The 230,686-nt window shown below is 42.0% G+C and carries 200 protein-coding genes, 4 pseudogenes and 1 riboswitch (2 of these 205 only partly in view); of the genes and pseudogenes, 151 read left to right on the forward strand and 53 right to left on the reverse strand.

Annotated features, from left to right (window positions below; genetic code table 11):
- A protein-coding gene (locus A8F95_RS08495; protein WP_065410126.1) for an HD domain-containing protein crosses the window boundary here: on the forward strand, window positions 1-1,015 show its 3' portion. 284 nt of this gene lie to the left of the window's left edge; only the last 1,015 of its 1,299 coding nucleotides appear in the window; the start codon falls outside the window, past its left edge; its stop codon occupies window positions 1,013-1,015.
- A 33-nt stretch (window positions 1,016-1,048) separates the two neighbouring features.
- On the forward strand, window positions 1,049-1,552 hold the full coding sequence (locus A8F95_RS08500; protein WP_065410127.1) for a YwgA family protein: 504 nt from the start codon (window positions 1,049-1,051) through the stop codon (window positions 1,550-1,552).
- A 228-nt stretch (window positions 1,553-1,780) separates the two neighbouring features.
- On the opposite strand, the gene A8F95_RS08505 is transcribed toward A8F95_RS08500, so the two are convergent.
- Window positions 1,781-1,999, reverse strand: coding sequence for a 2-hydroxymuconate tautomerase (locus tag A8F95_RS08505; RefSeq protein ID WP_269429941.1), 219 nt, complete (start codon window positions 1,997-1,999; stop codon window positions 1,781-1,783).
- Window positions 2,000-2,091: 92 nt separating this feature from the next.
- Between A8F95_RS08505 and A8F95_RS08510 the strand changes: the two genes are divergently transcribed.
- A complete protein-coding gene (locus A8F95_RS08510; RefSeq protein WP_065410128.1) occupies window positions 2,092-2,736 on the forward strand; it encodes a site-2 protease family protein in 645 nt (214 codons plus the stop codon).
- Between the two features lie 28 nt (window positions 2,737-2,764).
- A complete protein-coding gene (locus A8F95_RS08515) occupies window positions 2,765-3,271 on the forward strand; it encodes a YwhD family protein (RefSeq protein WP_065410129.1) in 507 nt (168 codons plus the stop codon).
- Window positions 3,272-3,460: 189 nt separating this feature from the next.
- On the opposite strand, the gene A8F95_RS08520 is transcribed toward A8F95_RS08515, so the two are convergent.
- On the reverse strand, window positions 3,461-5,515 hold the full coding sequence (locus A8F95_RS08520) for a transglycosylase domain-containing protein (protein ID WP_065410130.1): 2,055 nt from the start codon (window positions 5,513-5,515) through the stop codon (window positions 3,461-3,463).
- A gap of 189 nt (window positions 5,516-5,704) precedes the next feature.
- Here A8F95_RS08520 and speE (A8F95_RS08525) point away from each other — a divergent pair, with 189 nt between their 5' ends.
- On the forward strand, window positions 5,705-6,535 hold the full coding sequence (speE, locus tag A8F95_RS08525) for a spermidine synthase (RefSeq protein ID WP_065410131.1): 831 nt from the start codon (window positions 5,705-5,707) through the stop codon (window positions 6,533-6,535).
- A 31-nt stretch (window positions 6,536-6,566) separates the two neighbouring features.
- Window positions 6,567-7,454 (forward strand): agmatinase, encoded by an 888-nt coding sequence (gene speB, locus A8F95_RS08530; RefSeq protein WP_065410132.1) that lies wholly within the window; start codon window positions 6,567-6,569, stop codon window positions 7,452-7,454.
- A gap of 71 nt (window positions 7,455-7,525) precedes the next feature.
- Here the strand turns inward: speB and A8F95_RS08535 are convergent, their stop codons facing one another.
- Complete coding sequence (locus tag A8F95_RS08535; protein WP_049665386.1) at window positions 7,526-7,867, reverse strand: hypothetical protein; 342 nt, start codon at window positions 7,865-7,867, stop codon at window positions 7,526-7,528.
- Window positions 7,868-8,024: 157 nt separating this feature from the next.
- Between A8F95_RS08535 and A8F95_RS08540 the strand changes: the two genes are divergently transcribed.
- On the forward strand, window positions 8,025-8,468 hold the full coding sequence (locus tag A8F95_RS08540; RefSeq protein WP_065410133.1) for a YwiB family protein: 444 nt from the start codon (window positions 8,025-8,027) through the stop codon (window positions 8,466-8,468).
- A gap of 72 nt (window positions 8,469-8,540) precedes the next feature.
- Window positions 8,541-10,211, forward strand: a complete 1,671-nt coding sequence (gene argS / locus A8F95_RS08545; protein WP_065410134.1) for an arginine--tRNA ligase — start codon at window positions 8,541-8,543, stop codon at window positions 10,209-10,211.
- Between the two features lie 49 nt (window positions 10,212-10,260).
- Here the strand turns inward: argS and A8F95_RS08550 are convergent, their stop codons facing one another.
- Window positions 10,261-11,454, reverse strand: coding sequence for a phospholipase D-like domain-containing protein (locus A8F95_RS08550; protein WP_065410135.1), 1,194 nt, complete (start codon window positions 11,452-11,454; stop codon window positions 10,261-10,263).
- Between the two features lie 214 nt (window positions 11,455-11,668).
- Here A8F95_RS08550 and A8F95_RS08555 point away from each other — a divergent pair, with 214 nt between their 5' ends.
- The 11 genes from A8F95_RS08555 (at window position 11,669) to A8F95_RS08605 (ending at window position 26,053) form a co-directional block, all read left to right on the forward strand.
- On the forward strand, window positions 11,669-13,849 hold the full coding sequence (locus A8F95_RS08555; RefSeq protein WP_077247282.1) for a (Fe-S)-binding protein: 2,181 nt from the start codon (window positions 11,669-11,671) through the stop codon (window positions 13,847-13,849).
- Between the two features lie 251 nt (window positions 13,850-14,100).
- Window positions 14,101-15,279 (forward strand): acetyl-CoA C-acetyltransferase, encoded by a 1,179-nt coding sequence (locus A8F95_RS08560; protein WP_065410136.1) that lies wholly within the window; start codon window positions 14,101-14,103, stop codon window positions 15,277-15,279.
- A gap of 29 nt (window positions 15,280-15,308) precedes the next feature.
- Entirely contained in the window at window positions 15,309-15,737 is a 429-nt protein-coding gene (locus A8F95_RS08565) for a hypothetical protein (RefSeq protein ID WP_065410137.1), read from the forward strand.
- Between the two features lie 196 nt (window positions 15,738-15,933).
- Window positions 15,934-16,785: a 3-hydroxybutyryl-CoA dehydrogenase gene (locus tag A8F95_RS08570; protein ID WP_065410138.1), complete on the forward strand. Its 852-nt coding sequence runs from the start codon at window positions 15,934-15,936 to the stop codon at window positions 16,783-16,785.
- Between the two features lie 35 nt (window positions 16,786-16,820).
- On the forward strand, window positions 16,821-17,957 hold the full coding sequence (locus A8F95_RS08575) for an acyl-CoA dehydrogenase (protein ID WP_065410139.1): 1,137 nt from the start codon (window positions 16,821-16,823) through the stop codon (window positions 17,955-17,957).
- 14 nt (window positions 17,958-17,971) lie between these two features.
- Entirely contained in the window at window positions 17,972-19,111 is a 1,140-nt protein-coding gene (locus tag A8F95_RS08580) for an acyl-CoA dehydrogenase (protein ID WP_065410140.1), read from the forward strand.
- Window positions 19,112-19,264: 153 nt separating this feature from the next.
- Window positions 19,265-19,903 (forward strand): TetR/AcrR family transcriptional regulator, encoded by a 639-nt coding sequence (locus A8F95_RS08585; protein ID WP_049665360.1) that lies wholly within the window; start codon window positions 19,265-19,267, stop codon window positions 19,901-19,903.
- 12 nt (window positions 19,904-19,915) lie between these two features.
- Window positions 19,916-23,185: a fused isobutyryl-CoA mutase/GTPase IcmF gene (gene icmF / locus A8F95_RS08590; protein WP_065410141.1), complete on the forward strand. Its 3,270-nt coding sequence runs from the start codon at window positions 19,916-19,918 to the stop codon at window positions 23,183-23,185.
- Window positions 23,186-23,399: 214 nt separating this feature from the next.
- Complete coding sequence (locus A8F95_RS08595) at window positions 23,400-23,618, forward strand: hypothetical protein (protein ID WP_065410142.1); 219 nt, start codon at window positions 23,400-23,402, stop codon at window positions 23,616-23,618.
- 92 nt (window positions 23,619-23,710) lie between these two features.
- The gene (gene rpoE, locus A8F95_RS08600; protein WP_065410143.1) at window positions 23,711-24,256 is read left to right on the forward strand and encodes a DNA-directed RNA polymerase subunit delta; all 546 of its coding nucleotides are present in this window, start codon (window positions 23,711-23,713) and stop codon (window positions 24,254-24,256) included.
- A 198-nt stretch (window positions 24,257-24,454) separates the two neighbouring features.
- Window positions 24,455-26,053 carry a CTP synthase gene (locus tag A8F95_RS08605; protein ID WP_065410144.1) on the forward strand — a complete coding sequence of 533 codons (1,599 nt, stop codon included), beginning with the start codon at window positions 24,455-24,457 and terminating at the stop codon, window positions 26,051-26,053.
- A 70-nt stretch (window positions 26,054-26,123) separates the two neighbouring features.
- Here A8F95_RS08605 and A8F95_RS08610 read toward each other — a convergent pair whose 3' ends face one another.
- Window positions 26,124-26,645 carry a DUF2529 family protein gene (locus A8F95_RS08610; protein WP_065410145.1) on the reverse strand — a complete coding sequence of 174 codons (522 nt, stop codon included), beginning with the start codon at window positions 26,643-26,645 and terminating at the stop codon, window positions 26,124-26,126.
- Between the two features lie 181 nt (window positions 26,646-26,826).
- Between A8F95_RS08610 and A8F95_RS08615 the strand changes: the two genes are divergently transcribed.
- The 13 genes from A8F95_RS08615 to A8F95_RS08675 all read left to right on the forward strand — a co-directional run bounded on the left by A8F95_RS08615 (window position 26,827) and on the right by A8F95_RS08675 (window position 40,169).
- Entirely contained in the window at window positions 26,827-27,189 is a 363-nt protein-coding gene (locus tag A8F95_RS08615) for a response regulator (protein WP_049665343.1), read from the forward strand.
- A 121-nt stretch (window positions 27,190-27,310) separates the two neighbouring features.
- Window positions 27,311-28,174, forward strand: coding sequence for a class II fructose-bisphosphate aldolase (locus tag A8F95_RS08620; RefSeq protein WP_049665341.1), 864 nt, complete (start codon window positions 27,311-27,313; stop codon window positions 28,172-28,174).
- Between the two features lie 230 nt (window positions 28,175-28,404).
- Window positions 28,405-29,052 carry a fructose-6-phosphate aldolase gene (gene fsa, locus A8F95_RS08625; RefSeq protein WP_065410146.1) on the forward strand — a complete coding sequence of 216 codons (648 nt, stop codon included), beginning with the start codon at window positions 28,405-28,407 and terminating at the stop codon, window positions 29,050-29,052.
- 125 nt (window positions 29,053-29,177) lie between these two features.
- Entirely contained in the window at window positions 29,178-30,464 is a 1,287-nt protein-coding gene (locus A8F95_RS08630; RefSeq protein ID WP_049665335.1) for a UDP-N-acetylglucosamine 1-carboxyvinyltransferase, read from the forward strand.
- 106 nt (window positions 30,465-30,570) lie between these two features.
- On the forward strand, window positions 30,571-31,536 hold the full coding sequence (gene glpX / locus A8F95_RS08635; RefSeq protein ID WP_049665334.1) for a class II fructose-bisphosphatase: 966 nt from the start codon (window positions 30,571-30,573) through the stop codon (window positions 31,534-31,536).
- Between the two features lie 267 nt (window positions 31,537-31,803).
- Entirely contained in the window at window positions 31,804-32,763 is a 960-nt protein-coding gene (locus A8F95_RS08640; protein WP_065410147.1) for a hypothetical protein, read from the forward strand.
- A 229-nt stretch (window positions 32,764-32,992) separates the two neighbouring features.
- Window positions 32,993-34,276, forward strand: a complete 1,284-nt coding sequence (rho, locus tag A8F95_RS08645) for a transcription termination factor Rho (protein ID WP_049665330.1) — start codon at window positions 32,993-32,995, stop codon at window positions 34,274-34,276.
- A gap of 136 nt (window positions 34,277-34,412) precedes the next feature.
- Window positions 34,413-34,619: a 50S ribosomal protein L31 gene (rpmE, locus tag A8F95_RS08650; RefSeq protein WP_049665327.1), complete on the forward strand. Its 207-nt coding sequence runs from the start codon at window positions 34,413-34,415 to the stop codon at window positions 34,617-34,619.
- A gap of 102 nt (window positions 34,620-34,721) precedes the next feature.
- Window positions 34,722-35,339: a thymidine kinase gene (locus A8F95_RS08655; protein ID WP_065410148.1), complete on the forward strand. Its 618-nt coding sequence runs from the start codon at window positions 34,722-34,724 to the stop codon at window positions 35,337-35,339.
- Between the two features lie 942 nt (window positions 35,340-36,281).
- Window positions 36,282-37,352, forward strand: coding sequence for a peptide chain release factor 1 (gene prfA / locus A8F95_RS08660; RefSeq protein ID WP_065410149.1), 1,071 nt, complete (start codon window positions 36,282-36,284; stop codon window positions 37,350-37,352).
- A gap of 1 nt (window position 37,353) precedes the next feature.
- Complete coding sequence (gene prmC / locus A8F95_RS08665) at window positions 37,354-38,211, forward strand: peptide chain release factor N(5)-glutamine methyltransferase (RefSeq protein WP_065410150.1); 858 nt, start codon at window positions 37,354-37,356, stop codon at window positions 38,209-38,211.
- 59 nt (window positions 38,212-38,270) lie between these two features.
- Window positions 38,271-38,945, forward strand: a complete 675-nt coding sequence (gene spoIIR / locus A8F95_RS08670; RefSeq protein ID WP_065410151.1) for a stage II sporulation protein R — start codon at window positions 38,271-38,273, stop codon at window positions 38,943-38,945.
- Between the two features lie 177 nt (window positions 38,946-39,122).
- On the forward strand, window positions 39,123-40,169 hold the full coding sequence (locus A8F95_RS08675) for an L-threonylcarbamoyladenylate synthase (protein ID WP_176713656.1): 1,047 nt from the start codon (window positions 39,123-39,125) through the stop codon (window positions 40,167-40,169).
- A gap of 53 nt (window positions 40,170-40,222) precedes the next feature.
- Here A8F95_RS08675 and A8F95_RS08680 read toward each other — a convergent pair whose 3' ends face one another.
- The gene (locus A8F95_RS08680; RefSeq protein WP_065410153.1) at window positions 40,223-40,996 is read right to left on the reverse strand and encodes a DUF3891 family protein; all 774 of its coding nucleotides are present in this window, start codon (window positions 40,994-40,996) and stop codon (window positions 40,223-40,225) included.
- Window positions 40,997-41,215: 219 nt separating this feature from the next.
- On the opposite strand from A8F95_RS08680, the gene A8F95_RS08685 reads away from it, so the two are divergent.
- The 23 genes from A8F95_RS08685 to spoIID all read left to right on the forward strand — a co-directional run bounded on the left by A8F95_RS08685 (window position 41,216) and on the right by spoIID (window position 60,435).
- A complete protein-coding gene (locus A8F95_RS08685; RefSeq protein ID WP_065410154.1) occupies window positions 41,216-41,767 on the forward strand; it encodes a manganese efflux pump MntP in 552 nt (183 codons plus the stop codon).
- A gap of 87 nt (window positions 41,768-41,854) precedes the next feature.
- Complete coding sequence (locus A8F95_RS08690; RefSeq protein ID WP_065410155.1) at window positions 41,855-42,325, forward strand: low molecular weight protein arginine phosphatase; 471 nt, start codon at window positions 41,855-41,857, stop codon at window positions 42,323-42,325.
- A complete protein-coding gene (locus tag A8F95_RS08695; RefSeq protein WP_176713657.1) occupies window positions 42,312-43,604 on the forward strand; it encodes a methyl-accepting chemotaxis protein in 1,293 nt (430 codons plus the stop codon). The genes A8F95_RS08690 and A8F95_RS08695 overlap by 14 nt, the downstream gene beginning before the upstream one ends.
- Window positions 43,605-43,760: 156 nt before the next feature.
- Window positions 43,761-44,201: a ribose 5-phosphate isomerase B gene (gene rpiB, locus A8F95_RS08700; protein WP_049665301.1), complete on the forward strand. Its 441-nt coding sequence runs from the start codon at window positions 43,761-43,763 to the stop codon at window positions 44,199-44,201.
- Between the two features lie 16 nt (window positions 44,202-44,217).
- Entirely contained in the window at window positions 44,218-44,793 is a 576-nt protein-coding gene (locus A8F95_RS08705) for a TIGR01440 family protein (protein WP_049665299.1), read from the forward strand.
- A 176-nt stretch (window positions 44,794-44,969) separates the two neighbouring features.
- Window positions 44,970-46,205, forward strand: coding sequence for a serine hydroxymethyltransferase (gene glyA, locus A8F95_RS08710; RefSeq protein WP_065410157.1), 1,236 nt, complete (start codon window positions 44,970-44,972; stop codon window positions 46,203-46,205).
- A 198-nt stretch (window positions 46,206-46,403) separates the two neighbouring features.
- Window positions 46,404-47,033, forward strand: a complete 630-nt coding sequence (upp, locus tag A8F95_RS08715; protein ID WP_065410158.1) for a uracil phosphoribosyltransferase — start codon at window positions 46,404-46,406, stop codon at window positions 47,031-47,033.
- Window positions 47,034-47,054: 21 nt separating this feature from the next.
- Complete coding sequence (wecB, locus tag A8F95_RS08720; RefSeq protein ID WP_065410159.1) at window positions 47,055-48,194, forward strand: non-hydrolyzing UDP-N-acetylglucosamine 2-epimerase; 1,140 nt, start codon at window positions 47,055-47,057, stop codon at window positions 48,192-48,194.
- 545 nt (window positions 48,195-48,739) lie between these two features.
- A complete protein-coding gene (locus tag A8F95_RS08725) occupies window positions 48,740-48,958 on the forward strand; it encodes an AtpZ/AtpI family protein (protein ID WP_065410160.1) in 219 nt (72 codons plus the stop codon).
- 6 nt (window positions 48,959-48,964) lie between these two features.
- A complete protein-coding gene (locus tag A8F95_RS08730) occupies window positions 48,965-49,354 on the forward strand; it encodes an ATP synthase subunit I (RefSeq protein WP_049665290.1) in 390 nt (129 codons plus the stop codon).
- Window positions 49,355-49,360: 6 nt separating this feature from the next.
- On the forward strand, window positions 49,361-50,086 hold the full coding sequence (atpB, locus tag A8F95_RS08735; protein WP_065410161.1) for a F0F1 ATP synthase subunit A: 726 nt from the start codon (window positions 49,361-49,363) through the stop codon (window positions 50,084-50,086).
- 80 nt (window positions 50,087-50,166) lie between these two features.
- Window positions 50,167-50,379: a F0F1 ATP synthase subunit C gene (gene atpE / locus A8F95_RS08740; RefSeq protein WP_006838507.1), complete on the forward strand. Its 213-nt coding sequence runs from the start codon at window positions 50,167-50,169 to the stop codon at window positions 50,377-50,379.
- A gap of 287 nt (window positions 50,380-50,666) precedes the next feature.
- Entirely contained in the window at window positions 50,667-51,182 is a 516-nt protein-coding gene (locus A8F95_RS08745) for a F0F1 ATP synthase subunit B (protein WP_049666800.1), read from the forward strand.
- Window positions 51,182-51,721 (forward strand): F0F1 ATP synthase subunit delta, encoded by a 540-nt coding sequence (locus A8F95_RS08750; RefSeq protein WP_065410162.1) that lies wholly within the window; start codon window positions 51,182-51,184, stop codon window positions 51,719-51,721. The genes A8F95_RS08745 and A8F95_RS08750 overlap by 1 nt, the downstream gene beginning before the upstream one ends.
- Before the next feature lie 80 nt (window positions 51,722-51,801).
- Complete coding sequence (atpA, locus tag A8F95_RS08755; RefSeq protein WP_049665283.1) at window positions 51,802-53,310, forward strand: F0F1 ATP synthase subunit alpha; 1,509 nt, start codon at window positions 51,802-51,804, stop codon at window positions 53,308-53,310.
- A gap of 90 nt (window positions 53,311-53,400) precedes the next feature.
- Entirely contained in the window at window positions 53,401-54,264 is an 864-nt protein-coding gene (locus tag A8F95_RS08760) for a F0F1 ATP synthase subunit gamma (RefSeq protein ID WP_065410163.1), read from the forward strand.
- Window positions 54,265-54,332: 68 nt separating this feature from the next.
- Window positions 54,333-54,542 carry a hypothetical protein gene (locus A8F95_RS08765; protein WP_065410164.1) on the forward strand — a complete coding sequence of 70 codons (210 nt, stop codon included), beginning with the start codon at window positions 54,333-54,335 and terminating at the stop codon, window positions 54,540-54,542.
- A gap of 148 nt (window positions 54,543-54,690) precedes the next feature.
- A complete protein-coding gene (gene atpD, locus A8F95_RS08770; protein WP_065410165.1) occupies window positions 54,691-56,109 on the forward strand; it encodes a F0F1 ATP synthase subunit beta in 1,419 nt (472 codons plus the stop codon).
- Window positions 56,110-56,131: 22 nt separating this feature from the next.
- Window positions 56,132-56,539 (forward strand): F0F1 ATP synthase subunit epsilon, encoded by a 408-nt coding sequence (locus tag A8F95_RS08775; RefSeq protein ID WP_049665276.1) that lies wholly within the window; start codon window positions 56,132-56,134, stop codon window positions 56,537-56,539.
- A gap of 89 nt (window positions 56,540-56,628) precedes the next feature.
- Window positions 56,629-56,865: a DUF1146 family protein gene (locus A8F95_RS08780; protein ID WP_065410166.1), complete on the forward strand. Its 237-nt coding sequence runs from the start codon at window positions 56,629-56,631 to the stop codon at window positions 56,863-56,865.
- Window positions 56,866-57,083: 218 nt separating this feature from the next.
- Complete coding sequence (locus A8F95_RS08785; RefSeq protein WP_065410167.1) at window positions 57,084-57,803, forward strand: YwmB family TATA-box binding protein; 720 nt, start codon at window positions 57,084-57,086, stop codon at window positions 57,801-57,803.
- Between the two features lie 29 nt (window positions 57,804-57,832).
- Window positions 57,833-59,146 (forward strand): UDP-N-acetylglucosamine 1-carboxyvinyltransferase, encoded by a 1,314-nt coding sequence (gene murA / locus A8F95_RS08790; protein ID WP_065410168.1) that lies wholly within the window; start codon window positions 57,833-57,835, stop codon window positions 59,144-59,146.
- A 278-nt stretch (window positions 59,147-59,424) separates the two neighbouring features.
- Window positions 59,425-60,435 (forward strand): stage II sporulation protein D, encoded by a 1,011-nt coding sequence (spoIID, locus tag A8F95_RS08795; protein ID WP_065410169.1) that lies wholly within the window; start codon window positions 59,425-59,427, stop codon window positions 60,433-60,435.
- 24 nt (window positions 60,436-60,459) lie between these two features.
- On the opposite strand, the gene A8F95_RS08800 is transcribed toward spoIID, so the two are convergent.
- Complete coding sequence (locus tag A8F95_RS08800) at window positions 60,460-60,894, reverse strand: VanZ family protein (protein WP_231603550.1); 435 nt, start codon at window positions 60,892-60,894, stop codon at window positions 60,460-60,462.
- Between the two features lie 174 nt (window positions 60,895-61,068).
- Between A8F95_RS08800 and spoIIQ the strand changes: the two genes are divergently transcribed.
- From spoIIQ to A8F95_RS22420, 9 genes are all read left to right on the forward strand, one after another.
- Window positions 61,069-61,917 (forward strand): stage II sporulation protein SpoIIQ, encoded by an 849-nt coding sequence (gene spoIIQ, locus A8F95_RS08805; protein WP_065410450.1) that lies wholly within the window; start codon window positions 61,069-61,071, stop codon window positions 61,915-61,917.
- Window positions 61,918-62,305: 388 nt separating this feature from the next.
- A complete protein-coding gene (gene spoIIID, locus A8F95_RS08810) occupies window positions 62,306-62,587 on the forward strand; it encodes a sporulation transcriptional regulator SpoIIID (RefSeq protein WP_049665263.1) in 282 nt (93 codons plus the stop codon).
- Window positions 62,588-62,793: 206 nt separating this feature from the next.
- Window positions 62,794-63,795, forward strand: a complete 1,002-nt coding sequence (gene mreB, locus A8F95_RS08815; RefSeq protein WP_065410170.1) for a rod shape-determining protein — start codon at window positions 62,794-62,796, stop codon at window positions 63,793-63,795.
- Between the two features lie 193 nt (window positions 63,796-63,988).
- On the forward strand, window positions 63,989-64,825 hold the full coding sequence (locus tag A8F95_RS08820) for a flagellar hook-basal body protein (RefSeq protein WP_065410171.1): 837 nt from the start codon (window positions 63,989-63,991) through the stop codon (window positions 64,823-64,825).
- Window positions 64,826-64,847: 22 nt separating this feature from the next.
- Window positions 64,848-65,657, forward strand: coding sequence for a flagellar hook-basal body protein (locus A8F95_RS08825; protein ID WP_065410172.1), 810 nt, complete (start codon window positions 64,848-64,850; stop codon window positions 65,655-65,657).
- A 15-nt stretch (window positions 65,658-65,672) separates the two neighbouring features.
- On the forward strand, window positions 65,673-65,879 hold the full coding sequence (locus A8F95_RS08830) for a DNA-directed RNA polymerase subunit beta (protein ID WP_095407458.1): 207 nt from the start codon (window positions 65,673-65,675) through the stop codon (window positions 65,877-65,879).
- A 15-nt stretch (window positions 65,880-65,894) separates the two neighbouring features.
- Window positions 65,895-66,317: a 3-hydroxyacyl-ACP dehydratase FabZ gene (gene fabZ, locus A8F95_RS08835; RefSeq protein WP_065410173.1), complete on the forward strand. Its 423-nt coding sequence runs from the start codon at window positions 65,895-65,897 to the stop codon at window positions 66,315-66,317.
- Between the two features lie 250 nt (window positions 66,318-66,567).
- Window positions 66,568-66,966 (forward strand): hypothetical protein, encoded by a 399-nt coding sequence (locus A8F95_RS08840; protein ID WP_049665247.1) that lies wholly within the window; start codon window positions 66,568-66,570, stop codon window positions 66,964-66,966.
- The gene (locus A8F95_RS22420; RefSeq protein WP_156187084.1) at window positions 66,963-67,139 is read left to right on the forward strand and encodes a hypothetical protein; all 177 of its coding nucleotides are present in this window, start codon (window positions 66,963-66,965) and stop codon (window positions 67,137-67,139) included. The genes A8F95_RS08840 and A8F95_RS22420 overlap by 4 nt, the downstream gene beginning before the upstream one ends.
- A gap of 94 nt (window positions 67,140-67,233) precedes the next feature.
- Here A8F95_RS22420 and A8F95_RS08845 read toward each other — a convergent pair whose 3' ends face one another.
- Complete coding sequence (locus A8F95_RS08845; protein WP_065410174.1) at window positions 67,234-67,668, reverse strand: YwpF family protein; 435 nt, start codon at window positions 67,666-67,668, stop codon at window positions 67,234-67,236.
- A 239-nt stretch (window positions 67,669-67,907) separates the two neighbouring features.
- Between A8F95_RS08845 and A8F95_RS08850 the strand changes: the two genes are divergently transcribed.
- Both A8F95_RS08850 and A8F95_RS22425 read left to right on the forward strand, forming a co-directional pair.
- Window positions 67,908-68,270, forward strand: a complete 363-nt coding sequence (locus A8F95_RS08850; protein ID WP_065410175.1) for a single-stranded DNA-binding protein — start codon at window positions 67,908-67,910, stop codon at window positions 68,268-68,270.
- A 31-nt stretch (window positions 68,271-68,301) separates the two neighbouring features.
- On the forward strand, window positions 68,302-68,451 hold the full coding sequence (locus A8F95_RS22425) for a hypothetical protein (protein ID WP_176713658.1): 150 nt from the start codon (window positions 68,302-68,304) through the stop codon (window positions 68,449-68,451).
- Window positions 68,452-68,587: 136 nt separating this feature from the next.
- On the opposite strand, the gene A8F95_RS08855 is transcribed toward A8F95_RS22425, so the two are convergent.
- Both A8F95_RS08855 and A8F95_RS08860 read right to left on the reverse strand, forming a co-directional pair.
- Complete coding sequence (locus tag A8F95_RS08855) at window positions 68,588-71,377, reverse strand: DEAD/DEAH box helicase (RefSeq protein ID WP_065410176.1); 2,790 nt, start codon at window positions 71,375-71,377, stop codon at window positions 68,588-68,590.
- Window positions 71,370-73,007, reverse strand: a complete 1,638-nt coding sequence (locus tag A8F95_RS08860) for a hypothetical protein (RefSeq protein ID WP_065410177.1) — start codon at window positions 73,005-73,007, stop codon at window positions 71,370-71,372. Before A8F95_RS08860 ends, A8F95_RS08855 begins: the two co-directional genes overlap by 8 nt.
- A gap of 350 nt (window positions 73,008-73,357) precedes the next feature.
- On the opposite strand from A8F95_RS08860, the gene A8F95_RS08865 reads away from it, so the two are divergent.
- The 5 genes from A8F95_RS08865 to A8F95_RS22070 all read left to right on the forward strand — a co-directional run bounded on the left by A8F95_RS08865 (window position 73,358) and on the right by A8F95_RS22070 (window position 80,670).
- Window positions 73,358-74,767, forward strand: coding sequence for an N-acetylmuramoyl-L-alanine amidase (locus A8F95_RS08865; RefSeq protein ID WP_065410178.1), 1,410 nt, complete (start codon window positions 73,358-73,360; stop codon window positions 74,765-74,767).
- A gap of 101 nt (window positions 74,768-74,868) precedes the next feature.
- The gene (locus A8F95_RS08870; protein ID WP_077247286.1) at window positions 74,869-76,815 is read left to right on the forward strand and encodes a S8 family peptidase; all 1,947 of its coding nucleotides are present in this window, start codon (window positions 74,869-74,871) and stop codon (window positions 76,813-76,815) included.
- A 467-nt stretch (window positions 76,816-77,282) separates the two neighbouring features.
- Complete coding sequence (locus A8F95_RS08875) at window positions 77,283-78,302, forward strand: C40 family peptidase (protein ID WP_095407459.1); 1,020 nt, start codon at window positions 77,283-77,285, stop codon at window positions 78,300-78,302.
- A gap of 155 nt (window positions 78,303-78,457) precedes the next feature.
- Complete coding sequence (locus A8F95_RS08880) at window positions 78,458-80,452, forward strand: S-layer homology domain-containing protein (protein ID WP_065410179.1); 1,995 nt, start codon at window positions 78,458-78,460, stop codon at window positions 80,450-80,452.
- A gap of 23 nt (window positions 80,453-80,475) precedes the next feature.
- Entirely contained in the window at window positions 80,476-80,670 is a 195-nt protein-coding gene (locus A8F95_RS22070) for a hypothetical protein (protein WP_141676247.1), read from the forward strand.
- Here A8F95_RS22070 and A8F95_RS08885 read toward each other — a convergent pair.
- From A8F95_RS08885 to A8F95_RS08895, 3 genes are all read right to left on the reverse strand, one after another.
- Complete coding sequence (locus A8F95_RS08885) at window positions 80,657-82,171, reverse strand: hypothetical protein (RefSeq protein ID WP_065410180.1); 1,515 nt, start codon at window positions 82,169-82,171, stop codon at window positions 80,657-80,659. The genes A8F95_RS22070 and A8F95_RS08885 overlap by 14 nt on opposite strands.
- 5 nt (window positions 82,172-82,176) lie before the next feature.
- Complete coding sequence (murJ, locus tag A8F95_RS08890; RefSeq protein WP_065410181.1) at window positions 82,177-83,703, reverse strand: murein biosynthesis integral membrane protein MurJ; 1,527 nt, start codon at window positions 83,701-83,703, stop codon at window positions 82,177-82,179.
- Window positions 83,704-83,899: 196 nt separating this feature from the next.
- On the reverse strand, window positions 83,900-84,382 hold the full coding sequence (locus A8F95_RS08895; protein WP_065410182.1) for a TspO/MBR family protein: 483 nt from the start codon (window positions 84,380-84,382) through the stop codon (window positions 83,900-83,902).
- Between the two features lie 129 nt (window positions 84,383-84,511).
- Between A8F95_RS08895 and A8F95_RS08900 the strand changes: the two genes are divergently transcribed.
- Window positions 84,512-85,336, forward strand: a complete 825-nt coding sequence (locus A8F95_RS08900) for an STAS domain-containing protein (protein ID WP_065410183.1) — start codon at window positions 84,512-84,514, stop codon at window positions 85,334-85,336.
- Between the two features lie 52 nt (window positions 85,337-85,388).
- Window positions 85,389-86,348, forward strand: a complete 960-nt coding sequence (locus tag A8F95_RS08905; protein ID WP_065410184.1) for a nuclease-related domain-containing protein — start codon at window positions 85,389-85,391, stop codon at window positions 86,346-86,348.
- Between the two features lie 147 nt (window positions 86,349-86,495).
- On the opposite strand, the gene A8F95_RS08910 is transcribed toward A8F95_RS08905, so the two are convergent.
- Together A8F95_RS08910 and csaB are read right to left on the reverse strand one after the other, a co-directional pair.
- On the reverse strand, window positions 86,496-87,662 hold the full coding sequence (locus tag A8F95_RS08910; protein WP_065410185.1) for a glycosyltransferase family 4 protein: 1,167 nt from the start codon (window positions 87,660-87,662) through the stop codon (window positions 86,496-86,498).
- Window positions 87,663-87,676: 14 nt separating this feature from the next.
- Window positions 87,677-88,783 (reverse strand): polysaccharide pyruvyl transferase CsaB, encoded by a 1,107-nt coding sequence (gene csaB / locus A8F95_RS08915; protein ID WP_065410186.1) that lies wholly within the window; start codon window positions 88,781-88,783, stop codon window positions 87,677-87,679.
- A 207-nt stretch (window positions 88,784-88,990) separates the two neighbouring features.
- Between csaB and A8F95_RS08920 the strand changes: the two genes are divergently transcribed.
- From A8F95_RS08920 to A8F95_RS22435, 8 genes and pseudogenes are all read left to right on the forward strand, one after another.
- On the forward strand, window positions 88,991-90,286 hold the full coding sequence (locus A8F95_RS08920; protein WP_065410187.1) for a nucleotide sugar dehydrogenase: 1,296 nt from the start codon (window positions 88,991-88,993) through the stop codon (window positions 90,284-90,286).
- A gap of 11 nt (window positions 90,287-90,297) precedes the next feature.
- A complete protein-coding gene (locus A8F95_RS08925; protein ID WP_065410188.1) occupies window positions 90,298-91,014 on the forward strand; it encodes a WecB/TagA/CpsF family glycosyltransferase in 717 nt (238 codons plus the stop codon).
- A gap of 93 nt (window positions 91,015-91,107) precedes the next feature.
- Window positions 91,108-92,208 carry a glycosyltransferase gene (locus tag A8F95_RS08930; protein ID WP_065410189.1) on the forward strand — a complete coding sequence of 367 codons (1,101 nt, stop codon included), beginning with the start codon at window positions 91,108-91,110 and terminating at the stop codon, window positions 92,206-92,208.
- A gap of 508 nt (window positions 92,209-92,716) precedes the next feature.
- Window positions 92,717-95,671, forward strand: coding sequence for an S-layer homology domain-containing protein (locus A8F95_RS08935; RefSeq protein WP_065410190.1), 2,955 nt, complete (start codon window positions 92,717-92,719; stop codon window positions 95,669-95,671).
- 225 nt (window positions 95,672-95,896) lie between these two features.
- Window positions 95,897-96,052 carry a hypothetical protein gene (locus A8F95_RS22430; protein WP_176713652.1) on the forward strand — a complete coding sequence of 52 codons (156 nt, stop codon included), beginning with the start codon at window positions 95,897-95,899 and terminating at the stop codon, window positions 96,050-96,052.
- 350 nt (window positions 96,053-96,402) lie between these two features.
- Window positions 96,403-96,656: pseudogene (locus A8F95_RS23020) on the forward strand (JAB domain-containing protein); the annotation flags it as partial.
- On the forward strand, window positions 96,651-96,818 hold the full coding sequence (locus A8F95_RS23025; RefSeq protein ID WP_245671249.1) for a hypothetical protein: 168 nt from the start codon (window positions 96,651-96,653) through the stop codon (window positions 96,816-96,818). The pseudogene A8F95_RS23020 and the gene A8F95_RS23025, both read left to right, overlap by 6 nt.
- A 20-nt stretch (window positions 96,819-96,838) precedes the next feature.
- On the forward strand, window positions 96,839-96,985 hold the full coding sequence (locus A8F95_RS22435) for a hypothetical protein (protein ID WP_176713659.1): 147 nt from the start codon (window positions 96,839-96,841) through the stop codon (window positions 96,983-96,985).
- A 131-nt stretch (window positions 96,986-97,116) separates the two neighbouring features.
- Here A8F95_RS22435 and A8F95_RS23385 read toward each other — a convergent pair.
- Window positions 97,117-97,585, reverse strand: a pseudogene (locus tag A8F95_RS23385) (IS3 family transposase); the annotation flags it as partial.
- A complete protein-coding gene (locus tag A8F95_RS08945; RefSeq protein ID WP_065410191.1) occupies window positions 97,557-97,745 on the reverse strand; it encodes a hypothetical protein in 189 nt (62 codons plus the stop codon). The pseudogene A8F95_RS23385 and the gene A8F95_RS08945, both read right to left, overlap by 29 nt.
- A 1,147-nt stretch (window positions 97,746-98,892) precedes the next feature.
- Between A8F95_RS08945 and A8F95_RS08950 the strand changes: the two genes are divergently transcribed.
- Window positions 98,893-101,664 (forward strand): S-layer homology domain-containing protein, encoded by a 2,772-nt coding sequence (locus A8F95_RS08950; protein ID WP_077247289.1) that lies wholly within the window; start codon window positions 98,893-98,895, stop codon window positions 101,662-101,664.
- A 394-nt stretch (window positions 101,665-102,058) separates the two neighbouring features.
- A complete protein-coding gene (locus A8F95_RS08955; RefSeq protein WP_065410192.1) occupies window positions 102,059-103,822 on the forward strand; it encodes an S-layer homology domain-containing protein in 1,764 nt (587 codons plus the stop codon).
- A 76-nt stretch (window positions 103,823-103,898) separates the two neighbouring features.
- Here the strand turns inward: A8F95_RS08955 and A8F95_RS08960 are convergent, their stop codons facing one another.
- Window positions 103,899-105,641, reverse strand: a complete 1,743-nt coding sequence (locus A8F95_RS08960) for a methyl-accepting chemotaxis protein (protein WP_065410193.1) — start codon at window positions 105,639-105,641, stop codon at window positions 103,899-103,901.
- 215 nt (window positions 105,642-105,856) lie between these two features.
- A riboswitch (cyclic di-GMP riboswitch) is annotated at window positions 105,857-105,942 on the forward strand.
- A gap of 520 nt (window positions 105,943-106,462) precedes the next feature.
- Between A8F95_RS08960 and A8F95_RS08965 the strand changes: the two genes are divergently transcribed.
- Window positions 106,463-112,264, forward strand: a complete 5,802-nt coding sequence (locus tag A8F95_RS08965; protein WP_065410194.1) for an S-layer homology domain-containing protein — start codon at window positions 106,463-106,465, stop codon at window positions 112,262-112,264.
- A 150-nt stretch (window positions 112,265-112,414) separates the two neighbouring features.
- Here A8F95_RS08965 and A8F95_RS08970 read toward each other — a convergent pair whose 3' ends face one another.
- Window positions 112,415-112,645: a hypothetical protein gene (locus A8F95_RS08970; RefSeq protein ID WP_065410195.1), complete on the reverse strand. Its 231-nt coding sequence runs from the start codon at window positions 112,643-112,645 to the stop codon at window positions 112,415-112,417.
- A 455-nt stretch (window positions 112,646-113,100) separates the two neighbouring features.
- Here A8F95_RS08970 and A8F95_RS08975 point away from each other — a divergent pair, with 455 nt between their 5' ends.
- Both A8F95_RS08975 and A8F95_RS08980 read left to right on the forward strand, forming a co-directional pair.
- A complete protein-coding gene (locus tag A8F95_RS08975) occupies window positions 113,101-113,928 on the forward strand; it encodes an S-layer homology domain-containing protein (protein WP_065410196.1) in 828 nt (275 codons plus the stop codon).
- A 25-nt stretch (window positions 113,929-113,953) separates the two neighbouring features.
- The gene (locus tag A8F95_RS08980) at window positions 113,954-115,090 is read left to right on the forward strand and encodes a hypothetical protein (protein WP_141676250.1); all 1,137 of its coding nucleotides are present in this window, start codon (window positions 113,954-113,956) and stop codon (window positions 115,088-115,090) included.
- Window positions 115,091-115,240: 150 nt separating this feature from the next.
- Here A8F95_RS08980 and A8F95_RS08985 read toward each other — a convergent pair whose 3' ends face one another.
- The gene (locus A8F95_RS08985; RefSeq protein ID WP_065410195.1) at window positions 115,241-115,471 is read right to left on the reverse strand and encodes a hypothetical protein; all 231 of its coding nucleotides are present in this window, start codon (window positions 115,469-115,471) and stop codon (window positions 115,241-115,243) included.
- Between the two features lie 455 nt (window positions 115,472-115,926).
- Between A8F95_RS08985 and A8F95_RS08990 the strand changes: the two genes are divergently transcribed.
- From A8F95_RS08990 to A8F95_RS23390, 5 genes and pseudogenes are all read left to right on the forward strand, one after another.
- Window positions 115,927-119,118, forward strand: a complete 3,192-nt coding sequence (locus A8F95_RS08990) for an S-layer homology domain-containing protein (RefSeq protein WP_065410198.1) — start codon at window positions 115,927-115,929, stop codon at window positions 119,116-119,118.
- An 825-nt stretch (window positions 119,119-119,943) separates the two neighbouring features.
- The gene (locus tag A8F95_RS08995) at window positions 119,944-120,630 is read left to right on the forward strand and encodes a hypothetical protein (RefSeq protein ID WP_141676251.1); all 687 of its coding nucleotides are present in this window, start codon (window positions 119,944-119,946) and stop codon (window positions 120,628-120,630) included.
- A gap of 296 nt (window positions 120,631-120,926) precedes the next feature.
- On the forward strand, window positions 120,927-122,807 hold the full coding sequence (locus tag A8F95_RS21675) for an Ig-like domain-containing protein (RefSeq protein ID WP_141676252.1): 1,881 nt from the start codon (window positions 120,927-120,929) through the stop codon (window positions 122,805-122,807).
- A 320-nt stretch (window positions 122,808-123,127) separates the two neighbouring features.
- Window positions 123,128-124,594 (forward strand): hypothetical protein, encoded by a 1,467-nt coding sequence (locus A8F95_RS09005; protein WP_218060668.1) that lies wholly within the window; start codon window positions 123,128-123,130, stop codon window positions 124,592-124,594.
- A 212-nt stretch (window positions 124,595-124,806) separates the two neighbouring features.
- A pseudogene (locus A8F95_RS23390) lies at window positions 124,807-124,947 on the forward strand (hypothetical protein); the annotation flags it as partial.
- Between the two features lie 340 nt (window positions 124,948-125,287).
- On the opposite strand, the gene A8F95_RS09010 reads toward A8F95_RS23390, so the two are convergent.
- Window positions 125,288-126,736, reverse strand: a complete 1,449-nt coding sequence (locus tag A8F95_RS09010; RefSeq protein ID WP_065410201.1) for an APC family permease — start codon at window positions 126,734-126,736, stop codon at window positions 125,288-125,290.
- A gap of 562 nt (window positions 126,737-127,298) precedes the next feature.
- Here A8F95_RS09010 and A8F95_RS09015 point away from each other — a divergent pair.
- The 3 genes from A8F95_RS09015 (at window position 127,299) to A8F95_RS09025 (ending at window position 131,165) form a co-directional block, all read left to right on the forward strand.
- On the forward strand, window positions 127,299-129,797 hold the full coding sequence (locus A8F95_RS09015) for a hypothetical protein (RefSeq protein ID WP_065410202.1): 2,499 nt from the start codon (window positions 127,299-127,301) through the stop codon (window positions 129,795-129,797).
- A 2-nt stretch (window positions 129,798-129,799) separates the two neighbouring features.
- Entirely contained in the window at window positions 129,800-130,414 is a 615-nt protein-coding gene (locus tag A8F95_RS09020) for an Ig-like domain-containing domain (RefSeq protein WP_065410203.1), read from the forward strand.
- 238 nt (window positions 130,415-130,652) lie between these two features.
- Window positions 130,653-131,165 carry a DoxX family protein gene (locus tag A8F95_RS09025; protein WP_065410204.1) on the forward strand — a complete coding sequence of 171 codons (513 nt, stop codon included), beginning with the start codon at window positions 130,653-130,655 and terminating at the stop codon, window positions 131,163-131,165.
- A 59-nt stretch (window positions 131,166-131,224) separates the two neighbouring features.
- Here A8F95_RS09025 and A8F95_RS09030 read toward each other — a convergent pair whose 3' ends face one another.
- From A8F95_RS09030 to A8F95_RS09040, 3 genes are all read right to left on the reverse strand, one after another.
- Window positions 131,225-133,576, reverse strand: coding sequence for an S-layer homology domain-containing protein (locus A8F95_RS09030; protein WP_065410205.1), 2,352 nt, complete (start codon window positions 133,574-133,576; stop codon window positions 131,225-131,227).
- Between the two features lie 19 nt (window positions 133,577-133,595).
- Window positions 133,596-135,035 carry an S-layer homology domain-containing protein gene (locus tag A8F95_RS09035; protein ID WP_077247292.1) on the reverse strand — a complete coding sequence of 480 codons (1,440 nt, stop codon included), beginning with the start codon at window positions 135,033-135,035 and terminating at the stop codon, window positions 133,596-133,598.
- Window positions 135,036-135,110: 75 nt separating this feature from the next.
- The gene (locus A8F95_RS09040; protein ID WP_065410206.1) at window positions 135,111-136,520 is read right to left on the reverse strand and encodes a hypothetical protein; all 1,410 of its coding nucleotides are present in this window, start codon (window positions 136,518-136,520) and stop codon (window positions 135,111-135,113) included.
- A gap of 410 nt (window positions 136,521-136,930) precedes the next feature.
- Between A8F95_RS09040 and A8F95_RS09045 the strand changes: the two genes are divergently transcribed.
- Complete coding sequence (locus tag A8F95_RS09045; RefSeq protein ID WP_065410207.1) at window positions 136,931-137,578, forward strand: Bax inhibitor-1/YccA family protein; 648 nt, start codon at window positions 136,931-136,933, stop codon at window positions 137,576-137,578.
- Window positions 137,579-137,638: 60 nt separating this feature from the next.
- Here A8F95_RS09045 and A8F95_RS09050 read toward each other — a convergent pair whose 3' ends face one another.
- The gene (locus A8F95_RS09050) at window positions 137,639-138,037 is read right to left on the reverse strand and encodes a hypothetical protein (protein WP_065410457.1); all 399 of its coding nucleotides are present in this window, start codon (window positions 138,035-138,037) and stop codon (window positions 137,639-137,641) included.
- Window positions 138,038-138,473: 436 nt separating this feature from the next.
- Here A8F95_RS09050 and A8F95_RS09055 point away from each other — a divergent pair, with 436 nt between their 5' ends.
- The 7 genes from A8F95_RS09055 (at window position 138,474) to A8F95_RS09085 (ending at window position 145,186) form a co-directional block, all read left to right on the forward strand.
- Complete coding sequence (locus A8F95_RS09055; protein WP_245671215.1) at window positions 138,474-138,902, forward strand: MarR family winged helix-turn-helix transcriptional regulator; 429 nt, start codon at window positions 138,474-138,476, stop codon at window positions 138,900-138,902.
- A gap of 11 nt (window positions 138,903-138,913) precedes the next feature.
- Complete coding sequence (locus A8F95_RS09060) at window positions 138,914-140,122, forward strand: MFS transporter (RefSeq protein WP_065410209.1); 1,209 nt, start codon at window positions 138,914-138,916, stop codon at window positions 140,120-140,122.
- 641 nt (window positions 140,123-140,763) lie between these two features.
- Window positions 140,764-140,964: a DUF3311 domain-containing protein gene (locus tag A8F95_RS09065; protein WP_049665126.1), complete on the forward strand. Its 201-nt coding sequence runs from the start codon at window positions 140,764-140,766 to the stop codon at window positions 140,962-140,964.
- A complete protein-coding gene (locus A8F95_RS09070; protein WP_065410210.1) occupies window positions 140,961-142,442 on the forward strand; it encodes a sodium:solute symporter family protein in 1,482 nt (493 codons plus the stop codon). The genes A8F95_RS09065 and A8F95_RS09070 overlap by 4 nt, the downstream gene beginning before the upstream one ends.
- Window positions 142,439-143,629, forward strand: a complete 1,191-nt coding sequence (locus A8F95_RS09075) for a M20 metallopeptidase family protein (protein ID WP_065410211.1) — start codon at window positions 142,439-142,441, stop codon at window positions 143,627-143,629. The genes A8F95_RS09070 and A8F95_RS09075 overlap by 4 nt, the downstream gene beginning before the upstream one ends.
- A 66-nt stretch (window positions 143,630-143,695) precedes the next feature.
- Window positions 143,696-144,781 (forward strand): LysR family transcriptional regulator, encoded by a 1,086-nt coding sequence (locus A8F95_RS09080; RefSeq protein WP_245671216.1) that lies wholly within the window; start codon window positions 143,696-143,698, stop codon window positions 144,779-144,781.
- A 117-nt stretch (window positions 144,782-144,898) separates the two neighbouring features.
- Window positions 144,899-145,186 (forward strand): DUF4282 domain-containing protein, encoded by a 288-nt coding sequence (locus tag A8F95_RS09085; RefSeq protein WP_065410212.1) that lies wholly within the window; start codon window positions 144,899-144,901, stop codon window positions 145,184-145,186.
- Window positions 145,187-145,258: 72 nt separating this feature from the next.
- Here the strand turns inward: A8F95_RS09085 and A8F95_RS09090 are convergent, their stop codons facing one another.
- Window positions 145,259-146,566 (reverse strand): globin-coupled sensor protein, encoded by a 1,308-nt coding sequence (locus A8F95_RS09090; RefSeq protein ID WP_065410213.1) that lies wholly within the window; start codon window positions 146,564-146,566, stop codon window positions 145,259-145,261.
- A gap of 164 nt (window positions 146,567-146,730) precedes the next feature.
- Here A8F95_RS09090 and A8F95_RS09095 point away from each other — a divergent pair, with 164 nt between their 5' ends.
- A complete protein-coding gene (locus A8F95_RS09095) occupies window positions 146,731-147,729 on the forward strand; it encodes an EAL domain-containing protein (protein ID WP_065410214.1) in 999 nt (332 codons plus the stop codon).
- Here A8F95_RS09095 and A8F95_RS09100 read toward each other — a convergent pair.
- Window positions 147,722-148,171, reverse strand: a complete 450-nt coding sequence (locus A8F95_RS09100) for a hypothetical protein (RefSeq protein WP_245671217.1) — start codon at window positions 148,169-148,171, stop codon at window positions 147,722-147,724. The two genes, A8F95_RS09095 and A8F95_RS09100, sit on opposite strands and share 8 nt — an antisense overlap.
- 176 nt (window positions 148,172-148,347) lie before the next feature.
- Between A8F95_RS09100 and A8F95_RS09105 the strand changes: the two genes are divergently transcribed.
- Window positions 148,348-149,265 carry a MerR family transcriptional regulator gene (locus tag A8F95_RS09105; RefSeq protein WP_065410215.1) on the forward strand — a complete coding sequence of 306 codons (918 nt, stop codon included), beginning with the start codon at window positions 148,348-148,350 and terminating at the stop codon, window positions 149,263-149,265.
- 32 nt (window positions 149,266-149,297) lie between these two features.
- Here A8F95_RS09105 and A8F95_RS09110 read toward each other — a convergent pair whose 3' ends face one another.
- On the reverse strand, window positions 149,298-149,777 hold the full coding sequence (locus A8F95_RS09110) for a sigma-70 family RNA polymerase sigma factor (RefSeq protein WP_065410216.1): 480 nt from the start codon (window positions 149,775-149,777) through the stop codon (window positions 149,298-149,300).
- Window positions 149,778-150,058: 281 nt separating this feature from the next.
- Window positions 150,059-150,523, reverse strand: a complete 465-nt coding sequence (locus tag A8F95_RS09115) for a competence protein ComK (RefSeq protein WP_065410217.1) — start codon at window positions 150,521-150,523, stop codon at window positions 150,059-150,061.
- 360 nt (window positions 150,524-150,883) lie between these two features.
- On the opposite strand from A8F95_RS09115, the pseudogene A8F95_RS23030 reads away from it, so the two are divergent.
- Window positions 150,884-151,000, forward strand: a pseudogene (locus A8F95_RS23030) (sulfite exporter TauE/SafE family protein); the annotation flags it as partial.
- A gap of 182 nt (window positions 151,001-151,182) precedes the next feature.
- A complete protein-coding gene (locus tag A8F95_RS09120) occupies window positions 151,183-151,983 on the forward strand; it encodes a YwqG family protein (protein ID WP_065410218.1) in 801 nt (266 codons plus the stop codon).
- Between the two features lie 38 nt (window positions 151,984-152,021).
- Here the strand turns inward: A8F95_RS09120 and A8F95_RS09125 are convergent, their stop codons facing one another.
- Window positions 152,022-152,579 carry an O-acetyl-ADP-ribose deacetylase gene (locus A8F95_RS09125; protein WP_065410219.1) on the reverse strand — a complete coding sequence of 186 codons (558 nt, stop codon included), beginning with the start codon at window positions 152,577-152,579 and terminating at the stop codon, window positions 152,022-152,024.
- Between the two features lie 257 nt (window positions 152,580-152,836).
- Window positions 152,837-153,697 carry a polyamine aminopropyltransferase gene (gene speE / locus A8F95_RS09130; protein ID WP_425414984.1) on the reverse strand — a complete coding sequence of 287 codons (861 nt, stop codon included), beginning with the start codon at window positions 153,695-153,697 and terminating at the stop codon, window positions 152,837-152,839.
- 353 nt (window positions 153,698-154,050) lie between these two features.
- On the opposite strand from speE (A8F95_RS09130), the gene A8F95_RS09135 reads away from it, so the two are divergent.
- Complete coding sequence (locus tag A8F95_RS09135; RefSeq protein WP_077247293.1) at window positions 154,051-155,457, forward strand: purine-cytosine permease family protein; 1,407 nt, start codon at window positions 154,051-154,053, stop codon at window positions 155,455-155,457.
- Window positions 155,458-155,614: 157 nt separating this feature from the next.
- On the opposite strand, the gene A8F95_RS09140 is transcribed toward A8F95_RS09135, so the two are convergent.
- Window positions 155,615-156,889, reverse strand: coding sequence for an S-layer homology domain-containing protein (locus A8F95_RS09140; RefSeq protein ID WP_065410221.1), 1,275 nt, complete (start codon window positions 156,887-156,889; stop codon window positions 155,615-155,617).
- 180 nt (window positions 156,890-157,069) lie between these two features.
- Between A8F95_RS09140 and A8F95_RS09145 the strand changes: the two genes are divergently transcribed.
- Window positions 157,070-159,121 (forward strand): S8 family serine peptidase, encoded by a 2,052-nt coding sequence (locus A8F95_RS09145; protein WP_065410222.1) that lies wholly within the window; start codon window positions 157,070-157,072, stop codon window positions 159,119-159,121.
- 70 nt (window positions 159,122-159,191) lie between these two features.
- Here A8F95_RS09145 and A8F95_RS09150 read toward each other — a convergent pair whose 3' ends face one another.
- Window positions 159,192-160,019: a hypothetical protein gene (locus A8F95_RS09150; protein ID WP_065410223.1), complete on the reverse strand. Its 828-nt coding sequence runs from the start codon at window positions 160,017-160,019 to the stop codon at window positions 159,192-159,194.
- A 210-nt stretch (window positions 160,020-160,229) separates the two neighbouring features.
- Here A8F95_RS09150 and A8F95_RS09155 point away from each other — a divergent pair, with 210 nt between their 5' ends.
- The 19 genes from A8F95_RS09155 to A8F95_RS09245 all read left to right on the forward strand — a co-directional run bounded on the left by A8F95_RS09155 (window position 160,230) and on the right by A8F95_RS09245 (window position 181,873).
- Window positions 160,230-162,284 (forward strand): S-layer homology domain-containing protein, encoded by a 2,055-nt coding sequence (locus tag A8F95_RS09155; RefSeq protein WP_065410224.1) that lies wholly within the window; start codon window positions 160,230-160,232, stop codon window positions 162,282-162,284.
- A 339-nt stretch (window positions 162,285-162,623) separates the two neighbouring features.
- Window positions 162,624-163,370: a YveK family protein gene (locus tag A8F95_RS09160; RefSeq protein ID WP_065410225.1), complete on the forward strand. Its 747-nt coding sequence runs from the start codon at window positions 162,624-162,626 to the stop codon at window positions 163,368-163,370.
- Window positions 163,360-164,067 carry a CpsD/CapB family tyrosine-protein kinase gene (locus tag A8F95_RS09165; RefSeq protein WP_065410226.1) on the forward strand — a complete coding sequence of 236 codons (708 nt, stop codon included), beginning with the start codon at window positions 163,360-163,362 and terminating at the stop codon, window positions 164,065-164,067. Before A8F95_RS09160 ends, A8F95_RS09165 begins: the two co-directional genes overlap by 11 nt.
- 107 nt (window positions 164,068-164,174) lie before the next feature.
- Window positions 164,175-164,945: a tyrosine-protein phosphatase gene (locus A8F95_RS09170; RefSeq protein WP_065410227.1), complete on the forward strand. Its 771-nt coding sequence runs from the start codon at window positions 164,175-164,177 to the stop codon at window positions 164,943-164,945.
- 328 nt (window positions 164,946-165,273) lie between these two features.
- Window positions 165,274-167,106 carry a polysaccharide biosynthesis protein gene (locus A8F95_RS09175; RefSeq protein ID WP_065410228.1) on the forward strand — a complete coding sequence of 611 codons (1,833 nt, stop codon included), beginning with the start codon at window positions 165,274-165,276 and terminating at the stop codon, window positions 167,104-167,106.
- 19 nt (window positions 167,107-167,125) lie between these two features.
- Window positions 167,126-168,160 carry a Gfo/Idh/MocA family protein gene (locus A8F95_RS09180; RefSeq protein ID WP_077247294.1) on the forward strand — a complete coding sequence of 345 codons (1,035 nt, stop codon included), beginning with the start codon at window positions 167,126-167,128 and terminating at the stop codon, window positions 168,158-168,160.
- Complete coding sequence (locus A8F95_RS09185) at window positions 168,151-169,485, forward strand: nucleotide sugar dehydrogenase (RefSeq protein WP_065410230.1); 1,335 nt, start codon at window positions 168,151-168,153, stop codon at window positions 169,483-169,485. Before A8F95_RS09180 ends, A8F95_RS09185 begins: the two co-directional genes overlap by 10 nt.
- A 19-nt stretch (window positions 169,486-169,504) precedes the next feature.
- Window positions 169,505-170,767: a lipopolysaccharide biosynthesis protein gene (locus A8F95_RS09190; protein ID WP_065410231.1), complete on the forward strand. Its 1,263-nt coding sequence runs from the start codon at window positions 169,505-169,507 to the stop codon at window positions 170,765-170,767.
- A gap of 32 nt (window positions 170,768-170,799) precedes the next feature.
- Entirely contained in the window at window positions 170,800-171,369 is a 570-nt protein-coding gene (locus A8F95_RS09195) for a GNAT family N-acetyltransferase (RefSeq protein WP_065410232.1), read from the forward strand.
- Window positions 171,369-172,322, forward strand: a complete 954-nt coding sequence (locus tag A8F95_RS09200; RefSeq protein ID WP_065410233.1) for a methicillin resistance protein — start codon at window positions 171,369-171,371, stop codon at window positions 172,320-172,322. The genes A8F95_RS09195 and A8F95_RS09200 overlap by 1 nt, the downstream gene beginning before the upstream one ends.
- Window positions 172,319-173,680: a polysaccharide deacetylase family protein gene (locus tag A8F95_RS09205; protein WP_065410234.1), complete on the forward strand. Its 1,362-nt coding sequence runs from the start codon at window positions 172,319-172,321 to the stop codon at window positions 173,678-173,680. Before A8F95_RS09200 ends, A8F95_RS09205 begins: the two co-directional genes overlap by 4 nt.
- A gap of 200 nt (window positions 173,681-173,880) precedes the next feature.
- Complete coding sequence (locus A8F95_RS09210; RefSeq protein WP_141676253.1) at window positions 173,881-174,918, forward strand: hypothetical protein; 1,038 nt, start codon at window positions 173,881-173,883, stop codon at window positions 174,916-174,918.
- 55 nt (window positions 174,919-174,973) lie between these two features.
- Window positions 174,974-176,080, forward strand: a complete 1,107-nt coding sequence (locus A8F95_RS09215) for a glycosyltransferase family 4 protein (RefSeq protein WP_065410236.1) — start codon at window positions 174,974-174,976, stop codon at window positions 176,078-176,080.
- Between the two features lie 18 nt (window positions 176,081-176,098).
- The gene (locus tag A8F95_RS09220; RefSeq protein WP_065410237.1) at window positions 176,099-177,211 is read left to right on the forward strand and encodes a DegT/DnrJ/EryC1/StrS family aminotransferase; all 1,113 of its coding nucleotides are present in this window, start codon (window positions 176,099-176,101) and stop codon (window positions 177,209-177,211) included.
- Between the two features lie 11 nt (window positions 177,212-177,222).
- On the forward strand, window positions 177,223-178,293 hold the full coding sequence (gene wecB, locus A8F95_RS09225; RefSeq protein WP_065410238.1) for a non-hydrolyzing UDP-N-acetylglucosamine 2-epimerase: 1,071 nt from the start codon (window positions 177,223-177,225) through the stop codon (window positions 178,291-178,293).
- Window positions 178,294-178,340: 47 nt separating this feature from the next.
- The gene (locus A8F95_RS09230; protein ID WP_065410239.1) at window positions 178,341-179,057 is read left to right on the forward strand and encodes an N-acetyltransferase; all 717 of its coding nucleotides are present in this window, start codon (window positions 178,341-178,343) and stop codon (window positions 179,055-179,057) included.
- 9 nt (window positions 179,058-179,066) lie between these two features.
- Entirely contained in the window at window positions 179,067-180,317 is a 1,251-nt protein-coding gene (locus tag A8F95_RS09235) for a glycosyltransferase family 4 protein (protein ID WP_065410240.1), read from the forward strand.
- Window positions 180,298-181,284: a hypothetical protein gene (locus A8F95_RS09240; RefSeq protein WP_065410241.1), complete on the forward strand. Its 987-nt coding sequence runs from the start codon at window positions 180,298-180,300 to the stop codon at window positions 181,282-181,284. The genes A8F95_RS09235 and A8F95_RS09240 overlap by 20 nt, the downstream gene beginning before the upstream one ends.
- Window positions 181,265-181,873 carry a sugar transferase gene (locus tag A8F95_RS09245; protein ID WP_245671218.1) on the forward strand — a complete coding sequence of 203 codons (609 nt, stop codon included), beginning with the start codon at window positions 181,265-181,267 and terminating at the stop codon, window positions 181,871-181,873. The genes A8F95_RS09240 and A8F95_RS09245 overlap by 20 nt, the downstream gene beginning before the upstream one ends.
- Before the next feature lie 154 nt (window positions 181,874-182,027).
- Here the strand turns inward: A8F95_RS09245 and A8F95_RS09250 are convergent, their stop codons facing one another.
- Window positions 182,028-182,603 (reverse strand): DUF4760 domain-containing protein, encoded by a 576-nt coding sequence (locus A8F95_RS09250; protein ID WP_065410243.1) that lies wholly within the window; start codon window positions 182,601-182,603, stop codon window positions 182,028-182,030.
- 240 nt (window positions 182,604-182,843) lie between these two features.
- Here A8F95_RS09250 and A8F95_RS22440 point away from each other — a divergent pair, with 240 nt between their 5' ends.
- Together A8F95_RS22440 and A8F95_RS09255 are read left to right on the forward strand one after the other, a co-directional pair.
- Window positions 182,844-182,987, forward strand: a complete 144-nt coding sequence (locus A8F95_RS22440; protein ID WP_176713662.1) for a YwzD family small protein — start codon at window positions 182,844-182,846, stop codon at window positions 182,985-182,987.
- A 175-nt stretch (window positions 182,988-183,162) separates the two neighbouring features.
- Complete coding sequence (locus A8F95_RS09255) at window positions 183,163-183,957, forward strand: HNH endonuclease (RefSeq protein WP_065410244.1); 795 nt, start codon at window positions 183,163-183,165, stop codon at window positions 183,955-183,957.
- Between the two features lie 157 nt (window positions 183,958-184,114).
- On the opposite strand, the gene A8F95_RS09260 is transcribed toward A8F95_RS09255, so the two are convergent.
- The 4 genes from A8F95_RS09260 to A8F95_RS09275 form a co-directional block, all read right to left on the reverse strand.
- Window positions 184,115-184,603, reverse strand: a complete 489-nt coding sequence (locus A8F95_RS09260; RefSeq protein WP_065410245.1) for a metallophosphoesterase family protein — start codon at window positions 184,601-184,603, stop codon at window positions 184,115-184,117.
- A gap of 111 nt (window positions 184,604-184,714) precedes the next feature.
- Window positions 184,715-187,048, reverse strand: coding sequence for an RNA polymerase recycling motor HelD (gene helD / locus A8F95_RS09265; protein ID WP_065410246.1), 2,334 nt, complete (start codon window positions 187,046-187,048; stop codon window positions 184,715-184,717).
- Between the two features lie 197 nt (window positions 187,049-187,245).
- Window positions 187,246-188,019, reverse strand: a complete 774-nt coding sequence (locus tag A8F95_RS09270; RefSeq protein WP_245671219.1) for a gamma-glutamyl-gamma-aminobutyrate hydrolase family protein — start codon at window positions 188,017-188,019, stop codon at window positions 187,246-187,248.
- Between the two features lie 121 nt (window positions 188,020-188,140).
- Window positions 188,141-189,577, reverse strand: a complete 1,437-nt coding sequence (locus A8F95_RS09275) for an alanine/glycine:cation symporter family protein (RefSeq protein WP_065410248.1) — start codon at window positions 189,575-189,577, stop codon at window positions 188,141-188,143.
- A gap of 88 nt (window positions 189,578-189,665) precedes the next feature.
- On the opposite strand from A8F95_RS09275, the gene A8F95_RS09280 reads away from it, so the two are divergent.
- The 5 genes from A8F95_RS09280 (at window position 189,666) to A8F95_RS09300 (ending at window position 193,701) form a co-directional block, all read left to right on the forward strand.
- Window positions 189,666-190,520 (forward strand): basic amino acid ABC transporter substrate-binding protein, encoded by an 855-nt coding sequence (locus tag A8F95_RS09280; RefSeq protein ID WP_245671220.1) that lies wholly within the window; start codon window positions 189,666-189,668, stop codon window positions 190,518-190,520.
- Between the two features lie 44 nt (window positions 190,521-190,564).
- Window positions 190,565-191,221: an amino acid ABC transporter permease gene (locus A8F95_RS09285; RefSeq protein ID WP_049665085.1), complete on the forward strand. Its 657-nt coding sequence runs from the start codon at window positions 190,565-190,567 to the stop codon at window positions 191,219-191,221.
- Window positions 191,218-191,940, forward strand: coding sequence for an amino acid ABC transporter ATP-binding protein (locus tag A8F95_RS09290; RefSeq protein WP_065410249.1), 723 nt, complete (start codon window positions 191,218-191,220; stop codon window positions 191,938-191,940). The genes A8F95_RS09285 and A8F95_RS09290 overlap by 4 nt, the downstream gene beginning before the upstream one ends.
- A gap of 103 nt (window positions 191,941-192,043) precedes the next feature.
- Window positions 192,044-192,712, forward strand: a complete 669-nt coding sequence (locus A8F95_RS09295) for a response regulator transcription factor (RefSeq protein ID WP_049665080.1) — start codon at window positions 192,044-192,046, stop codon at window positions 192,710-192,712.
- Window positions 192,712-193,701, forward strand: coding sequence for a sensor histidine kinase (locus A8F95_RS09300; protein WP_065410250.1), 990 nt, complete (start codon window positions 192,712-192,714; stop codon window positions 193,699-193,701). The genes A8F95_RS09295 and A8F95_RS09300 overlap by 1 nt, the downstream gene beginning before the upstream one ends.
- Window positions 193,702-193,754: 53 nt before the next feature.
- Here the strand turns inward: A8F95_RS09300 and A8F95_RS09305 are convergent, their stop codons facing one another.
- Window positions 193,755-195,485 carry an amidohydrolase gene (locus A8F95_RS09305; RefSeq protein WP_245671247.1) on the reverse strand — a complete coding sequence of 577 codons (1,731 nt, stop codon included), beginning with the start codon at window positions 195,483-195,485 and terminating at the stop codon, window positions 193,755-193,757.
- Between the two features lie 376 nt (window positions 195,486-195,861).
- Between A8F95_RS09305 and A8F95_RS09310 the strand changes: the two genes are divergently transcribed.
- Window positions 195,862-196,275, forward strand: coding sequence for a cell division FtsX domain-containing protein (locus A8F95_RS09310; protein WP_065410251.1), 414 nt, complete (start codon window positions 195,862-195,864; stop codon window positions 196,273-196,275).
- Between the two features lie 20 nt (window positions 196,276-196,295).
- Here A8F95_RS09310 and A8F95_RS23205 read toward each other — a convergent pair whose 3' ends face one another.
- Window positions 196,296-196,430: a hypothetical protein gene (locus A8F95_RS23205; protein WP_281181757.1), complete on the reverse strand. Its 135-nt coding sequence runs from the start codon at window positions 196,428-196,430 to the stop codon at window positions 196,296-196,298.
- A gap of 43 nt (window positions 196,431-196,473) precedes the next feature.
- On the opposite strand from A8F95_RS23205, the gene A8F95_RS09315 reads away from it, so the two are divergent.
- The 4 genes from A8F95_RS09315 to A8F95_RS09330 all read left to right on the forward strand — a co-directional run bounded on the left by A8F95_RS09315 (window position 196,474) and on the right by A8F95_RS09330 (window position 200,768).
- Window positions 196,474-196,863 carry a hypothetical protein gene (locus A8F95_RS09315; protein WP_245671221.1) on the forward strand — a complete coding sequence of 130 codons (390 nt, stop codon included), beginning with the start codon at window positions 196,474-196,476 and terminating at the stop codon, window positions 196,861-196,863.
- 34 nt (window positions 196,864-196,897) lie between these two features.
- Complete coding sequence (locus A8F95_RS09320; protein ID WP_245671222.1) at window positions 196,898-197,437, forward strand: VanZ family protein; 540 nt, start codon at window positions 196,898-196,900, stop codon at window positions 197,435-197,437.
- Between the two features lie 148 nt (window positions 197,438-197,585).
- Window positions 197,586-198,533, forward strand: coding sequence for a lysozyme inhibitor LprI family protein (locus tag A8F95_RS09325; RefSeq protein ID WP_065410254.1), 948 nt, complete (start codon window positions 197,586-197,588; stop codon window positions 198,531-198,533).
- A 228-nt stretch (window positions 198,534-198,761) separates the two neighbouring features.
- Window positions 198,762-200,768 carry a methyl-accepting chemotaxis protein gene (locus A8F95_RS09330; protein ID WP_065410255.1) on the forward strand — a complete coding sequence of 669 codons (2,007 nt, stop codon included), beginning with the start codon at window positions 198,762-198,764 and terminating at the stop codon, window positions 200,766-200,768.
- A gap of 147 nt (window positions 200,769-200,915) precedes the next feature.
- Here A8F95_RS09330 and A8F95_RS09335 read toward each other — a convergent pair whose 3' ends face one another.
- Both A8F95_RS09335 and A8F95_RS09340 read right to left on the reverse strand, forming a co-directional pair.
- The gene (locus A8F95_RS09335; protein ID WP_065410256.1) at window positions 200,916-202,562 is read right to left on the reverse strand and encodes a DUF4855 domain-containing protein; all 1,647 of its coding nucleotides are present in this window, start codon (window positions 202,560-202,562) and stop codon (window positions 200,916-200,918) included.
- Between the two features lie 168 nt (window positions 202,563-202,730).
- Window positions 202,731-204,395: a DUF4855 domain-containing protein gene (locus A8F95_RS09340; protein WP_176713664.1), complete on the reverse strand. Its 1,665-nt coding sequence runs from the start codon at window positions 204,393-204,395 to the stop codon at window positions 202,731-202,733.
- A 340-nt stretch (window positions 204,396-204,735) separates the two neighbouring features.
- On the opposite strand from A8F95_RS09340, the gene A8F95_RS09345 reads away from it, so the two are divergent.
- Complete coding sequence (locus tag A8F95_RS09345; RefSeq protein ID WP_065410258.1) at window positions 204,736-205,917, forward strand: M14 family metallopeptidase; 1,182 nt, start codon at window positions 204,736-204,738, stop codon at window positions 205,915-205,917.
- Between the two features lie 57 nt (window positions 205,918-205,974).
- On the opposite strand, the gene A8F95_RS09350 is transcribed toward A8F95_RS09345, so the two are convergent.
- Window positions 205,975-206,196: a hypothetical protein gene (locus A8F95_RS09350; RefSeq protein WP_245671223.1), complete on the reverse strand. Its 222-nt coding sequence runs from the start codon at window positions 206,194-206,196 to the stop codon at window positions 205,975-205,977.
- Between the two features lie 267 nt (window positions 206,197-206,463).
- On the opposite strand from A8F95_RS09350, the gene A8F95_RS09355 reads away from it, so the two are divergent.
- Entirely contained in the window at window positions 206,464-206,841 is a 378-nt protein-coding gene (locus tag A8F95_RS09355; protein ID WP_065410259.1) for a cytochrome-c oxidase, read from the forward strand.
- Window positions 206,842-206,893: 52 nt separating this feature from the next.
- On the opposite strand, the gene A8F95_RS09360 is transcribed toward A8F95_RS09355, so the two are convergent.
- From A8F95_RS09360 to A8F95_RS09370, 3 genes are all read right to left on the reverse strand, one after another.
- The gene (locus A8F95_RS09360; RefSeq protein ID WP_065410260.1) at window positions 206,894-207,355 is read right to left on the reverse strand and encodes a low molecular weight protein-tyrosine-phosphatase; all 462 of its coding nucleotides are present in this window, start codon (window positions 207,353-207,355) and stop codon (window positions 206,894-206,896) included.
- Window positions 207,356-207,507: 152 nt separating this feature from the next.
- Window positions 207,508-207,966, reverse strand: a complete 459-nt coding sequence (locus A8F95_RS09365) for a competence protein ComK (RefSeq protein ID WP_065410261.1) — start codon at window positions 207,964-207,966, stop codon at window positions 207,508-207,510.
- 211 nt (window positions 207,967-208,177) lie between these two features.
- Window positions 208,178-208,723 carry a shikimate kinase gene (locus tag A8F95_RS09370; protein WP_245671224.1) on the reverse strand — a complete coding sequence of 182 codons (546 nt, stop codon included), beginning with the start codon at window positions 208,721-208,723 and terminating at the stop codon, window positions 208,178-208,180.
- A gap of 341 nt (window positions 208,724-209,064) precedes the next feature.
- Between A8F95_RS09370 and A8F95_RS09375 the strand changes: the two genes are divergently transcribed.
- Window positions 209,065-210,528, forward strand: a complete 1,464-nt coding sequence (locus tag A8F95_RS09375) for an O-antigen ligase family protein (RefSeq protein WP_065410262.1) — start codon at window positions 209,065-209,067, stop codon at window positions 210,526-210,528.
- Window positions 210,529-210,690: 162 nt separating this feature from the next.
- Window positions 210,691-211,521, forward strand: coding sequence for a YihY/virulence factor BrkB family protein (locus tag A8F95_RS09380; protein WP_176713665.1), 831 nt, complete (start codon window positions 210,691-210,693; stop codon window positions 211,519-211,521).
- Window positions 211,522-211,557: 36 nt separating this feature from the next.
- On the opposite strand, the gene A8F95_RS09385 is transcribed toward A8F95_RS09380, so the two are convergent.
- Window positions 211,558-212,538 carry an S-layer homology domain-containing protein gene (locus A8F95_RS09385; RefSeq protein WP_065410263.1) on the reverse strand — a complete coding sequence of 327 codons (981 nt, stop codon included), beginning with the start codon at window positions 212,536-212,538 and terminating at the stop codon, window positions 211,558-211,560.
- A 327-nt stretch (window positions 212,539-212,865) separates the two neighbouring features.
- On the opposite strand from A8F95_RS09385, the gene A8F95_RS09390 reads away from it, so the two are divergent.
- On the forward strand, window positions 212,866-215,025 hold the full coding sequence (locus tag A8F95_RS09390; RefSeq protein WP_065410264.1) for a 5'-nucleotidase C-terminal domain-containing protein: 2,160 nt from the start codon (window positions 212,866-212,868) through the stop codon (window positions 215,023-215,025).
- A 74-nt stretch (window positions 215,026-215,099) separates the two neighbouring features.
- On the opposite strand, the gene A8F95_RS23210 is transcribed toward A8F95_RS09390, so the two are convergent.
- Window positions 215,100-215,228: a hypothetical protein gene (locus A8F95_RS23210; RefSeq protein ID WP_281181759.1), complete on the reverse strand. Its 129-nt coding sequence runs from the start codon at window positions 215,226-215,228 to the stop codon at window positions 215,100-215,102.
- A gap of 229 nt (window positions 215,229-215,457) precedes the next feature.
- On the opposite strand from A8F95_RS23210, the gene A8F95_RS09395 reads away from it, so the two are divergent.
- Window positions 215,458-216,828, forward strand: a complete 1,371-nt coding sequence (locus A8F95_RS09395; protein ID WP_065410265.1) for an aspartate kinase — start codon at window positions 215,458-215,460, stop codon at window positions 216,826-216,828.
- A 48-nt stretch (window positions 216,829-216,876) separates the two neighbouring features.
- Here the strand turns inward: A8F95_RS09395 and A8F95_RS09400 are convergent, their stop codons facing one another.
- Both A8F95_RS09400 and A8F95_RS22445 read right to left on the reverse strand, forming a co-directional pair.
- Window positions 216,877-217,155, reverse strand: coding sequence for a late competence development ComFB family protein (locus tag A8F95_RS09400; protein ID WP_065410266.1), 279 nt, complete (start codon window positions 217,153-217,155; stop codon window positions 216,877-216,879).
- A 157-nt stretch (window positions 217,156-217,312) separates the two neighbouring features.
- Window positions 217,313-217,471: a hypothetical protein gene (locus A8F95_RS22445; protein ID WP_156187075.1), complete on the reverse strand. Its 159-nt coding sequence runs from the start codon at window positions 217,469-217,471 to the stop codon at window positions 217,313-217,315.
- Between the two features lie 411 nt (window positions 217,472-217,882).
- On the opposite strand from A8F95_RS22445, the gene A8F95_RS09405 reads away from it, so the two are divergent.
- The gene (locus A8F95_RS09405) at window positions 217,883-219,412 is read left to right on the forward strand and encodes a S8 family serine peptidase (protein ID WP_065410267.1); all 1,530 of its coding nucleotides are present in this window, start codon (window positions 217,883-217,885) and stop codon (window positions 219,410-219,412) included.
- Between the two features lie 107 nt (window positions 219,413-219,519).
- On the opposite strand, the gene A8F95_RS23215 is transcribed toward A8F95_RS09405, so the two are convergent.
- A complete protein-coding gene (locus tag A8F95_RS23215; protein ID WP_281181760.1) occupies window positions 219,520-219,648 on the reverse strand; it encodes a hypothetical protein in 129 nt (42 codons plus the stop codon).
- Window positions 219,649-219,835: 187 nt separating this feature from the next.
- Here A8F95_RS23215 and A8F95_RS09410 point away from each other — a divergent pair, with 187 nt between their 5' ends.
- On the forward strand, window positions 219,836-220,696 hold the full coding sequence (locus A8F95_RS09410) for a CvfB family protein (protein WP_065410268.1): 861 nt from the start codon (window positions 219,836-219,838) through the stop codon (window positions 220,694-220,696).
- 151 nt (window positions 220,697-220,847) lie between these two features.
- Here the strand turns inward: A8F95_RS09410 and uraA are convergent, their stop codons facing one another.
- Both uraA and A8F95_RS09420 read right to left on the reverse strand, forming a co-directional pair.
- Entirely contained in the window at window positions 220,848-222,122 is a 1,275-nt protein-coding gene (gene uraA, locus A8F95_RS09415) for a uracil permease (RefSeq protein WP_065410269.1), read from the reverse strand.
- 222 nt (window positions 222,123-222,344) lie between these two features.
- Window positions 222,345-223,652: a trypsin-like peptidase domain-containing protein gene (locus A8F95_RS09420; protein ID WP_065410270.1), complete on the reverse strand. Its 1,308-nt coding sequence runs from the start codon at window positions 223,650-223,652 to the stop codon at window positions 222,345-222,347.
- Window positions 223,653-224,089: 437 nt separating this feature from the next.
- Between A8F95_RS09420 and serC the strand changes: the two genes are divergently transcribed.
- From serC to A8F95_RS09440, 4 genes are all read left to right on the forward strand, one after another.
- A complete protein-coding gene (serC, locus tag A8F95_RS09425) occupies window positions 224,090-225,175 on the forward strand; it encodes a 3-phosphoserine/phosphohydroxythreonine transaminase (protein WP_065410271.1) in 1,086 nt (361 codons plus the stop codon).
- Between the two features lie 16 nt (window positions 225,176-225,191).
- Window positions 225,192-226,367: a phosphoglycerate dehydrogenase gene (locus A8F95_RS09430; RefSeq protein ID WP_065410272.1), complete on the forward strand. Its 1,176-nt coding sequence runs from the start codon at window positions 225,192-225,194 to the stop codon at window positions 226,365-226,367.
- 161 nt (window positions 226,368-226,528) lie between these two features.
- Entirely contained in the window at window positions 226,529-230,023 is a 3,495-nt protein-coding gene (locus A8F95_RS09435; RefSeq protein ID WP_065410273.1) for a S8 family peptidase, read from the forward strand.
- A 90-nt stretch (window positions 230,024-230,113) separates the two neighbouring features.
- A protein-coding gene (locus tag A8F95_RS09440) for a flavin-containing monooxygenase (protein WP_065410274.1) crosses the window boundary here: on the forward strand, window positions 230,114-230,686 show its 5' portion. 483 nt of this gene lie beyond the right edge of the window; only the first 573 of its 1,056 coding nucleotides appear in the window; its start codon is at window positions 230,114-230,116; its stop codon lies beyond the right edge, outside the window.

Below are 230,686 nucleotides of genomic sequence, written 5' to 3' on the forward strand. Positions count from 1 at the left end.
ATGCGCCGCTCTTTTGCATGATGTTGGGCACGGGCCATTTTCACATTCGTTTGAAAAAGTATTCCAGTTGGACCACGAGGCGTTCACGAAAGAAATTATTCTTGGAGAAACGGAAGTAAATGCTGTTTTATCCAGAGTAGACAAAAGCTTCCCTAAGCATGTAGCAGAAGTAATTGGAAAAACGCATGAAAACAAGCTGGTTGTTAGTTTGATTTCAAGCCAGATTGATGCAGACCGTATGGATTATTTACAGCGTGATGCGTATTTTACGGGGGTCAGCTATGGCCACTTTGATATGGAGCGCTTGCTGCGTGTAATGCGCCCGCGCGAGGATCAGGTTGTGTTCAAACAAAGCGGAATGCATGCAGTCGAAGATTATATTATGAGCCGCTATCAAATGTACTGGCAAGTTTATTTCCATCCGGTCACGCGGAGTGCAGAAGTCCTGTTGACAAAAATTTTGCACCGGGCTAAAGAATTGAATCGACAAGATTACCCATTTACATATGCCCCGTTGCATTTTTACTCTATTTTTCAAGAGCAATATAATCTTGCAGACTACTTAAAGCTCGATGAATCTGTTATGTTGTATTACTTTCAAGTTTGGCAGGAAGAAAAGGATCCGATTTTAAGCGACTTATGCCGCCGGTTTGTCAATCGCGATTTGTTTAAGTATGTAGAGTTTGATCCTGCCAAAGAGTACCGCAAGCATAGTGAATTGGAAGCGCTGTTTAAAAAAGCTGGCATCGACCCGGAGTACTATCTTGTATTTGATTCTTCTTCTGACCTGCCATACGATTTTTATCGGCCGGGAGAGGAAGAAGAGCGGCTGCCTATTTATTTGTTGATGAACAACGGAGAACTGCGTGAACTGTCACGAGAGTCCGATATTGTGGATGCAATTTCAGGTAAAAGACGAACAGACCATAAATTATATTTTCCTGCCGATTTATTAAATGATGATTCGTCAAAACGCAATATTAAACGGCAAATACGATCCATTTTAGAAATATGACGCCGGGAATGATACAGTAGGAGTTGAGAAAAGTTGTTAAAAGAGCATGCAAAATTAATGGGGGTCTTTGCGGCCTGCGGAGAAGTCATTGGGCGGAAAAAACTACAAAAGATCATCTACATTGCGAAGAAAATTTCCTTTCCTTTTCAAGAAAAATTCGAGTTTCACTTTTATGGTCCTTATTCAGAAGAGTTGACTCTCCGTGTGGAAGAGTTGTGCAATATGGAATTTATCGATGAAGTACGCGAGAAAAAAGGCGGTTATTATCAATATCGCTACACGCTTACAGAAGAAGGAGAAGCTTTTCTTAAGCACACGGAAGTAGATATACCGCATTTAAAGGAGACAGTCGTCGAGATGAACAGCCAAAGCGCCCGTTTCCTTGAATTGGTATCAACCGTTCTTTATTTTGATACACTAACACGTGAAGAAGTGACCGAAAAAATCTTCACGTTAAAGAGAAAACAGCGCTACACCGAAGAAGAAATCCAAGAAGCGTATGGTTACATCGAACAACTGAAAACACAGCTGCAATAAGAGGAACGACGGCTAAAAGCGCGACATCGTGTCGCAACGCCCTCACTAGCACATCGTGTGCGTCGAAGCAGAAGGTGCTTGTTCAGCACGATAGCGGATTGGAGCTCTCGACGAGAAGTCGCTTTTCAGACTTCGACAGAGAGAGCGAAATCAGCGTACGTGCTAGCGCCTGCAGCTAGACAACGACAAGGCCCGCTCTGAGGCGGGCCCTATCAGTCGAGTAAAAAATTAATCTTCGTCGCTTAATCTTTTACCGGCAACGGCATAATGGTTCTTTGACATTTCTTCAATGAAGACAACTACTTTTTCAGCAGGGGCACCAGTCGTTTCTGTTACAGCGGCTGTTACTTTTTCGGCAAGCGCCTTTTTCTGCTCTTCTGTACGGCCCTCTAGCATTTTTACAGTTACATAAGGCATATTTCTTGGCTCCTCTCCATATGGTTCAATGATGATACAACCAAATTGTATGCTTTTCAAAGGGGACAAGCAATATGTCAAGCATGAAAATCTTTACAAAATAAAATAAAGGGGTTTAACATTTGGACCGATTTTTAGCTTTTTCACTGTCAGAATTGCCGTTTGTTGTCATCACGCTTATTGTGGCATTCACTTTCCACGAGTTTGCCCATGCGTATGTTGCTTATAAATTCGGTGACGATACGGCGAAGAACCAAGGGCGGCTAACGCTTAATCCTGTTCATCACCTTGATCCGATCGGCACCATCTTAATACTGATTGCTGGCTTTGGCTGGGCGCGGCCTGTGCCGGTTGACCGCCGAAACTTTCAGAACCCGCGGCTTGCGGGAATTTTAGTTTCGGTTGCTGGACCGCTCAGCAATTTCTTAATTGCGGCCATTGCTTATGGTATTTTATTTTTTTCCGTAGGCGCTGGGCTGCCTCCATTTTTTATTGACCTGCTAAATATGATGGTTTGGTTAAATGTTGTCTTATTCGTATTTAACCTGCTGCCGCTGCCGCCGCTTGACGGCTACCGAATTATCGAGGACTTAGTGCCGCCATCTGTCCGTGTCAAATTAACACAATACGAGCAATACGGAACACTCATTTTTCTAATTATTGTCATTACGCCGCTTTACCAATACACGATCCAGCCGATTTTCAGCTTTGTGCTGCCTTCAGTGATTCAAGGATTTAACACGATTTTTATGGTATTGTTTGGTTGATGATAGCTAAAAGAAAGGAGACTATCTCATGGAGAAAAAGAAAAAGGTTGGCTTTAATATTATTAAAAACGACCCAACAGATGGTCATAAAGGCTTTGGCAAAGGGGCACTTTCTTTAGAGAACGTATCTCCCGTCTTTATTGATGTAGAGGAAAAAGAGGCATTCATTGATGTGGGCGCGATGCATGCCCGCAGCGCTGTTGAGAAAGGCATTAAGTTTCTTGCTAATAAAGAGGAGGTGCCAGAAGGCGCTAAACCATATTGGCTCGTATGGGTCACAATAGACCAGGGAAAAAACGGTCCTTTTTACACAGGGGTTACCGCGTGTGAACTAACCGTAAACCGTGAGAAGCGCCGTGGTTACAAGTCGCTCCCAGAGCATGTAAATCGTATGGATAAGTCATTAAAAGGGCACATTATTGTCGACCATATGGATGCTCCTTCAAAAAAAGTGTTAAAAGACTTTCTACAAAACCATAATGCAGACATGTGGGAGAACGCTTCATCAGAGCTAAAAGAAGGCTTAGTGGAATAGTTATCCTTTTATTCCCTTTTTAGTGAACAATCTTTGAACGTTTTTTGAAAATCATGTTCACATCTTGCCCAATAACTAGAAAGAAAGTAAACTTGAAGTAATGCATAAATTGCATAAGCTAGGACAAGGAAAAACCCCGGGCCGCACACCCGGGGTTTTTCCTTGTTTTGTTTAGTAATATCAGGCGGTCTATAAAAGAGGAAATAAGCGTTTAATCCAATTTTCTTCTTTTTTCTTCTCTTTTGTTTTTTCTTCTTTTGGTAAATGGTCGGTACAGTATTCTTCGGGTTCGGTTCCTTCTATAAAGTACATCGTTCTCGTTACAGGGCAGTGATCACTGGCAATTTTTCCATTTTCGGGATTAACTTCAACAGCTGTTACGCCTTTCGGTTTTGGAAACTTTTTGACTCGTTTCCCTCTGTGGACATCTTCCATAAAATCAAACCAAATGTCTTTAGCATAATGCTTATCATCCGCTTTTTTTATTTCTGTTCCATCGTCATACCCGGTCCATATCCCAGCAGCTAGCTGGGGAGTAAACCCAATCATCCAATAATCATAGGTAGTCGATCCTGATTTTCCGGCATAAGGGCGTGTCATCTTCGGAGCGAGGGAAGCACCGGTGACATTTGCATAGCTGCTTAAGTTTTTATCGAACATGCCCGTCATCATGTGAGTCAGTACGGCTGTTTGTTTTTTATCAAATCGTTGTTCACTTTCTGATTGGTGCTCATAAATCACCTCTCCGTGCGCATTTTCCACTCGTTGGATAAAAACAGGCTCTTCGTATTTTCCGTTGTTTGCTATTGTTGCATAGGCATTCACCATTTCAAGAACACGAACTCCTGACGTGCCCAGTGCCAGTGAAGGGAGCGGCTTTAACGGGGTAGAAATGCCAAAACGCTCAGCTGTTTTAACGAGTGTGTCGGGCTTTAGAAATAGGTGTGTCTTAACAGCATAAATGTTATCGGAAACAGCCAGCGCTTGCTCCATCGTGACATCGGCGTCAGCATAGCGGTGGTTAAAGTTGCTTGGCCTGTATACTTTTTGGCCATTGTCATACCGGAAAGCGGTCTTTTCGCTTTTTAGCTGGGTAGCTGGGGTATAGCCATTTTCCAATGCTGCGTAATATAAAAACGGTTTGAAGGTTGACCCCGGCTGTCGAATCGCTTGAGTGGCCCGGTTATAAGGGCTTTGATTGAAGTCCTTGCCGCCAGCAAGAGCTGTAACGAAATGAGTTTTGGGTTCAATAGAAACGAACGCCGGCTGTATATCAGAGTCTTGGGCAATTACTTTTTTTATGCTCTTTTCGGCAATGTATTGATGCTCTCGATTCAATGTAGTGTATACACGCAATCCGCCAAGCGCGATCGTCTGTTCATCTACACCAAGCTTCTGAGCGAGTACTTGCTGGACCGCTTGTCGAAAATACGGAGCTGTTTCTGAGTCTGTGTGCAAATGTTCGCCAGTAATGCGAAGTTTGTCGGCCATGGCCATCTGGCGCTGTTTAGGTGTAATCACGCCACTCTCTTCCATTTCCATTAAAATGACTCTCTGCCGCTCTTTTGCTTTCGATAATGAGGAGAGCGGTGAATAAATGGATGGCCCTTTTGGAATGCCAGCGAGCATACTCGCTTCCGCCAGGGTGAGAGCAGCTGCTTTTTTTCCAAAATAGAATTGGCTCGCAGCCTCAATACCATAAGCTCCATGTCCATAATAAATGGTATTTAAATAACCTTCTAAAATCTGTTCCTTCGTGTAGTTCATTTCAATTCGCATTGTATAGATAGCCTCTGATACTTTCCGCTTCCATGTTTTATCATGGGAAAGATAAAGATTACGAGCGTATTGCTGGGTAATCGTACTAGCCCCTTGTACTTTTGCCATCGCTTTTAAATCGGCAACAGCAGCACCAGCCATCCGCTTGAAATCAAAACCGTGATGCTCAAAAAATTTCTTATCCTCCACAGCGAGAGTGGCTTCCACAAGATAGGGGGATACTTCATCAAGAGCGACCCAATATCGTTTTTCACCAGCATGGCTTTCACCGATCACTTGTCCATCTGCCGCAAAATAAAGTGTAGACTGAGGAACGGCTACTTTTGGTTCGCCAAGCAGCTTCATGTATAAAAATCCGGCTCCGATGAGCAGTAACAGGCCCATCGCAGCAAAAAAACCGAGAAACAATCCTGCGCGTATCCATTTAACTGTTTTACGATAGCCTGACAGGGTAATGACTGTCATATAAGGTTACCTGCCTTAAAAAGAATAATTAGGAATAGTATGAAAAAACTTCCGAATTTTTAAACATAAAAGGGGGATATTTTCATACAAGAGGACGAAGTCAAAAAAATAGCTTGAATTTTTGCAGGATTCCACTATACTTTTTTCAGTGCAATTGGAAAGCATTTATTGCAGAAAGGAAGAGATGAAATGAGCGGACTTTGGTATACAGAAAAACAGACGGAAAACTTTGGTATTACAATGAAAATTAAGCGTACTCTTCATACAGAACAGACAGACTTCCAATACTTGGAGATGGCTGAAACAGAAGAGTGGGGCAATATGCTATTTTTAGATGGCATGGTCATGACTTCTCAAAAAGATGAATTTGTTTATCATGAAATGGTAGCACACGTACCATTATTTACTCACCCGAATCCAGAGAATGTTTTAGTTGTTGGCGGTGGCGACGGCGGGGTAATCCGTGAAGTGTTGAAGCATCCAGAAGTGAAAAAAGCAACACTCGTTGATATCGATGGCAAAGTAATCGAGTATTCAAAGAAATTCTTGCCTGAAATTGCTGGAGAACTGGATAACGAGCGTGTTGATGTACGTGTCGATGATGGTTTCATGCATATCGCCAAAAGTGAAAACGAATATGATGTGATCATGGTAGATTCAACGGAACCGGTCGGTCCGGCTGCAAACTTATTTACAAAAGGGTTCTATGCTGGCATTGCGAAAGCATTGAAAGAAGACGGTATTTTCGTTGCTCAAACAGACAACCCTTGGTTTAAAGCGGACTTGATTCGTGAAGTACAGCGCGATGTAAAAGAAATTTTCCCAATTACGCGCCTATATACGGCCAATATCCCAACTTATCCAAGTGGTATGTGGACGTTTACAATTGGCTCAAAAAAATATGATCCATTAGAAGTAAGCGATGAGCATTTCCACGATATTGAAACAAAATATTATACGAAAGAATTGCACAAAGCAGCCTTCGTTTTACCGAAATTCGTAAAAGATTTAACAGAGTAAACGGCTATTTTGATAAAAAGGTGGGAAAGTTATGCGTTTTGATGAAGCCTATTCAGGCAATATCTTTATCGGTGCTCAGCAGGACTATGAGAAAAGCCAGGTCGTGTTATACGGCATGCCGATGGATTGGACAGTTAGCTATCGCCCGGGTTCTCGTTTTGGTCCGGGACGCATTCGCGAAGTATCAATTGGTCTCGAGGAATACAGCCCATATCTGGACCGTGAGTTAGAAGAAATTAATTACTTTGATGCTGGTGACATTCCGCTCCCATTCGGTAACGCTGCAAGAAGTTTGGATTTAATTGAGGATTACATTGACGGTTTGCTGGCAGATGGGAAGTTCCCGCTTGGCATGGGGGGAGAGCATCTTGTTTCCTGGCCAGTGATGAAGGCAGTAGCAAAAAAGTATCCTGACTTGGCCATTATTCATATGGATGCCCATACCGATCTTCGCACAGAGTATGAGGGAGAACCACTTTCTCACTCGACACCAATTAGAAAAATTGCTGAGTTGATTGGCCCTGAAAATGTTTACTCTTTTGGTATTCGCTCTGGTATGAAAGAAGAGTTTCAATGGGCTAAAGAGAACGGAATGCATATCTCTAAGTTTGAAGTGCTCGAGCCTTTAAAAGAAATTTTACCGCAGCTCGCTGGCCGGCCAGTGTATGTAACGATTGACATTGACGTTCTTGATCCAGCTCATGCGCCTGGTACAGGAACAGTGGATGCGGGCGGCATTACGTCGAAAGAGCTGCTTGCCTCTATTCATGCGATTGCTCATTCAGAAGTGAAGGTTGTCGGCGGCGATCTTGTAGAGGTGGCACCGATTTATGATCCTTCCGAACAGACAGCTAACACAGCCTCCAAACTGCTCCGTGAGATGCTGCTCGGCTGGGGATTGGTGAACAAGGAAAAGTAAGAAGCCTCTTAAGTGTATAGAACACTTAATAAAAATCACCCGGCAGTTTTTATGCCGGGTGATTGCTTTATTTAGAAATCCTTTTTTTCGTTTAAACGATATTCATTCAAGATGCCCATTTCATCAATATGACGTCTAGCTTCTTCGTCGCCAAACTTATAAATCAAACCGTAAATGGCGATAAGTGCCCGGTCATAATGATCATTCTTTTCTTTGTAGGAGTAATCGAGATAAGGAACATGAGCACGGACGAACGTTTCCAGTTCAGCATTGTATTCTTCTTCAAATATTCTTCTGATAAAAGCTGCTTCTTGATCAGTGGCTTCTATTCTGAAATTGCCCTGCCCTTCAGCAGTAGGCAAGACTTCCTTACTGGCGGGGTCTACGTAATATACTCTCTTCACTTCTTCCATGTTAACAGCTCCAATCCCTTTTTCTATTGATGTACCACAAGGAGGGGGCATTTAATCCTTTCGTAATTGAAATTTCCATGATGTCCATTGCATTTTTATATAAACATTTTTATACTTAATAAGTTATAAGGAGAAATTTTAAAAGGATGTGAACAGCTTGGCCAAGGATTTACAAGCACCTGTTCCTGTCAATATCCATTTAACGACGAGCATTGAGCATGAAGGAGAAAGAGAGATGTTTGAACTTATGCTCTCTGGAGAGTTTCAGGAAAAAAACGGTTCTTACTTCCTGAAATATAATGAGGTTCAAGAAGAAGGCAAGATTCAAACGGTCGTGAAGTTTTCTGATCGAGGGGCCGTAATCTTGCGCAGCGGAGCCGTAAATATGAGGCTTCCATTCAACGAAAAAGAACAAATGAATGGCTCTTATACAAGCCCGCACGGCACATTGGCGATGTCAACCAAAACAAATAAGCTGTCGCACAGCCATACATACAGTGAATCACAACTTGAGGGAACGCTCCAGCTGGACTACCACCTGCTGATGCAAGGAACGGCAGTCGGTGCTTATACAATGGAGCTCAAGTTTGAAAAGGCATAAAGAAAAAATTTAACGCTTCACCGCATTAACAGAGCGGGGGGCTGACCCCAACCATGAGGAGGTATATAAGAAATGAATATAGCAGAGAAGGTACAGGAGGATTTACGGTCGGAGATAAAGGCGGCTGTTTTGAAGGCCGGGCTGGCGCAAGAGGAGGAGATTCCGGCTGTTGTGCTGGAGACGCCAAAGGAAAAGGTGCATGGTGATTATTCGACTAATATGGCGATGCAACTAGCTCGTGTAGCGAAGAAAGCTCCTCGTGCGATCGCCGAAGAGATGATCGCCAATTTTGATCCGTCTAAAGCTTCCATTGAGAAAATTGAAATCGCTGGCCCTGGTTTTATTAATTTTTATATGAATAATGCATATTTAACGGATCTAATCCCAGTTGTACTAGAAGAAGGCACCGATTACGGAAAAACAAATACCGGCAACAATGAGAAGATCCAAGTAGAATTCGTTTCGGCCAATCCGACAGGAGATCTGCATCTTGGTCATGCTCGAGGCGCAGCTGTTGGAGATTCCTTATGTAACGTGCTTGAAAAAGCCGGTTACGACGTAACGAGAGAATATTACATCAACGATGCCGGCAACCAGATTCATAATTTAGCGCTATCTGTCGAAGCCCGTTATTTCCAAGCACTTGGTCAAGAGAAAGAAATGCCAGAGGATGGTTACCATGGAAAAGATATTGTGGGCATTGGTCAAAAATTAGCCGATGAGTTTGGGGACAAGTTCGTTTCTATGTCGGAAGAAGAGCGCTACGAAGCGTTTAGAGAATATGGGTTAAAATACGAAATGGAGAAGTTGAAAACGGATTTAGAAAATTTCCGTGTGCCATTTAATGTATGGTATTCAGAAACGTCTCTTTATAAAAATGGAAAAATCGATGAAGCGCTCGCTGCTTTGCGTGAAAAAGGCCATATTTACGAAGAAGACGGGGCAGTTTGGTTCCGCTCTACTACGTTCGGGGACGATAAAGACCGCGTTCTTGTCAAAAATGACGGCACGTATACGTATTTAACACCGGACATTGCTTATCATAAGGATAAATTTGAGCGTGGCTTTAAAAAGGTCATTAACATTTGGGGCGCTGATCATCATGGCTACATTCCGCGGATGAAAGCGGCAGTAGAAGCGCTTGGTTATGACCCGGCTAACTTAGAAGTAGAAATTATCCAGCTCGTTCATCTCTATAAAAACGGCGAGAAGATGAAAATGAGCAAGCGGACTGGTAAAGCCGTGACGATGCGGGAGCTTGTTGAAGAAGTAGGGCTAGATGCTGTTCGTTATTTCTTCGCCATGAGAAGCGGCGATACTCATATGGACTTCGATCTTGACCTTGCTGTGTCTGAATCAAATGAAAACCCGGTGTACTATGCTCAATATGCACATGCTCGCATTAGCAGTATTTTGCGTCAAGGAGAAGAGCAAGGTATCACGATTAACAAAGAAGCAGATTTATCTCTGATTAGCGCCGAAAAAGAGATCGACTTATTGAAGAAGATTGGCGATTTCCCTCAAGTGGTGGCAGAGGCTGCTGAAAAACGCATCCCGCACCGGATCGCGAACTATATACAAGAACTATCTGCTGCATTCCATAGCTTCTACAATGCAGAAAAAGTATTAGATCCAAATAATACACAGTTATCAGAAGCGCGTCTTGCGTTAGTAAAAGCTGTACAGGTTACATTAAAAAATGCTCTGCAGCTTATCGGCGTATCTGCACCTGAAAAAATGTAAAAAAAGCTTGCGCTGAAACCGTTAAGTTTCAGCGCAAGCTTTTTGTCTATTACAAGAAGCCTTTTACTAAGTGAGCAGCTTTTGTTTTTATTTTTCCAGCGAGAGTAGTAGGATACAGCTCTGGTGTAGAAGGCAACTGGCTATTTTCGATGTCTTCCTCCAAAAAGGGCCGAATTTGCTCAATGAAGGCTGGACTATAAATAAAGCAATTGCATTCAAAATTGATCCGCTGACTTCTCGCATCGAAATTGGCCGTGCCAATGTCGCATATTTCGTCATCAAAGATAATAATCTTTGCATGATAGAACCCGTTCGTGAACGATAGGATGCGAGCATTTGGAAAGAGAAGCATCTTATTTAAAAATGGAGAAGCCGCTTCCTGCACGAGTGCATGATCTTCATGTCTAGGGATGAGAACAGTGACATGGACACCACGTGCTAATGCATGAAGCAGCTGGTCAAATACAGGTTTTGTCGGTATGAAATAAGGAGTCCCGATGAAAATCGATCGTTGGGCACTGCTAATCATATTTATTAGTTTTTTCTCAAGATTTCCGTTTACAGAGGGATAAATAGCATGTTCTATTCCGCTTTCGTGTCCAGGTGCTTTTTTCGGCTGCTGCAGAAAAGATCGTCCCTCTTGATTCCAGTCAGCAATAAATTCTGCTTCTAAGTCAACGGCACTGCCGCCATAAAAGCGCAAATGGTAGTCTCTCCATGGAGAAAGCTTAGGGTCTTCACTCTTATTCACATACTCCAGACCAACATTAAAGCCGCCAAGATAAGCAATGGTACTATCAATGACAGTAATTTTCCGATGATTTCGCTGCTGTAGAGAAAAAAAGAAATAAGGAAGACGTGGTTTTCCAAAGAAGCCGACTTTGACTCCTGACCGTTTTAGATCATTCACATCCTGCTTTTTCACTTTTAAGCTGCCATGCCAATCCATAAGCAGGTGCACTTCTACACCGCCCCTTGCTTTCTCTTTCAATAAATGAAAAAAATCCCGGGTCACACTATCATCTTTTACAATATAAAAAAGACAGTACACACGTTTTTGGGCATTTTGGATATCGTGAAAAAATTGTTTAAAAAATTCAGGACCGCTGCAAAAAAAATCAATCTTCCCTTTTCTCTTCGGATACATCCGTTCAGGGGATTGTTTTTCTGCAGTTTTCTGACCAAAGTAAAGATCCAGCCCAAGCCATGAAGCAAAAAAAGTGAGCCAGAAAAATATCCTCATGAATCTTTTTCCTCCTTAAACGAAGCAGCATTATTTCTAGGCTTCCCAAAAAGAAACAAAGACTCTCATAGGAATGACTGAAAAAAATATTTTAATTATAGGTTGACTGAATGCTCATTCATAATATAATAAAGATATAAACATTCTGAATAGTAATACTGTTTTAACAAAGGCGCAAGATGCAGCGATCTTAGAAAGGAGTGTAGGGAAAGTCATGAATGGTTTGTTATGGATCAACTTAATTGCAACTGCTTTTGTAATCGCTTACGGAGTGTATTTATTTGTTTATTTATTAAAGACCCGTTATGAATACATTCAGCTGGGCAAGAAACAAGAGTTTGATAATGATGTGAAGAAGCGGATGGAGAAAATCTGGGTATTTGTGTTTGGACAGAAAAAGCTGCTCAAGGACAAAAAAAGCGGGGCCATTCACATAATGTTTTTCTATGGTTTCCTGCTTGTACAACTAGGAGCGATTGACTTTATTATTAAAGGCATCGTGCCGGGAGCACATTTGCCGCTCGGTCCGCTGTACGGCGGATTCAAGTTTTTCCAAGAGATCGTCACGCTAATGATTCTTGTGGCGGTGGTCTGGGCATTTTACCGCCGTTATGTTGAAAAGCTCGTGCGTTTAAAGCGCGGCTGGAAAAACGGGCTTGTATTAATTTTTATCGGCCTATTAATGCTGTCCGTCTTAATCGGCAACGGCATGGATTTAATTTGGCATGAAGGAGCCGATGTCCACTGGATGGGCTTAGAGCCGGTTGCCTCTGCTATAGCCGTTATTTTGGCAGGGATCGGTACAAAGGCTGCTATTGCGTTTTTCTACGTATCCTGGTGGGTGCATTTGCTCGTCTTGCTTACTTTCCTTGTGTATGTACCGCAGTCAAAGCATGCTCACTTAATTTTTGGCCCGGTCAATACGTATTTTCATCGTTTGGACCGTCCGGGCACGCTGAAGCCGATTGATTTTGAGGATGAAACACAGGAATCGTTTGGCGTCGGGAAAATTCAAGACTTTAACCAGCTGCAAATGATTGATTTTTATGCTTGCGTGGAGTGCGGCCGCTGTACGAATATGTGTCCGGCCACGGGAACAGGGAAAATGCTCTCGCCGATGGATTTAATCGTTAAGCTGCGCGATCATTTAACAAACACAGGAGCAGCTGTGACATCCAAACAGCCATGGGTGCCGGCGTTTGCTTTTGCGAACACACAGGGGAACCAATTAGCTCTTGCCGGCAGTGCAGAAGCGGCGGCTGAGCTTTATCATCCAAGCTTGATTGGAGAGGTCATCACCGAAGAAGAGATCTGGGCGTGTACGACATGCCGCAATTGTGAAGACCAGTGCCCAGTCATGAACGAGCATGTCGATAAAATTATTGATCTGCGCCGCTACCTCGTGTTAACAGAAGGAAAGATGGACCCGGAAGCGCAACGGGCGATGCAAAGCATTGAGCGCCAAGGCAATCCGTGGGGACTGAACAGAAAAGAAAAAGAAAATTGGCGAGAGCTGCGTGAGGATGTTCACGTACCGACCGTCAAAGAAATGAAAAAAGCAGGCGAAGAATTTGAGTACCTGTTATGGGTCGGATCAATGGGAGCGTTCGATAACCGCAGCCAGAAAATTGCCCTTTCTTTTGCGAGATTGTTAAATGAAGCGGGCGTGAAATTTGCGATTTTAGGCAACAAAGAGAAAAATTCCGGTGATACACCGCGCCGCCTCGGCAATGAATTTTTGTTTCAGGAGCTGGCGACAGCTAATATCGCAGAATTTGAGAAAAACGATGTAAAGAAAATCGTGACGATTGATCCGCATGCGTATAATATTTTTAAAAACGAATATCCGGCCATGGGCTTCAAGGCCGAAGTCTACCACCATACGGAGCTGTTAGATCAGCTTGTGAAAGAAGGCCGATTGAAGCCAATGCACGCCGTCAATGAAACGATCACGTTCCATGACTCATGTTATCTCGGTCGCTACAACGATGTTTACGATCCGCCGCGAGAAATCTTGAAGGCAATACCGGGTGTAAAGCTTGTTGAAATGGCCCGGAAGCGTCAGGACGGGATGTGCTGTGGTGCTGGCGGTGGGCTGATGTGGATGGAAGAAGACACTGGCCACCGCATTAACGTTGCACGGACAGAGCAGGCGCTGGCAGTGAATCCATCTGTGATTAGTTCGGGCTGTCCGTACTGCTTGACGATGCTTTCCGACGGCACAAAAGCGAAGGAAGTAGAGGAAACGGTCGCAACGTATGACGTAGCAGAACTTCTGGAGAAAGCGGTTATCGGGCCACAGAAAACAGAGCAGCTTCCGGATAAAGATCCGGCTGAGGAACAACGAAAAGCAGTTGTTGCCGAAACTGCTGCTGACGCACAAGCAGAAAAATAAAGTAGCAGAATCAGCTTGAGGGTGTTTTAAAAGAAGGTTTTCCTCTTGAAGGAGAGAGGGAACCTTCCTCTTGCTTGTTTTTTGAATATTCATCATTTTCATTGGAATTTTTCTTCATTTACTTTAAAATAAAAGAATATAAGAGGTAAAAAAGGGAGATGTTTCCCTTTTCTTATGGCCAAGTTTTGAGCGAGCGTTCAGTCAAGACATGAAAGCGGTTTCTTTAAAATGAAACAAAGGGGGAAGTAATCATGGTAAAAACAGTAATTATTGATGGAGCCCGTACACCTTTTGGCAAATTTGGAGGAGCATTAAGTGCTTTATCAGCTTCACAGCTTGGGGGAATAGCCATTAAAGAGGCGTTAAAGCGTGCAGGCGTTAGTCCGGAACAGGTCGATGAAGTGATTTTTGGCAATGTTCTTCAAGCAGGGCAGGGACAGATTCCTTCAAGACAGGCAGCGAGAGAAGCGGGAGTCCCTTGGGAAGTAAAAACTGAAACGATCAATAAAGTGTGCGCCTCCGGTTTGCGCAGTGTAACACTTGCTGACCAAATTATCCGCGCAGGTGATGAAGAGGTCATTGTGGCCGGCGGCATGGAATCCATGTCCAATGTTCCTTATGCCCTTCCTAAAGGGCGTTGGGGCATGCGAATGGGTGATGCATCGATGGTTGATTTGATGATTCATGACGGATTGTCATGCAGCTTTACCGGCGTTCATATGGGCAATTACGGAAATGAAACAGCGGAAGAGTTTGGCTTGTCTAGAGAAGAACAGGATGAGTGGGCAGTACGCAGCCATGAAAAAGCAATTGCTGCTATGGAAGAGGGCCGTTTGGCTGAAGAAATTGTCGCGGTTGAAGTGCCTCAGCGAAAAGGAGATCCTGTCCTAGTAGAGCAGGATGAAGCGCCTCGTAAGGATACAAAAAAAGAAGTATTAGCGAAGCTGCGCCCGGCATTTGGCAAAGACGGAACGATTACAGCTGGCAATGCTCCTGGCATCAATGATGGAGCTGGTGCACTTGTGTTGATGAGTGATGAACGGGCAGCAAAAGAAGGGAAACAGCCGCTTGCTACAGTGATTGGCCATGCTGAAGTAGCAGTAGAAGCGAGCAAGTTCCCACAAACTCCAGGACTAGTAATTAATGAAATACTGAAAAAGACGGGAAAATCCCTGAAAGATATCGATCTGTTTGAAGTGAATGAAGCCTTCGCTGCCGTAGCACTGGCAAGCGGTAAGATTGCCGATCTCGATCCTGAAAAGGTCAACGTCAACGGAGGAGCCATTGCTCTCGGCCACCCAATCGGTGCCAGTGGCGCAAGAATTATTTTAACACTCGCCTATGAACTAAAAAGAAGAGGCGGAGGCATCGGCATCGCAGCCATCTGCAGCGGAAGCGGCCAAGGCGACGCCATCATGATTGAGGTCTAGAAAAGAGGAAGGCGCTCGTCAGCACGATAGTGGATTGGAGCTCTCGCCGAGAAGTCGCTTTTCAGACTTCGACAGAGAGAGCGAAATCAGCGTACGTGCTAGCGCCTGCAGCTGGACAAAAGAAAAGCGGAGCCGACTGTACTGCCCCGACAAGCATAAGACGAAATGGCGAGGTGGCGTTTTTCAGCCACACAGCCAGATCGGCTTATGACCTCGAGGGGCAGGGAGGCGCAGCTAGACAAGAGAAAAGCGGAGGGCGCTCGTTCAGGGTGATAGGAGGTTGGAGGAATTTCTATAGGAGTCGTTCTTTGACTCCAATAGAAATTTCGAAACCGCCGTACGCCCTAGCGCCTGCAGCTAGACAAAGAAAAGCGGAAGCGGCCGTTCAGCGGCGTATGGGCTGGACGGCTCCGCACGAGATAAAGGAAACACGAAGAGCGGCAGCGATTCGATGTTGACTTATCGCAAGGAGGAGCCGGAAGTCCACTAGCTGCTGGCCGCTGCAGCTGGACAAAAGAGGAGCGACGGCTAAAGGCGCGACATCGTGTCGCAACGCCCTCACTAGCACATCGTGTGCGTCGAAGCGGAAAACATCAGGCGATAGAAAGAAAAATCAGTGTAGATAATCTTGAAATCGAAATAGGAGGGGAAAAGATGGAAGTAAAAAAGCTGATGATAATCGGAGCTGGACAAATGGGTTCAGGCATTGCTCAAGTATGTGCTCAGGCTGGCTATGAAGTGTTGTTGAATGACTTAAAAGATGAGCTGGTTAGACGTGGACTGGGAGTTATTGAGAAAAATCTCTCTCGCCAAGTACAGAAGGAACGCCTTACAGATGGCGAAAAAGCAGAAATCCTCCAGAGAATTTCAAAATCGACTAACTTACAGGATGCACAGGATGTAGACCTTGTTATTGAAGCAGCAGTCGAAAACATGGATGTGAAGTGCAAAATCTTTTCCCATTTGGATAGAATTGCACCAGCTCATACGATTTTAGCAACCAATACCTCATCATTGCCTATTACCGAAATTGCGGCCGCCACGAATCGCCCAGAAAAAGTGATCGGTATGCATTTTATGAATCCGGTGCCGGTGATGAAGCTTGTCGAGATTATCCGTGGTCTGGCAACAGCAGACGAGGTCTATCAAACAATCGAAGAAATCACGCATACTCTTTCAAAAGTGCCTGTTGAAGTAAATGATTTTCCGGGATTTGTAGCAAACCGGGTGTTAATGCCAATGATCAATGAAGCGATTTATACGCTGTATGAAGGAGTCGCAACAAAAGAAGCGATTGATGAAGTCATGAAGCTTGGTATGAACCATCCGATGGGTCCGCTGACACTGGCTGATTTTATCGGCCTTGATACGTGTTTGTACATCATGGAAACGCTTCATGATGGGTTTGGTGATGACAAATATCGTCCATGTCCGCTGCTTCGCAAGTATGTAAAGGCTGGCTGGCTCGGCAAAAAGACAGGGCGCGGCTTCTACACATACGACTAAAGCGTGTAATTTAAAAACAACAGGAGGAAGAAAATATGGAATTGCGATTTTCAGAAGAGCAGCAGATGATGAGGAAGATGGTAAGAGATTTTGCAGAAGGTGAAATCGCGCCGTTTGTTGAGCGAATGGAAAAAGGAGAATTTCCTCGTGAATTGATCAAGAAGATGGCTGAGCTGGGCTTAATGGGGATCACCATTCCCGAGGAATATGGCGGCAGTGGGATGGACTTTATATCTTATATTATCGCAATCAATGAGCTGTCAAAAGCCAGTGCCACGGTTGGAGTCATTTTATCTGTTCACACATCTGTTGGAACAAATCCAATTCTATATTTTGGCACCGAGGAGCAAAAACAAAAATATGTACCAAAGTTAGCGTCAGGAGAATACTTGGGTGCCTTTTGCTTAACCGAACCGGGCGCTGGATCGGATGCAGCTAATTTAAAAACAAAAGCGGTCAAACAAGGGGATTATTATACGATAAATGGTTCGAAGGTTTTCATCACGAACGGGGGAGAAGCGGATACATATATCGTCTTTGCTTCGACTAACCCGGCAGAAGGTTCAAAGGGCATCTCAGCCTTTATTGTGGAAAAAGATACGCCAGGTCTGATTATTGGCAAAGACGAACATAAAATGGGCCTTTACGGTTCTCGTACCGTGCAATTGACCTTTGAAGATATGAAAGTACCAGCATCGCAGCTGCTTGGCAGTGAAGGAGAAGGGTTTAAAATTGCGATGGCTAATCTTGATGCTGGTCGTATTGGAATTGCTGCGCAGGCGCTGGGGATCGCCGAAGCAGCATTAAAAGAAGCTACGCAATATGCGCAAGAACGCAAACAGTTTGGTAAGCCAATTGCAGCTCAACAAGGGCTCGCTTTTAAGCTTGCGGATATGGCGACAAGTGTAGAAGCAGCTAGGCTGCTTGTTTACCGGGCGGCTGATTTGCGATCAAAAGGGAAGCCTTGCGGAAAAGAAGCTTCCATGGCAAAACTATACGCCTCCAAGACAGCAGTGGATACGGCAATCGAAGCTGTTCAAGTACACGGAGGCTATGGGTACACGAAAGAATACGCGGTAGAGCGATTTTTCCGCGATGCCAAAGTAACGGAAATTTATGAAGGTACGAGTGAAATTCAAAGAATCGTCATTAGCAAACAGTTAATCAAATAAAGGCGGGGAATAAAATGAACTTCCAACTAACAGAAGAACATGAAATGATTCGCAAAATGGTAAGGGACTTTGCTAAAAACGAAGTCGAGCCAACAGCAGCAGAACGCGACGAAGAAGAGCGTTTTGATATAGAGATTTTTCGCAAAATGGCGGAGCTCGGATTAACAGGTATCCCTTGGCCCGAAGAGTACGGAGGTATTGGCAGTGACTACTTAGCGTACTGCATTGCTGTCGAAGAATTGTCACGCGTTTGTGCATCTACAGGTGTCACTCTTTCCGCCCATACATCACTTGCGGGTTGGCCAGTTTACAAGTTTGGTACAGAAGAACAAAAGCAAAAGTACTTAAAGCCAATGGCGCAGGGGGAGAAAATTGGCGCCTATGGATTAACAGAGCCAGGTTCTGGTTCTGACGCAGGCGGGATGAAAACAACAGCTCGCTTAGAGGGCGATGAATATATTTTAAATGGTTCGAAGATTTTTATTACAAATGGCGGCATTGCTGATATTTACATCGTCTTTGCTTTAACGGATCCAGCTTCTAAACAGCGAGGCACAACAGCTTTTATTGTAGAGAAAGACTTTCCGGGCTTCTCTGTTGGCAAGAAAGAGAAGAAACTAGGAATCCGCTCATCTCCAACGACAGAAATTGTTTTTGAAGATTGCCGGGTGCCAAAGGAGAATGTTCTCGGTTCAGAGGGCGACGGCTTTAAGATTGCGATGATGACATTGGACGGCGGCCGTAACGGCATCGCTGCTCAGGCTGTCGGCATTGCACAAGGAGCACTGGACGCATCGGTTGAATATGCCAAAGAGCGCAAGCAGTTTGGCAAACCAATCGCAGCAAACCAGGGAATTTCCTTTAAGTTAGCTGATATGGCAACGGCGATTGAAGCATCCCGATTGCTTACTTATCAGGCGGCCTGGCTTGAGTCGAACAATTTGCCATATGGAAAAGAGTCGGCGATGTCGAAGCTTATGGCTGGTGATACCGCCATGAAAGTGACGACAGAAGCTGTACAGATCTTCGGAGGATATGGCTACACGAAAGATTATCCTGTTGAGCGCTATATGCGTGACGCTAAGATTACGCAAATTTATGAAGGTACACAGGAAATTCAACGATTGGTTATTTCAAGAATGTTAACAAAATAAAGAAAGTTCATCTTAGAAAAAATCAGTTATAATGTTGAGCAGTAGGTCTAAAGCAATAAATTAGACTGAAAGTAAAAACAAATTCGGGAGCAGATGAAGGGAAGTTCCATTCCTCTGCTCTCGTTATGTATTTGTTAAAGGCGGTTGATAACATTGAAGGCTGACAAGAGGAAAGTACATGCATCTGTAAAAGATGAACAGCTAATCGAAAAAAGGCGCTCCGAGATGATTAAGGGAGCTGTCCAGCTTTTTAAACAAAAAGGATTTCACCGAACGACAACGAGAGAAATTGCCAAAGCAGCAGGGTTTAGTATCGGTACTCTCTATGAATATATTCGTACGAAGGAAGATGTTCTCTATCTTGTATGCGATAGCATTTACGATCAGGTAAAAGACCGTTTGGAGCGAATGGACTTAGAGGCGGGGACGTTAGAGAGTCTAAAGCTCGGCATTAGTTATTATTTTAAAGTGGTAGATGATATGCAGGATGAAGTATTAGTCATGTATCAGGAAGCGAAATCGCTGTCAAAAGATGCCTTGCCATATGTGCTAAGAAAAGAAATGGATATGGTCAGCATGTTTGAAAGGTTAGTTTACCGATGCGTGGAAAACGGAGAGCTTGATATGGAAGAACGAAAGATTCACATGCTTGCTCAAGATATTTTTGTACAAGGACAAATGTGGGGATTCCGTCGTTGGGCGCTGCAAAAAAACTTTACGATTGATGATTATATCGAGCTGCAGATAGATTTATTGTTTTCAGGCATTAATGGCTACAAAGTGAAACAATAAGGGGGAGAAATAATGAGTCAGACAGTGGAGGTTTATAAACCGAAGCATCATATTCGTTTTGTGACAGCTTCCAGTCTTTTTGATGGGCACGACGCATCGATTAATATTATGCGCCGTATTTTGCAGGCAAGCGGAGCAGAAGTAATTCATCTGGGGCATAATCGATCAGTAGAAGAAGTGGTGAATGCGGCAATTCAGGAAGATGTACAGGGGATTGCCATTTCCTCTTATCAAGGCGGTCACGTTGAATACTTTAAATACATGTATGACTTATTAAAGGAAAAAGGCTGTCCGCATATCCGTATTTATGGAGGCGGAGGCGGAGTGATCATTCCGCGGGAAATAAAAGAGCTGCATGATTACGGCATTGCCCGGGTCTTTTCGCCGGAGGACGGACGGCTTAACGGCTTACAGGGTATGATTAATATCATGCTGGAAGAATGTGATTTTTCCACTGTATCGGGCAGTATTGGAGAAGAAATTAGCAAGCTGCCAAATGGGGATGTTACAGCCGTGTCGAGGCTGATTTCATTAGCGGAGAATCAGGTAGACGCCAGTCAAGAAGAAAAAGCAGAAGCCGCTGCGGCGTTTGAGCAGATTCAGTCTTTAGGCAATGAAGCACCTGTTATTGGGATTACAGGTACCGGCGGTGCAGGAAAAAGTTCTCTGACAGATGAACTGATCCGCCGCTTTCTCAATGAATTGTCCAACAAGAAAATTGCTATTCTGTCGGTTGACCCAACAAAACAAAAAACAGGCGGTGCACTGCTGGGTGACCGTATTCGGATGAATGCGATTTTTTCTGAGCGGGTGTTTATGCGCAGTCTCGCTACCCGCAATTCCCGTTCTGAGCTTTCGCTGGCGATTAAAGATGCTATTAGTGTCGTAAAGGCGGCCGGTTATGATTTAGTAGTTGTAGAGACGAGCGGAATCGGGCAAGGGGATGCTGAGATTACTGAAATTTCCGATTTGTCGATGTATGTTATGACAAGTGAATTTGGGGCGCCAACTCAACTTGAGAAAATCGATATGATTGATTATGCTGACTTAATTGTTATTAATAAATTTGAAAGAAAAGGCTCCGAGGACGCCAAGCGCCAAGTACAAAAGCAATATCAGCGCAGCCGCAATTTATTTGATGAACCGCTAGAAAAAATGCCGGTATACGGAACGATTGCCAGCCAGTTTAATGATCAAGGCACGAATGCTTTATTCGCTGCACTCGTAGAAAAAATTAATGAAAGAGCTGGTACCGATTGGCAAGTATCCTTCAGCAAAGAAGTGGACGTAGAAAAGCAAAACGTAATCATTCCAAATGATCGCCGTTACTATTTAAGAGAGATTACGGAAACAGTGCGCCGTTATCACCAGAAGGCAGAGGAACAGGAACACCTTGCCCGCCGGTTGTTTCAGCTTGAAGGAGCGTTGACAGAGGCTAAAGCAAACGATGCTGGGGAAGAGGTAATCCGACCGCTTGAAACGTATAAAGCAGCAATTGAAGAGCAGCTAACCACTGAATCGAAAAAGATCCTCGCTGGATGGAAAGAGTTAAGAGAACAGTACGCTGCTTCCGAGTATGTCACGAAAATCCGCGATAAGGAAATCGTGACAGAGCTGACGACAACGAGCTTATCAGGCCTTAAAATTCCAAAGGTCGTTTTGCCGAAGTTTGTTGATTATGGAGAGATTCTCCGCTGGGTTTATAAAGAAAACAGACCAGGCTTCTTCCCATATACGGCTGGCGTTTTTCCGTTTAAACGAAAAGGAGAAGATCCGAAACGGCAGTTTGCTGGAGAGGGGACACCAGAAAGAACAAACCGCCGCTTTCATTACTTATCCAAAGATGATGAAGCAAAACGGTTGAGCACCGCCTTTGATTCTGTGACCTTGTATGGAGAAGATCCGGATTACCGGCCAGACATTTATGGAAAAGTCGGCGAAAGCGGAGTCAGTATTTGTACGTTGGAAGACATGAAAAAGCTATATGCTGGTTTTGATCTATGTCACCCCTCTACATCTGTTTCCATGACGATTAATGGTCCAGCGCCGATTATTTTGGCGATGTTTATGAATACGGCGATTGATCAGCAGGTAAAGAAGAAAGAGGAAGAGCTTGGCCGTATCCTATCTGTCGAAGAATTTACTGATGTGCGTGCCCAGACGTTAAAGACGGTTAGGGGAACTGTGCAGGCTGATATTTTAAAAGAGGATCAAGGGCAGAATACATGCATTTTCTCTACGGAGTTTGCTTTGCGGATGATGGGAGATATTCAGCAATATTTTATTGATCACTCCGTTCGTAATTATTATTCTGTTTCCATTTCTGGTTATCATATTGCGGAAGCTGGCGCTAATCCAATTTCTCAGCTCGCCTTCACCTTGGCGAACGGTTTTACGTACGTCGAATATTATTTAAGCCGCGGCATGGCGATCGACGATTTTGCCCCGAACTTATCTTTCTTTTTCTCAAACGGTCTTGACCCAGAGTATACGGTAATTGGCCGTGTAGCAAGGAGAATTTGGGCAGTGGCCATGCGTGAGAAATATGGGGCAAATGAGCGCTCTCAGAAGCTCAAGTACCATATCCAAACATCGGGCCGCTCTCTTCACGCTCAAGAAATTGACTTTAACGATATCCGGACAACATTGCAGGCACTCATGGCACTGCAGGACAATTGTAATTCACTTCATACAAATGCTTATGATGAAGCTATTACAACCCCGACCGAGGAATCTGTCCGTCGGGCAATGGCGATCCAGCTCATTATTACGAAGGAGCATGGCTTGTCTAAAAATGAAAATCCGCTACAAGGCTCCTTCATTATTGAAGAGTTAACCGACCTTGTCGAAGAAGCAGTATTACAGGAGTTTGAACGCTTAGATGACAGAGGCGGTGTGCTCGGAGCGATGGAAACGCAATACCAGCGCGGGAAAATCCAGGAAGAGTCGATGCACTATGAAATGCTAAAGCATACAGGGGAACTGCCAATCATTGGTGTGAATACCTACTTGAACCCAAATCCGCCATCTGAAGAAGAAATCAATAGCATGGAATTGGCGAGGGCTACAAAAGAAGAAAAAGAACACCAAATTAACGAATTGCGCTCTTTCCAGAAAAAGCATGAACAAGAGGCTGAAAAAGCGTTAAAACGTTTAAAAGAAACAGCTGTGAGCGGCGGGAATATTTTTGCTGAACTGATGAAAACAGTAAAAGTTGCCAGCCTAGGTCAAATTACGACGGCTCTCTATGAGGTAGGCGGACAGTACAGAAGAAATATGTAACCTAAAGCAGCCGTGAAAGAAGCGAATCCTCTCTTTCACGGTATTTTTTTCATATAAAAAGATTATAATTGTAAAATAAAGGGTACGGTAAAGAGATGGAACTGCCTTTGTACAATTTTCATGTAAAGTTTTTTAACATGCTAATCACAATTTTTCTTTTATAATGATTGGAAAAAAGTATACAATAAGGAAAGGTAAAAGGCGGGGATAGAGGATGAAGCAAATTTTAAATTGTATATTGCTTGGCGTCTATACGTTTGCTGCTAGTTGGCTTTATCAAATCCAGCTCGGAGCCGTTGCCTTTCTCCTACTATCTTTTTTTCTGTTTTATCGGACTTTTATTGAGCTAAGAAAGACGAGAGAAGGTAGAAGGCCTTCTCCAGAAGCAGTCTCGAAAAAAGTGCGCAAAAAAAAAGCGGAAATCGTTACATAAATATGGCATAATGAAAGCGTCAATGTTTATAATGGTGAATATGACCTTTTTCACTCTCATAGAGTGCGTAAATAGAGAAGGGAAGTGCGGATGTGAAGTTAAAGGAACTGTCTAAAGAAGAACTGAAGGAAATGTCCTTTATTGAAATTGCTTATGCTCTTTTAAAAGAAAGCAAAGAGCCGATAGCATTCCAGGAGATAATCAATCAAATCCAGCAGTATCAAGAGTTGAGCGACGCTGAATTAAAAGCGCGGATGGTTCAGTTTTATACCGACCTAAATGTTGATGGCCGGTTTATTACGTTTGGAGAAAATCGTTGGGGCTTACGTGCTTGGTATCCGGTTGACCAATTAGAAGAAGAAGCAGCGCCAGCAGTAAAAGCGAAAAAGAAAAAGGCGAAAAAATCTACAGTCGAAGAACCGGATTTTGACGAAGAAGAACTGGATGAAGTGGACGAGCTTGAGGATGATCTTGACTTTGAAGAAGATGATCTTGACGAGTTGGATGACGAAGTGGAAGATCTTGACGATTTAGATGAGATCGATGATGAAGACGAAGACGAAGAGGATTTTGACGACGATCTTGGTGAAGAAGATGAATACGATTTAGACGATGATGAGGAAGAAGACTTAAAATAAAGAAAATTAATCTTTTCTTGACTTCCTTTATTTCAAATTGTAGTATTTTATTTGGGCTCTTTAAAGAGACATTATTTATGCTTATAACGCTCCCTTTACTTTTTAAGTAACTGGGGCGTTTTTGTTTTTTGCCCCGATAAAATGAGTGTATTTATTTAATTAATAAAAGAAACAATAGATTGAAGGGGGCTTTTCAAGTTGACTAAATATATTTTTGTAACAGGCGGGGTTGTTTCTTCTTTAGGTAAAGGAATTACGGCTGCTTCCTTGGGCCGCTTGTTGAAAAACCGCGGGTTAAAGGTGACGATCCAAAAGTTTGATCCATACATTAACGTGGACCCAGGAACAATGAGTCCATATCAGCACGGCGAAGTATTCGTTACAGATGATGGAGCAGAAACGGATTTAGACTTAGGTCACTATGAGCGTTTCATTGACATTAATTTAAATAAATATAGCAATGTCACAACAGGTAAAATTTATTCAACGGTGCTTCGCAAAGAGCGCCGCGGTGAATACTTAGGTGGTACGGTTCAGGTTATTCCACATATTACGAATGAAATCAAAGGCCGCGTACTCCTTGCTGGCAAAGAAACAAAAGCTGATGTTGTCATTACAGAAATCGGCGGAACAGTAGGAGACATTGAATCTTTACCGTTCTTAGAAGCGATTCGTCAAATTAAGAGCGATGTCGGTTCCGATAACGTTATGTACATCCACTGTACGCTTATTCCATATTTAAAAGCTGCTGGTGAGATGAAAACAAAACCGACACAGCACAGTGTAAAAGAGCTTCGCAGCCTTGGTATTCAGCCGAACATTATCGTTGTGCGTACAGAGCTTCCGGTTTCGCAAGACATGAAAGACAAGCTTGCTCTTTTCTGTGATATTGCGCCAGAAGCTGTTATTGAAGCGGCGGATGCCGACACTCTTTATGCTGTTCCACTTTATCTTCAAGAGCAAAAAATGGACGAACTTGTCTGCCGTCATTTAAAACTTCAGTGCCATGATGCTGAAATGGATGACTGGAAAGCACTCGTTGATAAAGTACGCAACTTATCGAAAAAGACAAAAATCGCTCTCGTCGGTAAATACGTAGAATTACAAGATGCTTACATTTCAGTTGTAGAAGCTCTGCGTCATGCTGGATATGCATTTGATGCTGATATTGAAATCGATTGGATTAATGCAGCTGAGCTAGTAGCTGAAAATGCAGAAGAGCGCTTGAAGGATGCGGATGGTATTTTAGTTCCAGGCGGCTTTGGAGATCGTGGCATCGATGGTAAAATTGAAGCCATTAAATATGCGCGTGAAAACAAAGTTCCGTTATTCGGTATTTGTCTTGGTATGCAGCTGGCTTCTATTGAGTATGCAAGAAATGTTGTTCAATTAGAGGGAGCTAACTCTTCTGAAATTGACCCAACAACGCCATACCCAGTTATTGATTTGCTTCCAGAGCAAAAAGATGTAGAAGATCTTGGCGGCACACTTCGTCTTGGTTTATATCCATGTAAATTGGAAGAAGGAACAAAAGCTTATGAAGCTTATCAAGATGAAGTGGTATATGAGCGTCACCGCCATCGTTACGAGTTTAACAATGAGTTCCGTGAAGTAATGGAGAAAAAAGGCTTTATTTTCTCTGGTACAAGCCCAGATGGCCGTCTTGTGGAAATCATTGAGCTTGCCGATCATCCATGGTTTGTAGCAGCTCAATTCCATCCAGAATTTACATCACGCCCAACTCGTCCACAGCCGCTTTTCCGTGCTTTCATTGAAGCAACGCTGGCTAATAAATAAGAATAAAAGAAGCCGACTCAAACGATCATGGTAAAATGATCGTTCGAGAACGGCTTCTTTTTTAAGCTGTTTAGTCTTGCTCTTGCAAGATTTCATCGATTGTCAGCTTGAGGGCAAAGTAAATATAGAGAGCGGCAAGACTAGAAGGAAAGCCGGTGCGGCCGCCATTTTCAGAAGGAAGCAATCCCTTGGTTACTTTTGTATCAATAAATACATCAGCCAATTCATGAAGGGAATCTTTTTCCTCTGATGCAAGGCCGGCTACAGCTACAAAGGGTACTCCGCGTTCTTCAAGAGCAGCTGCGGCAGTTAGCGCTTCTGAATCATGGGCGAAGCGGCTGACGAGAAGTACCCGGTCGCTCTGGGTAATATCACCTACTGAATCAAACGCCTGGATGCAGGAAAGTGAGTCGGCGCCAGACACGGCTTCTGCCTCGACCGCTTTCATTTCTTGCAATCCTTTTATATAAATCCGGCCCTCACCGACTACTGCCTGTGCAAGAAGGCGGGCACCATCTTCAATCTGATCGGCTTCTTTATCTGTAATTCGTTGAAAAAGACCGTTTAATTGAGTAGTAAACATTTTTAACATCGTTCGTCCTCCTTAATCGTGAATTATATTATACCCGTCTTTCCACTTAGGAGCAAAAGTCATAAATTATTTCCGCAAGCAGGAATTTCGAGTATCGAAGAAGAATAATAAGTGAATAAATAGCCAATTGTTTTACGCATACATAATAGAACAAGAATGAAGAGCAGAGGGGGCGAGGCAATTGAGTGGAAAAATACTGATTGTAGATGATCAATTCGGTATACGCATTTTACTTAATGAAGTGCTTCAAAAAGAGGGGTATGAAACATTTCAAGCAGCAAACGGAATACAGGCTTTGGAGATTGTTGACAATCATTCGCCTGATCTAGTGTTGCTAGACATGAAAATTCCTGGGATGGATGGCATTGAAATTTTGAAAAGAATGCGAGAGAAAGACGAAAGCATTCGAGTCATTATCATGACAGCTTACGGAGAGCTGGACATGATCCAAAAGGCAAAAGATCTAGGTGCGCTGACGCACTTTGCTAAACCGTTTGATATTGATGATATCCGGACAACAGTAAAAGAATATATAGTTTCTTAAAGGGTAACCGGCTTCTTTTCCATTGGTAAAGGGCCGGTTATTTTGGTATGATACAAATGTAAATTTATTCGTAAGTGTATACTAAGAGTTGTACTTAAGTTCATCAAGGAGGAAAATAATTATGCCTTTAGTTTCCATGACTGATATGCTGAATAAAGCAAAAGAAGAAAAGTATGCTGTTGGGCAATTTAACTTGAACAACCTAGAATTTACCCAAGCCATTTTGCAAGCAGCAGAAGAGGAAAAATCACCGGTTATTCTTGGTGTCTCTGAAGGGGCAGCTCGTTATATGGGCGGCTTTAAATTCGTCGTTGAGATGGTAAAAGCATTAATGGAAGAGTATAAAGTAACAGTACCGGTTGCGATTCATCTCGATCATGGTTCTAGCTTTGAAATGTGCGCAAAAGCGATTCAGGCAGGTTTCACATCTGTTATGATCGATGGTTCACATCATCCACTAGAACAGAATATTGCCCTAACAAAGAAAGTTGTAGAGCTTGCACACATCCACGGTGTATCGGTTGAAGCAGAGCTTGGCCGCATTGGTGGACAAGAAGACGATTTGGTTGTGGAAGACGCAGAAGCAGCTTATGCGATTCCATCAGAGTGTGACCAATTGGTTCGTGAAACAGGCGTGGATTGCTTCGCTCCAGCCCTCGGTTCTGTTCATGGTCCATATAAAGGTGAACCTAAATTAGGCTTTGACCGCATGGAAGAAGTCATGAACTTAACCGGCGTTCCACTCGTGCTTCACGGAGGTACCGGCATCCCGACAAAAGACATTCAACGTGCGATCTCACTTGGAACAGCTAAAATCAATGTAAACACAGAAAACCAAATAGCATCAGCTAAGACAGTGCGCGAGGTCCTCGCTGAAAAACCAGACCTCTACGATCCGCGTAAATACTTAGGACCTGCACGTGAAACGATTAAAGAAACAGTTAAAGGAAAAATGCGTGAGTTCGGTTCATCTGGAAAAGCGTAAAAGCTTATTTATTCTATAAAGATGTATAAAAGAAACCGCCTTATCCAATTAAGGCGGTTTAAATTTAGAAAAGCGGAAGCGTCCGGTTTGCTCCGACAAGCATAAGATGGGTCGGCGAAGTGGCGTTCTTCAGCCACACAGCTGGATCAGCTTATGACCTCGAGGAGCAGGACACTGCAGCTGGACAAGAAAAGCGGAAAGTGGCCATCTAATAAAAGGAGAGAACTATAATGAAATTATTTATCGATACAGCGAATATGACAGAAATTAAGGAAGCTCATTCTTGGGGTATTTTATCAGGTGTTACGACAAACCCATCTTTAGTAGCAAAAGAATCTGTGCCTTTTCATGAGCGTTTAAAGGAAATTACTAATTTAGTAAGTGATTCGGTTAGCGCTGAAGTAATTGCACTTGATGCAGAAGGAATGATTAAAGAAGGACGCGAATTAGCCAAGGTTGCACCAAATATTACGGTGAAAGTGCCGATGACACCAGAAGGGTTAAAAGCGGTTTCTGTTTTCTCTAAAGAAGGAATTAAAACGAATGTAACGTTAATTTTTAGTGCGAATCAGGCTTTGCTAGCAGCAAGAGCGGGCGCTTCTTATGTTTCACCATTTTTAGGGCGTCTTGATGACATTGGCCATAATGGATTAGATCTGATTGAAACCATCGCTTCTATCTTTGCTATTCACGGCATTGAAACAGAGATCATTGCGGCATCAATCCGTCATCCACAGCATATTACAGACGCTGCTTTACGTGGAGCTCATATTTCAACAGTGCCATTTAAAGTATTAAAGCAAATGTTCAATCATCCTCTAACAGATAAGGGAATTGAAGCATTTTTGGCTGATTGGGATAAACGTCAAGTAAAATAATTCCTCTTTTTTTACATGTTTTGACTCGGTTGGGATAAAATAAAACTAATAAAAACAGCTATCAGCATATCATGAGATAATTCTTTTTCGATGCTTAGCCAGTGCGTGAAAGAAGGGAGCAGAAAATGGAAAAGCTGAAAATTGTGGGAGGTCGTCCGCTAAGAGGTACAATTAAGGTAGATGGAGCTAAAAATAGCGCAGTTGCTTTAGTGCCGGCTACTATTTTAGCGGAATCTCCAGTAACAATTGAAGGGATGCCCGATATTTCCGATATTCATATACTCAAAGGACTGCTCGAGGAAATTGGAGGCAGAGTCACCTTTAGAGATGGCGAAATGGTTGTTGATCCGACAAGTATGGTGGCAATGCCTCTGCCAAATGGCAAAGTGAAAAAGCTTCGTGCTTCCTATTATTTAATGGGAGCGATGCTTGGGAAGTTCAAAAAAGCGGTCATCGGCTTGCCAGGGGGCTGCCATTTAGGACCACGGCCCATTGATCAGCATATTAAGGGATTTGAGGCGCTCGGAGCTGAGGTAACTAATGAGCAGGGAGCTATTTACCTGCGAGCGAACGAGCTCCGAGGAGCAAGAATCTACTTAGATGTTGTCAGTGTTGGTGCCACGATTAACATTATGCTAGCTGCCGTGAAGGCAAAAGGGCAAACGGTGATTGAAAACGCTGCGAAAGAACCTGAAATTATCGATGTAGCTACATTATTAAATAACATGGGCGCCAAGATTAAAGGCGCCGGCACAGATATCATTCGCATTGAAGGCGTGGACAAGCTGGATGGTTGTCGTCATACAATCATTCCGGATCGAATCGAAGCAGGAACGTTTATGATTTTAGCAGCAGCAGCTGGAGACGGCATTGTGATTGATAATGTGATTCCTCTTCATTTAGAGTCGTTGACGGCTAAACTGCGGGAAATGAACGTGCCGGTAGAAATTGGGGATGACAAAATTTTTGTCGGCAAAGCAGAGAAATTGAAAGCGGTAGACGTTAAAACCCTTGTCTATCCAGGATTCCCGACAGACCTGCAGCAGCCGTTTACTTCACTTTTAACAAAAGCAGAAGGCTCTTCTATTGTGACAGATACGATTTATTCGGCTCGCTTTAAGCATATTGATGAATTAAGAAGAATGAATGCCATCATGAAGGTGGAAGGGCGATCGGCTGTTATTAACGGTCCGGTCCGACTCCAGGGCGCAAAAGTAAAAGCAAGTGATTTGCGAGCAGGGGCTGCTCTTGTCATCGCCGGCCTAATGGCAGAAGGATTAACCGAAGTAACAGGGCTTGAGCATATTGATAGAGGATACAGCATGCTCGTGGAAAAGCTCCGTCTTCTCGGTGCAGACCTTTGGCGCGAAGGCCTTTCAGAGGAAGATATTGGCCAAATTAAAAGTGGTTGAATTATTACGCCTCATTTCCTCTCTAATGTGTTACAATATATATGTTAAATAGGTTATACTTATAAGACTTTTAAATTGTAGCTCTAATACGGGAGGAAAACATAAAATGGAAAGAAGTTTATCAATGGAGCTTGTCCGTGTAACGGAAGCAGCCGCTTTATCTTCTGCACGCTGGATGGGAAGAGGACAGAAAATAGAAGCGGATGATGCAGCCACTACTGCTATGCGTGATGTGTTCGACACGATTCCAATGAGAGGAACAGTTGTCATCGGGGAAGGCGAAATGGATGAAGCACCAATGCTCTACATTGGTGAAAAACTCGGCACAGGTCATGGCCCGCTAGTGGATATTGCAGTTGATCCATTAGAAGGTACAAATATTGTGGCATCAGGAGGATGGAATGCACTAGCTGTTCTTGCTGTAGCAGACCATGGCAACCTCCTGCACGCTCCGGACATGTATATGGATAAAATCGCAGTAGGACCTGAAGCGGTCGGACAAATCGATATTAATGCGTCCGTTCTTGATAATTTAAAGGCCGTTGCAAAAGCGAAAAACAAAGACATTCAAGACGTGGTTGCTACCGTATTAAACCGTCCACGCCACGAAGAAATCATCGCTCAGCTCCGTGAAGCAGGTGCCCGTATTAAATTAATCGAAGATGGTGACGTAGCAGCAGCCATCAATACTGCTTTTGACCAGACAGGCGTTGATATTTTGTTCGGTTCTGGAGGCGCTCCTGAAGGGGTTATTTCAGCCGTTGCTTTAAAATGCCTTGGCGGGGAAATTCAAGGAAGATTACTGCCGCAAAATGAAGCTGAAATTAAACGTTGTGAAAAAATGGGGATCGATGTGAAGCAAGTGCTTCGTATGGAAGACCTTGTGCGCGGTGACGATGCTATTTTTGCAGCAACGGGTGTAACAGACGGTGAATTGCTGCGCGGTGTTCAGTTTAAAGGTTCACATGGACAGACCCATTCTGTCGTTATGAGAGCAAAATCTGGTACGGTTCGTTTTATTGATGGCAGTCATAGCTTAGAAAAGAAGCCAAACTTGGTTATGAAGCCTTAATAAGGGATACAATTTTTATGTAATATATTCAACAGCATAGAGCGGGCCTGCGCCGGGGATAACCGGCTCGTCAGCCTGCTTTTGCTGTTTTTCAACGCCACTCTCAATCACGCTCGGAAATCATGTACCCATGCAAGACTCCCTCTTTTTTATTCAATTATTGCCACAACTATCATAAGCGGTTACAATAGATATTATTTTAGAGAAAAGCGGAAGCGGCCTGATTAGCCCGATAGGAGGTTGGAGGGCTCGACAAGGAGTCGTTTTTTGACTCCGACAGAGAGATCGAAACCGCCGTACGGGCTGGCCGCTGCAGCTAGACAAGAGAAAAGCGGAGCCGACTGTCCTGGGGCGACAAGCATAAGACGAAATGGCGAAGTGGCGTTTTTCAGCCACACAGTCAGATCGGCTTATGACCTCGAGCCCCAAGAAGGCGAAGCTGGACAAGAGAAAAGCGGAGCCGACTGTCCTGGGGCGACAAGCATAAGACGAAATGGCGAAGTGGCGTTTTTCAGCCACACAGCCAGATCGGCTTATGACCTCGAGCCCCAAGAAGGCGAAGCTGGACAAGAGAAAAGCGGAGCCGACTGTCCTGGGGCGACAAGCATAAGACGAAATGGCGAAGTGGCGTTTTTCAGCCACACAGCCAGATCGGCTTATGACCTCGAGCCCCAAGAAGGCGAAGCTGGACAAGAGAAAAGCGGAGCCGACTGTCCTGGGGCGACAAGCATAAGACGAAATGGCGAAGTGGCGTTTTTCAGCCACACAGCCAGATCGGCTTATGACCTCGAGCCCCAAGAAGGCGAAGCTGGACAAGAGAAAAGCGGAGCCGACTGTCCTGGGGCGACAAGCATAAGACGAAATGGCGAAGTGGCGTTTTTCAGCCACACAGCCAGATCGGCTTATGACCTCGAGCCCCAAGAAGGCGAAGCTGGACAAGAGAAAAGCGGAGCCGACTGTCCTGGGGCGACAAGCATAAGACGAAATGGCGAAGTGGCGTTTTTCAGCCACACAGCCAGATCGGCTTATGACCTCGAGCCCCAAGAAGGCGAAGCTGGACAAGAGAAAAGCGGAGCCGACTGTCCTGGGGCGACAAGCATAAGACGAAATGGCGAAGTGGCGTTTTTCAGCCACACAGCCAGATCGGCTTATGACCTCGAGCCCCAAGAAGGCGAAGCTGGACAAGAGAAAAGCGGAAGGCGCTCGCCCAGCACGATAGCGGATTGAAGCTCTCGACGAGAAGTTGTTTTTTAAACTTCGACAGAGAGCGAAATCAGCGTACGTGCTAGAGCCTGTAGCTAGGCAGAAAAGCAGACTGGTTCTTTAATACAGCGATCTTAAAGCGTTACTTACAGACCAGCTTCATATACAAGCCTCAAACAGGCATAACTAGATGAAGAATGAATGGCTCATCTTATTTCGTAGGATGAGAATTAAATAAAAGTGTGGTGCGGAAATGGAAGAACTAACAATTTCTTATTTAGAGAATTTAAAACTGAAGGAACTTTATGAGCTAGCGCGCACATATAAGATTTCCTATTACAGCAAATTGACGAAGAAAGAATTAATTTTTGCTATTTTAAAAGCGCGTGCCGAGGAACAGGGCTTCTTTTTCATGGAAGGAGTTCTTGAGATTATTCAGTCCGAAGGCTTTGGCTTTTTAAGACCGATCAATTACTCACCAAGCTCTGAGGATATTTATATCTCTGCTTCACAAATTCGCCGGTTTGACTTGAGAAACGGTGATAAAGTATCGGGTAAAGTACGCCCTCCAAAGGAAAATGAGCGTTACTACGGCCTCTTGCACGTCGAAGCGGTAAATGGAGATGATCCTGAATCTGCTAAAGAGCGTGTCCACTTCCCAGCACTGACTCCTTTATATCCGGATCGCCAAATTAAGCTTGAAACGAATCCAAAAAATCTTTCCACAAGAATAATGGACTTAATCTCACCTGTCGGCTTTGGGCAGCGGGGGTTGATTGTTGCGCCGCCGAAAGCAGGAAAAACAATTTTATTAAAAGAAATTGCTAATTCTATTACGGCTAATCATCCAGAAGCAGAGTTGATCGTACTGCTTATTGATGAGCGTCCAGAAGAAGTAACAGATATTGAGCGGTCTGTTCAGGCAGAAGTGATTAGCTCGACATTTGATGAAGTGCCTGAAAACCATATTAAAGTAGCAGAGCTTGTGCTTGAGCGGGCGATGCGCCTTGTTGAACATAAGCGTGATGTAATTATTTTAATGGATAGTATTACACGGCTTGCCCGGGCTTACAACCTCGTGATCCCGCCGAGTGGACGGACACTTTCTGGAGGGATTGATCCGGCAGCTTTTCACCGTCCGAAGCGCTTTTTCGGAGCGGCGCGTAATATTGAAGAAGGCGGCAGTTTAACGATTTTGGCGACCGCTCTGGTTGATACTGGCTCGCGCATGGATGATGTCATCTATGAAGAATTTAAAGGGACAGGAAATATGGAGCTGCACCTTGACCGTTCACTTGCTGAACGTCGTATTTTCCCAGCTATTGATATTAAACGTTCTGGTACGCGTAAGGAAGAACTTCTTATTGAAAAAGGACAGCTTGATATGATTTGGTCTATCCGCAAAACGATGTCTGATTCGCCGGATCTTGCTGAAAAATTCCTGCGTCGCCTGCGCCAGACAAAATCAAATGAGGACTTTATTGAGCAATTAGTAGAGGAAATTAAAGCGGGCGGTTCATCCAAACGAATTTTATAATTGGTATTTGATTTTTGGACAAACACTTGTTATAATAATACCAGTGTGTTCAGCCTATAAGTACGGAGTAATAACACCGTACTTCGTATAGACAACTCTGTTTCAGAATGATTCAGGGCGGAAGGAGATGACAAGAATGAAAGCAGCTATTCATCCAGATTATAAAAAAGCAATGGTGAAATGTGCATGCGGTAACGAGTTTGAAACTGGTTCCGTGAACGGAGAAATTCGCGTAGAGGTTTGCTCTGAATGCCATCCATTCTATACTGGCCGTCAAAAATTCGCTGATGCTGGCGGACGTGTTGATCGCTTCAACAAAAAATACGGCATGAAGAATAAGTAAGTTGAAAATAAAAAACAGGCAAGGAGTTATCTATAACTGCTTGCCTGTTTTTTGCCTTTTGGGACTGTATGCAAGAAGGAATGTTGAAAGTGAGGCTTACCTATGTATGTAATGAAACAAACCGGATGGGTGGAAGTGATTTGCGGCAGCATGTTCTCCGGAAAATCCGAAGAATTGATCCGCCGTGTTAGGCGCGCACAGTTTGCCAAGCAAAGTGTTATGGTGTTTAAGCCGGAAATTGATAACCGTTACAGCGAGGACTCTGTCGTTTCACATAACGGCTCTGCTGTGATTGCTGTGCCCGTTACGGAATCAGCTGCTATTTTAGCTGCTGTATCATCGGATATCGATATCGTTGCCATTGATGAAGCTCAGTTTTTTGATGAGAATATCGTCTCTGTGGCACAGTTGCTTGCTAACCGTGGTCATCGCGTGATTTTAGCCGGCCTTGATCAAGATTTTCGTGGGGAGCCGTTCGGCCCGATGCCGAACCTTATGGCAATTGCTGAACTCGTCACGAAGCTTCAAGCGGTTTGTACTGTTTGCGGATCACCAGCTAGCCGGACGCAGCGGCTAATTGATGGACAGCCAGCTGGGTATGATGATCCGATTATATTAGTCGGAGCAGCCGAGAGCTATGAAGCACGTTGCCGCCATCACCACGAAGTGCCGCTCACCTCTGTACATAAACAGGAAGCAGCTGCAGAAAAGACCCAATAAGTTACATTTAAAGAGGGCGTCTCCTGGATGCCCTCTTTTTTTGGTGGGGAAAAACGAAGCTTTTTCCAGATAAGCCGCTCTTTATTCCAGATAATAGCGGCTCTTGTCGTGCTAGGCAAGCGCCCTCCGCTTTTCTATTGTCCAGCTGCAGGCGCTAGCACGTACGCTGATTTCGCTCTCTCTGTCGAAGTCTGAAAAGCGACTTCTCGTTGAGAGCTCCAATCCGCTATCGTGTTAGGCAAGCGCCCTCCGCTTTTCTATTGTCCAGCTGCAGGCGCTAGCACGTACGCTGATTTCGCTCTCTCTGTCGAAGTCTGAAAAGCGACTTCTCGTTGAGAGCTCCAATCCGCTATCGTGTTAGGCAAGCGCCCTCCGCTTTTCTATTGTCCAGCTGCAGGCGCTAGCACGTACGCTGATTTCGCTCTCTCTGTCGAAGTCTGAAAAGCGACTTCTCGTTGAGAGCTCCAATCCGCTATCGTGTTAGGCAAGCGCCCTCCGCTTTTCTATTGTCCAGCTGCAGGCGCTAGCACGTACGCTGATTTCGCTCTCTCTGTCGAAGTCTGAAAAGCGACTTCTCGTTGAGAGCTCCAATCCGCTATCGTGTTAGGCAAGCGCCCTCCGCTTTTCTATTGTCCAGCTGCAGGCGCTAGCACGTACGCTGATTTCGCTCTCTCTGTCGAAGTCTGAAAAGCGACTTCTCGTTGAGAGCTCCAATCCGCTATCGTGCTAGGCAAGCGCCCTCCGCTTTTCTATTGTCTAGCTGCAGCGTCCAGCCCGTACGGCGGTTTCAGTCTCTCTGTCGGAGTCAAAGACCGACTCCTTGTCGAGCCCTCCAACCTCCTATCGGGCTAATCGGGCCGCTTCCGCTTTTCTTTTAACGTTGTGCAGGGTTTTTCGATATATTATAATAGTAACATTATGGACGAAATTTGAGGTGACACTATGTTTGACCGTTTACAAGCAGTAGAAGATCGCTACGAGAAGTTAAATGAGCTGTTAAGTGATCCGGAAATTGTCAATAACCCGAGCAAGCTGAGAGATTATTCAAAAGAACAGTCCGACATTCAGGAAACTGTCATGGTGTATCGTGAATATAAAGAAGCGAAGCAGCAATACGAAGAGGCGAAGGCGATGCTTGATGAAAAGCTCGATGCCGATATGCGTGAGATGGTAAAAGAAGAAATCGGTGATCTTGAAGAGCAGCTAGAGCAGCTAAAAGATCGCTTGAAAATTCTCTTGATCCCAAAAGATCCAAATGATGATAAGAACGTTATTATGGAAATTCGCGGAGCGGCAGGCGGAGATGAGGCGGCATTGTTTGCTGGTGATTTATATCGCATGTACAGCCGCTATGCAGAAATGCAAGGGTGGAAAACAGAAGTAATTGAAGCCAATTCCACTGGATTAGGCGGTTACAAGGAAATTATTTTTATGATTAACGGAAAAGGTGCTTTTTCCAAAATGAAATATGAAAACGGTGCTCATCGGGTACAGCGTGTTCCTGAAACAGAATCAGGCGGCCGGATTCATACATCTACTGCTACCGTAGCCTGCCTGCCTGAAGCAGAAGATGTAGAAGTGGATATTCATGAAAAAGATATTCGAGTGGATACCTTCGCTTCGAGTGGACCGGGCGGGCAAAGTGTGAATACAACGATGTCTGCTGTGCGTTTAACTCACTTGCCAACAGGAATCGTCGTTTCGTGTCAGGATGAGAAATCACAAATTAAGAACAAAGAGAAAGCGATGAAAGTTCTCCGTGCTCGCATATACGATAAATTCCAGCAGGAAGCTCAAGCGGAATATGATGCACAGCGGAAGTCAGCTGTTGGTTCGGGCGATCGTTCCGAGCGTATTCGAACATACAACTTTCCGCAAAACCGTGTGACTGACCACCGCATTGGTTTAACGCTGCAAAAGCTTGATCAAATTTTAGAAGGCAAGCTTGATGAAGTGCTTGATGCGCTCATCATGGAAGAGCAATCTTCTAAGCTTGAGAATCTGCAGGACTAATATGTCACAAAAAATATATGAGGCCCTTCGATGGGCTTCTTCTTTTTTAAGAGAGCAAAAGCGGGATGAGAATGCAGGAGAATTGTTGCTGCGCTATGTTGTCCAGATGACTCGTTCAGAACTGTTGGCGAATATGCATGAGCAGTTAACGGAGCAGCAGCAACAGACCTTCACGGACATGGTCAACCGGCATGGAGAAGGTGTTCCCATCCAGCATATGATCGGTCAAGAAGAGTTTTATGGAAGAAATTTTGCGGTAAATGGAGACGTGCTGATTCCTCGTCCAGAAACGGAGGAACTTATTTGGCATACGCTTGAAAGTCTCTCTCGGCATTTTCATCAGAAAAAGGAAATGCAAATGGCGGACATTGGTACAGGCAGCGGAGCGATCGCGATTACAATGAAGCTAGAGCGTCCGCATCTTACGGTGTATGCCTCTGATTTGTCAGAAAAAGCGTTAAACACGGCGAAACAGAATAGTGAGGCGCTGCACGCGGACATCGAATTTTTGCACGGGGATTTGCTTGGACCTTTTATAGAAAGAGGGATAAAACTAGATATTGTTCTATCTAATCCCCCCTACATTCCATTAACGGATAGGAAAGAATTATCCCCTGTTGTGGTTGATCATGAACCTGAGCTCGCTTTATTTGGTGGAGAAGATGGCCTGGATATTTACCGTCGCTTGTGTGAACAGCTTCCTCATGTGTTAAATCCACAAGCATTGATTGGTTTTGAAATCGGAGCCGGCCAAGGAAAGGCTGTATCTGCTCTTTTACAAGGCGCTTTTCCACAAGCAGTCGTTGAAGTGAAAAATGATATTAATGGAAAAGACCGAATGGTTTTTGCAAAAATTTAATAGTTTCATTGTTTAAGTTTTTCTTTTCTGGACAAACTGTTTGCCAGGAGGGGAAAACAATGAATAGATTAATTGCAGGCATTTATTTACTTATACTATCAACAGCTACCATTTTAAGTTTATATATTCCAGATCATGCAGCGGAGGCGGAAGAAACAATCGTCATTCCAAAAGAAGCTATTAGATTGCGTATTCTTGCAAATAGTGATAAGGAAGCTGATCAGGAACTGAAAAGAAAGATTAGGGATGATGTTAACAAAGAAATTACAAAGTGGGTATCTCATCTTGATTCTATGCCGGAAGCCCGCCAGCTTTTGAAAAGTAAGCTGCCGGAAATTCAAAAGATTGCGATGAAGCGCGCGGAGCAGGAAGGGATTAAAACAGATATTAAAGTGAAGTTTGGCCAAGCTAAGTTTCCAACGAAGCTGTACGGGCAGTTTTTATATCCTGCTGGTGAATATGAGGCAATTGTAATTACGATCGGGGAAGGAAATGGTGCTAACTGGTGGTGTGTCCTGTACCCGCCGCTTTGCTTTCTTGATTTTTCAAATGGAACAGCTATCAGTCCGGGAATAGAGGAGAATCATCAATCTAATCAAAAGAAAGAGCCCATTTATGCAGAGGGTGAACCACAAGCTCCAGAAGTGAAGTTGGCCATTGTTGAACTTTTTAAGGGAAAGAAGAAAGAGAAAAAAGAACTTTTCAGACTTGTGGATAAAATGAATAACGATTGATTTTTCAGAAATTTATCCACATTTACCCACAGACTTATAAACAAACCCTCGAAAGTTATCCACATAATGTGGATAATGGGTATGAATTTGTGCATATCTTTCCAATATAATCTTATTTATTAACAAAAAACATAGAACTTATATAAAAAAAGAAGAAGTGAATGATAGGTGAGAAAAATGCAGACAAAATATTGGCATGTGGATAAAGTTGTGGATTCTTTAGCCACATATCCACAAATTGAAGAAGCGGCTGATTTTTTACGGCAAGATGAGGTAGTAGCTTTTCCAACTGAGACGGTATATGGACTAGGTGGGAATGCTCTATCGAACGAGGCAGCTACTAAAATATTCGCTGCAAAGGGCCGGCCGGCTGATAATCCGTTAATTGTCCATATTGCTTCGAAGCAACAGGTAGCAGACGTAGCAATCAATATATCGAAAACAGCTGAGCAGCTCATGGAAGCTTTTTGGCCAGGCCCGCTAACGGTCATTCTAGAAAAGCAGCCCAATCGGCTATCAGAAGTGGTGACTGCCGGGCTTGAGACGGTAGCCGTTCGCATGCCGGATCACCCCGTAGCACTAGCAGTCATTGAAAAGGCTGGTTTACCGATTGCTGCTCCAAGTGCAAATCGTTCAGGAAAACCAAGCCCTACTTCTGCTAAGCATGTGCAAGATGACTTAGATGGGATCATAGCAGGCATTATCGACGGCGGTGAAACGGGGATAGGGGTAGAATCAACCGTTGTAGATTGTACAGGTGATATCCCTATTATTTTGCGGCCGGGCGGTATTACAAAAGAAGAAATCGAAGCGGTTGTCGGTGAAGCAGCCATTGATGCAGCATTGAAAGATGCAAAGCAGCAGCCGAAGTCTCCCGGGATGAAATATAAGCATTATGCTCCAGAAGCTCCTGTCTATTTATTAGAAGGAAGCCGGGAGTGGATTCAGTCACACGTAAGTGAACAGCGTCAACAAGGAAAGAAGGTTGGCGTGTTAACAACAGAAGAAAATCTCTCTTTTTATGATGCGGATGTCATTCTGCCATGCGGAAGCCGGCAGGATTTAAGAACAGTTGCTCACTCTCTGTACGATGTCCTGCGCGCTTTCAACGAAACAGATGTGGATATCATTTATTCTGAGACCTTTCCAGCTGCTGGTGTGGGGCTGGCGATTATGAACCGCCTTGAAAAAGCAGCCGCCCATCGTTGGTTGTATGAAAAATAGAGCTAAAAAAGATTCCGGTTAGCAGCGGCGGCTGCCTAATCCGGAATCTTTTTTTAATTATTTTGTGTAGTTAAACGAACAGTCATATGCTGAAAGCCAGCTTTTTGATAGCTTTCAAGAAATCCTTTCGCAGCAATGCTTTCTTTTGAAATAATCTTTTGCTTAATCGAGACCGTTATCTCCTCTTTAAATGGAAAAGTGTCTAAGACAATCGTCTGGTTGTCCCTCCAATAAAGTTGGATTTTCTCCTTTTTGATCTCACTGAGCGCTGGGGAGAGGGGAATGCCGTTGCGAAAAAATGGGTGTTCTTTCTCTTTTGTGGTTCCTGGCTCGTTTAAGCAAATATAGAGAGAAAGGTTATCCCCCAGCTGAAGCAGTCCGTAATGAAATGGAAGAAAGGACTGATTCAATATTTCAAGAGAGTCCATCAGCCGTTCCTGCCGCTGTTTTTCCTGTGCGACAAATTTCTTTGCTTCCTCTGCAGCCTCATGGGTGAGAAATCTGGAAAAGTGGACGCTGCATAAAAGAGCTGCGTAACGATCGCGCTCTTCTACTTGGTCAATTCCCTGTTTATAGAGCACTAGCTTCGAAGAGAGGGGAAAGTCTATGAATGTGTAAGGGGCTCGTTTTTTATCATTCCAAAAGGGTGCCTTATCGAATGGCTTCCAGCCGCAATCATGCTGTGAAATGGCATAGTTAACCGAATGACGCCATTCCTTTCCTAAGAACAATGAATCTCTCCAATAAGCCATCATATCGCCGGATGCTCGGGCATGGTGATCCTGTTCAATCAAAACAAATTCATTTTCGCGTTCTCTTACAATCACTTGGACTCATCCTTTCAAATGTAATAGGGGGGACAAGTTTCAACTAGATTAAAGTGTGAGAAATGTTCTTTCTTTCTATTATTTATTTATTTATTCCCCCTTTGTATTCCTGCAATCTAAGAGAGCTTCTGCTTTCGCTTTTTGATTTGACGGCTATTCGAGAAAGTATTGGAGCCTTCCTGCATATGTTGGAAAGAGGCACGTCCAACAAGGAAAGGAATGAAGCAAAAAATGGGTGAAGTGGTTACATTAAGTACGCTGGCTCTAGCGTTAGGAATGGATGCTTTTTCAGCAAGCTTAGGAATTGGCGTGGTGCCAATTAGGTTAAGGCGGATTTTTTATATTGGACTCATTATCGGAAGTTTTCATATTATCTTGCCCCTCCTTGGTATCATCGCCGGCCGATTTGTCACCGATACATTTGGCGCTATTGCTTCTCTGATCGGGGGCTTGCTGCTCATTATTGCAGGCAGTCAAATGATCGTTGCCTTTTTTCAGAACAAAGAAGAGGAAAGATCGGTTCCTGTTGGCTGGAAGCTTATGTTGTTCTCTTTAATTGTTAGTTTGGACAGCTTTTCGGTTGGCCTGACGCTCGGAATCTACGGAGCGGAGATTTTGCTTGTCCTTTTGTTGTTCGGCGGCATCGCAGCTTGCTTAACATGGGGCGGATTATTAGCTGGCAGAAAGGTTGGAGACTGGCTGGGAGCTTATAGTGAAGCGTTTGGCGGGTGTGTTTTGCTGGCATTTGGTCTAAAACTTCTTTTTCTTTAATTGGAAAAATATATAGAGCTTTTTACCCCCTTTTGGAAAAAATCTTATATAATAAAAAGTAAGAAGACAGCTGGAGGGTGAGAACAGTTGAACATATTATTTGTATGTACAGGAAACACGTGCAGAAGTCCGATGGCGGAAGCGATTATGAAGTATAAAAAGCAGGAATGGAACGTACGCTCTGCTGGAATTTATGCAGCGGCAGGAAGTCCAGCCGCTGCGCATGCAATACAGGTTTTGCAAGAAAATGGTATTCCGACAGAGCATGTTTCTCAAGGAATATCTCCTGAGATAGTTAAATGGGCGGATGTTGTTTTTACTATGACGCATAGCCATAAGCAAGCCGTTTCTTCTGCGTTTCCAGATTCGCAGGACAAGCTATGGACTTTGAAAGAGTTTGTTCATGAAAAGCAGGGAGATATTATCGATCCGTATGGGGGATCATTGGAGGATTATCGTCAAACTTATAAGGAGCTTGATGAATTAATCACTCATGTGTTGAAAAAAATGCAAAATGGAGCAGAGGGCATTCCGGAAAGGGGCCATGATGAGGCATAGAAGCGAAACACAATTCGGGCTAAGGAAAAAACTTGTTGTTCTCGTTACACTGTTAGCACTCATTACGTATTCTACCAGTGGCTTTTTTATCTATTATATTTATCCGAATTATTTTTCTTGGATGAATGAAACTGTATTTACGGTTATAACACTGCTATTAGGGATTATGTGGTCGGGCATTCTTGCGTATATTGCCGGCGGTTATTTTGTTAGACCACTAAAACGATTGGAAGCAGCTACACTGGCAGCGGCACAGGGGAATATTAAAGAGGATGTAGAGCTGCCTGAAAGTGAAGATGAAATTCGTTCACTAGGTATCGCTTTTAACCACATGCTTGGCAATTTAAGAGAAATGGTACACAGCATTGATAACAACTTTTCTTTAACGAATGAAAGCGTGATGCAAATCTCTACAGAAGCGACAAAAGCTTCCCAAAGAGCTGAAGAAATATTCCGGACGGTGGATGAAATTTCTGCTGGAGCTGAAAACTCGGCTGCTGCGATTCAATCAACAGCTGAATCTATTGAGGATGTCACACACCTTGCTGCTGAAGTACAGACAAAGGCGAAAGCCTCAGCTGTCCAGGCGGAGGAAATGGTGGCAGATCTACAAGTGAATAAGGAGATTTTTCAATCATTGATTTCCGGAATGGAAAAATTATCAGTAGAAAATGAACAATCCCTTGAAGCAGTCAAGCGACTTGAAACAAATGCGCGTAAAGTAGAACAAATTATTCAGCTTGTTGGTGATATGGCCGCTCAAACGAATTTGTTGGCGCTAAATGCCTCTATTGAAGCAGCCCGCGCTGGTGAACATGGCAAAGGATTTGCTGTCGTTGCCGAAGAGGTTCGTAAATTAGCTGATGAGAGTGCCAAGGCAGTCAGCGGTATTTCTGAGCTGATCCAGCATATTCAACAGGAAGTCGATCAAGTGGTTCAGAAAATTTCTTCTCAAGTGCAGACGGTAGGCAAGGAAGTTCAAAAAGGATCTGAAGCAAACACAGCCATAGAACAAATGACTGGAAAAATCCATGAGGTAGCAGAAGCTGTCCAAATCATCTCTAAACTCGTGGACAAGCAGCTCGGCAGCATTCAACAAACGTCTAATCAATCTGAAGAAGTAGCAGCCATCGCAGAAGAAACATCGGCTGGAGCTATTGAAGTGACACAAGCTACAAAAGACCAGACCAACGTGATGCATGACATTGAACAAGCGGCTATACAGCTTAAGAAACAAGCAGAAGAATTAAAGTCAACGATCACACAATTTCAACTTTAAATCGGGCTGTTGATAAATGTTTGCTTTCTTTGTGCTCGCCTGACAGTGTATAAAAGAGTCTTTGTCTACGCTCTGTTAATGCCTTCCCCTTTTCATTTCTCTTTGGCTGTGACAAAATAGAAGAAACATCGGTTAAGCCAAAAGGAGATTACAAACATGAAAATTGCTATTGCATCTGATCATGGCGGAGTAAATATTAGGAAGGAAATAAAAAGCCTGATGGACGAGCTCGGCTTGGAATATGAGGATTTTGGATGTGAATGTGGGACATCTGTTGATTATCCAGATTACGCGCTGCCAGTAGCAGAGAAGGTAGCGAGCGGTGAGTTTGATCGTGGCATCTTGGTATGTGGTACCGGTATTGGCATGAGCATTGCGGCTAATAAAGTGAAAGGCATTCGCTGTGCTCTCGTTCATGACGTCTTTAGCGCAAAGGCAACGAGAGAACATAATAACAGCAATATGCTAGCAATGGGTGAGCGGGTTATTGGTCCAGGTCTTGCCCGGGAAATTGCCAGGGTATGGCTTACAACAGACTATGAGGGCGGCCGTCATGAGAACCGCCTCAATAAAATTAAAGCATACGAAGAAAACTAAATTGGAGGGATGAGCTTTGTTACAGCTTAAAGAGTGGGAACAACAGCTCGGTCGCCTATTGCAGGAATTTCAGCAACAGGCCCGTCTCCGAAAAGGCCAGACGGTTGTGATTGGCTGTTCTACTTCAGAGATTGCCGGGGAAAAGATTGGAACAGCCGGCACGTTGGAAATTGCTGAAATGGTCTATCGGCAGTTGCAGACGTTTGCAGACGAACATGGATTGCATCTTGCTTTTCAATGCTGCGAACATTTGAATCGAGCGCTTGTAGTAGATCGGGAACAAATTCAACAAATGCAACTAGAAGAAGTCGCCGTTGTACCTGTTCGGCAGGCAGGCGGCTCGATGGCTGCTTATGCGTTTAATCAGAAAAAAGATAGCGCGGTGGTTGAATTTATCAAAGCGGATGCCGGGATAGATATTGGTGATACGTTTATTGGCATGCATTTAAAACATGTGGCAGTGCCGCTGCGGACGAGTGTGAAAGAAGTGGGATATGCTCATGTTACAATGGCAACGACACGGCCAAAGCTCATTGGCGGTGCTCGAGCTGTTTATGAAAAAACGAATGTGAACGAGAAGTGTTCCGGTTAATGTTCAGTTTTTGCCAGCTTTCAATCTGAAAAGCTGGCTTTTATCATTAAAAAAGGTCGTGTTTTGTATTTATTTCATTTAAAACAAGAGGAAAACGTGATAGAATATAATTGAATTTTTAAAATTGGTAATACATAAACACATATATTATTCTGAAAAATGGAAGGGGTTTGAAAATGAGTATTCTCAAAGAGCAAGACACAGCTGTGTTTGAAGCAATCCAAGATGAATTAAAACGCCAGCAAACTAAAATTGAATTAATCGCTTCTGAAAACTTTGTTAGTAAAGCGGTAATGGAAGCACAAGGTTCTGTGTTAACAAATAAATATGCAGAAGGCTATCCAGGCAAGCGTTATTACGGCGGCTGTGAGCACGTTGACGTAGTGGAAGACTTAGCTCGTGATCGTGCGAAAGAAATTTTCGGAGGAGATCATGTCAACGTACAGCCACATTCCGGCGCTCAAGCAAATATGGCTGTTTATTTTACGATCTTGGAACAGGGTGACACCGTTCTTGGAATGAATTTATCTCATGGCGGTCACTTAACACACGGCAGCCCAGTTAACTTCAGTGGCGTGCAATATAATTTCATTGAATATGGCGTGAGCAAAGAAAATCAACAAATCGATTATGCTGATGTTCGTCAAAAAGCGGTCGAACATAAACCGAAATTAATCGTGGCAGGCGCGAGCGCTTATCCACGTGCAATTGACTTTGCTAAATTCCGTGAAATTGCGGATGAAGTCGGCGCTTATTTAATGGTTGATATGGCTCACATTGCTGGTCTTGTAGCAGCAGGCCTTCACCAAAGTCCAGTTCCTTACGCTGATTTTGTTACAACAACAACACACAAAACATTGCGTGGCCCACGCGGCGGCATGATCATCTGTAAAGAAGAATTCGCGAAGAAAATCGACAAGTCTATTTTCCCTGGTATCCAAGGTGGTCCATTAATGCACGTTATTGCAGCGAAAGCAGTTGCTTTTGGTGAAGCATTAGATGAGAGCTTCAAGACGTATGCACAGCAAGTAATTGACAATGCGAAACGTCTCGGTGAAGGTTTAGCAAAAGAGGGCATTAACCTTGTATCTGGCGGCACTGACAACCATCTGTTGCTTATTGACCTGCAAACTCTTGGTTTAACAGGAAAAGTAGCAGAAAAAGTATTAGATGATATCGGTATTACAGTAAATAAAAATACGATTCCATTTGATCCAGAAAGCCCATTTGTAACGAGCGGTATCCGTATCGGTACAGCGGCCGTTACTTCTCGCGGCTTTGATTTGGAAGCGATGGATGAAGTAGCAGCGATCATTGGAGCTGCATTGAAAAACCACGAAGACGAAGCAAAATTGCAGGAATTAAGCCAGCGTGTAGCTGACTTAACAGCAAAATATCCTTTATATAGCTAAATAGCCCGCTCGGGAAAGAAATCCTTCATTCCCGAGCTTTTTCTATTTTTCCCATTTGTTCTTCTGTTGTTTTTTATGTAAAATTAGAAAGAAGCTTGCTGAAAGAAGTTGAAGAATGGCTGCACATGCGGCTTATTTTTTTGCCGTCGGGGGCTTGTATGGCATAATTGATATAATTAACACAAGGGAGCGATAATTTTGGGAAAAGTGTACGTATTTGATCACCCATTAATCCAGCATAAGTTGACCATTATTCGCGACAAAGAAACAGGAACAAAAGAATTCCGTGAATTAGTAGATGAAGTAGCTACATTGATGGCTTTTGAAATTACTCGTGATATGCCGCTTAAAGAAGTGCAAATCCAAACACCAGTATGTGAAGCGAATGCGAAAATTCTTGCTGGTAAAAAGCTTGGAATTGTTCCGATTTTGCGTGCAGGTATTGGCATGGTAGACGGTATTTTGAAATTAATTCCGGCTGCTAAAGTAGGCCATGTAGGGTTGTACCGCGATCCGGCAACGTTAAAGCCGGTTGAATATTATGTAAAACTTCCATCAGATGTGGAAGAGCGTGACTTCATCGTGGTAGATCCAATGCTTGCTACAGGGGGATCAGCGGTAGAAGCGATTCGTTCCTTGAAAAAGCGTGGAGCAAAGAATATTAAGTTTATGTGTCTAGTAGCTGCGCCTGAAGGGGTAGAGGCTATGCAAGAAATCCACCCAGACGTTGATATTTATATTGCTGCTTTAGATGAAAAGCTAAATGAAAAAGGCTACATTGTACCAGGATTGGGAGATGCAGGCGACCGCCTGTTTGGAACAAAATAATTAGAAGTAGGTGCAAATAAGATGAACCGCCCGATTAAAGTAATGACCATTTTTGGAACGCGCCCTGAAGCGATTAAAATGGCTCCGCTCGTTCTGGAATTGCAGAAACATCCTGATCAATTTGAGTCGATTGTAACCGTTACGGCACAGCATCGGCAAATGCTCGATCAGGTGCTCGAAATCTTCAAGGTTACTCCTGATTTTGATTTAAATATCATGAAAGATCGTCAGACGCTCATTGACGTAACGACACGGGGATTAGAAGGGCTCGACCGGGTTATGAAGGAAGTCAAGCCGGATATCGTGCTTGTCCACGGCGACACGACTACTACGTTTGTTGCAAGCTTGGCTGCTTTTTATAATCAAATTGCAGTAGGTCATGTAGAAGCAGGGCTGCGTACGTGGAATAAATATTCTCCGTTCCCTGAAGAGATGAACCGTCAATTAACAGGAGTAATCGCTGATCTTCATTTCTCACCTACAGATCAAGCGGAAGAGAACTTACTTAATGAAGGGAAAAAAGCTGAAACGATTTTCGTAACAGGTAACACGGCGATTGATGCTCTAAAGACAACAGTGAAAGACAGCTACAGCCATGAAGTGCTTGATCAGCTTGGCAACGACCGGCTTGTTCTAATGACGGCCCATCGTCGTGAGAATTTGGGCGAACCGATGCGCAATATGTTCCGGGCTATAAAACGCCTTGTTGAAGAGAATAGCGATATTCAGGTTGTCTATCCAATGCATATGAATCCAGTTGTCCGTGAGATTGCCGGCGAAATACTCGGTAATGATCCGCGTATTCATCTAATTGAACCGCTTGATGTGATCGATTTTCATAACTTTGCAGCGAGAGCGCACTTAATTTTGACTGATTCTGGCGGTGTGCAGGAAGAAGCCCCTTCTCTCGGTGTGCCGGTTCTCGTTCTTCGTGATACGACAGAACGCCCGGAAGGAATCCAAGCTGGCACATTAAAACTTGCTGGTGTCGATGAAGAGACGATTTATCAGCTGGCAACAGAATTGCTAAATGACAAAGAAGAATATGAAAAAATGGCGAAAGCATCCAACCCATACGGTGACGGAGAAGCCTCCCGCCGCATTTGCGAAGCAATCCGCTATTATTTCCAAGCAACGAATCAAAAGCCGGACCGATTTTAACTTATAAAAAGAGCCTCCCTATGGATGGCTCTTTTTTATCAGGAAGCATGGAAGAGAGGGGAGGGGGAGAAAAACAAGCCGACAAGATGAGTGAACGAATGGATATAACTATGAACAAAATGTTCGGAATAATGAATAACACTTTCGAAATGTAGGCAAACCGTTTTTCATAAAGATACAATCTAGTTATTTATAGAGAATAAGCTGAATAGATAGAAAGCTAGCTTAAAAAAGACTGATAATGCCTGTTAGAGAATCAAAAAAAGAATATTTCTTGTTTTTAGCGAACTAATTTTCGGCTTCTGAAAGATAATAATTTTTCAATTATCTTTTACTTATCACTAACAATAAGTAAAACTTATGGAAAGATTTAAATTTTGATCAATTTGTGAAATATAAGTTACAATTTTTGAGGTTTTTCTTAGTATGCGTTGACATTAAAATACCCCTATTGTATGCTTACAAAGGGAAAAGAGCAAATACTATGAACTGAGCGTGAACGCTTTTTTTTTAGGTAGAACCCACGGTGGCAGGAGTGTTTTTACATGAAAGGCCGTAAAAATGCATATAAGGCGATGAGTCTGTACAGTGCGGTCTTAGCACAGCTGACAGGGTCGATCCTTATCGGAATTTTCGCCGGGCGTTGGCTTGACGAAAAATGGAAAACTGAACCACTTTTTTTAATCATCGGACTGCTCTTAGGATTGACTGCGGGCATTTTTTCTATGCTTAAGACGGTTAACCATTTCAATTCGGAGGATTAATCAATTATGGGGGAACTCCAGCACTCACTTTCCAGACATCGAAAGTACATATTATATTTGCTCGCCATCTTTGTTTTCTGCTGGGGAATTACGCCTTATAAGGCAATTTTCGGCGGCCTCATTCTTGGGACAGCATTTAGCCTGTTCAACCACTGGTTAATGTTGAAGCGGATGCACCGTTTCAACACCGCACTAGAGCGCGGCAATAAAGTTCAATCGCTAGGCACGATGTCGAGAATGGCATCCGCTGGGGTTGCGGCTATCATTGCCCTTCGTTATCCGGACCATTTCAACATTATCAGTACAGTTTTGGGATTAATGGCATCTTATATTGTCATTATGATAGATTTTTTTATTCACTTTTTAATAAACAGAAAAACCGGGGAAGAGAGGTGAAAACAGTTGCATCACGAAAATCCATTATATCATTGGGAAGTATTTGACGGTTTTACATTAACTTTCAACTTAGCCAACGTATTAATGATCACTGTTGCTAGTGCAATCGTTTTCTTAATTGCAGTCATTTCAACAAGAAAACTAGCAATGAGACCTACCGGACTGCAAAACTTTTTTGAGTGGATCATGGACTTTGTGAAGGGGATCGTCAAGAGTAACATGGACTGGAAAACAGGAGGAAGATTCCATGTTCTTGGAATTACGCTGCTTATGTACATTGCAGTTTCCAACTTTCTTGGTCTTCCATTTTCAGTGGTAAAAGATGGTGTGCTCTGGTGGAAATCTCCAACAGCAGACCCGGTGATTACTCTAACGTTAGCAGTTATGGTTGTTGGTCTGTCACACTACTATGGAATTAAAATGAAGGGCTTTGCGGAGTACGGAAGAGATTATTTCCGTCCAATGGGTTTCTTGTTCCCATTGAAAATTGTAGAAGAGTTTGCTAATACGTTAACTCTTGGTCTGCGGCTCTATGGTAACATCTTTGCCGGTGAGATCCTTCTAGGATTGCTAGCCGGAAGCTTAGCTACAGGGGTTGGCGGACATTTAGCCGCAGTAATTCCGACATTAGCATGGCAAGGATTTTCCGTCTTTGTCGGTGGAATCCAAGCATTTATCTTCACTATGTTAACAATGGTTTATATTGCTCACAAAGTGAGCAGCGACCATTAAAATATACCCAGTTCATTTAATGAACAAACCTATTTTTAAACAAATACATTATTTATACATTTAAAGGAGGAAATTTTAAAATGGGTCTTTTAGCAGCAGCAATCGCAATCGGTTTAGCCGCACTTGGTGCAGGTATCGGTAACGGTCTTATCGTATCTAGAACAGTTGAAGGTATCGCTCGTCAACCAGAAGCTCGCGGTATGCTTCAAACAACAATGTTTATCGGGGTAGCGTTAGTAGAGGCGATTCCTATCATCGCTGTAGTTATCGCGTTCATGGTTCAAGGTCAATAATTGTAGAAAAGCGAAGCCGACTGCTTTGGAGCGACAAGCATAAGACGGGCTGGCGAAGCGGCGCTTTTCAGCCGCACAGCCAGATCGGCTTATGACCTCGAGCCCCAAGGAGGCGCAGCTGGACAAGAGTAAAATATTAAGGGATTTTTGTTCCAATGGCGAAGATCATTCCAAGCGAACCTTCGCCATTGCTTTATGTTCGAAGTATAACAAGCAGTTCCATTCTTTTTATACAGGCTCTTCCCGAAGAAGGGGAGGGGGAAACTCTTGAAAGGAGTGAAGTGGGCGTGTTAGCAAACGCATTCGTACTTGGATCATCAGCCGGCTTTAACGGCGGAGATATTTTGTTCCAATTAATAATGTTTATTATTCTACTAGCGTTGATTAAGAAGTTTGCTTGGGGTCCTTTAATGGGCATCATGCAGCAACGTGAAGAGCATATCTCATCAGAAATCGATGCAGCAGAAAAAAGCCGTGTCGAAGCGAGCAAATTATTAGAAGAAACTCGTGCAGAGTTAAAAGCCTCTCGCCAGCAAGCTCAAGAAATTATTGAGAATGCTAAGAAAGTAGGCATCAGTCAAAAAGAAGAAATCATTGCCGCCGCTCGTGCAGAAGCTGAGCGCTTGAAAGAATCTGCTAAGATGGAAATCGAACAGCAGACAGAACAGGCAATGTCCGCTCTACGTGAGCAAGTGGCCTCTTTATCTGTATTAATTGCTTCTAAAGTGATTGAGAAAGATTTAAGCGCGGCAGATCAAGAAAAACTAATTAATGAGTATATCCAAGAGGCAGGGGAAGAGTGATGAGTGATTCCGTAGTGGCAAAACGCTATGCGCTGGCTCTCTTCGACATTGCCAAAGAACATCAACAGCTTCAACAAATTGAGGAAGAGCTGCAAGTAGTAAAGGCCGTTTTTCAGGAAACGAAAGGATTACTTCCTTTACTTAAGTCTCCAAAGTTAACAATTGAAGAAAAGCAAGGGCTAGTTAAGACTGCTTTCTCAAATGCTTCAAGTTATGTAATTAACATTTTAATGCTTTTGATAGAACGTCACCGCGAGGAAGAGATTGTTGCGGTAGTTGATGCTTACGTAAGCTTGGCCAATGAAGAACAGGGCCTTGCTGAAGCAACAGTTGAATCTACTCGTTCTTTAACAGATGCAGAAATGAAGCAGATCTCGACTACATTTGCCAAGAAAGTCGGCAAGCAAGCATTGAAGATTACAAACATTGTAAATCCAGCATTGCTCGGCGGCTTAAAAGTACGCATCGGCAATCGTATTTTCGATGGCAGCCTACGCGGCAAACTAGATCGATTAGAAAAGCAATTAATAGCAAAATAAGAATGAAAGAAAAGCGGGAACATCTTCTTTATGCGTTCCGCTCGAATACAACTACTACAATTATATGAGGGGTGAAATTCATGAGCATCAAAGCTGAAGAAATCAGTGCGCTGATTAAAAAGCAGATTGAGAACTTCCAGTCAGATATTACAGTTAACGATGTTGGTACAGTTATCCAAGTTGGTGACGGTATCGCTCGTGCTCATGGCCTCGACAATGTCATGGCTGGAGAACTACTTGAGTTCTCAAACGGTGTCATGGGTATGGCACAAAACTTAGAAGAAAACAACGTAGGTATCATTATTCTTGGTCCTTATACAGAGATTCGTGAAGGTGATGAAGTACGCCGTACAGGCCGCATCATGGAAGTACCTGTTGGAGAAGAACTAATCGGCCGTGTTGTTAACTCTCTTGGACAGCCTGTGGATGGTCTAGGCCCAATCAATACAACAAAAACTCGTCCGATTGAAAGCAAAGCAACTGGCGTTATGGATCGTAAATCTGTTCATGAACCACTACAAACAGGTATTAAAGCGATTGACGCGCTTGTACCAATCGGCCGTGGTCAACGGGAATTGATTATCGGTGACCGCCAAACTGGTAAAACAACTGTAGCGATCGATACAATTCTTAACCAAAGAGATCAAGACATGATTTGTATTTATGTTGCGATCGGTCAGAAAGAATCAACAGTTCGTGGAACAGTAGAAACGCTTCGTAAGCATGGGGCGCTTGATTATACAATCGTCGTAACGGCTTCTGCAGCTTCACCAGCACCAATGCTTTTCCTTGCTCCATATGCTGGGGTAACAATGGCAGAAGAGTTTATGTTCAGCGGTAAACATGTGTTGATCGTATATGATGATCTTTCTAAACAAGCGGCAGCTTACCGTGAACTTTCCTTATTATTACGTCGTCCTCCAGGCCGTGAAGCTTACCCTGGTGACGTTTTCTACTTGCATTCCCGTTTACTCGAGCGTGCAGCTAAATTGAACGATGAATTAGGAGCAGGTTCTATTACGGCTCTTCCATTCGTTGAAACACAGGCAGGCGATATCTCTGCTTATATTCCAACGAACGTTATCTCTATCACTGATGGACAGATCTTCTTGCAGTCTGACTTGTTCTTCTCAGGTGTACGTCCTGCGATTAACGCTGGTCTTTCTGTATCCCGTGTTGGTGGATCTGCTCAAATTAAAGCGATGAAAAAAGTAGCGGGTACACTTCGTCTAGACTTAGCGGCTTATCGTGAACTTGAAGCGTTTGCGCAATTTGGTTCTGATCTTGATAAAGCAACTCAAGCGAAATTAAATCGTGGAGCACGTACAGTTGAAGTGTTAAAGCAGGACTTAAACAAACCGCTTAAAGTTGAAAAGCAAGTTGTTATTCTTTATGCATTAACACGCGGTCTTTTAGACGATATTCCAGTAGGAGATATCCGTCGTTTTGAAGATGAACTGTTAAGCTGGTTAGATCACAACCATACAAACGTGTTAGAACATATTCGCACAACGAAAGAACTTGCTTCTGATGATGAAATGAAAGCAGCTATCAACGAGTTCAAAAAGACGTTTGCGAAATCTGAATAATTATCCAGATAGTAAAAAGCGGGAGTGGGTCAGACTGATCCTTCCCTCTTTCTAGGTAAATTTCTAACATAAAAAGGGTGGTGAGAACCAGTGGCATCGTTACGCGACATAAAGACTCGGATTACTTCTACTAAAAAGACGAGCCAGATCACAAAAGCGATGGAAATGGTTTCCGCTTCTAAATTGAACCGTGCCGAAACAAATGCCAAAGCATTTGTTCCTTACATGGAAAAAATTCAGGAAGTGGTCGCATCCATTGCTCTTGGCAGCAAAGATGTAACACATCCGATGCTAGTCTCCCGCCCCGTTAAAAAAACCGGGTATTTGGTTATTACCTCAGACCGCGGTTTGGCGGGAGCTTATAACAGCAGTATTCTTCGCCTTGTCAGCAACAAAATTAAAGAACGCCATTCATCTAAAGATGAATACGTTATTATTGCAGTTGGACGTATGGGACGCGATTATTTCCTTCATAGAGGAATGAATGTTGCCCTAGATATCGTTGGTTTACCAGATCAGCCTTCTTTCTCTGACATCAAAGATATCGCGAACAAAGCGGTTAGCTTCTTCTCGGAAGGAATGTACGATGAGCTTTATATGTACTATAACCACTTTGTCAGTGCGATTCAGCAAGATGTTACAGAAAAGAAAGTGTTACCTTTAACTGATATTGCCACTTCTTCTTCTCAAAAGCTTACGGCTTATGAGTTTGAACCGGCAGCAGAAGATATTATGGAAGTTCTTCTTCCACAATATGCGGAAAGCTTAATCTACGGAGCACTTCTTGACGGTAAAGCCAGTGAGCATGCTGCACGTATGTCAGCAATGAAAACTGCAACCGACAACGCAAAAGAATTAATTGATACATTAACACTACAATACAACCGCGCACGTCAGGCGGCGATCACACAAGAAATCACAGAGATCGTCGGCGGAGTAGCAGCGTTAGAGTAGTCTAGAAAAGCGGAAGGCGCTCGTTCAGTGCGATAGGGGGTTGGAGAGATTTCTGTTGGAGTCGTTCTTTGACTCCTGCAGAAATCTTGAAACCACCGTACGCACTAGCGCCTGCAGCTAGGCAAGAAAAGCGAAAGGCGCTTGTCAGCACGATAGCGGATTGGAGCTCTCGACGAGAAGTCGTTTTTCAGACTTCGACAGAGAGAGCGAAATCAGCGTACGTGCTAGCGCCTGCAGCTAGACAAAGAAAAGCAGAAGTGGCCCGATTAGCCCGATAGGAGGTTGGAGGGCTCGACAAGGAGTCGTTCTTTGACTCCGACGGAGAGACCGAAACCGCCGTACGGGCTGGCCGCTGCAGCTAGACAGCCTTAAATATAATGATAGAACAACATGATAGATTGAACGATTACGACAGGAGGGAAAGAGATGAACAAAGGACGCGTTCTTCAAGTTATGGGTCCGGTCGTTGACGTTAAGTTTGAAAGCGGCCATCTTCCTGAGATCTATAACGCGTTAAAAGTGCAAATTGGTGCACAAGCTGATAAAGACGCCTTTGAGTTGACTTTAGAGGTAGCTATCCATTTAGGCGATGATACAGTACGTACAATTGCTATGGATTCAACAGACGGTTTACAGCGTAACACAGAAGTAATAGATATGGGTCAGCCGATCTCCGTACCAGTAGGAGACATCACGCTTGGTCGTGTATTCAACGTACTTGGTGAAACAATTGACTTAAATGAAGAAATTCCTGCTGAAGCACAGCGCAATGCGATTCACCGTGCGGCGCCTAGCTTCGAACAACTTTCTACAGAGGTTCAAATTCTTGAAACAGGTATTAAGGTAGTAGACTTACTTGCTCCATACATTAAAGGTGGTAAGATCGGTCTCTTCGGTGGTGCCGGTGTAGGTAAAACCGTTCTTATTCAGGAATTGATTAACAACATCGCTCAAGAGCATGGCGGTATCTCTGTATTCGCTGGTGTTGGAGAGCGTACTCGTGAAGGAAACGACCTTTACCATGAGATGAGCGATTCTGGCGTTATCAGCAAAACAGCCATGGTTTTCGGACAAATGAATGAACCGCCTGGTGCACGTATGCGTGTTGCTTTGACAGGTTTGACAATGGCTGAATATTTCCGTGATGAACAAGGACAGGACGTTCTTTTCTTCATCGATAACATTTTCCGTTTCACACAAGCAGGTTCTGAGGTTTCTGCCCTATTAGGCCGTATGCCTTCTGCGGTTGGTTACCAACCGACACTTGCAACAGAAATGGGTCAATTACAAGAACGTATTACATCTACAAGCGTAGGTTCTGTTACATCTATCCAAGCGATTTACGTACCAGCCGATGACTATACTGACCCGGCTCCTGCTACAACATTTGCTCACTTAGATGCAACGACAAACCTTGAGCGTAAACTTTCAGAAATGGGTATTTACCCAGCGGTGGATCCACTAGCTTCTACATCTCGTGCCCTTTCTCCTGAAATCGTTGGAGAAGAACACTATGAGGTAGCACGTCAAGTGCAGCAAACACTGCAACGTTATAGAGAGCTTCAAGATATCATTGCGATCCTTGGTATGGACGAGCTTTCAGAAGAAGATAAATTGGTTGTAGCACGTGCGCGTCGTGTCCAATTCTTCTTATCTCAAAACTTCCACGTAGCCGAGCAATTTACTGGTCAGCCAGGTTCTTACGTACCAGTTCAAGAAACAGTTCGTGGATTCAAAGAAATTCTTGAAGGTAAATACGATAACCTTCCTGAAGATGCTTTCCGTCTTGTTGGCGGTATCGAAGAAGTTGTTGCTAAAGCGAAAGAAATGGGCGTAGAGGTATAATAAGGGACCAGGGGGTTAAACAATGAAGACATTTAAAGTCAGTATCGTCACTCCTGATGGCCCAGCGTACGAATCGGATGTTGAAATGGTGAGTGCCAAAGCCCAAAGCGGTGAGCTTGGCATTTTACCAGGACACATTCCGATGGTCGCTCCTTTACAAGTTGGCGCTGTTCGCTTAAACAAAGGCGCTGGAAAACCTGATTTGGTCGCGGTCAGCGGCGGATTTTTAGAGGTCCGTCCAGATCAGGTGACGATATTAGCACAAGCGGCTGAAACAGCGGAAAACATTGATATTGCCCGGGCGAAAGAAGCGAAATCAAGAGCGGAAAGCCGTCTGAGCAATAAACAAGATAATGTGGATTTTAAACGTGCTGAATTAGCATTGAAACGGGCAGTTAACCGTATTAACGTTTATGAAGGCAGAGTATAAAAGAGAGAACCTTCCGGAAACGGGAGGTTTTTTCACTCAGTGATTCATGCATAGATTCTATCATTTTCGTAAACAGAGGAGGGATATTCATGATGGCAAATTTTGGACAAGATGCATTGTTCAGTATTTTGTCACATCTTGTCTTTATCGGTTTATCTTTTTGGGCGCTGCAGGCTATTCGTTTAGATCAATTGTTAAAAGCTAACCGTATAGTCCAAGCACGCCTGTTATTCATACTGTTATCGATTGCGATCGGTTCAGCGGTCAGCAATTTCTTCCTTGATTACTTCATGTGGTCCCGCCAATTGCCGCTTTTATTCCAATAAAATTTTAAAATAGTTCTTCTTACATGCTTGTATTTTTTTCTATTTTGTATATTATTTCTTTAGGGAGATTTATATTTTCCTACTAAGGCTTTTGTATAAACACAAGTGAATATTTGAACAAGTTTACACTGTCGACAAAGCATGCAATTTGTCGTATTTTTCCCTGTTTATCTTTCCCCAGCCGGGTCACACTGGTGATAAGGGAGAGGATGATATCAATGAATCTATTAAAAAATAGATATTATATGCTGTTAGGCTGTTTCATTGTATTATTGATGGGGAATAACACAAGTGCAGGTGGTGAAAGTGGTTCATTGCTGCTTTTAACGGATAGTGTGAAAAGTGTGGGGGGATCAATCGAGGAATGGACCTTACATACTCGCGAACGCTTAGAAGAAGAGCCGAACGAGGCAATGCATAGACTCCAGTCGGTTTTAACTGAATGGCAGGTTACATCTTCTAGTACGGTGAATGACAAGGGATATACTCTTGAATACGTACAAGGAACGGTTCACCAGAGGATACAAATTGTTTCTTCTGACACAGCCGGCGGTGTTGCCTATGTGCTTTACTCTGTGACGGCAACGGATGAAGAGGAAATTCGGAACTTCCTAGCGAAAGAGTTTCAATCTACATATTCACGAATTTTCCATAGAAAGCCACAGGTTTTTACTTGTATTAAAGGGAAGTTTGATGATAAACTTGAAGAAGTTTTGTCAAATCAACTTCATAAATTACTATCAAGCTGGAAAGCTGAAAAAAAAGAAGCGATTTCTGAAAAAAATTTCTATTCCTTATCTATTTATTCGGAGCGTTTTAGGAGCCATCTTCCGCTTTTGGAGGATGAAATGAATGTACAAGTTGGACTAAGAAAAAAACAGAGAGGCCCAGAGACAAATTTTGTTATAGGCACGCCTCTCATTACGATTGAATATTAATATATAAATTGGACGCGGAGGGGAAAAGTTTGGAAAAAATTATCGTCCGCGGCGGTCATAAACTAAGCGGAACTGTAAAAGTAGAAGGCGCGAAAAATTCAGTTCTGCCAGTCATCGCCGCTACATTATTAGCTAGTAAAGGAAAGAGTGTAATTCGGGATGTACCGACGCTCTCTGATGTATATACAATAAATGAAGTACTTCGCCATTTGAACTGCCAAGTGAAGTTTGAAAATAATACAGTAACTGTCGACGCATCCGAAGAGTTGTTCGTTGAGGCGCCATTTGAGTATGTACGTAAAATGCGGGCGTCTGTTCTTGTTATGGGTTCATTGCTTGCACGTACAGGAAAAGCAAGAGTAGCACTGCCAGGAGGATGTGCAATCGGTTCACGCCCAATCGACCAGCACTTAAAAGGATTCGAAGCAATGGGTGCTGTTGTACGGGTAGAAAATGGTTTTATTGAAGCAGAAGTAACAAAGCGCTTAAAGGGAGCTAAAATTTACCTTGATTTCCCAAGTGTAGGCGCGACTGAAAATATTATGATGGCCGCTGCTTTAGCTGAGGGTACGACGGTACTCGAAAATTCGGCAAAAGAACCGGAAATCGTTGATCTTGCTAATTTAATTAACGCAATGGGCGGCAAAGTAGTTGGAGCTGGTACGGAAACTATTCGGATCGAAGGAGTAGAAGAGCTTCACGGAGCGGATCATACGATTATCCCCGACCGCATCGAAGCGGGTACCTTTATGGTAGCTGCGGCTATTACGGGCGGTGACGTATTCGTTCAAGGAGCAGTTCCTGAGCATATGTCTTCTCTGATTGCCAAGTTGAAGGAAATGGGCGTACAAATCACAGAAGAAGATAATGGCGTACGTGTTGTTGGACCAGAAAAGCTAAAGGCTGTTGACATTAAAACAATGCCTCATCCTGGATTCCCAACAGATATGCAGTCACAAATGATGGCTCTTTTGTTAAAAGCAGAAGGCACAAGCATGATTACGGAAACTGTATTTGAAAATCGTTTCATGCATGTTGAAGAGTTCCGCCGTATGAACGTCAACATTAAAATTGAAGGCCGCTCTGTGATCATGAACGGACCGGCCGATATTCAAGGCGCTGAAGTAGCAGCAACCGACTTACGTGCAGCGGCTGCTTTAATCCTTGCTGGTTTAGTCGGAGAGGGCTATACACGTGTAACAGAATTAAAGCACCTTGATCGCGGCTACGTGAACTTTCATGGAAAACTAGCGTCCCTTGGCGCAGATATTATCCGTGTGAAAGAGGAAGCCGAAGTATCAGAAGCTTCTTCCGAAAAAATGATTACAGATATTAATGCTTAATATAAAAAAGCTGTTCTGCTACGAAGCGGAACAGCTTTTTTATTGTTAACGTAAAGAAAAGCGTTAGAATGATAAACAACGGGGCGTGAGCGTGAAGAAATCCACTGGGACGATGAACAAGGGGCTATAAACGTGCATAGCCATCCAATATCGTCAACAAGTCAGCCAGCTTAAAATGCGGCTATTTTAAAAAAAGTCATATCCTTATAAAGTGGGCCATATTGTTAAATGTGGGCAGTAATTTTAGGCTCAATCTATTAAATGGAGGCCTCTTTTGGATGAAAAAACGACATACTATTTCTGCTCTACTTGCTGGACTCATCGCAGTTGCCATTATTATTCCTTCACTGCTCGTTAGCTTATTTTCATCAGAAGAAGAGGAAGGGACATTAAAGACCCAAAAAAACGTACCTGATTCTGCTGTGCAGGAGCCTGCTGTAGAAGTAGCTGTTTTCCGCTCTGCGACGAAGCAGACAGAAACGTTTCCGCTTGAAGAGTATGTAGCTGGGGTCGTAGCGGCGGAAATGCCGGCTGAATTTGAAAAGGAAGCATTAAAAGCTCAAGCTTTAACAGCCAGAACATTCATTGTGAAGCAATTGATCAGCGGCAGTAAAGTAAATGGCCAAGCTAACGTTACTGACACGGTCAACCACCAAGTTTTTAAAACAAAGGAAGAATTGAAGAAAATTTGGGGCAGCGATTTTAAATGGAAATCGCAAAAAATTGATGAAGCCGTACAGGAAACAGCTGGGCAAATCATCACATATGACGGCACCCCGATCACCGCTTCCTTTTTCTCAACGAGCAATGGATACACAGAGAATTCAGAGGAGTATTGGAACGAGGCGCTTCCTTATTTAAAGAGTGTGACAAGCCCTTGGGATGAGTCTTCTCCTAAATATAGTTCTAAAAAAATTATGCCCCTCACTGAGTTTGAGAGAAAGCTTGGGATATCTGTGAAAGGGAAGGCAGAAGCGGGCACCATTACAGCACGAACAGCAGGCAAGCGCATTGCTTCCGTAAAAATTGGCGGAAAAGAGTTTTCGGGAAGGGAAGTACGGGAAAAACTAGGTCTCGCCTCGTCTGATTTCAACTGGGTACTCAAATCCGGCAACGTCATTATTACGACAAAAGGCTACGGCCACGGGGTTGGAATGAGCCAATACGGAGCTAACGGCATGGCTAAGGAAGGAAAGACGCATCAACAAATCATCGCTCATTATTATCAGCAGACGAAAATAGAGGAAGCTGAACACTTTTTGAAAGGCAGGGTGACAGCCAAAAAATAACTCCTTGCCGTTTGCTGCAAGGAGTTAAGAGCTTGTCCAGTGGGTGAATTTATTCATGAGGCGGCTGATCAAACTGTTCGGCCGCTGAAAATAGGTAAATTGAACAATAAGAAAGCAAACGAGTACCCCTGTTATATCTTTAACCGCATCAATGACGGTAGCGGAACGAAATGGAACAAATGCCTGGTGAATCTCATCAATTAATCCGTAAAAACAGGCAATTAGGGCGGCAGCCACATGGACAGCATTTGTAAAGCGGCCATGGGCTAGAAAAGCATTTACAATCAAACTATATAAAATGGCAAATTCAATTAAATGTAAAGATTCTTTAAAAAAGCGGTCTGCTTCGCTTTGAGGAAGTTCAATAATCACATTATCCGGCATACTGGACATAATCCATACTGCGATCATATAGAGGAACGGTGCAATGGTGGACAAGCCCTTTGCCAATTTTTTCAATCCTATACACCACCTTAAATAAAATAAGATTTAACCCATTCTAACATGATTTTCGACCTACTCATTTTTTGTTTTGTGGCATATTTATAACGATTTTTCCAGAAACGAAAAATTTTCCAAATGGAGGTATAGATTCATTGGAAAGTGTTCACACTGATTGCTGAGGTGATGAACATGAGAGAGGGAGAAAAGAAAAATACTTCTCAAAAAATGAAGAAAATCTTTAAAAATCGCTGGGTGTTCCCTGCTATTTACTTAATGAGTGCCGCTATTTTAATTTCAGGCATTATCTGGTACCAACTAGCAGGCCCGGAGAAAGAGCAAGTGAAAGGTCCAAAAGAAAGTGCAGTAGACAAAGGATTGTTTGATCAGCCAGCAGAAGAAGTTAACTCATCCGTAGAACAAATGGCGCTGCCTTTGAAGGATGAAGACAAAGCAGTGATCAAAACGAACTTTTACGATGAAAAGGCCTCTGAAAAACAACAAGAAGCAGCTCTCGTAGTCTATAATAATACGTACCATCCAAACACAGGAATTGATTATGCAGCAAAAGACGGCAAACCGTTTGATGTGACGGCCGCTTTAAGCGGCAAGGTAGTCAAGGTCCAAGAGAACGATGCTTTACTTGGCAACGTCATTGTCATTGAGCATGCGGATGGCTTTGTAACAAACTACCAATCAGTTAAAGATATTAAAGTAGCAGAAGGCGACCAAGTTTCTCAAGGAGACGTTATTGCTAAAGCCGGCAAAAGTCTTTTCAACGAAAAAGCAGGCACTCATCTTCACTTTGAAGTACGTAAAGATAACGTAGCGATTAATCCGCTTGAATGCTTTGATAAAACGGTAGCAGCGATTGAAGAATCGATTAAGCCGGTACAAGCAGAGGAATCAACAGATCAGGTGACAGAAGAGTCCACTGATAAAGCGAAAGAAGAGACGACTGAACAAACAGAAGAAAGTTCACCTGATGAAGAGCAAGATAGCAGCACAATTGAAAATAAAGAGGATAACAGTAACTCATAATAGCCTGATCGTATATAAACTAGGTATTGGCAGCTCATCATGGGCTGCTTTTTTGTGCACTTCTTTTGAGTGGAAAGCACCTTCTAATCGACTAGCATTTGAGAAACATTTCCCGTTTATTTATTTCCCAATCCTGTACATATTTTCCTCACCTCGCCAATATAGTAATAATAAAACCTGTATAAAGAAAAAGGGATGGTTTGAGGTGAGGAGTCGTTAGACGAACAAATACCTGATGATAACAAGAGCAGTCTAGTTGCGGAAGAAAAGAAAGTGAGAGCTTTCTTTCCGTGTGCAGGCGCTGTTGCATGCGGATTTATATTATTTCATTCAAGCGAAAGCGAGTCTCATTTCACACGTCTCACATCCAATGAAGGAGGCGAGCGGTGTGCACGATTACATCAAAGAGAGGACGATCAGGATTGGCAAGTATATCGTGGAGACAAGGAAAACCGTGCGGGTGATTGCAAAAGAATTTGGCGTATCAAAAAGTACGGTTCATAAAGATCTGACGGAGCGGCTGCCGGAAGTGAATCCAGATCTTGCCCAGCAGGTAAAAGAAATCCTCGATTATCATAAGTCTATTCGACATCTGCGTGGAGGGGAAGCGACGAAGAAAAAATATTCAGATGCTTTAAAGAAGGCAAGCGGTTCAGGGGCTGAAGTCTGATTAATTTCAAAAATAAAAAGGAAATCTGCCTCATGGGGGCGGATTTTTTTGTGTGTAAAGCAGGAAGAAAGTTTACAAATAATCCGGCTTTTTTATGTCAAATATGCTAAAATAAAAAATTGGGAACTCTTCCTGTTTCATACGTAAATAGATATAAAAAGATGGAAATAAATAAAAATACATACTAAAAAAGGGGGGCTGCTCTAATGATTTCAAAAGACATTGGAATTGATTTGGGGACGGCAAATGTATTGATTCATGTGAAAGGTCAAGGAATTGTATTAAATGAACCATCTGTTGTAGCCATTGATAAAAACACAAATAAGGTTCTGGCAGTTGGTGAAGAGGCTCATCGTATGGTTGGGAGAACGCCGGGGAACATCGTGGCTATCCGCCCGCTAAAAGATGGAGTGATCGCTGACTTTGATGTAACAGAGTCGATGTTAAAGCATTTTATGAACAAGCTGAATTTGAAAGGCTTGCTGTCGAAGCCGCGTATCTTGATTTGCTGTCCGACTAACATTACAAGTGTTGAGCAAAAAGCTATCCGTGAAGCGGCAGAAAAAAGCGGTGGAAAAACAGTGTATTTAGAAGAAGAACCAAAAGTGGCAGCGATCGGCGCAGGCATGGATATTTTCGAGCCGAGCGGCAATATGGTCGTCGATATTGGCGGGGGAACAACAGATGTTGCTGTTCTTTCCATGGGTTCAATCGTTACGGCTGCTTCTATTAAAATGGCCGGCGATAATTTTAATAATGAGATTTTGAATTACATTAAGAAAGAATATAAATTGCTGATCGGGGAGCGCACAGCGGAAGGTATTAAGATTACAATCGGCAGCGTGTACCCAGGAAGCAGAAACGAAGAAATGGAAATTCGCGGACGTGACATGGTTTCCGGTCTTCCACGTCTGTTAACGGTAAACTCTGAAGAGATTGAAAGAGCACTGAGAGAATCGATTGCCGTTATCGTGAAAGCAGCGAAAGATGTACTTGAGAAAACACCGCCTGAGTTATCAGCTGATATCATTGATCGCGGTGTAATCTTAACTGGAGGCGGCGCTTTGCTTCACGGCATTGATCAGCTATTGGCTGAAGAATTAAAGGTACCTGTATTCATTGCTGAAAATCCCATGGACAGCGTAGCAATAGGAACAGGTATTATGCTTGACAACATTGATAAATTATCAAAAGCAAAGTTAGCATAAACGAGATGAAGGGCTCATCTCGTTTTTTTTAAACTTTTGTTGAAATTAGCTTTCTTTTATTAACTTTTTCTAGTTTTTGGCCGATGAAAAAGAGTGATATAATAAAAAACAGAAAATGAACATGTATAAAGCGATCCACAATTTCTGGAAGCTTAACAGCAAGAGAAGATCTTATTTTTAATGAGGTGGATATATGTTTCGTGGATTTTACACAGCCGCTTCAGGAATGATTGCCCAGCAGCGGCGTACTGAAATGCTTTCTAATAATATGTCTAATGCTAATACGCCGGGCTATAAAGAGGACCGCTCTTCCTTGCGTGCCTTTCCGGAAATGCTTTTGCAGCGGATCGATAAAGCCTCTGTGCCTGTTCAAAATAAGGGACACATTCCGCTTGGGCGGCGTGTAGGCGCGCTAAACACAGGGGTCTATATGCAGGAAACGAAGCCTGATTTCTCTCAAGGAGATATGAGGGAAACAGGACTGAAGACGGATGTAGCGCTTTTAGATGTCAATATACCTGTGAATGAAGATACTGGACAAAGAGGAACCGTTTTATTTAAAATACAAGGTCAAGACGGCGTTCAGCGTTATACACGCAATGGGAATTTCACCTTAGATAACGCCGGCTTTCTAACAACAGCAAGCGGTCATTACGTTCTCGACTCGGCTGGAAACCGAATTCAATTAAATTCAGATAACATCGCCATTACTGAAAATGGTCAGATTACAGAAGATGGAAGACCTGCTGGCCAGATTGGTTTAGCGTTTGCTGAAAACCCTAATCTGCTGATAAAAGAAGGAAATGGTCTGCTTCGTTTGGAAAATGGAACGCTTCCTGATGTTGCCGGCCGCAATGACGTGCAATTTCAGATGAAGCAGGGGTTTTTAGAGGGCTCTAATATAGACGCCTCTCGAACGATGACAGATATGATGTCGGCCTATCGTTCATTCGAAGCGAACCAAAAAGTGTTAACTGCTTATGACCGCAGTATGGAAAAAGCCGCTAATGAAATCGGCCGCGTGAATTAATCTTCCCGGGAGAGGATACTGAATGAATCAACTATTGATCACATCTGCTAATACGTTAGGCCAGCTGCAGCAGAAGCTGGATATACTAAGCCATAACATTGCGAATCTCGATACAAATGGATACAAGCGCCGGGAAGCCTCTTTCACTGATCTAATCAACCAGAATGCAAAAAACATGCTGCGCACAGATAAAGAGACTGGCCGCTTAACGCCGAATGGCATTCGTATTGGAAACGGTGCGAAGATTAGCCAATCGCAATTAGTGGGCGTGCAAGGAAATATAGCACAGACTGGCCGAAAACTAGACTTCGCTTTCACGAAAGAAAATCAATTTTTCAAAGTGCTTGTCCAGGAAAATGGACAAGGCAAAGTTCACTATACACGTGATGGAGCCTTTGCTGTCACTCCGGTTAATGCCAATGAGGTGATGCTCGTAACAGAAGAGGGCCACCCAGTGCTTGGAGAAAATAATCAACCGATTACCTTCAATCCAAACAGCGGTGATATTGTGCTTGAAAATGGTGGAAGGCTGCGTGCTGGCGGACAGACGTTGAATATTGGAGTAGTCGAAATCAACCGGCCGCAGTTTTTAACTCAAACAGGGTCGAACTTATTGACAATGCCTGATAATCCGGCTGTCCCGGAAAATGAAATTTTACAGGACGCTAACCGCGGGGACATTGCTATGCAGCAAAATGCACTTGAGAAATCCAATGTTGATTTTGCAAAAGAAATGGCTGACTTAACGAATGTACAGCGTGCTTACCAGTTCCAGTCTCGCTCAATCTCTCTGGCTGACCAAATGATGGGGCTTATTAACGGCGTACGCTAGAGGGGACGAAACAATGTGACGGAAAATTTGCAGAGAAAGAAGAAACGTACGAGGCTAACCCCCCTTGGCCGGTTTATTGTTAACTTGCTTTTACTCGTACTCTTTGCCATAGTGGGAGCCATGGTTGGCTACAGTATTATTGGGAGTGGAAATCCGCTTGAGGTTTTCCTGCCTGAAATATGGATACACTTAGTGGAAGTGCTAGCTAATAGTTTATTATAGCGATGGAGGAGAAAAATGTTAGATATCCAGCAAATTAAAGAAATTATCCCACACCGTTATCCTTTTCTGCTTGTTGATCGAATCTTAGAAGTGGAAGAAGGGAAAAGAGCGGTGGGCATCAAAAATGTAACGGCGAATGAGGAGTTTTTTAATGGACATTTTCCAGAGTATCCTGTTATGCCGGGTGTTTTAATTGTAGAAGCGCTTGCTCAAGTGGGAGCTGTTGCGATGCTGAAGAAAGAAGAGAATCGCGGCAAGCTGGCTTTCTTCGGAGGCATTGACAGCTGCCGTTTTAAACGCCAAGTAGTACCTGGCGACCAGCTTCGCCTTGAAGTGGAAATGACACGTTTACGCGGGCCGGTTGGAAAAGGCAAAGCGATTGCCACTGTAAACGGCGAACTCGCTTGTGAAGCTGAAATTACATTTGCTTTAAAATAATAGAAGATAAAACAGAGGGGTTTCTCTCTGTTTTTTTTGTGATAAAATAAATAGAGGGATTAAATATTTTAAGCCGATCAGCATATAGGAATTTAGTAAAATAAATCCTTTTCCCTAAAAAATATCAAGAATCTGCTACTTTTGTTTGTTTGAAAAAACTTTGTCAATTCCTGTATAAGTATGTTAAAGTAATAGATGTTACTATTTTTACAAAGTTTTATTAGGATTCTCTAGGAGGTACTTATTGTAAATGTTAAGCAGCTTATCTCAAGGTATCAAAATAAGTATCACTCGTTCGATTAAAACAGCATTTGAACAATATATGGCTAAAATCTCATGGGAAGAAAAGGCTTATCGCTTTGAAGACTTTATGGATGAGTGGAGAACTTACATTCATACAAGTTCCTCCTGGTATAGCAAGGTGGATAATGAAGTGAAGGCAAGCCCTGAATTTCATGAAGAGCTGGCTGCAAAGATTAATGAAGTCATTGAAAAAATCTTTTCAGAAGAACCGACAGCAGACCAGTTAAAAGAACTAGACGCTTTGCAAAAAGAAATGGGCACTGATTTTGACTTTTCTTGCAGGGCAGAGGCAAAGTATTATATCGATCTTTTGCATGATCAGTTAAAAAAAAAGAAGAGCAGATGATGCCTGCAAATGAATTTGAGTTATCTCTTGCGGCACTTCTTTATTACCATGTATACGAAGAAGAATTACCGGTCCGTGACTATCGAAAACAGGACATTCAATATATAATTCAAAAACTCCATAATAAAATGGATACCGGGTTGGATGAACTTCAATCCAGTGTTGTTCATTAAAGGCAGCTATATAGAGGTTGCCTTTTTTTGCATAGTTTTTTAAATGACCAAGCCAAACGATAAAGCCATCCCGCCTTAAGAGGCGGGATGGCTTTTATGTTTCTTTAGCAGATGGAGCATTTTTTCTTTGTTTGAGGTGAGTATTAAACGTATTTAGAAGATTTTCGCCACTAAGTCCTTTTCCAACAAGATCGGACAAGACTTGCTTAGCGTATTCATTGCGCATCTGCCGGAGTCTTCCTTCGAGAAGAACACTAATGCCGTCCTCGAGGGTGTTTAACTCTCTCACTCGTGCAGAAAAAAGGGCGGGATCATTGTTTGGATGAGTAATTAATACTTGAACCTTCAGTTCATCCTCCTGTTTTTCGAGTTCTTGAAACAACTCTTCATACTTCGGATGAACGAACAGTTCAATTAACCAAGAGCGTTTGTCATCTTCTCTATTAATAATCAGCCCGTCCAGTAACTCGATTTCCTGAGGTTCGTCTTGCTCGGCTAAATAAAAGCCAGCAATTTTAAAGGTTTTCATGCAGCTCATGTCCCCTTCCTTTTTAATTCCTTCTACTGAAAAGTATAGCATGTTCCTATGAAGAACCCTACAAACTTGAATGCGGCGATTTTTCACGTTCTCTACAGGAATTTGTCTTTTTTCGTAGAGAACCATTAGATTTTTAGATAATGCAGCGATATAGCTCGAAAATGTGACTTTTACTTTTAGTCTGCTTTTGGACTACGATAAGAGCATACCTGCAGAAAGGAGGGACATGATTGATTAACCAAGTGACGCTCGTCGGCAGATTAACGAAAGATCCCGTCGTGAAATACACCGCAGATGGCCGGCCATTCTTAAATATGACGGTTGCTGTCAATCGGCCATATCGCAATCAGGAAGGAGTGGCAGAAACCGATTTTATCTTCTGCACCGTTTGGAATAAGTCGGCAGAGAATACAGCGAAGTATTGTCAAAAAGGATCACTCATCGGTGTACTCGGTACGATTCAAACGAGGAACTATGAGAACACAGACGGGAAAAAAGTATACGTAACGGAAGTGAGCGTTCATACGGTGCGCTTTATGGATAAGAAACGCTCAACTGCTTCTGAGCTATTGCCGATCTTAACAATTCCGTAAAGGGAAGAGAAGAAAGAAGAGGGAAAAGAAAATGATGTCAAACGAACGACTTGAAAAAAGGTTAGAAGAAGTAACTTACTGCCTCGGCAAAACTCTCGCCAGACTCCGCGTTGTTGAAGAACAGCTAAAATCCATGGAACAGCGATCTCTTCAGACCGCTCCACAACCGGCTACTCGATAATTCATCTTTACTTATAAAATGACACCTCAACCGTCCTATCTTATTTAGCCATACAGGCTCTGCGATTTATGGATCTCCGAAATAATTCCTCACTAAAAGAGCCGGCTCCTCCTCTGAACCGGCTCTTTCGTGTGGGTTATTTTAAAATAAGAAGCTCTTCCAGCTCGTTGTCGTCCATTTCTGTAATCCACTGGTCACTGCTAATGATCTCGTCATTGAGTGCTTGTTTTTTCTCAAGCATCGCATCAATTTTTTCCTCAATCGTGCCTGTCGTAATCATTTTATGGACATGAACGAAACGGTTTTGACCGATACGGTAGGCCCGGTCCGTAGCTTGGTTTTCAACCGCGGGGTTCCACCAACGGTCAAAATGGATGACATGATTGGCGGCAGTTAAGTTTAATCCTGTGCCTCCTGCTTTTAATGACAATAAAAAGACAGGAAAGCGTCCTTCTTGAAAGTCGGCAACGAAACGATCCCGCTGCTCTTTAGAGGTGCTGCCGCTTAAGAAAGGAACCGTAATGGCAAATCGTTTCTCTATTTCCTGCTGGATCATTTCCCCCATATTAATGTATTGGGTGAAGATCAAACAGGCTTCTTGGCGTTCCATAATGTTGTCGATTAGCTCCATTAGTTTGTTCATTTTTTCAGAGCGTTCCACGATATGTGCAGGCTCTTGTTCTTTTAAATAAAGCGCAGGGTGGTTGCACAGCTGTTTAATTTTATTCAGCATTTGTAAAATTAATCCGCGGCGCTCGAAGGCTTCTAATTTCCTCACTTCCTCCATCGTTTCATTAACGAGCTGCTCGTATAAGACAGCCTGTTCTGTTGTAAGAGGACAGTATTCTTTCTGCTCGAGCTTTTCAGGAAGATTTAATTCCACTTCAGGGTCACTTTTCGTCCTTCTTAGTAAAAACGGCCGAATTTTCGCTTGCAGCTGCTCGATTTTCGATTTTAAACCGTCTTTCTCAATCGGTACAATATAATGCTTCTGAAAGTACGCAAGGCTATTTAAATACCCGTGATTCGTAAAATCAAAAATGGACCATAGCTCAGCGAGGCGATTTTCCATCGGGGTCCCTGTTAATGCAATGTGATGACGGCCTTTCAGCTTGCGTACAGCCCGTGATTGCTTCGTTTGAGCATTCTTTATATTTTGCGCTTCATCTAGTGCGACTGTATTCCATTCAATGGATGACAATGTGTCAAAGTCGAGATGGGAAAGATTGTATGTCGTCAAAATAACATCTGTTTCATTAGCCAGCTGCTCAAAGCTGTCTCCTTGTCTTCGATTGTTGCCATAATGAAGAGCGACCCGCAATCCAGGAGCAAACCGTTCCAACTCTTTTTGCCAGTTTCCAAGAACAGAAGTTGGGCAAATAATCAGGGCAGGGGTGGTTGGCTGTTCTTGCTTTTTTACATGCAGCAAGTAGGAAATTAGCTGAATCGTTTTACCGAGCCCCATGTCATCGGCGAGGACCGCACCGAATCCGCAAGAGCGTAAAAATAGGAGCCAGCTCATGCCAAACTGCTGATATGGCCGTAATTCAGCGTGTAAATCAGCGGGGGCTGGCAGAACCGGAAGGGAGGACACATCCTTCAGCTGGGCAATCATTTTACGGAATGAACGGTTTAGCTCAATCTGTATGTGAGCAAATAGTCGTGGATCCGTCCAATCATCTGTTTGCTCTTCTAGAGGGACGAGCTCCTGCTCGAGTAAGTCCTGTAAGCGAAGTCCTTCTCTTTTTGCTTTCTTCATTAATCCTTGAATTTTACGCACCATTTCAGGATCTAATTGAATCCATTCTCCATTTATTTTTACAAGTCGGCGATTATTGGCCGCTAGGTTCAGGAACTCTTCTTCAGACAAATCCGCCCCGTTCATTGATAAACGCCAGTTAAAATCAAGAATCGCTTGTAGACCAACGAATGAAGGCCGGCTCGAAGTGGTTGAAGACACTTTGGCAGACAGCGACAAAGACGCATTTCGAATGGATTCCCACCATGAAGGCAAGAGAATAGGGACGCCAAGCTGAATTAATTTTTCACTGGCTTCTGTTAAAAAGAGAAAGGCCCGTTCTTCCGATAAATGAGAACGAAGCGACCCAGCTTCTTCTAGCCAAGGAAAGAGACGCAGCCAGCGCGTCTGCTCTGCTTCCGCTTCAGGAAGGTAGGGATGCCAATTTTTTGAAATTCTTCCGTTTAGCGGATACACTTTTTCGGTGTTATTACGGCTAATAAGCACAGTCTCAAGTGTCCAATCTTCATGATCTTCCGCTGGTTCTATTAACCGCAGACCAGCAGTAAAAGGAGCAGTACTATCATCTGTCCCAAGCCATTCACGCCAGCGGGCCGCATCAAAATAACGATTTAATTCTTCTGGTGTTAACTTCCCGCTAGTAAGCTGATTCGCTTTTGCGTAGCTTGCTCCTGCTTCGTTGAAAGCCTGTTCGGCACAACTTTGAAACAGAGAAGTGACCAGCTCGCGATTACTGACTTCCACGACGGATTCTTCCCAAAACTCAGGTGCAAACTCTTCCCAAACAGAGTCGGGGACTTGAAAGGATAAGCCATTTTCTTTAAAGTGTGGGACGAAACCGCCATCTGTAATGGCCTCATAGATAGCTGGCGCAGCCGCAAGGCTAAAGTCTCCGAGTTCATCCCATTCCCAACGGATAAAGCGATTGAATTGTTCACTTTTAAAGAGCGTTACCCACTGCCAGGCGGATAAAAGAATACCCTCCTTGCCCTTGTAAGAAGTTGTTTCAAGCAAGGAGCCATAAAAGCTCTCCTCATGACTAAGAAACAGCTGCTTCACCCATTCAGCCGGAGGAAGAAGGCGTCCGTTTTCTGCTTCTGCCCAGAGAAAGAAATGCTTATCTTCTAGCCATTTTATATAAATCGTGATTGTTCTTGTTTTAAGCATCCGTTAACTGACCCTTTCTGCATTCTTCCTGGAAAGCCCGCAATCGTTTTTTCGTTTCCAACAAGCTGTGAATATACATATCCCAACGGTCGGTCCGTTTTAATTTTTTATAAAGTGTCCGCAGCCGTTTTAAATAACGGACAGCTTTTTTATAACTTGCCCGATTGCGCTCCTCGATTAAACGTAGAATGCCATGATGGTAAAGAGGTAATACTTCGTGCGGTGCCTGCTTCGCTGCTTCTTTAAGCCCATTACGGTCAAGCTCAGGCAGCTCGCTATCCATCCACAATTGCAATTCTACCCACTCGCGATATTGTTCTGTCTGAAGAAAGTAAAAGCTCAATTCTGAATAGCTATACGGCAGCATCCGTTCCAATAAGCTCTTGTAAAGCAGCGGCTCTTTTTCCATTAGCCAATCCGCATCGATATAGGTTAGAAACCAATGGACGAACCGGCGGCTTTGCATACTGCCGCCTTGCTCCAGCTGCTCCAGGTAGCCTTCTAGCTTTTGATCCACAATTCTGATCAGCATTCGCGCTTTTTCATACTGCTTCGTATTAAAAGCATCTATTAGCCAGAATAGATATAGATCGACCCCTGTATCCGGCAGACTTTTAGCGAAAGCAGTAAAACTGTCCAGTTCATCCGCTAAATAAAGATGATGCAAGTAGCCGATTGATACCGTTAATTCTTGCTTTTCCTCCAGAAGTGCCTGCAGCCGCATCCGCTCTTCTTTCCGCCATGCTTCCCGCTTAAAAAGAGCCGTCCACAGCTGGCGGTATAGATCAATGCGCTGTGCCGTAAACACGTGATTCTTCCGTGCTAATAGAGAAGAAGATTCTTGTCGCAAATAATGAATGTACGGGTCGAATTCAAAGGGCAGGGCGTGCATCCCAATATCTTCTGCAGCATCTGCTGCTTCTTCCACTATATAAAATAAAAACGACGAACAAGCCCGATGTAATAATTCCTTAGAGATCGTCGTTTCACTGAATAGTTCTGTTATAAAAGACAGCAGCCCAAAGCTTACATATAATTCATAGAGCGGCTGCCACTCTCTTTTTGCAGGACGCTGCTTTAGTAAATGTTCATGTACATGTCTGCCCTCATATTCAACAATATAAGGGTTTTTTTGAACAGATCGAGCTGACAGGCGTTCTTGAGCTGCGTGCTCGATCCTCTTTATCCAAGCATCCGGTCCGTCATCGGCCGCAATCGTCGTTTTTAATAAGTCACTGGCCCGCATCACACCAGGAATCGCTGCTGGATTGTGCGGGATCTTCTGCCAATCATTGAAAAAGTCATAGGCAGATTTAGATGTATCCTGGCAAGCTGCAAAGAAAAGTGCTAGCTGGTGAGCGCACCACTGGTCTTGGGTACAAGTGCAGCTGCTTAAATGAGGGGAAGACAGATCGAGGTAGACCTGAAATAATTCGCTGTCTGCCTGTATGACTGAACCGCTGACTAATCCAGTGGACATGTGACGCAATGCGGCTTGCTCATTTGAGTACAGACGAAACCCCAATTCCATAATGGCTTTATTACGAGAAAGAGCGGGGTTGAATGTTGTTTGTAAATCTGCCCAAAAAGCATCTAATTGTTTTTCTAGCGCCGCTGATTCAACAGACATGTTTTGAACCTCCTTCACCCAGGGGAAACCGGGGTTATTTCTAATAGAAACAAGGCATCTCTATAGAAATTTCATATCTTTTCATTATAAAACAAAAAAGCAGGAGAAAAAAGCTGGATTCGGAAAAGGGGAGGGGGCTGTACCGGTAAGTCGAAATAATTTGTAATATTTAGTATTTTTTCAATTGCGTTACGCCTGTTTCTTTCTTATGGCAAATTAAGGGTGAAAATACTTTTATTTAATTAGTTAGTAATATTGTTCAATGAAATTTAAAAAGTAGTTTTTGAGATGGCCGTTTGTTTTTTTATAAATGTGTTAGAATGGAAAAAAATAAGAAGGGAGGTAGAGGTGTGAAAAAAAGTTCTTTTTTAGTTCTTTTGTCATTTCTTTTGGTCATTCCTCTATTAGGAGTTAAAAATACGGCGCAAGCTGCGACAAATTTTGCGGACGTGCCAACTTCTCATCGTGCCGCAAAGGAGATTTATTATTTAGCTGAAGGAGATATCGCCAAGGGTGTTTCACCTTCATCATTCGGTCCAAACAAAAAAGTAAACCGTGCTGAGGCGGTTACATTTATCGGTCGTGCTCTTCAGCTTAATGGAACAAAACGTGCTACATCCTTTAAAGATGTAGATCCGGGAATGTTCGCATCTGGTTATATTCAATCTGCTGCTCAAAAAGGAATTTTAACAGGTTATAGCGATGGCACATATCGTCCTTATAAAGAAGTAACTCGTGGCGAAATGGCGATCATGATTAGCCGTGCATTTGGCTATTCATTTAATAACACGACTTCAGGTGCCGCTAATGCTTTGATTTCCCGTGGAATTGCACAAGGTAAAGGGGACGGTTCCTTTGGTGCAAGCGACCTCATTACTCGTGCAGATTACGCGGTCTTTTTGGCGCGCGCTATTAACCCTAAGTTTCGTGTAGTTAGCAATACGGTTGATTTTAAAAATGCTCGCTGGGTGAACGTCGATAGCTTAAACATTAGAACGGGTCCGAAGGATAGCTACGCGAAAATTGGTGCTGTCAAACAAAACCAGCAAGTATTAAGTGCTTTTAAAGTCGGTGCTTGGGACTATATCAAGTACGGTTCTTTCGAAGGGTTCGTGCATGGCTCTTATTTACGTACAACAGCTGAAGCCACAAATGCAGGGAACGTTGACCCGCGGATTGCTAAGCAAGTGATCGTGTTAGACCCAGGACATGGAGGAAGTGATCCTGGTGCAACAGGATTCGGTATTTATGAAAAGAATGTCGTACTGGATACAGGATTAAAAACACGCAATCTATTTAGTGAAACGCCATTCCAAATCAAAATGACACGTTCCACAGACACATACATTTCGTTAAGCGGTCGAGTGAGCTATGCAAAATCTGTCGGTGCCAACACCTTCATTAGCATCCATGCGAACGCTGGCGGCGGAACAGGATCAGAAACATATTACTATTCTGCTTATCAAAACCCGAATGTGGCAGATAGCAAGCTGCTTGCAAGCAAAATTCAATCACGCATGCTTAATGCATGGAAATTAGCCAATCGTGGTGTGAAGAATGGTAACTTCCACGTCATTCGTGAAAATACGATGCCAGCTGTGTTAGTGGAGCTTGGCTTCATTGACACGAAAAAAGACAACGACATGCTTCGCTCTGATTATTGGAGAAATGCAGCAGCCAAAGCGATCTATCTCGGTACTTTGGACTACTACAAAGCCAAAGGCTACCAAGTTGATGCCTTATATGACGTAGCAAAATAGGAAAATAATAAAATAGAATTCTATTAGAATACAAGTTACAATGAAAGGAGGCAGTCTACTGTCTCCTTTGTTTTATTTTTATAAAAAGAGAGGTGTTCGCTTTGGTTAAAACGATGAAATACTTTCTTCCTTTGTTTGCTGCGCTTCTCTTTCTTCATGTTTTCCCTGTAGATGCAAAGGCAAACATGGTGGCGAAAAAAAGAGCGATTGTGTTATTTAATGGGGAAGTGAATCGTGGATTACTAGAAAAGTATACAGTAGATGTAAAGTATATATTTGATGAACTGCCGGCTGCCGCTGTTGAGTTAACAGAGGCCCAAAAGAAAATGCTTGAATTTCATCCAGAGGTCCAATCCGTTACATACGACAAACAGATGGAAAAGAGTGGGCAACGGGTCGAGTGGGGCTATAAAGCCATTGGAGCAGATAAACGCATTCCGGGTACACTGTCAGGCAAAGGCGTTAAAATCGGCATTTTAGATTCAGGTATAGACAGAAATCATCAGGATCTTCAAGTAGCCGGTGGTGCTTGTTTTATGACCATTCTTGGACCAGACGGCTGCAAAAACGCCTATAATGATGACAATGGACATGGCACACATGTGGCGGGAGTTATCGCAGCCAAGGATAACTCAATTGGAGTTGTCGGTGTAGCGCCCGATGCACAAATTTATGCGGTGAAGGTACTGAATAAATTAGGCAGCGGTACAACCTCCACCATGATGGCGGGAATCGAGTGGGCTATTAAAAACAAAATGGACATTATCAACATTAGCATTACATCGCCTTATGAAGACAGTAACCTTAGAAAAATGATTCAGCGTGCTTATGAAAGCGGCATTATTGTCGTGGCGGCTGCTGGAAACGAAGGACCTCCTGAACCAGGAGAAGTGTCTTCTGTTCAGTATCCTGCTAAGTTTCCGGAAGTGATTGCTGTTTCTTCCGTAGATGTTAATAAAAAGCATGATCCTCTTGCATCAATCGGGAAAGAAGTAGAATTTGTAGCACCCGGAGAAAATATCTATAGTACGTATCCAACTGCCCTGACAACAATGACAAAGGAGAAAGGATATGAAATGCTTTCCGGAACGTCTATGGCGTCTCCTTATGTCGTGGGCTTAGCTGCTTTGTATAAAGAAAAGTATCCTGCTATGACGAATAAACAAATTCGCACGCTCCTTCAAAAAAATGCAATAGACCTCGGAGTAAAAGGGCGGGATAACTATTACGGCTTTGGATTTGTTCAAGTAGATAAAACACCGGTTAGCGATACGACACTTCCGTATACAATGGATGGAAAAGGAAAAATTACGATTGACTCAAGCAAAGCAGTGAGTCAGTTTAGCAGTTACAATGTGTATCGATTTGGTGAATTAATTGCTAAAAACATAAACGCTTCGGAGATCGTCGATTACTCCACAAAGGGACAGGTCGATTATTCGCTTTATCCAGTGACAGACGGCAAGGAAGGGACTTCTTCTTTTACTGTGAAAGTCAATAACCCAGCACCTGCGTTACAAGATTTGAACACGAATAAATGGTATAACCGCTTCGTTACGTACTTATATTACAAAGGAATTTTAAAAGGATATCCTAATAATATGATTCGGCCTGAACAAGCGATTACTAGGGGAGAAGCGGCTATTATGATTGGCCGGGCGCTGGGAATTGAGGAAACGCCACAGTCTAATCGCTTTAAAGATGTGGCCGCATCAGCTAAATCTGCTGGTTACGTAGAAGCTCTTGCAGAAAGAAAAATTATTACCGGTTTTGGAGATGGCACCTTCCGCCCCGACAGTCACGTCACTAGGGCAGAAATGGCGATCTTAGTTGCTAAAGCCTATAATGTACCTGTAAAAACAACAGGAGCATTTAAAGACATTAATCAGAACGTTACGGGCTATCAATACATTAATGGTCTTGTAGCTGAACACATTGTTAACGGGTATAAAGATGGCAACTTCCATCCAGGAGTAACCATTACCCGAGCTAACTTCTCTGTCTTTCTCTCAAAAGCTGACAACAAACAGCTTAGAATTACGTATTAACGAAAAAGCTGCCCATTTACGGGCAGCTTTTTTTATTATTATGGCTCTGTTATACATGGTGGCTGATTTTCGCTGTAACCAACTAGTGAAAAAGCGACATTGACCTTTAACAGGGGCTATTATATAAGAACACAAAGCTTTCTTCTTATTATTTCGACAAAAAGTTATAGTAATAAATTCATTCGTCAGTTAATTCAGTTAAATTACAAAAATATTAATTTATTACAAAGCGATGATAAAATGTAGAAAAAACGATAATATTTAGTGTTTTTATACTTTAATTTCCTTTAATTACAATATAATCAATGAAAGAAAATAGTGTAATAACAACCCTTTTTGTCAAATAGATAGAGAAATGTAAATGTAATGCAACCGTAAAAGAATAGTAGGTTTATATTTGTTACAATATGCTCAGTGAGATAAAAAGAAGAAAAAATGCATTTTTTTAATATATTTGGGGGTTTACAGTGGGTAAATTTAAAAAAATTGTAGCAAGTGGTTTAGCTTCATTTATGTTAGCTACAGCAGCACCGATCGCGCTGCCTGCAACACATACACAAGTAGAAGTTAAAGCGGCATCAATTGGAGAGTCTTTGGTTAGTTACGGGAAGAAGTTCATAGGCGTACCTTACGTATTCGGCGGCACGACACCAAAAGGGTTTGACTGTTCCGGATTTACTCAATATGTATATAAGAGCGAGGGAGTTTCTCTTCCTCGGACGGCAGAGCAACAATATAACGTAGGGAAAGCGGTTTCTAAAAGCCAGCTCATCCCTGGAGATTTAGTCTTTTTTGCTAACACGTATAAGCCTGGTATTTCTCACGTGGGGATTTACGCAGGTGGCAACTTAGTATTAAACGCTACATCCAGCCAGGGGATTGCGCTTGTATCATTAAGCAACTCTTATTGGGGGCCGAAATATGCAGGTGCTAAGCGGGTTATTGAAACATCTGACAAGTTCAGAGATATTTTAAAGAATGATCCGACATATCCAGCTATCGAAGCCTTGACAAATGATAATATTATTCAAGGTTACGAGAATAATATTTTTAAACCGGACGAGCCTGTTACACGTGGACAAGCAGCCGCGATTATTAATCGCGTGTTGAAAAACGAGCCAAATCAGGTTGAATACTTTAAAGATGTTGCAGCGTCCAACCCGTTTGCTAAGGACATTGCGGCTATCCGTGAAGCAGGAATTATTAATGGCTTCTCCGATGGAACGTTTAGACCTTATGCAAACATGACACGTACCGAAATGGCGATCATCGTTCATAAAGCTTTTGAACTTCAAATGGGTGATGCCACAGCAGCAGCAAACTCTTATTCAGACGTAAGTCCAAGCAATTGGGCATATGAGCCAATTGCTGCTATGAAAGCGATTGACACAACAGGCGTCTTTAAAACTAGTAAATATAATGGTTCAACGCGAGCTTCGCGTGCTATTTTCTCGACAGCCATTTATAATGGTATGAACGCTAAATAATTAAATAATCAATAGCCTTGGAAAATGTTCTAAGGCTATTTTTTTCTAAGTGTTTTATAAAAATTTCCCTATGTTTCTAATAAATACTTAAATTTTATCCGATAGAATAATAGAATAGAGAACATGAATGTGTCTTCTTGAAAGGAGTTTTATCATTGAAGCAAAATAAATTAGCTGCCGTACTTCTGTCTTCAGTTCTCGTATTACCCGTTTTTTCACCTGCTCAAACAGAAGCTGCTTCTGTCACGATGCAACAGCAAATACAAGCGATGGTAGATGCAGGAATTATGAAGGGATACGGGGAAAACGACTTTAGACCGACCCAAAGTGTAACACGAGCGGAATTTGCGACTTTTCTTACGAGAGCGCTTAAACTGCCGGAAAGCAATACATCAAAATTCACAGATGTACCCTCTTCGTCCAGTCTTGCTCCCGGTGTAAATGCTGCGGCAGCCGCAAAAATTGTCAACGGCCGGTCAGACGGCACGTTTCAGCCCAATGCTCTTATTACAAGAAAAGACATGGCGCTGATGATCAGCAATGCACTTAATTACTTAGGCATTACGGTTGAACAAACGGATGCACCTTTTACTGACATAAAATACTTAAGTTCAGCGCATAAAATGGCGATCGGCAAAAGCTATAACCTTAAAATTATTGAAGGCTATTCTAAAACGGCCTTTCATCCAGAAGAAAATGCTAGGCGTGATCATGCCGCTGCCTTTATCTATCGTTTGTTAGAAGTAGAGAAAACGACAGACGGCCCGGAGCCAACTCCACCGCCTGTTACTGAGCCTCCGTCTGAACCAAAACCAGAAGAGCCAACACCGCAGCCGCCAGTACCAGCAGACGTCTACCAAGTCGCGACCATTGATGCGACTGGTAAGATTACCTACGCTTCTGGATCATACAGCACGTTTGATGCTGCTAAGCAAGGAATGGGGCAGCGAGGTCAAGAACTAGTCATAAAAGATAATAAAATTGTATATATGAAGAACAATAGCGGGATGGTTTTTGCTACTGGAGGCTCTACAGCTAACCTGTACAGCGATCCGACCTTAACGACAGCAAAATCCTATGCAACAAAAGGGGCAGAGTTAAAGTACATTACATCAACTGACAGTTATGTAACAGTATCGCTCGGTGGCAGAACCTACTATATGAAGCCAGAGAACAGCGACCTTGTACCATTTGAAGGAGCGCCGGGCCGCAGTTATTATCGAGTGATTAACGGAGAGCTGCTCCATGCAATTTATCAGCCTTCAAGTAAGAGTTACGGTTCTTATACAGTTGGGAAAGCGCCAGGCTTCCTTGCTGAAGGTCCCAAATATTACAGCTGGGATAACGCCACTTTCTATAATGAACAAGGTGCGGTTGTAGGGAAGGCCTATCAATACTTTCAGTTTTTATCAGCAAGAACGACAACAAATTATACAGCAGCGGAGCTCGACAGTTTTATTAAAACAGCGTTAGCTGACAGAGAAGCTACGGGCATTGCAAGATATAAGGATGCAACAAAAAAGAGTAAGCTGATTGGGCTTGGTGCCACGCTGAAAAAGGTAGAAGCGGAAAAACGTATTAATGCTTTGCTTATTTTAGCGATGGCTATTCATGAAAGTGACTACGGGATGAGTGGACATGCTCAAACGAACAACAACTTATTCGGTATTGCTGTGTACGACAGTAAGCCAGAGGAAGGCAAGTCGTTCGCTTCACCGGTTGAATGTGTCTATCACTTAGCAGATGGCTATTTAAATGACCGCTATCTCGTTCCAAATCCGGTTGGTGCTTGGAAACAAAGTGTTCCAAATGGCGCCGCAGCAGGGAATAAAGGTGTCGGCATCAACGTAAAATACGCTTCCGACATCGCGTGGGGCGGAAAAGTCGCTGGTCACATGTACCGCATCGACAAAGCCCTCGGCAACAAGGACTTTGGGAAATATCAAATCGGTTTAACAAATGCGGAAGATTTAAATGTTCGTGCCACTCCTAATGGTGAGATTCAATTCACTTACAAAGGAGATCAAATGCCAGTCGTCATGGTCGGCGCTCCTGTATCAGGATGGCAGAAAGTCATCTCAGACGATCTGAACTACACAGAAGGATATATATATGCTAAGTACATTACTCCGCTGACATTTGTAAAATAAACTGTTCATCCCCTCCGTTTTTCATGACGGAGGGTTTTTATTTATGGGAAAAGCTGAGTGCGCGCATAATCGACAAAAGCGCGCTCGTATTCGACAAAAGAACGCTCACAATCGACAAAAGTGCGCTCACAAAAGCGGAGATTCCGCTCATAAAAGTTAAAAAATCGCTCACAAACGGAGAACAATTAAAAAAGCTATCCAACTTCATCGTTGGATAGCTTTTCGTTTGCTGTCAATTAACTTTTGCAGGACGGGGCTTTTACTCTGGTCAATGGCCTGCCAGTTTTTCTTATGCTGTTCAAGAAGATCGAGTGTCAACCGTCCAGTATCTTTGCCGCTCAAGGTGAGGTCACGGTTCACTTGATACCAGAGCTCTCCATCAGGACGGATCCATTTCGTGCCGAGTGATTCGATGCCGAGTCGAATGTCACGTGCAGCTGTTGCGTATTTTTTCTCGCCTGTCGCTTTGTAAGCCTCAACGAACAAGTCGGCTTTACTGATCGCGGAAGGAAGCGAGGCGTGGATAAATCGTTTTCTTTGATAAGGTGAATAGTAATCAGCCGGCAAATAGCCTTTGGCTGTTGGAACGATCATATCGATCTCGATTAAGTCGAGCAAATAGTCAGCGTAGGCCGGCAGGAGAGCCATCAGTTCTTTGTCATCAAACTCTTTGCCGATCCGGTATAAATAGAGGGCGATCATTTCGTTTTGCTGCGTGTCAACATACGGAGCAATTAAACGATACTTTCGTTTCAACCAGACATTGGTGTACTCGTTCTTCCAAACTGAACTGCGTTTCTGCTCGCGGTATTCAAGCAGGTTCCCAATGGATTGTGCCATCAAATCATAGAAATACCGGTCACCTGATGAAAAATATTGGTCAATCGCTGCTTTTTCAAGGAGAGTGCCAAGATGTCTTCCGTAACCATTTTTTGTGACAGGCTCAACAGACCACGGGAGTTTTTGGGTGGCTCCATTCACTGTGAACCAGTTATTCACTTCTTGATAATGAGTATATTGAAAGTCAATCCAGCTGCTTAAGTGGTCTCCATTTTCAAATAGAGGCTCTTTAGCGAGTAAAAACCACTGCTCTGTCAGCTGTCCCGGCAACGCCTCAAGTAAGACAGAAAAGCCAGATACATCGTGCTGTAGGGCTTCTTTTTCCGCTGTCAGTTCACGTATCGTGCTCTGCTGGCCATTTCCATATAGCTTTGTTTTAACCTTTGATTGATATTGTTTACTGACAACCGCTTCGTATAAGAAACGGTTGTCCGCTGAGTAACGAAGCAAGCCGGAAGGAGGGGTGGTCACGTCGTTGCCGATGATCGGATCGGGCTGACGAGGCTTTGTTTCCCTCTGCCAATCAATAAAGTAATAATTATCCACTTGCGGCTGTGTTACTTTTGCTTTTAGAGAAAGTGGTTTATTTGATACATTCCGCAACTGAACCATGACAAATTGATCGCCGTTGTTCACCGTGCGCACTTTAATCTTTAACTGGCCTCGCTCCTCCCAATTATAGGTGTAAAGCGTATCCTTATAAAAGGAAGAAAGGCTGGACTCTGTTTTATTTTGCAGAGATAGATTTTGAGAGAGAACGAGCTTCAACTCGCCAAGCGGCACGGTTTCTCCCGCTGCCGCTTGCCCGCTATGATCTGCTTCCGTGCAGCCTGCTAATAGAAACACTGCCGCCAGCGCCGCCAGCATCCATTCTTTCATTGTACTCACCTGCCTTGCGCACGCGCTTTTCTTTTAAGAAGGTTCAGCAATTGATTAAACCCTTCCTTATAGAAGAAGAACAGGCCGGCTACGTAAAACAACACGCCGAGCGGAACGATAATCACTAGCTGCCATAATGAATACAAACTGGAAATTGGCGTAAATTCTTTTAAAAGATAGAGCGGGATGACCATGAACGCCGTTACGATCAGTACGCGTCCAATAAGACCGATCAGCCGCGTCGCCTCTTTTTTCTCAAAATCTTTATAGACGAAAACCGTACTGACGACTAAATAATAAATAGACACGAACGAACCGGTCAGCGCTAATCCTGGATAGCCGAACGGCCCGACGAATAGCCAGTTTAACAGAGCATTCAACGCGATGGTCGTCACACTAATCCGGAACACAACTTTTGTTTTTCCACGGGCATACATTGATTTTGATACGATGTATTGCAGTCCCTGCGTCACAATGGTTGGCAAGTAATACAAGAGAGCGAGATACGTATTATACGTATCATGAGCAGTGAATTTCCCCCGCTCAAAGATGAAAGAAATCGCTTCTTGTCCGACTAACAGCAATCCAGCCGCAATCGGAGCCAGTGTTAACAAAGAAACTTGCATTCCCATGAAAAAGGTATTTTGGAACTTTTTCTGCTCATCGACTTGTTCAGACAATAAGGTAAAAATGATAACCGCAATCGTTGTCCCATAAATAGTGTGGGGAATACTTGTAATCAGTGATGCGTTATTTAAATAAGTGACCGCACCAGGAATGGTGCTGGCTGCGAACGACTTATTGACAAACATATTAATCTGGCCAACTACTGAATTAAGCAAAGAAGGAATGAGCAGCACGAGAAACGCCCGTTGAAACTCTTTTTCTACTTTTAAAGCAGGGGTCCAGCGCCAGTCTTTCCTCCATAAGAAGAACAGTTGAACAAGAATGCCAAGCACCGTTCCAAAGATGAAACCGTACGCTAAGCTATTGATGCCCCATTGATCAGAAAAGAGTAAAGCGAAGATGGCGCCCATTAACGTAGCGGACAGCTTAGAAATTTGTGAAGGCACAAAAATCCGCCGCCCTTGCAAATAAGAATCCAGAATCCCATTAAGCGCAATCGCACTCATAAATAGGAAAAAAAAGCGTGTAACCGAAATCGCGATTTTAGCTGTTTCTAGCGTCATTTTTCCATAGATCAACGGTACGAAATAAGGCGCCAACAGCCAGCCGACAAAGGAAATAACAAGGAACAGCAGCACGGTCAAGTTCATGATTGCATTGGCATTATGTTCCGTTTGCTCTGGCTCATCCTTTCGATTTTTCACATACATCGGTAAAAACACATTATTAAACCCGCCGGAAATCATCGCAATCACGAGGGTGATGAATGAAAATGCCAGCAAATACCCATCTGTATAATGACTTGCCCCAAACTCCTTTGCAATAATACTCTCTCTTAAAAAGCCGGAAAACTTGACAACAATCGCCAGCAATCCGAGCCAGAGAGCCGTCTTTTTCAACGACACAAAACCCACCTCAATATAAAATAGGAATAGAAAACTCAATACTTTATAATACCGTAAATTAAGTGGGAAGTTAACTAGGAGTATGGGGTGTGCGCTCATAAAAGCCTGGATTGCGCTCCTATTCGACAAAAGATCGCGCACAATCGACAAGATTGCGCGCACAAACCAACAAAAAAACGCCGTACAGCATGGCGTTTTAGTTCATTTTCCAGATAGAATAGTTTAACCCAAGAGCAAATGTGACCCAAGCGGCATAAGGGATCATTAAATTTCCAGCGGTGCGATCCAATTGGTAAAATTCATACGCTGTTAAGGTGATCATGCCAAGGAGAAGGGCGATCTCTACAAAGGCAGCTCCGCGCAAATTCCATTTAAAAAATAGGAAAGACCAGAGAAAGTTCAAGCCGAGCTGAATGTCGTAAGGAAGAAGCCGTTCCTTCTTTTCCGTTTTGGCGGCCGCCCGGTAGCGAGCGATGCCCATGGCGGTGTACAACCCGGTCCAGACAGTAGGGAACACCCAGGATGGAGGGGAGAAGTCAGGCTTTTCTAAGCGCTTGTACTCTTTTTTAGCATTTCGTGTAGCGAAATAGCCGACCAGTGATCCGCCTACAACGGGTAATAAAACGTTCGCAGTTAATTTTCCGGCGTTGATTTTTCCGTTTACTTTTAGCAGTTCCATGTCGCACCTCCTTTCATTCTTATTCTATCTATTGCTTTCTTTTAGTTCGTTTAAACTTTTATTTGGTTCTGCTTTCCAAATTGTTATATAATACACCATGGAGACATACGCCAATCAGGGGGAGAGCTAATGGAATTAAACAAAAAGATGTATACGTTTCTAATAGAGAAAGCAAAGCAGCTGACAGAGGAATGGTACGAGTCATTAGATAAAAGCGATCCATCCGGTGTGTATGCTTCAAATGATCCTGAAGTGGTGAAGAAGCTAAAAGAGCAGAACTTCAGATTCCATGGATACTTGTGCAATCTTCTCATCGAAGAAGAAGAGGATTTCTATAAAAAGTTTGATGACTGGATTTTTGAAGTATCCAGAAGCAAAGATCATCTTAACACACCGATTCATTTTATTATCCGTGAATTCATGCGCGTCCGCCTGCAATACATGGAATTTATCAATGAATTCGCCAGAGAGAATAGCGATATCAGCCATGAACGTGTAGATGAGTGGAAGGACAAGTTTGTCAAAGCCTTCGACAAGGTCGTGTTGAAGTTTACGGAAGAGACGTATACATATCAAACGAAAATGCTTCAGGCCCAGCGAGAAATGATCAACGAATTAAGCTCACCGGTTATTATGTTAAAGGGCGGCGTCGCTCTGTTGCCGTTAGTCGGTGACATTGACACGCAAAGAGCGAAATTCCTGTTAGAAAACACATTAAAACAATGTGCTAAGCTGCAGGTGAATCATTTATTAATTGATATATCGGGCGTCGTGATGATTGACACAATGGTAGCCTATCAGTTATTCCAGCTGATTGAAGCCTTGAATTTAATCGGAGTCAAATCTACTTTATCCGGCATTCGGCCTGAAATTGCCCAGACGGCTGTTCAGCTCGGACTTAATTTTGATTCCGTTCATACAGTCAGCACGCTATCAAGAGCGCTTGATTTTTAAAAAGGCTCCGGGACACTTTCCGGGGCTTCTTTAATAGGAAAGGAGAGAGGGCATGAATATAAAAAAGCGGGACCTCCCCTTAAAGATTCACAAATTGGAAGCCTTGTTTCGCCGGCTGCCTGAGTTTCATGCAAAAAGATCTATCATAAAGGCTGAGCTCGATAAAAGCTGGGCGGGACATCGTGGTGAGGAGGCGCTTGATTATTATCTGGCTAATTTGCAGGGCAGACAACCGCTGACGCTGCATGGACTTCGACTTCTCGGCTGCAATGGTTACTTTTTTCAACTGGACACTTTACTTCTTTATCCAAACATGGCCGTCATCCTTGAGACAAAAAACATAGCCGGCACACTATTTTTCGACCGATCCTTTCAACAGCTTGTGCGTCTTCAGGAAAGCGGGGAAGATGTATTCTCTGACCCTCTGCTGCAAATCCAACGCCAACAGCGTCAGCTTCTAGCCTGGCTCGCTAGTCATCATCTAACTGACTTTCCTGTGATTCCACTCGTTGTCATTAGTTTCCCCACTACGAAAATTACTGCTGATCCCACCCACACAGAAGCGTTTCAAAAAGTCCTCCATGCCGCTGCTCTTCCTAACAAGATCGAAGAACTGCATCGGCGTTATCCGACTAACATCTTAACGTTAACAGAATTAGAAAAAATGGCTCATTGTCTCAAAGCTCAACATACTCCCCACGATCCAAACCTCCTCGAGAAATTTCAAATTTCCCAATCCGAACTGCTAAAAGGAGTTCACTGTCCTGTCTGCCAGCACATTCCGATGCCACGAACAAGAGGGAAATGGCACTGTCTCCGCTGTCATCATCAATCCAGTGATGCTCATATTCAAGCTCTTGCTGACTACGTGTTTTTTCACGGCAATACGATCACCAACAAAGAATTTCGTGAATACATGCAGCTCGACTCGCGTTTCAAGGCGACCCGCCTTTTAAAAGAATTAAGCCTGCCCTACTTTGGCAGTCAAAAAAACCGGACTTATCGGTTATGAGCGGGGATGGCTCGGTTATGCGCGCAATCTTGTCGATTATGAGCGAACTTTTGTCGAATGTGAGCGCAACCGCCACTTTTATGAGCGTAGCACTCAATACACACAAAAAACCCCCTGCGGCCACTAGGCAGCAGGGGATTCCTCACATTATTTCGCTTTCAAGTAAATTTCTTCATATTTCTCCGCGGCTGCTAAGTGAGAATACTCAGCTTCGATCTTCGCGCGGGCACGTTCTGCGAGCTGGCGGCCTTTTTCTGGGTTATCCAATAGCTCGATCATCGCGGCTGATAACTCTTCTACGTTTTTTTCTTCGACGAGCAAGCCGTCTACGTTATGATCGACGATTTCTTTTAAGCCGCCGACAGCGCAGGCGATGAGCGGCTGGCCGGAGCCCATTGCTTCAAGTGCAGAAATCGAAGTCGCTTCTTCGACTCCAGCAGAGTGGACGCTTGGCACTAAGATAACGTCTGCTAGTGCGTAATATTCCTTAATCACATCATGCGGGATGGCCCCAAGCAGTGTCACGTTGTTTTCCAGCTTTCTTTCCGCAATCAGGCGCTTCATTTCGTCCATCGCTTCGCCTGTTCCTGCATAGATCAGCTGGGCGTTTGGATACTTCTCCAATACGGCTGGCAAGGATAAAATCGGATAGATGACGCCGTTTTTCTTCGTTAACCGGCGCGGCACGAAGAAGATCGGAGCGTCAGCAGACAAGCCGTGCTTTTGGCGGTATGCCGCTTTGTTTTCTGTGTCCGGACGGAAGTCGTCCACATTAATAAAGTTACGGATGGCGGTACCGGTCACACCCGCTTCACGCTCCACATATTCTTTAATGCGCGTATCAACGGTAATAATCGCACGCGTGCTGCGGTACGCTTTTACTTCTTCTTCCATTAAAAAGCGTTCTTCTGGGCTGTCTTTTAAAATATTGCCGGCACTAAGCGCTTCATATGTTAAGTAGCCATGCACAGTGGACACAACCGGAAGGCCGGCATCAAGTGCTGCGAATGTCGCATAGACTTCTTGAGCATTCACAATGTCATAGTTTTTATGCTTGACTTGTTCCATCAGCTTTTGCAGCATTTTCTTCCGTGCTTTTAAGCCGTAGACAAAGCCTTTTCCTTTAGATAATTTATTCATTAAAAAGCCGGGACCGCGCACCTTTGCTTTTTGTTCAAACTCGGGTATATCAGAAAAAGAAAGAACATCCACTTCATGGCCGCGCGCTTCCAACCCTGCTTTCAGCGTTGCCACGTGAACCGACAAACCGCCTGTATGTGGATAATGGTAGACCGTCGCAAGCAAAATCTTCATGAAAAACCCTCGCTTCACATAAATTTTTTCTTTAATAGTTCAATATTTTCTAAGGCCTCTCTGCGCATTTCAGCTGCATTAGCCGCAACCACCTCGCTCAGCTCTTTACGGTGAGCGAGTACATAACGGGCATTTTCTTTCATCTTCGCTGGATCAAATGCTTCGAGCGGGAAAGAATACTCCCACATGCCAGAGCGCTTTAAGAGGCTTTCTACCTTTTTATCATAACTGATTCCGATATGAGGCACATGAGAAAGCGCCGAGAAAATTAAGGAATGAAGACGCAGGCCAATCGTCATCTCACATTCACCGATAAAATTCAAGTATTGGTTGGGCGTAAAGTCGCCGCCGAGAAGGAAACAGTCATCTGCCCGCTTCATCAGCTGCATCACACGCTTGGAAGCATCGACATCGTGATGGCCTTCCATCGGCACGAATACTGGGGTAATGCCTTCTGTCTCAACCAGTTCATCGAGCACATCGGCGAGCTTGCCGTAATAGTCATCATGCTCAAACCACGGACGAGTGGAGACAGCGACAAGCTTTTCTGTGCCTTTCACTGGCAGGCTCTTCATGCAGGCATCGTCTGGCTTCTTTTGAAAAGCAAAGACGATATCCGCCGTTACAACAGTTTCTGGCCGCTTAACACCAAGATTATGCAAATAGTCTTTTGAATACTGGTCGCGCACCGTTACGAAATCGGCACGGTTCGCAAATACTTTCATTAAAATCTTGCCCCATGTAGAAGTAACCGGACCGATGCCTTGTGAAAAGAACATGACCTTCGCTCCGCATAGCTTTGCTAAAAAAGCAATGAGCAAATAATAAGGAAGCGGACCGAATAAAAATTTCGTTGGATATGTATCCTGCAGCAAGCCGCCGCCGCCGCTAATCAATAAATCCGCTTCTCGCAGCGCCTGAATCTTTCCTTTATTATCATGGCGCCAGCCGCGGTAGACAGTCTTGACGTTGTGTTCTTTTGCCGTCTGTTCCGGCGACAAGGAAAACACGGTTATATCTATGTCTTTTATCTCATTTCGCAAATTATCAACAATCGCTTCCAGGATCGCTTCATCACCGGTATTGCCTAATCCATAAAATCCCGAAATCACAACCTTCAAACGGATGTCCTCCTTCAAATCAAATGCTTAAAAAGCTAAACTACATTTTAACACTTGTCCTATAGACATTCAACGAAATTAGTGCAAGCTGGAAGTGAATTTGCTATACTATTGGAAGCAATGAAATTCAATTATACTAGCATAGGATAGACGTTCAAAATGGGCTCACCATTTTTGAACAACTTCTGTTAGAAAGGATTTTTTTACATGCAAAAAATTTGCGTCATTGGTTTAGGATATATTGGTCTGCCGACAGCGGCCGTATTCGCCCGTGCCGGCTTTTCTGTAGTAGGAGTAGACGTCAATAAGCAAGTAGTCGAACGTTTAAATAAAGGTGAAATCATTATCGAAGAAGTAGGCTTGCCAGAAGTCGTAAAGGAAGTTGTTGATTCAGGCAGACTGCGTGCTTCACTCGAACCGGAGGAAGCAGATGCTTTCATTATTTCTGTTCCGACACCGATTCATGAAGACTGCACAGCGAACGTGGATTATGTTCGCAGTGCGACAGAAGCGGTCGTTCCGTATTTGAAAAAAGGCGACGTCGTCATCGTGGAATCGACTATTCCGCCACGCACAATGGACGATGTTGTCGCACCAATCATCGAAGCAGCTGGCTTTAACCCGAAAGAGGATGTGGCGATTGCACACTGCCCAGAACGAGTGTTGCCAGGCCGGATTTTAATTGAGCTTGTGGAAAATACGCGCATTGTTGGCGGTTTAACACCAGAAGCTACAACAAAGGCCGCGAATGTGTACCGTCAAATCGTCACAGGCGATGTGATTGAAACAGAAGCCGTGACAGCTGAAATGTCAAAGCTCATGGAAAATACATTCCGCGATGTGAACATTGCGCTCGCTAATGAGTTGGCGAAAATTTCAGCTCGTCTTGGCGTGGATGCGCATAAAGTCATTGAGCTTGCGAATAAGCATCCGCGTGTGAACATTCACCAGCCAGGACCAGGCGTTGGCGGCCATTGTCTCGCGGTTGACCCTTACTTCATCGTGGAAAAAGCACCGGAAGAAGCGCTCATGATCCAGCTTTCCCGTGACATTAACAACTCGATGCCAGACTTTGTCATTGAGCAAATCATTAAGCTGACGTCGGAGTTAAAGGAACCAAAAATTGCCTTGTTTGGTTTAACGTATAAAGGCAATATTGATGATGTACGCGAAAGCCCAGCAATCGAAATTGTAGAGAAGGTGCTGGCTAACCCGCGTTATGACGTTCGCGTCCATGATCCGCACGTTAGAGACGAACAAGTGCCGTTCCCGCTCGTTTCCTTTGAGGAAGCCGTTAAAGGGGCGAACCTGCTCGTTGTATTAGCGGATCACAATGAATTTAAAATGATCGACAAAAACGTCTTGCTGTCCGAAATGGAAACGCCAGTTGTCTTCGATACGAAGAACTGCACGAATCTGGAGCAAGAAGAAGGGCTTACGGTCTACCGTATCGGGGACGTAACTGGCCTGCAAGCCATTGCGGTCAAACCAATCAATAGCTAAGGGTGTCTGTAATGGAAAAGGAACAATACTTAGGCGTGTCTGTCTCGCCTTACACATATGAAGAGATTATCGATGATTTGCAGCGAAGAATCGCAGAAGGGCTGCAATCTACTGTGATTGCCGTAAATCCTGAAAAAGTTATTACCGCTAACCGGAATCCTGTCGTGAAAGAGCTCATCAACAATTCCACTTATCAAATCCCAGACGGCATCGGCATCGTGCTTGCGTCTAAGATGAGAAACGGCGATGTTCGTGAGCGGGTGACGGGTGTGGATATGATGGGAAGACTGTTGAAATTCGCTGCTGACAAAGGGCATGGTGTCTTTTTCTATGGGGCGAAGGAAGAAGTCGTCCGTACCGCAAAGGAAAAGCTGGAAGCGAGCATTCCGAATCTCCGTATCGTCGGCTATGCGAACGGCTACGTAGAGGATCAGCAGGCGCTGTTGGAGCAGATTCGTGAATCTGGTGCAGCTCTCTTGTTTGTGGCGCTCGGCAGCCCGCGTCAGGAGCTGTGGATTAAAGACCATATGGCAGAACTGCCGAATATTAAAGTATTCCAAGGAGTAGGCGGCAGCTTTGATGTCTATTCTGGCAGAGTGAAAAGAGCCCCGGCTTTTTACCGGAAGCTCGGCCTCGAGTGGCTGTACCGTTTAGCGAAAGAACCGAAGCGTATTAAACGGCAGCTAGCCTTGCCGAAATTCTTGTTGAGAGTATTATTGGAAAGATAATAAACATGAGCTGTTCTATGGCTGTGCCGTCTCCTTTAGGAGGTGGCCGGCACGGAGGGACAGCTTCTTTTTGGTAAAGAGAGGTGTCTACCATTGAAAGTACTTCATGTCATCACAGGAGCGGAAACAGGCGGCTCCCGCAAACACGTCATTACCCTACTAGAGCAGTTTTCTAAGGACGAGGTCGTACTCGCCCTGATGCAAGAAGGCTCGTTTGCCGAAGAAGCCAGAAAAAAAGGGATTCGCACGGAGGTATTCTCGCAAAGCTCCCGTTACGATCTGTCGATTCTGAAAAAAATGGTCGATTTTATCAAGAAAGAGAAATTCGACATTTTACATACGCATGGCCCGCGCGCCAATCTGTTTGGCATTTATTTAAAAAGAAAGACGGGCATCCGCTGGGTTACGACTGTTCATAGTGATCCGTCGCTGGATTTCGTGAAATCCGGTGTGAAAGGCAAAGTCTTCACCGCCCTCAGCATGTATGCCGTAAAGAAAATGGACGGCTACTTTGCGGTGTCGGAGAGGTTTAAACAAAACTTGATAAAACTCGGTATTGACGGCGATAAGATCCAAACCGTCTACAACGGCATCCATTTTACGAAAGAAAAAGCCCAGCCCCTCCCGCGCAGTGAATTCGGCTTAACAGATGAAAACTTTGTCATGGCCATGGTCGCTCGGCTTCACCCAATCAAAGGCCATACGATTGTATTTGAAGCGATGAAGGGAATCGAAGAAGAGAAGCGGCCGCATTTGCTGTTAGTCGGGGACGGTCCGATCAAAGAAGAGTTGGAAAAAGAAGTGGACCGGCTGCAGTTAAATCACTACGTCCATTTTCTTGGCTTTCGTTCCGATGTCGATCAAATTTATGCGGCCTCTGACCTCGCCTTGCTTGCTTCTTATAGTGAAAGCTTTCCGTTAGCATTGTTAGAAGCAGCTAACCAGCACGTGCCGATCGTGACGACGGATGTTGGCGGAGTGAAAGAGCTTGTGGAGGACGGAGAAACGGGCTGGATCGTGCCGGTTGGAAGTACAGCGGATTATGCCGAAGCTTTGCAGAAAGCCGTCCGTTGTAAAGAGGCAGGAGAGCTTACTGAAATGGGAGACAAATTATATCATTTTGCTTCCCAGCGTTTTTCGTTAGAACAATTAACCAATTCTACAAAATACTTATATAAGAAATTGATAAATTAAGAAATAGTAGAATAATAATATATTCCTAACCTGGAAATTATATTTCCAGGTTTTTTGTGTCTATTTTTAAGATTATGTGTAAAAAGGCTTATAGTTTTTCCTGTTGTTTCTATAGGTAACGCGGAAGGTAAAATGAGAAATTATGCACTAGAAGAATAACTTATAATCTAAAATACACAATAATTGTTACTAAAAACAGGAATTTTGTAGTCTTTTCGAATAATAAAATTTCATTATTTTTCTATTTAAAAACGAAATATTTTGTAAACATATAAAATGTAACAAAAATATTAAAATAAAAAAATGGAAAAAAAGTAGTTGAAAAATACTAACACTTTGGTAGAATGTAAATAGCTCTAATTACCGTTTAATCCATCTGGTACATAATCAAGAAATAAATGGATTGGAGAGCTTTTCAAAAATTAGACAGTGTGATGGATGAATAGACTTAGGTCTATTTATTTCCATGCATTAAAGAATGCTCATACAAAACAGGAGGAATTATTACATGGCTTACCAACCGAAGTCTTATCGTAAGTTCGTTGCTTCCGCAGCAACAGCTACTCTAGTAGCAACAGCTGTAACACCAGCATTTGCTGCTGGGTTCACAGATGTAAACAAAAATTATAAGGATGCTGTTGACTACTTAGTAGCAAACAAAATTGCTAAGGGTACAACTGACACTACTTTCGGAACATCTCTTCCGATCACTCGTGGTGACGCAGCAGTTATGATCGCTAACGTATTAAAGTTAGACACTGCGAATGCACCAGCATCTTCTTTTAAAGATCTTAACTCCCGCGTAAAAGGCGCAGTTAATGCTCTTGTAGAAGCTGGCATCGTTAGCGGTAAAACAGAAACAACATTTGAGCCGGGTGCACAAATCAAACGTGCTGAAATGGCAAAAATCATCGCTAATGCTTACAAATTAGAAGCTGGCGACGTTAAAAACGAATTCAAGGATGTAAACAGCAACTGGGATCCATTTGTTGATAAGCTTCTTGCTAACAAAATCACTTTTGGTAAAACAGAAACAACATTCGCTCCTGATGCTAACGTAACTCGTGGCGAATTTGCATTGTTTATGTACCGTGCAAAAGATATCGAGTCAATCCCAGCAGATCCTGCAGTGGCAGATGTAAAAGCAGTTGATGACACTACAATCGAAGTAACATTCAATGGCAAGTTAACAGCTGATCAAGTAAAGGAACTTGAATTTACATTTGATCCTGCTTTAAAAGTAGAAAAAGCTGCATTGAAAGAGGCTGCTTCTACTAAAGCTGCTGCAGCAGAACAAACAACAGTTGTTTTAACAACTGAAAAGCAAAAAGAAGGCACTGCTTACAAATTAACAGCTGTTAAAGGCGCAGAGCTTAAAGCTCCGGTTGAAGTTAAACCAGCTCCGATTGTTGTTGCAACTGTTGATTCTGTAAGTGCTGTTAATTCTAAAGAACTTACATTAAGTGGAGCAAATCTTACAAAACTTAAAGCTGAAGATATTAATGTAGCTAGTAACACAGTAGCTTCTGTAACTGCATCCGCAGATGGAAAAACTGCTAAAGTTACACTAACTACAGCATTAGCAGCTGACCAAAAAACTAAAGTAACAGTAAAAGATAAATCATTTGACGTAGAGTACAAAGTAGCAGAAGTAACATCAATTACTGTTGATGAAGCTACTTATGATGATGATACTGCAAAGCAATTTGTAGCTATCAAAGCGAATGGAGCAACTATCACAGCTCAAGAATTAATGACTGCTGGTTACGATGTACAATATACAGCTTATAGCTCTAAAGCTGCCACAACTAATGTGAATTCAATTTTCAAATCACAAACTACTGGTGAACTTAAAACAGATTTAGCAACTGCTACTGGCGCAGGTACTTTATTGACAGGTTTAAATATTGGATCTATTCCAGTTTCTGGTGCTGATGTGTATGTAAAAGTAACTATTACTAAGGGTTCGAATGTGGTTGCTTCTAACTTAACTAAAGTTACTATTAAAAATAAAGATTTAGCAGCTGATACAATTACGAAAGCAACTTTATTGAATGCTGGTTCTGGCATTAGTGGTGCTGCAAGAGCATTTGAAGGAACTAACGATTTTGAACAAAGTAGTTCAACACTTCTTACTGGTGAAATAGCAAAATTCTCTGATATAACTGTAAAAGCTGGTACTAAAGAAGCGAAAGAAACAACTGGATATACAGTGAAATCTTCTGATTCTTCCGTAGTATCTGTTTCTGGTGGCGTATTGACAGCAGAAGGTCCTGGTACAGCAACAATTACAGTAACTTATGGTGGAGCTACTTACACAAAAACAATTACTGTACAAAATGGAACTCGTACAGCAACTTCAGTTTCTGCTAATAAAACTTCTGTAACTGTAGCTGGTACTACAACAGTTAAAGTAAAATTATTAGACCAATTTGGCGATCCAATGCTGATTACTGCGGGTACTAATCTTGCTTTACAACAATCTGATGCTACAAAAGTAAGTGCTTCACTTGCAAGCTCAACAGATGCAACTGGGGAGGCTATTATAACATTAACAAGTTTAGCATCAGGTTCAAATATTATAACTTTCCGTGATTCATCAGCTGCTAATAGTTCTAAAATAGGTACAACTGCTATTACAGCAACAAGTACTGATAATAATACATTAGCTAAATACAAACTTTCTTTAGATAGTGAAATATCAGCAACAGATGTATCTGATGTAGATACTGCACACACAGGTGTTAGTGGTATTACAAAAGATCAAATTTCTACTGATGCAACACTTGATTTACAAGATGATAAATATTTAAAACTTGATATTGAAGGATTAAACTCTGCAGACGTTGAATTAGCTTCTGTTGCAGGTTCATCTTATACAGTAACAACTACTGTGTCTAAATCTGGTGTATTAGCTTCTCCTGCAACATATAAAGCAACAAGTGGTTTCATTGTTGTCGAAGCTGGATCGACAGCTGGTACAGCTACAATCACTGTTACAAATAATGCTAATGCTAATATTACACAAACGTTCCAAGTAACAGTTGAAGATGTAGGTTATAATGTAACTGCAGCTACATTAAAAAATGTTCCTGATGTAACCTATGCAACTACATTAAAATATAAAGATTTCTTAACTTATACAGAGTCTGCAAATGACCCAATTATCTCTGGTTTAACATTATCTAAGTCAACAGCTCAACCTGTTCGTTTACAGTTATCTTCTGATATTTTATACATTGATAAAAATGGTAACGGTACTTATCAACCAGGAGCTGGAAATGATATCCCAGTAGGTAAAGTTGACTTTACAGAATCAGGTAGTGTTATAACTGGTGATGCAGGTAACTTATCAAATGTAGGTGTTACTACTGCCCCTGGTGATGATGCTACAGTGCTATTCAAAGTGCTTAACAATAGTAATGAAGTAGTAGCCACTAAAGCGGTAAAAGTAAACTTCTAATATTGTATATAAGAAAGAGTGCCAGTCACTCCTCGAAATATGTCGAAGATTAGTAGGCAAATAAATGAAGCAAAGCTCTGTGGAGAGAAATCTCTGCGGAGCTTTGCTTTTTCCTTACCAAGAAAATAGGGAATGAAAATATGATAGAATAGAAGTACAACTGAATATTGTAAAGGTGGTAGGTTGTCAGTCTTCTTTCCTGTATTAGGAAAGGAGGTGATAATCATGGAAACCTTACTTGAAATCGTTCATGAAATTTTGAAGGGCATTGTGTGTGAGATTGCTGCACATGTCTTTCAAAAAATGTACTTGAGGACAAGAAAACCACCCCTCGCCGTCGCAAGCAAAAGGGTGGTTTTTGTAGAAAATAAATTTACATGACAACCACCATCCTGATGGTAGCGGTTGCAGAGAGAAGTGTTGGTAGCACTTCTCTCTTTAAATACATTTCCATTATACACAAATTTATTCTTAAATAAAAGAGGGACAAGGGGACAGGTCCTTCGTCCTTCCAAAAGGTTCCAAGAAAGGCTCTGCGGAGAGAAATCTCTAAGGGGCTTTTCTTTTTGCAGTAACCGAATTAAATAGAAAAATAAGCTTATATTATTATAATGAATAAGCATAATCAAGCCGTAATTCCGATTAGGAGTTACGGCTATTTTTATTTGAAGAGGAATCCATATGAGTTGAAGTCAACCAAGAAACTGGAATTACTTAAAGAAGGAGTGAAGATGAAGAAACAATCTGCCAAACGTGTGAACATTGTCAGTCTAAAGTTAGTCAAAGAATCAAGCCTGTTGTACAAGGATAGAAAAATCACTTCCCCTGAAGATGCCTATAATCTTTTAAGGGAATTTCTCATCCATTCTGACCATGAGAAGTTTGTGGTGTTTGTCTGGACACGAAGAATCAACCGACAGCGATTAACATTTGCCATATAGGTAGCTTGAATGCAAGCATCGTCCATCCAAGTGAGGTCATGAAGGAATTAGATTGGTTTGTTAAATCGCTAGAAACGAAGTTTTCAGTGGAGGTAGATCGGAATCAAGTTAGCTACAAAGGTAATGTACTGTACCGAGATGAAACGGATGAATCATTGATTCCATCTGAAATGCTGATTACACTCCTGGCACTGATACAGATCTAGGTGTAATTGAATTAGTTGCGATGTTAGATTCAACAGGTCTTTCAACAGTACTTGTAGCTTCTGAGGCTGTAACTTCTGGTGACAAAGGTACATTAATTTTTAAAATTAAAGAAGTAGGCAAGTCTACTGTTATTGCTTCAACTTCTTTAAATATAGATGTTAAGTAAATAATAAAGTAAGGGTTAAAAAAGAAGAGTGGCTGTCATTCCTTGAAGTTTATCGAGAATTGATAGATTAAGGGGAAAAAGTGAAGTGACCCAATAAAGTAAGACACAAATATTTAAACAACTTCCAAGACCTAAGTTCGGTATTCTACCGGGCTCAGGTCTTTTAATTTTGCTTTTATTCGTTTGTGATTGTAATAATGAATATAGTTGGGCGATTTACTGCTCGAAATGCTTCATGCTCTCAAATCCTCGTAGATAAAGAAATTCGGATTTTAATAAGCCAAAAAATTCTTCATGACTGCACTATCCAAGCAATTGCCCTTCCGTGACATACTTTATATAATGTCGTACTACTCTAATGATTTTTGATACTTCTTCATTTGATAGTGCTATCCTTGATCCCGGTGAGGAACCATTTTATCTTCAGGCTGAAGGTATATAAAAGATTTCTCTAATATAACCACCGACAAGCCGGTAAACAGGGTGGCTCACGACGGCATAGGCAATAATTTCACCATTGCATAAGTCTAGTACTAATGATAAATAACGTTTCTCCCCAAATAGGTGGAACTCAGTTACGTCCATTACCCATTGTTGGTTCATTTATTTGTAGTTTTTCCTGCATTAGAAGTAAAGCGTTCAACTTTTTTTGATAAGCATTCTCCATTTCTAAACGTTCTATTTGTTCTTTTAGGGCTTCAATTGACCCTTCCATTAGTACAGATGTCTGTGATTTGATTTTCTTTGTTCCTTTTTTCATGCGTGGATGCCCCTTTTACTGTGGTAATAGGACATCCGCTCCGCCATTTTCAAACTTTCTTCGCCATTCACATACTAACCTCGAAGAAGGGATATTAAAAGTAGCAGCTATATCATAAGAGGTTTAATAATGCCAAATATTAAAAAACTGCGTTTAATTTATCTTCAGCTATAAATTTGGTCACAAAAAACACCTGATAAATGTTACTTAGGTGTCCTGCATTTACAGGGGCAGTTCATTTTTATCGGGTCAGGAAGTACTGTGAAAAATTATAAGGTTATGAAAAAGAAACAATTATATAAAACGTAATCTTTTAACATAACCCAGCCATCACTGGCCGTCCGTGCTTTTCCTGTTTGGAAGATAAAAAAGGTATCTTTCCTAGTGAAGCAGGGAATCCATCCTTCTCTGGTTAAACTTTTTAATGCACCCTGCGAGGATTTCTCGATGAATATTTAGCAAGCCAGCGACTTCACATGATCAAATGCGGGACCGTTATTTGCTTTGCTATGGAAGTCTCTTAAAGGGTCTTTTTACATGCTCGAAGTCATTCAACTGTCCATTTGTAACCATGGGTAATTTTTAACCTCTGTCATTTCTATCTGCTTCTTTATTCATTCTTTCAGAAGTAGTTTGAGCAGGGAGAGCCCTTTGTTAAACGTGGAGTGAAATAATATGTGGTTTTATATAGTTAAGTGGGTTTGTTTATACACTTTTAAGTTGGCATTCTGATCAATGATTTTAAAGGTTTTAGGTAGATAAATAGTGTAAAGAAATACGCTGGTTATTAAACCTTCTTAATAAAACGAAACTAAGTATATCAAAAAACACCTAGGTTTTATATTTTTTAAATATTCTAAGTTTAGTATAAATGAGTAGTGGGTAGAAGAATATTGGTCAATAATCTTACCATATCCGACAGAAAATGGAGGTGTGCAACAAATTGTTACTTCATTGGAAAGTTTACATAATGTAATTAACTGGGTTAAAATCTATTAAAATCTAAAAAATAGGTATAATAGTCATATTAAATGTAAAAAATATCCTTTTTGTTGGTAATAATTTGAGACTTTTGGTATTTGTACAGAATCTATCAATTGTGGGAAAATATAATCGTTCAAGTTAAAAAATTGGAGGTATAACATAAATGGCTTTTAAATCCAATAATTACCGCAAATTCGTTGCAGCTTCTGCAACAGCAACTCTCGTGGCTACAGCAGTAACTCCTGCATTCGCTGCTGAATTCACTGATGTAAACAAAAACTATAAAGAGGCTGTTGATTACTTAGTAAACAACAACATCGCTCAAGGTACTTCTAAAACTGAATTTGGAACAGTTCTTCCAATCACTCGTGGCGATGCAGCTGTAATGATCGCTAAAGCATTAAAATTAGATACTGATAATGCCCCAGCTTCTGCCTTCACAGATCTTAACAGTCGTGTAAAAGGTGCAGTTAACGCTCTTTATGCTAAAGGCGTTATTAGCGGTAAAACAGAAAAAACTTTCGAGCCAAGTGCACAAATTAAGCGTGCTGAAATGGCAAAAATCATCGCTAATGCTTATGACCTAAAAGCTGGCGATACTAAAAATGAATTCACAGATGTAAATAGCAACTGGGATCCATATGTTGACAAGCTTCTTGCTAACAAAATCACTGTTGGTAAAACACCAACAACTTTCGCTCCTGATGCAAACGTAACTCGTGGTGAATTTGCTTTATTCATGTATCGTGCGAAAGATTTCCTCACAGCTCCAACAGTAAAAAGCGTAAGCCCAGTAGCTGATATTACTGTTAACCAAGGCGCTGAATTAACTCTACCTTCACAAGTAGAAGTAACACTTTCTAACGGTGAAAAAACTAATAAAGCCGTTCAATGGAATAGAACTGGCCTTGATCTAGATAAAGCTGGTGAATATACACTTAAAGGTGATGTAGCTGATACTGATATTGAAGCCACTGTAAAAGTTATTGTTAAGTCAGTTGCTCCAGAAGTAACAGAAGTAAAAGCGGCTAACGCTACTCAAGTGGTAGTACAATTCAACCAGCCAGTAGATAAAGATACTTTATTTGATGCAAATGGAAACTTTAAAACTGCTAACCTAGCATTAACAGCATTAGATGGCCAAAGTCCTGCAGCAGCATCCACAACTAAAGCTACGCTTTCTAAAGATGGCAAAACTCTTACTGTGACAACTAATAATCCGCTTGAAAAGCGATATAAAGTTGTGGTAGACAATGTAAAAACTGCAGATGGAAAAGCTATCGAAAAGTTTGATCAAGTTGTTACCTTTGCAGCAGATACAACGGCGCCTGCAATCGTTGGTACAGAAAAATTAAATGCAACACAAGTAAAAGTTAAGTTCTCTGAGCCAATTAAAGCTCTCTCTACTGCAGGCACTTCTGTAACATTTAAAGATGCTGACGGAAAGACTATTGCTTCTGGTGGCAATGGAGTTGCTTATACTTCTGCAAATGGAGACAGTGAAATTGTATTTACTCTAGGCAGTGATGTTCCAGTTAACAAAGAAATTACTGCAACATTTGTGGGTGTTCAAGACCAAGTTGGTAATGTGATGACTCCTAACCCTAGCACTGTATCTTTCCAAAAAGGTGATAAGGACGGCGTGGCACCAACTGTATCTGGAATTACACAAACAGGCGCTAAGAAGTTCACAGTTAAGTTTTCTGAAGCTGTTCAAAAGCCAGCAGCGGCTGATATTACAGTCAATGGAACTGCTGTAAGCAGTGTTGAACAAGTTGGTGATGACTCAACAACTTTCGAATTCACAACAGCTGCTCTACTTGATGGTGCTGCTACTGTGGCGTCTGCTAACCCAATTGTAGACCTTTCTGGTGAAACGGCTACATTCAGCAAAGTTGTTACATTCGTTAAAGATGAAGTAGCTCCAAAAGTCGTTTCTACTAATGTATCTAAAGATTCAACTAACGGTAAAGAATACTTAGATATCGTATTCGACAAAGATGTAGTATTATCTACTGCATCAGGAAGCGAATCAAAACTTAGCGCTACTGGCACTTATGTAAAAGACTATATTACAAACAATGTTACATTAGCAGGTGCCAATAATAACATTGATTATAAAGACACTGCTAACAAGAAAGTTGTTCGTGTCGAGCTTGATACATTCTTAGGCACTACTACAGATGTTAAAGGTGCTGTTTATGATCTAGATCTAACATTTGCTAACGTAGAAAGCGTAGCAGGTGCAGCAGTTACAACAGGTAAAGCTAAGTTTACTCGCGGCGAAGACGGCACTCCTACAACAAGCGATGTTGTTAAAGTAACTTCTATTGCACAAGGTGCTGATAACGATAAAGTAAACGTTACTTTTGATAAACCAGTTGACGGCGCGTCAGCAACAAACGTTGCAAACTACAAAGTTGACGGAGCAGTGGTAGAATCTGTTACATTAGCAGCAGCTAGTGGAACTACTCAAGTTGCTACATTAAACTTGAAAAAGGATTCTAACACATTCTCTGGTACACGTAATGTAACTGTATCAAATGTAAAAGCTCTTGGTTCAACTAAGGTTATGGAAACGACTGTTCAACCAGTTATTCTTAATGAAAATGTGAGACCAACTGTTAAATCAGCCAAACTTACATCTACTACTGGAATTACTTTAACATTCTCTGAGAATATTAAAGATGGTACTGCTGATGATTTTGAACTTTTAGTTGGTGGTAAATCAGTAGCTACTCCTGTAAAAGTAGATGTCACTCCTGGAACTGGAGCTGATGCTAATACTGCTACTATTACATTGAGTACTGCATTAACAGCTGATCAACTTACTCAAGGAATCTCTCTAAAAGCTCTTGATAGTCTTGATATTACTGACGCGGTTACTCCAGGTAATAAGCTTTCTGTTCCTGCTAACATCACTGTTGCTCAATAATAATCAAAACATTGTCTTACTTCTTTTGTTTAAATCAGAGTGAAGTAAGTTAAATAAAAACCCTAAGACTTCCTATAATTTACTTTAGGAATCAGTCTTAGGGTTTTTTATTTGTGTTATAAAGCCAGTTGATGTGGTAAGACGAGTGATATAGAGGAAAATAAGAAATAAATCAACATAGGGAACTATTTATCTAGTTTCCTATTTTTCATTGGGTCTCAAAAGTAGAAATTCCTCTCATTCGACAAAATTATACAATTTTATTTAATATAATGTGAGATAATATACCTAATCCTATTGATTTAGAGGAATTAAAAATTATTTGAAGCTTCGTGTTTTATTGATGGGATTGCAGTTTTCTTAAATAGCAAATTAGATATAGGGGGGACGTAAAGTGAAGAAGTTATTTATTGTGCTGGCAGCTTTTTTTGCGTGCATTATATTCTTCGATAAAGCAAGTGCATCAGAGTTCTTGGATTTGCCTAAAATAGCAGAATTAAAAACTGATAGCAGTATTACGACAGGGGTTTTTAGCCCGGATGATAAGTTTATTGTGACGGGTGATTCGTCTGGCTATATTACCGTATACAATGCGGCCACGGGGGCACAGGTGAACAAATGGGAAGATAAGGATGCCTACGAGATTTCCAAAATCCTATTTAGCCCGGATGGCCAGCGCCTCGTATCTATTAGCACAGGTTATAGCGGAAATGTAAAGGTTTGGGATGTGCAAACAGGCCTTTTGCTTTCAACCTTAACAGTAGAAAAAGGCGACTATAGAAAATTTTACGATATTGCTTTAAATAAGGATGGGACTGTTTTATACACTGCCGATGGCGAGAAGAGTGTGATTTATTGGGATCTTTTAAAAGGTACAAAATTGTTGGAGCTCACTATGCCTACTTTGCCAACATCGCTGGCGTACAATGCGGCTGAACAGCATTTGGCTATTGGATTGAAAGATGGCAGTATTAATGTAAGGCAGGCAGTAAGCGGAGAGTACATAAGCACCAAATCGGTTGGTCCCGACTATTTCTCAGACATTGTGAAGGTAAAGTATTCTGCCGATAACAAGGTTTTATACTTTTCCTTAATTAATGATCAGCAGCCATACTTATTTGATGTGAACAATCATTATGAAATGATTCCTCTGGAAGAAAATGATTACAGCAGCCAGTGGAAAGATTTTGATTTTAACTTGAACCACAAATATGTGGCTGTGGGAGAGCAATACAGCCCATTCAAAATATTTGATACAGAGACCAAAGAGTTGGTTGCTAAAGGAAACTATGGTTTCTACTATTATAGTGATGATGTTGAGTTTAGTCATAATGGCAAGCGTTTAGTTGTTGGAGGCACTGTGTATGATACGGCGATTCTCTTTAACGAGCTAACTAGTATTCAGATCACTCCCGCTTCTCTTCATATGAGTGTCGATGATGTTCAAGGTTTTACGGTTAAGGGAAAATACAGCAATGGAACGGTGAAGGCCATTCCTTCTGCTGAAGTGCAGTGGAGCTCGGAAAATCCGGATGTGGCGACTTTCATCTATGGAAAGTTCCAAGCACTGAAGCCGGGGACCACCACTATTAAAGCTTCTTACAAAGGATTCACAGCGAAAGCCGTTATTCAGGTAAATTCACAGCAATTCACAGACTTGAAACCGATTCACGTCGATGCTGTTAATTATTTAGTAAGCAAAAAGATTGCCAGCGGCTTATCAAAAACAACGTTCGGTACCAACGCGACAATTAAACGGGTGGATGCCGCGATTATGATCGCCAAAGCACTTGAATTAGATACGGCGACTGCTCCTAAAGCAGGGTTTACAGATGTTCCGGCGCGCGGACAAGCTTATGTGAATGCTTTAAAAGCAAGTGGCGTGATCAGCGGCAAAACGAAAACGACGTTTGGCACAAATGATCAGATTACACGCGGTGAAATGGCGTTGATCCTGCAGCGTGTGTACAAATTTACACCGGACAGCACCCATCATTCCTTTGTAGATGTCAGCTCGCGCTATGATAATGCTATTTCTTCGCTCGTTCGCTATAAGATCGTTACCGGTATTAACGATTATGAATTTGGAACATCTATTCCGATCACACGAGGTGACTTTGCGATCTTCCTTTACAATTCGGAAATGGCTAAGAACTAACGAACGAAACAGAGAGCCAACCATAAAAAGTGGTTGGCTCTCTGTTGTTCTCTTAACTAGTTAGAATGATAACATCCTACTTAAACATCGCCACCGATTCCTCCAGCTTCTCCGCAAACTCCTTCAATATAATCGTCGTCTCTTCGATTTTATCCATTTGGGTCAGTTCTTCCTTCGAAGCGTTTGCAACGTCAATTGTGTCTTTGGCCGTTTGTTTCGTGATGGTTGAAAACTGTTCGAGAGAGGCGAAGATTTCTTCTGATCCGGCACTTAATTGTTCTGTGACGGCCGAAACTTCTTGGATTTCTTCGTTTACCTTTTGAACGGAATTCAGAATGCTGGTGAACATCGCTCCCGTGTGCATGACGGCCTCTGTTCCTTTGTGTGCTTTGCCTGTACTTTCATTCATATCAGAAATTACACTGTGAGTCGTATGGGTAAAGTCATTGATCAGCCGGGATATTTCTTCCGCGGAGAACTTTGATTTTTCAGCGAGCTTTCTGACTTCCTCCGCTACGACAGCAAAGCCTTTTCCGTGCTCGCCTGCCCGGGTTGCTTCAATGGTTGCGTTTAATGACAATAAATTTGTTTGATTGGAGATGTCGGTAATGACTTTGGTAATTTGGCTGATTTCATCGACTTGGTTAATCATGTTTTTCAGCTTGTTCGCTGTTTCGGTGATAGATGTTTCGACACCTTGGATTTCATCAATAACTTTAACGATGTCCTGATCGCTTGCTTCGACGGTTTTCGTGACATCATTCGATGATTCGGAAACACTGGAGGAAGAGTCGGCGATTTTCTGAATGCCGATCGCCATTTCTTCCATCGCTCTCACCGATTCCTCGGACTGCTGCAAGTTGCTTTTACTGCCCTCCGCAATGTTATCAATCTTCCGAAAAATGTTTTTATTGGAGCCCTTGGCAGAGTGCACATCTGCCGAAAGCTGTTCAGATGTCTGAACGAGGTGGCCGGAAATGTCTGCAATATGGGCAAGCAGTCTTTTAATTCGTTCGGTCATGCTTTTAAATGACTCTCCGACATGCTTGATTTCGTCATTTCCTTTAATCACAAGCCCATTAATTAATTGCTCTGCTTTTTCAAGCTCTCCATTTTGGATTTCTCTTGCTGTTTTTGAGATTACGGATAGGGGAGCAAGGCGTGATTTTGTATAAAAGAATAGCAGGGCGCTCGTACCCACAACCAGTAGTAGAAGAATGGACAGGTACAGAGGCAGGGAATGAGAAATGACATGATTTTGTATAGCCCCTACATCCTCCGCCATAATATCGACCCCTAATATTCCAATCACTTCATTATTCTTACCTTTAATAGGAGCAAACGCCGATAAATATTTTCCATACTGGGGATCATTGATGATGTCTGTTGAAGCTGTGCCCCCTTTTAAAGCGGGTTCCACGTCTTCATATGTAGTACCTGTGGTGGGAGACCCAATTTCAGCTGCATCCTCTGCATCCTTCGGTGAACCGTCCACAAGGATAGTAATCGCTTTATTTTTTTCGTTGAGAATATAGACATAGGCTGCTCCGGATTTCACTTGATAATCCCCGAGCTGCTCTCTCAGCTTCCAATAGTCGTCTGATTCGACGGGGGTGTCCAGGAAGTTTTCAAATGTTTTCGTGTCTAAGCCAGAAGCGATGTTTTTAGCTGTATTCATGCTAAAGTTCGAGATTGTCTGTTCCACGGTCATCTTTGTATTCTTAAATAGAATAAATGTCGTGATGACAAGAATAAGTAACATCGCTGCTAATAAAGGCATCGTAATTTTTGTACTTAACTTTCCTTCTCTTTGTCTCATGAGGTCTCCTCCAATGTAAACGTTTCTATATACTTTATCGACTATTTTAATGTTTAATAAAGTGAAAACAAATAAAAAAAAGAATTATCAGAAAGATATTGAGGTAAAAGGCGTTCGTCGAAAAATGATCAGGAAGTATTCTATTTAGCTTGTTAATTTACTGTGGAAATAAAATACACTAATTGTTATATTTGTATATATTCTCTTTCGTATAGACAAGGAAAAGGAAATACTATGGAAACATAGTTACGCAAGCTGTAGGAGCTAAGGCGGTTCTCTGCTAGGCTAGCCAGCTGCCGAAAATATAGGAGAAAAGGGGAATGTACATGAAAAAGGTAAGAAAAGTATTAGCTTGTCGTCTCGGTCTGTCTCTAATATTTGCATAGGGATTTACACTGGCAGAGGCGAAAGGCAAGCCTGTCATCGATAAAAATAAGAATAGGCTTGCGGATAATTGGAAAAGAAAACGATCCAGCCGATCAAGTGAATGATGAGGAACAGGATGGAGAGTAAGTAATCGCGCCTGAAGAAAAATTGAATGAGATATAAGTAGAAGGGAGAACAGCGATGGCTGTTCTTTTTCATTACATAAATTGGTAAATTTTTATATAAAAATAGCTATCCATATTTGTTAATGTATGTAAATTGTATGTGTGATATGTTAAAATAGTAAAATAATACTACTATAGTGCGTATGCATCAAATGTTTCCTTGTTATATCTATAACTTTATCATACTTATTGCTTAGATATCCCTGGAACGGCAATCCATTAGGGTAGTTTTTATATGTTCTAATGATTAAAATCTGGAGGAATGAATGGATGGCTTATCAATCGAAATCTCATCAGAAATTCGTGGCAGCTGCCACCACAACGGCACTTGTCGCTACAGCTGTTACACCTGCTTATGCGGCGGCGTTCACAGATGTATCTAGTAAGTACAAGGAAGCAGTTGATTACCTTGTTAATAACAAAATCACCGAGGGCATTAGCTCTACTGAATTCGGTACCGATTTAACGATTAAACGTGTGGATGCGGCGGTTATGCTGGCAAAGGCGTTGAAGTTAGATACTAAAGGTGTGAAGGATGCTGGTTTTACAGATGTTCCGGCCCGTGCTAAAGCATCCGTGAATGCATTAAAAGCGGCCGGGATCATAAGCGGGAAAACAGAGAAGACTTTTGCCTCTGACCAGAACATTACTCGCGGAGAAGCAGCGATCATGTTGGCAAAGGCTTATCAAATTAAAGGGGATAAAACGAATCTTTCTTTTACAGATGTTGGTCTCCTCTATAAGGATTCAGTCGCTGCTCTAGTGGATCATAAAATCACATCAGGGAAAACAATGAAAGCTTTTGGAACAGGAGACGCCATCAAACGAGGCGAATTTGGAATATTCTTGTACAAACTATCTAAGGTTGAAAAAGAAGAACCGATCATTACACCAACAGTAAAAGCAACAAATGAAACAGAACTAAAGGCTGCTTTGAAAAATGACAAAGTCACTAAAATTATATTAGAAGCCAACATAGAATCTGCTAATCTGCCGGTTATTACCCATAATGTAGAAATTGATTTAAATGGAAAAGTGCTGACAGGCAATCTTCAATATAACATTCCTAACGGGACAGAGGCCATTACATTATCTTCTTCTAAAGAAGGGGCGCAAGTAAAAGGAGATGTAGCTGTTAATACGCCGAAAGCCGATTTCATTGTTGGAGAAAACGTCGAAATTACAGGCACTACTACAGTGGTCAATGTAAAAGCGAATACTTTCTATAATAAAGGGACACTTCATTCGGTGGTCGTAGAAGACAGTGATGGAACAAGTTTCGATAACGGTGGAACCATTAAAAAGGATATCACCATCGAAGCGACGGGCTCTGTGAAGTTGATCGGGAAAATTGATTCCGTAACAGTCAACAAAGCAGCGGCTATCACAGTGGATGACAATGCAGTGATTAAAGAAATGGTTGTGACAACCAATGATGTAACGATAAAGGCGCCAAAAGGAACGATCGACACACTGAAAGCTAGCGAAGGAGTGGCGGTAAAAGATCCTGAGGGCAAACCGGTGGAAACAAAGCCAGTAGAGAGTAAGCCAGAGACACCAGGCGGCACCACAAACCCTGGAAGTGGAACAACAAACCCAGGGGGCGGCACGACAAATCCGGGAAGTGATACGACGAAACCTGAGACCTTCCAAGGAAGCATTGACAAGCTAGATGAAGGAGGCATTACGGTTGCTGGCAAGACCTATAGTGCTTCCGATTCTTTGAAGAAGTTATTTAGCAAAAGCAATAGCGAGGCCTTGGAGAAAGCCTCTATTACATTTGAAGCGAAAGGCACTGTGATCGAGAAAGTAACAGAACTGACGCTTGTTAATAGCGGCACATCCGATAAGCAGCTTGTGCTTGATGGACAAGGTGCAGTCATTGATGGTTCTCTTTTCGTAGAAGGGGATTATTGCAAGATTGCCAATTTAACTGTCAACAATGATTTTACGATTACCGATAAAGTAGAAAATAGCTTTGAATCGGATAAATTAACGGTTAAAGGCAAAACGACTGTAGCTGAACAAAAGGCAGCAAAAGTAGCCAAAGCTGCCTTCTACCGCGCAGCTGCAGAAGATCCAAAAACAAGAATCACTATAATCTTTAAAGATTCAACGATCGCCACGATTGAAATAGCGAAAAAAGATGCCTATTTTTCAGCAACTGGCAGTACAAAAGTGACCTCTATTTCTTTACAGGCGAATGCTAATATTTTTGCTGATCCGGATGTGATTATTCCAAAAGTAGATATTCACAAAGGTGTCACGCTTGTAGAATTGAACGTCACTATTAGAGATATTATTATTGAGTCTAATGATGACATTAAGGTAACTGGTAAAGGGAACGTTGGAAACGTGGTGATTAACACAGATAAAACAGTTACCCTTGACACAAAAGGCCATATCCAAAATCTTGAAACTAAAAATGAGAAGTCAAAAGTAACGATCGGAGATAATGCAAAGATCACTAATGTTACCATTCCAGAAGGCAAAAAAGCGGAGGATATTGTTGAGAACTTTAGTCAGGTGAAAGATCGGATAGAACAGATTGGAAGCACGCCTCCTAAGGATAGCACACCACCGGAGTTTGATATGCCTAATTTTGGTATCGTCAATCCGACTGATTCTTCTGCAGATCTTAAAGTCAAGGTAAACGAAAATGCGATTGGTTATTATGTAGTCCTTCCAGAGGGAGAAAAGGTTCCAACGCAGGAGCAAGTAAAACAAGGGAGAAACGCAGCAAACGATGATGCACTTCAACAGCGTACCTTCCCTTTGCATGCCAATGAACAAAAAAATATATCGATAAACAATCTAGCAGCTAATACTTCCTATCAATTAGTTATGTTTGTTGAGGACATGATGGGGAATTCTACTAATTTGCAGGTCTTTAAGTTTACCACCTCTAAGCATTCAGAGCCTGACAAGCAAGAGGGACCGAAAGCCAGTAATCCAATGTCAGTATACCTTTATAAAAATGAAGTGGCGGGAGATCAAAAGCTAGTAGAAGGGGATATGGTTAATCTTTATTTTGACAGACCAATTAAGAATTCTGTTGGTGAAGCAGAAGAAGCAATCTATGAAGCATTAAAAGGTACAAAATTTGAAGGAAGGGTAATAATCGAATCTTTTTCCGGAAGTAAGAAGGATAGTCATGGGTTTAGTTTAGAGGTGAAATCAGGAGAGAGTATTGATATAGCAGAACCTCAAACCATTTTACTGCAATCCAATACAATATCAAGCTCGAACGGTATCCAAAATTCAAAAGCCATTCAGTTTGTCGTTAGTGATGCAGATAAAATAGTTCCAACGATAGAAAATTTTGAGGTAGATAAAGTAACCCCTACATCTGTGGATTTGCATGTACAAGTAAATGAGCTTGCCTACCTTTATTATGTTGTGTTGCCTAAAGGTTCACCGAACCCAACCCAAGAACAAGTAAAAAATGCATATGATAGTGAAGGTCGGTTTGTTCAGTTAAATAGAGGTCAATCAATAAGAGTAAATGATTCTAATATAGTAAAAATTGATGGTTTAACTCCTGGCTCTGAGTACGATGTGAAACTTTTTGTAGAAGATATCTATGGAAACGCAACGCAAGTTCGCTCTATTCCTGTTATAGTTCCTCCGGTTACTGATGGCGGAGATACTAATATTCCGACACCACCAGGAGGGGGAAGTACTCCTGCGCCAGGACCAGGAGGAGGCACGGAAATCCCAACACCGCCAGAATCTGAACCAGGAGACTTTTTCGATGCTGGTTTATTAAGCACAGAACGGTTCGGTTACGTCAAGTTGAACATTAAAAACCCGGGTGAGCACAAAGTTAAATACTTGGTCATGGATAGAAATAAATCTAACAATTTTAAGCAGCCGAAGATTGGCGACGAAGCTCCAGCCAATGCTAAGGAATATCAAAACGAAGAGTTTATCCTTTGGAATAACCATGAAGTATTTGTTTATCAAGTGGATAGTAATAATAAAGTTGTAGATATGGTAGACGTTAATGAAATCTGGCATTGGTGGGGAGTCGATGTTCAGGCAAATGAAGAAACAAAGACATTAACGATTAAGTCCCTCATTAATCCTGAAGGTAGAAGCGTTCAGCAGATGTTTCAAAGCGTCTATTTATTTAACATTGGAAAAGTAACAAAGTTATATGATTTTTCAAAAGTAGATTGGAAGTATGTCGATGGAATTCCAGCGGTAGAATTAAGCTACGGCGATGATTTTGATCCTGCCAGACTTAATGAGTTTCTTGTAGAAATGAACTGGTTTAGCGCTGGAGGGGATATACAGAAAACACCGAATGAGGAAGGCTCAATAGAATCATATGAAGATCTAAGCGTGTTCATCATTAAGTATGCCGCCAATAATATTGGGAACAAGTTAAACTGGTACTTGCCAAGAGCTACTTGGGAACATGAAGAAGTAAAAGATGAGAATGGAAATGTTATAGAGAGTTATGGAAGAAGTATAATGGAGCACGATTCAGTCAGTATGAAGCGTTACCAGGAAGAGATTATTAAGCAACAAGATTCTTTGAACTCGTTCGCGGATATTAAAGGATTAGTTGCAGCTGTCAATATGGAATTAAAGGATAAAGTAGAAGCGTATAAAAAGGCCCGGGAAGCAGTTTACAGTTTGTATAAAGAAGATTCATATGATTATGAAGAACATGAACGTCTAAAAGAAGGACTGACTCAAGATGAAATTGACAATGCAGAAAGAGCAGTAAAACTAGTAGATAATGCTTTTCAGGAAAAAGAAAGTTTATTATGGCAGATTAAAGATGCACAGTATTGGCTTGTAAAAGAAGAGGCAGAGAGTTTTCTTGAACAATATAAAAAAGCTATTGAACTGCCTGCAGATATTGCAGTGGGAATGCCAATTTCAGATTTGTTTTCTGACGATGAAAAGCCTAAGAATGTCCAGGTGAGAGTTAATCATATCGGTAATCAGCCAGTAGAGGATGAATGGGTTGCAGGAGAAGGCCAGTATCTAGGGGTCGATGAATTTGGTCAACTGATTCTAAATCGAAAAAACCTGACGAATAGCAATCAGATTGAATACGTTGCCCTTTCCTTCCAGGTTGGGGATAGATGGCTCGGACAAAAAGTAGTTGCTGTAACGATTTCCCCTTCAGAGAAAACGGAAACAACGAGTGACGAAACGGTTATTCATAAAAGAGAAGAAGCTTCCTTTATACACGCAGTTGGCACAGCTCCTGCTTCTTCATATATTCATTTGAATCGGAAAACAATTGTAGATGAACTTACTTCTGGAATACAGGCTATTGATGAATCGAACCAATCCTATCAGGTGAAAAATGCGGATGGAGTAGTGAAAGAAAAAACCGCCTTATTGGAGAGGGGTGACCTTCTCGTTGTTACGGCAGAAAATGGTCTGTCTAAAAGAGTGTATCGAATTGATAATACATTTGTAATCAGTGAAATGAGCTTGGAGAAACTGGGAGAATTCACTGTGAAGATAGACAATACAACAGTTGAAGAGCTGCAGAAAGAGATGGGGATAGATGGAAACTATTCAAATGGAGATTGGTCAGGTGAAGTAAAGTTTAAAATAGAACAGTCAAAAAACGAAGATGGAACGTCTAAAGATAACTTTTATCGCTTTTTAATTAATAACCCTAAAAAAGATGTTTCTTATCGACTTTATGCTAAAAAGAGTTTCGTATCGTATGTAAACACTCAAAGCGATGTAGCTTGGCCAAGCTTTAAAGTCATAGACGCTAATTCTAATCCGGATAATTCAGCGATTATTACCGATGTAGATGGCATCTCTATTACCACCGACGCAATCGGAGTCAAGTTATCGAAAGACTGGGATAATTGGTCAGATACCCTTACTGTTAACGGAATAACGGTAGGCAGTGAAATTCATCAGCAAGAAAACGGTCAGTGGAAAATTACTTTTAACACAAAAGGAACATTAGAAAAGCAAGTGAATCAGTTGAATGATATACAGGTCAGCGTTACCGCAGCGGGAATTGAACAGAGAGGCTATATTCATTTATCCCTTGATGAAGATGGTAATGTAATTGTGAGATAAGAAAGGATAAGAGATCATCCCTCTAGTGCTTTAAAATACTAGAGGGATGATCTTTCCACTTTTACCTAAAGACTCTTCTTCTCTAAATCAGCTTTTTCCACCTCATACTGAATAACCCAATCAATTTCCTCATCCATATGCCGATCGGAATTAACCGACCATATTTAGGCATTGACATTTTGTGAAAACAAAACCGAAAATCACCCAAACAAGGACGATGAGCCATTCATAAGGCCAGACAAGAGCAGAAGGCATGCCAGGTAGATAGAGGACGGATACGGCTAAGGACAGGAGAGTGGTAATCCAGCCGAGTGTTGTGCGGCCGGGCTGACGCATCTTCGGCAACTTTTTGCGAAGGATAATGAAGGATACGACTGCCATGAAATAGGGGAATAGGTGAGGCGCCTGTCACTCCTTGGGTTTTGCTAAGTTCTATCGAAAAGCAAGTAGAGATAGAAAGTCGTTAATCTGAAATGTCGCTAAATTTTAGAAGTCATCTAGAATTTAGCAGTAGCTCAAAATCTCCACAGAGTTTTTTCTTATCCTAGAGCGAAGTAAGTTTATGAAATTGTCTATATCGATATTTGTTATGAATCGAAGGAGAATATGGAGGTATTCTTCTCTATTTAGGTAATTAACTGAAAGTAGGAAGAAATGTAGAAAAATGTTGATGGTAAACTGTTTTCTGTTAAAATAGTCCCATGGTACTAACTGTTCCTTTGTTACTAAATGCCTGTTTTGTCTACCTTTTGGCTTCTTACTTGCCGTGTTTTGAAAACAGTGGAAGGGATAGGTTTCTACTAAATTGTAATTAATAAAAGTGAGGGAAATAGTAAATGGCTTACCAACTAAAGCCTTATCGTAAATTTCTGGCCACAGCAGCGACAGCTGCACTTGTGGCTACAGCAGTCTCTCCCGCCTATGCAGCTTCATTCACAGATGTATCCAGCAATTACAAAGAAGCAGTTGACTATCTTGTTAGCAACAAAATTACAGATGGTATTAGTGCTGCGCAATTTGGAACAGATTTAACGATTAAGCGTGTAGACGCCGCAGTGATGCTAGCAAAAGCATTAAAGCTAAAGGTAGAGAGTGTAAAAGATTCTGGTTTCACAGATGTTCCAACTCGTGCCAAAGCCTATGTGGATACTTTGAAAGCAGCTGGTATCGTGGATGGAAAAACAGCTAAAACATTTGATTCTGAGAAAAATATCACCCGTGGAGAGATGGCGATCATGCTGGCAAAAGCCTACAAAATTACAGGCGACAAGGCAAATCTTCCTTTTAAGGACGTAGCACCTCGTTACCAAGATTCTGTTGCGGCTCTTTTTGATCATAAAATTACTTCTGGGAAGTTAAATGGGATTTTTGGCATAGATCAAGCGATTAAACGTGGAGAGTTCGCCGTTTTTCTTTACAAGTTATCAAAAGTTGAAAAAGAAGAACCGGTAGTAACAACAGCAAATGTTTTAAATGAAGCCGACCTGCTTGCAGCTTTGAAGAATGGCAAAATAACTAAGATCGTGTTAGAAGCCAACATTACTTCTTCTGCTATACCAGTTATTAGCCGTAATGTAGAAGTTGACTTGAACGGAAAAACATTGGTGGGAAACCTTCAGTACAATCTTCCTGATGAAACAGAATCTATTACTTTATCTTCNTGACGATGAAAAGCCTAAGAATGTCCAGGTGAGAGTTAATCATATCGGTAATCAGCCAGTAGAGGATGAATGGGTTGCAGGAGAAGGCCAGTATCTAGGGGTCGATGAATTTGGTCAACTGATTCTAAATCGAAAAAACCTGACGAATAGCAATCAGATTGAATACGTTGCCCTTTCCTTCCAGGTTGGGGATAGATGGCTCGGACAAAAAGTAGTTGCTGTAACGATTTCCCCTTCAGAGAAAACGGAAACAACGAGTGACGAAACGGTTATTCATAAAAGAGAAGAAGCTTCCTTTATACACGCAGTTGGCACAGCTCCTGCTTCTTCATATATTCATTTGAATCGGAAAACAATTGTAGATGAACTTACTTCTGGAATACAGGCTATTGATGAATCGAACCAATCCTATCAGGTGAAAAATGCGGATGGAGTAGTGAAAGAAAAAACCGCCTTATTGGAGAGGGGTGACCTTCTCGTTGTTACGGCAGAAAATGGTCTGTCTAAAAGAGTGTATCGAATTGATAATACATTTGTAATCAGTGAAATGAGCTTGGAGAAACTGGGAGAATTCACTGTGAAGATAGACAATACAACAGTTGAAGAGCTGCAGAAAGAGATGGGGATAGATGGAAACTATTCAAATGGAGATTGGTCAGGTGAAGTAAAGTTTAAAATAGAACAGTCAAAAAACGAAGATGGAACGTCTAAAGATAACTTTTATCGCTTTTTAATTAATAACCCTAAAAAAGATGTTTCTTATCGACTTTATGCTAAAAAGAGTTTCGTATCGTATGTAAACACTCAAAGCGATGTAGCTTGGCCAAGCTTTAAAGTCATAGACGCTAATTCTAATCCGGATAATTCAGCGATTATTACCGATGTAGATGGCATCTCTATTACCACCGACGCAATCGGAGTCAAGTTATCGAAAGACTGGGATAATTGGTCAGATACCCTTACTGTTAACGGAATAACGGTAGGCAGTGAAATTCATCAGCAAGAAAACGGTCAGTGGAAAATTACTTTTAACACAAAAGGAACATTAGAAAAGCAAGTGAATCAGTTGAATGATATACAGGTCAGCGTTACCGCAGCGGGAATTGAACAGAGAGGCTATATTCATTTATCCCTTGATGAAGATGGTAATGTAATTGTGAGATAAGAAAGGATAAGAGATCATCCCTCTAGTGCTTTAAAATACTAGAGGGATGATCTTTCCACTTTTACCTAAAGACTCTTCTTCTCTAAATCAGCTTTTTCCACCTCATACTGAATAACCCAATCAATTTCCTCATCCATATGCCGATCGGAATTAACCGACCATATTTAGGCATTGACATTTTGTGAAAACAAAACCGAAAATCACCCAAACAAGGACGATGAGCCATTCATAAGGCCAGACAAGAGCAGAAGGCATGCCAGGTAGATAGAGGACGGATACGGCTAAGGACAGGAGAGTGGTAATCCAGCCGAGTGTTGTGCGGCCGGGCTGACGCATCTTCGGCAACTTTTTGCGAAGGATAATGAAGGATACGACTGCCATGAAATAGGGGAATAGGTGAGGCGCCTGTCACTCCTTGGGTTTTGCTAAGTTCTATCGAAAAGCAAGTAGAGATAGAAAGTCGTTAATCTGAAATGTCGCTAAATTTTAGAAGTCATCTAGAATTTAGCAGTAGCTCAAAATCTCCACAGAGTTTTTTCTTATCCTAGAGCGAAGTAAGTTTATGAAATTGTCTATATCGATATTTGTTATGAATCGAAGGAGAATATGGAGGTATTCTTCTCTATTTAGGTAATTAACTGAAAGTAGGAAGAAATGTAGAAAAATGTTGATGGTAAACTGTTTTCTGTTAAAATAGTCCCATGGTACTAACTGTTCCTTTGTTACTAAATGCCTGTTTTGTCTACCTTTTGGCTTCTTACTTGCCGTGTTTTGAAAACAGTGGAAGGGATAGGTTTCTACTAAATTGTAATTAATAAAAGTGAGGGAAATAGTAAATGGCTTACCAACTAAAGCCTTATCGTAAATTTCTGGCCACAGCAGCGACAGCTGCACTTGTGGCTACAGCAGTCTCTCCCGCCTATGCAGCTTCATTCACAGATGTATCCAGCAATTACAAAGAAGCAGTTGACTATCTTGTTAGCAACAAAATTACAGATGGTATTAGTGCTGCGCAATTTGGAACAGATTTAACGATTAAGCGTGTAGACGCCGCAGTGATGCTAGCAAAAGCATTAAAGCTAAAGGTAGAGAGTGTAAAAGATTCTGGTTTCACAGATGTTCCAACTCGTGCCAAAGCCTATGTGGATACTTTGAAAGCAGCTGGTATCGTGGATGGAAAAACAGCTAAAACATTTGATTCTGAGAAAAATATCACCCGTGGAGAGATGGCGATCATGCTGGCAAAAGCCTACAAAATTACAGGCGACAAGGCAAATCTTCCTTTTAAGGACGTAGCACCTCGTTACCAAGATTCTGTTGCGGCTCTTTTTGATCATAAAATTACTTCTGGGAAGTTAAATGGGATTTTTGGCATAGATCAAGCGATTAAACGTGGAGAGTTCGCCGTTTTTCTTTACAAGTTATCAAAAGTTGAAAAAGAAGAACCGGTAGTAACAACAGCAAATGTTTTAAATGAAGCCGACCTGCTTGCAGCTTTGAAGAATGGCAAAATAACTAAGATCGTGTTAGAAGCCAACATTACTTCTTCTGCTATACCAGTTATTAGCCGTAATGTAGAAGTTGACTTGAACGGAAAAACATTGGTGGGAAACCTTCAGTACAATCTTCCTGATGAAACAGAATCTATTACTTTATCTTCTTCGAAAGCCGGAGCTTATGTTCAAGGAAACTTATCTGTTAACATGCCAAATGCTGATTTTATTGTTGGAGAAAATGTAGAGATTTTAGGAACCGCTACAGTGATAAATGTTAAAGCAAGTACATTTTACAATAAAGGAATCCTTAATTCGGTAATTGTAGAAGACAGTGATGGGACAAGTTTTGCCAATAAAGATCAAGGTATGATCAGAAGTAAGCTAGCGATCGAAGCCGCAGGAACAGTCAGATTAATCGGAAAAATTGATAGTGTGGTAGTCAACAAGCCGGCAGGTATTACAGTGGAGAATGCGGCAGACATTAAGGACATGCTTGTCACGGTTAACGGTGTAACAGTTAATGCTCCATCAGGGACGATTGATATCCTTCGGACTCCTAGTGGAATCACAGTTAAAGACCCTACTGGCAAGACAGTGGAAACCAAACCCGAAACACCTGGACAAACTCCTAGCCCTGGGGGAGGTGGTTCAAACGCTCCGATAATATCGTACATTGTCTATACGGCGACAAGTGAGGTCACAAGCATTTCTAATGAGAAGGTTACATTCCAAGATGGCAAGTTTACCATACCATCAGAAGTAACAGCCTTCACCTTCAAAGACGGAACCCGAGAAGTGAGCGCTTCATACGCAAATGGAAAGTGGACCTTCCAGATGGCGGCTATCCCGTTAGAGCCAGCGAAGCCATTAATGGCTGCCTATACAGGAAGCGGAGAAATAACAGAAGTTTCCGATGGAGCAACTTATGATACTGGTAAGTTTAGAATACCATCAGAAATAACAGCCTTCACCTTTAAAGACGGAATCCGGGAAGTGAGCGCTTCATACGCAAATGGAAAATGGACATTCCAAATGGCGGCTATCCCGTTAGAGCCAGCGAAGCCATTAACGGTTGCCTATACAGGAAGTGGAGAAATAACAGAAGTTTCCGATGGAGTAACTTATGATACTGGTAAGTTTAGAATACCATCAGAAATAACAGCCTTCACCTTTAAAGACGGAATCCGGGAAGTGAGCGCTTCCTACGCGAATGGAAAATGGACATTCCAAATGGCGTCCATCCCATTAGAGCCGGCGAAGCCATTAACGGTTGCCTATACAGGAAATGGAGAGATAACAGAAGTTTCCGATGGAGTAACTTATGACGGCAGCAAGTTTAGAATATCATCGGAAGTGACAGCCTTCACCTTTAAAGATGGAACCCGGGAAGTGAGCGCTTCCTACGCGAATGGAAAATGGACCTTCCAGATGGCGTCCATCCCGTTAGAACCAGCGAAGCCATTAACGGTTGCCTATGCAGGAAATGGCGAGATAACAGAAGTTTCCGATGGAGTAACTTATGACGGCAGCAAGTTTAGAATATCATCGGAAGTGACAGCCTTCACCTTTAAAGATGGAACCCGGGAAGTGAGCGCTTCCTACGCGAATGGAAAATGGACCTTCCAGATGGCGTCCATCCCGTTAGAACCAGCGAAGCCATTAACGGTTGCCTATGCAGGAAATGGCGAGATAACAGAAGTTTCCGATGGAGTAACTTATGACGGCAGCAAGTTTAGAATATCATCGGAAGTGACAGCCTTCACCTTTAAAGATGGAACCCGGGAAGTGAGCGCTTCCTACGCGAATGGAAAATGGACCTTCCAGATGGCGTCCATCCCGTTAGAACCAGCGAAGCCATTAACGGTTGCCTATGCAGGAAATGGCGAGATAACAGAAGTTTCCGATGGAGTAACTTATGACGGCAGCAAGTTTAGAATATCATCGGAAGTGACAGCCTTCACCTTTAAAGATGGAACCCGGGAAGTGAGCGCTTCCTACGCGAATGGAAAATGGACCTTCCAGATGGCGTCCATCCCGTTAGAACCAGCGAAGCCATTAACGGTTGCCTATACAGGAAGTGGAGAGATAACAGAAGTTTCCGATGGAGTAACTTATGATGCCGGTAAGTTTAGAATACCGTCGGAAGTGACAGCCTTCACCTTTAAAGACGGAACCCGTGAAGTGAGTGTTTCATACGCGAATGGAAAGTGGACCTTCCAAATGGCGGCTATCCCGATGGAGCCTGCTAATGTATTTATTACTGCGAGCTCAAGCGTTGAATTAAATGGAGAAGCAATAATTAATATTGATGATAATCAGTATACTGCTACGCTTGCAAGCAGTTCGAATGGAAACGAGGATTACACAATTACTATTACCTTTGACAATATCGAAGATGGTGATAACAAAGTTGCTTTTGATAGAAGTAAATTAGGAAACACTTTTGAAATGAAAGTTGGTCAAGATCTTTATACAGTAGTACAAGATGAAAATAATGATTGGACTTTAACAAAAACTCCTCAACAAAATTAAACGAAACGTTGCTTTATAAGCTAGGATTCTAGTGAAATAAGCGGAAAAATCATAGTAAATGTATTTTTCTAACTGTTGCTATCTAATTGATGGGGGAAATTCCCTGTCCTTGCTAAACAGTCTTTTATGCAAGTGCCTAATCCTCCTGGGTCCAATGACGCGCTGATACGCGGAAGGGACTAAGTCAGGTGAAGTCGTACTCGAGAAAATCGAGGCGGGGTTCTTTAAAAGGCAGCTATGGTCAGGCAGACGAATCCATGTAGGCAGAGTGAGGTAGTAAGTATCGCGAATAGCTAGGAGTTCGATACTTATCCTTATATCTGAAATGATATAATGGCGGTCAGAATAGTTGACTGTTAAACTGGCCGTTCTCATTTCTGAATAGTGGAGACCTAAGGTTGTCAAAATGAGGGATAGATGCAATGGAACGTTTGAAGTTCTCTTTGAAGAGGTGGATCAGCACCGATGAAGCAAAGAGAATGGCTGCGGGTTCATAGTAGTGTGGATCACATGCCGTTCGGACTTACATGGTAACATGTGAGAAGGAAAAAACATGTAGGAGCGAAGGAACTCAGTCAGTGGCAGTTCTCTAAAAAACTTATTTCCCCAAAATAAGTAACTTATTAAGATAATTAATTTATATAGATTGACTGCTCTTTTATTTTGAAGTTAAGTATTAAATTTTAGGGTTTAATATGACTATTGAAGAGAATAAGGCTGACGGATCGCCGTGTGCAGTGAAAGCTGCCTGCATGGTGAGGGCTCGAAACGAAAACTCATTCATTATGGGTATAAGACGAGAATAGCGAAACTAGTTCACCTGCTTTGACGCAAATTAATAGCGAGGCTCAATCAGGAAATTGGACTGCAGACGAGGGTGTATTTCTTGCTGCAGGAGTAACCGGAGTAACTAGAAGTAATTTACTAGATGTGAGAGATGCTATTGGAAATGCATTCACCGCTAAAAATGGAGCATTGACGGTTAATGAAATTCAAGAAAGAGTAAATGCCATAGTTTCATTTAATGAAATTGCAATAGCAGTAGGCCAACCAAATACAATAACCGTTGATATATTAAATAAAGCAACTGGATTGACAACGGCACTTATTCAAAATGAGGAGGCTTATCGCAAAGCGATTGAATCAGGAGCAAGCGGCATGTGGAGTGTATATGAAGTTCAAGACATTGTAGATATGATCAATGTTGTAAATGCTGTTCAATTAATGACAGACAACTCCGTTACTACTCCGGATGCTGATGCAATAAAACCAGTATTGCAAACACCAGTTAATAGTAACGGTGTGACTTTTACTTTTGCCGGAAATACAAATAATGGGGCTAGTGCTAGTTTTACAGACAGCGAATTAACTATTACACGGGGGCCAGGCGGAGTATTATCCATTACGGTTTCCGTAGAAGCTGGGTTTTACTGGGAACCTGTTGAATATGAAGTAGTAGTTCCTGAAAGTGGAGCAATCTCTATTAGTAAAGATACAAAGGTTGCTGGATAATTGGCTGGTTATGTATACCTCATTCTTTATTATTCATTAGATAAATAAATTCATTTAGCATATATTTCGCTTTTTAACCAAAAAAGGGTTTGTCAGGTATTGAGCAAGTGCGTTAAAGACAGTTAAGAAAGATAGTCAACTGATGATAAGTGAGGTAGGGGAAGAAAAGTTTAAAAGAATGCCGCTGACGGATCGCCGTGTGCGATGAAAGTCGCCCGCACGGTGAAGGCCCGTATGAAAGCCAGTAGGCATAAGCCGGGAACAGCACTGTAATAAAGGTATCAAACGACACGGAATTGCAGCAGGCTTTGTCGTCTGCTGCTCGAACAATTAAATTCACGGCAGATATTGTGGGGAATGTCTCGGTTGGGAGACTGGTTAATCTCGATTTGGCAGGCCACACGCTAACGGGCGATGTGACTTATGATACATCGGAAGCTGGAAATTTGGAACTGGAAAATGGCACGATCATTGGCAATTTAACGGTAACCACACCGAGTGCTACTGTAAGTAATCATTCTTCCGTTACAGGGAATATTTTGATTAATGATGTCAGCTCCTCTACCTGGAATGAATATGCAGATGGAAATTCACTTGCATTCAATGATCCAGATGCGGGCACCCATCTTAATATTAAAACAGGGACAACGGTAAATAGCTTAGTACTAAACAGTCTAGGTTCTATAGTGGAAGTAGGAGCCAATGCTTCAGTCGCTAATCTAGATATATCCGAGAAAGCGGTAAATACGTCATTAACTGTAGAGGGCACTGTTTCTAATCTAAATGTCAATGCGCTCAATACTCAAGTGCTGGGAGCAGGACAAGTTACAACTATTGGTGGAGCACAAACACCCTCCACCCTTCAGCCGACGGTCACTAATCATAGTCCAGTCTCTTTTGGAACACTTAAAAATCAAGTAGCCATGATTGGACAAGATGGTATCGTGTTAGATGTTGGGGATGCCTTTCAGGATGCTGATGGAGATGCTTTAACTTATTCGGCTTCTTCTTCTAGCAAAACTGTAGCTGAAGCAAGTCTTTCTGGAAGCCAGCTTACTGTAAAACCCCTAGGCAAAGGAACGGCGACAATTAGAGTAATAGCATCAGATGGAAGAGGCGGCCGGGCAACACAAAGTTTCTCAGTCAAATGCGTAGAAATGATTGCAGGAAGCGAGATTGACGTGTTGATCAAACCAGGGACATCCGATGTAACGGTCGATCTGTCTGCTGAATTTCCTGGCTATGGTGATAATGATTTGCAGCTAAAAGAACCAGGAAATGTACGTTTAGAGGGAAAGAGGTTAATTGTAAATCCGGCAGACGGAGACCAAGTGCTTTATATTATCTCAAATGACTATAAGATGTTTAAAGTGAACGTAGCCGTAAAGGAAGCTAATCATGTACCAGTCGTTGATCGCTTGTTAATGGATCAAGTAAGAAAACATGCGCGGCCTGCCTTTACTGTTGATGCGTCAACAGCGTTTAAAGATGAAGATGGTGACGACTTAACATTAACTGTTTCATCTTCTAACACTAATGTAGCGTCTGCGTCAATAAATGGAAAAGTCATCACTTTGACTCCTGGAAATGTTGGGAAGACGGCTATTACAGTAACAGCTGAAGATGGAAAGGGAGGGACGTCCACCCAAACATTTACTTTAGAAGTCAGGGATCAGGGCACCCCAGAGTTATTCTTCTCAGAATATCTTGACGGGGGGAATGGTAGAATTGCCATTGAGTTATTTTATAAAGGGGACGGGAATCCGAATCATAAGGCAGAGGGCTATGAGCTTGAAATTCATAAATATATGAAGAAAACTAATAGTCAATCTATACAGACGGTACCTCTTCATCCAGCATTCCCTGGAATGACCCATCATATTATCGAGTCTACCTTTTATGATTTTTTTGATTTAATTAATGCCTGGTATTACAATGAGGAAGTTGATTTATATCGTACCAATGAATTTAATACCACAGCATTGGTATTAAAAAAGGATGGTCGTATTGTAGACGTGTTAGGTGATGTAAATTCCAATCAGCCTTTTTTGGAAGCAGGAGGGACCATTCTTAGAAAAAAAGGTATCTACACAGGCTCACAAAGTTTCGACCTAAAAGAATGGGAGATACGACCGAAGGGAGACTTTACAAACTTTGGCAGACATTCTGTAGAATAGGTAGAGTTGCATGCCCTTTTTAGAAAGACATGCAGAGGCAGAGAGTCATTTATTTGGCTCTCTGTTTTTTTGTCGACAAATAAATCGTTACTTAATTGAGTATCCAATTTATAATGTCTTTAGGGGAAATAAGCAAATAGAACGACAACTGATGGATCGCCGTATGCGGTGAAAGCCGCCTGTATGGTGAAGGCTCGAATCGAAATTCCTGGTGGATATAAGACGAGAATAGCAAAGATGCGAAAGCGCCAACGGGTGTAACGGCGACGGCAGGAAATGAAGAGATTAAATTAACATGGGTCAAGAACATTGAACCAGATGTGAAGGGATATTATATTTATTTCAGCATGGATGGCTCAACGTATAAGAAGCTAGAAAAGGATGGCAGGGATTTATTTGAGGAGAATTTTTTTGAGCACAACATGCCAAAAGGAATGAAAGGCTATTATTATGTAACGGCGATAGACGAGAACGGGAATGAGTCGGAGAAATCAGAAATGGTATCGGCTACAGCCAATATCGATGCTGAAGGCAATGTATATGTGGGGAATTCCATTTTAATTAGCAATGAGTCTCTGGATTGGGAAACCTTTCAATCTATTGGAACGTGGCCGGCAGCTTCTAACATACGATCGCTGGTTAAGAAAGAAGATTCTGCTTCGTATGACATGGATAAAGTTATCTCGCTTCCGGAAATGAGCGGCAAACAACCGGAGGGGATTGTGCGGAGCAAGAGCAGAATAGCGGGCGAAGACTATCAGCTGTATGACGAAAAGGAATTCTTTTCACAAGATGAAAATGAACCGAATCAGAAGATAACAGCGACGCTTCTTTATAATGGAAAGTATGCTCAAGTATGGGCCGATGACAGCCGGTTTACGGAGGAACACGCCAAAAAGATAGGAGAAGAATTTGATAACCGCATTTACCCTTTAGTGACGGAACATTTTGGTTCGGAATCAGATATAGATGGGAATGGGAAAATTTCACTCCTTTGTTTTGATATTCAGGGAGATTATGCTGGATTCTTTTCGTTTATAGATTTAATCCCAAATGGTTTGCTGCCTGGAACAGAGACATCTAATTCGGGAGAGGTTCTTTATATCGATACAGATCCACTAATGGAGAAAAACGGCCAATTGACTGACATTGAAAGGAGCTTCCCATCCATTGTGCATGAGCTGCAGCATTTGGTCAATGCGAATCGGGATTTATATATTGAAGAAAATTATGATGAAGAGTATAACGATTCCTTTATGGATATTTGGCTAAATGAAGGTCTTTCTGTGGCCGCTGAACACGTATATAACGGCCCGCAGTTGGATTGGATTGAATATTACAATCGATCAGAATCAATTCCAGCGGGACATTCGTTATTAAATTGGGAATATGATGGCGATGTGCGGTCTAATTATTCTCTTTCTTACTTGTTTCTTCAATACTTGCGTATTCAATCAGGACAAGGAACAGCTATTTACAAAGAATTGATTAATGATGAAGACGGAAATTATAAAGCTGTAGAGAAGATGATCCACAAATACATCGATCCCGATATGAGCTTTGGCGAATTTATGACTGCTTTTAGAGCGGCATTAGTGCTTAAAGCGCCAGAAGTATTGTATGGCTTTAAAGGAGAAGAAGGGTTTGATCTTCTGTCTGTAAGAGAAGATTCTAAAGGTACCATAAGCCTGAGAGGCGGCGGGGCAATCTTGAAGCCGATCGATTCAGAAATAACTGAACCCGCTGATAAAGGAAAAGATGTGAAGTATAACGGCATTTTTCGATGAAGCTTAACAATTAAAAGGGTCAGTCCCCATCACGTTAAAGTGATGGGGACTGACCTTTTTTTGGTGTGCCTTATATTCTCCGAGAAGGTAAGCTCAGTAGAGTTAATGAAAAGTTCCAGGCACTGAAGCCGGGGACCACCACTATTACAGCTTCTTATAAAGGATTCACAGCTAAGGCTGTTATCCATGTAAATTCGTAGCCATTTACAGATTTAAATCCGATTCATGTAGAGGCTGTTAATGGCTTAGTAGGCAAAGCGATTGCTAGCGGTTTATCAAAAACAACGTTCAGCACCAATGCGACGATTAAACGGATGCATGCTGCGATTATGATTGCTAGAGCACTGGAATGAGATGCGATTGTTGCTTCTAAAGAGGATTTAAAGAGATTCCGGCGCTTGGACAAGCTTTTGTTAATCAAATGAAAGCATAGAGGTAGAGTTTAACGAGGATGGAAAATGGCCGAAGCAATTCGAAATAGATGGGGTGGAATATAAGAGTGAACTTTATTCGACGATCGAGCCTGATGGCAATGTTGTCACTAATATCAATTAAGAGAGAAATGCTTTACTATTCTTGGTATATTTCAAACAAGTGTTTGTAATAAGAAAGTTTCGAGAAAGTAAAAAGGTAAAAGGGAATCAGTCCGACAATGCATTAAAGTACCGGAGGACTGATTCCCTCTTATTTTACCTAAAGACTCCTCTTCTCCAAATCATCCTCCCCATCATCATATTGAATCACCCGGTCAATCTCCTCATCCATATGCCGATCGGAATTAGCCGTTCCATATTTAGACATGGACGTCTTGTAAAAAACAAAACCGAGAATCACCCAGGCAAAGACGATAAGCCATTCGTAAGGCCAGACGAGGGCAGAAGGCATGCCTGGCATATAGAGAACGGATACGCCTAGGGCCATGAGAGCGGCAATCCAGCCGAGTGTTGTGCCGCCGGGCAGCTTGAATGGCCGGTGCATGTTTGGTACTTTTTTGCGCAGGATGATGAAGGAAACGGCGACCATGAACCAGGCGACGACTAGTCCTAGTCCGCCAGCATCGACAAGCCAGACTAACGCTGGCCGGCCTAGTAACGGAGCCGCGGTAGATAAAATGGCAATCAAGAGAATAGCTTTATAAGGGGTATTATACTTTGGATGCAATTCTCCAAGCGATTTTGGAAGCATGCCGGATTTGGCGAGTGCATAAATGGCACGGCTTCCGCCTACGTAGAACCCGATCCAGCTTGTTAAAATGCCTCCGATTCCTCCGAGTACGAGGATATTCCCCATCATCGGACTGTTTCCAAATGCTTTTGCCATTGCATCAGCGGTCACGAGATTCGATTCGGCCATTTCTACTGGTGTTAACACACGGGATACACCGAATATAACGGCAACGTACCAGACAACGGCTAGCATGACTGAGAAGATTAAGAGCTTACCAATTTGTTTTTGCGGGAGGTTAATTTCTTCGGAAGCTTGCGGAATCACGTCAAAGCCGACAAACATGAAAGGGGTCATAATAATAACGGTTAACAATCCAGCTGTCCCTTTTTCAAAAAGCGGCTGCATATTAGCCGTGCTGCCGGAGATGGAGCTGCCGGTAATTAATAATACTCCGGCAATCGCAATAACGAGTGTGAGGATAAAAGTGATCGCCATGGAAAACTTAATGCCACGATAATTGATCCAGGCGATGATAATGGAACCAAGAATGCCGACACCGGCCCAAGTAATCGTAACATCCCAGCCTGCAATCGTGTACAGATAGCCTTTACTGTAATGAGGGATTAAATACTCAAATACGGTGGGGAGAGCTACGGCTTCAAAAGCCACGACCGATACGTAGCCAAGAACAATCGCCCACGTTGTAATGAAGCTAGGAACCCGGCCCATCGCCTTGTAGCTGTATACGTGCTCGCCTCCAGCCAGTGGAAGAGCCGATGCTAACTCTGCATACGTTAAGCCGACGAACGTGACAACAATGCCGCCGATCACGAAGGCTAGAATAGCACCTAACGAACCAGCTTCTGTAATCCATAGCCCGGTCGTCACCACCCAGCCCCAGCCAATCATTGCCCCAAATGCTAAAGCCAGAACATCTCGATTTCCTAACGTCTTCAAAAACCTTTGCTCACTCATTCATTTCCCTCCAATCAGAATTTAGTAATTCCTCGTGCGCAATCCTAAAAGTAAAAACAAAGAGATAAGCAATTTACTAATAAAACTTAGTTTCAACTCCTTTCCCTTTAAAAGTAGAAAGTGTAAAACAGGTCGTCTGCTTTAATTATATTAATAAATTTCTTTTAATTTCAAATTTTTGAAAAATGAAAAGTAATCCCTCCGCACTTTAAAATAATTAAGCAGTGATCCTCAGATCCTGCTCCGAATCTATCCAACTTGCAGATTTTTAATTAAGAAATGATTCCTAGAAAAAATAAAGAATAGAGAAAGAATACCTAAAATAGCATTGCTAAACGATTAGGTAATTGCTACCATAGTAATATATTTCTAAATAAAAAGGGAAAAGAAGGAAGGATAAGTAACGTAGAGATTTTTTAATAGAATCTATTATTTTAGCGATCCATTGTTTTGTCTATAGACAGTGAGTCGATCTTTTATAGCACTTTTAAAATACATAGCATTCCTTTTTAAAAAATCGTTTTTCCTTTGCATCATTCAACTGAAAGAGAGGAGCAAACCAATGAATTTCGGAGAGAGAAACAAAAGACAACTGCGTGCAGTCTTCACACCGTTATTTGCTTTCATCCTTGTGCTCTCAACGGTATTACCGTCTATCGCATTTGCCGAAGAAGGCGATCAAGGAGGAAATGGTAATCCCGCCGGTCCTGAGCTTACCATTGAGTCAGATGTAACTGAACAAGGAGTAAATCAAGGGGGAAATCTAGCCCAAAAAATTATTTTAACACTGTCCGGTGATATCAAGTGGACAGATCTTACTGGTGCTAAAAAAGCAGCATTGATAGATGCATTTACTGCGACAAGCCAGCCAGAAGAGTGGGAAAAAGTAAAAAGTGCATTAAAGGGAGATCTAAGTAAAGTAAGTGTAAGCGATGATGATAAAAAGCTGACGATTGAGATTCCAAAAGTTAATAAATATTATTTAACTGCAGACCAAAAAATCTCCTTAAAAGTACCCTATCAGTTATTAGATGACTCTAAGAATTTATTAGAGGAAAAGACTTTTACCATTAAAGCTACTCCAAAAGTTCTTATTTCAGGTACAGCAACACCGAACGTTTCTCAGGAGGATATCGTGAAGGGTGGCAAAACCATTGTCCTTACACTGGTTAACGCGGAATGGCAGGATAACATCACCACCAATACGATAAATCGTGAGAAGTTGTTGGATAGTTTTACCTGGGGAACTGAAATGGACTCTAATGCTATTAAAGCAAAAATCGGTGCAGTAAAGACGAGCGCGAAGGTCGTAACCCTCACGTTACCTGCGCTTCCTGGATTTAAAATCTCAAATAATAAAGTAGTAACGTTTACACCGAAAGCCGAATTGATTAATAGTGAAACATTAAATACGGATTCTGTGGACGCTTTCACGGTCACTCCGGTAACGAATTCAACTGCTGCTGTTTCCGGTACCATTCTTTCTAATACGAATGAATTTGATATCGCAAAAGGCGGAAAGACGATTACGATTACACTAAAAAACGATATATGGGCAAGCGACATAGCAACGAATGAAGCAAAGAGACAACAATTAATCAACGGTTTTTCACAAATTGTGACAGGACAGAAGTTTGATGCAGATGTTAAAAGGACAAGTGATACCGTTGTGACACTCACATTGAAAGAATGGTCAGGTTTCTCTCTTGATGATGACAAGGTTGTGGATTTAACGATTTCAACAGAATTACTGACTTTTTCAAACCAATCCATTCGTGTACCATCTGCATTTAAAATTTCTGCTGTAAAAGCTGAACTGTCAGGTACGGCTACTCCATCACTGGCTGTAGTGGATGTGCAAAAAGGCGGCAAGACCATTATTGTAACATTGAAAAACGCTGTGTTTAAAAAGAATATAACGTTTGACGAGACATTGATTAAGACCTTATTTGGAGGGAGCTGGGGGTCTGTAGCAAAGGTGGCAGCGAGCACTCCAAAAAGCATTCAAGCGACGGGCAGCCGAATGACTATTAAATTACCAGCTGTACCTGATTATAAATCAGACAATGGGGAAATCATTTACTTGAATATTCCTTCTCAATTAATTGATGGCGCACCTGGAGCTAAAACGATTAATGCTGGCAACATTAAAGTGGGCCAGGCTGTTAAAGCAACGCTCAGCAGGAATGCTTTTACTGAGAGCGACATTACTGGAGGAACTAGCTTTACTATCACACTTGACGGGGCCGAATGGGATCCCGCTCTTCCGACGAATAAAAGTAAAGTAACAACGTTGTTGCGCGGATTCACTCCACAAGATCAAACGAAGGAATGGTCGATGATTAGTTCAGCCATTCAGTCTTCTAGCACTTCTTTAACGCTAGCGTCGACTAATACATTAGTGATTAAAGTACCTGCTATTTCAAATTATACGATTGTGCGCAAACAGGAAGTAAATATCGTTATTCCGAAAACAGTTTTAAAAGATTATAAGTATGATATTCTGGTCACTGGACAATTGACAATTAATCCAAATAACGTGACAGCAGACAAGAAATTTAGTGAAGCGCTGCAAGAAGGTCTGGATCAATATATTGGAAATACAAGTCTAGAGAATATCCGTGTAACGGTGCCAGCAAAAAAGGTAAAGACGATTAGCGCCAACACGGTTGATATTCCAAGTGCTAATGGAAAAAGTAGTATTACGACGATCGAAGTCCAGGCAAATGAGGGAGTCAATACAGTCAGATTGTCTGTTGGCGGTCAAGATAAAGCTGTCACTAAAGCAGGGGCAGGCGGAGGTGCCTTTACTTTCGTTTACACGAACCTTGAAAAAAATAGTGAACTGGCGGTCTCTGTATTTCAGGATGGAGTATCCAATCCGTTACAGGCAACCATTTATAAGAAAATCGGAAGCGGCAGTAAAACATATAACGAGCTTCCTAAAAAAGATCTGACAGGCTCTTACTCTTTGTATCGCTTGTTAACAGATAAGTCCTTGCTCAAAGAGATTCTTAAATATTATTCTGCAGATGATCTAACAATCGGGAAGGGAGCGTAAAGATGAAAAGAATAGCTGCTGTTTTTTTATCTGCGTTCTTCCTCCTTTTTGCTTCTAATCCAACGGCATTGGCAAAAGAATGGGATCCTAAATTCACAGACGATATTCATAAGATCTGGAAAGTCTATTTTACTGTTCCATTAGATCGGAATTCCCTGACAGCAGACAGTATTTATGTGCTGGATGGGCAGAAGCGACATGCGGTGACGCTGCGGTTAACGGAGGGGGATAAGGTAGTGGAAGTGATTCCTTCTGCAGCCTATACAGTCGGTAAATCCTATCGTTTGATGGTGACAACCGCTATTAAGTCTAAGCAGGGGATCGCGTTACGAGTTCCTGTTGAAATTCCATTTCAAGTAGTAGACACGACCGATGACATCGGTGATAAAATTCGATCCATCCAAGCAACGACAAGCGGTATTTTAACAAATGTAACCGTAGCAGTAAGTGCGGACGTTTACCGGGTCACTGTAAACGGTGAAGATATGCATTACATGGGGAATAACATGTATAACTACACGTTGATTGATGCGAAGCCCGGAAGTACCCTTACCGTGATCGGCTACGACGAAAACAACAAGCAGATTGAATCCAAACGCTACACAGTTGGAAAATAAGAGTGGTGGGGTTAGCACCTACTATTTTAAAGTAAGAAACACATTAGCAGAGCGCCATTTAGTTGGTTGCTCTGTTTTTTTGTGGAACGAGCTCATATGTGAATTTTCGGCCAAGCGCACGAGTATCGGCCTATTCTTTTTTTGATGCCATTTTCTCATTGACGAATGCCTCTTCATAAAAGATAATGATAATCATTATCAATTGTGTAAGAGGATTATCATTTACAGGAGGGCTTTTATGATTATTCATTTTTTAAGAGAGAATCGTTATGCATCTTATGGGTTACTTGTTTTACGTCTTTACCTTGGTTGGCAGTGGCTCCATGCTGGCTGGGAGAAAATTAGCGGCGGCCAGTTTGATGCCAGTGGCTTTCTGCTGGGAGCGGTTGAGAAAATGACAGGTGAGCATCCGGCTGTGCAGCCTTGGTGGGGGACTTTCTTAAAAGAGTTTGCCTTGCCAAACGTCGAGATTTTTAACGCGCTTATCCCATGGGGAGAGTTTTTAGTCGGTCTTGGACTCATTCTTGGTCTCTTTACTTCTTATGCTGCGTTAATGGGACTCGTGATGAACTTTTCTTATCTGCTTTCAGGTACGACGAGCACAAATCCGCAAATGGTAATCCTCGGCTTCGTCGTTTTAGTTGCTGGAGTCAACGCAGGCAGAATTGGTGTTGATCGTTGGATTAGTCGCCGTGCAGGAAAATCATCGGTGAAAAATTCCGATCCTAATGCGTTATCCGAAAGTGCGTGAGCTAGATCATAAAAACCCAAAAAAACCTTCAGACAGAAATCCTGTCTGAAGGTCTATCCTCATTCGACTCGTGAATTTATCGGGACCTTAACTTGTCCTATTATGCTTCCCTCACTGTTATAAGCAATAAATATACCATCCCGATATAAGCTAAAGTCAGCCACTTCATACATTCCTTTTTTTAATGCAAAGACATTCTGCCCACGAGGAATTAACGTATAGTCAACATAGCCGTTCAATGATTGAAAGCGAACGATGACTTTGGCGACTTCCCCACAGTTTTCATTTGCGAATGTACTCATATAGACGTCTGTATTTGTAAATTCTATTTTTGGAGAAGAAAATACATGGCCGGCATACGCGCAGCTTGGATAGGAAACACCGCAAAAGATGTTATTCAAAATAGATTCATAGGCCATGCCAATTTCAATGTTTTTTTTCACATAGAAATATTGACCGCCAGTTTCGTTCGCTATTTTCTGCAGCAAGGATTCGTTTAAGTCTTTCTTTGGCCCCAGCCCAATCGTATAGATTTTAATGGATTGGTTTCGAGCTTTTTCTATCATACTCAGTACTTGATTTTCATTGGATTTACCGTCCGTTAATAAGATCGCTACTTTAGGGTAAGAAGAAGGATTGGTAAATTGCCCTAATGCTCTTTCTAACCCTTTTGAAATATTCGTTCCACCGGTTTGGGTGACATTGTAAAAGGAATCTTCAATACGATCGGGAGCACCAACTCGGCCTGGCATCCTAAGCAAATAGCCCGATGAACCAAAGGCAACTGGGATGTTCCTTGGTGCATTTAAAGCTAGAGCAAATTCTCTCGTTTTAGATACCCGCAGCCGCTCAGGATCACTTGTTTTCATACTTGCTGAGGAATCAATGATAAAAGCGGCTTCCACATCCTGTCTCGGACAGCTGGTATTGATGTTAATCCCTGGATCATAAACAATTTCACTACTATGGCTTTTGCCAAGAACCGATCCGATTTCTGTTGCATAACGAGGATCGGTTTGAATAAGTTGGGCAGAAATGTCATCTGTCACAGGATAGGACGTCGAAAGGGCTCTTACTGTAGTGCTTGCTATACCATTTGAAAAGCTCACTTCCTGGTTGGATAAATAAGCACCGTTTGCTGACTTGAAACGCACCCGGCCGTTAAAGTCGGTGATCGCCTGGCCGCCGGGACGAACAATAGTGGCAGTGACACGGGTTGTGCTTACTCCATCGGCTGGTAACATTTTGCTAGCGGTTTCTACCCGAAGCTCTGCTTGAGGCTCATAAGTTAGTGGTATATTAACCGGCTCTCTATAACAAGCAGTACTAATATTGCTTGGGGTCTCCTGGTATGGGCTGATTTTAAAAGAAATAGTATCTGTTTGCGTGCGGTTCGCTGCCGGAGCCTTCACTTTAATGGTCAGTTCAGGCCCATCCGTCTCTGCCAAAACCTCAGTACTAGTATTTTTAAAAGCAGTCGTCTCCTTTTGCTCATCTCCATGCATATAAAACAGCCGGTCGTCGCCTGTCGAGATGGCTCCTCCTTTTGAAGAAGCGTAAAAATACAGGGACTCATCGTATGGAATAGGATTTCCATAACAGTCTTTCAGCTTTAACGTGATCAATGTGGAGTCAACTCCATTAGCAATCAGCGTACTCTTTTCAACCTCAAGATCTTCCAGCCGAGAGTCAGCAGGCTTAGGAGAAGGGGAAGTCTGTCCGTTATCCTTGGAGGGAGGAAAGTCAATAACCTCATCACCAAAGAAGTGTAGGGGCAGACTAACTTGATCATCGTCCCTTCCTATGGCTGAAGAGCTTAATCCAATCATCCCGCACTGACCGTGTTTCGACAGGCGATAGAAAAATGCGGCTGCTTCTGCACGGGTTAATGAGCGATCGACGCTGTAGTCATTATAATCTTTCTTACCGGTCATTCCGCTCGATAAATTTTCTTTATACATATATTGAACAGCATGTGGCTGCGTTAAGTCAAAGCCCTCAAAGGCTGCGACAATTCGGGCTACTTGACCTCGCGCGATCGGCTTGTCACGAAGTGTCCGATCGGAATAGCCTTTAAGCGGGAGGTTTTTGCTTTTAGCATACTGATAACTGGAAGCGGCCCAATGCTTGTCAGAAGCTGTTGGCAAGCTGCTTGGTTTTTTGCCCGTACAATCATAGCGAATCAGCATTGTAATAAATTCCGCTTCCGTTAAGGAGCGCTGCGGGGCATAAGTTCCGTCCGAATAGCCTTTTACTAATCCTCTTTGGACAGCCCATTCAATGGAAGAGTAGGCCCAATGACTAGCGGGTACATCTTTAAATAAGCTAGCTGCGCTTGCCGGATTCAACAGGCTGGAAAGCAGTAATACCATAATTAGAAGAGAAACAGTCCTTTTAGTGAAAAAAGTCATCTTAGTTCGTCCTTTTTAATTATTGAAAAAACAGCATATCGTCTCGATAGTTTTGTTTTAAGTCTTTTTCAAGGAAGTGAAGAAAACGGGTAATGAGCGCAGAAGCCTGAGCTCTTGTCATCGTTTGGTTAGGGTTAAATCGATTTTTTCCGTCTCCGTATACTAAGCCAATTTCTGTTGCTACGTATACACTATCTTTTGCCCACTTTGGAATGGAATTGTTATCCCCATAGCTCGTTTGATAGCCAGGGGCTGGAGCCCGGCCTTCAAGACCTAACGCACGAACTAGCATTGTCACCGCTTGAGCACGGGTTAAGGGACTTTTTGGCATAAACTTAGTGGAGCTGACTCCGCTTGTTATTCCTTTTTGAACAGCGCGTTCGATATATAGATAGTCTGGATCTTTTGGATCTAAATCAGAAAAAATAGCTTTTTTTGGTTTCTGCTGGTTTTTAGGCTGTTCGAGTACCCGAATGTCTGCTGCTTTTAATACACCAACTGTGAATTGATATCGATTCATCGGCGTATTCGGAGAGAAGAACTGGCTTTTTTCATCAAACACACCAAGCGAATAGAGGCGTTCAATATCGTCTTTAGCCCAATGACCATTTAAATCACGGAATTTCGGCACGATCAAGCGATTAATGACCGGTACCATTTCCTCGCCTACATCAACTGTTCCTTGTTCACTTTTTCTGCCGGCGTTATCATCCATATCGTACGAATACTCACCAATCATATTACGCGAACTGATGATGGCGTGTCCGCCGGTGAAACTAGAGTAAGAAGGATCATGCGGCTCATATTTCAGTTCCTTCGTTTTACTGTCCGACACCTTACTCGTAATAAAGAAGGTACCTTGTTTAGAAGTAATTTCATAATCAATTAATTGTGTTTCCGTTGCGCCCCAAAAATTTTTATACCCAACATTGCGGCCGTTAAATTGAACTGTAATTAGTTCACCGGTGCTTGTTTTGTAAATTTTTCTGCCGACCATATTGCCAGAATAGTAATCAGAGGCCGGACGATTATCGATCACGATCCCTTGAGAAAATTGATAATCATCTAGTGTGTAAGTTACGCCGTTTATGACTATTTTTTCAGAATAGCTTTTAACGGATGTTTGGGCTGTCGTCTGCCCTTTATCTGTCCGCTCTTTCAACTGGGAGGTATATACGACACTGCGCGTTAGCTTGTCTTTTTGATCGTTTGTTAAAGTAAAGCGGTACGTTTTAGTTAGTTGATCCTTTTGTTCCCGCTCCGTTAAGATCATTTTGCCGCTGAATTTTACCGGTTTACCAGATAAAAAGACATATTCTTCATACGTATATTCATTGTTTACACCTCCATTGAAATCGGGAGGGGCGGCCTTAGCTGAAGGGATTATGAGAAAGAAAAAAATAAAAAATGCACCAATAGGCAAGAGCTGTCTCAAAGCATGTATGTGAGCTTTTTTCATGTTGAAGTCCTTTCGTATTTTATTATTTTGGAAGAAAAGGCATGTAAAGCATTGCTTACATGCCACGATTTCCTGCTAGTTAACGAGTAAAATTCGTCCTTTTACACTGGACTCATGAACAAGGTAAAGCCGGTCACCTGGTTTTAGATCTTCTGCCGAAATGACTTTCCCGTCCCGGATAATAGTAGCTTGTTCAATATTCATGTGCTGAATATAACCGGCTGTTACCCAAGCTCCTCTGTACCATTGGCTGACATTGCGGACATTGATAAAGTGAAGATTCGAATTGACTTGTATGCTGTCGATCCGTCCAACCGATATCATTGGAGCGGGTGAACTGTTCCATTTAACTGTATGGATGCCAATGATCGTATTATTGGCAACGTAAAAATAGCCATATTCACCGATGTGGATTGTCAATTCATCCTTCGATATAACGTCCAATGTTGATGGGTGGAAATCTTCAACAGCAGTCGTATCATCACTGAATGAGAAGGTAGGATTGCCTGCATCTTTCCAATAGTTATTAGGCGTCAGCAGCTTTGCTCCCCTTAGGGAAAGCTGATAGCCGTTTACCTTGCTGATCTGTCCAAAATAAAGTGAATGATTGGCCAGGTTCGGACTTTGGAAGCCATCGTTGGTGATATGAATGACGTTAGCGTATTGGCTCGTTTGCTCTCCATCTGTTACGACAAAGGCTGATCCTGGTGCGGCCAAACTATCCGCATCTACTAACCTTCCATTTCGAATGAGAATGGTCCCGCTATGGTAGCGCATTAAACCAGAATCGTTTAGTCTGATTCGTTTGGATACATAATCCACTAGCCGCATCGGTTCATAAAAGGTACGTTCATATTTCTGTTTAATGACCATCTTTTGGATTACTTCTTGGCCAAATTGGCTAACGGTGACGAAATAAACATCGTGGTTTGCATAAAAGCGAAGCCGATCCTTCTTAACCGGTTGATTTCCTATGTAAATAGGTATTTTCGTTGAATAGCTGTAGCTTGTGTTTTTAAAAGGTTTGTCAGGCTGCCATCGCCAGTCTTGAAAAACCTGTTCATTTTTAATCGTAAGCTTGTTGCGAATCGGATCTATCCGATAGATGCTTCCTTTATATAGCCGTTCAATCTTGATTCCTTGTGTATTCACTTCTATTGAACTTATGTAAGGAGTATCATACTCAGAGAATATTAATTTAACCCGGTCACCTTCATATAAAACACTTAAATCCATAAGGGTAGTTCCTTTGAATACTTCTGTTTCATTATGTAAATAGTAGGTTTTCGTGCCTCCGCTATCGAGCCGCACGGAAATGAAAGTCCCTTTTTCATCGATGTCGGTGACAACCCCTGTAATGACACGATCACGGTGCTCAATCTTCCCGGGATAATCGACAGTGCCCGCTGCCATTGCCTGCATTGATCCCAATCCTAAAAACAGCAAAAAAGTAAAAGCAAATAAAAATGGATAGTGCTTATTCACATACGCCGCCTCCGCTTTGAAGTATTTTACCAGTAGTGAAGCCCTACGAAAGTAATAGTTTTATGTGTTTTATATCGACTAAGATTATCCAAATGTTAAGTAATTAATTATATTTACATTGGAGATCATTCCCCCGCCGCTTTAAAACGGCCAGCAGGGATAAAATAAGAGACTAGAGCACCTTGTTACTATTTTCTTGTTATTAGTAAATAGAAATGAATAAAAAGTTATAATGTTTGTTAGATGGATTCGTTTTTTAAGGAAGGATAGTATACTTATATGGTGAGGTTAGCATGAGAAAATAGAGCGCCATTGATCTCTTATTACACAATGTACTTTCTATTTATTTCTTGAAACCTTTTAACCAAAAATCCGTATAGATTGGTAAAAATGAAGGGAGGAGTCATGGAATGTCATCTTATACAATACCTGAAGTATCGAATCATAATCAGATGAATGCGGTTCTGCGAGCGTTTGCGATGTCACTCGGTGTGGCGCTCGTTGGCATGGGAGTAGGTACCGTTGTTCCGCCAGCACTCTTTCTGCCGCTCGCGGTGTTAGAGATTCTTCTATTAGTAGGGGCTTTCTTTTTACGTAAAAGAAAAGCAGTAGGGTACACGTTCTTATATGTATTTACTTTCTTATCTGGAATCACGACCTATCCAATCGTTTCTTATTATTTAATGACATCTGGAGCCCAAGTCGTACTAGGAGCTTTAGCGTCTACGTTCGTTGTCTTCTTTGCCATGGCGGTAGCGGGGACAAAAACGAAAAAAGATTTATCCTTTTTAAGCGGCTTGCTGCTTACTGTTTTATTGGCACTGCTTACCTTGTCGATCATGAACTTATTTTGGCCGTTTTCTTCTACTGCCATGTTCGTTTATTCCATCATTGGAACGGTTCTTTTCTCTCTTTACGTCATGTACGACTTTAACCAAATGAAGCGAATGACGATTACGAGTGATATGGTGCCGCTCTTAGCACTTAATCTGTATTTAGATTTTGTTAACTTGTTCATTAATTTATTGCGTTTAATTGGATTTTTAAGTGAAGATTAAGAACTTAAGGGGTCAGTCTCCCGTCGCTCTAAAGCGGTGGGGGACTGACCCCTCTGTTCGTTAAAAACATTGAAAAGAACGGATTCTGCGCAAGTCTGTTCCAAAATAAACCCAGCGCCAGTTTTGCCAGCGCCAGCCGGCTATGGACGTTCTTCCTACAAATATTGGATAGAACCAGAAGTTTTGGCCATTTTCAAGCCACACGTACGTATAACGGAACAAGCAGCCTCTTATAGCACCAGGGTCAACAGCAAGGGGAGAAATGGCCCCTTGTTGAAGCTGGGGAGTAAAGGCGGGAGGCGGTGAAGACGGCGGACCGCCTGCTTGCTGCCCGCCCCCTGGAACTCCGGGTGGCGGAACTGATGGGATTGATGGGGATGACGGGAAACCTCCAGGCGGTCCGAATATTCCCGGAAACCCTTGACCTTGCAGCCGATCAATGGGGACATCGTACAACATCTCATCCTCAAATAAGAGGTCTTCTTCTATTGGAAAGTGGGAATAGTAATAGGAGTAATCTCTATCATACATTCACTTTTATCTCCTTTCAGAAATATTTCCATTTACTGTATGCGATCAATTGGTTTTCGGTGAGTCGCCTATAGAAAATTAGAAAAGTTCAATGATCCAGCGACACAGGTAGTGAAAGCCGAAAAAGAATGACCGGACAGCGAAGATAAACAGTTCTGGAACAGCGAGAAGCAGATCGATAAAAAGTCAGACAAAAAATAACGTTTGCCCCCTTTCCTTCTTTTTCTTTCCGTTTGAAAGGCATGATCCTCACCTCTTTTTCCAATAACCACCTATTGTGGTAAATGCATATGGAGAACTAGACAAATTTTACTTTCTTTGTTATATTGAATTAGTTACCGAAGCTAACTATTTTTCGTAGGAAGTGATTCTAATTCAAACATTTCAAAAGTTTTTCTATCAATTCTTAATGCTATATCGACCGTTTGAAAATCGGTTAAATATACTTCTTGGCGAACACGGTCTTTATCGAGCGCAATGGACGGTATTATACTATTTAGCTAATTTTGGGCCGTCTACGCCAGTGGAGCTGGCGAACTATCAAAGTGTGGAAAAGCCGACGATGACCCGAACGATTCATCGCTTAAAAGAGCTAGAGTATTTAGAAACGATTCCCACGAAAGATAAGCGTGAAAAGAAAATGCAGTTAACGGCGCTCGGCAAAAAAGTGTATGAGGACGTTCGTGTGTCCATTGATGAATTTGAACAGGACATTTTAGAGGGGATTTCTGAAGAAGAACAGTTGAAGGCGATTCAGATTATGAAAGCCATTCAACAAAATATTTTGAAATAGGAGATGAAAGTGTGAGTAAATCAGGACCAAAATTATGGACGAAGGATTTTATCGTTGTTTCGTCCATTAACTTTTTCTTAACGCTGATTTTTTATTTACTAATGGTGACGATCGCGGTCTATGCGGTCGCTGAATTTCATGCAACGACGAGTGAGGCAGGTCTCGTAACAGGAATTTTCATTATCGGAACCTTAATTGGCCGTTTATTTATCGGCCGGATGATTGATTCAATTGGACGGAAGCGAACATTATTTATCGGTCTCATCTTGTTTACATTAACGACGGCTTTATACTTTGTTAATTTAGGCATTAGCTTTCTGCTTTTAAACCGCTTTGTTCATGGATTGACGTTAGGAATCGCCAGCACAGCAACGGGAACCATTGTCGCGCAAATTATACCGGCAACACGAAAAGGAGAGGGAATCGGCTACTATACGATGAGTGCGACGCTTGCCACAGCAATTGGTCCTTTTATCGGACTATTTATGAGCCAGCACACGACTTTCCCTGTTATCTTTAGTTTTTGTCTGGCACTGGGAATCGTCAGCTTAGCTGTTGCCTTCTTTGTGAATGTCCCGCCGTTCGAATCAACTGTAAAAGCAGCAGACATCAAAGGGTTCAAGCTTTCAAGCTTTGTAGAGCCGAGAGCCTTGCCGATCGCGTTTGTCACGCTGGTTGTTGCTTTCTGCTATTCGAGCGTGTTGTCGTTTATTAATTTTTATGCGATGGAAATCAATCTTGTGGAGGCGGCCAGCTTTTTCTTTATCGTCTATGCTGTAGCCGTGTTAATCTCACGTCCATTCACCGGCCGTTTAATGGATATGAGAGGGGCGAACTATGTGATGTACCCGGCCTTTTTATTGTTCGGCGCAGGGATGCTGTTATTGAGCACGGCAGGGCACGGCTTCGCTTTATTAGCAGCGGGCTTTTTAATCGGTCTTGGCTTCGGAAATATGCAGTCCAGCACGCAGGCGATTGCTGTGAAGCTGACACCGCCGCATCGCATGGGACTTGCGACATCAACATTCTTTATTTTTCTCGATGCCGGTCTTGGCTTTGGGCCTTACGTGCTCGGCCTTGTTATTCCACATACAGGATATAGTGCGTTGTATATGATTCTTGGCATCGCCGTTCTTGCTTTTTCTGTTCTGTACTATTTCTTATACGGCAGAAAGGAAAAAGAATTAAGAGCTGCACTCGAGGCTACAGCGACATTATAAGAGAGTGGCCCAAACCTTGGTTTGGGTCTTAGGCTGTTGACAAACGCTCGCTTTCTTCATTGCTCGTCTGGCTGCGGTGCTCATGACCTTCACGGTCACTCGCGCCTCGAAAGACAAACGTTTTCAATCAGCGTAGGATATTGAAAATAAACTTTGTCTACAATCTGTGACTCAAAGCCCCAAACTTCTGTTTGGGGCTTTTTTTAGTGGCGTAATCGTTTTGTGAGCAGAGTTTTGTCAAATGTGAGCGAACATTTGTCGATTATGATCGCTTTTCTACATTTTATGAGCGAAATACGCAAATTCATGCATAAAATTAGAATAATTATACAAACAATAGAAATCGCTTCTTCCAGTAAGGAGCTAGTTTTATTCACTGACAGTATAAATTTTTTTTATATAAGGTATATAAACCTTCAATGATGAAGAATAAAAAACTATGATACGATTACAGTGTAAGAGGTTTCAAGTTGAAAAACTATTGCGCAATAGTTGTAAGCGGCTACATCCTCAAGCTTTAGATTGATTTTACGGAATATTCCCAACCGTCAGATGCGCCTCTTAAAGGCTAGGTTATGCGTTTTTTATGCATGATATGAATAAAGAAACAATAAATCCATTACTTCGTGGGGAGTGCATTTATGAAACGAATTATCCTGTTATCCATTATCCCTTTTATCGGGTCATTAGGATTATTGCCGTTTGTGGACGAGGTTGATCAATACGTCCTGGGCATGCCATTTATTTTCTTTTGGGTTGTGTTGTGGACCTTGTTAATCAGTGGGTTTTTATGGCTTATCTATCATTTAGATCCTAGGAATATGGAGGATGCAGACAAATGAACAGTGCACTTATCGTGATTTTACTCTTTTTATTGCTGTCCATATTTTTAGGGATTAAAGCGAAAAAGGGCAAGCAGATGGATTTGGACGAGTGGGCAGTAGGGGGCCGGGGTTTTGGTGCTTTCCTGATTTTTATCCTGCTCGCGGGTGAAATGAATACGACATTTACGTTTCTCGGTGGAAGCGGCTGGTCTTATGATAAAGGGGCACCCGCTGCGTACATGATCGTTTATTTGCCGCTTTCGGTTATTATGATGTATTGGATTGCACCGGCGATTTGGAAATACGCGCAATCCAAACAATTAGTGTCCCAGCCAGACTTTTTTGCCAGCAAGTATAACAGTCCATTTTTAGGTGTATTAGTTGCTATTATCGGCGTGATTGCAATGGTGCCGTACCTTGTTTTACAGCTGAAAGGTCTCGGCATTATCGTTTCCGCTGCTTCTTATGGAGCGATTTCACCTTCTCTAGCAGGAATAATCGGCGCTGCCGCTTTAACCATTTATGTGATGGTGTCAGGAATTCACGGTTCGGCGTGGACGGCCGTATTAAAAGATTTTATGATTTTCTTTATCGTTCTTTTCTTAGGGATTTATTTGCCGCTTCATTATTATGGCGGTATCCAGCCAATGTTCGAATCAGTGGAAAAGATGAAGCCGGGCTTTTTTCACTTGCCGGATAAAGGTCTTAGTCTCTCTTGGTTTATTTCCGCTACGCTGCTAAGCGCCATTGGTGGAATGGTTTGGCCGCATTTGTTTAACGCCATTTATTCCTCTGAAAGTTCCAGAGCGATACGAAAAAACACGATTATGCAGCCGATTTATTCGTTGATGCTATTGTTCGTTTTCTTCGTCGGGTTTACAGCGATTGGACAAGTACCGGGGTTAACAGGACCGGATACAGACTTTGCTCTTTTGAAATTGTCGATTAAAACATTTGATCCGTGGTTTGTCGGCTTAATTGGAGCGGCCGGCTTATTAACGGCACTCGTTCCAGGTTCCATGCTCTTGATGGCAACAAGCACCTCGATTTCATTAAATGTGTATAAAGTGATCGTGCCATCCGCAACGGGCCAGCAGGTGACGAAGGTCGCCAAATGCTTGGTGCCAGTGATCGCTTTAGTGGCAACGTATTTCACGGTCAACGGCGGAAGTACCATCGTGACGCTGCTGCTGCTTGGCTATGGATTCATTGCTCAATTATTGCCAGCGCTGCTTTTTAGCTTTTTAAAGAATAACTTTGTGAATAAGTATGGAGCAGTCGCCGGTATGATCGCCGGAGTAGCGGCCGTGATGTATACAACTTTTAATAACTCATCTTTTGGGACGCTTTTCCCTTCATTGCCACAGTTCGTTAAGGATCTGGACATCGGGATCGTCGCTTTAGTATTAAATACAGTCGTTACGGTCATTGTCAGTGTGGCGGCACAAGGCCTAAAGGCGAAAGAAGCCGTGAAAGGAAAGGAGTCTTTATCATGATCGATCAATTAATTGCCAAATTGGAAGGGATTTATCCTGAGATGGTCGCTTTTCGAAGAGACCTTCACATGTATCCCGAAATCTCTTTCCAAGAGGAAATGACACCGAAAAAAATCAGCCGATATTTGAAAGAATTAGGGCTTGATGTACGCACAGAGGTAGGCGGCAGAGGCGTTGTGGGTGTGTTAAAAGGCGGTAAGCCGGGTAAAACGATTGCCTTGCGCGCTGACTTTGATGCCTTGCCAATCCAGGATGAAAAAGAAGTAGAATATAAATCACGTATTCCGGGAGCGATGCACGCTTGCGGCCATGATCTTCACACGGCGGCCTTGCTAGGTGTAGCGAAAGTATTAAGTGAAGTAAAAGAAGACATCAGCGGAACGGTCGTGTTTATTCATCAATTTGCCGAAGAACTGACACCAGGCGGAGCCAGGCCGATGATTGAGGATGGCTGTTTAGACGGCGTGGATGTTATTTATGGGGCACACGTCATGTCCACGATCCCGGTCGGAACGGTGGGCGTCTGTGAAGGCTACGCTTCGACTGCTGCAGATGAATTTGAAATTGTCGTAAAGGGAAAAGGCGGGCACGGCTCTGAACCGCATTTAACGGTTGATCCGCTCGTTGCCGGCTGCCAACTCGTATTAAATTTACAGCAAATCGTCAGCCGGCGTGTTGATCCCTTAAAGTCAGCGGTGCTCACAGTTGGAGCGATCAATTGCGGCAGCGCGCCAAATGTTATTCCGGATGCCGCTGTAATTAAAGGAACCGTGCGCACATTCGATGAAGAAACAAGAACCTTAATCGAGGAAGCGATCGGACAAATAGCAAAATCCACTTGCGATGGAGCGGGTGCTTCCTATGATTACAAATATGACCGAGATGCTCCTTCCATGTGGAACGATCCAGCGGAAACGAAACGCATTGAAGAGGTGGCGATTTCCCTGTTTGGTGAAGAACAGTTGGAACGAATTTCACCGATGATGGGCAGTGAGGACTTCGCTTATTATCAAAAAGAAATTACAGGCACTTACTTTTTTGTCGGCGGCGGAAATCCAGCGATTAAGGCCACATTCCCGCATCATCACCCAAAATTTGATGTGGATGAGGAAGCATTGCTGACGATTGGAAAAGTGTTTATCGCCTCTGTTCTCAATTATTTATCAGATGGCCGCATTCGTCCGTAAAAAATGTGAATAATAAAGAAAAGCCATGCAGAGGAAACAAGTCGGCTGCATGGCTTTTTAGGCTGTATGAACGGAATTTTGTCAAATGTGAGCGGTGTCGGCGAAAATATGAGCGAAGATGTGTCGGATGTGAGCGATACCAATGAAAATATGAGCGAAAGCTTGTCGAATGTGAGCGATCGCCAACAAAATACGCATCCCTCCCAGTGGCTTCCTCTCTTTTTCTCGTGTAAGATGGAACATTATGAAATGAAAAGTGAGTGCGAAAAGATGGAGTTACGAAATTTAAAGACGTTTTTGGCTGTTTCTGAACATCTGAACCTGTCAAAAGCAGCGGAGCAGTTAGGTTACACGCAGCCAACCGTTACAATTCAAATTAAGGCGCTGGAGGAAGAACTGGGCCACACGTTGATTTCTCGTTCAGGCAATAAAACGTTTTTAACACCTGCGGGAGAACTGCTGAAGAAACATGGTGAAAAGGTTTTTGCTCAATTACAAGAGATGAAGCAGGATTTAAATCAACTCGATAAAGTATATGGAAACCTTGTGATTGCGAGCCCGGAGTTTTACTGTTCTCACTATTTATATTTAATTTTAAAAGATTATTTTAAACAATATCCGCAAGTGAATATTAGACTTGTCTCCTGTAATAGTATTGAAGCCGTCAGGATGGTTCATGAAAATAAGGCGGACATTGGCATTGTTGGAGCAGAATATCAGTTATCCGATATTGAATCGATTGTGATTGACAGAGAAGATCTGTTATTTGTCGCCTCTACAGAATTGCTGCAGCGCATAGGAGTGGCTGACGTATTAGAGGAATCCCCTATTTTATTCGACAAGAACTTGGAAGCTCTATCGAAAAAATTATTTGAAGAAATGAACTACTCACCGCCCTCTATTATTGAGTGCAGCAGCGAGGAGACGATTAAGCGGTCGGTTCTGAATCAAATCGGAGTGTGCATCATAGGCTCTGCTATGGTTGAACGAGAAGTAGCGGATGGAACGTTAACGATACTGCATCGTTTTGCCAAAGGGTTAAATACCTCTATCGTATACAAGAAAAGCCGGAAGCAAGAACAGACGATCCAGACATTTTCCGAGCTGGTGAAGGAAAAGTGGGGATCGATCAAGAGATCCACAGAAGAATGAAGAGCGCTCTGCCAACAGGCGGGAGCGCTCTTTTTAAATTTCTTTTCATTTCCAACATAAAAATTCAGCTTGGAAATAACATGGTAAGGAAGACAGACTTTTAGAAAGGAGAGAAAAATGGCAAATTTTCTTTCGTTCGATAAAATGATCACGCCGACGATTATTAAAATTATTTTTTGGGTTGGGGTTGTGATGTCTGTTCTTTCCGGGCTTAGCATGATCATCACAGGCTTCAATTCTTATTACGGCAGCGGCTTTGCTGTATTGACGGGTCTTCTCACAATCGTGCTCGGCCCATTGTTAGTGCGTGTGTATTGCGAACTTCTTATCCTTTTCTTTAAAATGCATGATTCGGTGAAAAACATTGAAAGACACATGCAAGCTGGACAGAGAGAAAAGGAATAATGTAAACAGGCATTTTTTATTCATATCGTAAATGATCCTTCAGGCTTTTGAAGCCTGAAGGATTTTTTATCGTTACAGGGTATTGGCGGTCTTATATAGATTTTCAGCGGTCGTCGCGACTTTCCGAGTATCGCCGCTAATGGACTGGATCACCTGGACCAGCTCCATAACGTCTGCCTCGACTCGATTAATATGTTCGTCGTTTTGATCAATGGATGAAAGAATCTGTTGAAACTTCTTCTGAGTTTGAGCAGAATCCTCCAAGCCGAGAGAGACTTTTTGCTTCACATCCGCTGTTGTATTGACGGCTTGATTCGTGAGGGAGGCGGAGTCATGAACAAGACCGGTAATTTGCTCAACCGACTGCTTTGATTGTTGGGCTAGCTTCCGGACTTCCTGAGCGACAACGGCAAAACCATTCCCATGCACACCCGCTCGTGCTGCTTCAATAGAGGCATTTAGCGCCAATAAATTTGTTTGCTCTGCGATTTGTTTGACCATGGAGATAATATTCGTAATTTGGCTTGAAGACTGCTTCAACTGATGAATGATTTCTCCCATTTGTTCGGAGCTGTCCGCGATGAATTGCATATGGGACTGTACTTGCTTCACCATTTCATATCCGCTCGCTGCGTCTATTTGAATTTGCCGTACACTTTCTACGTTTGAGTGAATACTCTCACTAATGCCGCTTGCATGCAAATCCACCTGTTCAACCGACAAGTTCGTTTCCTCCGCTAGCCCGGCAAGATCTTCACTAATAGAAGAAATTTTATGTTTTAGCTCGGTCTTTACTTTTTCATATTGATTTTCTCTTAATTTCATATTTTCTTTTTCATATTCTTCTAAAACGATTTGCATTTCAAAATTAATCAGCTTGGCAATCGTTATCATCGCCCGCTCGCGCATTTCATAGGAAGCCATTTCCTCATTGACGAGCTGGATGATCACTTCCTGTACTTGTTGAAACGTCCCCATGTACCATTTAGGCTGCAAGCCGACTCTAAAGTGCATCTGGGCCACTTTCATCCGCTTTTGAATAGAAGCTTTATTGAGGTTCCCATCAAACATATCGATAATGTAAGCACTAAGCGTTTGTTTTAAACGATTGACCTCGCTATGCTCCTCGATAATCTGACGAAGCGACGGAACGGCCAGCACTCTGTCATAGAAAACAGACACAATCTCATTAATGCGATTTTTCACAATAGGCTGCAGTGAATGGATAAAAGTTAAGTCACGTTGCGTTAAATGAATTAACTCCATTTGTTTTTGTAATTCAGGATGTGTATATAAATCGATTGTGGGCATAGGTGTGGTCACTGGTTCTGATTTAGCCGGCTCTTCTCGTTTGCTTTTCCATTTAAAGAATGTATTCATCCTTCATCTCTCCCGCTAGGTATCTTTTTCTTATACCATTAATAGCAAAGATCAGTATCTTTGTCAAAAGTTTGTATAATTTTTATTCAAAAACATTGTACAAAAAGTGATCATCCTTTATTCTAGTAAATAAGATGATTATAAAAGCACAGGAGGGATTGTGTATGGTTCAATGTCAGGGGTGTCATCCATTAGAACTTCATTATGAAATTCGTTTTTCAGGAAAGGAAAACCTAAGTTACATTCCCAACATCGTAACTTACCTGGATAAAAATAACTTGTTAGTGAGCCATAAGAAAGAGGTTATCGTCGTAAAAGAATCCGGAGCAGCCGGATTGTATGATTTTTTTGTGGATCATCTGGACGTTCATCAGCTTTCCTTTCGCATCGATCGTCATGAATGGCGGCCGATCCATGAGCTTCCTAGTTTAATGGAGTTTCAATGGATTGATCAAATCATCGCGAAGCAGTCTGTTACGTGCTATATGCAGCCGATTGTAGACGGTGAGGAACAAATCATTGCTTACGAAATGCTATCACGGTTTAAAGGAGAAGCAGGGCAAGTTATTTCTCCAGCTGAAGCTTTTTCGGCGGCAAAAAGTCGTAACCGCACGTATGCGCTCGACCGGATTTGCCGGATGGCCGCTGTCCGTCATGCAGCGAGAATCAAGAAAAAGGTATTCATTAATTTTATCCCTACCTCCATTTATTCACCGGAGCATTGCCTAAAATCCACTGTTCAATTAGCGAATCTGCTCGGAATTGAGCCTTCACAATTTGTCTTTGAAGTAGTAGAAACGGAAAAAGTGGGAGACATGGACCATTTGAGAAGAGTGTTACTGTACTACAAAGAGAAGGGCTTTCATTATGCTTTGGATGATGTGGGAGCAGGCTTTAGTACAGTAGAGGCATTGGAGGAATTAGCGCCCCACTATATGAAGCTAGACATGAAATATGTGCAAGGTATTGCGATGAATCCTTTGAAGCAGCAGGCTGCGAATACGATGCTGCAAGCGGCTTTAAAGGTTGGGGCTGTTCCTCTTGCGGAAGGAGTCGAGGAGCGGGAGGATTTTCATTGGCTTAAAGCGAATGGCTACCAGCTTTTCCAAGGTTATTTATTTGGGAAGCCCGCTCCTGTTCCGGAAATAGTGACTTCTAATTAGACTCTCGTTCTCTTGCAAATAAGCAGCCTAGCATGAAGCCGTAGAGAGCATGCCCTGCCAGCCAATAAAGCAAAGAAGGGATACTCGTTATGGATGGCGTTCGATTAGAAAAAGCTGTCGTAGGAAAAAGCAGCAAGCCAATCAGCAAGCAGGCGATTGTACACCATAAAATCGCGTTTTTACGTAGGGTGACGTGTTGAATGTGGAGAGCAAATGCTAGAGTAATGCTTAATAAAATCGAGATTACAAGGTGAAAAGCAACCTCTATCATTTCGGGAAAATGGTATCGATTGATGATAGGTATATAATCGACATTGAGCAAGAGCGTATAGACCTTTAAATGAGTAGATTGTTCAATCACCTTAAAGAAAATCGCTAAGAAGATGCCTGAAAGTAATCCATACCAGCCGGCTTTTTGGATGCTTCTTCGATTAAGCGTCAACTTGTTCCCTCCTCGTCGCGGTCATTTCCACCTATTCATAGCAAACCAATTGTACAACGTCAAGTAACTGTCCAATCTTTTTTGGATAACATTGTACAATGGATACGGATACGCTATACTAAATTTGTCAAAACATGAAGGCAATCGTTGATCCGTTGCTTAGAAGGAGGAGAACTATGGATCAGTCTAACGCCAACGGAATATATTATATTCAGCAAGTTGCTGAAATTACAGGACTCTCTAAGCAATTGATCCGAAAATGGGAAGAACGGTACGGGCTCATACAGCCGCAAAGATTAGAGAATGGCTATCGGGTCTACAGTGAGAAAGACATCAATACGCTTTTAGCGGTGAAGGAGCTATCCACCCAGGGGCATTCTATTAAGCAGGCGGCTATGATTTTAAAAGACAAAGCGGAGTTGTTCGACAGTGAACCTATGCGTGTACAGGAGCCCGTTTATCGCCGTGAAGAAATGAATGATTACGTTTTACAGCTATTGCAGCAAGGGGCCCGCTGTGATGAGACGGAATTGACGCTCATTTTGCAGCAGGCTTATCATTATCTCGGGTTAGACACCTTTCTCCATTCTGTTATTATTCCTTTTTTAAAAGAGGTCGGCAGCCGCTGGGAGCGCGGAGAATGGGATGAGTACCAGGAGGCTCTTTCAAGTCTAGCGGTGCGGGACTTTTTAGTGCAAATTCGCCGCAGCTATCAGTGTCGAGAAGAAGCGCCTCTTGTAGTAGGAGCTTGTCTTCCTCACGAGCAGCATGAAGTGCCTGTCCATATCTTGCTATTGCAATTTATGATTAGGGGCTGGAAGACGGTATTGGTCGGTGCGTCTCCAGCGCCGGGTTCGATTGAACTGCTCGTAAAAAAGCTGCAGCCAACGAAGGTGCTGCTTTCCGCTACAACGACCATTCCCTTTGAACGGGATCCTCGGCTTTTAGAGCACCTTGATCAGTTTGCGCTCGCGAACCAAAAGGTCGATTTCTATCTCGGGGGAGCCGGTGCCGTTCAGTATGCATCCGGTAAGTCGCTGCAAGCCATCCATGTTGTTCGTTCGATTGAGGAGATAAAAGAATATACTAGTTAAAGCTGGAGAGTGAGCTCCCCAGCTTTTTCTATTTAATGAAACTGGCTTTGTAGTTTGTCCATAGCTTGTTTACGCCATTTTTTCACAGCGGATAAGGAGACCCTTTCCTGATCGGCGATTTCTCGTACGGTCATTTGATGATAGAAGGTGCAGACGAGCCAGTTTTTCTCTTTAGCGGTTAAGCCGGCTGCATAGGAAAGTAAGGTTTCTAATTCAAGGGTTCTTTCCGGCTGTTCGTCTACCTTCACTTCCCAGAAAAGCTCACTCGGATAAACGTGCCGCTCTTCTGACTGATTCACTTTGGTCATCGCTTTTCTCATTTCTCCTTTCATATAGGCATAAGCAAAATTGGAAAATTGGCCTTTGCTGGCGTCAAACCTCTGCTGGGCTTGCCAGAGAGCGATTTTTCCGATTTGGACAAACTCTTCTTGATCTTTATGGATATGCAACGTTTTGATCACATGATGAATCATAGGAGTGAATTGCTGGACTAGTTCATCAAAGCATGTCATGGAATTTTTCCTTTTGGAAGCGCGCCTTCCTCGTATTCCCGGGTCACGTTAAGCATAGCGAGAATCATATTTTAAGAGCGACATGGCAAACGAACAGTTTCTCCCAAGCAAACGAGAAGTTTGACCGGTGGATACGGATTATGTGGCAGGGGCAGACTAATGAAAGGATGTGAATTTGCGGAAAGCATAAAAAAGCTGTCTGACAGCCAGTTGAACACTGGATTTCAGACAGCTTTTCTATACTATATTCCCCCTGTTCTCCTAAAGGACAGGGGGAGATGCTACATCGACATTTTATCGTTTCTGTAGTAGTTCATACAAGTAGCGGTTCGCTCTAGCTGCTGTTTAAATACTTTGAGAGAACAATCAACCGGCAGCTGCAGCCCATTGACAAAGGTGACGATTAGTTGGCCTTTTTTCATTTTGAAGGTACGGACAAGATTAGCAAAAAACCAGCCGCAGCCGTGCTTAGCCGGCGACATGGTGGGGAAGGCATAGATGTCTTCATCGGGGCAAATCAACAGAGGGGTCTTTTTAAAATAGCGGGTCCGTTTGCGCATCGATTTAATTCTGCCGTCATATGTACAAAAACGCTGGAGACAGGCTTCTTCTAGTATTTTCTTGACTGTTTTTTTAGAATAGTAGATTCCCTTTCGATCATAAATAATGGTGTTGTAATCTGGATGGTGTTTTTCGGTAAGAGCCATGGTGTTTAAAGATACATTGTAATCTTCTAAAATGATCATCACTCTCTCCTCCTTTGATTACTTCTACCCTACTATAGCACAATAGATATATTTTACTAGTAACAAATACTCAAATATTGTAAAAAAATATCTTTTTATGCTGTGACTATTTTATTGACCGCAGTTAAATGGGCTTTTTGGCGAAAAAAGCAAAAAAATAAAAATATTTTTATGAAAAATTAACCTTTTTTTACGAAAAAAATTTTGTGAGCTTGTGGAGTAAGGAGAAGGAGAGTTGTTCAGGATAAGAGACAAGCATCTTCTATCTTGAATATGTAAGCACAGAGTCAGCGACAGGGACAAGGTTTGTATAAGTCATTATTCTAACTGGGAGGAAGAGGCATAAATACCACCGTATTTGTCGGTGCTGCAGGAGCATTTTTGCTAATGCTGATTAGGCTCATCGTGCTAAAAATCCCGGCCCGGATGACAATTAGTAGTTCTTTAGCAATTAGCTTCATTTCTTCTATCAGTTCCGTGGGGGCCAGCTAAGCTCGGACAAGTGCTGCTCGTCCTGGCCAAAAAAGAATCAGCCATGGTTGCTAGTTATTAAATTTAGCTCGACATTTTGTAAAACACTTCCTTGCATTCGGAAAAATTTAGGGTATAATATAAGAACATACGTTTGTGTTTATTGATTCAAGGAAGGGGAGTTTTCTGTGTCTACTTATCATAGTCTTAATTTACCGAAAGAACTGGAACCGTATCGTGAGGAATTAGAACAAACGGTAGAGCCGGTAGTAAAGATTACGGGCACTCATGCGCGTACAGGGTTGCTTGAGAGTAAGTTTGGCGGTCAGCCGTATTTGCCTAAAGGGATGGAGCATCCGAAAGATGAGAATGGAGATTATCTGAGTCTGCTCGCTCAAATTAATTTTGCGGAAGTGCCGCCAATCGCGCCTTTTCCAGAGAAGGGGATTTTGCAATTTTATATTGCTGCAGAAGATGACTTGTTAGGAATGGACTTCGAGGATGGAACGAATCAGGAGAATTTCCGCATTCTTTACCATCCGGACGTTACAGAAGAGCCTTCGGAGCTCGTAACGGATTTTAGTTATATGAAGCCATCGGAAGAAGGGTTCTTTCCGGTCGAGCACGAAATTAAGCTGTCTTTTGAGTTAGGAGAAGAACCTATTTCTGAAGGGGATTACCGTATGGAGCAGCTATCCTTTGATTTATACGGAGAAGCGAGTGACGGAACGGAATTAGGAGAAATCTATGCCGAGGCGCTTGGAGCCACTGGTTCAAAAATCGGCGGGTATCCTTTCTTTACCCAAGAAGATCCGCGCAGCTACAGGGAAAAGTATCAAAACCATCAAGTATTATTACTTCAAGTAGACACAGATACAGACCTAGACATCATGTGGGGAGACAGCGGAGTCGGGAACTTCTTTATCACAAAGGAAGATTTGAAGAATCGTAACTTTGCGAATGTCCTGTATAACTGGGATTGCTGTTAATTGAGGGAGACGAGAGGTTATTTAGCCTCTCGTCTTTTTTATTGTTTTTCTAGCAGTTGTTGAAGGGCAGATTCATACACGCGATAATCTTCGGGCGAGAAGAGAGTCATGACGACCTGGCCGAATGAATGGTGTTGCAAAAAGTGAATGATCGTTTTCAAGGCGGTCCTAGCGGCTAGGTCGATCGGGAATCGGTAGACTCCTGTAGAAATAGACGGAAAGGAAATGCTCGTCATACCCTTTTCCTGTGCAAGCTGCAAGGAGTGTTTGTAGCAGTTTGCCAATAGCGCTTCTTCATTTTGTGTATTGCCATGCCAAATGGGTCCGACTGTGTGAATGACATACTTCGCGGGAAGGTTGTAGCCGTTCGTGATTACTGCTTCTCCCGTCGGCAAATCATCTCCACCGAGCACTTCCTCGCGAATTTTCTTGCATTCCGCTACTAATTCTTTGCCAGCCGCACGATGAATGGCTCCGTCTACTCCGCCGCCTCCCAGCAAAGTACCGTTAGCTGCGTTTACAATTGCTTCTGTCGTTTGTTTCGTAATATCCCCTGTTATGAGTTTAAGAGCATTGCTGTTCATACGTACTTCCATCTTTTCACTCCTCTCGTTTCGATTATGAAATAAAAAATAGGTACCCTTCTATAGTAGAGGTACCTGGAGAATGCAGACAAAGTCTATTTTCAATATCTCAGGTTGATTGAACACGCTTGTCTTTCGAGACGCGAAGCCTGGCGAGGAGCAGAGTGACCATGAGGGTCATGAGCACCGCAGCCAGACGAGCAACGAAGAAAGCGAGCGTTTGTCAACAGCCTGTAGGTACCGTTCATAGTAACGGTACCCTGTTTTGTTTACTTTTTATCCTCTAACATAAATTGCGGCAAGGCAAAGCTTGCTTGTAAAATCGCTTTGTTGAAATATTTCGTCGTTTCTTCATAGTTTGGTTGAATAAAAGCTTCATACTTTTTAGAAGCAAGGGTAAAGCTCCAAAGGCCGCCCGGATAAGTAGGAACGACGGCTGTGTATTGTCTTACGTTAGGAAATAACTTATTTAACGATTCGTAAGTATTTTGCATCGTTTCTTTGTAAAAGATCGGTGATTCACTTTGACACACCATCAGTCCATCTTCTTTCAAGGCTTCAAAGACATTTTTATAAAAATCAAACTCGAATAATTGAGTGGCCGGTCCAACTGGGTCAGATGAATCCACGATGATGACATCGAACTCGTTTGTATGTTCCTTCATATATTGAATGCCGTCTGCGAAAAGATAATGAACGCGATCATCCTCTAAGCCAGCGGAAACTCCCTTTAAGTGCTCTTTGCTCGCTTTGACGACAAGCTCATCGATTTCACAAAAATACAGCTCTTCGACAGTCGGATATTTAATGATTTCCCGTGCTGCCCCGCAATCGCCGCCCCCGATAATTAACACCTTTTTCGGATGAGGATGAATGTGCAGCGGGACATGCGCAATCATTTCATTATAAATATATCCGTCTTTCTCGGTCGATTGCACGACGCCATCTAATACTAGCATTCTCCCAAAATCATATGTATCGAGAACCATCACATGCTGGAAAGGGGACTGTTCTACAAAGATGATTTCCTTCACCCGGTAACTCACCTTCAGATTCTCCCGGTCATCCTCCACGAGCCACAGCTCTCCATCTATCTTCTTTATGTATTGGTCAACTTTTTCCTCCTTCATAACCATACCCTCCTACTATTACTTTGATCTCTCTACCGCTCATCTTATCCAATCCCTTGTCTTATGTCTAGAGGGGCAGTTACCGTCAGTGAGAGACCAATCTAAAATGTATCAATATTGAAAGATGAATTGCAGATTTGCAAGAAAAGCAGCTGTTTTCGCCTTTCTTTGGATGGAATAGAAATAGAGAGAAGGTTCTGTTTTGCTCCTAGGTATTAGGATTTAAAAGGGTTCTATAATAAATTTTCTATTTATTTTGAATATTTAATACTTTGGTCTCATACTTGCTTATAGAAAGGTAGCCTCATGGAATGACTTATTATCAAAGTTTATAAGCAAAGGGGGAGTTTTGGATGGTGGAGAGGATGCAAGTAGAAGAGAAAGGAAAGAACAGCCAAGAAGAAAAGAAGGATGACTTTTCGCTGGAGAAAGTGCCTGTAGAAGGGCGGACGATGGGCTGGATGAGCATCACGAACGTGACACTCGGAGTAGCAACAGCCATGCTATTTATTCAAATGGGCAGCTTAATGGCCATCTCATTTGGAGCCGTAAATGCCCTCTTGGCGGAAATTTATGCCACGGTTGTAGCGGGTGTAGTAGGAATAGGGATTTGTTATTATGCTGCTAAATCAGGATTAAACGTGAACTTAATGGCAAGGGGCGGCGGCTTTGGTTATTTCGGGGCTTCGATTACTTCCTTAATTTATGCACTCAATTTTATTATGTATTGTGCAATCGAAGGCTCGATTATGGCCGCAGCTGTCCATGAATATATCTCTTTTGTGCCGATATGGGGGCTAATGGTGTTCTTTGGTTTAATTGTAATTCCATTAAACTGGTTCGGCATTAAGCAGCTCGATAAGCTGCAGAAATGGACATTGCCGCTGTTTGTTCTGTTGCTTGGTTCCGGTTTTTGGATCGTCTCCAGTAAGTCGAATTTCGAAGGGAACATTTGGACGTTTTTACCCGAGGGAGGGGAAATCGGCGGTGCATCCCTGCTGGCTTGTATCGGAATTATGAATGGTCTTGTAGGGATTATGGCGTTACTTGTGTCTGACTACGCACGCTTCATTAAAAAAGAAGAGCTTAAAGTAGGGGTGTTCGCCGTAGGGTTTCTACCACAGCTTGTCTGTTTCTTTATTATGGGGGTCATCGGGATTTGGTTCGGTGTGCAAATGGAGGAAGCTAATCCGGGTGTTTATTTTGTGCAAATTCTTGGCATCGGCGGAGCGCTCTTTACGATTTTGACACAGCTGCGGATCAACATTACCAACTTATACAGCAGTTCGCTATCATTAGCTAACTTTTTTGAAAACGTCTTCAAATTCAAGCCGGGCCGGAATTTTTGGGTCGTCTTTACTTCGATTGCCGCTATTATTTTAATGCTTGGCGGTGTGTTGGATCACTTAGGCAGCTTGCTTACTTTCCAGGGGGTCTTCCTGCTTTCATGGGCCGCCGTGCTCTTGAGTGATGCTTTTATTGTAAAAAGAGTCCTGAAAATGGGTCCTAGATATTTTGAGCATAGACAAGAATATTTATATGCCTGGAATCCGGTTGGCGTCGTCTCTCTCATCGTAGCCAGTGTGATTGGTTCGATTGCTGCTTTCGGCTACATGGGCGTCTTCCTGCAAAATGTCGCTGCCTTTTTCGCAGCCATCATCGCTTTCGTTTTAACGATTGTGATTGCTATCGCCACGAAAGGAAAATATTACAGCAAAAAGGTGGCAGATGATGTAGAGGCGGATGAATATATCGCATAACTCAACTAGCCCGAGGGATTGAAGATAGACTTTGTCTACGTTCTAAGAGCAGGCTTCAAGCCTGCTCTCTTTTTGATGCTTATCAAGAATAGTGACCCATTTATCAGGAATGAACACGATAAAAGCGGCTATCCCCTAAAAAGGAATAGCCGCTTGTTTAGGATGTAAATCTAGCTGCTTCTTTCACCCGGTAAATCGTGATGGCGAATTCTGCTCTTGTGATCGGTTTGTTCGGTTGAAACGTGTTGTTCTGGAAGCCGATCATAAGAGAATTCGAAGTCACAGCACTGATTTCTTCTTTGGCCCAGAAATTGGCCGGTACGTCTTTGAAGTTAACAGATCCCTGAGCTTCTAACTTATAAATAACGGTAAGAAGGCGGGCCATTTGTGCTCTAGTCAACGGCTGGTTCGGGTTAAAGCGCGGGGCTTTTGAAAAGATGCCAGCTTCTGTTAATTGAGCGATCGCTTTGTACGATTTCATGCTTGGTGAAATGTCTTTGAATACTGGTTTCTTTGGTGACTCCGGAAGCCATGGCAGAAGGTTAGCAAAAATAATGGCAGCTTCTGCTCGTGTAATGTTACGCCCCGGCTCGAATGTGCCATTCGGCTTTCCGTTCAGAATGCCAGCTTCTGCTAAGACAAGAATCGCTTGCTGTGCTTGCGGGCTTGCTGGCAGATCACTAAAGTACACACCTGGTTTGTACACTTTAAAGAAAGCGTCGGCCATAACTTGGTAGCCAGCTTCGTTTGGATGAACATCCGCTGGGTTAGGCAAGTAAGAAGCCCCGTTTTTATCAAACTCTTGAACAGAAACAAATAGGTTTCCATTTTGTTTAGCAGCCTGCTCGATTTTTTGGTTTAAAAACAACGTTAGAGTTTTTGCCTGCTCTTTTTCCGTTCCTTCAGCGAAGTGCGGGAAGGCAAAGAAGTAGCCCATTATATAGACTTTTGCCTGTGGGTTTAATTGCTTTAACTGTTTGTTGATCTTGATGAGATTTTCTTGAAGTGCAGCCCATGCTCGTAGCGCTTCTTCTTGATTCACTTCAATTTTGCCTGTAGACGGATTAACTTTCACGACTTTAAATAAGTCGTTGGCACCTGCAGATAACGTAATGACTTCTGCTTGTTTAACAGCTTGCTGAACGTCTGGCAACTGTAAGCCAGCTAGCACATCTGCTGTTGTCGCTCCGCTTTTGGCGTATTCCTTCGTATAAGAGCCGAGCTTTCCTTCTTGCTTCCACTTAGCAGCAATAAAGTCGGCATAGCCTGCGCTGGTTTTGTTCCCGTACGGATCTTGCCCCGCTGCTAGCGAATCGCCAAGAGCGACATAGTCAAGCTTCACTGGCGCTGCTCCAGCTGCTGCCGGCGAGAAAAAAGCCGTAACGAAAAGGACTGTGCTTAACAACAGTGAAATGATTTTCTTCCCCTTCATGAATAACCTCCTAAAAAGATTAATAGAAACTGAGCCTATTATATCACCTGTATAAAGGGAAAAACTGCTAATCTTCTAAAATAAATCAATATTATTTAGAAGAGTTAGAAATAAAAGAAAACAGGTTATACATAACTAACAGCTTTTTTTCAACTATTCCATCAATGAGGAGGGCGCATCATGAAAAAAGGATGTTCAATAGCTCTAACTGGGCTGCTTGTTTTTTCGTCGTTTTCAGTTTCTGATGTATTAGCTGATAAGAAGGAGAAGCCGTTGGTCTCTCAGGAAAAAGCACTCAAGAACGAATTGACCGTTGAGAACAGTCATTTGAAGAGGAAAGAAAAGCTGAAAGAGAAAGCTGCAGAGGGTGAAGTGATTGTCCAGTTTAAGAAAGAAGCAGATACGGAGCCGACACTAAAAAAACATGGATTGAAAAAGTATAAAAAGGTAAAAAACAAAAATATTCATCTCGTAAAATTCAATCATAAAAAAGAATCAGTGGATAAGGTAATAGAAAAGCTTTCAAACGAGGAGGACGTTGTCCAAGTACAACCTAACTATAAGTACTACCCTGCTGGTTTTACAAATGACTCATACAGCAATCATCTATGGGGCTTCCACAATATCGGGCAGACCATCCAAGGTCAAATGGGAGTGCCCGATACGGATATGAATGTGCCGGAAGCGTGGAATAAAGTTGCGAATATGAATCTTCAACAAACAACTGTCGCTGTCATCGATACAGGAACAGATATTAACCACCCTGATTTAAAGAATAAAATATGGATAAATGAAAAAGAAAAGAACGGCTCCCCGAATGTAGATGATGACGGAAACGGATTTGTAGATGATGTGAATGGCTGGGATTTTTATAACGGTGATAACACGGTCTATGATGCTGTTGATGGGGATGAGCACGGGACTCACGTATCAGGAACCATTGCTGCGGAAATGGAAAATGGGGAAGGCGTAGCTGGAATTGCTCCTAACGCGAAGATCATGCCACTGAAATTTATCGGTCCAGAAGGCGGAAGTACGTTTGATGCTATTCAAGCCATTCAATATGCCAAAAGCCAAGGTGTGAAAATCTCTAACAATAGCTGGGGAAGTTATGGAGGATACCAAGGGGATATGCTGGCTAAAGTGATTGCTGATTCGGGTATGCTATTTGTGGCAGCAGCAGGAAATGAAAGCAATAATAACGACCAAACTCCATCTTTTCCTGCCAGCTACACGAACGATAATATCCTGTCAGTAGGAGCGATTGATAATCAAGGGAAGCTGGCCGGTTTTTCAAATTACGGAAAAACGAGCGTAGATGTGACGGCTCCTGGCGTATCCATTTTAAGTACAGTTCCTCAAAAACCGCCTGTAACGATTCCTGGGTATGGAGCATCTGTAGAAGCGTCAAACGGCAGTTATAAAGCGATCGTAAATGGATTTGGCTTTGAAAACATCGAAACTCTAAGTCAACGAAAAGAGATGTTTGCCAAATCGCTGAACTATTTGGGAGCTTCCAAAACATCTCCTATTTTACTCGTAGACGACGATGAATCAGATGCCGGGTATCCATCCTATGTATCTATTTATAGAGAGCTATTGACTTCACTCGGCTACACATATACAACAAGGACTGTTAATCAAGCAGCGAATGGGCCTGACGCTAACACGCTGAAGCAGTATCGCACCGTTATTTGGTTTACCGGGCAAGGATTCGGTCCTTCCAATGCCTATGCTTTAACAGCCAACGATCGTTATGCTTTAGAGTCCTATTTAAATAGCGGCGGTAAATTGCTTCTTTCCGGCCGGGATGCTATTTGGGGAAGCGAAAATAGCAGTCTTGTCAAAACTAAACTGGGGATTAATTGGATAGGGGAATCAACGGCGGCCGATGTAACAGGAAATAGCGGCACAGCTTACGGCCTCAGCAAGTACGATGTAAAGCCGATTGAATACGCTGATTTTTATGCCTCTAACAATCCGGCTGTCACAAAGATCAATTTAGCCTATCCAGACAGAGTCATGCACTATAACGACTATGAATACTTTGATGGAACGTCCATGGCTACTCCGCATGTCTCAGGTGTGGCAGCCTTAATGATGGGAGTAAACGGAAATCTTACCCCTATTCAGATCATTGACACGTTGAGAAAGACCGGAAAGCCGATGACATTCGGTTCAGAGAAAATAGCAACTGGAACGTTTATTGATGCATCTAGGGCAATAGAGTAGGAAGGTGTCAAAAGTAAAATATAAACGGCAAAAAGGCAAAGAGCTGACTAGAAGCTCTTTGCCTTTTTTATCATCCGCCTGTTGCTTTGCTCAACAAAGCTTTTTTACGGCTTTCTTTCGCACTCTCATAGCTATCTTTAAAAGCTTTGGCATGGGAGGAACTATAATTATTTTTCTTTAATTCACTGACAAGTGAGTCATAAAGCGTATTAAAGGCAGCATCGGTCTTCGCTTCGACAGCACTCGCTGCTCCCGTATATTTCTGATAGAAGTAAGCCGGGTTAATTGCCTCGCCATTAGCTTTTTTCTGGGCATATTCACTTTTCGCTTGGCTGATTAGCGATCCTAGCTGACCCTCCGCTTGGCCTTGTAAGCTGCTGAAAGAAGGGGCATAACGCTTTTTGATTGTATCAACAGTGGCTTTTTGACTTGGTGCGGCTGATGAAACAGGTGGAGCTTTCGGATTATTGCTTTGGGTACCATTCGGGGAAGTAGCATTTGTTTTTCCATCTGTGCCGGCCGCCGTTGTTTTCCCTCCGTCGCTTGTGCCGTTATTTTTACCTGCAGGGAGTGTGTTCGCACTGGCTGTTCCTTTGCTGCCAGGTGGATTGGAGTCTGATTCTGACAGCCACTTTTTAGGGTCTACTGTCGTCCCATCGGTTAAAATATAATGCCCTTTTTCGTTGACCAGCACATTGCCATTAGCATCTTTTTTAACTCCTTCAGGGAGCGGTGTGCCGTCAGGTAATTGTATACTATATTGCTTTTCTATAATTTCATCGACTTTTTTATCGGCGACATCATACTTCTTTACTTTCATAAAGTAATAGACGGCAGTTCCGGTGCCGGCTGCCAATACTAGCAACGTAACTAAAGCGATTTTAAAAAACTTCCTCATGAACTTACCAGCCTCCGCAATCTTTAGTTTTTTAATAGTATACCATGAGAGGCAATAGATGGAAGAAAAAATTGACAAAAAGAAAATATATGTGGAATTATATTACTAAGTTTCCAAATATAATTGATTGTCAAAAAACTATGCTATATGATATGGATAGGACTTTTGACAAGGGAAGTACATAAAAAATAATTTAAGAGGTGAAAAGAATTGAAGAAGTATCCATTTAGCAACAAAGCTATGAAAGCTATGATTGCTGCAACGGTAGCTTTCACACCGCTTGCAGCTACGAGCTCTCTTTTTCATGCTGAGAAGGTAGAGGCAGCACAGAACTTTAGTAATTTAGATAATCTAGTATCTTATCTGGAGGGAGCGAAGACTAATCTAACTCCTGCCCAAAAAGAGTTAATCTTAGCTGCGCAGACAAAAGCAAGTAAGTTAAACTATGATGCTTACAAGAGTAAGATTTTCTCAAGCCAAGCAGACCCTGCTGCTCAAGAGTTGGCAATGGAAACTATCGAGTTTATTACAAAGATGAACTTGTTAGACATTGATAAAACGGCGATTGAAGAGTTCGCACAAATCCAAAGCCCTAAAGTAGAAGCTGTATTTGAAAAAGAAAATAAATCGGTTTCGATGAATCAATATTTAACTTACATCGGTAATGTAGAACAGGCATTTTTAACGAAGGTTAAATCTTCTTCCTTTGATAATGCTACAGCAGGTAACTATGCTAATGCTGTACTAACTGCATTATTAACAGCAGAAGATCCTAGTGGAGGAAATATTGGAGACACATTTGTTGATTTAGTTAATAAAGACCTCCAAACTGCCCGCGATGCTGTTAAGGAAATAGTTGTTGCCATTGATGGAAATGACCTCTTAGCAACAAAAGCTTTAATTAGCGCTCTTAAGAAAATTGATAGTGGCGGCGGTACTGGCGGCGGTGGAACACCACCAGTAACACCACCAGTAACACCACCGGTAACACCACCAGTTGACCCTAAACCAGGTGATAGCGGTGTAATCATAACACCTGTAGAAGAAACGGTTGGCAATGAAGTAATTGGTAAGATCCCAGATACACAGATTGATAAGATCGTCGATGCGATCACTACAGAGAAAAATGAAGTGGTGATTAGTATGCCAAAGGCGGAAGCAGGAAAAGAAGTTTCTGTTATGATCCCTGCTGGTTTAGTGGATAAACTAGAAGCAAAAGCATCTAATGCGGTGATTATTATTCAAAGCGGCAATGTGTCTTATGAGTTGAAGCCAGCGAATATTGACACAGAAGCACTGGCAAAAGAGCTAGGTATACCGGTTTCCCAATTGGCGCTAAAGGTAGCTGTGAATCCTGTGCCGTCTGCTAGAGCGACAGAGGTAACAAAAGCGGTACAAGCAAAGGGCGCAAAAGTTCTTTCACAAATTGTTGATTTCACTATCGAAGCAGTTGGAAATGGAAAGTCCGTTGTTGTTCATAACCTTGGCAACAGATTTATCAACCGTGGTTTTGGTTTAGATGTGAATGTGAATGCAAGCCACGCGACAGGTGTTCGTGTGAATGCTGATGGTACATTCAGTTCTGTTCCAACAAAGTTTGTTACTGAGAATGGTAAGTCAAAAGCGGTTGTTCGGTCATTACGAAATTCTGAGTATGCGGTTGTTGAAGGCGACGTTACGTTCCCTGATGTCGATAAAGGGGCAAACTGGGCTGAAAAGTACATTGAGTCACTTGCTTCTAAGTACATTATTGAGGGTGAAACAAACGGTCATTATAGCCCGAATAAGTATATGACACGCGCTCAATTTGCTGTATTGCTTGCACGTGCACTGGGACTTCCGGAAGTTGAGTATGATGGTCGTTTCAAAGATGTAAAAGGCAATGAATGGTTTAATAAGAATGGCGCCTTAATGGCAACGGTGAAGTACGGTATCGTTGCGGGTACATCAGAAAACACATTCACGCCGAATGCTAATATTACTCGTGCCCAAGCAACAGCGATGATAGGCCGTGCGCTGAAATTAGATTTCCTTAACTTTGATCCAGCTAAATTAGATAAAAACAAGAAGCTGGCAGATTTTAAAGATGGAAAGACAGTTGGTGCGGCTACTCGTGAAGATGTTTTAGTGGCCTATCAGGCAGGAATTGTTGGTGGTACCGGCGCTGGAACATTTGAGCCAGAAGCTTTTACAAAGCGTGATCAAATGGCAAAAATTTTAGGCGAATTCCTCGTTAAGGCTGACTTGATTAATGATTTGAAATAAGCAAAAAACGAACAGAGCAGTGTGAAGCACTGCTCTGTTCAAATTGTTCATAAAAGTAAATCTATCATTTTTTAGGCGCGAATTTTACTAATTAAAAATATATATTTTTAATTAGTCTCCTAGTCTGACAAATACAATGTATCTGTATATTTAAAAGAGCAGATGCCGATTTGCTCTGGTTTTCTATATGAAAAATATGTAAAAATGTCGAAATAAAAGGCAACAATGGCAACAAAATAAAAAAAAGGTAAATAATAATAAAAATATCACAAAAAAATACCAATTAATATGTTATAATTTCGATTATCAAAATGATTTTTAATTATTCAGGAGGACTGTATGGAAGAAACAATCAGCTTGCGCGAGTTGGTGGAAACATTACGAAAAAGATTGAAATTAATCCTGCTCATTACTTTCACAGCTGCCTTAATCAGCGGTATCGTGAGTTATTTTTTCCTGACTCCCATTTATCAGACATCCACTCAGTTACTAGTTAACCAGGCGAAGTCGGAGCAGCAGCTGTATAATCCGGCCGAAGTTCAGACAAACTTGCAGCTGATTAACACATATAATGTCATTATCAAAAGTCCGGCGATCCTTGACAAAGTTATTCAGAACTTAGATCTTGATCTGACTGCCTCCCAAATTAACGAGAAAATTACGGTCCAGAACGAAAAGGATTCCCAGGTTGTGAACATCTCTGTTCAAGATGAAGATCCGACAATTGCTGCCGATATTGCCAACGAAACAGCACGAGTGTTTCAAGCGGAAATTGTAAAAATTATGAATGTAGACAACGTTAGCATCTTAGCACCAGCCGAAGTAAAAGAAGGCATGGCTCCTATTAAGCCACAGCCGCTTCTTAACATTGCCATTGCGCTTGTCGTTGGTTTGATGGCTAGTGTCGGTCTGGCGTTCTTGCTGGAATACTTAGATAACACCGTTAAATCAGAACAAGATGTGGAAAAGCTGCTCGAACTTCCGGTGCTTGGCAGTGTGACGAGCATTGAAGCTGAAAGCAAAGGGAAAGACAGAAAAGCTACACAGAAAAAAGTGGCTGTAAGAGGTGAAACCATTGGCTCTTAAGAAAAACAAGAAAAAAGAAGCGCCAGGTCAGGCCCAGCGAAAACTTATCGCCAAAACTGACCCAAAATCGCCAATTTCTGAGCAATATCGTACGATTCGAACAAATATTTTGTTTTCTTCTGTTGATCAAGAGATTCGCTCTTTAATGGTCACATCTGCTGGTCCAGGAGAGGGAAAGTCGACGACAACAGCTAACCTGGCAATTGTATTCGCCCAACAAGGAAAAAAAGTGCTGCTCGTGGATGCAGATATGCGTAAGCCGACGATGCAATATACGTTTAATACTTCAAATACTATCGGTTTAACGAATGTACTTGCCAAGCAAAAAGTACTGGAAGCGGCTGTGTTTGAAACAGACGTAGATGGCCTAGACTTGCTCAGCTCAGGTCCAATTCCGCCTAATCCGGCAGAATTGCTTGGCTCAAAGGCCATGGCTGAGCTGGTGCAAGAAGCTTACGATCAATATGATGTGGTGATTTTTGACACGCCTCCTGTTCTGGCTGTGACTGATGCACAGGTCTTAGCTAACCAATGTGATGGCACGGTTTTGGTCATTAATAGCGGCAAAACAGAAATTGATGGGGCGTCAAAGGCTAAGGAATTATTAGAATCTGCCAAGGCAAAATTACTTGGTGTCGTTCTAAACAATCGTAAATTGAAAGAGTCAAGTTATTATTATTATTATGGTACCAAATGACTAGGAGAAAGTGTCGAAGGAATTTTGTGGGTAAATAGACATTACCGTAGTAAGATTAATCATGTACCTTTCATCAAGGTTCATTAATTGGAAAAGGAGATGAGCGCATGATTGATCTGCACTGTCATATACTGCCTGAACTAGATGATGGAGCGCCTACCTTAACAGCAAGCATTGCCATGGCTAAAGAAGCAGAAGCCCAAGGCATTACATCAATTGTGGCGACTCCTCATCATAAAAACGGTTCGTATGAGAACGAAAAGCAAACGATCTTAACGAGCGTTGCTTCATTAAACGAAGAATTGAAACAAGCAGGAGTTAACGTTGATATATTACCAGGCCAGGAGATTCGTATTTACGGAGAGATATTAGAAGATTATGAAAAAGACGAGTTGCTAACTCTTGGAGGGGAATCGTCTTATCTGTTTATTGAATTCCCATCCGGTTACGTTCCCCAGTATTCTGAACAATTGCTGTTTGATATTCAAATGAGAGGCTTACAGCCGATCATTGTTCATCCGGAGCGTAACCAAGAGTTGATAGAGCAGTCTGATAAGCTTTACTCACTTGTCAAGAATGGAGCGGCTACACAAATTACCGCAGCCTCCTACGTTGGCCGGTTTGGGAAAAAGATACAGGCTTTTACAGAACAGCTTGTTGAAGCTAATTTGACCCATTTGATTGCTTCTGATGCCCATAACACAAACAATCGTTCTTTCTATCTCTCAGAAGCCTATCGTCGCATGGAGGAAAAACTGGGTATAGACTTTGTTTATTATTTTAAGGAAAATGCAGAATTGATTTTAAATGGTAATAATCTATATAAAGAAGTACCAAGCCGTATCCGTAAGAAAAAGAAATTTTTAGGCATCTTTTAGATGCCAATCTTTTTTAATTTCTTATTGGATAATTATTCCCTTAAAGTAACAAAAAAGAACTTGTGTAATGATCCGGTAATGTCTCCTAACCGTTATCAATGGAGGCACTCGACTGTACTGTGGGTAGGAATAAAGTCTCATACCTTAGACGCAGGTCGTCAGTAGTACGGTGTGAGGGCGGGTTAAATGCCCATTTTTATACTACTGTTACAAGAAAGTATTAAAAACAGTTAATAAAGAACCGATCGAGTAAACGGTTTTTTATTAACTGTTTTTCTATTACTCCAGTTAGTTAAACATCATGAGAAAAGAAGGGGAGGGGATACAGTTGACTTATCGAAAGAGGTTATCATTTTTAATCGGCCTTGATTCGGCTATTGTCCTGTTTTCGATTTATATTGGCTACTTTATTTTACATCCGTATATGAATATTTACAGTGCCGGCACACTGGTGATTAGCTCTCTTTCACTTTTAGTCAGTCACCATTTGTTTGCTGCGATCTATAAGCTGTACATCAAGGCATGGGAATATGCCAGCGTCCGTGAACTCGTGGCGATTGTCAAAGCGGTCACCTTTACCATTGCTGCGACAGCTGTTGTTCAGTTGATCGCTTTCGGTGACATTTATGTGCGCGTTCTCTTTCTAACATGGATGCTACATATTTTGCTGATTGGCGGCTCCCGCTTTTCTTGGCGGATGTTCCGTGATCGTTTCATTACAGAATGCAAGGAGAAAAAACGCACGCTGATCGTGGGAGCTGGCTCTGGCGGTTCAATGGTTGTTCGGCAACTGCTGAATCATGATGTGGAACTCCAGCCGGTTGCATTCGTGGACGATGAGGAAAAAAAGCAGAAATTGCAAATACACGGTGTGACAGTAGCGGGAAAAACGGCCGACATTCCAAGAATCGTGACGGAGAAAAAAATTGACAATATTATCATTGCCATTCCTTCGCTGAAAAGACAAGAGATTCAGCATATTTACGAACATTGTGCCAAAACCGAGGCGAAGATCCAAATCATGCCGCTCATTGAAGATGTGATGACGGGCCGTGTATCGGTTAATCAATTCCGTGAAGTACAGGTAGAGGACTTGCTTGGCCGTGAACCGGTAAAATTGGACATTCAAAGCATCTCTGAATATGTCACGGGACACACGGTATTAGTGACAGGCGCAGGCGGTTCGATCGGTTCTGAAATTTGCCGCCAGGTGGGCACTTTTCAGCCGGCTAAAATTGTGTTGGTCGGACATGGGGAAAACAGCATTTATCAAATCGACATGGAACTGCGTAACAGATACAAAGACATGATTGAAATCGTTCCGATCATTGGGGACATTCAAGATCGTGAGCGCATGTTCAACGTGATGCTGGAACACGAACCGACCGTTGTCTATCACGCAGCGGCACATAAGCATGTACCGCTTATGGAATATAATCCGAAAGAAGCCGTCAAAAATAACATCTTCGGTACAAAGAATGTGGCAGAAGCGGCGATTGCGGCTGGCGTGGTTAAGTTTGTACTCGTGTCATCAGACAAAGCCGTCAACCCGACAAACGTCATGGGGGCCACGAAGCGAGTAGCAGAAATGGTCATCCAACAGTTGGATAAAGAAAGCGATACGAACTTCGTCGCCGTCCGGTTCGGCAATGTCTTAGGCTCACGCGGCAGCGTCATCCCATTATTCAAGAAACAAATCCAAGTAGGCGGCCCTGTGACCGTTACCCATCCTGACATGACAAGATACTTCATGACGATTCCGGAAGCATCCCGGCTTGTGATACAGGCAGGGGCACTCGCCAAGGGAGGGGAGATCTTTGTGCTTGATATGGGAGAGCCGGTCAAGATTGTGGATCTCGCTAAAAACTTGATTACCTTATCAGGCTATACAATAGAAGAAATCGGCATCGAATTCTCCGGCATCCGACCAGGGGAGAAAATGTTTGAAGAGTTATTAAATGAAAATGAAGTCCATCCCGAGCAAGTGTTTCCGAAGATTCATGTTGGAAAGGCTGCACAGGTGGAAGGTGAGGTGCTTTGGGAGTTTGTAGATGGGTTAATTGAAAAAAGCAATGCAGTGATGAAGGAGCAGTTGGTGGAGATTGCAAATGTAAAGTGTGGACTGCAGAGAGTAATGAGAGAGGCCGTAAGCCACTTATAGAGAAAGAGGGAATCTGATAATGAACTTTGCAATTGTGGGATGTGGCTTTATTGCAAAAAAGCATGCCCAAGCTATAGAAAACATAGAGGAAGCTAAACTGATTGCTGTATGTGATAAAGTAACAGCAGCAATGAAGTACTATACAGAAACATATGGAGCAACACCCTACACAGAAATGACTGATTTATTGGAAGACGAGCAGCTTGATGTTGTATGTATTTGTACGCCAAGCGGCCTGCATGCACCATTAGCAGAGGCAGCAGCTAAAGCAAAAAAACATATTATATTAGAAAAACCAATTGCAATGACATTAGCAGAAACTGATCGAATCATTAAAGCTTGTCATGAAAATAAAGTAAAGTTGGCTGTTGTTCATCCTAATCGCTTCCGGCCAGTTGTACAGGAACTGCGAAATATATTAGACAAAGGACTATTAGGGAAAATTAGTCATGCAAGCTGTATTGTTAACTGGAATAGGAACCAAGAATACTATGATCAGGCCCCTTGGCGTGGAACGAAGCAATATGATGGTGGTGTTCTTATGAACCAGGCAATTCATAATTTAGATTTACTTCTATGGTTCATGGGACAGGCGGAACAAGTTTTCAGTATGGAAGCGACACGCCTACGAAATATTGAAGCAGAAGATGTATCAACTGGGGTGATCCGATTTAAATCAGGTGCGCTTGGTACAGTGCAAGCAGCTACTACGGTTTATCCGCGTAATTATGAGGAATCCATTACTATTTTCGGTGAAAAAGGAACGATTAAGATCGGTGGAGCAAACGCTCTTTACTTTGAACATTTACAGATTGAAGGCATGACTGAAACAGAAGCACAAGCATTAAAAGAAAAAGTTAAGTCAGATCCTTGGGGAACACCGGGGCATCAGCATATTGTCAGTGACATGATTGAAGCAATTAAAGAAGAACGCAATCCAGCAGTAACAGGTGAAGATGGCAAGCGAGCACTTGAGCTTGTTCTAGCTTTTTATGAATCTGCTGAATTGAATCAACCAATCGAGTTAAAAGAGGGGGACTATGCATGTCGATAAAAGTAAAAATAAACAATATAGCTGAACAGCTGATACATAAGCTGGAAACGAAGACAGCGACAATCGGCGTGGTGGGTCTTGGTTATGTAGGACTCCCGCTTGCTGTAGAAAAGGCAAAAGCAGGCTATAACGTCATTGGGTTTGATGTGCAGGAAGAAAAAGTACAGAAGGTGAACAAGGGAGAAAATTATATTGGTGACGTCATTCCAGCAGATCTTGAAGCTTTAGTAGATAGCGGCAGATTGTCAGCCACTGCGGATTACTCCTTTATTAAAGAGGTAGATGCTCTAGCTATTTGCGTCCCTACGCCGCTTGATGTGTATAAACAGCCGAATATGCAGTATGTTGAAAGCTCCGCCAAAGCCATTGCAAAAAACTTTACACCAGGTACACTAGTTGTGCTTGAAAGCACCACTTATCCTGGCACGACAGAAGAGTTGATCAAACCAATTTTAGAAGAAACAGGGATGGTTTGCGGAGAAGACTTTTTCTTAGCTTACTCTCCTGAACGAGTAGATCCTGGAAACAAAGATTTTAATACAAAAAATACACCAAAAGTAGTTGGTGGAATGACACCGACTTGTACAAAGGTAGCCGCAACGATGTACCGCTCTGTGCTAGATGGGGATGTACACGAAGTATCCAGTCCAGCTGTAGCAGAAATGGAAAAACTTCTTGAAAATACATTCCGTAACATTAATATTGCTCTAGCTAATGAAATGGCAATCCTTTGTAACAAGATGGGCATTGATGTATGGGAAGTTATTGACGCGGCAGCAACAAAACCATACGGCTTCATGCCATTTTATCCGGGACCAGGACTTGGCGGGCACTGTATTCCGATCGACCCTTGGTACCTTACATGGAAAGCACGTGAATATAACTACCATACGAAGTTAATTGAGACGGCTGGAGAAATTAATGATAGTATGCCAGATTTTGTGGTTCAGCGTTGTATGGAGATTTTGAATAAACATGGTAAGGCACTAAAAGGATCAAACATACTCGTACTTGGTGTTGCTTACAAAAAAGACATCGACGATTACAGGGAATCACCTGTACTGCCAATCTTAAGCAGGCTCACAAATTTTGGAGTGGAGTGGAGAGTAGCAGATCCTTATGTGAAAGAGTTTAGATTGAATGGGGAAACATATAGAACAAAAGAATTGAAAGTGGAATTAATTAAACAGGCAGATTTAATAATCATCACCACGAACCATAGCGGGTTTGACTATGACATGATCAGTGAAAATTCAGCGGTGATACTAGACACGAGAAACACAGAATTAAGCTGCTTTGATCAAAATGTTTATTACAAATTATGATGTTTGAAAGAAGATATGTATGTTAAAAAAACTATTTCAAAGTGAATTTAGTAAGAACGTCTTAACATTGTTTACAGGAACGACGATTGCGCAAATTTTGCCGATTGCCATAGCCCCTATCTTGACTAGAATATATGGGCCGGAAGAATTTGGTGTTTTTGCTCTTTATACAGCCATAGTAGCTATTTTATCTGTTCTTTCGACAGGCAGATACGAATTAGCCATAATTATACCAGAGAAAGACAAAGAAGCTATTAATATTGCAGGCTTGGCAGCTTTTATTAATGTAAGTATATCCACTTTTCTCTTCTTAATTTTTTTGAGTGGTGGAGAACGTCTGACAAATGCTTTTGGAATTAATGATTTAGGTATATGGCTTTACCTTATACCATTTTCCTTAATATTGTTAGGCTTTTATCAAATAATATATTACTGGTTTAACAGAAGGAAAATGTATAAAGATATGTCTGTTAATAAGGTGATTCAACAGGCAGGAATCGGAACCGCAAATATTATTCTTGGTTATGCTAGCAATGGGATAGGATTAATATTTGGAACAATAGCCGGACAACTTTTCGCACTTAGTTTAATTATAAGAAAGTTTTTTAAAAAAGAAGATTTTTTTATTAAAGAAGTTTCTAAGAAAGAGATGATAATTCAAGCAAAAAGATATGTTAACTTTCCAAAGTATTTAACATTTTCTCATACTCTTAACATATCATCGAGTAACCTGGGAACTATCCTGTTTTCTAGTTTTTTTAATTCTATTACAGTTGGGTATTTTTCATTAACACAACGAATATTAAGATTTCCTCTAACTATTATTGGGAGTGCTATTTCCGATGTTTTTAGACAAAAAGCGGCTGAAGATATATTAAAGAAGGGGAATTGTAAGAACCTCTATATAAGAACTTTTGGCAGTTTGTTTTTACTGGCTATTATCCCTTTCACGCTCCTTTATATCATTAGCCCATGGCTATTTTCTTTTGTTTTTGGCAATGAATGGCGTGTAGCAGGGGAATATACTCGTTTAATGATGCCGATGCTTTTCTTTCAGTTTATAACAAACCCGCTAAGCAGTTTGTTCATGGTACTAGAAAAACAAAAGCTAGATTTATTATGGCAATCAGTATTGTTTATATTGACAACAGGAGCACTTGTAATCGGCTATACAGTATTTAATTCAATTGAAATGAGTATTATTTTATTTTCTTCAGCTTATAGCATAATGTATATTATTAACGGTATTATGACTTACAATTTTGCCGTACATGGTAAATGATTATGCGAAAAAAATATTCAAAAGAGGTCTTTATGAATCTTATAAAAAAGTTTGTGAGGTTTTTTGCTAGGAGACTTTTTGTTTTAGATAAAGTCATTCTTTTCAAAATGGATCAAGCCAATGAAGTTAATTCTCCAGTCATTTTAAAGAAAGCAGATATTAATAACATTAATGATATTTTAAACTTTCAAAATAAAAAATATTTAATACTATTTAAAAAGTTTTTAAAGGAAGGTGGTGTGGGCTACTTAGGATATCTTGACGACCGATGCATTCATCGTTCATGGGTAGTGGTGGAAGAGGGATCTTTGATTAACTTACATCCCTTGGTAAAGAGAAAATTAGATAGAAATGCAGTTTACATACATTATTGTGAAACTGCACCTGCTGCAAGGGGAAAAGGTGTGTATCCATATGTTATAAGTACAATTGCAAAAGATTTTCAAAATAAAACTGTGTTGATTTGTGTAAACAATAAAAATATACCATCTATTAAAGGTGTAAAAAAGGCTGGTTTTAAACCTGTAGAATCCGTAACGGTGATTGCTTTATTAGGAATAGTTATTAGAATGCAAAAAGACTTAAAAGGTGTTGAAGTTTAATGAACGATAAAGACAAATACCGTAATCTCTGCAAAGACGAAACAACTATCCCTATTTTTTCGAAAGACTGGTGGCTGGATGCGGTTGCTGGAGAAGGAAATTGGGATGTTATTTTAGTGGAAAAGGGTGACGAGATAGTCGCCAGTCTCCCATATGTAAAAAGAAAAAAAATGTTTTTAGAATACATTACTATGCCTCAATTAACACAAACAGCTGGTATATGGATTAAATATCCTAAAGATCAGAAGTATACTCGAAAGTTATCGTATGAAAAAGAAATTTTTAATGAAGTTATCAATAATATTCCTAAAGTAGATTATTTCTCTCAAAACTTTCATTACTCTATAACTAACTGGCTGCCTTTTTATTGGAGAGGATATAGTCAAACTACAAAGTATACATATGTAATAGAAGGTCTATCCAATTTGGATGAAGTCTTTAAAAACTTCAGTCAGGCAAAAAAGAAGGATATTAAAAAGGCTGAAAAAATTGTACGTGTTTTCTTTGATTTATCTGCTGAGGAATTTTATAAAAATCATACACTAACTTTATCCAAACAAAACTTAAGAATTTCTTATAGTTATGACCTTTTTAAAAGAATTTATGATACCGTTTATGCAAATGATGCTGGGAAAACTATCTATGCTATTGATGAAGAAGGCAACTTACATAGCGCTCTTTTAGTAATCTGGGATGAAAATAGTGCCTACGATTTAATAAGTACAATAGACCCTGATTATAGAAATAGTGGTTCAGCGTCTTTGTTAGTCAAAAATATAATTAGCTATATAGCTAACAAAACTGAAAAATTTGATTTTGAAGGCAGTATGATTGAAAACGTAGAGCAGTCTTTCAGAAATTTTGGTGCTGTTCAAAAACCGTATTTCAATATTTCCAAAACTAATTCAAAATTATTAAAAATTCGTAATAGCATAAAAGAGGTTATGAAATGATTTCTGTTTATTATCCGACTAATTTTCAGAATGAGCGGAAGTATATTATTGATATTATTTTGGGAGAGTTTTTAGGCTTGGTTTATAAAACCTGTGTATATGAAGGGCAAGATTATAAAATTGTTCTTAAAAATAAATGTACTATTATAATTAAGGATTCATTTTTTAGTTATCAAGCAGATAGTAATTATTTAAAATTTGAAAACATTCCTCAGGCTGTGAAATATACTGTTAACCCATTTATTGTGGAAGACGATGTGCCGGTCTTGTATGGAACAAATAATTTTGAAGTGACGGCTGATAAAATTATATGTGGAATCGATATTTTTGCTTCTTCATTTTTTATGCTTACCCGCTGGGAAGAGTATGTAAATAAAGAGCGTGATTTGCATAGTAGGTTTTCAGCTACTGCAAGTGTTGCGTATAAAAATGGCTTCCTTGACCGACCAGTTGTGAATGAGTACGTTGAAATGCTCTGGAGTATGCTTCTTCATTTAGGGCTGGAGCAAAAGCGGAAAGAACGGAAATTGGAATTTATTCTTACTCACGATGTAGATCATATTTCCTATTGGAAAGGTATAAAACGAACAATTCAAGTTTTAGGAGCGGATTTGATAAAAAGAAGAAATCCTTCCTTATTTTTAAGAAACTTAGTCAATGTAATTCAAGTTAAACTTGGAAAGCAAAAAGATCCATATGATACGTTCGATTATATTATGAATCTGTCAGAAGCAGCTAATATACAATCCCGTTTTTACTTCATGAGCGGTGGTGTTACAGAATTTGACAATAATTACCGGATTGATGAAACAGCGTCAACGGAGATTATTCGAAAAGTAACAGAGAGAGGACACGTGGTTGGTTTCCATCCGAGCTTTGGTGCTTATAATGATCCATTACAGTGGAAAAAAGAGAAGGAAATCTTGGAAGGAACGGCTGGTGTTGTAGTGAAAGAAGGAAGACAGCACTACTTACGTTTTGAAGCACCGGTCACATGGAATATTTGGAACGATAATGGAATGGAAATGGATTGCACATTAGGTTATGCAGATCGTGAGGGCTTTCGTTGTGGGACTTGTTATGAGTTTTCAGTATTTGATTTTATAAGTAGGGAAAAATTAAATTTAAAGGAGTATCCACTTATTGTAATGGAAGGAACACTTTTGGGATACCAAAATTATTCACCTGAACATATGGAAAAAAGAATTCTACACTTATTGCGAATAACAAAAAAATATAGAGGGAATTTTGTCTGTTTGTGGCATAATTCCAGTTTCCATATTGAACAGTGGAAGAGTTATAGAGTAGTTTATAAAAATATAATTAATACAATGAAAAAGGCAGATAAATGCAAATAAAAAAACTTTTAACATATTTATTAATCATTTTGTATAGGCTTCTTTTAGATGTTGGTTATTTATTATACGTTCATCCGAATTTTATATATCAGGGATTTGTATTAGAATTGAATTGGTATAAATACTTCCTTTCATTTCTTATAATCATTTTGATAATGTTTTTATTTATAAAGGAATCCTCAAAGTTTTCCATTTCGATTATGAATATGCTTTTTTTAATAATAATTATTCCATTTTCATCATTATATGGATTGGAAAACCAAGCGACAACTTCTTTCTTTTTAGTTATCGGGGGATTTACAATTACCTTGCTTTCGACAAGACAGAAAAAAGTGAGTATTAAAAGTTTGAAAGGTAGTAAGTATGCTCTATGGATAGCCATTGGAGGAGCGAGTCTATTAACGTATGGAGCTATAGCTGTCTTTAATGGTTTTCCATCTTTAACAGCTTTAAACTTTGCTAATGTTTACGAGGTGAGAGAAAGTGTAAATTATGGACCACTGTTCTTTCCGTATTTTGTAAATTGGCAATCTACAGTTTTTAACCCATTTTTAATTGGTTACGGTTTATTAAAATCAAATAAAAAATTAATATTGGTAGGAATTGTTCTTCAGTTTTTATTATTTCTTTATACTGGTCACAAATCTTATTTTTTTGGGCCGATCGTTGTCATAGGTGTTGCTATTCTTGTGAAAAAAAAGAATTTGTTACTAGGTATTTTAATAGGATTAAATAGCGTTATAGCATTCGCTCTGATAATTTACAAAGTATTTGGTGAACACTTGTTAGCAACATTATTTATTAGAAGGGCAATATTCATATCAGTGAAAAACTTTTATTATTATTTTGATTTTTTCAGTCGAAATGAGAAGGTATATTTCTCTCATTCTATTTTGAAATATTTTATTGACTATCCTTATCAAATACCTACCTCTAACCTGATTGGAGCTGTGTATTATAACAGTCCAAACGCTTGGGTGAATGTAGGCTACTTGGCAGATGCTTACATGAATGCCGGTGTCCTAGGAGTTATAATCATTTCTATTCTATTAGGAGTTGTATTAAGCTTTTTTGATTCTTTAACTACTAAAGTAAATATAGAACTAATAATCATAACGGCATTTATGCCTTTCTTTAAGCTTTTAAGTGGTGCATTACTTACAAGTTTACTGACGGGGGGCATTATAATATCCTTTCTTGTTTTGCAAATTTTTCCTGAAGAAAAAAAAAGAGTGTAGAATAATTAAACCTTTTAATTACTAGTTTTTAAAAGGCGGAAGAAGGGACTAGTCTATGAAAGTTTGTCACCTAACCTCAGTACATGGGCATTCGGATACACGAATTTTTATTAAAGAGTGCCGATCCTTAGTAGAGGCAGGATATGAAGTGCATTTTATTGTGCCAGGTGTAGTTGCTTCTATTATTGATGGAGTTCATATGCATGGAGTAATTAAAGAAAAAGGTAACCGCTTAAAGAGAATGACAAAAACGGTTGATCAAGTTTTGAAAAAGGGATTAGAGATAAATGCTGATATATATCACTTTCACGATCCAGAGCTTATCCCAGTTGGTTTGAAATTGAAAAAAATCGGAAAAAAAGTAATCTATGATGCTCATGAAGATGTGCCGAGACAAATCTTAACGAAAGAGTGGTTACCAGCATATATCCGTAAACTTGTCTCGAAATCATTTGAGCAGTTTGAAAACAAAGCTTCGAGGAAATTTGATACAGTTTTAGCTGCTACTCCACATATTAGAGATCGTTTTCTAAAGTTAGGATGCAAAGCTCAAGATGTTAATAATTATCCTTTGTTGGGAGAATTGAAAAACGAAAGTACTCTTTGGACAGACAAAGAAAATGCTGTTTGTTATGTTGGTGGGATTACATTTGTGCGTGGTATTTATAAAATGGTCGAGTCTTTAAGTCTAACCGATAACATTCATATGTTACTAGGTGGAAAATTTGCAAATTCCGCAGAAAAAGAAATAGTACAGAAAATGAATGGTTGGGCTAAAGTAAAAGAGTTAGGTTTTTTAAGTCGTGAAGAAGTAAAAGAGGTATATAGAAAATCAAAGGTTGGAATGGTTGTTCTGCATCCCATGTTGAACTATATAGATGCGCTTCCAGTAAAGATGTTTGAGTACATGGCAGCAGGCATACCAGTCATTGCTTCTGATTTTCCTTTATGGAAAGGAATTATCGAAAGAAATCAGTGTGGTCTTTGTGTAGATCCCTTAGACTCGAAAGAAATTGCCCAAGCAATCCAATGGTTAATTAAGAATCCGGAAAAAGCTGAAGAAATGGGGAAAAATGGGCGCAAAGCGGTAGAGACGGAATATAACTGGGAAACAGAAAGTAAAAAATTAATAGCTATTTATGAAGAGTTATTACAAAAATAAAAATGCAAGGGGTTCACTATGAAAATCCAAATGCTAGATTTATCAGAACAATATCAATCAATGAGAGAAGAAGTCATTACTAAGCTTGATGAAGTAATGTCTTCTTCTCAATTTATTTTAGGAAGCAACGTAAAGAAGCTTGAAGAAGATGTTGCAAAATACAGTAATGTTAATTATGGAGTTGGAGTCGGAAACGGCAGTGACGCGATTCATATTGCCCTACAGGCAGGAGGGATAGAGGCTGGTGATGAAGTCATTACAACAGCATTTACCTTCTTTGCAACAGGCGGAGCAATTGCACGTGCTGGAGCGGTGCCTGTTTATGTTGATATTGACCCTATCACCTTTAACATTGATCCTTCAAAAATTGAAGCTGTTATTACAGAGAAAACAAAGGCAATTATTCCAGTTCATTTATACGGCCAAATGGCGGATATGGAAACTATCAGAGATATTGCTGAAAAACATAATCTTATTGTTATAGAGGATGCAGCGCAAGCCATTGGTGCAAAGCAAAACGGTAAAAGTGTAGGGGAGCTTGGAACAGCAGCTACATATAGCTTCTTCCCAACGAAAAACTTAGGTGCATATGGTGACGGTGGAATGATTGTAACGAATGATGAAGAACTTGCTGAAAAAGCGCGCGTCATTCGTGTTCATGGAAGTAAGCCGAAGTATTATCATCATGTGCTAGGCTATAATAGCCGCCTTGATGAGCTTCAAGCAGCCATTTTGAATGTGAAGTTTCCTCGTTTAAATGAATGGTCTAGTGCCCGTCGTGAAAGGGCTTCTTATTATACAAAAAGGCTAAATGAAAAATTAAGTGATATTCTTCAAACGCCGATTGAAAAAGAGGGGAATTATCATGTATTTCACCAATATACATTGCGTGTCCCAAACCGTGATGAATTGCAGAGCTATTTAAAAGAGCAAGGGATTGCAACGATGATTTATTATCTAATGCCTCTTCATATCCAGCCTGTATTTGAGGAGCTGGGTTATAAAGAAGGAGACCTTCCGGAAACAGAAAGAGCGGCAAAAGAAGCGCTTTCTTTGCCAATGTATCCAGAGTTAAAGCAGGAAGATCAGGACTATGTTGTTGAAAAAATTATTGATTTTTATTCGAAGTGAGGGAAGTGTAGATGAAGATATTAACGATTGCCGGTACCCGCCCGCAATTAGTGAAGGTAGCCCCTGTTTCGCGTGAATTACGTAAGCATGCGACAGAAGTATTAATTAATACAGGCCAACACTATGATTACAATATGGCTGGGATTTTCTTTGATGAACTGGGCATACCAAAGCCGGATTATGATCTAGGCATTGGTTCAGCTTCGCACGGCAAACAGACTGGAGACATGCTAACAGCAATTGAAGAAGTTATATTTAGTGAAAAGCCTGATGCTGTACTTGTATATGGAGATACAAACTCAACACTTGCAGGCGCTCTTGCTGCAAGTAAGCTTTATATTCCAGTCATACATATTGAAGCAGGCCTTAGAAGTTTCAATAAAAAGATGCCTGAAGAAATTAACCGCATATTAACTGATCATGTGTCTACACTTTTATTTTCGCCAACTGAAATAGCTGTACAAAATCTTAAGAATGAGAACATTACTGAGAACGTTGTAAATGTTGGGGATGTTATGTATGACGCAGTGCTATATAATACCTCTATTGCCGAAGAGAAGTATAACCTTGCGCAGTTTGGTATAAAAGAAAAAGAATATATCCTTGCAACTATCCATCGTGCAGATAATACAGATTCAAAGGAAAAATTGACTGCTATTTTCAAAGCATTTGCTGGACTTGAGGAAACTATTGTTTTACCGCTTCATCCGAGAACAAAGCACAAAATTAGTGAGTATGGATTAAGTTCATTGATAGAAGACGGGAGCAATTTACAAGTAATTGAACCTGTTTCGTATTTGGAAATGCTACTGCTTGAAAAGTATGCAAAAGCAATTGTGACAGATTCAGGCGGTGTACAGAAAGAAGCATATTTTGCAGCTGTACCGTGTCTAACTTTGCGCTCTGAAACAGAATGGGTGGAAACAGTAGAAGCTGGGTGTAACCGATTAGTTAATCCTCTTGTAGAAGATCTAGCAACTATTATCCAGGCATTTAAACCAACAGATTATTCGAAGCCACTGTATGGTGACGGCCAAGCATCTGAGAAAATTGTTAAAGAGATTCTGAAATACTTTGGATAATTCAGCCGCCCAGTCGAACAGGTGGCTATTTTAAGGGGAGGGAAATAATGAACGCATCAGTGAGTGTAGGGCAAAACGCTGTGATAGGTAAAGATGTTAATTTTGGAGAGAATGTGATCATTGGCAATAATGTGGTGATTTACGATGGGACTCAAATTGGTAGCAATGTGATCATTCAAGATAATGTTGTTATAGGAAAACAACCAACACGGGCAAAGGCCTCTATTTTACCAGAAACAAAGAAATTGCCGCCTGCTTTAATCGGTTCAGGAGTAACAATTGGAACATCGGCTATTATTTATGCAAATGCTGAAATTGCAGATGAAGTATTTATAGCTGACTTAGCTACTGTTCGTGAGCGTGTAATAGTTGGAGAGCGGACTATTATTGGTCGTGGTGTAGCGATTGAAAATGACTGTAAAGTAGGAAAGCGTTGTAAGCTTGAGACGAACTGCTACATTACGGCTTATTCTGAATTAGGTGATTATGTATTTGTTGCTCCTTGCGTAGTGACTACTAACGATAACTATATGGGAAGAAGTAAAGAGCGGTTTGATAAGTTTAAAGGTGTAACAATTAAAGATGGCGGGAGAATTGGGGCTAATGCAACAATACTTCCGGGGAAAGTAATCAATGAAGACGGAGCTGTTGCGGCAGCGAGTGTAGTAACAAAAGACGTTGGAAAAGAAGAACTGGTTATTGGTTCACCTGCGAAGAAAATTAGGGCAGTTCCAGAGAATCAGTTGCTTAAAAACCAAGAGTGAGGTTCTAAAGTGAATATATGGATTTTTAATCATTATGCTGTTGGACCAGGATCAAGCGGCATTACTAGACATTATGATTTAGCTAAAGAGTTAGTTAAATTAGGTCATGAAGTTACCATCTTTGCTTCTTCTTTTAATCATCAGAAGAGAATAGAAGAACAAGAGTATAATGGAAAAAGTTATTATAAAATTGAAAAATATGACGGTGTAAACTTTTACTGGATAAAAACTACACCTTACTACAAAAATGACTTTTCTCGGGTATTAAACATGTTCTCTTACACAAAAAACGCTAATAGCATTAGCAGCAAGGTTCATAATAAACCAGATGTTGTAATTGGTTCATTGATGCATCCGTTAGCGGCGGTTCTTGGTCTAAGAGTAGCAAAGAGAACTAATGCGAAGTTTCTGTTTGAAGAAAGAGATTTATGGCCTCAATCGTTAATCGACTTAGGAAAAGTCTCTAAAAAAAGTCCTCTCGTCTTCTTTCTATCAAGACTTGAAAAATATTTATATAGAAGTGCAGACAAAATAATTGTCCTATTTGAAAATGCAGTTAATTATGTAAAGTCTACAGGGATAAATGAGTCAAAGGTTATTTACTTACCGAATGGTGTAGATATTTCTAGGTATAACTCTAAAAGAAGCTTAGAAGTTTCAATGCAAGAGAGTCTAGCTGAACATAGAGGGAAATTTATTGCCGTCTATACTGGTGCACATGGATTGGCTAATAATTTAGATATTATTCTTGAAGCAGCAGAATATTTGAAAACTCAAGATGAAGATATTCAGTTCCTATTAGTTGGGGACGGTCCTGAAAAGAAAAGGTTAATGGAGTGGAAGGAAAAGAAGCAATTGGATAATGTTAGTTTTATAAATTCAGTACCTAAAGAGTTCATTCCCTCCATTTTACAACAATGTGATATAGGATTGCTACCTCTTCAAAATTCTCCAGTTTTTCAATGGGGGATTAGTCCGAATAAGATGTATGATTATATGGCAGCCTCCTTGCCCATTGCACTTTTATGTAACATTGAAGAGCCAACGATAATAAATTCTGGCGCAGGATTTATAATAAAGGAAAAATTCGCGAAAAACTTAGCGGATCTTTTAGTAATGTTAAAGGATGATGAGAATCTTAAGCAATTAAAGGGAGAAAACGGAAGGAGATATTTAGAAGAAAAACATACTTGGGATAAGCTTGCTCAAAAATTTTTATTTTCTATAGGTAGTGAAGCAAATGACAAACATAGATTTTAAAATGTATAAACTAATGTTATTGAGTACTACTGCCAAGAAAGATAGAGAGTTAGTTATTTTACCTTCTCGAAATATTAATGGTTTTCAATCCCTCAATATTCTTGTCACAAATGTAGAAGATGCAACGAAGCTTCTTCGTAAGGCAGATGGAATAGTAGAGAATATATTAGTAGACGTAGAAAGAAAACAAGAAATAGATTTGTGGAAAGTTGCTCGGGAAACGTTACGTTTTTCTAAGTTAATCCCTTACAAACCGAATGATATAACGCTGGAGGCAGCAGATCAACTTCTTTTGCACCACTTTACACAAAGTTTATGTGGAAGAAATGTATTGATTTATGGAACTGGTAACATCGCAACTAAGTTAGCTATTCGGCTAGCTGAACGAAATGCGAATGTGTTTATTATCGGAAGAAATAAAGAAAAAGTGGAAATGATTGTGAAGACTATCAATTCTATATTACCAACGTATTCTCAACATCCAGTACGTTTATTTAATGGAACTGAAAAGTTAGATGCATTCTTGTCATTCGTTTCTGCAGAAAGAGTGGTACAAGAAGAAATAGCTGAATACTTAAATAGCAATGGTATTGCTGTAGATGGAGGAATCAGTAACTTTACTGAGAATTTAATTTCTTCTTTAATTAAAAAAGGCATTAGAACTCTGCGGCTTGATGTTCGATTAGGGCTTCCTTTTTTAGAGGCAAGTATTGCATCTAGAGAACAGACATTTTTCAGTAAAGTTATGGGAGAAGGATTAATTAAAGGCATTCCTGTTGTTGCAGGAGGAATTATGGGGAAGTCTGGAGTAGTTATTGTAGATCGAATTCAAACTCCTTCGCAAGTCATTGGGATAGCAAATGGGATTGGTGGTGTAAAACATGAGTCAACCCTTACAGACATCGACAAACGTGCCATTGAAGCCGTCCAAGAATATCTTTTACAAAGTGAGCAAGAGAATTTTTGATATTATAGCAAGTTCATTTATTTTAATTCTAATCAGTCCAATTCTAGGATATGTTGCTCTAAGGATTAAACTAGAAGATAACGGACCAGTTATTTTTAAACAAAAGAGAGCTGGACTAAATGATCGGCCATTTCTTATTTATAAATTCCGATCCATGAAGGTAATTAATCGACAAAAAGATAAGCAAGAAAATCTTTACAACTGGCCGGACAGAGTTCCTGATGATTTTGTATTTAAAACTACGACGGGTTTTAACCCAAATGTCACCAAAATTGGACGCTTTATTAGAAAATATAGTATAGATGAACTTCCTCAGTTCATTAATGTATTAAAAGGCGAAATGAGCATTGTTGGTCCGCGTCCGGAAATAATAGAAATTTCAAGCTGTTATGATGACTATCAAGCACAACGTCTTTTCGTTAAACCAGGTATTACTGGTTGGGCGCAAGTGAATGGACGAAGTGAAATTTCACATGGGGAAAAAATTGCTTATGATTTGTATTATGTAAAACATCAAAGTTTAGTATTGGATTTTAAAATATTTTTTAAAACAGTTTACCAAGCTATCTTTGGTAAAGGAGCTATTTAAATAATCGTTCGTCCGACACGTTGGGATTTTTATCTGTTTTAAAGAGTAATACTTTAATGGTGGCATGAAAATTAGTTTGTTATTTTCTAAAATAGTGATTCATTAAGAACTAATAATGGCGGAGAGACAAAGATTCGACTTTCCGCCTTTTAATCTAGGCTCCTTGTATACGGTCTTCATTTAATACATTATTTGGGGTAGGAGGAGTATAAGTAAACTTGTACTCTCGTTGAATTCGTTTAGAAAGGTACTCAAATTCTTTAGCATAATAATGATTATTACTTGCCCGACGTTCATTAATATAAGGAAGTAATAAATGATACAGCCTAACAATAGACGGACCGGAAGCACTATTGAAAATCCAGATTGGAAGATACCCTTTGCGAACCATCATTCCCCAAAAGTGAAAAAAGGAACAAATCTCAGATGCTGATTGGATATCCAGCGGAGTGACACCGTCTTCTGTAGCGTACACTCTCTGACGATTTGCAATCATCTGTTCTGTATCACCTTGCTGAAAATATTCTCTGATTGCTTCAAAAGTGGCCACTTTTTTAGAAGAAAGGTTCATTAAGATTCCTGAAATTCCAGAGGCAATAGCAGCTAAGCCAACAAGATTATTTAAATCAAGGAAACGTTCAGCGTTTATTCCGGCTTTATTTACAAATAAAAAAGCAAGAGTAGTTCCTAATGTAGTCAAAGAATAGGCAATCATTCGTTTTCGATTCATCAGTAAATATCCTCCATGTTTTTAATTAAATTACCACAATTACAGTTGGCAGGAAATATGAATCAGGTAAAAAGATATGATAATTGTTTGCCAATGGCCTTTGCCTACCTTCCGGATCAAGCATGACAGAAGAGCAGCAAGACCGTGTAATTACGGCTATAAAGGAAACAATTAAAGTAAAAGCCAGCATCCGTTAAGGGGGCTGGCTTTATTTGATATGGGAAAGGGACAGAGAAAACTATGGGAGAACAAGAGAAGAAAGAGTGGTTTAAACGAGTACTTGCTTTTGGCTATGAAAGGGGAAATGAAGCTAATGTATCGGCAGAGCAGTTGGTGGCAGAGTTGTGTGAGAGACTGCAGTTGATCGTAAGAGAAGAAAAGTGATTGATAGAATGCCTTAAGGGCTGGATTTAAGAGAAAAAAGAAATGAAATCGACAGTCAATAGAGCCGTTATTGCATCAGGAGAATCTGCTTGTTGAAATGCAGGGGGATTATATTGAGTGGGAGAAGTTTAACACAATATTCATATTCATATAACCATCATTAGGAGGGGCTATCATGCCAATACCAGAATCTATTAACAAGTCGCATTTGTTGCAGGCTCTGAAAATCATAAAAGAAAAAGGAATTTCGAATTACCGGAGCTCGACCAAATTTGATGTCATCTATGAAGGGGTGCATTTTCCTCCGAAAGAGGTACTGCGTGAGGCTAATTGGCTGGCGAATGGATCTGAACTTCACCATTTTAGCGGCGGAGATGAAAGCAATAATTTTCTTATCAGGCGTGGGTTCACAGTCGTTTTGAAGGGAACCGATCAAGAGATTGTTCTCGATTATACGAGAAAGCTCCGGGAAGGGTGGCCGGAAAAGGAGTTATTGGTTCCTCACCCGCCGGAACAGACAGAGGGAGCAATCCATCTGGATAAGATTACTGATCTGTCTAATTTAACGGTCACCGAGTCGGAGCAGATCATCAAAGCACGGATTGGGCACAGTGCATTTAAAAAGAAGCTCTTGGCGAAGGGGTGTAAATGCGCCTTATGTGGCTTGACGGAGCCCGCTTTCCTCATCGCTAGCCACATCAAACCGTGGAGTGCATCAACGGATGAGGAGCGGGTGGATGTGAACAACGGTTTGTTGCTGTGTCCAAACCACGATGCGTTGTTTGATAAAGGCTATCTTACATTTGATCATGAGGGAGTTATTTTGCTGTCTAACAAGCTGAGTGAGCAGAGTCGCATGTTTTTGAATATACATAAAGCCATGCGTATACAGCTGGATGAAGGACAGCAGCTGTATATGGACTATCATCGCCAATATGTGTTTTTGGACGGCATTGGGAGTCCGGTTTAATAAATAAGCTGCCTATTACTCCTCCGTTTTCACTGAAAGATAAAGGGCTTCGCTTACTGGTGCAGGCAGTAATTATTCACTCTCTTGTTTTGGTTTTATTTGTGGTCTTACAGTAACCATTTTTGAAATCCCCATCTCCAGACCCGTCCCCTTGTCCTTAAAAATAGATATGCTTTGCTTCCAATTCTTCCCCTATCTCAATAATCCCATAAGAAAACCTCGGCTGAAATCGCCTGTCAGTAGGTGAACCGGGGTTAAACAAAAGAGTACCACCATACATTTGTGAGTAGGGGATATGGGAGTGTCCGAACACGATAAGGTCCAATTGTTCCTGTTGAAAAGCTTCTAATGCACGTTCGGGTGTCTTTTTCTTTTTCCCGATATGGCCGTGGGTGACGCCAATACGAAACCTTCCAGCTTCGATAATCCTCTTTTCCTCAAAGAAATCCCTGACTTCAGGGGGATCAACATTGCCGAGAACGCCAGCGACAGGGGCCATTTCCTTCAGTTGCTCATACACATCGAGGCTTGTCCAGTCTCCTGCGTGAATAATTAGATCGGCGTCTTTTATTTCTTCCATAACTATTTCGGGAAGCTGTTTGCCCTTTTTCGGCATATGCGTATCCGATAAAACGGCTATTTTCATGAAATGTCTCATCTCCATTCTATCCCGTTAATTTTTTAATGTAAAACAGCCGGCAGTATGAAAGTCATGATGAAGTGCCGGCTGTTTATTGATCGTAATAATCCAGCTACATCAAGCTTGGATGAGATGTTCCTGCAGAGCATTTTGTAAAAGTGGGCTTGGTTCGCCTACGCTGTACAGCTGTAAATCATGCATTGCCCTAGTGCAGGCGGTGTAGAACACTCTGCGTAGGCTCTCATCGCCGTATACTTGCTGTGATGCGTCGTAAATGATGACGGCGTCAAATTCGATGCCTTTGGATAAGTACGACGGGATGACAACGACTCCTTGTTCATATTCCAACGAGCCATTTTTCAAGAGCTTGATGTCCTCGATGCTGGACAGGGCTTCATAGGCGCGATTGCTTTCCTCGGCTGATTTGCAGATGATGGCTATGCTGTGATAGCCTTGTTGTCGCCAATCTGCGACTTTGGAGGCAATGCAGCGATGCAGGTCTGCGTGATCAGATAATTGTGTCAGCACAGGCCGCTTGCCGTCCCGTTCGAAAGGGACAATCCGGTCGCCGTTCGGTATGAGTCTGCGGGTAAATTCAATAATCGGTTTGGTGGAACGGTAGCTGCGTGTCAGGTTGATCACGTTTGTTTCAGCCGATCCGTATAAGCTGGTCAAGGTTTGAAAGTCCACCATTTCGCTGGCATGGGCGAATATGGCTTGGTTAAAGTCCCCTAGCACCGTCATTTTTGCCCAAGGAAACAAGCGTTTTAAAAACTCGAATTGAAACGGGGAATAGTCCTGCGCTTCGTCAACGATGATGTGCTTGATGGAACTGTTCGTCTGAAAGCCTAGTATGAGCTCTTTCATCAATAAGAACGGAGTAGCATCTTCATACAATAGTTTGTCTTCGTCTAACGCGTTGACCGTCAATCGGCAAATATCCGTCCACTCCGCGGGTGTTTTCTCCAGCCACTGTTGGATCTGCAGAGGATCAACAAAAAGCTGTTTATATATTCCCTTGATGTCGATGAAACGAAACGCGCGGATTCGTTTTCGTAAAGGCGTCAGCTTCTGCCGGACAATCAACTGGGCCAGTGCTTTCGGCTCCATGTCATAATCGGCGATGTCTTCCTCTTTAAATCCTCGCTTTTTCGCTAAGTACGTATAAGCCTCATGATACTCCTCATTGCTAAGCAGCTCGATTTCTTCCTGTACCCACGGCTTCTTTCGTTCAGCCTTTTCTGCTTCCTCTATTTGCTTGATTAACCAATCCTTCAATTTTTCAAGTCTGTTGTGAAAGCGGAGGGAGGTGTCGTGGCTGTAAAACCGATCGGCTATTTGTTGAGCCGTTACAATAGACGTTCCTCTGAAGCTAATGCCTTTGAATACCATTCCAGCTAACTCCAACGACTTCCGGTAGGAGTGAATCGCCTCAAAAAAAGCGGTAGATGCTTTGAAGCGGATGCTCGCAACTCTTGACTTATACACAGGAGTATTCGATGCCGTTAACACATATTCCAGTTGATCGTAGGGGTGTTCAATTTGAAACTGTTTGCTCAGCCGATGGTCCAAATATTCCTGGAAGGTGACTTGCTGCATATTTTCTTCGCCGAGCTCCGGCAGCACATTCGACACGTAGCTGTTAAACATCGAGTTAGGTGAAAAGAGAATAATTTGATCAGCGTTCAAGCTATCGCGATATTTGTAGAGCAAATAAGCAATCCGCTGCAGGGCGGCCGATGTCTTGCCGCTGCCCGCGGCTCCGTGGACAATAAGCAGTCTCCCGCGATCATGACGGATGATCCGGTTTTGCTCCTGCTGAATGGTCGCGACGATGTTGTGCATATGTTTATCCGTGCCTTTGCCCAGCACTTGCTGTAAAATCTCGTCTCCAATGGTGAGGCTCGTATCGAACATCGATTGGAGAGTGCCGCCGCGAATCAGGTATTGCCACTTTTTCTCCAGTTGGCCTTCAATGACGCCCCCCGGTGTGACATAGTTGGCGGGACCAGGCTGGTAATCGTAGTAGACACTGGAGACCGGCGCTCTCCAGTCGTAAATAAGGAAATGCTCGCCGCTTTCATCTGTGAGAGTGGAGATGCCAATATAGACTTGTTCGGGAGTAGAAGTTCCCCCTTCCATAAAGTCGATTCGGCCAAAGTAGGGAATCTCCTGCATGCGGCGCAGCGCGGCCAGTCGTTTAGATGCATGTCTGTGGGTGCTTTGGCTGACAGACAGAGCTTGAGCTTCTTGTCTCAAGCCGATGATCGTCTCGAGATAATCATCGAAAGTATCCACATTCACTTTGACTTCATCCCAGAAGTGTTTGCGGATCTGAACTACTTCATTCCGATGCCGGGAAGTATCTTTCTCCAGCCTGCTAATTCGCTCTGTAATCGTCTCGATGACACGATCGACTCGTTTTTGTTCCTGCTGAAATTCTGAATTCATCGCAAACACCCCTTAAAAAAATAAATATAAGTGTTGACTAACTAATAAATTATATTGTATAATTAAAATAGGGATAATATATTAAAAATAATTATACAATGTCTATCTATATAAATGTACCACAGGATCTTATTTTTTTCAATGGAAAGTAGGGGTCAGTCCCCATCGCATTCAAGCGATGGGGACTGACCCCTTTTTTAAACCACACGTTTTTTAGTTTTATTTTGTTTGCAAGAATGAACGAATAGCTCGAAAAGCTTTAATTGTTCTTGGTGGACATCGAACATCATTTCTGGATGCCATTGGACGGCAGCGACAAACGGGTAGTCCTTATGAACAATTCCTTCTATTACGCCGTCCTCTGATACGGCGGCAATGTCGAGTCCTTGGCCAAGGGTATCGATCATTTGGTGATGAAAGCTATTGACTTCTACTTCTTCTTTTCCAAAACAATGGTGAAGCACCGAATCCTTGGCCAGCTTAACTTTGTGTGCAATGTTCCATTTAGGGCCCGTGTAGCCTGCGTGGTTAATATCTGTTTGATAGGCGTGGTCCATATCTTGGATTAACGTGCCTCCAAAAAAGACATTCAACAGCTGCAATCCCCGGCAAATGCCAAAGATCGGCATTTGCCGTTTGAGGGCTTTTTCAATCAGTTTGAGTTCGAACGTGTCTCTCATAGGGACAATGTTCCCAAGTCCCTTTTTATAAGGATGACCGTATAAGTGAGGATTGACATCACTTCCCCCGATGAGTAACAGGCCATCTAGACGATCTAATAGAGACTCTATATACTCCTCATCATCGATAAGAGGAATAGCTATTGGAATGCCGCCCCCTTTTTGAATACTAAGGGGGTCGTCAAGTGCCGACATGAAATGATCTTGCGCCACGCTGAACCTTAATTTATTTTCCTCGAAAGCGCTGACATAATAAGTGGTACATCCAATAAGCGGTTTCATCGCTTGCATTTCTCCTTCGCATATATTCTTTCATAACAGCATAAGTGAAGATTTCAGCAGAAAAACCAAGAAAATGTGTGATCTCTTCCACAATTTGCAATACCTCTCACATGATTCACCGACTTTTTTGTTAGTGGTCATGGAAAAGGGGTGTTTCTTCATCTACTTCTCCGGTCTTCATGTATCTTGCTTTGTAATCCAATAAGAGCTTCTTGAATTGATGGCTTAATACTAATAAAACAAAAATGTTAATGATGGTTGGAACAGCCGTAGTAATATTGGACATTAACCAAATATATTTGTCGGGAAAATGAAAGGCTGTTACATAGACGACGAATAAGAATTCAGGAAAAGCATAAAAAAGTTTTAAATACTTTAATAAGATGCTCTTAAGCGCCGGTGTTTTCCGTAGCAAGTGCCTGACAATGACCTCGCTATAAAAGTAGTAGCCGACCGATGTAGTAAAAGCAAAGAAGAAGAGCAGAATGGTCACCATATACCTTCCTGACATTCCAAGTATAGATTCAAAGGAATGCAAGGCCAATTCAATTCCGGAACCTCCCGTCATCCATTCTCCAGATATTATAATCACGATGGCTGTTAGGGTGCAGATGATAATGGTAGTAAAGAACACCTCGAAGCAACCCCATAATCCCTGTTTAACAGGATGGTCCACTTTAGCCGTAGAGTGGATAATAGGTGAAGTTCCCCAGCCGAATTCTCCGCTGTAAACTGCCTGCGTAACCCCCATCGTGATGGCTTGAAATACAGTCGCTCCTGCAAATCCTCCAATGGCCGCGGTGCCAAAAAAAGCATCCTTTACGATCAATTCAATGGACGGTAGGATCATATTAACATGTGTCACAATGATCACAAGCACTAAAGAAATATAAGACAGAGACATCATTGGCACAATGAACGTTGACACTTTCCCTAAATACTTAATTCCTCGTCTAATCACCAGAAACACGGATGACGCATAGAGAAAAGAGACAATAAAAATATTCTGTCCAAATGTTGAACTGATGGCGTGAGAGGCAACGTAGTTTTGGATGGATATGAAAATAGTTGAAATAATGCCAATTCCAAATAAAGCTGCCGGGATCATCCACTTTTTAAAGTTCATCTCTGTACCGATTCCTTTTTCGATATATAAAATGGGGCTTCCATATACATTTCCTTCTTTATCTGCTGTTCTATAGTGAACGGCAAGCGTCACTTCCGCCATTTTCACCATCATGCCGACAAGTGCAGCTACCCACATCCAAAAGACTGCGCCCGGTCCGCCGATGGCAATCGCTGCAGCAACCCCCCCTATGCTGCCGATTCCTACCGTGCTGCCAATGGCAATACTGGCAGCCTCAAACGAGGACAGCAATCCTTTGCCATGTTGAAGGACTTTGCTCTGAGTTATGCTATGCCACAATTCGCGAAAAATATGTAGGGCATGCCTAAATGGAAATAATCGATTTTCCATTGTGTAGTAAAAACCGGTGAGAAGAATAGCAAAAACGAGCGGTGAGTCCCATAAAAAATGTCCTAAAGTCTCTACTATCTTTTCATGCAAAGAAATCTCTCCTTTCTTTGTTTATTGGAGAAGGCAACTTCAGGTATGTGAAATAAACCATAAGATTCACGAAATTTCACACATTTGCTTGAAATTTATTTTACATTACTTTCCTAACATTACAACAAGTAAAAAAATTCAGTTATCAGGGGGGATTTTTATCAAAAATGTAAAGAAGTTGTTGTCGTTGGCGGTGTTGAGTGTAGTAATTCTGAGTATGATAGGTTGTTCTTCACAGGAGAAGAGCGGATCGGCAGAAGAAAGTGCCAATAATGTCTTAGTATTCGCTACGGCTCCAGATGGCGGAGCGTTTAGTGAGAAAAAGGATGGAGAGTTAGTGGGGTTTGATATCGAAATCGTGGAGTCACTCGCAAAAAAAGCCGACTTTAAAGTTGAATGGAAAGAGATGAAATTCAACGGCATCATTCCTGCTCTTCAATCTAAGCAAATTGATGGCGCTGCTGCTGCTATTACCATTCGTGATGACCGTAAAGCCGTTATAGATTTTACCGATTCCTATTTTGATTCAGGGCTTGTTCTTGTCGTAAAAAAGGGAAGCGCTATCAAAACAGCAGAAGATCTTAAAGGGAAGACCATTGTAGCCAAACAGGGAACATCTGGTCTTGAAAAGGCACAAGAGCTTGCAGCTAAGTATGGAGCCAATGTGAAGATTTTGGAAGACGAACCGACTCTTTATATGGATGTAGAAAAAGGAGGCTCCGATGCGCTCGTTAATGATTTTCCATTTGTTGCGGAGAAAATCAATTCGGGTACGGCTGGCGATTTGGAAATCATCGGGGAGAAGCTGACAGGTGAAGACTACGGGATTGCTATTGCTAAAGGTAATGAAGAAGTTGTGAAGAAATTTAATCAACATTTGAAAGAAATGAAGGAAAATGGTGAATACGAAGCTATTTATGACAAGTACTTTGGCTCCAACTAAAGAAGGGAACGATTACACCTAGCCCTTAGGAAAGGAAGTAGAGAATGGAATTTTTCAATTTAATTGCAGATTCGATGCCACTCCTTTTGCAAGGAGTGCAGAAAACGATCGAACTTGCCCTTTTGTCTCTGCTCTTAGCAACAACCCTTGGCCTTGTTTTTGGAATCATGCGTGTATCCAAGAAAGCCTATTTACAAGTGCCAGCTAAAGTTTATGTCAGCATTATCCGGGGAACGCCGCTTTATGTGCAAATTATCTTTTTCTACTTTGGTTTGTTTCCTCTTATTTTTGGCCGGGCTACCAGTCCGATCACAGCGGGCATCTTTGTGCTTAGTCTCCATGCTGGTGCCTACTTAGTCGAAATATTCCGTGCGGGAATTGAGTCAATCGACAGAGGACAGTTTGAAGCCGGGAGAGCTCTTGGTTTTACACACGGGCAAACGATGCGCTATATTATTCTGCCACAAGCGATCAAAAGGATGATCCCAGCCTTCGTGAACCAGTTTATTATCAGCATTAAAGACACTTCCCTTCTGGCGACGATTGGGATAGCGGAATTGACGTACTCTGCTCAAACGATTTATGCGGTTAATTTTAAAGCATTTGAGTTTTTAGCCGCGGTTGGGGTCATGTATTGGGTCATCATCAATGCTCTTACTTGGTTTTCTCATTGGATCGAAAGGCGGTTATCTGCTGTATGATTAAAGTCAACGATTTAGGTAAATCATTCGGAAGTGCCGAGGTTTTAAAACATATTAATGTAGAAATCTACAAGCAAGAGGTGGTCTGCATTATCGGACCTTCCGGGTCAGGAAAATCTACTTTTTTACGCTGCTTAAATCGGTTAGAAGAACCGTCAACGGGCGAAGTTTGGATTGATGGGAAGAATATTATGGATAAGCAGGAGAATATCAATACAATCAGGCAAAATGTCGGGATGGTATTTCAGCACTTTAACCTCTTTCCGCATAAAACAGCCTTGGAGAATATTACCCTTGCTCTCCTAAAAATAAAAAAGTATACCAAGGCGGAGGCCGAACAACGCGGCCTGAAGCTTTTAGAAAAAGTAGGGTTATCGGCGAAAGCAAACCAGCATTCACACAGCCTTTCTGGAGGGCAGCAGCAGCGTGTCGCTATCGCAAGAGCTTTGGCTATGGAGCCCCAAGTGATGTTATTCGACGAACCGACATCCGCCCTTGATCCTGAAATGGTAGGCGAGGTTTTGCAAGTAATGAAAGACTTGGCTCGAGAAGGAATGACCATGGTAATCGTCACGCATGAAATGGGGTTTGCCAAGGAAGTGGCGGATCGGATTTTATTTATGGATGGCGGTTCTATCCTAGAAGAGGGGCAGCCAACTGAACTGTTTTTACAGGCAAAACAAGAAAGAACACGGGAATTTTTAAAAATGGTTTTGTAAGAGACTTTTTCAAGCGGACCCCTGAAATGGATAAATTCAGGGGTCCTTTTAGCTCTTCTTCTTGTATAATAATTCATTATGTAGGACAAAGGGTGGGGGATCAATGTCTAATACAATATATTTAGTGGAAGATAATGAAGATTTGAACTCAATTTTGAAGACTTATTTAGAGAGGGAAGGCTATCTAGTCGAAGGTTTTTTAGATGGAATGTCTGTGCATACAAAACTTCATTCGCCGCCGGATTTGTGGATTTTAGATATTATGCTGCCAGATACGACCGGTTATACGTTATTTAAAGAAATTAAAAAGGTTCATCCGCACGTCCCTATTATATTCATTTCTGCTAAAAATGAGGAAATTGACCGGGTAGTAGGCTTAGAACTCGGATGTGATGATTATATATCGAAGCCATTTTTGCCAAGGGAATTGGTGATTAAAACCAATAAATTAATCGAGTTAACCTATGGTTCGAAGCATACTCATCATAAGGTGATTAAAATGAATGATTATGTTATTAATCGTGAGAATTACACCGTTTCTTACGATGGCGTTTCATTATCTTTATCCAGCAAGGAATTTGAATTGTTATTATTCTTTATTGATCATGCCAACCAAGTTTTTTCAAGGGAACAAATTCTCGATCGCCTGTGGGATAAGAATTACTTTGGCTCAGATCGTGTAGTGGATGATACCGTTCGCCGTTTGCGTAAAAAAATACAGAACATTCCTATAGAAACGGTCTACGGCTATGGATACCGGTTAGTGAAATAATGAAAGATAAACCGTTTGGATTGCAAATTTGGGTTACGATGACAGGCTTTCTTGTGTTCATTACAATTATTATTACTCTTGTACTCGTTAACTATCTATCTATCGACTTGCTGGGGAACTTAATTAGGTTTCTTGTGATTTTGTCTATCGTCAATATTTGCATCGCCAAAATTATTTCGAATAAAATAACAGAGCCCTTACGTTATTTAGAAAAAAGAGTGAAGAAAATCGCCAATAAAGAATGGGGAGAACCCATCACGCTGGACAGGGGAGATGAGTTTGGCAAATTGGCAGCCTCTATTAATATGATGCAAGAATCGTTAAAAAAAATGGAAGTAGAAGAAGAGATTTTTTTGCAAAGCGTTTCCCACGATTTGAAAACACCCATCATGGTCATCAGAAGCTATGCCCAGGCGCTGCAGGATAAGGTCTATCTCCACAATTCTTTCGAAGGGACGGTTTCAGTGATTATAAAAGAAGCCGCAAATTTAGAAAGTAAAGTAGAAAAGCTATTATATTTAAATAGCCTAGACTATATTTTTCTTAAAAAAAATGAATTTAAAAAAATCAATCTAAACCATATGTTAGAGAGCTTAAACGTAAGGTTTTCGCTAAATCAACAGCGCATAAAGATCAAAATGGAATGGCTGGACATCGAGTTTTGGGGAAATGAAGAGGAACTCATGGTCGCTTTTGAAAATATACTTGAAAACAATGTAAGGTATGCGGCAACGACGATTTGGATCGTAGCCCATACCGTAAAATATGAAGGGGTGGATTGTATAAAGATATCCTTCAAAAATGACGGGCCGCCGATTGAAGACAACACACTGGAACAGTTATTTAATCACTTTCACAAAGGGAAAAGCGGAAAGTTTGGTCTGGGCTTATTTATCACAAAGAAAATTATTGATTTTCACAACGGGGACATTCAGGTGAAAAACACGGATTCGGGTGTGATCTTTAACGTGTTTATTCCGTTACAGTAATAAAAGGGTCAGTCCCTCATCGATTGAACGCGATGGGGGACTGACCCTTTGTTTTATTTCTTATACACCGTTTTACCGTTAATTACCGTTTCTAGAATCGGAATGTCTTTGATTTTCATTGATTGTACGGTTAATGGGTTGTCGCCTAAGATGACAAAGTCGGCGTATTTGCCGGTTTCGATCGAGCCTTTGATGTTCTCGTCGAAGTTTTGCCAGGCGGCATCAATGGTGACGGCGCGTAGGGCTTCTATGCGGGTGACGCGCTGTTCGGGCCCGATGACTTCGCCGCTTCTAGATGTACGGTTGACGGCGGACCAGACGGCTTGGAGCGGGCTCATCGGCGTGACTGGTGTGTCTAGGTGGACGCTGAAGCGGATGCCTCGTTTCACAGCTGATTTCAGTGGACTCATGCGTGCTGCTCTTTCAGGGCCCATAAAGGTTTCCCAATGCTGGTCTCCCCAGAAGAAGGTGTGTGAGACATAGAAGGAAGGGGTAATGCCGAGCTTCGCCATTTCGTCGAGCTGGTCTTCTCTTGCCATTTGAGCGTGCTCAATGCGGTGGCGTGCATCTTTCCGCGGGAAAGCTTCTTGTGCTTTGCGGAAAGCGTAAAGAATGTCGTCAATGGCGGCATCGCCATTTCCGTGAATGGCAATTTGATAGCCATTTTTGTGCAGCTCGATCACACGCTCGGTTAGTTTTTCACGGCTTTGCAGCGGGTGTCCGCGGTATTCCGGATCGTCTCCCGGCGGAACGTGGTACGGTTTGCTTAAGTAGCCGGTGTAGCCTTGGATCGATCCGTCCTGCCACATTTTCACGGCACCCAGCTTCAGCGTGTCATTGCCAAAACCGGTCACAAAGCCGCCCAGCTCCCCTGGGGAAGGAGAGAGATCACCGAGCCCGCCGCTGCCCATCGTCGTGATTCTAAGCGGCAATAGGCCTTCTTTTGAGTACTTTTGCAGGTTCATGACGCTTGTTTTGCTGCCGGCAGCGATAATAGAAGTGGTGACACCGGCTGCTGTATATTGTTTGACGGCTTCTTTTAAAGCGGCTAGTTCTTTTTCTGGTGAAGCGGCCGGCACATACTTGCTTACTAGTGCCATGGCACTTTCTTCTAATACGCCAGTCGGTTCCCCTGTTGCGCGGTCTCTTTGGATCGTGCCGCCTTCAGGATTAGGGGTATCCTTTGTGATGCCGGCGAGCTTCAAGGCGGCGCTGTTCGCGACAGCCAAGTGCCCGGACGTGTGAGTAATGAAAATCGGGTGTTCGTCGGAGGCCTGGTCAAGATCGGCACGGGTCGGGTGGCGTTTTTCCGCTAAGAGCGTCTGATCATAGCCCCGCCCTTGAATCCAGGCGCCCGCGACTGTTTCCTCTGCCCGTTCTTTTAACGCCGAGACAAGGTCAGCTATTTTTTGAATCTTTCCGACCGGCGGGCTGTTTAAGTTCACATAGACAACGCCTTCCAAACCGGAGCTTGGAAAGTGGCTGTGAGCATCGATTAATCCCGGCAGCATGACCTTTCCTTTTAAATCGACTGTTTTCGTCTGACGGCCGGCCAGCTGACGGATGTCTTTGCTTTTCCCTACAGCAATAATCCTGCCATCTTTCACTGCTACAGCTTCCGCAGAAGGAGAGGCATCATCCATCGTAATGACAGTCCCGTTCGTATAGACCGTATCAGGCGCCAAAGGATCTAGCTTCTTCGGAAGCGTGCCAGAAGAAGAAAAACCCATACACATGGCTGCAACTAGAGCGAGTGCCATCATTTTTTTACCGCTTGCTTGCATGCTTTTCAATAAAATTCTCCTCTCTTTGTTCATAGTCAGGTGCTTTTTGGCCAAATCTTCTTGCGAATACTTCTCTTCATGGATCGCCTCCCTATTTTTCCTGCAAGATAGAGTAATCCGGATGTACGTACCAGTAGCGGTGCACTCCCTGCACAGTTACTTATACAAGCTATGTATTATGATGGCTTCTTAGTGTCTGAAAGTAAATGGTATAATTATCATAATATTTCGACAATTTTTATGTTAGCTCATGGCTTCTTCTCTTAACAAGGGGTAGTCCATTGCTTTGGCGTGGTGGGAGACGATTCCCATTAAATTATGATAAAATCTTGAGGAAAGAGAAATTATCATACACCGAGACAGGGGAGGAATACAGGTGAAGCTGTTAAAGGTGCTTTTTGTTACGGTGATCATCCTGGCGTTATTAGCAGTTGGGGCTTTTTATGTGGGGACGAAGATTGTGTCAGATAAAGTGATGGACCAATTCTCTAACCAGTTAGAGAATAGCGGCGAGATGGACCAAATTAAAGAGAAAGTGAAGAATGATCCAGAGCTGCAGAAGTTTATTGCTGAAGGGGCCAATGTAGATAGCAAGACGCTGCCTTTTCAAACAAAAGAAGAAGCGACACGGCAATTAGTGAAAAAATTTAACGTGTCAGAGCTGCGAGACATGCAGGCTGATTTGCAACAAGGGAATAAGCAGGAAGTGTTGAATAAATTAGAAGGAAAATTAACAGACAAAGAACTGCTCGCTTTGAAGGTGCTGGCTTATAAAGAATTGAATAAATAGAGGAGTCATTCCCCATCGCTTTAAAGCAGTGGGGGGCTGACCCCCAACCGTTGTTCTTGTCGGCTGCCTGTCTGAATATCTTCAAGTAAACGGCCTTTTTCAAGGGGTGGTTCTTTGTTGAGAAAACGGCGCAGGCGGAGGAATATGGTGATCATACTGGTCCTCCTTCTTTTTTGTATAGGGGTAGGATGGCTTTTTGTGAGAGGGCTTTTCACATCGCCAGGCGAGCAGGCGCAGCAAGTGGTAGATGAGTTTTATCAATATGAGCAGAAAGCAAATTTCTCGAAGTCATGGGAAATGTTCCATCCGTTTATAAAAGAAAAGTTTACAAAGGGGCATTATGTACAAGATCGGGCGCATGTGTTTATGAACCATTTTGGTGTAGAGTCTTTTTCTTATACGCTTGGTGAACCGGAGGAGCTGGAGAAATGGCAGGCGTCCGCTGAAGGCCCGGAGCTTAGTTTCGTGTATAAAGTGCCAGTTGTGCAGGTGTATAAGGGGAAGTATGGAAACTTTTCATTACAGCAGGACGTCTTTGTCGTACAGGAAAAAGAAGACTGGCTCATTTTGTGGGACTACAATCAATAAAGCTTGTGAAAGCGGAAAGGACTGCAGCCCGGCGTTGGTTGCAGAGAAGGAGTTTCAAGTGAAGTCTATCGCAAGAATCGTTCTATTACTCGTTATAGCAGGGATCATTTATTCTTTTTCCTCCCAAACGTATGAGGAGCAGTCGCTCGTTCCGATGATGCAGAAAGTGCTTCCGGGTGAACCGTTTGCGGATGTGTTATCGCAATTTAAAGTGATGTATTGGGGAAAAGAGATATCGGTTGAGACGAAAGGCTATTATTACTTTCTCGAATTTTTTATCCGCAAGTTTGCGCATTTGCTTCTATTTGGCCTGCTAGCGGTGGCGTTGTTCCGCGTATATTTATTGTGGAAGCCGGACCGTTTCTTCGGAGGCATTCTTGTTGCCCTTATCGGTACGGGCATCTATGCGGCTTTTGATGAATGGCACCAGCTGCAAACAGGCGGCCGAACGCCGCTTGTGAATGATGTGTTTTTAGATCTTGCCGGCGGGCTCATTGCGCTTTTGCTGTACATGCCGTTTTACTGGTGGAGACGAATAATCTGGAGAAAAAAGAATAGCGATAAAAACCTGTGATAGGGTGGGCGTTTTTTCGCCTTATCACAGGTTTTTTTTGTTGTTTCTTTTAAAAGAAAGGGGTGTCAAATTCAATAGGAAACTATATACTCATTTAGAAGATTATGATACTTTATACTTACTAACCATGATACTTCAGGAGGGACTTATGAAGAGGGCAGCAGGAGTTGTAGTCGCAGCGATTTTATTAGCTGGATGCAATAATGGGACGTATGAGAAAGCGATGGAGCAAGGGAAGCTGGCATTGGCAAATGGAGAATTCGACAAAGCGCAGGCATCATTTGAATTGGCGCTGGATGAAAAGCCGAAGGATGAGAAGGCAAAAGGTCTTTACGAAGATTTGACAGCTTATCATGAGGTGGAAAAAGCGGTCGAGGAGGCTAAATGGGAAGATGCGTTGACGAAAGCGAACCGTTTGCTTCAGGAGGGCCATTTAGCGGATAGTCTAAAGAAAGAATTGGAAGAGTACGTAAAAACAGCTGAGAGTAACGATGAGCAATCTAGTGAAGTAGCCAAAAAACTAGAAGAAATTAAGGATTCTATTGGGCAAGGGAACTATAGTGATGCCCAAACCTCCATCAATGAGCTCAAACAAAATGAAGAGACAGCAACGGCGTTGTCCGGTTTTTCCGACGAAGTGAAGAACATTGAGGAATCGATCAATGAGCGGCTGCAGAAGCAAAAAGCCGCAGAGGCTTTAGAGGAGAAGGAAAGAGCACGCGCCGAAGCAGCTGTCAGCAAGAAAGAGGAGTACTTGCAGAAGCTGTACAACATAGAGGCAGGTATGTCTGACTTAACGTATATTTACGAACACGGCACGACAGTGGAAATGAGAGAAGCTGAAGCGGCCGCATACAAGAAGTGGGATGACGCCCTCAATGACATTTACGGTGTACTGAAAACGCAGCTTTCCTCTAGTGAAATGACGAATTTGCGGGACAAGCAGCGCGAGTGGATTAAATACAGAGATCGTACAGCTAAAGCAGAATCAGCCACATATGAAGGAGGATCATTTGCCTCTGTCCAATACGTTAGCACTCAAGCACGGCTGACAAGAGAAAGATGCTACGAGCTTGTTAACATTTATATGAGATAACGGATTGATAGGAAAAAGAGCGATTCGCCAGGTGGATCGCTCTTTTTGATAGGGTGATATCAAGGAAGAGTGGTGATCTATCCGGAGTTGCCTCGCTTTTATCTGGAAACAAGGCCGGCATATCCAGAATGGCGGCACATTTATCAAGGAATCTCCCGTTTAAAAAATGCTAAACAAAAGGCTGGGTGTGACGAAATAACTATAAAGGGGTTTTATAGGGGGTAATATATGTTTAGGTCGATAAAGACAAAAATCATTAGTACCATCTTGGTGATATTTGGTTTGGTTGTTGCTGTGATGATGATTGTAAGCGGTTTACAGATTAAGCAGAAGACAGAGGAAAATGTTGTCGCTCAAACGAAAATTATGATAGACGAGATGAGCTCTTCCTTTCAGTTGTTTCTGGGCCAGTATGAGAGAAGCATGAATCAAATGGCTGATTCCGCAACAGTGAAGCGGTTTACTGATCTTATTAGTGTCACCGATCCAGTGCAGAAACAGCAGCTGGCAAAAGAGTTTGACCAAGAGTTTAAACAGTATACGGATACTTATCAAGAGGCTTCATACATTTATATTGGATATCCAGATAAGAGCATCAAAACATACCCATTTCTTAAAGTGGCAGATAATTATGATGCTACTGCCAGACCGTGGTATCAGGCATCGCTGAAAGAGCCGGACAAAGTCCAGTGGTCAAAGCCATATGTGGATGCCTTTACAGGGGAGTATGTAATCACGGCTTCAAAAGCAATTACGAAGAATGGAAAGGTTGCCGGGGTGCTGGGAGTAGATATTATTTTGAAAACACTCTCGGAAAGCATGCAGGAAAAGAACCTCGGATTCAAAGGCTTTCCATACGTACTTGATGCAGACGGAACAGCAATTGTGTATCCAGACAAACAAGGAGAGGATTTGACTGGCTATCCGTTTGTCGCCGATATGTATAAAGCAAACGAGTCAGAAGGCGTCTCTCGTTATACAATGAATAACGCAAAAAAAGTAAGCGTTTACACGACAGTTCCGAATTTAGGCTGGAAAATCGGGGCGATTTATCCTGAGAAAGAAATTTATAAAGTAGCATCAGAATTAAGAAACCTTCTAATCTGGCTTTCTGCGGCAGGGGGACTTATTGCTTTTGTAATCTTATTCTTTATGATTAGTAGAATTATTAAGCCGCTACACCATTTGAAAGCTGTAATGGACCAAACAGCTGCAGGGGATCTTACGGTGCGGGCAGAAGTTGCTTCAAAAGATGAAATTGGCGAGCTGTCCCATGATTTTAACTCGATGATTGAAAAGATGCGCGGGCTCATTGCCGTTATTAGTGCCTCTGTGTCAGAGGTTCGTCAATCGGCTGAAAGCTTGAATGCCACTTCAGAAGAAACGAATGCGGTTAGTGAGCAGGTAGCGGCAGCGATTAGTGAAATCGCGAGCGGCGCTTCCCAATCAGCCGGTAATGCGGAAACCGCCAGTGAAAATTCTGGACGTCTCGGCAGGCAAATTAGCAAAATCAATGAAAAAGCGAGTGGTATGACAGCGATTGCTGAGCGGACGGATAAAATTAATGAAAATGGACGACAGCAAATACAGCAGCTGCAGAATTCGTTTGATAGCTGGAAAGATAATTTACAGGTCATGGCAGGTGTGATTGATCAGCTAGATGAGAAGGTGAAAGCCATTGGGGGCGTCATGGAGACGATCACACAGATTTCTAATCAGACGAATTTGTTAGCTTTAAATGCGAGCATCGAAGCGGCAAGAGCTGGCGAGCATGGAAAAGGCTTTGCGGTTGTAGCCGAAGAAGTCCGGAAGCTTGCGGAGCAATCGGCGCAGTCAACGGAAAAAGTAAAGGCTACAGTAGAAGAGCTGCAAGCGGGTGCCCGACAAGTTTCCGGCCAAATGCAAGAGACGAGAGAAACCTTCCAGCACCAGGAAGAAGTCGTCCATCATACGGGCACAGCCTTTGGCGATATCGCAAAGCTAATGGAAGAAATGAAACACTCGATTGATGAAGTCTATCATGAAGTCCAGGAAGTAGCCAAACATAAAGAGGAAGTGGCAAGAACGATTCAGATCATGGCAGCGACCTCGGAAGAAACAGCGGCCTCCTGTGAGGAAGTCAGCGCTTCAACGGCCGAGCAGCTTCATGCGATTCAGGCGGTTGCAGAGTCAGCGGAACAGCTCACAAACTTAAGCAATGATCTACAAAGTGCGACGAACCAATTTAAGGTTTAATTTTCAAACGGTCGCTCGCCTGTCCAACGTTTTGTGTTTTGAAAGCCAAACGTGACAGTGGGCCTGAGAGAGTGAAATTCAAAGACGGCATCCCAAAAGTTTTGGGATGCCGTCTTTTTTCATAAACCTGTCGGAAGAACGCTGCAACTAGTTTAAAAATTCACCAAGTGCCTCATAAACTTGCTCATAGTTGTATTGATCCATTCGGTAGACCATCTCGGTGCCCTGATAGAATAATAGGCTTTGCCCTTTTAAACCATAGCGACGGGCATATTCCAAGTAAAGCAGGAAGTTAGGTGTGCCCTTATTGATTTGGTGAGGAGAATACGTGTCGATTTCCAGTGTAATGCCGCTTCCCTTTACTTGCGCTTCAATAAATGCCTTATGGAGACGCGCTTCAGGGCTGGGCACGTCTAGCCGGAAGGTATTCGGCTGCAAGTAAGCCCCATCAAATCCGTAATACTTCCAGTTTTCAAAGTTCGTTGTCCGAGCGTGAGGGGCGTAAATGAACTTTTTGTTTCCCTGATGGATACGAGCAGCAGTGTTCGTCACGAGCCGTTCATCATCCGCATGAATGACCGTTTCATTTAGCCAGTAGTAGCCCTTGAACACAAGGTTTTGAAACTTGGCTGCATTCCAGCGTTGTTGAACTGTCTGCATATACCAGTTGACCATTTGTTCACGTGCTTGTAACGTATTAGCCGTCCGCTTGCCGTCAAGGTTGATGATCGCTTCATTGCGCTTCGGATAAGGAATGGCGATATAGACTTGAACTTTTTGACCATTTTCCACTGCTGCTTTATTTAATGCCTGCAAGATACCAGAGGAAGAGAAGGTTCGATCGGCATACCATTTCCAGTCTCCGTAGTTGGCTTTATTGTTTGACGTTTCCATCAAGTCGCCGCCAGAGTACGTTCTGCCTAAAATCACGAACGTATCAAACATCTTTTGACCGTCTTTTTGTAAATACGGTTTGAAAAATGACGAGCTGAAGGATGATTGGTACTCCGCTCCGTTATACATTAGCACCCCATTTTTGATACCGGTGTCTGCTAGTTTCGCTGGTCTAGACTCATAGGTCATCAAGGAGTTGCTGACAGGATGAACGGTAGATCCTGGATAGCGAAGGGCCGTTTGAATCGCTTTGTCCATTGTTTTCTCTGTTTGAACGACTTGTCCATTTTGTTTAATGGCATAGTCAAGAGGCTGTTCGTATACTCGCTTCAAGAAGGCTGAAAACTGAGCGCGGTTGACCGTAACAGACGGTTTAAATCCGCCATCCGGGTAGCCTGACGTGATGCCGTTTTCAGCGATGGCATCAATATATTTGTAGTAAGCGTTTGATTTAGAGACATCTTTGAACGAGGACTTCCCGCTCCCTTTATAGCCATAAGCAACAGCAAGCACACGGGCCATTTCTTCTCTCGTTAAGGGTCCATTCGGGTTAAATTTGTTTCCGGCAATCGTGAACATCCCTTTATTGGCCGCTGTTAACATTTCTTTATAGCCGCCTAATGATGGGGATAAGTCGGCCGGTTTAATAGATGGGTTTGAGACAGGCGGCAGTTTTAACGCCCGCACCATCATCACGGCTGCATCTTTCCGCGACAGGAGGGCCTGCGGCTTGAAAGATTGATCGGAGTAACCGCGGATTACCGCTTTATCTGTTAAAAAACGAATCTCATCGTGAGCCCAATGATCGTATGGCACGTCTTTAAACGTTTGTGCTGCTGCTTCTGTTGCAAAAGCGCCCACTAATAGAATCGTCGCTAAAAAAGTCTTCAACACATTCATTGCTTTTCTCCTCCCTTTATATCATTTATTTCGTCTCTTCAGGCATAATAATAAAGTACCACAAAGGGAATAAGGATAATAGAACTATTTAGAAGACAATTGGAAAATAAAAAGTGCCCCTAGAGCTTAGTCTAAGGACACAAAGATAAAATGTTTCTGCCAAAATTCTTAATTCGTTTCGCTTTTTGGATGCGAGAAGAACGTTTCTGTTAGCTGACGATACCATTGGCGGAAAATCGGATGGTCATAAGTGGCCATTCTTGCTACCATGTTGACTCCTTGATAGAAGGTCATGCCTTTTTCATCAAGGCCATATCGTTTAGCAAAGTCCATATATAGATTGAAGGCTTCTACTCCGGCTTCTGCTTGACTAGTAGAGTAGGAGTTAATCTCGATGGTAATGCCTGTCCCATACATTTGGGCGTAAAGAAACGCGCGATGGAGCCGTTCTTCTTTATTTGCTACATTTTCCCGGAAGGCATTTGGCTGCAGAAAAGCCGCATCAAACCCGTAGGAACGCCATTTACGGAAGTTCGTTGAAGTAGCATGTGGAGCGTAGATGAAAAATTGGTTATCAGCATGAATGCGCTCAGAAACAGCGGATAATAACAATTCGTCTTCATGCACGCGCACCGTTTCGTTTAACCAGTAGTATCCTTTAAAGTTGAGATTATCTAGCTCATGGTTGTCCCACTCTTTCTGTACTTCTGAAATATACCAGTTAACCATGTCAGTGCGGGATTCTAAATTGCTCTCTACTTCTTCATCATTCAGTTTTAAAATAGGTTCCCCTCTTTTTGGATAAGGGATCGCGACATAGACATCCGCCTTTTTATTCTGGCTTTTCGCCGAAGCGTTCAGCTGCTGCAGGGCGCCATTTTCGGCAAATGTTCGGTTAATATAAGCTCGCCAATCACTATAGTTGGCATGGTTGTCCGCGTTTTCTGATAGCCAGCCGCCATCATAGCGAAGCCCTAGAATAATAAAGGTATTAAAGAAATCCTTAGTTTGGCCATCAGGAGTTTGATAGCTTGTATACTTGTCGAAGAATTCTTTCGTAAACGTATTTTTCTCATTAACACCATTGTAAATAAGAACACCAGATTTTAATCCGGTCTGATCTTTCGTCGCAATTTTATCTGGAAACTCTCGGTACTTTGTGCTTGCCGGGTGAATCGTTGATTGCGGATAATCAGCCGCAATCGACAGAGCCGCTCCAAAAGAAGGCACGTTTGCGACTACTTCGCCCGCATTTCTTACTTCATACGAAGCTGGCTGTTGAAAAACACGAGACAGGAACGCTGAAAATTGCGCACGCGTAACGAGTTCAGCCGGTCGGAACGTGTTGTCTTTGTAGCCTGTTGTTACTTTATAGTGGGCAATTGCATCAATGAACGGGTAATAGGGGTCATCTTTCGGAACATCTGTAAATTCAGACGTTTCTTTTCCTTCATAAGAGAACGCCATTGCTAATGCTTTTGCCATTTCATCTCTCGTTAACGGTTGGTCTGGCTCGAACGCTCCGTTTCTCAGGGTAAACCAGTCATTGGTCATAGCGATTAAAATTTGGTTATAGCCGGGAGAAGAAGGCTTGACATCGGTAAACGTAAGCTCGCTTTCGGCAGGCGGTTCTGTTAATTCAAGCGCTCGGGTCATCATGACCGCTGCGTCTTTACGTGTAATTATATTCCCAGGTCTAAACTTTCCATCTTCATATCCATTAATTACTTCATAAGATGATAAAAATTGAATATCATCATAAGCCCAGTAGGTGGCAGGTACATCACTAAATCCAGATGCCTGTGCCGTTGACGTTGTCACCAGAATTATCATTGAACATAAAGCCATCGTCGCCACTAACAGTTTCCTCATAGTTGAGCAATTCCCTCCGTATTCATGTGTCTGTGTAAACAGATGCAGCAAATCAGGAAGCCCGATTATGGCCAACATAGATGTTGTCTACACTCTTGTAAAATTTATATTTTATGGAAATATAATCTCCAGCTTCCATTCTAACAAACTTATATTGATATGTAAGTAACAAATTATTTTTTTAAAGGGTAAAAAGTTTCATATTTTCTTAGAGTGAATATTTTAAATAGCTTCGAGCGGGGGCATAGCTCTGCGAAGGTACACATATGATGAGAGAAAAGACGTTCACAGGGAGGATGTTATGGAAGTTCATGTAAGAAGAGGGGATACATTGTGGCATTACAGCCAGTTGTTTCATATTCCGCTAGAGCTGGTGATGGATTCGAATCCTGGCATTCAGCCAAATGAATTGAAGCCGGGACAAGTTGTTCAGATTCCTGGTTTTGTAACGACAACACGAGTCGTCCAAAAAGGAGATTCTTTCTGGGCGCTTGCTTCAGCGCAGCGCTTGAAAGTGGACGCTTTACTGTTGTTAAATCCCGACATTGATCCGAATAAGCTTCAAATCGGTCAAATAATACAAGTTCCCGTGAGAGTTACGACCCCTATCGTAGATGGAAAGCAGCCTTACAATTTTCAAAAGATGCGCAATGATCTTCAGAAGCTTGCAGCAATTTACCCCTTTATGGAACGAAGAAAAATAGGAAATAGTGTAAGGGGATTGCCGCTATATGATTTGCGAATAGGACAAGGAAAGCGCAAAGTGCAGGTGAACGCTTCTTTTCATGCAAATGAATGGATTACAACTGCTATTCTAATGAGTTTTTTAAATGAATATTTGCTTTCACTCACAAATCAATTTCCGATCAAAGGGCTCCCGACCATGCCTATATACATGCAAACAGAGCTATCCGCTGTTCCGATGGTCGACCCGGATGGAGTTGAGCTAGTGTTAAACGGTCCGCCGGCTAACATGGAAGAAAAGCTCATTAAACTAAATAAAGGAAGCCGGGATTTTTCAGGCTGGAAAGCCAATATCCGAGGCGTTGATTTAAACAAACAATTCCCCGCTAATTGGGAATTTGAAGCGACGAGAAAACCACAGGCACCAGCCTCACGTGATTTTCCAGGCTATGATCCTCTGTCTGAACCAGAGACAAAAGCAATGGCCAATCTAGTAAGAAAAGAGACGTTTGACCGTTTGCTTGCTTTGCATACACAAGGAAAAGAATTTTATTGGGGATATGAAGGACTAGAGCCGGCAGAGTCGGAGGAGCTCGCTAATCGATTAGCCAGAGTGAGCGGCTATAAAGCGGTGAGATATGTTGATAGTCATTCGGGTTATAAAGATTGGTTTATTCAAGAATTTCGCAAGCCGGGCTTTACGATTGAACTGGGGGAAGGGCAAAATCCGCTCCCGCTTAATCAGTTTGATGAAATGTACGAAGCGGCTTCCGCTATCTTAATAAACTCGCTTGTGTAGAGAGAAAGCCAGTAGCCATTAATGCACGAAGAGAGCTGTTCAGGCTCTCTTTTTTCGTTACTTCTTCTTTTTTTTCTGACGATCAGATGGGGAAGAGGATGCTTTTTCTCCATCACTGCCAAGTAAGAAAAAGGAAATAATCCCGGAAAATATAGCAGCTCCTATCGTAATCCACCATCTTGTTTGAAGATCAATCTCGGAATAGTCTTTATTGAGCATCCACATCGAGATGGAGCCTACTAAGATCATGATAGGAATAACAAATGTTAATTTTTTCACTGTTTCGCTTCCTTTCATCCTGTACATACGTCTACATCATGTAGCATAGCACACGTGTGCCGCTTGGTGAATACAGTAGTCTTTGTTAAAGGTAAAGGTTGTTTTTTCAGTTGTTAATTGTAGAGCCGTAGCGGAAATGAGCCACTAAATATAAAAAGAGGAAGTACTTTTTGACGGGGAATTTTTTATCATTCATTAGGTATGTATGGGGAATTCGTACATAAATTGAAGTAAGGTTGTTATCTTAAAGCAGAAAGAGGGATCCGTATGGCGATCAGGTTAATTAAGATTTCTGCCGTTTACTTTGCTGTCGGTGTGTTGCTTGGCTATTATATGTCTGTCGCTCATTCGTACGGCTTTGCGGGGGTCCATGTGCACATCAATCTACTAGGATGGACGGCCTTAACTCTTATCGGAATCTTATATCATTTATTCCCGGCGTTAACGTCTAACGGGCTGGCGAAAACTCACTTTTGGCTGCATAATTTGGGTCTGCCGATTATGATGATTTGCCTATTTCTGCTTATTGCCACTGAAAGTCAGTCTTACACAGCGGGCATCGCAGTTGGGGCGACATTGACGGTTCTTGGCGTTCTTGCTTTTGTCTTAAATGTGCTAATGAACTTAAAGTCGAATGGAAGGTAAGAAGAATAGATAAAACCAGAAGCGCGTTAAGAGGCTTCTGGTTTTATCGTGTTTAGAACTGTTCTGCTTTTATTTTGTTAAGCAGTGCCTGGCAGCCGTCAAGAACCAAGTCGTATGTTTCCTGAAAGTCACCGGTATAATAAGGATCAGGCACGTCTTTTGGCGTAGCGGTCAAGTCGAGCAGTCGGATCACTTTCGGGTGCTTTGGCTGTTTGACGATGTGATAAATGTTTTCGATGTTACTTTCATCCATGCCGACAATATAGTCAAATGCTTCAAAGTCCTGTTTAGACAATTGTCTTCCTGCTAGTCCTTCTGTTTCAACGTTATACTTTTTTAAAATGGCGGCTGTCCCTTCATGTGGCGGAGAGCCAACATGCCAATCGCTCGTACCAGCCGAATCTACACGGATTTTATCTTCTAGTCCTTCTTGTTGAACGAGGTGTCTAAAGAGCGCTTCTGCCATTGGGGAGCGGCAAATGTTACCTAAGCAAACGAATAACACATTTATCATATAAAACACATCCTTTTCATTGTTCCTTTCTATGCTAGCCAACAAATGCCAACAAAACAAGCAGGAAGGGATCAAAATGCCTGTTTTTCTACTGTTTTCTCGCCAATAACAATAACCGCCAGCGGGCTCTCTTTCCTCAGCTGGCGGCTTGATTATTCTAAATTGCTTTGAAAATAATTGAGACAATTGGCTGTTCGTTCTCGCTGCCTGTTAAAGACGTGGAGTGAACAAGTAAGGGATAGATGAGTCCCATTTTTAAAAACAGCAACTGGTTTGCCATTTTTTATTGTACTTATATGGATGTGTTGAGGGAAAATCCAATTGCAGCCATAACGATCTGGTGAATTGGTTGGAAAAGCACAAATGCGTTCGTGGAGACAGATAACAAGCGGTGTTTTTTTACGGTAGGGAAAACGTTGGCGGATGGCTTGAATGCGGCCATCGTATGTAGAAATTCTGTCAATACACGCTTCGTTAAGTAAAGAGCGGACGGTTTGCTTTGTTCCGTATATTCCGTTTTGATCATAAATTATGGCATTATAATGTTGGTGGTATTCCTCTGTAAGAGCCATGGTGCTTGTTGTAATTTTATAATTCTCAACAATATCCAAAATATTCTCCTCCTTTAAATTACCATCTTCCTTATAGTAACAAATATAGTCCTATTTTACTAGTTGAATAGGTTTAAAATTGTTAAAAATTGAAGTATTTAAATGTTTTTTGGAAGAATATATATTTAAAAAGAGAAGGATTTGTAACTATTTGTTGAAAAAACAAGCGTGCACTGCTGAAATGCACGCTTATTACTTATGAGAGAGGGACTTAGCGCAAATCCTCTGAAAGCTTTACAGACTCAATGATATCGTCAGCTGCTTCTTCTGCGCTTTTAGAGCCCACGGTTAACGTTGAATGGTTAATCGCATAAGCTTCCTGTCTTTTGTAGAAAAGCTCTTCAATTTCTTTCAAGTCTTTTCCGCGCAAAACAGGGCGTGTATCAATGAGAAGATCGAGTCTTTCTTTCCACTCTTCCCATGACATTTCTAAGTAAATGACGAAGCAGTTTGCTAAACAAATTTCGCGGACCTCCGGCTGCATAAAGGCACCGCCGCCAAGAGAAATGACTTTTAAGGGCTGCTCACAAAAGGAACGGATTGTTTGCTTTTCAATCTCCCGGAAGGCCTTTTCGCCGTGAGCCGCAAATATTTCATTAATCGACATGTTGTATTGTTTTTCAATTTCTTCATCGATATCGATGAAGGCTCGATCAAGCTTTTGCGCTACGAGAGAGCCGATCGTCGTTTTTCCTACACCCATGAAACCAGTAAAAACAATGCTTTTTTCCTTTAAAGATCCTTGTACGTTCTCCAAGACAAACACTCTTTCTGCTCATTATTTTGTTACAGTATAGTATAGAGGTGAGCGTGCGTAAATCCTTTTAAGTACATTATCATTCAATTTAAGCCGAAATCATCTATCATTAAAACTGTTTTTTTTGTAAGGCATTAAGATCGAATTAGGCACATAGCAGGAGGCCTATTAAGGAGAGAAAGAGAGTAAGAGAAACGGAATTGACTAGGTCATAGGGATATCTTATAATTGAAAAGCGACTGTGTATAAATGAATGAATAAAATGATTTTGTGTTTAATATTACCATTAAATCGCTGTAACTCTTCCAAACTTACAGCACCTAAAAGGAAGGTTCATTTGAATGTCAGATTTTTTTAAGAATAATTTTTTGATGATAGGAGCTGTATGTTTAATACTTTTTGGAGTATTATTTTCGCAGCCGCTCGTAGGGTTGGCCGTTTCATTTATAGTAGCTTTAGTTGCATTGACTCGTCCAAAGACCGGAATTTATTTATTGTTAATTTATTTTCCACTTCGTTCCTTTATTATAGAGATGAATCCATCGATGAAAATAATGGGCGATCTGATCATTGTATTTGCTTTTCTGCATGTAGTGTGGGCGGGTCGTAAAGATTGGAAATCGTTATTTCACTTTTCAATATTTGAGTGGGCTTTTTTTGTGTTTATCGGGATCGGCTCAGTGTCGGCATTGATTTCAGGTGTTGCGATTGGGGCGATTATCTTTCAAATTAGAGCCTTTTTTATTACGTATCTGCTATTTTACATAGTAAAACGCCTAGATATTGATAAGAGGGATGTTCAACGATTTATCTGGATTACGATTGTCATAGCTTTGCTGCTTGTGTTCCAAGGACTTGTTGAAAAAATATCGCTTCGTACTTTGTTGATGCCGGAAGCATGGGTGAACCGCTCTTTGTCTCCTAATAATAAGGTACGTATTTATGGGTTAATTAATAATCCAAATATACTGGCCGTCTATTTGTCGTTTTCTCTTATTTTCCTCGTGTATTTGTATAATAAAGTGGCTAAAGGAAAAAAAGTTCTTTTGGTTATTTTATCCATTTTATACGCAGGAACCTGGCTGTTGACTTATTCTAGAGGAACGTGGTTAGCATTCTGTATCGGCTTAGTTATTTTTTGGCTGTTAACACGTTATACAAGAATAGTGATTCACCTCGCAGCTGCGATTGCTCTTGGCTTTGTTCTCGTGTTAACCCCGGTTACCCAAGCGACCCAGTGGGTAGAGAATTCGAATATTGATATGGGTCCTGGAGGGCAGGGAAGCGAACAGCCGGATGAGGATGAACCAAGTGAACAGAAGCGTATAAAAGAGACGTTTGAGAAAGATACGATTGAGTTAAGTAAAAGTTCGGGAAGATTATTTATCGTAAATAAAGGATTTGAGATCTTTAAAGATCATCCGATTATCGGTACAGGATTTGGAACGTTTGGCGATTCTGCTTCAAAGTCTTATCCTTCTCCGATATATGATAAGTACGAAATACCGCCAAACATTTATTCCGATAATCAATATATTCAAGTGATCGCTGAAACTGGCGTACTTGGTGTTATCGCATTCGCCGTATTTTTACTCGGCATGGTAACAGCTCTTTGGAAAAGAAGAGGTGAAAATAAAGAAGGTTCGTTTTTAGTCCTTTCTATTTTGTTGGCCATTTTCTTTTTGGCGTTGCTGTACAACATTTGGGAAGATAAAACGTTCGCTAGTTATTACTTTATTATGCTGGCTTATGCGCTCTTCCATCAAAGAGATACTGGACACTATGCATCTTTATTTAAACGTTAATATCCATTATCATAAAGTCACTCCCCTTGCCTGTTATAAGACATAGCAACAGGCAAGGGGAGTTTTTCGTTGTTTATTGATCATCATTTGCTCTTTCCTTCATTTGCTTAGGCGCTTTCAATTGTTTATGATGTTGAAAAAGTGGAAGGAAGGTGGGAGTGCATGAAGTTGGTGAGGATGGTGCAGCGGATCGCCGGCCGTTTCTTTAATGAACGGTTTTTTGACCAGGCTGCACAGACTGCTTATTATTTGCTGCTGTCTGTCGTGCCGTTTCTCATTTTTATGATTTCACTAGTGAGCTTTTTTCCTGTGAAAGAACAGGACATACTTAGTGTCATCCGCCCTTATGCACCAGCTAATACATATGGTATTATTCATGAAAATGTGGAAGCGGTTCTGGCAAAAGGAAAAGGCCATTTAATCTCTGTCAGTTTTTTCTCGACATTTTGGTTGTCTTCCATGGCGATTCAATCGCTCGTTCGTTCACTAAACGAAGCGTATCGGATTAAACGGCCTCTTAAATTTTTTCAGGGGGTCATCCGAGATTTAGGGGTAACTCTTATTTTCATGTTTCTCGTGCCGCTTTCTTTGCTCGTTCCACTAGCCGAACGTTTGCTGCATCTGTTCATTTCAGAGGAAGTGATCGGGACGATTGAAACAGCTAATCCGTTTTTGGCTACATGGCCCATGATTAAATGGGGGCTCGGTTCTGTATTTCTATTTGGCTTCTTTATCTTGTTCTATAAAATCCTGCCGAGTGGAAAACAGCCGCTAAAATTAGTGATTCCAGGAGCCGTCTTTGCTGCTATTGGCTGGCAGGTGATGTCCATCATTTTCAGTGAATACGCGGGCGCCGTTAACTACACCCGCGTGTACGGCCAGCTCGCCGGGATCATCATTCTCATGCTCTGGTTCTACCTCACTGCCGTCGTCCTCCTGCTTGGGGGTCTGATTAATGCCGAAAGAAGTCAATTCTCCACTTTAAAACGCTAAAACAAAGGCAGGATCCTAAGGATCCTGCCTTTGTTTTTATTGGTAGTACTGCCAGGCATGCTCATAGCCGAGGAAAGTGTCTTTAAATGTTGCTTTGTTCTTGATTTCGCTAGGAGCGAAATAGAAAGTAACAGCTTTTTTCTGATTAGCACCGATCGTGATGCCTGTATAGTCTCTTGCTGAAGCTGTTTGAGCAACGAGTGTACGGCCAGCGTAGAGAGAATATTTTGCTTTAATGTTAAAGGCTGTTTTTGGTGTATTGTTATACATCATCAAGCTCATTTTCAGACGGCCGTCTGTTTGGTATTGCAAGCCTTGGATTTCTACTTGAATTCCTGTACGGAAACGAGCCTCAAGTGCACGGGCAACGAAGACAGAGAATTCAGTGCGGTTCAAAATCTTATTTGGCATGAAGTTGCCGTTACTGCCGCCAGCTACACCGGCACTGCCTAAGGTGCTGACGTATTTGTAAAATTGACTGCTGCTTGGTACATCTTTAAACGTTACGAGATAAGAAGGCTGGAAGCCAAAGCCTTCAGCAATAATTTTCGCCATTTGGGCGCGGGTTACTTTTCCAGTTGGATTAAAATATTGTGCTTTGCTGAAAGCGCCGTATTTTGTTAAAACGGCAATTTCTTTGTAAGCAGGATGCGTAGTTGGTACATCTTTGAAGCCTGGGTTTGGAGCTGATTCTTTTTCTACGCCTAAAGCTCTCGCTAAAATGATCGCGGCATGATCTCTTCTGATGGCGTCTTGAACGCCAAATTTACCATTTTTATAGCCGGCAATAATTCCTTTTTGCACAAGGTAATCAATTTCATTTTTTGCCCAAAAATTTTTCGGTACATCACTAAAAGTTGCTGTTGTTGCTGTATTTGCTGCTTTTGCATTGCTGTCAAAAGTGGCGGTTCCTTGAGAGCTTCCTTGACCGGCTGCAGCCGATGCTGCACCGACAGATGGTACTACAAGGGCTAGAGACAATAGGGAAGCAGCTAACCATTTTACTGTTTTTCTCACTCTTTACACCCCATTCTTTTTCTGTGTAATCACATACATATTTTAGCAAATTAGTAAAAAATTTAATATGTTCTTTCGTAAAATGAGCGGATAACACTAGATTTTGAAAGATAGAACAAGAGAAAGGGCTTCGTGACAGGGATAAAAGTATGGTTTTGGATAAAGGGTTGAGGATTAAAATATAAATCATGACTAATATCATGGTTAAATAATCATGAAATGGAACTGTATGGCTAATTTGTTTGCAAACTTTCCCTGAATAGGTTGCTTTTTTATTAAAAACTACTAATCTTTTAATATAAGTGTTTTAACAAAGGAGGAGTTATCTTGGGGAAGAAGAAAGCATCGTCTCATAAGTTTCTAGCTTTAGCCGCAGCTGCTGCGATTGCAGTGCCGGCAGTAAGCCCTGCCGCTGTTTCGGCAAAAGAACATTCATTTAAAGATGTGCCCGCTCGTTACACAGAAGCGGTAGCTTATTTAACGAATAACGGCATTACGAAAGGGTTAAGCCCTAGCCAATTTGGTACGAATGTCTCCATTTCTCGCGTGGATGCAGCGATCCAGTTAGCTGCGGCTTTAGGAATCGACCCGCAGGGAACATACAAGAATGCAGGTTTCAAAGATGTGCCTAAACGTGGACAGTGGGCGGTCAATGCGCTGGCAGAGAAGGGGATCATATCTGGAAAAGCGGCAGGACTGTTTGGAGCTTATGATGCCATTACCCGCAATGAAACGGCTCGGCTGATTTCCTTAGCCTATAAGCTTACGATTGATGAAACAGTGAAAAAGACGCCATTTACAGATGTCAATGCGCAGTGGGCTAAGTATGTTGATGCACTTGTGAAAAGTGGTGTGACAGAAGGAAAAACAAGCAGCCGTTTTGGGGCGGATGATCATTTGCAGCGTGGGGAATGGGCGTTGTTCCTGTACCGGTTAGCTCATCCTGCTGCAAAAGAACTCGACTTAACGATTATGCATACAAATGATACCCATGCCCATATTGAAAATGCCGCTAGAAAAGTAACGGCTATTAAAGAAGTGAGAAAAGCAAAACCGAATAATGTATTGCTAGATGCAGGGGATGTGTTTTCGGGTACGCTTTATTTTAACGAGTATTTGGGACAAGCTGATTTGAATTTCATGAATCTCGTCGGTTACGATGCGATGACGTTCGGAAATCATGAATTTGATTTAGGCACGAAGCCGCTCGCTAATTTTATCGCGAAAGCAAAATTTCCATTTGTAAGTGCTAACGTCAATTTTACGAGCGATGAAAATATTAAAGGACTCGTGACAGGCGGAATAGCAGCTGCACCAAAAGATGGGTCCGTGTATGACGCTATTATTAAGGAAGTCGATGGAGAAAAGGTTGGTATTTTCGGTTTAACGACAGCTGAAACAGTCGATATTTCCAGCCCAGGGGCAGGGGTTATGTTTGAAGATTATTTAGAAAAGTCTAAGAAAACAGTGGCCTCATTGGAGAAGCAGGGTGTTAACAAAATTATCGCTTTAACCCATATCGGTTTTAAAGATGGCGGCGGCGATAACGATGTAACGCTGGCGAAAGAAGTAGAGGGGATTGACATCATCGTCGGCGGCCATTCTCATGACCTGTTGAAAGAGCCGGTATTGGACACAACGGGGAAAGAACCAACAGTCATTGTCCAAGCGAATGAATACAATAAATATCTGGGTACGCTAGATGTCAAGTTTGATAAAAACGGCAAAGTCATTGGGCATGCTGGCAAGTTGATCGAAATTGATGCCAAGGGGGAAGATGGCACGTATATATTGGAGGATGATCCGGAAGCGGCAGAAATTTTAGCGACAGAGTATAAGCCAGCCATTGATGCCAAGAAGAAGACCGTCGTTGGTAAAACGGCTGTTGCTTTAAACGGTGAACGCGCTGATGTGCGGACGAAAGAAACAAATCTCGGGAACTTGATTACAGATGGCATGTTGGAGAAAGCAAAGACGATCAATAAAGAGGCTGTTATTGCCGTCCAAAACGGCGGAGGCATTCGCGCTTCCATTAACGAAGGCGATATTACACTTGATGAAGTGCTGACAGTGATGCCATTTGGCAATGCGCTTGCCATTATGAATCTAACAGGGGCAGAAATCCGTGCAGCGCTCGAGAACAGCGTAAAAGAAGTGCCGGGACAGTTTGGCGGATTCTTACAAGTATCCGGTTTGAAATTTACGTACGATAGCAGTAAGCCAGTTGGCGAGCGGGTGAAAACGGTAGAAGTGAAGAAGGAGAACGGATACGTACCGCTTGTTGACACTGAATCATACGTTGTCGCAACGAACACATTTACAGCCAAAGGCGGAGATGGGTACAGCACATTCGGCAAAGCTTACGAAGAAGGCCGCGTCAGCGAACCAGGCTTCGTCGATTGGGAAATGTTCAGAGACTATATCCAAGCAAACCCAAATGCCGCTCCAGAACTGGAAAATCGCATTACAGATATTAATCAGCCATAACAGTAAAAAAGCGCCGGTGGAGTTAGTCTCCGGCGCTTTAATGTTTCAGTGTAGTGAGAGAGTTCGATACTGCATTATTTTCCCATTGATTTAAGTTGATCCATGAGCTTGCCGCGTGATTTTTCGTTTCGAAGAAGGTAGGCTGCCCCAAGAGCCAGCGCAGTCATTGCGGCTTTACTTCCCGTAGATTTGCTTTTTTTCATTATATGCACTCTCCTTTTGTGAACAATTTTTGCAGTGATTAGTGGTGCGCATGTAATAGATATTCCCTGAATTAAGCAAAATAAACAAGTTGGAATGAAGAGGAAATTTATACTTATTGGAGTAAATATCAGATTATTTCTTCTTTTTTCATGCAGACAGTGGTATAATTTTTCAAATAAAACTTTTTCCATCATGAAAATCTAACGGTGACTAAGGAGTGAAACGGGAATGAAGGTATGTAAATTTGGGGGGACTTCCGTAGCGAGTGCAACACAGATTAAGAAGGTTGCAGCCATTATTAAAGAAGATGCTACGCGAAAGATCGTAGTAGTTTCCGCCCCAGGTAAACGTTTTGATGACGATATTAAAGTAACCGACCTGCTGATTAGCCTGGCAGAAGCTTCTCTTTCCGGCAAAGATGCAGAAGAAGAGCTGCAGGCGGTCGTAGAGCGGTATGCTGATATAGCAGCTGAGCTCGGTCTTGATCATGAGATTGCCCAAGTAATCGAACAAGATTTACGTGACCGGATCAGCCAAGACAAAGAAAACCGCGATCTGTTCATTGACCAGCTTAAAGCGAGCGGAGAGGACAATAACGCAAAATTAATTGCTGCTTATTTCTCAAGCATCGGGTTAGAGGCAGAGTATGTGAACCCGAAGGATGCTGGCTTAATTGTGAGTGATGAGCCTGGACGAGCCCGTGCTTTACCTGAAGCTTACGAAAACTTGCGGAACTTGCGTGATCGCAAAGGGATTGTTGTATTCCCAGGATTTTTTGGCTACTCAAAAGATGGCGTCATGATGACATTTGCCCGTGGCGGCTCTGACATTACCGGCTCTATTTTAGCAGCAGCGATCGGCGCAGAGCTGTATGAAAACTTTACAGATGTCGATTCAGTTTTTGCGGCTAATCCGAAGATTGTTGATCAACCTGTTGAAATCAAGCGGATGACTTACCGAGAAATGCGTGAGCTGTCTTATGCAGGATTCTCTGTTTTCCATGATGAAGCGTTAATGCCGGCATTCCAGCATTCCGTGCCAGTTTGCATTAAAAACACGAACAATCCATCTGCAGAGGGTACGATGATTGTGGCAGAGCGCGAGTATTCCAACAGCCCAGTAATCGGTATTGCGGCGGATGGCGGATTCTCGACGATTTATGTGAGCAAATATTTGATGAACCGCGAGCTTGGCTTTGGCCGCCGTTTGCTGCAAATCCTTGAAGAAGAAGAAATCTCTTATGAGCACACGCCTTCAGGAATTGATGATTTATCTGTCATCGTTCGCAGTCACCAGCTCTCTCCGGAAAAAGAGGAGCGTATCATTCAAAAATGCCGTGAAGATTTAAAAGTGGATGACGTTCACATTGAACATCATTTTGCGATGGTCGTGCTTGTTGGCGAAGGCATGAATAATACGAAGGGCTTGACAGCGAGAGCGACAACCGCTATTTCACAAGCTGGAGCAAATATCGAGATGATTAACCAAGGATCTTCTGAGGTTAGCTTAGTGTTTGGCATTAAAGAAGAAGATACGACTAACGTTTTAAGAGCGCTATATAAAGAGTTTTTTAGCACAACGGCTGTGCTAGGAGTGTAAAGGGTTAAAACAAAAAAATCCGGCAATAGGCCGGATTTTTTTGTTGCGTTATTGTATATTTGAACAGCGTTTATTAGCAGAGACGAGCGCTGCCGCTTGGGCGACAACCGTGACGATATTGGCTTGTTCTTGTCTGTCGATCATATATTTCGCTTTGACTAAGGGCTCCCGGCTGTCATTCACAATATATCTCGGTGTCACTTTATTTAGTGAAAGAGCTAAAATGTCCTCCTGGCATCGTTCGCATTTGCAGGAAAGATGCAAGTGATCGAGCTGGTCTGTAATAATTCCTTTGACAACTTCCTCCATTACATTATGAATTACCATGTTAACTCCCCCATTCTTTCCCAATTATAGCATTTTCTTTAGAAAAATCTAATAGTTAATTAGAGATGAAGGGTGGGCTCTTGCCAAATTAAAAATAAAAACCCGAAAGGTGCGAGACACTTTTCGGGTTTACTGTTTACTTGCTTAGTTGTGATGTTTAGCCAGAGATTTTCTCTAGAATGCTGTTATGATTCATGCGTACACGGTGTGCATTTTGATAAGATTTGCGTAGTTGCTGTGTTTCTAATCTTTCTTTAATCTTCGGTAACATGATCGCTACAAGTAATCCATAAGTTAATAACTTCTTTGCGTTCATCTTTCTTCATCTCCGTTCTTAAAAGTTCGTCTAATCCTATTTACCCAACCATCATCAAATAGAAACGTTCGTCCTTCTTGTGCTGTATGTAACTAAGGGGCAACATGCTTAAAAAAAGCGGGTAGAAGCTAATGAAACCACATTCTTTTTTATTATAACATAAACAAATTGAAATTAAACGAAACTGCCCCTTTCCAACACACCTCCATCCGTTTATTTTGGTGAATAACTTTAACCATATGTATCAATGTGCCAACAAATACTCTTCTCGTTAGCGTCTAACATGAAAAGAAATTCACGTACGCTTTTTTCATTTGAAGGGATTTATTAACAAAAATTACATAGACGCCAAGCTATAAAGAAACTATAATATTTCCGTTAGGGGTCAGCCCCAAAATAGGAGGAAAACGAATGGGGATAGGATTAAGGTTGCAAAAGGCCGCGATGATAGGCCTAGTTATCATAGGATCGAGTGCTATGCTTGCTCCAGCTTCAGGTAAAGGTGAGGTCGAAGCAGCAGAGTTGCCGAAACAGCAGGCTGAGGAGAAGTTTCATGGGAGCTATGAAAAAGGGGAGTTGGTTATTCAGTTTGATCATGTGCTGACGGAAGCGGAGCGTCAAGCTCTCTATACGAAGTACGGATTAACTGAAGAAGATGCCCTGCAAAATGGGCTTTTTGCCAACGTTTCGTTGAAGAGCAAGCAAGAGCTGTCAAACGTGGCAGCTGCATTAAGGAAAGAAGCGGCTGTAAAGCAGGCAGAGCCGAATTACCAGTTAGAGCGTCAATTTAAGCCAAGTGATCCTTATTATAAAAGTCAGTGGTTTCATTCAAAAATCAATGCGCCAAAAGCATGGGATCGAACACGCGGCAACTCCCAAATTACGGTTGCTGTTATCGATGGAGGGATCGATTCCCGTCATTCAGAGTTTAAAAACCGCCTCGTTTATCCTTATAATGCGATTACTAGCAGTACGGTTTTACCGGTTGATCATCACGGTACACACGTAGCCGGTATTATTGGAGCAGCTATGAATAGTTCGGGTGTGACAGGTGTTGCACCGGGCGTAAAGTTGATGCCTATTAACGTGTTTGAAGGAGAATATGCCGATAGCTACACGATCGCTGAAGCGATTCTCTATGCGGTAGATCAAGGGGCAGACGTTCTTAATTTAAGCCTTGGCAGCTATTCGTACACTGGGATTCTAGAGTATGCGGCGAACTATGCAGTGAACAAAGGAGCTATCGTCATTGCGGCTGCGGGAAATGAGGATACTAGTTTGCCATTTTATCCAGCTGCTCTTTCTAACGTGATCGGGGTCAGTGCTACGAGTGCGGCCGATAAAATCACCAGGTTTTCTAACTTTGGCCGCTACATTAACGTATCAGCACCGGGGCAAGACATTTTGTCAACAATCGCTGGAAACTCATACGGCTATATGGATGGTACTTCTATGGCAGCGCCGGTCGTTTCAGGGACGGCAGCCCTTATTTTATCGAAAAATCCGTTTTTATCTCCCCAGCAGGTGATGCAGATTTTATACAAGTCATCTGTCGATTTAGGAGCAAAATCATGGGATTCTTTTTACGGGAATGGCCGTATTGATGCGTATAAAGCTCTTGCATTAACACCTGAACCAGTGGGAGCTATTTCACTTAATACAAAGGAATTTAAAGTAGCGAGTGGCAAAAATCTCAGGGCTAGTCTTGCTGTCAGCGGCAGTATGAGAGGGTCTATCTATATAGAAAATGCAGCAGGAAAAAATGTTCGCACCCTTATGAGCGGCGCTGCACCACAAAAGGGCGGCTTTGTCGCTTATTGGAACGGGAAATTAGCAGACGGCTCAACCGCTCCGGCAGGCCGATATTCCATTGTATTTCGAGTAGCTGATCAGCGTCAGTCTCTGAGTAAAAAAGCAGTCATGAATGTGAGTTATAAGTAAAATGACAAAAGAGATGATAGACAAAGTCTATTTTTAACATTTCAAGTTGATTGAAAATACTTATCCACAGCCTGAAAAAAGTTCCCAGCCAAGCGCTGGGAACTTTTTTATCTTTGAGTCGGCATAACGCGGGCCGCTTTCCGTTTGTCTATCATCTTTTTAATAAACGGGTAAACGATAGGCCCATATTTTATCGCTAGTTTGACCAGTGAAGCAAAGCCTCTTTTTTTACTCATCCTGCTTACCACCTTTTTAAAGTGTCTCTTATAAAGGTAGTTTCCCTTTTTTTAAATTTATTAAACAAGCCGAGTTAGCAGCGAAGTTTTTTTGCAGAAAGAGTACGTCACCAGAAAAGCCTGTTATAATTAAAGCCGAAACGGGAAGATTGTTAATAAATATAAGCGAAAGAAGGATTTACCCTATATGTATAATTTACAAGCTGGCACGATTGTCACATTAGATGTGAAAAATGAAGCTCCCTTTGGCTGGTTTTTAACGGATGGAGAGGAAACGGTTTTGCTTCATCATTCAGAGATAAAAGAGGGATTTGATCCCGATGAGCCGGTCGAGGTCTTTTTATTCCAAGATCATCAAGGCCGCCTCGCTGCCACGATGACAATGCCGCTCATCACTCAAGATACGTATGGATGGGTGGAAGTAGTCGGAGTACAAGAAAAATTGGGCGTATTCGTTTCGATCGGCATCACGAAAGATATACTTGTATCGGAGGATGATCTGCCTTTTATGTATTCTGTACGTCCGATAGCGGGTGACCGCCTTTATTGTACGTTGAAGCTGGATAAGAGAGACCGCTTGTTTGCCAAACCGGCAACAGAAGAAGTGATGGCTGAACAGTTCACCAAGGCTTCGAAAAAAGACTTTAACAAAGATATTACTGGTATTGTGTACCGGGCAACAAAGGTTGGCACATTCATTATTACAGCAGAAGGGTATCGTGGATTTGTTCATGAATCCCAAAGACAAGTTGAGCCGCGCCTTGGCCAAAAGGTGGATGGCCGCATTATCGATGTCAAAGAAGATGGCTCTGTCAATGTATCCCTCCTTGGACGCAAGCAGGAAGTCCAGCAGGATGATGCCGAAAAAGTATATGAGTATTTATTGCAACGCGGCGGCTCTATGCCATATAGCGACAAAAGCTTTCCAGAAGAAATTGAAAAGCGCTTTTCGATGAGCAAAGGTGCTTTCAAACGGGCACTCGGCAAGCTGATGAAAGAAAAGAAAATATATCAAGAAGACGGCTGGACGTATCAAGTAAAAGAATAGAGATGAAAGGCTGTCGGATTTGATCCGGCAGCCTGTTTTTACATCTATCCCGCCGGTTACTTGCCACAACTTTGATTTTACTGACCAATCAAGCCATTTTACTGACCACAACGAGCCAAACGACATAAAAAAGCAGCCCTCGGGCTGCTTTCTATTGCTCATAATCATTTGATATTTTGAGTTTATCGATAATTGTAAAGAAAATGCTAACCAAAATGGCGATGACTGTAGCAAGGGCCATTCCTTTTAATTCGAAGTTACCGAACTTCAACGTAGCGCCGCTAAGGCCGATGACGAGCACGACTGTCGTTAAAATCATATTCGTTGCTTTAGAATAGTCAACTTTTGATTCAACGAGCATGCGCAAACCTGATACAGCAATACTTCCGAACAGCAAGAGCGAAAGGCCGCCCATAACAGCTGTTGGAATGGTCGAGATCAAGGCTGCTAGCTTTCCTAGGAAAGACAGGATAATCGCCATGACCGCGGCCCCGCCGATGACCCATGTTGAATATACTCTCGTTAAAGCGAGAACACCGATATTCTCTCCATACGTTGTATTTGGTGTGGAACCGACGAAGCCGGAAAGAACAGTTGAAATCCCGTTGCCTAACAAAGAAGTGCCAAGTCCTGGCTTCTTCATTAAGTCGCGGCCAACGATGTTTTGTGTCACGACTAAGTGGCTAATATGTTCCGCAATAACAACGAGAGAAGCTGGTAAAATAATAGCTATACTTGCCAAGTGGAATTCCGGACGGTAAAAAGTCGGCAGAGCGAACCAATGAGCGTCTCTTACCGGCTGAAAATCAACAAGCCCGTACAAGACTGCAATAATATAGCCTGCCACAATCCCGATAAGAATCGGGATAATTCGTAAAAACCCTCTGAACATCACATTTCCGACAATGGTAATCCCTAGTGTTAGCAGGGAGACAGTAATCACATCTGTATCGGGCGTCCATTTTGCTGGATCGGCATCTCCTGAAGGAATTAATCCTGCCATGCCAGCAGCAACTGGAACAAGTTCAAGTCCGATAACGGCAACGATAGCTCCCATAGCCGCCGGTGGAAATATGACATCTACCCATTTGGTTCCGGCCACACGAATGATAAGCGCTACTAAAATAAAGATAATGCCAGTGGCAATGAAGCCGCCAAGTGCTGCACCATAACTGTCTGTCGCAAGCACAAAGAGCACCGGTGAAATAAAGGCAAAGCTGGAACCGAGATAAGCCGGTACTTGTCCTTTACATAGAATAAGATAAATTAATGTCCCAATACCATTCATTAACAAAATAGTTGCGGGGTTAACACCGAATAAAATTGGCACGAGTACCGTTGATCCAAACATTGCAAACAAATGCTGTAAACTAAGCGGGATCATCGCCGGAATCGGCGGCCGCTCATCAACCTGATAGGCACGCATAAATACCCTCCCTTTCATAACCACAAATTGTAGCTATTATACAGCAATCAGACGATACTTTTCCATAAAAAATTAAATTAATTTATTAAAAGAATCGGAGCCTCCGTTAGTTCATTGTATGACATAGGAACCATTCCTATGAGTCATTGCTAATAGTAAATATTATCATGAAGCAATAACAAACTCTGTCTCCGGGAAGTAATTTCCTGGAGACAGAGCTTGTTAATAAGCTTCGCTGCTTTCTGTCATGATTCCGGCGGCAATTAAATCATTTTCATCTAAAACGCCGTCACCGTTTATATCGGTCGTTAGATCACTTACATCAATGATGCCATCGCCATTAATATCGACCACTTCATCGGCCGGCTCACTTGCAGGAGGCGGCTCTACAATATCTTCTTCTGCACCTGTATCTGTATCTGGATAGGTTTCGTCAGGGTAAGGAGTGTCAGATGGGTCTGATTCCTCATATTCTTCGTACTCACCATAGCTGTCATCCATGGAGCTGTCGTCTTCATAGGCGGCTGGTTCATCAGGAACGTCTTCATCTTCATATTGATAATCGTCTTCTTCGTTATACTCTCCGCCGTCAAAGTAGGCGTCTTCATCCCAGAATTCTTGATAAAAAAGCTCGCCGTTTTCATTGTAGAATAAAGCGTTGATTTCTTCTTCTGTCAGCGGATTTTGAATCCAGCCCTGTATCAGATTGTTTACATCTTTAACGGGAATGCTAAAGCCGATCGCATCTTGTCCCATTTGTTTGGCCGAGTTGATGGCTAACACTTTTCCGGTTACCTTCGAAACGAGCGGTCCGCCGCTGCTTCCCGGAGCAATAGGAGCAGATGTTTGATACACTCCGTCATAGGAAAAATCGCCGATGTAAAAGCTGCGATCCACACCGGTAATATGACCAAACGTAGCTGTATTTTCGAGTGAAAGCGGGCTGCCGAGCGCAATCACTTCTTCACCGACTTTGGCTTTGCTGCTTTTTTCAAGCGAGAGAGGAGACTGGCCTGCTAAATCAGGCACACGGACAACGGCTACATCAATTGTATTGGAGTAGCCAATAATTTTCCCATCGTGTGTATTGCCGTTTTTATCTTTGATGGTTAAAGAGTGAGCGCCTTCTACAACGTGGGCATTTGTCACCACATCGCCTTTTTTATTTACGAGAAAGCCAGAGCCTTGACCTGTATCGGTAAAAAGCGTGTACACTTTTTTCTGCGTTTCTTCAATGATCTCTGTTAAGGCCTTTTGTTCTTTTTTAGTAACGTTCTTTGGAAAAATCACTGGTTGCTTCGGTGCTTCGACTGGCTCTTTATTCTTCACTTTTACAGGGGCAATCGCCGTTTGTGACGGTTTGTCAGATTCATAGAACATATACGCAATGACACCAGCGAAAGCGAAAATACTAATCAAGCAGAGTGTAAATAAAAGCTTCACGAAAGAGAATTTCTTTTTTTTCGATCCGCAGCCAGGACAAAAGCGGGCATGTTCGCCCATATTTGTTCCACAGCGCGAGCAATACATAAGGGCCACCTCCGTTATAGTAAAAAAGTAGTGTTTCACCCATTATAAACCAATGTCGCAAAATAGAGCAGACATTCTTGTCAAAAATACGAAAAATAACTCGGTATTTTGCGTAAAAAGCAAAGAAGATCATCATTACAACATTTTTTTCGTTTAACATTTCTAATCTAAAAAATAGGAAAAATCAAAGAAAGCGTTCTCTTTTTTAGTTTTGTAGAAAACTAAATAAAGCGAACGAATTAATAAAAAAGACAAAAAATGTTCGTAATTTTTTTCAGTCCCTTTAGAAAAGCAATGAAAGCGGTATCAATGAAAAAGTAAGAAGAAAGTTACTGGACCTCCCCTTGATATGTGATCGCGAATAATTTATAATTCATGAATATTATTAATGTATAAATTTTCAGATTTCCAAATTTAAAATGAATGAGGGAGTTCACGTGAAGAGAGTATACAATTTTTCGGCAGGACCTTCGATGTTGCCGCTGCCAGTATTAGAAAAAGCACAAAAAGAATTAGTTAATTATGCAGACTCTGGCATGTCTGTCATGGAGCTAAGTCATCGTTCGGGGTTATTCACGGATATTATTACCGGAGCGGAACAGCTGCTGAGAGATTTAATGAACATTCCAGATAACTACAAAGTACTGTTTGTTCAGGGAGGCGCTTCTCAGCAATTTGCCATGGTGCCGCTAAATTTGCTCACAAACAGTAAAAAAGCAGATTACGTGAATACTGGTTCATGGTCTAAAAAAGCAATTAAGGAAGCAAAGAAATATGGCGATGTTCGTGTTATTGCTTCTTCAGAAGATGAAAACTTTAGCTATATTCCTGAGATAGACAGCAGCATGATTGATCCGGAAGCCGACTATGTACATATTACAACGAACAATACTATAGAAGGAACGGCTTTCAGAAACATTCCGGATACAGGCGGCGTGCCGCTCGTTGCTGATATGTCTTCTAATATTCTATCAGAAGAAATTGACGTATCGAAATTCGGCTTAATTTATGCCGGTGCCCAGAAAAACATCGGGCCAGCTGGTTTAACAGTTGTCATTATTAGAGAAGATTTGATCGGAGGCGCACCGGAAAGCTGTCCAACGATGCTAGATTATAAAACACATAGCGAAAGCGGATCTTTATACAATACACCGCCGACTTATGGCATTTATATCGCGAAGCTTGTGTTTGAATGGCTTACAGAGCTTGGCGGCTTAAAGGAAATGGAGAAGATCAATCGTAAAAAAGCAGAACTGCTATACGATTTTCTTGAACAATCGAACATGTTCCGATCTCCAGTTAAAAAGGACAGCCGTTCTATTATGAACATTCCTTTCGTATCACCATCTGCTGAATTGGATGCAGCCTTTGTGAAGGAAGCGAAAGCAGCTGGTCTTGAAACGTTAAAAGGCCACCGTTCTGTTGGAGGAATGCGTGCTAGTATCTATAACGCAATGCCAACTGAAGGGGTCGAAGCACTTATTCAATTTATGAAAGAATTCGAAGAAAAACACGCACAATAAAAGGGGAGACGGACAGTTGTTTACTATTAAAACACTCAATAGCATTGCCGAATGCGGCTTAAATGTTTTTAATAAAGAAAATTTTACAATCGATAATGACAGCCAAAACCCTGATGCCATCGTTTTGCGCAGCTTTAACATGCATGACATGGAAATCGGTGAAAATGTGAAAGCTGTTGCCCGTGCTGGTGCCGGTGTGAATAACATTCCGGTCAGCGACTATACGGAACGCGGCATTGTTGTTTTCAATACACCGGGTGCAAACGCAAACGCGGTAAAAGAGCTTGTACTCACTACCTTAATTTCTTCTTCTCGTAATGTGTTTGCTGGTATCGCTTGGACGAGAGGTCTTGAAGGCCAAGGCGATCAAATTCCAAAGCTTGTGGAAGCGGGTAAAAAGCAATTTGTCGGAAAAGAAATTAAAGGTAAAACACTTGGTGTTATTGGACTTGGTGCGGTTGGGGCGCTCGTTGCGAACGATGCTCTTGACTTGGATATGGATGTCATCGGTTTTGATCCATTCATTTCTGTCGACACAGCGTGGAGCTTATCTCGTAACGTTCAACGTGCGATGACGATTGAACAGTTGTTTGCGCAAAGTGATTACATTACAGTTCACGTTCCGCTTACCGATACAACGAAAGGCATGTTCAACGCCAATACGTTTGACATCATGAAAGAAGGCGTTCATATTTTGAACTTCTCTCGTGGTGAGCTTGTGAACGAGCAAGATATGGCAGCTGCCCTTGAAAGCGGCAAAGTCGGCAAATATGTAACGGACTTCCCGAATGAAAATGTCTTAAAAATGAAAAACGCGGTGCCAATTCCGCATCTTGGTGCTTCTACGAAAGAATCAGAAGAAAACTGTGCGATTATGGCGGCTCGTCAAGTAAAAGACTATTTAGAGACAGGAAACATTAAAAACTCTGTGAATATGCCAAACGCTTCTCTTCCTTACACTGGAAAGCGTCGTGTGACGGTATACCATCGCAACATTCCAAACATGGTTGGACAGATTACATCTGCTCTATCTGATTACAACTTAAATATCGCAGACATGGTGAACAGAAGCCGTGGCGATTACGCTTATACAATGATTGACATTGACAATAAAGTGAACGGTGATGTCATTCCAGGATTAGAAGCAAAAATTAGCCAAATTGAAGGCGTTGTAACAACTCGGATTATCTAATGAAAAAAGCTGCAGCCGATTTAATAACGGCTGTAGCTTTTTTGTCTACTATATGGAAAAAATAACCCTTATTTCAAAAAATATATAAAAAACAAACTATTTTTCTTCCTTTTAAGCTATTATTAATTGGGTAAACAAAAAAATTTGGAGGATAACATAAAATGAACACGTGGAAAAAGGTGTTGGCCCTTGGTCTCTCTGCTGTCATGGTTTTTCCAACAGCCACTGGTGCAGCTGTGCATAACGACGAATTAAAAGTTTTTAAACAGGCCTCTGAACAGACAGCAGTGACTGAAGCTGCTTCCGTGAAAAACAAGGAAGCATACAAAGCTATAAAGGAAATGAATGAATTAGTCGACACGAATACACTCGTTATTAAATACACTAAATCGCTCGATAAAAGCATTCACAAAAAAGCGGGGACGGTACTTGTTCGTTCACTGCCAAAGCTGGGCTACGATGTTGTTCAAGTGCCAAAGTCCAAAAAAGTAAGTGATATCGTCAAAGTATATCGACAGCAAAAAGGAATTTCTTCTATTACACCAAGCATAAAGTATAAACAATTTGCTGCTCCACAAGGAGACCCGAAAAAAGATAAAATGTACTATTTGCCGCTTCTGAATATGGAGAAAGCACTGAAGCTTTCCGGAAAACACCGAGTAGTGGTAGCCGTTGTGGATGGGGGAGTCGATTATAAACACCCAGATTTGAAAGACCAGCTGCTTCCGCCCTACAATGCTGCAGACCCGGCCAACAATCCAATTCGTGATTTACATGGAACACACGTTGCAGGCATCATTGCTGCTAAAGCTAATAACGGCATTGGTGGGCACGGTATTAATCCAAATGCCAAAATTTTGCCTGTGGACGTCTTTAACGGCAAAGTAGCGGCAAATGATTTTACGATTGCAGAAGGAATCTTATACGCCGTTTCTAAAGGGGCAGATGTAATTAACCTCAGTCTTGGCGGCTTTGCTTCTTCACCGCTTGTGGAAGAAGCGATCCGTGAAGCCATTGACAGCGGGGCAGTGGTGGTAGCCGCTGCTGGCAACGAATCGACAGATATGTATTCTTATCCTGCTTCTTATCCGGGCGTTATTAGTGTAGGGAATGTTGACCGCAATAAGAAATTATCGGACAGCTCGAACTTTGGACCTTCAGTTGATATCGTAGCTCCGGGAGAAGATATTTATAGCACAGCTTATGAGAAGGAAGGGAAAGGGTCCAGTTTCGCCTCATTAACAGGAACATCCATGGCTGCCCCGATGGTAGCTGGTGTTGTTTCTTTGTTGAAGTCAAAGCATCCGGAGTTAACATCCTATGATATTGAGAACATTCTAGAAAAAACAGCAACAGACTTAGGCGCTAAGGGATATGACATCACTTATGCGAATGGATTAGTGAACCCGCTTGCTGCGCTTTCATATGATGTGAAGAAGCTGCCGAAACAGCCAGTATGGACAGGGGAAACCCTTATCCGTTCTGCGAAGACGTTAAAGGCAGGCAAGAATACGATCAAGGGACAGCTCAAGACACCAGGAGAAACACAATGGTTTAAAGTGCATTTAAATGAAAACGAGCATGTGCAAACCTCCTTGGAAGCAAGCCGCAATTACGATTATGGGATGGATTTTTACTTTATTCCTGAAGGAGCAGAGGCTGAAGAAGGGATGCTGATGGAGCATAACAAAGGCCGTGCTGGCGAGAAGGAAGGCCACTTATTTACGGCCGAAGAAAAGGGCACCCTCGTTATTGGCATAAAGGATGTGAACGGCAACTATAGTACATCCGGTTTGTCATCCTATACGTTCACAGCTGAAAAAATCAGCGGGTTGAAAGCAGATCCCGATACGGCTGAGAATCCTGTAAGCATTCAGTCACTTCCTTATAAAAAAGGGAATTTCACGTTATATCCGCAAGAGGCGGGAATGCCTGATTATGACTATTACAGTATCGCCGTTGATGAAGCAAAAGTGCTTTCTGTTTCCTTATCTGCCTTGCCTGGTGTGAATTCCGCCATGAGATTATCTGTTGTAACGGAGGAAGAAGGAACAAGTACAGAAGAAACGATTGCCGAGACCAATGATCACGGCATCAGCCAAGGAGAATCTCTTTCTTTTAAAGCGGTGCCTGGAGTGAAATATAAGCTCGCCGTCACAAATGAATCTTTTAGCGGTATGGGGGACATAGGGTCTCTTCTCGATTTATTAACGATGAATCCAGGGACGTTTGAGTTTGCTGATTATGAGGCATCTGCTTATCCATACGAACTAAAAGTAGAAGAAAAGCAGCTTCCTGAAGATGAAGATGGCCTGCCGTTGAAAAAAGATTTAGAGGCTGCACTCGAAAAGGGTACGATGGATCTAACGGAATATGCAGAAGCAAAAGCCATTGATGCAACGGAGGATACGGATGGCGAAGAGCCACCAGAGGAAATGGAAGATGAAACAATAAAAGCCATCTTAGCCCAGGCTATTCCTTATACGTTAGGGAAAGCAATATCTGGCTACTTCCAAGTAGAAGGAGATGAAGACTATTATTCTTTCACTCCGTCTGAGAATGGAATTTATGAATTTAACACTGACAAGGGCTCAAGTCAGCTGCCGATGTTATCTATTCTGCAGCACGATAAGGAAACAGGAGAGTTGATCCCGATTTCAGCCGGAGAAGACGACATCCTTAATATGATCATGACCCTGCTTGGCGGGGCGAAAAATAACAACACGACCATCGCCCTGAAAAAAGGAGAAACGTACATTCTGCGTTTAACGAATCAAATGTACAATATTTCCGCAGACTCCTACACGATTCGCTCGAAAAAAGCAGCCAATATGCCGAAAGAAGCGGATCAGGATGAAAACAACCCTGAGAAAGCACGCGTCTTAAAAGCCGGACAAGCAGTGAAAAACTATTTCATTTTTCCAGGAGATACCGATTTTTATTATGTTAAAAATGTTGGTAAACAAGCGGTCTATCGTTTAACTCTTAATCAAGGGAAATTAACAGCAGCTGAAAAAGCAGCAATTCCATATGACCTTCGTCAGCCAGCTATTTTCTCTGGTGCCCTTATTGAAGATACAAATGGTGATAAGATCATAGATGAGGACGAGCAGTTAAAGTCCATTCCGTTTGGTCCTAATTTGCTGGAACTCTCATTTGAAACAAAAGCCAATCTTTCTTTCGTGGCAAAAGAGGGAACAGGCTATTTTGTGGCAGTTAGTCCATTTCTGTCAGTCAAGCCAAGCCTCCAGCCATATGAAGTAAAGGTTGCAGATATGAAAGATGCGTTAAAGGACGGCGATGGCAAAGTGGTTAACCATGTGCCTCAGAAGCCGATTTCCTTGAAGAAGATGGATGGGCACTTAGGCGCCAAGGGTTATATAAATGCCGGTGTTCCGTTCGGTGACGTTGATCATTTTGCTTTAAATGTTGCGAAGACTAAAACATTCTCCTTGAAGCTTGAAATGGAGAGCGGACTAGACGGCAAGATTGAAATTTACAACGCAAAAGGCGTACTTGTTCAGAGCTTTGATCAATATGGAAGCGGGGATGAGGAATTAGCTGTGATCTCGCTGAAAAAAGGAAAATATTTCATCGAAATCAGTGAAACAGAAGGCCGCGCTTCCTCACAGCCATATAAACTGACAGTTAAATAGAAAAAACGTTTGGTAACAAAGGAAACACAAAGTGGTTGGCAGCGACAACTACTTTGTGTTTTTTACAATCTACTTTTGGGAGAAGAGGATATGAATCCTTATGATGTCATTGTAATTGGGGCGGGACAAGCCGGCATAGCGATGGGATATTATTTAAAGCAGGCGGGGCTTTCTTTTCTTTTAGTGGATAACCATCAGAGAATAGGTGATTCGTGGCGGAAGCGCTATAATTCTTTGGTGCTCTTCACGCCTAGAAAATACAGCTCCTTGCCGGGCCTGTTAATGAGCGGTTCGCCTGAAGGATTTCCAACAAAAGATGAAATCGCTGACTATTTAGAGGAGTATACTAGTCATTTTCATTTGCCTGTACAGCTTGAGACCTTTGTAAAAAAGATAAAAAAATCTGAAAATCTATTTGAGATCGAGACGACACGGGGAACTTTGAAAGCAGAGCAAGTAGTGGTGGCATCAGGCGCCTTTCAAAAGCCATTTATTCCTCCAGTGATCGGTGAAGAGGAGAGAATGCCTTTTCAACTTCACTCCTCTTCTTATCTTGCCCCTAACCAGCTTTCTGAAGGAGCGGTTTTAGTAGTAGGAGGAGGAAATTCAGGTGCACAAATTGCTGTTGAATTGGCAGCTGATCGAGAGGTTACATTAGCTGTG

Origin of the sequence: Pseudobacillus wudalianchiensis (genome assembly GCF_001685015.1) — a bacterium.
Taxonomy (GTDB): Bacteria; Bacillota; Bacilli; order Bacillales; family Domibacillaceae; genus Pseudobacillus; species Pseudobacillus wudalianchiensis.

What these genes read in the sequence shown, in the direction of transcription:
- A8F95_RS08515 (WP_065410129.1), top strand. Translation starts at nt 2,765, where the DNA reads ATGGAGAAAAAGAAAAAGGTTGGCTTTAATATTATTAAAAACGACCCA.
- A8F95_RS08520 (WP_065410130.1), bottom strand. Translation starts at nt 5,515, where the DNA reads ATGACAGTCATTACCCTGTCAGGCTATCGTAAAACAGTTAAATGGATA.
- speE (WP_065410131.1), top strand. Translation starts at nt 5,705, where the DNA reads ATGAGCGGACTTTGGTATACAGAAAAACAGACGGAAAACTTTGGTATT.
- speB (WP_065410132.1), top strand. Translation starts at nt 6,567, where the DNA reads ATGCGTTTTGATGAAGCCTATTCAGGCAATATCTTTATCGGTGCTCAG.
- A8F95_RS08535 (WP_049665386.1), bottom strand. Translation starts at nt 7,867, where the DNA reads ATGGAAGAAGTGAAGAGAGTATATTACGTAGACCCCGCCAGTAAGGAA.
- argS (WP_065410134.1), top strand. Translation starts at nt 8,541, where the DNA reads ATGAATATAGCAGAGAAGGTACAGGAGGATTTACGGTCGGAGATAAAG.
- A8F95_RS08550 (WP_065410135.1), bottom strand. Translation starts at nt 11,454, where the DNA reads ATGAGGATATTTTTCTGGCTCACTTTTTTTGCTTCATGGCTTGGGCTG.
- A8F95_RS08555 (WP_077247282.1), top strand. Translation starts at nt 11,669, where the DNA reads ATGAATGGTTTGTTATGGATCAACTTAATTGCAACTGCTTTTGTAATC.
- A8F95_RS08560 (WP_065410136.1), top strand. Translation starts at nt 14,101, where the DNA reads ATGGTAAAAACAGTAATTATTGATGGAGCCCGTACACCTTTTGGCAAA.
- A8F95_RS08570 (WP_065410138.1), top strand. Translation starts at nt 15,934, where the DNA reads ATGGAAGTAAAAAAGCTGATGATAATCGGAGCTGGACAAATGGGTTCA.
- A8F95_RS08575 (WP_065410139.1), top strand. Translation starts at nt 16,821, where the DNA reads ATGGAATTGCGATTTTCAGAAGAGCAGCAGATGATGAGGAAGATGGTA.
- A8F95_RS08580 (WP_065410140.1), top strand. Translation starts at nt 17,972, where the DNA reads ATGAACTTCCAACTAACAGAAGAACATGAAATGATTCGCAAAATGGTA.
- icmF (WP_065410141.1), top strand. Translation starts at nt 19,916, where the DNA reads ATGAGTCAGACAGTGGAGGTTTATAAACCGAAGCATCATATTCGTTTT.
- A8F95_RS08595 (WP_065410142.1), top strand. Translation starts at nt 23,400, where the DNA reads ATGAAGCAAATTTTAAATTGTATATTGCTTGGCGTCTATACGTTTGCT.
- A8F95_RS08610 (WP_065410145.1), bottom strand. Translation starts at nt 26,645, where the DNA reads ATGTTAAAAATGTTTACTACTCAATTAAACGGTCTTTTTCAACGAATT.
- A8F95_RS08620 (WP_049665341.1), top strand. Translation starts at nt 27,311, where the DNA reads ATGCCTTTAGTTTCCATGACTGATATGCTGAATAAAGCAAAAGAAGAA.
- fsa (WP_065410146.1), top strand. Translation starts at nt 28,405, where the DNA reads ATGAAATTATTTATCGATACAGCGAATATGACAGAAATTAAGGAAGCT.
- A8F95_RS08630 (WP_049665335.1), top strand. Translation starts at nt 29,178, where the DNA reads ATGGAAAAGCTGAAAATTGTGGGAGGTCGTCCGCTAAGAGGTACAATT.
- glpX (WP_049665334.1), top strand. Translation starts at nt 30,571, where the DNA reads ATGGAAAGAAGTTTATCAATGGAGCTTGTCCGTGTAACGGAAGCAGCC.
- rho (WP_049665330.1), top strand. Translation starts at nt 32,993, where the DNA reads ATGGAAGAACTAACAATTTCTTATTTAGAGAATTTAAAACTGAAGGAA.
- rpmE (WP_049665327.1), top strand. Translation starts at nt 34,413, where the DNA reads ATGAAAGCAGCTATTCATCCAGATTATAAAAAAGCAATGGTGAAATGT.
- A8F95_RS08655 (WP_065410148.1), top strand. Translation starts at nt 34,722, where the DNA reads ATGTATGTAATGAAACAAACCGGATGGGTGGAAGTGATTTGCGGCAGC.
- prfA (WP_065410149.1), top strand. Translation starts at nt 36,282, where the DNA reads ATGTTTGACCGTTTACAAGCAGTAGAAGATCGCTACGAGAAGTTAAAT.
- prmC (WP_065410150.1), top strand. Translation starts at nt 37,354, where the DNA reads ATGTCACAAAAAATATATGAGGCCCTTCGATGGGCTTCTTCTTTTTTA.
- spoIIR (WP_065410151.1), top strand. Translation starts at nt 38,271, where the DNA reads ATGAATAGATTAATTGCAGGCATTTATTTACTTATACTATCAACAGCT.
- A8F95_RS08675 (WP_176713656.1), top strand. Translation starts at nt 39,123, where the DNA reads ATGCAGACAAAATATTGGCATGTGGATAAAGTTGTGGATTCTTTAGCC.
- A8F95_RS08685 (WP_065410154.1), top strand. Translation starts at nt 41,216, where the DNA reads ATGAAGCAAAAAATGGGTGAAGTGGTTACATTAAGTACGCTGGCTCTA.
- A8F95_RS08695 (WP_176713657.1), top strand. Translation starts at nt 42,312, where the DNA reads ATGATGAGGCATAGAAGCGAAACACAATTCGGGCTAAGGAAAAAACTT.
- rpiB (WP_049665301.1), top strand. Translation starts at nt 43,761, where the DNA reads ATGAAAATTGCTATTGCATCTGATCATGGCGGAGTAAATATTAGGAAG.
- glyA (WP_065410157.1), top strand. Translation starts at nt 44,970, where the DNA reads ATGAGTATTCTCAAAGAGCAAGACACAGCTGTGTTTGAAGCAATCCAA.
- wecB (WP_065410159.1), top strand. Translation starts at nt 47,055, where the DNA reads ATGAACCGCCCGATTAAAGTAATGACCATTTTTGGAACGCGCCCTGAA.
- A8F95_RS08725 (WP_065410160.1), top strand. Translation starts at nt 48,740, where the DNA reads ATGAAAGGCCGTAAAAATGCATATAAGGCGATGAGTCTGTACAGTGCG.
- A8F95_RS08730 (WP_049665290.1), top strand. Translation starts at nt 48,965, where the DNA reads ATGGGGGAACTCCAGCACTCACTTTCCAGACATCGAAAGTACATATTA.
- atpE (WP_006838507.1), top strand. Translation starts at nt 50,167, where the DNA reads ATGGGTCTTTTAGCAGCAGCAATCGCAATCGGTTTAGCCGCACTTGGT.
- A8F95_RS08750 (WP_065410162.1), top strand. Translation starts at nt 51,182, where the DNA reads ATGAGTGATTCCGTAGTGGCAAAACGCTATGCGCTGGCTCTCTTCGAC.
- atpA (WP_049665283.1), top strand. Translation starts at nt 51,802, where the DNA reads ATGAGCATCAAAGCTGAAGAAATCAGTGCGCTGATTAAAAAGCAGATT.
- atpD (WP_065410165.1), top strand. Translation starts at nt 54,691, where the DNA reads ATGAACAAAGGACGCGTTCTTCAAGTTATGGGTCCGGTCGTTGACGTT.
- A8F95_RS08775 (WP_049665276.1), top strand. Translation starts at nt 56,132, where the DNA reads ATGAAGACATTTAAAGTCAGTATCGTCACTCCTGATGGCCCAGCGTAC.
- A8F95_RS08780 (WP_065410166.1), top strand. Translation starts at nt 56,629, where the DNA reads ATGATGGCAAATTTTGGACAAGATGCATTGTTCAGTATTTTGTCACAT.
- A8F95_RS08785 (WP_065410167.1), top strand. Translation starts at nt 57,084, where the DNA reads ATGAATCTATTAAAAAATAGATATTATATGCTGTTAGGCTGTTTCATT.
- spoIID (WP_065410169.1), top strand. Translation starts at nt 59,425, where the DNA reads ATGAAAAAACGACATACTATTTCTGCTCTACTTGCTGGACTCATCGCA.
- spoIIQ (WP_065410450.1), top strand. Translation starts at nt 61,069, where the DNA reads ATGAGAGAGGGAGAAAAGAAAAATACTTCTCAAAAAATGAAGAAAATC.
- mreB (WP_065410170.1), top strand. Translation starts at nt 62,794, where the DNA reads ATGATTTCAAAAGACATTGGAATTGATTTGGGGACGGCAAATGTATTG.
- A8F95_RS08820 (WP_065410171.1), top strand. Translation starts at nt 63,989, where the DNA reads ATGTTTCGTGGATTTTACACAGCCGCTTCAGGAATGATTGCCCAGCAG.
- A8F95_RS08825 (WP_065410172.1), top strand. Translation starts at nt 64,848, where the DNA reads ATGAATCAACTATTGATCACATCTGCTAATACGTTAGGCCAGCTGCAG.
- fabZ (WP_065410173.1), top strand. Translation starts at nt 65,895, where the DNA reads ATGTTAGATATCCAGCAAATTAAAGAAATTATCCCACACCGTTATCCT.
- A8F95_RS08840 (WP_049665247.1), top strand. Translation starts at nt 66,568, where the DNA reads ATGTTAAGCAGCTTATCTCAAGGTATCAAAATAAGTATCACTCGTTCG.
- A8F95_RS22420 (WP_156187084.1), top strand. Translation starts at nt 66,963, where the DNA reads ATGATGCCTGCAAATGAATTTGAGTTATCTCTTGCGGCACTTCTTTAT.
- A8F95_RS08845 (WP_065410174.1), bottom strand. Translation starts at nt 67,668, where the DNA reads ATGAAAACCTTTAAAATTGCTGGCTTTTATTTAGCCGAGCAAGACGAA.
- A8F95_RS22425 (WP_176713658.1), top strand. Translation starts at nt 68,302, where the DNA reads ATGATGTCAAACGAACGACTTGAAAAAAGGTTAGAAGAAGTAACTTAC.
- A8F95_RS08855 (WP_065410176.1), bottom strand. Translation starts at nt 71,377, where the DNA reads ATGCTTAAAACAAGAACAATCACGATTTATATAAAATGGCTAGAAGAT.
- A8F95_RS08860 (WP_065410177.1), bottom strand. Translation starts at nt 73,007, where the DNA reads ATGTCTGTTGAATCAGCGGCGCTAGAAAAACAATTAGATGCTTTTTGG.
- A8F95_RS22070 (WP_141676247.1), top strand. Translation starts at nt 80,476, where the DNA reads ATGACGGAGGGTTTTTATTTATGGGAAAAGCTGAGTGCGCGCATAATC.
- A8F95_RS08885 (WP_065410180.1), bottom strand. Translation starts at nt 82,171, where the DNA reads ATGAAAGAATGGATGCTGGCGGCGCTGGCGGCAGTGTTTCTATTAGCA.
- A8F95_RS08895 (WP_065410182.1), bottom strand. Translation starts at nt 84,382, where the DNA reads ATGGAACTGCTAAAAGTAAACGGAAAAATCAACGCCGGAAAATTAACT.
- A8F95_RS08900 (WP_065410183.1), top strand. Translation starts at nt 84,512, where the DNA reads ATGGAATTAAACAAAAAGATGTATACGTTTCTAATAGAGAAAGCAAAG.
- A8F95_RS08905 (WP_065410184.1), top strand. Translation starts at nt 85,389, where the DNA reads ATGAATATAAAAAAGCGGGACCTCCCCTTAAAGATTCACAAATTGGAA.
- A8F95_RS08910 (WP_065410185.1), bottom strand. Translation starts at nt 87,662, where the DNA reads ATGAAGATTTTGCTTGCGACGGTCTACCATTATCCACATACAGGCGGT.
- A8F95_RS08920 (WP_065410187.1), top strand. Translation starts at nt 88,991, where the DNA reads ATGCAAAAAATTTGCGTCATTGGTTTAGGATATATTGGTCTGCCGACA.
- A8F95_RS08925 (WP_065410188.1), top strand. Translation starts at nt 90,298, where the DNA reads ATGGAAAAGGAACAATACTTAGGCGTGTCTGTCTCGCCTTACACATAT.
- A8F95_RS08935 (WP_065410190.1), top strand. Translation starts at nt 92,717, where the DNA reads ATGGCTTACCAACCGAAGTCTTATCGTAAGTTCGTTGCTTCCGCAGCA.
- A8F95_RS22430 (WP_176713652.1), top strand. Translation starts at nt 95,897, where the DNA reads ATGGAAACCTTACTTGAAATCGTTCATGAAATTTTGAAGGGCATTGTG.
- A8F95_RS23025 (WP_245671249.1), top strand. Translation starts at nt 96,651, where the DNA reads ATGAAGGAATTAGATTGGTTTGTTAAATCGCTAGAAACGAAGTTTTCA.
- A8F95_RS22435 (WP_176713659.1), top strand. Translation starts at nt 96,839, where the DNA reads ATGTTAGATTCAACAGGTCTTTCAACAGTACTTGTAGCTTCTGAGGCT.
- A8F95_RS08945 (WP_065410191.1), bottom strand. Translation starts at nt 97,745, where the DNA reads ATGAAAAAAGGAACAAAGAAAATCAAATCACAGACATCTGTACTAATG.
- A8F95_RS08950 (WP_077247289.1), top strand. Translation starts at nt 98,893, where the DNA reads ATGGCTTTTAAATCCAATAATTACCGCAAATTCGTTGCAGCTTCTGCA.
- A8F95_RS08960 (WP_065410193.1), bottom strand. Translation starts at nt 105,641, where the DNA reads ATGAGACAAAGAGAAGGAAAGTTAAGTACAAAAATTACGATGCCTTTA.
- A8F95_RS08965 (WP_065410194.1), top strand. Translation starts at nt 106,463, where the DNA reads ATGGCTTATCAATCGAAATCTCATCAGAAATTCGTGGCAGCTGCCACC.
- A8F95_RS08970 (WP_065410195.1), bottom strand. Translation starts at nt 112,645, where the DNA reads ATGGCAGTCGTATCCTTCATTATCCTTCGCAAAAAGTTGCCGAAGATG.
- A8F95_RS08985 (WP_065410195.1), bottom strand. Translation starts at nt 115,471, where the DNA reads ATGGCAGTCGTATCCTTCATTATCCTTCGCAAAAAGTTGCCGAAGATG.
- A8F95_RS08990 (WP_065410198.1), top strand. Translation starts at nt 115,927, where the DNA reads ATGGCTTACCAACTAAAGCCTTATCGTAAATTTCTGGCCACAGCAGCG.
- A8F95_RS09010 (WP_065410201.1), bottom strand. Translation starts at nt 126,736, where the DNA reads ATGAGTGAGCAAAGGTTTTTGAAGACGTTAGGAAATCGAGATGTTCTG.
- A8F95_RS09015 (WP_065410202.1), top strand. Translation starts at nt 127,299, where the DNA reads ATGAATTTCGGAGAGAGAAACAAAAGACAACTGCGTGCAGTCTTCACA.
- A8F95_RS09020 (WP_065410203.1), top strand. Translation starts at nt 129,800, where the DNA reads ATGAAAAGAATAGCTGCTGTTTTTTTATCTGCGTTCTTCCTCCTTTTT.
- A8F95_RS09025 (WP_065410204.1), top strand. Translation starts at nt 130,653, where the DNA reads ATGATTATTCATTTTTTAAGAGAGAATCGTTATGCATCTTATGGGTTA.
- A8F95_RS09030 (WP_065410205.1), bottom strand. Translation starts at nt 133,576, where the DNA reads ATGACTTTTTTCACTAAAAGGACTGTTTCTCTTCTAATTATGGTATTA.
- A8F95_RS09035 (WP_077247292.1), bottom strand. Translation starts at nt 135,035, where the DNA reads ATGAAAAAAGCTCACATACATGCTTTGAGACAGCTCTTGCCTATTGGT.
- A8F95_RS09045 (WP_065410207.1), top strand. Translation starts at nt 136,931, where the DNA reads ATGTCATCTTATACAATACCTGAAGTATCGAATCATAATCAGATGAAT.
- A8F95_RS09050 (WP_065410457.1), bottom strand. Translation starts at nt 138,037, where the DNA reads ATGTTGTACGATGTCCCCATTGATCGGCTGCAAGGTCAAGGGTTTCCG.
- A8F95_RS09065 (WP_049665126.1), top strand. Translation starts at nt 140,764, where the DNA reads ATGAAACGAATTATCCTGTTATCCATTATCCCTTTTATCGGGTCATTA.
- A8F95_RS09070 (WP_065410210.1), top strand. Translation starts at nt 140,961, where the DNA reads ATGAACAGTGCACTTATCGTGATTTTACTCTTTTTATTGCTGTCCATA.
- A8F95_RS09075 (WP_065410211.1), top strand. Translation starts at nt 142,439, where the DNA reads ATGATCGATCAATTAATTGCCAAATTGGAAGGGATTTATCCTGAGATG.
- A8F95_RS09080 (WP_245671216.1), top strand. Translation starts at nt 143,696, where the DNA reads ATGAACGGAATTTTGTCAAATGTGAGCGGTGTCGGCGAAAATATGAGC.
- A8F95_RS09085 (WP_065410212.1), top strand. Translation starts at nt 144,899, where the DNA reads ATGGCAAATTTTCTTTCGTTCGATAAAATGATCACGCCGACGATTATT.
- A8F95_RS09090 (WP_065410213.1), bottom strand. Translation starts at nt 146,566, where the DNA reads ATGAATACATTCTTTAAATGGAAAAGCAAACGAGAAGAGCCGGCTAAA.
- A8F95_RS09095 (WP_065410214.1), top strand. Translation starts at nt 146,731, where the DNA reads ATGGTTCAATGTCAGGGGTGTCATCCATTAGAACTTCATTATGAAATT.
- A8F95_RS09105 (WP_065410215.1), top strand. Translation starts at nt 148,348, where the DNA reads ATGGATCAGTCTAACGCCAACGGAATATATTATATTCAGCAAGTTGCT.
- A8F95_RS09110 (WP_065410216.1), bottom strand. Translation starts at nt 149,777, where the DNA reads ATGACATGCTTTGATGAACTAGTCCAGCAATTCACTCCTATGATTCAT.
- A8F95_RS09115 (WP_065410217.1), bottom strand. Translation starts at nt 150,523, where the DNA reads ATGATCATTTTAGAAGATTACAATGTATCTTTAAACACCATGGCTCTT.
- A8F95_RS09125 (WP_065410219.1), bottom strand. Translation starts at nt 152,579, where the DNA reads ATGGAAGTACGTATGAACAGCAATGCTCTTAAACTCATAACAGGGGAT.
- speE (WP_425414984.1), bottom strand. Translation starts at nt 153,697, where the DNA reads ATGAAGGAGGAAAAAGTTGACCAATACATAAAGAAGATAGATGGAGAG.
- A8F95_RS09135 (WP_077247293.1), top strand. Translation starts at nt 154,051, where the DNA reads ATGGTGGAGAGGATGCAAGTAGAAGAGAAAGGAAAGAACAGCCAAGAA.
- A8F95_RS09140 (WP_065410221.1), bottom strand. Translation starts at nt 156,889, where the DNA reads ATGAAGGGGAAGAAAATCATTTCACTGTTGTTAAGCACAGTCCTTTTC.
- A8F95_RS09145 (WP_065410222.1), top strand. Translation starts at nt 157,070, where the DNA reads ATGAAAAAAGGATGTTCAATAGCTCTAACTGGGCTGCTTGTTTTTTCG.
- A8F95_RS09150 (WP_065410223.1), bottom strand. Translation starts at nt 160,019, where the DNA reads ATGAGGAAGTTTTTTAAAATCGCTTTAGTTACGTTGCTAGTATTGGCA.
- A8F95_RS09160 (WP_065410225.1), top strand. Translation starts at nt 162,624, where the DNA reads ATGGAAGAAACAATCAGCTTGCGCGAGTTGGTGGAAACATTACGAAAA.
- A8F95_RS09170 (WP_065410227.1), top strand. Translation starts at nt 164,175, where the DNA reads ATGATTGATCTGCACTGTCATATACTGCCTGAACTAGATGATGGAGCG.
- A8F95_RS09180 (WP_077247294.1), top strand. Translation starts at nt 167,126, where the DNA reads ATGAACTTTGCAATTGTGGGATGTGGCTTTATTGCAAAAAAGCATGCC.
- A8F95_RS09185 (WP_065410230.1), top strand. Translation starts at nt 168,151, where the DNA reads ATGTCGATAAAAGTAAAAATAAACAATATAGCTGAACAGCTGATACAT.
- A8F95_RS09190 (WP_065410231.1), top strand. Translation starts at nt 169,505, where the DNA reads ATGTTAAAAAAACTATTTCAAAGTGAATTTAGTAAGAACGTCTTAACA.
- A8F95_RS09195 (WP_065410232.1), top strand. Translation starts at nt 170,800, where the DNA reads ATGAATCTTATAAAAAAGTTTGTGAGGTTTTTTGCTAGGAGACTTTTT.
- A8F95_RS09200 (WP_065410233.1), top strand. Translation starts at nt 171,369, where the DNA reads ATGAACGATAAAGACAAATACCGTAATCTCTGCAAAGACGAAACAACT.
- A8F95_RS09205 (WP_065410234.1), top strand. Translation starts at nt 172,319, where the DNA reads ATGATTTCTGTTTATTATCCGACTAATTTTCAGAATGAGCGGAAGTAT.
- A8F95_RS09210 (WP_141676253.1), top strand. Translation starts at nt 173,881, where the DNA reads ATGAATATGCTTTTTTTAATAATAATTATTCCATTTTCATCATTATAT.
- A8F95_RS09215 (WP_065410236.1), top strand. Translation starts at nt 174,974, where the DNA reads ATGAAAGTTTGTCACCTAACCTCAGTACATGGGCATTCGGATACACGA.
- A8F95_RS09220 (WP_065410237.1), top strand. Translation starts at nt 176,099, where the DNA reads ATGAAAATCCAAATGCTAGATTTATCAGAACAATATCAATCAATGAGA.
- wecB (WP_065410238.1), top strand. Translation starts at nt 177,223, where the DNA reads ATGAAGATATTAACGATTGCCGGTACCCGCCCGCAATTAGTGAAGGTA.
- A8F95_RS09230 (WP_065410239.1), top strand. Translation starts at nt 178,341, where the DNA reads ATGAACGCATCAGTGAGTGTAGGGCAAAACGCTGTGATAGGTAAAGAT.
- A8F95_RS09240 (WP_065410241.1), top strand. Translation starts at nt 180,298, where the DNA reads ATGACAAACATAGATTTTAAAATGTATAAACTAATGTTATTGAGTACT.
- A8F95_RS09250 (WP_065410243.1), bottom strand. Translation starts at nt 182,603, where the DNA reads ATGAATCGAAAACGAATGATTGCCTATTCTTTGACTACATTAGGAACT.
- A8F95_RS22440 (WP_176713662.1), top strand. Translation starts at nt 182,844, where the DNA reads ATGGGAGAACAAGAGAAGAAAGAGTGGTTTAAACGAGTACTTGCTTTT.
- A8F95_RS09255 (WP_065410244.1), top strand. Translation starts at nt 183,163, where the DNA reads ATGCCAATACCAGAATCTATTAACAAGTCGCATTTGTTGCAGGCTCTG.
- A8F95_RS09260 (WP_065410245.1), bottom strand. Translation starts at nt 184,603, where the DNA reads ATGAAAATAGCCGTTTTATCGGATACGCATATGCCGAAAAAGGGCAAA.
- helD (WP_065410246.1), bottom strand. Translation starts at nt 187,048, where the DNA reads ATGAATTCAGAATTTCAGCAGGAACAAAAACGAGTCGATCGTGTCATC.
- A8F95_RS09270 (WP_245671219.1), bottom strand. Translation starts at nt 188,019, where the DNA reads ATGCAAGCGATGAAACCGCTTATTGGATGTACCACTTATTATGTCAGC.
- A8F95_RS09285 (WP_049665085.1), top strand. Translation starts at nt 190,565, where the DNA reads ATGGAATTTTTCAATTTAATTGCAGATTCGATGCCACTCCTTTTGCAA.
- A8F95_RS09290 (WP_065410249.1), top strand. Translation starts at nt 191,218, where the DNA reads ATGATTAAAGTCAACGATTTAGGTAAATCATTCGGAAGTGCCGAGGTT.
- A8F95_RS09295 (WP_049665080.1), top strand. Translation starts at nt 192,044, where the DNA reads ATGTCTAATACAATATATTTAGTGGAAGATAATGAAGATTTGAACTCA.
- A8F95_RS09300 (WP_065410250.1), top strand. Translation starts at nt 192,712, where the DNA reads ATGAAAGATAAACCGTTTGGATTGCAAATTTGGGTTACGATGACAGGC.
- A8F95_RS09305 (WP_245671247.1), bottom strand. Translation starts at nt 195,485, where the DNA reads ATGCAAGCAAGCGGTAAAAAAATGATGGCACTCGCTCTAGTTGCAGCC.
- A8F95_RS23205 (WP_281181757.1), bottom strand. Translation starts at nt 196,430, where the DNA reads ATGATCACCATATTCCTCCGCCTGCGCCGTTTTCTCAACAAAGAACCA.
- A8F95_RS09325 (WP_065410254.1), top strand. Translation starts at nt 197,586, where the DNA reads ATGAAGAGGGCAGCAGGAGTTGTAGTCGCAGCGATTTTATTAGCTGGA.
- A8F95_RS09330 (WP_065410255.1), top strand. Translation starts at nt 198,762, where the DNA reads ATGTTTAGGTCGATAAAGACAAAAATCATTAGTACCATCTTGGTGATA.
- A8F95_RS09335 (WP_065410256.1), bottom strand. Translation starts at nt 202,562, where the DNA reads ATGAATGTGTTGAAGACTTTTTTAGCGACGATTCTATTAGTGGGCGCT.
- A8F95_RS09340 (WP_176713664.1), bottom strand. Translation starts at nt 204,395, where the DNA reads ATGATAATTCTGGTGACAACGTCAACGGCACAGGCATCTGGATTTAGT.
- A8F95_RS09345 (WP_065410258.1), top strand. Translation starts at nt 204,736, where the DNA reads ATGGAAGTTCATGTAAGAAGAGGGGATACATTGTGGCATTACAGCCAG.
- A8F95_RS09355 (WP_065410259.1), top strand. Translation starts at nt 206,464, where the DNA reads ATGGCGATCAGGTTAATTAAGATTTCTGCCGTTTACTTTGCTGTCGGT.
- A8F95_RS09360 (WP_065410260.1), bottom strand. Translation starts at nt 207,355, where the DNA reads ATGATAAATGTGTTATTCGTTTGCTTAGGTAACATTTGCCGCTCCCCA.
- A8F95_RS09375 (WP_065410262.1), top strand. Translation starts at nt 209,065, where the DNA reads ATGTCAGATTTTTTTAAGAATAATTTTTTGATGATAGGAGCTGTATGT.
- A8F95_RS09380 (WP_176713665.1), top strand. Translation starts at nt 210,691, where the DNA reads ATGAAGTTGGTGAGGATGGTGCAGCGGATCGCCGGCCGTTTCTTTAAT.
- A8F95_RS23210 (WP_281181759.1), bottom strand. Translation starts at nt 215,228, where the DNA reads ATGAAAAAAAGCAAATCTACGGGAAGTAAAGCCGCAATGACTGCGCTG.
- A8F95_RS09395 (WP_065410265.1), top strand. Translation starts at nt 215,458, where the DNA reads ATGAAGGTATGTAAATTTGGGGGGACTTCCGTAGCGAGTGCAACACAG.
- A8F95_RS09400 (WP_065410266.1), bottom strand. Translation starts at nt 217,155, where the DNA reads ATGGTAATTCATAATGTAATGGAGGAAGTTGTCAAAGGAATTATTACA.
- A8F95_RS22445 (WP_156187075.1), bottom strand. Translation starts at nt 217,471, where the DNA reads ATGAACGCAAAGAAGTTATTAACTTATGGATTACTTGTAGCGATCATG.
- A8F95_RS09405 (WP_065410267.1), top strand. Translation starts at nt 217,883, where the DNA reads ATGGGGATAGGATTAAGGTTGCAAAAGGCCGCGATGATAGGCCTAGTT.
- A8F95_RS23215 (WP_281181760.1), bottom strand. Translation starts at nt 219,648, where the DNA reads ATGAGTAAAAAAAGAGGCTTTGCTTCACTGGTCAAACTAGCGATAAAA.
- A8F95_RS09410 (WP_065410268.1), top strand. Translation starts at nt 219,836, where the DNA reads ATGTATAATTTACAAGCTGGCACGATTGTCACATTAGATGTGAAAAAT.
- uraA (WP_065410269.1), bottom strand. Translation starts at nt 222,122, where the DNA reads ATGCGTGCCTATCAGGTTGATGAGCGGCCGCCGATTCCGGCGATGATC.
- A8F95_RS09420 (WP_065410270.1), bottom strand. Translation starts at nt 223,652, where the DNA reads ATGTATTGCTCGCGCTGTGGAACAAATATGGGCGAACATGCCCGCTTT.
- A8F95_RS09435 (WP_065410273.1), top strand. Translation starts at nt 226,529, where the DNA reads ATGAACACGTGGAAAAAGGTGTTGGCCCTTGGTCTCTCTGCTGTCATG.